General features: G+C 61.5%; 184 protein-coding genes and 9 pseudogenes (2 of these 193 only partly in view). 103 read left to right on the forward strand and 90 right to left on the reverse strand.

Features of this window, described 5'->3' with window-relative positions; translation table 11 throughout:
• On the reverse strand, positions 1-125 hold the 5' portion of the coding sequence (locus tag AB4O23_RS19380; protein ID WP_017528991.1) for a DUF1294 domain-containing protein. It extends 259 nt beyond the left edge of the window; only the first 125 of its 384 coding nucleotides appear in the window; its start codon is at positions 123-125; its stop codon lies beyond the left edge, outside the window.
• The gene (locus tag AB4O23_RS19385) at positions 122-952 is read right to left on the reverse strand and encodes an undecaprenyl-diphosphate phosphatase (protein WP_017528990.1); all 831 of its coding nucleotides are present in this window, start codon (positions 950-952) and stop codon (positions 122-124) included. The genes AB4O23_RS19380 and AB4O23_RS19385 overlap by 4 nt, the downstream gene beginning before the upstream one ends.
• Before the next feature lie 230 nt (positions 953-1,182).
• Here AB4O23_RS19385 and AB4O23_RS19390 point away from each other — a divergent pair, with 230 nt between their 5' ends.
• The 3 genes from AB4O23_RS19390 (at position 1,183) to AB4O23_RS19400 (ending at position 4,029) form a co-directional block, all read left to right on the forward strand.
• A complete protein-coding gene (locus AB4O23_RS19390; RefSeq protein ID WP_017528989.1) occupies positions 1,183-2,817 on the forward strand; it encodes a methyl-accepting chemotaxis protein in 1,635 nt (544 codons plus the stop codon).
• A gap of 115 nt (positions 2,818-2,932) precedes the next feature.
• Positions 2,933-3,496 (forward strand): nicotinamide riboside transporter PnuC, encoded by a 564-nt coding sequence (gene pnuC, locus AB4O23_RS19395; RefSeq protein WP_017528988.1) that lies wholly within the window; start codon positions 2,933-2,935, stop codon positions 3,494-3,496.
• On the forward strand, positions 3,493-4,029 hold the full coding sequence (locus AB4O23_RS19400; RefSeq protein WP_017528987.1) for an AAA family ATPase: 537 nt from the start codon (positions 3,493-3,495) through the stop codon (positions 4,027-4,029). The genes pnuC and AB4O23_RS19400 overlap by 4 nt, the downstream gene beginning before the upstream one ends.
• A gap of 30 nt (positions 4,030-4,059) precedes the next feature.
• On the opposite strand, the gene xth is transcribed toward AB4O23_RS19400, so the two are convergent.
• Positions 4,060-4,854, reverse strand: coding sequence for an exodeoxyribonuclease III (xth, locus tag AB4O23_RS19405; protein WP_017528986.1), 795 nt, complete (start codon positions 4,852-4,854; stop codon positions 4,060-4,062).
• A 60-nt stretch (positions 4,855-4,914) separates the two neighbouring features.
• The gene (gene ggt / locus AB4O23_RS19410) at positions 4,915-6,639 is read right to left on the reverse strand and encodes a gamma-glutamyltransferase (protein WP_460089723.1); all 1,725 of its coding nucleotides are present in this window, start codon (positions 6,637-6,639) and stop codon (positions 4,915-4,917) included.
• A 167-nt stretch (positions 6,640-6,806) separates the two neighbouring features.
• Between ggt and AB4O23_RS19415 the strand changes: the two are divergent.
• Positions 6,807-7,951: pseudogene (locus AB4O23_RS19415) on the forward strand (MalY/PatB family protein).
• A gap of 45 nt (positions 7,952-7,996) precedes the next feature.
• On the opposite strand, the gene AB4O23_RS19420 reads toward AB4O23_RS19415, so the two are convergent.
• The 7 genes and pseudogenes from AB4O23_RS19420 to AB4O23_RS19450 form a co-directional block, all read right to left on the reverse strand.
• Positions 7,997-8,212, reverse strand: a complete 216-nt coding sequence (locus AB4O23_RS19420) for a TOBE domain-containing protein (protein ID WP_003173733.1) — start codon at positions 8,210-8,212, stop codon at positions 7,997-7,999.
• Positions 8,213-8,378: 166 nt separating this feature from the next.
• Entirely contained in the window at positions 8,379-9,299 is a 921-nt protein-coding gene (locus tag AB4O23_RS19425; protein ID WP_065876878.1) for a FecR domain-containing protein, read from the reverse strand.
• Complete coding sequence (locus AB4O23_RS19430; RefSeq protein ID WP_017528982.1) at positions 9,296-9,814, reverse strand: sigma-70 family RNA polymerase sigma factor; 519 nt, start codon at positions 9,812-9,814, stop codon at positions 9,296-9,298. The genes AB4O23_RS19425 and AB4O23_RS19430 overlap by 4 nt, the downstream gene beginning before the upstream one ends.
• Before the next feature lie 107 nt (positions 9,815-9,921).
• A pseudogene (locus tag AB4O23_RS19435) lies at positions 9,922-10,095 on the reverse strand (LpxA family transferase); the annotation flags it as partial.
• A gap of 49 nt (positions 10,096-10,144) precedes the next feature.
• A complete protein-coding gene (locus tag AB4O23_RS19440) occupies positions 10,145-11,590 on the reverse strand; it encodes a mechanosensitive ion channel family protein (RefSeq protein ID WP_135196306.1) in 1,446 nt (481 codons plus the stop codon).
• Between the two features lie 167 nt (positions 11,591-11,757).
• Positions 11,758-12,624, reverse strand: coding sequence for a pirin family protein (locus AB4O23_RS19445; protein WP_017528975.1), 867 nt, complete (start codon positions 12,622-12,624; stop codon positions 11,758-11,760).
• Between the two features lie 103 nt (positions 12,625-12,727).
• Positions 12,728-13,933, reverse strand: a complete 1,206-nt coding sequence (locus tag AB4O23_RS19450; protein ID WP_460150234.1) for a multidrug effflux MFS transporter — start codon at positions 13,931-13,933, stop codon at positions 12,728-12,730.
• Between the two features lie 101 nt (positions 13,934-14,034).
• Here AB4O23_RS19450 and AB4O23_RS19455 point away from each other — a divergent pair, with 101 nt between their 5' ends.
• From AB4O23_RS19455 to AB4O23_RS19470, 4 genes are all read left to right on the forward strand, one after another.
• Complete coding sequence (locus AB4O23_RS19455; protein ID WP_460084592.1) at positions 14,035-15,141, forward strand: efflux RND transporter periplasmic adaptor subunit; 1,107 nt, start codon at positions 14,035-14,037, stop codon at positions 15,139-15,141.
• A gap of 2 nt (positions 15,142-15,143) precedes the next feature.
• Complete coding sequence (locus AB4O23_RS19460) at positions 15,144-18,227, forward strand: efflux RND transporter permease subunit (RefSeq protein ID WP_460060293.1); 3,084 nt, start codon at positions 15,144-15,146, stop codon at positions 18,225-18,227.
• Between the two features lie 146 nt (positions 18,228-18,373).
• Positions 18,374-23,167 carry an RHS repeat-associated core domain-containing protein gene (locus AB4O23_RS19465; protein WP_460084589.1) on the forward strand — a complete coding sequence of 1,598 codons (4,794 nt, stop codon included), beginning with the start codon at positions 18,374-18,376 and terminating at the stop codon, positions 23,165-23,167.
• Position 23,168: 1 nt separating this feature from the next.
• Positions 23,169-23,531: a hypothetical protein gene (locus tag AB4O23_RS19470; RefSeq protein ID WP_078824489.1), complete on the forward strand. Its 363-nt coding sequence runs from the start codon at positions 23,169-23,171 to the stop codon at positions 23,529-23,531.
• Between the two features lie 101 nt (positions 23,532-23,632).
• Here the strand turns inward: AB4O23_RS19470 and AB4O23_RS19475 are convergent.
• Positions 23,633-24,486, reverse strand: a pseudogene (locus AB4O23_RS19475) (IS5 family transposase).
• Between the two features lie 126 nt (positions 24,487-24,612).
• On the opposite strand from AB4O23_RS19475, the gene AB4O23_RS19480 reads away from it, so the two are divergent.
• From AB4O23_RS19480 to AB4O23_RS19495, 4 genes are all read left to right on the forward strand, one after another.
• Positions 24,613-25,290 (forward strand): response regulator, encoded by a 678-nt coding sequence (locus AB4O23_RS19480; protein WP_017530590.1) that lies wholly within the window; start codon positions 24,613-24,615, stop codon positions 25,288-25,290.
• Positions 25,291-25,424: 134 nt separating this feature from the next.
• Complete coding sequence (locus AB4O23_RS19485) at positions 25,425-25,883, forward strand: hypothetical protein (protein WP_460069304.1); 459 nt, start codon at positions 25,425-25,427, stop codon at positions 25,881-25,883.
• A 14-nt stretch (positions 25,884-25,897) separates the two neighbouring features.
• Entirely contained in the window at positions 25,898-26,677 is a 780-nt protein-coding gene (locus AB4O23_RS19490) for a sensor histidine kinase (protein ID WP_460084586.1), read from the forward strand.
• A 59-nt stretch (positions 26,678-26,736) separates the two neighbouring features.
• Entirely contained in the window at positions 26,737-27,174 is a 438-nt protein-coding gene (locus AB4O23_RS19495) for a hypothetical protein (protein WP_206665934.1), read from the forward strand.
• Positions 27,175-27,617: 443 nt separating this feature from the next.
• On the opposite strand, the pseudogene AB4O23_RS19500 reads toward AB4O23_RS19495, so the two are convergent.
• A pseudogene (locus AB4O23_RS19500) lies at positions 27,618-27,811 on the reverse strand (transposase); the annotation flags it as partial.
• 274 nt (positions 27,812-28,085) lie between these two features.
• Here AB4O23_RS19500 and AB4O23_RS19505 point away from each other — a divergent pair.
• Entirely contained in the window at positions 28,086-28,502 is a 417-nt protein-coding gene (locus AB4O23_RS19505) for a hypothetical protein (protein WP_078824488.1), read from the forward strand.
• A gap of 214 nt (positions 28,503-28,716) precedes the next feature.
• On the opposite strand, the gene AB4O23_RS19510 is transcribed toward AB4O23_RS19505, so the two are convergent.
• From AB4O23_RS19510 to AB4O23_RS19520, 3 genes are all read right to left on the reverse strand, one after another.
• A complete protein-coding gene (locus tag AB4O23_RS19510) occupies positions 28,717-29,946 on the reverse strand; it encodes a M20/M25/M40 family metallo-hydrolase (protein ID WP_068937869.1) in 1,230 nt (409 codons plus the stop codon).
• Positions 29,947-29,990: 44 nt separating this feature from the next.
• Entirely contained in the window at positions 29,991-31,049 is a 1,059-nt protein-coding gene (locus AB4O23_RS19515; protein ID WP_017530716.1) for a diguanylate cyclase, read from the reverse strand.
• Positions 31,050-31,138: 89 nt separating this feature from the next.
• The gene (locus AB4O23_RS19520; RefSeq protein ID WP_017530715.1) at positions 31,139-31,771 is read right to left on the reverse strand and encodes a LysE family translocator; all 633 of its coding nucleotides are present in this window, start codon (positions 31,769-31,771) and stop codon (positions 31,139-31,141) included.
• 124 nt (positions 31,772-31,895) lie between these two features.
• Between AB4O23_RS19520 and AB4O23_RS19525 the strand changes: the two genes are divergently transcribed.
• A complete protein-coding gene (locus AB4O23_RS19525; RefSeq protein WP_460069296.1) occupies positions 31,896-33,329 on the forward strand; it encodes an aminotransferase-like domain-containing protein in 1,434 nt (477 codons plus the stop codon).
• Here AB4O23_RS19525 and AB4O23_RS19530 read toward each other — a convergent pair.
• From AB4O23_RS19530 to AB4O23_RS19545, 4 genes are read right to left on the reverse strand one after another with little or no spacing between them, the layout of a single operon-like run.
• Positions 33,309-33,974, reverse strand: a complete 666-nt coding sequence (locus tag AB4O23_RS19530; RefSeq protein WP_017530713.1) for a methionine ABC transporter permease — start codon at positions 33,972-33,974, stop codon at positions 33,309-33,311. The genes AB4O23_RS19525 and AB4O23_RS19530 overlap by 21 nt on opposite strands.
• Positions 33,971-34,717, reverse strand: coding sequence for a methionine ABC transporter ATP-binding protein (locus AB4O23_RS19535; RefSeq protein WP_135197019.1), 747 nt, complete (start codon positions 34,715-34,717; stop codon positions 33,971-33,973). Before AB4O23_RS19535 ends, AB4O23_RS19530 begins: the two co-directional genes overlap by 4 nt.
• Complete coding sequence (locus AB4O23_RS19540; protein WP_017530711.1) at positions 34,714-35,508, reverse strand: MetQ/NlpA family ABC transporter substrate-binding protein; 795 nt, start codon at positions 35,506-35,508, stop codon at positions 34,714-34,716. The genes AB4O23_RS19535 and AB4O23_RS19540 overlap by 4 nt, the downstream gene beginning before the upstream one ends.
• 14 nt (positions 35,509-35,522) lie before the next feature.
• The gene (locus tag AB4O23_RS19545; RefSeq protein ID WP_017530710.1) at positions 35,523-36,560 is read right to left on the reverse strand and encodes an isopenicillin N synthase family dioxygenase; all 1,038 of its coding nucleotides are present in this window, start codon (positions 36,558-36,560) and stop codon (positions 35,523-35,525) included.
• Between the two features lie 336 nt (positions 36,561-36,896).
• Here AB4O23_RS19545 and AB4O23_RS19550 point away from each other — a divergent pair, with 336 nt between their 5' ends.
• The 5 genes from AB4O23_RS19550 (at position 36,897) to AB4O23_RS19570 (ending at position 41,520) form a co-directional block, all read left to right on the forward strand.
• Positions 36,897-38,147 carry a ribonucleotide-diphosphate reductase subunit beta gene (locus AB4O23_RS19550; protein WP_460060304.1) on the forward strand — a complete coding sequence of 417 codons (1,251 nt, stop codon included), beginning with the start codon at positions 36,897-36,899 and terminating at the stop codon, positions 38,145-38,147.
• Between the two features lie 145 nt (positions 38,148-38,292).
• A complete protein-coding gene (locus AB4O23_RS19555; RefSeq protein ID WP_017530391.1) occupies positions 38,293-38,781 on the forward strand; it encodes a DUF1289 domain-containing protein in 489 nt (162 codons plus the stop codon).
• Between the two features lie 59 nt (positions 38,782-38,840).
• The gene (locus AB4O23_RS19560) at positions 38,841-39,761 is read left to right on the forward strand and encodes a class I SAM-dependent methyltransferase (protein WP_017530392.1); all 921 of its coding nucleotides are present in this window, start codon (positions 38,841-38,843) and stop codon (positions 39,759-39,761) included.
• Between the two features lie 148 nt (positions 39,762-39,909).
• Positions 39,910-40,626: a phosphatidylcholine synthase gene (gene pcsA / locus AB4O23_RS19565; RefSeq protein WP_017530393.1), complete on the forward strand. Its 717-nt coding sequence runs from the start codon at positions 39,910-39,912 to the stop codon at positions 40,624-40,626.
• Positions 40,627-40,740: 114 nt separating this feature from the next.
• Positions 40,741-41,520, forward strand: a complete 780-nt coding sequence (locus tag AB4O23_RS19570; protein WP_017530394.1) for a TSUP family transporter — start codon at positions 40,741-40,743, stop codon at positions 41,518-41,520.
• On the opposite strand, the gene nudC is transcribed toward AB4O23_RS19570, so the two are convergent.
• A complete protein-coding gene (gene nudC, locus AB4O23_RS19575; RefSeq protein ID WP_065878510.1) occupies positions 41,488-42,321 on the reverse strand; it encodes an NAD(+) diphosphatase in 834 nt (277 codons plus the stop codon). The two genes, AB4O23_RS19570 and nudC, sit on opposite strands and share 33 nt — an antisense overlap.
• Before the next feature lie 5 nt (positions 42,322-42,326).
• On the reverse strand, positions 42,327-43,139 hold the full coding sequence (locus AB4O23_RS19580) for a crotonase/enoyl-CoA hydratase family protein (protein ID WP_017530396.1): 813 nt from the start codon (positions 43,137-43,139) through the stop codon (positions 42,327-42,329).
• Between the two features lie 160 nt (positions 43,140-43,299).
• Here AB4O23_RS19580 and AB4O23_RS19585 point away from each other — a divergent pair, with 160 nt between their 5' ends.
• The 3 genes from AB4O23_RS19585 (at position 43,300) to AB4O23_RS19595 (ending at position 45,622) form a co-directional block, all read left to right on the forward strand.
• Positions 43,300-43,854 carry a UPF0149 family protein gene (locus AB4O23_RS19585; protein ID WP_065878509.1) on the forward strand — a complete coding sequence of 185 codons (555 nt, stop codon included), beginning with the start codon at positions 43,300-43,302 and terminating at the stop codon, positions 43,852-43,854.
• Between the two features lie 90 nt (positions 43,855-43,944).
• A complete protein-coding gene (aroA, locus tag AB4O23_RS19590; RefSeq protein WP_460060307.1) occupies positions 43,945-45,201 on the forward strand; it encodes a 3-phosphoshikimate 1-carboxyvinyltransferase in 1,257 nt (418 codons plus the stop codon).
• 31 nt (positions 45,202-45,232) lie between these two features.
• Positions 45,233-45,622, forward strand: coding sequence for a hypothetical protein (locus tag AB4O23_RS19595; protein WP_017530399.1), 390 nt, complete (start codon positions 45,233-45,235; stop codon positions 45,620-45,622).
• Position 45,623: 1 nt separating this feature from the next.
• Here the strand turns inward: AB4O23_RS19595 and AB4O23_RS19600 are convergent, their stop codons facing one another.
• A complete protein-coding gene (locus AB4O23_RS19600; RefSeq protein WP_116079785.1) occupies positions 45,624-46,223 on the reverse strand; it encodes an NAD(P)H-dependent oxidoreductase in 600 nt (199 codons plus the stop codon).
• 69 nt (positions 46,224-46,292) lie between these two features.
• On the opposite strand from AB4O23_RS19600, the gene AB4O23_RS19605 reads away from it, so the two are divergent.
• Together AB4O23_RS19605 and AB4O23_RS19610 are read left to right on the forward strand one after the other, a co-directional pair.
• On the forward strand, positions 46,293-46,904 hold the full coding sequence (locus AB4O23_RS19605; RefSeq protein WP_017530401.1) for a TetR/AcrR family transcriptional regulator: 612 nt from the start codon (positions 46,293-46,295) through the stop codon (positions 46,902-46,904).
• Positions 46,905-46,919: 15 nt separating this feature from the next.
• Complete coding sequence (locus AB4O23_RS19610; protein WP_460089718.1) at positions 46,920-47,558, forward strand: DUF6630 family protein; 639 nt, start codon at positions 46,920-46,922, stop codon at positions 47,556-47,558.
• On the opposite strand, the gene AB4O23_RS19615 is transcribed toward AB4O23_RS19610, so the two are convergent.
• Positions 47,519-48,388, reverse strand: a complete 870-nt coding sequence (locus AB4O23_RS19615) for an NmrA/HSCARG family protein (protein ID WP_267864597.1) — start codon at positions 48,386-48,388, stop codon at positions 47,519-47,521. The two genes, AB4O23_RS19610 and AB4O23_RS19615, sit on opposite strands and share 40 nt — an antisense overlap.
• Positions 48,389-48,490: 102 nt before the next feature.
• Here AB4O23_RS19615 and AB4O23_RS19620 point away from each other — a divergent pair, with 102 nt between their 5' ends.
• Complete coding sequence (locus AB4O23_RS19620; RefSeq protein WP_460060309.1) at positions 48,491-49,366, forward strand: LysR family transcriptional regulator; 876 nt, start codon at positions 48,491-48,493, stop codon at positions 49,364-49,366.
• A gap of 9 nt (positions 49,367-49,375) precedes the next feature.
• Here the strand turns inward: AB4O23_RS19620 and AB4O23_RS19625 are convergent, their stop codons facing one another.
• Positions 49,376-50,764 carry an XAC2610-related protein gene (locus AB4O23_RS19625; RefSeq protein ID WP_017530405.1) on the reverse strand — a complete coding sequence of 463 codons (1,389 nt, stop codon included), beginning with the start codon at positions 50,762-50,764 and terminating at the stop codon, positions 49,376-49,378.
• Positions 50,765-50,883: 119 nt separating this feature from the next.
• Here AB4O23_RS19625 and AB4O23_RS19630 point away from each other — a divergent pair.
• Positions 50,884-51,444: pseudogene (locus AB4O23_RS19630) on the forward strand (cysteine hydrolase family protein).
• On the opposite strand, the gene AB4O23_RS19635 reads toward AB4O23_RS19630, so the two are convergent.
• Together AB4O23_RS19635 and AB4O23_RS19640 are read right to left on the reverse strand one after the other, a co-directional pair.
• Positions 51,441-51,890 (reverse strand): NUDIX hydrolase, encoded by a 450-nt coding sequence (locus AB4O23_RS19635; protein WP_068934851.1) that lies wholly within the window; start codon positions 51,888-51,890, stop codon positions 51,441-51,443. The pseudogene AB4O23_RS19630 and the gene AB4O23_RS19635 sit on opposite strands and share 4 nt — an antisense overlap.
• 5 nt (positions 51,891-51,895) lie before the next feature.
• Positions 51,896-52,540 carry a TetR/AcrR family transcriptional regulator gene (locus tag AB4O23_RS19640; RefSeq protein WP_223496560.1) on the reverse strand — a complete coding sequence of 215 codons (645 nt, stop codon included), beginning with the start codon at positions 52,538-52,540 and terminating at the stop codon, positions 51,896-51,898.
• Positions 52,541-52,612: 72 nt separating this feature from the next.
• Here AB4O23_RS19640 and AB4O23_RS19645 point away from each other — a divergent pair, with 72 nt between their 5' ends.
• The 7 genes from AB4O23_RS19645 to AB4O23_RS19675 all read left to right on the forward strand — a co-directional run bounded on the left by AB4O23_RS19645 (position 52,613) and on the right by AB4O23_RS19675 (position 59,742).
• Positions 52,613-53,479 carry an aldo/keto reductase family oxidoreductase gene (locus AB4O23_RS19645; RefSeq protein ID WP_460106166.1) on the forward strand — a complete coding sequence of 289 codons (867 nt, stop codon included), beginning with the start codon at positions 52,613-52,615 and terminating at the stop codon, positions 53,477-53,479.
• A gap of 139 nt (positions 53,480-53,618) precedes the next feature.
• Complete coding sequence (locus AB4O23_RS19650; protein ID WP_068934845.1) at positions 53,619-54,260, forward strand: aspartate/glutamate racemase family protein; 642 nt, start codon at positions 53,619-53,621, stop codon at positions 54,258-54,260.
• A 300-nt stretch (positions 54,261-54,560) separates the two neighbouring features.
• Entirely contained in the window at positions 54,561-55,616 is a 1,056-nt protein-coding gene (locus AB4O23_RS19655) for an AMP-binding protein (protein WP_017530407.1), read from the forward strand.
• A 10-nt stretch (positions 55,617-55,626) separates the two neighbouring features.
• Positions 55,627-56,403 (forward strand): ABC transporter ATP-binding protein, encoded by a 777-nt coding sequence (locus AB4O23_RS19660; RefSeq protein ID WP_017530408.1) that lies wholly within the window; start codon positions 55,627-55,629, stop codon positions 56,401-56,403.
• Between the two features lie 2 nt (positions 56,404-56,405).
• Positions 56,406-57,287 (forward strand): branched-chain amino acid ABC transporter permease, encoded by an 882-nt coding sequence (locus AB4O23_RS19665; protein WP_065878497.1) that lies wholly within the window; start codon positions 56,406-56,408, stop codon positions 57,285-57,287.
• Positions 57,288-57,309: 22 nt separating this feature from the next.
• The gene (locus AB4O23_RS19670) at positions 57,310-58,377 is read left to right on the forward strand and encodes a branched-chain amino acid ABC transporter permease (RefSeq protein ID WP_068934841.1); all 1,068 of its coding nucleotides are present in this window, start codon (positions 57,310-57,312) and stop codon (positions 58,375-58,377) included.
• A 33-nt stretch (positions 58,378-58,410) separates the two neighbouring features.
• The gene (locus AB4O23_RS19675) at positions 58,411-59,742 is read left to right on the forward strand and encodes an ABC transporter substrate-binding protein (protein ID WP_460069288.1); all 1,332 of its coding nucleotides are present in this window, start codon (positions 58,411-58,413) and stop codon (positions 59,740-59,742) included.
• An 86-nt stretch (positions 59,743-59,828) separates the two neighbouring features.
• Here AB4O23_RS19675 and nirD read toward each other — a convergent pair whose 3' ends face one another.
• Both nirD and nirB read right to left on the reverse strand, forming a co-directional pair.
• On the reverse strand, positions 59,829-60,191 hold the full coding sequence (gene nirD, locus AB4O23_RS19680; protein WP_017530412.1) for a nitrite reductase small subunit NirD: 363 nt from the start codon (positions 60,189-60,191) through the stop codon (positions 59,829-59,831).
• On the reverse strand, positions 60,191-62,752 hold the full coding sequence (gene nirB / locus AB4O23_RS19685) for a nitrite reductase large subunit NirB (protein WP_065878487.1): 2,562 nt from the start codon (positions 62,750-62,752) through the stop codon (positions 60,191-60,193). Before nirB ends, nirD begins: the two co-directional genes overlap by 1 nt.
• A gap of 564 nt (positions 62,753-63,316) precedes the next feature.
• On the opposite strand from nirB, the gene AB4O23_RS19690 reads away from it, so the two are divergent.
• From AB4O23_RS19690 to AB4O23_RS19700, 3 genes and pseudogenes are all read left to right on the forward strand, one after another.
• Positions 63,317-67,303 carry a bifunctional nitrate reductase/sulfite reductase flavoprotein subunit alpha gene (locus AB4O23_RS19690; RefSeq protein WP_223496558.1) on the forward strand — a complete coding sequence of 1,329 codons (3,987 nt, stop codon included), beginning with the start codon at positions 63,317-63,319 and terminating at the stop codon, positions 67,301-67,303.
• 348 nt (positions 67,304-67,651) lie between these two features.
• A pseudogene (locus tag AB4O23_RS19695) lies at positions 67,652-68,491 on the forward strand (cache domain-containing protein); the annotation flags it as partial.
• A 198-nt stretch (positions 68,492-68,689) separates the two neighbouring features.
• Positions 68,690-69,394, forward strand: coding sequence for a methyl-accepting chemotaxis protein (locus AB4O23_RS19700; protein ID WP_460149559.1), 705 nt, complete (start codon positions 68,690-68,692; stop codon positions 69,392-69,394).
• 179 nt (positions 69,395-69,573) lie between these two features.
• Here the strand turns inward: AB4O23_RS19700 and AB4O23_RS19705 are convergent, their stop codons facing one another.
• Entirely contained in the window at positions 69,574-70,053 is a 480-nt protein-coding gene (locus tag AB4O23_RS19705; protein ID WP_017530417.1) for a P-loop nucleotide/nucleoside kinase family protein, read from the reverse strand.
• A 170-nt stretch (positions 70,054-70,223) separates the two neighbouring features.
• Here AB4O23_RS19705 and AB4O23_RS19710 point away from each other — a divergent pair, with 170 nt between their 5' ends.
• Both AB4O23_RS19710 and AB4O23_RS19715 read left to right on the forward strand, forming a co-directional pair.
• Positions 70,224-70,637 (forward strand): DUF2231 domain-containing protein, encoded by a 414-nt coding sequence (locus AB4O23_RS19710; protein ID WP_017530418.1) that lies wholly within the window; start codon positions 70,224-70,226, stop codon positions 70,635-70,637.
• Complete coding sequence (locus AB4O23_RS19715; protein WP_135196560.1) at positions 70,634-71,926, forward strand: PQQ-dependent sugar dehydrogenase; 1,293 nt, start codon at positions 70,634-70,636, stop codon at positions 71,924-71,926. Before AB4O23_RS19710 ends, AB4O23_RS19715 begins: the two co-directional genes overlap by 4 nt.
• Before the next feature lie 147 nt (positions 71,927-72,073).
• Here the strand turns inward: AB4O23_RS19715 and AB4O23_RS19720 are convergent, their stop codons facing one another.
• On the reverse strand, positions 72,074-72,988 hold the full coding sequence (locus tag AB4O23_RS19720; RefSeq protein ID WP_065878481.1) for a LysR substrate-binding domain-containing protein: 915 nt from the start codon (positions 72,986-72,988) through the stop codon (positions 72,074-72,076).
• Positions 72,989-73,080: 92 nt separating this feature from the next.
• On the opposite strand from AB4O23_RS19720, the gene AB4O23_RS19725 reads away from it, so the two are divergent.
• A complete protein-coding gene (locus AB4O23_RS19725; protein WP_017530421.1) occupies positions 73,081-74,079 on the forward strand; it encodes a DMT family transporter in 999 nt (332 codons plus the stop codon).
• Here AB4O23_RS19725 and AB4O23_RS19730 read toward each other — a convergent pair.
• Positions 74,066-75,469, reverse strand: coding sequence for an MFS transporter (locus AB4O23_RS19730; protein ID WP_460060311.1), 1,404 nt, complete (start codon positions 75,467-75,469; stop codon positions 74,066-74,068). The two genes, AB4O23_RS19725 and AB4O23_RS19730, sit on opposite strands and share 14 nt — an antisense overlap.
• A gap of 301 nt (positions 75,470-75,770) precedes the next feature.
• On the opposite strand from AB4O23_RS19730, the gene proP reads away from it, so the two are divergent.
• The 3 genes from proP (at position 75,771) to AB4O23_RS19745 (ending at position 80,572) form a co-directional block, all read left to right on the forward strand.
• A complete protein-coding gene (proP, locus tag AB4O23_RS19735) occupies positions 75,771-77,273 on the forward strand; it encodes a glycine betaine/L-proline transporter ProP (RefSeq protein ID WP_460069280.1) in 1,503 nt (500 codons plus the stop codon).
• Positions 77,274-77,324: 51 nt separating this feature from the next.
• A complete protein-coding gene (locus AB4O23_RS19740) occupies positions 77,325-77,831 on the forward strand; it encodes a GAF domain-containing protein (RefSeq protein ID WP_017530424.1) in 507 nt (168 codons plus the stop codon).
• Positions 77,832-77,992: 161 nt separating this feature from the next.
• A complete protein-coding gene (locus AB4O23_RS19745) occupies positions 77,993-80,572 on the forward strand; it encodes a bifunctional diguanylate cyclase/phosphodiesterase (RefSeq protein ID WP_137220282.1) in 2,580 nt (859 codons plus the stop codon).
• Positions 80,573-80,617: 45 nt separating this feature from the next.
• Here the strand turns inward: AB4O23_RS19745 and AB4O23_RS19750 are convergent, their stop codons facing one another.
• Positions 80,618-81,439, reverse strand: coding sequence for an AraC family transcriptional regulator (locus AB4O23_RS19750; protein WP_020379923.1), 822 nt, complete (start codon positions 81,437-81,439; stop codon positions 80,618-80,620).
• Positions 81,440-81,536: 97 nt separating this feature from the next.
• Here AB4O23_RS19750 and AB4O23_RS19755 point away from each other — a divergent pair, with 97 nt between their 5' ends.
• The 3 genes from AB4O23_RS19755 (at position 81,537) to AB4O23_RS19765 (ending at position 85,251) form a co-directional block, all read left to right on the forward strand.
• Positions 81,537-82,748, forward strand: a complete 1,212-nt coding sequence (locus tag AB4O23_RS19755) for an MFS transporter (protein WP_017530427.1) — start codon at positions 81,537-81,539, stop codon at positions 82,746-82,748.
• A 119-nt stretch (positions 82,749-82,867) separates the two neighbouring features.
• The gene (locus AB4O23_RS19760) at positions 82,868-84,007 is read left to right on the forward strand and encodes a sensor histidine kinase (RefSeq protein WP_065878471.1); all 1,140 of its coding nucleotides are present in this window, start codon (positions 82,868-82,870) and stop codon (positions 84,005-84,007) included.
• An 86-nt stretch (positions 84,008-84,093) separates the two neighbouring features.
• Complete coding sequence (locus AB4O23_RS19765; RefSeq protein WP_223496570.1) at positions 84,094-85,251, forward strand: GGDEF domain-containing protein; 1,158 nt, start codon at positions 84,094-84,096, stop codon at positions 85,249-85,251.
• Between the two features lie 121 nt (positions 85,252-85,372).
• Here the strand turns inward: AB4O23_RS19765 and AB4O23_RS19770 are convergent, their stop codons facing one another.
• The gene (locus AB4O23_RS19770; RefSeq protein WP_065878468.1) at positions 85,373-85,678 is read right to left on the reverse strand and encodes a DUF2834 domain-containing protein; all 306 of its coding nucleotides are present in this window, start codon (positions 85,676-85,678) and stop codon (positions 85,373-85,375) included.
• A gap of 83 nt (positions 85,679-85,761) precedes the next feature.
• Here AB4O23_RS19770 and AB4O23_RS19775 point away from each other — a divergent pair, with 83 nt between their 5' ends.
• Positions 85,762-86,550 carry a helix-turn-helix domain-containing protein gene (locus tag AB4O23_RS19775; RefSeq protein WP_460060313.1) on the forward strand — a complete coding sequence of 263 codons (789 nt, stop codon included), beginning with the start codon at positions 85,762-85,764 and terminating at the stop codon, positions 86,548-86,550.
• Between the two features lie 56 nt (positions 86,551-86,606).
• On the forward strand, positions 86,607-88,313 hold the full coding sequence (locus AB4O23_RS19780; RefSeq protein ID WP_460060314.1) for an amidase: 1,707 nt from the start codon (positions 86,607-86,609) through the stop codon (positions 88,311-88,313).
• 44 nt (positions 88,314-88,357) lie between these two features.
• On the opposite strand, the gene AB4O23_RS19785 is transcribed toward AB4O23_RS19780, so the two are convergent.
• The gene (locus AB4O23_RS19785; protein WP_223496550.1) at positions 88,358-89,092 is read right to left on the reverse strand and encodes a CPBP family intramembrane glutamic endopeptidase; all 735 of its coding nucleotides are present in this window, start codon (positions 89,090-89,092) and stop codon (positions 88,358-88,360) included.
• Positions 89,092-89,310: a DUF6434 domain-containing protein gene (locus AB4O23_RS19790; protein WP_017530433.1), complete on the reverse strand. Its 219-nt coding sequence runs from the start codon at positions 89,308-89,310 to the stop codon at positions 89,092-89,094. The genes AB4O23_RS19785 and AB4O23_RS19790 overlap by 1 nt, the downstream gene beginning before the upstream one ends.
• Before the next feature lie 244 nt (positions 89,311-89,554).
• On the opposite strand from AB4O23_RS19790, the gene AB4O23_RS19795 reads away from it, so the two are divergent.
• The gene (locus AB4O23_RS19795; protein ID WP_068934827.1) at positions 89,555-89,980 is read left to right on the forward strand and encodes a nuclear transport factor 2 family protein; all 426 of its coding nucleotides are present in this window, start codon (positions 89,555-89,557) and stop codon (positions 89,978-89,980) included.
• A 12-nt stretch (positions 89,981-89,992) separates the two neighbouring features.
• Here AB4O23_RS19795 and AB4O23_RS19800 read toward each other — a convergent pair whose 3' ends face one another.
• On the reverse strand, positions 89,993-91,318 hold the full coding sequence (locus AB4O23_RS19800) for an aminotransferase-like domain-containing protein (RefSeq protein ID WP_017530435.1): 1,326 nt from the start codon (positions 91,316-91,318) through the stop codon (positions 89,993-89,995).
• Positions 91,319-91,409: 91 nt separating this feature from the next.
• Between AB4O23_RS19800 and AB4O23_RS19805 the strand changes: the two genes are divergently transcribed.
• Positions 91,410-92,300 (forward strand): DMT family transporter, encoded by an 891-nt coding sequence (locus AB4O23_RS19805; RefSeq protein WP_065878461.1) that lies wholly within the window; start codon positions 91,410-91,412, stop codon positions 92,298-92,300.
• On the opposite strand, the gene AB4O23_RS19810 is transcribed toward AB4O23_RS19805, so the two are convergent.
• Positions 92,297-92,854 (reverse strand): YceI family protein, encoded by a 558-nt coding sequence (locus AB4O23_RS19810; RefSeq protein ID WP_065878459.1) that lies wholly within the window; start codon positions 92,852-92,854, stop codon positions 92,297-92,299. The genes AB4O23_RS19805 and AB4O23_RS19810 overlap by 4 nt on opposite strands.
• 87 nt (positions 92,855-92,941) lie before the next feature.
• Here AB4O23_RS19810 and AB4O23_RS19815 point away from each other — a divergent pair, with 87 nt between their 5' ends.
• The gene (locus AB4O23_RS19815) at positions 92,942-93,436 is read left to right on the forward strand and encodes a PaaI family thioesterase (protein ID WP_017530438.1); all 495 of its coding nucleotides are present in this window, start codon (positions 92,942-92,944) and stop codon (positions 93,434-93,436) included.
• Between the two features lie 44 nt (positions 93,437-93,480).
• Positions 93,481-94,368, forward strand: coding sequence for a YghX family hydrolase (yghX, locus tag AB4O23_RS19820; protein WP_137220278.1), 888 nt, complete (start codon positions 93,481-93,483; stop codon positions 94,366-94,368).
• Here yghX and AB4O23_RS19825 read toward each other — a convergent pair.
• Positions 94,365-95,240: a LysR family transcriptional regulator gene (locus tag AB4O23_RS19825; protein ID WP_137220277.1), complete on the reverse strand. Its 876-nt coding sequence runs from the start codon at positions 95,238-95,240 to the stop codon at positions 94,365-94,367. The two genes, yghX and AB4O23_RS19825, sit on opposite strands and share 4 nt — an antisense overlap.
• Positions 95,241-95,371: 131 nt before the next feature.
• Here AB4O23_RS19825 and ampC point away from each other — a divergent pair, with 131 nt between their 5' ends.
• Complete coding sequence (gene ampC, locus AB4O23_RS19830) at positions 95,372-96,526, forward strand: class C beta-lactamase (RefSeq protein WP_460150237.1); 1,155 nt, start codon at positions 95,372-95,374, stop codon at positions 96,524-96,526.
• Between the two features lie 5 nt (positions 96,527-96,531).
• Here the strand turns inward: ampC and AB4O23_RS19835 are convergent, their stop codons facing one another.
• A complete protein-coding gene (locus tag AB4O23_RS19835; RefSeq protein ID WP_068934819.1) occupies positions 96,532-97,479 on the reverse strand; it encodes a polyprenyl synthetase family protein in 948 nt (315 codons plus the stop codon).
• A gap of 300 nt (positions 97,480-97,779) precedes the next feature.
• Here AB4O23_RS19835 and AB4O23_RS19840 point away from each other — a divergent pair, with 300 nt between their 5' ends.
• Positions 97,780-98,739, forward strand: coding sequence for a terpene synthase family protein (locus AB4O23_RS19840; RefSeq protein ID WP_223271448.1), 960 nt, complete (start codon positions 97,780-97,782; stop codon positions 98,737-98,739).
• 241 nt (positions 98,740-98,980) lie between these two features.
• Positions 98,981-100,813 (forward strand): serine hydrolase domain-containing protein, encoded by a 1,833-nt coding sequence (locus AB4O23_RS19845; protein WP_460060320.1) that lies wholly within the window; start codon positions 98,981-98,983, stop codon positions 100,811-100,813.
• 99 nt (positions 100,814-100,912) lie between these two features.
• Here AB4O23_RS19845 and AB4O23_RS19850 read toward each other — a convergent pair whose 3' ends face one another.
• Both AB4O23_RS19850 and AB4O23_RS19855 read right to left on the reverse strand, forming a co-directional pair.
• Positions 100,913-102,199, reverse strand: a complete 1,287-nt coding sequence (locus AB4O23_RS19850) for an ATP-binding protein (RefSeq protein ID WP_460060321.1) — start codon at positions 102,197-102,199, stop codon at positions 100,913-100,915.
• The gene (locus AB4O23_RS19855; protein ID WP_460084552.1) at positions 102,200-102,907 is read right to left on the reverse strand and encodes a winged helix-turn-helix domain-containing protein; all 708 of its coding nucleotides are present in this window, start codon (positions 102,905-102,907) and stop codon (positions 102,200-102,202) included.
• Between the two features lie 157 nt (positions 102,908-103,064).
• Here AB4O23_RS19855 and AB4O23_RS19860 point away from each other — a divergent pair, with 157 nt between their 5' ends.
• Positions 103,065-104,264: an MFS transporter gene (locus tag AB4O23_RS19860; protein WP_017527913.1), complete on the forward strand. Its 1,200-nt coding sequence runs from the start codon at positions 103,065-103,067 to the stop codon at positions 104,262-104,264.
• On the opposite strand, the gene AB4O23_RS19865 is transcribed toward AB4O23_RS19860, so the two are convergent.
• Positions 104,220-104,822: a MiaE family protein gene (locus tag AB4O23_RS19865; RefSeq protein ID WP_017527914.1), complete on the reverse strand. Its 603-nt coding sequence runs from the start codon at positions 104,820-104,822 to the stop codon at positions 104,220-104,222. The two genes, AB4O23_RS19860 and AB4O23_RS19865, sit on opposite strands and share 45 nt — an antisense overlap.
• Before the next feature lie 151 nt (positions 104,823-104,973).
• On the opposite strand from AB4O23_RS19865, the gene AB4O23_RS19870 reads away from it, so the two are divergent.
• Entirely contained in the window at positions 104,974-105,837 is an 864-nt protein-coding gene (locus AB4O23_RS19870; protein ID WP_460060324.1) for a universal stress protein, read from the forward strand.
• Between the two features lie 66 nt (positions 105,838-105,903).
• Here AB4O23_RS19870 and AB4O23_RS19875 read toward each other — a convergent pair whose 3' ends face one another.
• Positions 105,904-106,374, reverse strand: coding sequence for a DUF1289 domain-containing protein (locus AB4O23_RS19875; protein ID WP_017527916.1), 471 nt, complete (start codon positions 106,372-106,374; stop codon positions 105,904-105,906).
• Positions 106,375-106,771: 397 nt separating this feature from the next.
• On the opposite strand from AB4O23_RS19875, the gene acnB reads away from it, so the two are divergent.
• Positions 106,772-109,381, forward strand: coding sequence for a bifunctional aconitate hydratase 2/2-methylisocitrate dehydratase (gene acnB / locus AB4O23_RS19880; RefSeq protein WP_017527917.1), 2,610 nt, complete (start codon positions 106,772-106,774; stop codon positions 109,379-109,381).
• 212 nt (positions 109,382-109,593) lie between these two features.
• Here acnB and AB4O23_RS19885 read toward each other — a convergent pair whose 3' ends face one another.
• On the reverse strand, positions 109,594-110,871 hold the full coding sequence (locus tag AB4O23_RS19885; RefSeq protein WP_017527918.1) for a serine/threonine transporter: 1,278 nt from the start codon (positions 110,869-110,871) through the stop codon (positions 109,594-109,596).
• 423 nt (positions 110,872-111,294) lie between these two features.
• On the opposite strand from AB4O23_RS19885, the gene AB4O23_RS19890 reads away from it, so the two are divergent.
• The 5 genes from AB4O23_RS19890 (at position 111,295) to pdxR (ending at position 116,347) form a co-directional block, all read left to right on the forward strand.
• Positions 111,295-111,822, forward strand: a complete 528-nt coding sequence (locus tag AB4O23_RS19890) for a cysteine hydrolase family protein (RefSeq protein WP_460060326.1) — start codon at positions 111,295-111,297, stop codon at positions 111,820-111,822.
• A 93-nt stretch (positions 111,823-111,915) separates the two neighbouring features.
• The gene (locus tag AB4O23_RS19895; RefSeq protein WP_017527920.1) at positions 111,916-112,869 is read left to right on the forward strand and encodes a 2-hydroxyacid dehydrogenase; all 954 of its coding nucleotides are present in this window, start codon (positions 111,916-111,918) and stop codon (positions 112,867-112,869) included.
• 129 nt (positions 112,870-112,998) lie between these two features.
• Positions 112,999-114,066 carry a phosphotransferase family protein gene (locus AB4O23_RS19900; protein ID WP_017527921.1) on the forward strand — a complete coding sequence of 356 codons (1,068 nt, stop codon included), beginning with the start codon at positions 112,999-113,001 and terminating at the stop codon, positions 114,064-114,066.
• Positions 114,067-114,075: 9 nt separating this feature from the next.
• Positions 114,076-114,843: an SDR family oxidoreductase gene (locus AB4O23_RS19905; RefSeq protein WP_017527922.1), complete on the forward strand. Its 768-nt coding sequence runs from the start codon at positions 114,076-114,078 to the stop codon at positions 114,841-114,843.
• 70 nt (positions 114,844-114,913) lie between these two features.
• The gene (gene pdxR / locus AB4O23_RS19910; protein WP_065878431.1) at positions 114,914-116,347 is read left to right on the forward strand and encodes a MocR-like pyridoxine biosynthesis transcription factor PdxR; all 1,434 of its coding nucleotides are present in this window, start codon (positions 114,914-114,916) and stop codon (positions 116,345-116,347) included.
• 81 nt (positions 116,348-116,428) lie between these two features.
• Here pdxR and AB4O23_RS19915 read toward each other — a convergent pair whose 3' ends face one another.
• Positions 116,429-117,058 (reverse strand): DNA-3-methyladenine glycosylase I, encoded by a 630-nt coding sequence (locus AB4O23_RS19915; protein WP_017527924.1) that lies wholly within the window; start codon positions 117,056-117,058, stop codon positions 116,429-116,431.
• A gap of 231 nt (positions 117,059-117,289) precedes the next feature.
• Here AB4O23_RS19915 and AB4O23_RS19920 point away from each other — a divergent pair, with 231 nt between their 5' ends.
• The 3 genes from AB4O23_RS19920 to AB4O23_RS19930 all read left to right on the forward strand — a co-directional run bounded on the left by AB4O23_RS19920 (position 117,290) and on the right by AB4O23_RS19930 (position 120,099).
• The gene (locus AB4O23_RS19920) at positions 117,290-118,600 is read left to right on the forward strand and encodes a C4-dicarboxylate transporter DctA (RefSeq protein ID WP_017527925.1); all 1,311 of its coding nucleotides are present in this window, start codon (positions 117,290-117,292) and stop codon (positions 118,598-118,600) included.
• A 94-nt stretch (positions 118,601-118,694) separates the two neighbouring features.
• Positions 118,695-119,396 (forward strand): FadR/GntR family transcriptional regulator, encoded by a 702-nt coding sequence (locus tag AB4O23_RS19925; protein WP_460060329.1) that lies wholly within the window; start codon positions 118,695-118,697, stop codon positions 119,394-119,396.
• Positions 119,397-119,412: 16 nt separating this feature from the next.
• Positions 119,413-120,099 (forward strand): GntR family transcriptional regulator, encoded by a 687-nt coding sequence (locus AB4O23_RS19930; protein WP_065878427.1) that lies wholly within the window; start codon positions 119,413-119,415, stop codon positions 120,097-120,099.
• 199 nt (positions 120,100-120,298) lie between these two features.
• Here AB4O23_RS19930 and AB4O23_RS19935 read toward each other — a convergent pair whose 3' ends face one another.
• The gene (locus AB4O23_RS19935) at positions 120,299-125,167 is read right to left on the reverse strand and encodes an NAD-glutamate dehydrogenase (RefSeq protein ID WP_017527928.1); all 4,869 of its coding nucleotides are present in this window, start codon (positions 125,165-125,167) and stop codon (positions 120,299-120,301) included.
• 491 nt (positions 125,168-125,658) lie between these two features.
• Between AB4O23_RS19935 and AB4O23_RS19940 the strand changes: the two genes are divergently transcribed.
• From AB4O23_RS19940 to AB4O23_RS19985, 10 genes are all read left to right on the forward strand, one after another.
• Positions 125,659-126,012, forward strand: coding sequence for a hypothetical protein (locus tag AB4O23_RS19940; RefSeq protein WP_017527929.1), 354 nt, complete (start codon positions 125,659-125,661; stop codon positions 126,010-126,012).
• 258 nt (positions 126,013-126,270) lie between these two features.
• Positions 126,271-127,230 (forward strand): AAA family ATPase, encoded by a 960-nt coding sequence (locus AB4O23_RS19945; RefSeq protein WP_003174327.1) that lies wholly within the window; start codon positions 126,271-126,273, stop codon positions 127,228-127,230.
• Positions 127,231-127,235: 5 nt separating this feature from the next.
• On the forward strand, positions 127,236-128,168 hold the full coding sequence (locus AB4O23_RS19950; RefSeq protein WP_017527930.1) for a DUF58 domain-containing protein: 933 nt from the start codon (positions 127,236-127,238) through the stop codon (positions 128,166-128,168).
• On the forward strand, positions 128,165-128,659 hold the full coding sequence (locus AB4O23_RS19955) for a DUF4381 domain-containing protein (RefSeq protein WP_017527931.1): 495 nt from the start codon (positions 128,165-128,167) through the stop codon (positions 128,657-128,659). Before AB4O23_RS19950 ends, AB4O23_RS19955 begins: the two co-directional genes overlap by 4 nt.
• Positions 128,652-129,740: a vWA domain-containing protein gene (locus AB4O23_RS19960; protein ID WP_065878425.1), complete on the forward strand. Its 1,089-nt coding sequence runs from the start codon at positions 128,652-128,654 to the stop codon at positions 129,738-129,740. The genes AB4O23_RS19955 and AB4O23_RS19960 overlap by 8 nt, the downstream gene beginning before the upstream one ends.
• A complete protein-coding gene (locus tag AB4O23_RS19965; RefSeq protein WP_135196552.1) occupies positions 129,737-131,476 on the forward strand; it encodes a tetratricopeptide repeat protein in 1,740 nt (579 codons plus the stop codon). The genes AB4O23_RS19960 and AB4O23_RS19965 overlap by 4 nt, the downstream gene beginning before the upstream one ends.
• Positions 131,473-133,113, forward strand: a complete 1,641-nt coding sequence (locus tag AB4O23_RS19970) for a BatD family protein (RefSeq protein WP_068934807.1) — start codon at positions 131,473-131,475, stop codon at positions 133,111-133,113. The genes AB4O23_RS19965 and AB4O23_RS19970 overlap by 4 nt, the downstream gene beginning before the upstream one ends.
• Positions 133,114-133,308: 195 nt before the next feature.
• The gene (locus tag AB4O23_RS19975; protein ID WP_460060332.1) at positions 133,309-134,550 is read left to right on the forward strand and encodes an exonuclease SbcCD subunit D C-terminal domain-containing protein; all 1,242 of its coding nucleotides are present in this window, start codon (positions 133,309-133,311) and stop codon (positions 134,548-134,550) included.
• Positions 134,547-138,185, forward strand: a complete 3,639-nt coding sequence (locus AB4O23_RS19980) for an AAA family ATPase (protein WP_137220271.1) — start codon at positions 134,547-134,549, stop codon at positions 138,183-138,185. Before AB4O23_RS19975 ends, AB4O23_RS19980 begins: the two co-directional genes overlap by 4 nt.
• Complete coding sequence (locus tag AB4O23_RS19985) at positions 138,182-138,775, forward strand: glutathione S-transferase (protein WP_065878415.1); 594 nt, start codon at positions 138,182-138,184, stop codon at positions 138,773-138,775. The genes AB4O23_RS19980 and AB4O23_RS19985 overlap by 4 nt, the downstream gene beginning before the upstream one ends.
• 48 nt (positions 138,776-138,823) lie before the next feature.
• On the opposite strand, the gene AB4O23_RS19990 is transcribed toward AB4O23_RS19985, so the two are convergent.
• The 3 genes from AB4O23_RS19990 to AB4O23_RS20000 all read right to left on the reverse strand — a co-directional run bounded on the left by AB4O23_RS19990 (position 138,824) and on the right by AB4O23_RS20000 (position 140,615).
• Positions 138,824-139,006 carry a hypothetical protein gene (locus tag AB4O23_RS19990; protein ID WP_065878413.1) on the reverse strand — a complete coding sequence of 61 codons (183 nt, stop codon included), beginning with the start codon at positions 139,004-139,006 and terminating at the stop codon, positions 138,824-138,826.
• Positions 139,007-139,162: 156 nt separating this feature from the next.
• Complete coding sequence (locus tag AB4O23_RS19995; protein WP_065878411.1) at positions 139,163-140,338, reverse strand: lactonase family protein; 1,176 nt, start codon at positions 140,336-140,338, stop codon at positions 139,163-139,165.
• On the reverse strand, positions 140,325-140,615 hold the full coding sequence (locus AB4O23_RS20000) for a DUF5629 family protein (protein ID WP_017527940.1): 291 nt from the start codon (positions 140,613-140,615) through the stop codon (positions 140,325-140,327). The genes AB4O23_RS19995 and AB4O23_RS20000 overlap by 14 nt, the downstream gene beginning before the upstream one ends.
• Before the next feature lie 172 nt (positions 140,616-140,787).
• Here AB4O23_RS20000 and AB4O23_RS20005 point away from each other — a divergent pair, with 172 nt between their 5' ends.
• Both AB4O23_RS20005 and AB4O23_RS20010 read left to right on the forward strand, forming a co-directional pair.
• On the forward strand, positions 140,788-145,461 hold the full coding sequence (locus tag AB4O23_RS20005; RefSeq protein ID WP_460084542.1) for a hypothetical protein: 4,674 nt from the start codon (positions 140,788-140,790) through the stop codon (positions 145,459-145,461).
• An 89-nt stretch (positions 145,462-145,550) separates the two neighbouring features.
• Positions 145,551-150,422, forward strand: coding sequence for a coiled-coil domain-containing protein (locus AB4O23_RS20010; RefSeq protein ID WP_068934797.1), 4,872 nt, complete (start codon positions 145,551-145,553; stop codon positions 150,420-150,422).
• A 68-nt stretch (positions 150,423-150,490) separates the two neighbouring features.
• Here the strand turns inward: AB4O23_RS20010 and AB4O23_RS20015 are convergent, their stop codons facing one another.
• Both AB4O23_RS20015 and AB4O23_RS20020 read right to left on the reverse strand, forming a co-directional pair.
• On the reverse strand, positions 150,491-152,866 hold the full coding sequence (locus tag AB4O23_RS20015; RefSeq protein WP_017527943.1) for an efflux RND transporter permease subunit: 2,376 nt from the start codon (positions 152,864-152,866) through the stop codon (positions 150,491-150,493).
• Positions 152,867-152,881: 15 nt separating this feature from the next.
• Positions 152,882-153,922, reverse strand: a complete 1,041-nt coding sequence (locus tag AB4O23_RS20020) for a WD40/YVTN/BNR-like repeat-containing protein (protein ID WP_065878401.1) — start codon at positions 153,920-153,922, stop codon at positions 152,882-152,884.
• A gap of 317 nt (positions 153,923-154,239) precedes the next feature.
• Between AB4O23_RS20020 and AB4O23_RS20025 the strand changes: the two genes are divergently transcribed.
• Positions 154,240-155,355 carry a Gfo/Idh/MocA family protein gene (locus AB4O23_RS20025; protein WP_065878400.1) on the forward strand — a complete coding sequence of 372 codons (1,116 nt, stop codon included), beginning with the start codon at positions 154,240-154,242 and terminating at the stop codon, positions 155,353-155,355.
• Between the two features lie 132 nt (positions 155,356-155,487).
• Here AB4O23_RS20025 and AB4O23_RS20030 read toward each other — a convergent pair whose 3' ends face one another.
• From AB4O23_RS20030 to AB4O23_RS20075, 10 genes and pseudogenes are all read right to left on the reverse strand, one after another.
• Positions 155,488-157,191: an AMP-binding protein gene (locus tag AB4O23_RS20030; RefSeq protein ID WP_065878398.1), complete on the reverse strand. Its 1,704-nt coding sequence runs from the start codon at positions 157,189-157,191 to the stop codon at positions 155,488-155,490.
• A 33-nt stretch (positions 157,192-157,224) separates the two neighbouring features.
• Complete coding sequence (locus AB4O23_RS20035) at positions 157,225-158,523, reverse strand: acetyl-CoA C-acetyltransferase (protein ID WP_217856422.1); 1,299 nt, start codon at positions 158,521-158,523, stop codon at positions 157,225-157,227.
• Entirely contained in the window at positions 158,520-159,410 is an 891-nt protein-coding gene (locus AB4O23_RS20040; RefSeq protein ID WP_460060338.1) for a MaoC/PaaZ C-terminal domain-containing protein, read from the reverse strand. Before AB4O23_RS20040 ends, AB4O23_RS20035 begins: the two co-directional genes overlap by 4 nt.
• 4 nt (positions 159,411-159,414) lie before the next feature.
• Complete coding sequence (locus AB4O23_RS20045) at positions 159,415-160,758, reverse strand: 3-oxoacyl-ACP reductase (RefSeq protein WP_116079568.1); 1,344 nt, start codon at positions 160,756-160,758, stop codon at positions 159,415-159,417.
• 139 nt (positions 160,759-160,897) lie between these two features.
• A pseudogene (locus AB4O23_RS20050) lies at positions 160,898-163,424 on the reverse strand (acyl-CoA dehydrogenase).
• Between the two features lie 281 nt (positions 163,425-163,705).
• A complete protein-coding gene (locus AB4O23_RS20055; RefSeq protein ID WP_017527951.1) occupies positions 163,706-165,145 on the reverse strand; it encodes an outer membrane protein transport protein in 1,440 nt (479 codons plus the stop codon).
• 126 nt (positions 165,146-165,271) lie between these two features.
• Positions 165,272-165,799 carry an alkane oxidation protein activator PraB gene (gene praB, locus AB4O23_RS20060; RefSeq protein ID WP_017527952.1) on the reverse strand — a complete coding sequence of 176 codons (528 nt, stop codon included), beginning with the start codon at positions 165,797-165,799 and terminating at the stop codon, positions 165,272-165,274.
• A gap of 133 nt (positions 165,800-165,932) precedes the next feature.
• On the reverse strand, positions 165,933-166,427 hold the full coding sequence (gene praA, locus AB4O23_RS20065) for an alkane oxidation protein activator PraA (protein WP_017527953.1): 495 nt from the start codon (positions 166,425-166,427) through the stop codon (positions 165,933-165,935).
• Positions 166,428-166,538: 111 nt separating this feature from the next.
• Entirely contained in the window at positions 166,539-167,819 is a 1,281-nt protein-coding gene (locus AB4O23_RS20070) for an alkane 1-monooxygenase (protein WP_068934793.1), read from the reverse strand.
• A gap of 300 nt (positions 167,820-168,119) precedes the next feature.
• Positions 168,120-169,109: an alpha/beta fold hydrolase gene (locus AB4O23_RS20075; RefSeq protein WP_225913334.1), complete on the reverse strand. Its 990-nt coding sequence runs from the start codon at positions 169,107-169,109 to the stop codon at positions 168,120-168,122.
• A gap of 276 nt (positions 169,110-169,385) precedes the next feature.
• Between AB4O23_RS20075 and AB4O23_RS20080 the strand changes: the two genes are divergently transcribed.
• Genes AB4O23_RS20080 through AB4O23_RS20090 form a run of 3 tightly spaced genes read left to right on the forward strand, consistent with a single transcriptional unit; the run spans position 169,386 to position 172,669 of the window.
• Complete coding sequence (locus tag AB4O23_RS20080; RefSeq protein WP_460060342.1) at positions 169,386-170,924, forward strand: flavin-containing monooxygenase; 1,539 nt, start codon at positions 169,386-169,388, stop codon at positions 170,922-170,924.
• On the forward strand, positions 170,921-171,811 hold the full coding sequence (locus AB4O23_RS20085) for an SDR family NAD(P)-dependent oxidoreductase (RefSeq protein ID WP_460060343.1): 891 nt from the start codon (positions 170,921-170,923) through the stop codon (positions 171,809-171,811). The genes AB4O23_RS20080 and AB4O23_RS20085 overlap by 4 nt, the downstream gene beginning before the upstream one ends.
• 15 nt (positions 171,812-171,826) lie before the next feature.
• Complete coding sequence (locus tag AB4O23_RS20090) at positions 171,827-172,669, forward strand: metal-dependent hydrolase (protein WP_017527958.1); 843 nt, start codon at positions 171,827-171,829, stop codon at positions 172,667-172,669.
• On the opposite strand, the gene AB4O23_RS20095 is transcribed toward AB4O23_RS20090, so the two are convergent.
• Complete coding sequence (locus AB4O23_RS20095) at positions 172,666-174,741, reverse strand: PTS sugar transporter subunit IIC/EAL domain-containing protein (protein WP_017527959.1); 2,076 nt, start codon at positions 174,739-174,741, stop codon at positions 172,666-172,668. The genes AB4O23_RS20090 and AB4O23_RS20095 overlap by 4 nt on opposite strands.
• Positions 174,742-175,045: 304 nt before the next feature.
• Between AB4O23_RS20095 and AB4O23_RS20100 the strand changes: the two genes are divergently transcribed.
• On the forward strand, positions 175,046-175,375 hold the full coding sequence (locus AB4O23_RS20100) for a DUF6388 family protein (RefSeq protein ID WP_460138639.1): 330 nt from the start codon (positions 175,046-175,048) through the stop codon (positions 175,373-175,375).
• Here the strand turns inward: AB4O23_RS20100 and AB4O23_RS20105 are convergent.
• From AB4O23_RS20105 to tssA, 15 genes and pseudogenes are all read right to left on the reverse strand, one after another.
• Positions 175,372-176,217: a serine/threonine-protein kinase gene (locus tag AB4O23_RS20105; RefSeq protein WP_267864460.1), complete on the reverse strand. Its 846-nt coding sequence runs from the start codon at positions 176,215-176,217 to the stop codon at positions 175,372-175,374. The two genes, AB4O23_RS20100 and AB4O23_RS20105, sit on opposite strands and share 4 nt — an antisense overlap.
• On the reverse strand, positions 176,214-176,927 hold the full coding sequence (locus tag AB4O23_RS20110; protein ID WP_065878511.1) for a PP2C family protein-serine/threonine phosphatase: 714 nt from the start codon (positions 176,925-176,927) through the stop codon (positions 176,214-176,216). Before AB4O23_RS20110 ends, AB4O23_RS20105 begins: the two co-directional genes overlap by 4 nt.
• 5 nt (positions 176,928-176,932) lie before the next feature.
• Complete coding sequence (gene tssM / locus AB4O23_RS20115; protein WP_137220266.1) at positions 176,933-180,316, reverse strand: type VI secretion system membrane subunit TssM; 3,384 nt, start codon at positions 180,314-180,316, stop codon at positions 176,933-176,935.
• Between the two features lie 15 nt (positions 180,317-180,331).
• Entirely contained in the window at positions 180,332-181,195 is an 864-nt protein-coding gene (icmH, locus tag AB4O23_RS20120; RefSeq protein ID WP_068934785.1) for a type IVB secretion system protein IcmH/DotU, read from the reverse strand.
• Positions 181,196-181,200: 5 nt separating this feature from the next.
• Positions 181,201-182,529, reverse strand: a complete 1,329-nt coding sequence (gene tssK, locus AB4O23_RS20125) for a type VI secretion system baseplate subunit TssK (protein WP_017527965.1) — start codon at positions 182,527-182,529, stop codon at positions 181,201-181,203.
• A 1-nt stretch (position 182,530) separates the two neighbouring features.
• Complete coding sequence (gene tssJ, locus AB4O23_RS20130; protein WP_083221651.1) at positions 182,531-183,016, reverse strand: type VI secretion system lipoprotein TssJ; 486 nt, start codon at positions 183,014-183,016, stop codon at positions 182,531-182,533.
• 5 nt (positions 183,017-183,021) lie between these two features.
• A complete protein-coding gene (gene tagH, locus AB4O23_RS20135; protein WP_135196540.1) occupies positions 183,022-184,206 on the reverse strand; it encodes a type VI secretion system-associated FHA domain protein TagH in 1,185 nt (394 codons plus the stop codon).
• Between the two features lie 207 nt (positions 184,207-184,413).
• Positions 184,414-185,946: a sigma-54 interaction domain-containing protein gene (locus tag AB4O23_RS20140; RefSeq protein ID WP_068934781.1), complete on the reverse strand. Its 1,533-nt coding sequence runs from the start codon at positions 185,944-185,946 to the stop codon at positions 184,414-184,416.
• Positions 185,943-188,378: an AAA family ATPase gene (locus AB4O23_RS20145; protein WP_068934779.1), complete on the reverse strand. Its 2,436-nt coding sequence runs from the start codon at positions 188,376-188,378 to the stop codon at positions 185,943-185,945. Before AB4O23_RS20145 ends, AB4O23_RS20140 begins: the two co-directional genes overlap by 4 nt.
• A 12-nt stretch (positions 188,379-188,390) precedes the next feature.
• Positions 188,391-189,399: pseudogene (gene tssG, locus AB4O23_RS20150) on the reverse strand (type VI secretion system baseplate subunit TssG).
• On the reverse strand, positions 189,363-191,150 hold the full coding sequence (gene tssF / locus AB4O23_RS20155; protein WP_068934775.1) for a type VI secretion system baseplate subunit TssF: 1,788 nt from the start codon (positions 191,148-191,150) through the stop codon (positions 189,363-189,365). Before tssF ends, tssG begins: the two are co-directional and overlap by 37 nt.
• The gene (tssE, locus tag AB4O23_RS20160; RefSeq protein ID WP_065878371.1) at positions 191,140-191,559 is read right to left on the reverse strand and encodes a type VI secretion system baseplate subunit TssE; all 420 of its coding nucleotides are present in this window, start codon (positions 191,557-191,559) and stop codon (positions 191,140-191,142) included. The genes tssF and tssE overlap by 11 nt, the downstream gene beginning before the upstream one ends.
• A complete protein-coding gene (gene tssC, locus AB4O23_RS20165; protein ID WP_017527973.1) occupies positions 191,556-193,031 on the reverse strand; it encodes a type VI secretion system contractile sheath large subunit in 1,476 nt (491 codons plus the stop codon). The genes tssE and tssC overlap by 4 nt, the downstream gene beginning before the upstream one ends.
• A 28-nt stretch (positions 193,032-193,059) precedes the next feature.
• Entirely contained in the window at positions 193,060-193,557 is a 498-nt protein-coding gene (tssB, locus tag AB4O23_RS20170; protein ID WP_017527974.1) for a type VI secretion system contractile sheath small subunit, read from the reverse strand.
• Positions 193,558-193,587: 30 nt separating this feature from the next.
• Entirely contained in the window at positions 193,588-195,135 is a 1,548-nt protein-coding gene (tssA, locus tag AB4O23_RS20175) for a type VI secretion system protein TssA (RefSeq protein ID WP_017527975.1), read from the reverse strand.
• A gap of 480 nt (positions 195,136-195,615) precedes the next feature.
• Here tssA and AB4O23_RS20180 point away from each other — a divergent pair, with 480 nt between their 5' ends.
• The gene (locus AB4O23_RS20180) at positions 195,616-196,131 is read left to right on the forward strand and encodes an Hcp family type VI secretion system effector (RefSeq protein ID WP_460060348.1); all 516 of its coding nucleotides are present in this window, start codon (positions 195,616-195,618) and stop codon (positions 196,129-196,131) included.
• A gap of 53 nt (positions 196,132-196,184) precedes the next feature.
• Here AB4O23_RS20180 and AB4O23_RS20185 read toward each other — a convergent pair whose 3' ends face one another.
• Positions 196,185-197,006, reverse strand: coding sequence for an aldo/keto reductase (locus tag AB4O23_RS20185; RefSeq protein WP_017527977.1), 822 nt, complete (start codon positions 197,004-197,006; stop codon positions 196,185-196,187).
• Between the two features lie 106 nt (positions 197,007-197,112).
• Between AB4O23_RS20185 and AB4O23_RS20190 the strand changes: the two genes are divergently transcribed.
• The 12 genes from AB4O23_RS20190 (at position 197,113) to AB4O23_RS20245 (ending at position 212,525) form a co-directional block, all read left to right on the forward strand.
• Entirely contained in the window at positions 197,113-197,607 is a 495-nt protein-coding gene (locus AB4O23_RS20190) for a DUF1543 domain-containing protein (protein WP_017527978.1), read from the forward strand.
• A gap of 100 nt (positions 197,608-197,707) precedes the next feature.
• Positions 197,708-197,989 (forward strand): peptidylprolyl isomerase, encoded by a 282-nt coding sequence (locus AB4O23_RS20195; RefSeq protein ID WP_065878367.1) that lies wholly within the window; start codon positions 197,708-197,710, stop codon positions 197,987-197,989.
• Positions 197,990-198,115: 126 nt separating this feature from the next.
• On the forward strand, positions 198,116-199,975 hold the full coding sequence (locus AB4O23_RS20200; RefSeq protein WP_065878365.1) for an extracellular solute-binding protein: 1,860 nt from the start codon (positions 198,116-198,118) through the stop codon (positions 199,973-199,975).
• Complete coding sequence (locus tag AB4O23_RS20205; RefSeq protein ID WP_017527980.1) at positions 199,975-201,036, forward strand: microcin C ABC transporter permease YejB; 1,062 nt, start codon at positions 199,975-199,977, stop codon at positions 201,034-201,036. Before AB4O23_RS20200 ends, AB4O23_RS20205 begins: the two co-directional genes overlap by 1 nt.
• Entirely contained in the window at positions 201,036-202,058 is a 1,023-nt protein-coding gene (locus AB4O23_RS20210) for an ABC transporter permease (protein ID WP_017527981.1), read from the forward strand. The genes AB4O23_RS20205 and AB4O23_RS20210 overlap by 1 nt, the downstream gene beginning before the upstream one ends.
• Positions 202,059-202,068: 10 nt before the next feature.
• Positions 202,069-203,643 (forward strand): ABC transporter ATP-binding protein, encoded by a 1,575-nt coding sequence (locus AB4O23_RS20215; RefSeq protein ID WP_065878363.1) that lies wholly within the window; start codon positions 202,069-202,071, stop codon positions 203,641-203,643.
• Positions 203,640-205,043 carry a sigma-54 interaction domain-containing protein gene (locus tag AB4O23_RS20220; RefSeq protein WP_065878360.1) on the forward strand — a complete coding sequence of 468 codons (1,404 nt, stop codon included), beginning with the start codon at positions 203,640-203,642 and terminating at the stop codon, positions 205,041-205,043. Before AB4O23_RS20215 ends, AB4O23_RS20220 begins: the two co-directional genes overlap by 4 nt.
• A 287-nt stretch (positions 205,044-205,330) precedes the next feature.
• On the forward strand, positions 205,331-206,722 hold the full coding sequence (locus AB4O23_RS20225) for a GntP family permease (RefSeq protein ID WP_017527984.1): 1,392 nt from the start codon (positions 205,331-205,333) through the stop codon (positions 206,720-206,722).
• Between the two features lie 7 nt (positions 206,723-206,729).
• Positions 206,730-207,503, forward strand: a complete 774-nt coding sequence (locus tag AB4O23_RS20230; protein WP_068934770.1) for a 3-hydroxybutyrate dehydrogenase — start codon at positions 206,730-206,732, stop codon at positions 207,501-207,503.
• A gap of 72 nt (positions 207,504-207,575) precedes the next feature.
• Positions 207,576-209,528, forward strand: a complete 1,953-nt coding sequence (locus tag AB4O23_RS20235) for an acetoacetate--CoA ligase (protein WP_017527986.1) — start codon at positions 207,576-207,578, stop codon at positions 209,526-209,528.
• A 140-nt stretch (positions 209,529-209,668) separates the two neighbouring features.
• Positions 209,669-212,218: a PAS domain-containing protein gene (locus tag AB4O23_RS20240; RefSeq protein WP_460069256.1), complete on the forward strand. Its 2,550-nt coding sequence runs from the start codon at positions 209,669-209,671 to the stop codon at positions 212,216-212,218.
• Between the two features lie 31 nt (positions 212,219-212,249).
• Positions 212,250-212,525: a peptidylprolyl isomerase gene (locus AB4O23_RS20245; RefSeq protein ID WP_003174397.1), complete on the forward strand. Its 276-nt coding sequence runs from the start codon at positions 212,250-212,252 to the stop codon at positions 212,523-212,525.
• A 39-nt stretch (positions 212,526-212,564) separates the two neighbouring features.
• On the opposite strand, the gene AB4O23_RS20250 is transcribed toward AB4O23_RS20245, so the two are convergent.
• The 8 genes from AB4O23_RS20250 to AB4O23_RS20285 all read right to left on the reverse strand — a co-directional run bounded on the left by AB4O23_RS20250 (position 212,565) and on the right by AB4O23_RS20285 (position 219,086).
• Positions 212,565-213,470 carry a sugar kinase gene (locus tag AB4O23_RS20250; protein WP_137220263.1) on the reverse strand — a complete coding sequence of 302 codons (906 nt, stop codon included), beginning with the start codon at positions 213,468-213,470 and terminating at the stop codon, positions 212,565-212,567.
• A gap of 45 nt (positions 213,471-213,515) precedes the next feature.
• On the reverse strand, positions 213,516-214,724 hold the full coding sequence (locus AB4O23_RS20255) for an amino acid deaminase (RefSeq protein WP_065878352.1): 1,209 nt from the start codon (positions 214,722-214,724) through the stop codon (positions 213,516-213,518).
• A gap of 9 nt (positions 214,725-214,733) precedes the next feature.
• Positions 214,734-215,498, reverse strand: a complete 765-nt coding sequence (locus AB4O23_RS20260; RefSeq protein WP_017527990.1) for an IclR family transcriptional regulator — start codon at positions 215,496-215,498, stop codon at positions 214,734-214,736.
• A gap of 166 nt (positions 215,499-215,664) precedes the next feature.
• Positions 215,665-216,054, reverse strand: coding sequence for a RidA family protein (locus AB4O23_RS20265; RefSeq protein ID WP_017527991.1), 390 nt, complete (start codon positions 216,052-216,054; stop codon positions 215,665-215,667).
• A gap of 15 nt (positions 216,055-216,069) precedes the next feature.
• The gene (locus tag AB4O23_RS20270) at positions 216,070-216,852 is read right to left on the reverse strand and encodes an amino acid ABC transporter ATP-binding protein (RefSeq protein ID WP_017527992.1); all 783 of its coding nucleotides are present in this window, start codon (positions 216,850-216,852) and stop codon (positions 216,070-216,072) included.
• A complete protein-coding gene (locus AB4O23_RS20275; RefSeq protein WP_017527993.1) occupies positions 216,849-217,511 on the reverse strand; it encodes an amino acid ABC transporter permease in 663 nt (220 codons plus the stop codon). The genes AB4O23_RS20270 and AB4O23_RS20275 overlap by 4 nt, the downstream gene beginning before the upstream one ends.
• Before the next feature lie 11 nt (positions 217,512-217,522).
• Positions 217,523-218,185 carry an amino acid ABC transporter permease gene (locus tag AB4O23_RS20280; protein ID WP_017527994.1) on the reverse strand — a complete coding sequence of 221 codons (663 nt, stop codon included), beginning with the start codon at positions 218,183-218,185 and terminating at the stop codon, positions 217,523-217,525.
• 52 nt (positions 218,186-218,237) lie between these two features.
• On the reverse strand, positions 218,238-219,086 hold the full coding sequence (locus tag AB4O23_RS20285) for a transporter substrate-binding domain-containing protein (RefSeq protein ID WP_017527995.1): 849 nt from the start codon (positions 219,084-219,086) through the stop codon (positions 218,238-218,240).
• Positions 219,087-219,494: 408 nt separating this feature from the next.
• Here AB4O23_RS20285 and AB4O23_RS20290 point away from each other — a divergent pair.
• Positions 219,495-219,713: pseudogene (locus AB4O23_RS20290) on the forward strand (thioredoxin family protein); the annotation flags it as partial.
• A gap of 94 nt (positions 219,714-219,807) precedes the next feature.
• Here the strand turns inward: AB4O23_RS20290 and AB4O23_RS20295 are convergent.
• The 3 genes from AB4O23_RS20295 to rpiB all read right to left on the reverse strand — a co-directional run bounded on the left by AB4O23_RS20295 (position 219,808) and on the right by rpiB (position 223,192).
• Entirely contained in the window at positions 219,808-221,373 is a 1,566-nt protein-coding gene (locus AB4O23_RS20295; RefSeq protein ID WP_065878344.1) for a TerC family protein, read from the reverse strand.
• A 313-nt stretch (positions 221,374-221,686) separates the two neighbouring features.
• Entirely contained in the window at positions 221,687-222,667 is a 981-nt protein-coding gene (locus tag AB4O23_RS20300; protein WP_017527998.1) for a sugar-binding transcriptional regulator, read from the reverse strand.
• Positions 222,668-222,730: 63 nt separating this feature from the next.
• Entirely contained in the window at positions 222,731-223,192 is a 462-nt protein-coding gene (gene rpiB / locus AB4O23_RS20305; protein ID WP_017527999.1) for a ribose 5-phosphate isomerase B, read from the reverse strand.
• Between the two features lie 284 nt (positions 223,193-223,476).
• Here rpiB and AB4O23_RS20310 point away from each other — a divergent pair, with 284 nt between their 5' ends.
• The 7 genes from AB4O23_RS20310 to dhaL all read left to right on the forward strand — a co-directional run.
• Entirely contained in the window at positions 223,477-224,964 is a 1,488-nt protein-coding gene (locus tag AB4O23_RS20310) for a sugar ABC transporter ATP-binding protein (RefSeq protein WP_017528000.1), read from the forward strand.
• Positions 224,961-225,950, forward strand: coding sequence for an ABC transporter permease (locus AB4O23_RS20315; RefSeq protein WP_017528001.1), 990 nt, complete (start codon positions 224,961-224,963; stop codon positions 225,948-225,950). Before AB4O23_RS20310 ends, AB4O23_RS20315 begins: the two co-directional genes overlap by 4 nt.
• 37 nt (positions 225,951-225,987) lie before the next feature.
• The gene (locus AB4O23_RS20320; protein WP_017528002.1) at positions 225,988-226,995 is read left to right on the forward strand and encodes a substrate-binding domain-containing protein; all 1,008 of its coding nucleotides are present in this window, start codon (positions 225,988-225,990) and stop codon (positions 226,993-226,995) included.
• A gap of 89 nt (positions 226,996-227,084) precedes the next feature.
• The gene (locus AB4O23_RS20325; protein ID WP_017528003.1) at positions 227,085-227,840 is read left to right on the forward strand and encodes an SDR family oxidoreductase; all 756 of its coding nucleotides are present in this window, start codon (positions 227,085-227,087) and stop codon (positions 227,838-227,840) included.
• Between the two features lie 25 nt (positions 227,841-227,865).
• Positions 227,866-228,981 carry an MDR/zinc-dependent alcohol dehydrogenase-like family protein gene (locus AB4O23_RS20330; RefSeq protein ID WP_460060359.1) on the forward strand — a complete coding sequence of 372 codons (1,116 nt, stop codon included), beginning with the start codon at positions 227,866-227,868 and terminating at the stop codon, positions 228,979-228,981.
• A 144-nt stretch (positions 228,982-229,125) separates the two neighbouring features.
• Positions 229,126-230,127 (forward strand): dihydroxyacetone kinase subunit DhaK, encoded by a 1,002-nt coding sequence (locus tag AB4O23_RS20335; RefSeq protein ID WP_137220261.1) that lies wholly within the window; start codon positions 229,126-229,128, stop codon positions 230,125-230,127.
• A gap of 3 nt (positions 230,128-230,130) precedes the next feature.
• A protein-coding gene (gene dhaL, locus AB4O23_RS20340) for a dihydroxyacetone kinase subunit DhaL (RefSeq protein ID WP_065878333.1) crosses the window boundary here: on the forward strand, positions 230,131-230,686 show its 5' portion. The gene runs 89 nt beyond the window's last position; only the first 556 of its 645 coding nucleotides appear in the window; its start codon is at positions 230,131-230,133; its stop codon lies beyond the right edge, outside the window.

Here is a 230,686-nt window from a genome sequence, read left to right on the forward strand (position 1 = left end):
AGGCCGTAGGCCGCCAGCGGGATCACGGTTTCACCGCGCCGCCACACCCCTATCGAGCCCAGCAGCGGCGCCGCGCACAACAGCGCAAAGATCGCCGCCTTCAAGCGCGGATGCTGGATGCTCATGCCTTGGCCGCTGCCCAGTCGATCCAGCCGAACTGCCAGGTCGCCAGGATCAACAGGCCAAACCCGATGCGGTACCAGGCAAACGCCGCATAGCTATGGCTGGCGATGAACTTGAGCAGCCCCTTGACCGCGATCATCGCAAAGATGAACGAGGTCACAAAACCGATGGCGAACACCGGCAGGTCCGCCGGTTGGAACAGGTCGCGGTACTTATAGCCCGAGTACACCGCCGCACCGACCATGGTGGGCATGGCCAGGAAGAATGAGAACTCGGTGGCGGTCTTGCGCGACAGGCCGAACAACAGGCCGCCGATGATGGTGGAGCCGGAGCGGGACGTACCCGGGATCATCGCCAGGCACTGGGCGAAGCCGACCTTGAGTGCGTCTTTCCAGGTGATGTCGTCGACACTCTCGGCGTGCACCTCATGCTCGCGGCGCTCGGCCCACAACATGATGATGCCGCCCACCACCAGCGCCGTGGCCACGGTGATCGGGTTGAACAGGTAATGGTGGATCAGGTCGGCGAAAATCACCCCCAGCACCACGGCGGGCAAAAACGCGATCAACAGGTTGAGTGTGAAACGCTGGGCGTTGCGCTGGGTGGGCAAGCCGGTGACCACATCCAGAATCTTGCGACGGAACTCCCAGACCACCGCCAGGATGGCGCCGAGCTGGATGATGATATTGAACGCCATCGCGCGTTCGCCGCCGAAGTCGAGCAAATCGGCGACGATGATCTGGTGACCGGTGCTGGAAATCGGCAGGAACTCTGTAAGCCCCTCTACTACGCCAAGAATCAATGCCTGAATGGCGGTCCAAAAATCCATGCTTCCCCCAAAGGTCATGCGCGGTGGCATGCCTTATCAATCTTTTTTAATGGTTCACTGACCGAGCGCGCGAAAGGCCCGGCGTTGATGGCGATCAATGCCGGCCTGCAAAATTTCGTGAAAAATCAGACAGTACTCAGGTTTTGCGACTTCAGGCCGAAAGCCTATCAGACAAGGCGTAAAAGTCGATGCGACGCCCACAATTATAAAAAGCCCGGAGTGACAGGACGATGAACAGTTTGCGCAATATGTCGATCAGCCGCCGCCTTTGGCTGATCCTGATAGTCGCCGTGCTGATGCTGCTGGCCTTGGGTTTGCTGATGCTCAAGCAGATTCATGACGATCTTTACCAGGCCAAAAGCCAACAGACCCAGCACGTGGTCCAGACCGCCAGCGGGATACTGACGTTTTATCACAGCCTCGAAACCACCGGCGTGATGACCCGCGAAGCCGCGCAAAAACAAGCCCTGAGCGCAGTGCGTGGGTTGCGTTATAGCCATGATGATTATTTCTGGATCAACGACCTCACGCCCGTGATGATCATGCACCCGACCAACCCCAAGCTCGACGGCCAGAACCTTTCGGCTATCCGCGATCCGGACGGCTTTGCGATCTTCAACGAGTTCGTCAGCCTGGCCAAGGCCAAGGGCGCCGGCATCGTCAACTACCGCTGGCCCAAGCCCGGCTCCGAAGCGCCGGTGGCCAAGACCTCGTATATCCAACTGTTTGAACCCTGGGGCTGGATCATCGGCTCCGGCGTATACGTGGACGATGTGCAAGCCGAGTTCAGCGCCCAAGTGTGGAAAGCCTCGTTCATTGTGCTGGGCATCGCGCTGCTGATGGGTTTGCTGGTGGCGTTGATTGCCCGCAGCATCGTGCAACCGTTGCAGGCCGCAGTGAACGCCATGGGCAATATTGCCAGCGGCGAAAGCGATCTGACCCGCAGCCTCGACACCCACGGCCGCGACGAAGTCACCCAACTGTCCCAGCACTTCAACAGCTTTACCGCGAAGCTGCGCCAGGTGGTGAGCCAGTTGCAGTCGTGCGCCAACGCCCTTGGGCAATCGTCCACGGAGATGGGCAATAACGCCAGCCAGGCCCATGACCGCAGCCAACAGCAGTCGCAGCAGATGGAACTGGTGGCCACCGCCATCAATGAAGTCACCTACGGCGTGCAGGACGTGGCCAAGAACGCCGAACATGCCGCCAGCGAAATGCGCGAAGCCGAAGCACAGGCCCAACAAGGCCAGGTCAATATCGACGGCAGCCTGCAGCAGATCGATCAGCTGTCCCATACCATCAGCCAGGCCGTTGAAGTGATCCGCACCCTGTCCAGCGAAAGCACACAGATCGGTGGCGTGCTGGAAGTGATCCGCTCCATCGCCGACCAAACCAACCTGCTGGCCCTGAACGCCGCCATCGAAGCGGCACGTGCCGGCGAGCAAGGTCGCGGGTTCGCCGTGGTGGCCGACGAAGTGCGCCTGCTTGCCCAGCGCACGCAAAAATCCACCGCCGAAATCCAGGTGATGATCGAGCGCCTGCAAGGCCACTCGGAAGCGGCGGTCAAGGTGATCAGCGACAGCCACAGCGCCTCGCAACTCACCATCGAGCAAGCAGGCCAGGCCGGCGCCAGCCTCACGGCCATCGGCCAGGCCCTGCGCAACCTCAACGGCCTGAACGCCTCGATTGCCAGCGCTACCCTGCAACAAGCGCACGTGGTGGAAGACATCAACCAGAACGTTACCGAGGCTGCGGGCTTGTCCCACAGCACGGCGATAGCCGCAGAGCAGTCGAGCCTGGCCAGTACCCAGTTGCGCGGTTTGAGCGACCAACTCGACGGCCTGCTCCGCCAATTCAAGGTCTGACGTACATATCAAGATGTGGGAGGGGGCTTGCTCCCACATTTGCCCTTCAGTGTTTTGAAGATTGCTTACCTCTGGTTACAATCACCGCCCTCTCCCACTCCCCCAAGGATCCGCCATGTCCGGGCTTGAACTGATCGCCGCCGCCCTGGGGGTGATCGCTGTCTGGCTGACGGTCAAGCAAAACCCGTGGTGCTGGCCCATCGGCCTGGTGATGGTGCTGCTCTATACCTGGGTGTTCTACGACGTGAAACTCTATTCCGACATGCTGCTGCAAGTGGTCTATGCGGCGCTGCAGGTGTATGGCTGGTGGCAATGGACCCGCGCCGGCGAAGTCAAGCACGGCCGCCAGGTCACCCGGCTGGGAGTGCCTGCGGTGATGGCCAGCCTGGCCGTGGGCGCAGTGGGCAGCCTGTTGCTAGGCGCCGCCATGGCCCACTGGACCGACGCCGCGCAACCGTGGCTCGACGCCGCCCTCACCGGCTTCAGCCTGGTCGCGCAAATGTGGATGGCGCAAAAGCGCGTGCAATGCTGGCCGTTGTGGATTGCGGTGGATGTGATCTTCGTCGGGCTGTTCCTCTATAAAGGCCTCTATCTCACCGCCGCGCTCTATGCGCTGTTCACTGTGATCGCCGTGCAAGGCTGGCGTGAATGGCGCGCCGACCCGGCGTTGCAGCCATGAAGGTAGTGGTGCTGGCCGGCCCCGAATCCAGCGGTAAAAGTTGGTTGGCGGCGCAGCTGCACGCGCATTTCGGCGGCTTGATGGTCGGCGAATATGTGCGGCATTTCATCGATGTTCATCAACGCGACACCTGCCTGGCGGATATTCCCGCTATCGCCCACGGCCAACTGGCCTGGGAAGACGCCGCGCGCGCAGCAAAGCCCAGGCTGCTGATCCTCGACACTCACCTGCTCACCAACAAGCTCTGGAGCCAGACCTTGTTCGGCGATTACCCCGCCTGGCTCGATGACGAGTTGCTGGCGCGCCACTACGACCTGCACTTGCTGCTCTCGCCCGAAGATGTCGAATGGACCGCCGACGGCCAACGCTGCCAACCGGAGCTGGCGGACCGCCGCGCGTTTTTCCAGGCCAGCCTGCACTGGATGCAGCAGCATCGCCAGCCCGTAGTGGTGATTCGCGGGGATTGGGCCGCGCGGCGCGCCCAGGCGTTCGCCGCCGTGACGCAGTTGCTCGCCACGCCCTCACCCGCCTGACGGCAGGCCGGATGCTGATCGGCGCGGGCATCAGCGCTTTTTACGCGTGCCCAGTTGAATCCAGGTCGGCGCATGGTCACTGGCGTGGGGCTCGTTACGCACCCAGGCGTCCACGCCCGCGTCTTTCAAGTACGGCTTGAGTGCCGGGTTGAGCAGCAGATGGTCGATGCGCAGGCCGGAATTTTTTTGCCAGTGCTGACGGAAATAATCCCAGAACGTATACACACGCTCCTCGGGATACAGGTGCCGCAGGGCGTCGGTCCAGCCTTGGTCGAGCAGCCGCCGGTAACAGGCGCGGCTCTCAGGTTGCAGCAAGGCATCCTTGAGCCAGGAGCGCGGGTTGTAGATGTCCAGGTCAGTGGGCACCACATTGAAATCCCCCGCCAACAGCACGGGATGCTTGCTGGCTTGCAGCGCGCCCGCGTAGTCGATCAAGCGCTCGAACCAGGCCAGTTTGTAGTCGAATTTCGGCCCCGGTTGCGGGTTGCCGTTGGGCAAATACAGGCAGCCAACCAACACGCCGTGCACGGCTGCCTCGATATAGCGGCTTTGGTTGTCGTCGTCATCGCCGGGCAAACCACGTCGGCTTTCCAGCGGCTGGGCGTCCCGCGCCAGGATCGCCACACCGTTCCACGCCGCCTGGCCCAGGCAAATCGCACCGTAGCCGGCGCTTTCGAAGTCGGTGTAGGGGAACAGGCTTTGCGGTGCCTTGAGTTCTTGCAGGCAGACGATGTCGGGCTGCTCGCGCGCCAGCCATTGCAGCAGGTTGGGCAGGCGCGCCCGCAGACCATTGATGTTGAAGGTGGCAATTTTAAGCGCTTTCATGGAACGGGCTCCTTCCAGGGCTCTTTGGGTAGAGCCTGGAAGGTGGGTCGATGTTCCGTCTTAGTAACCCAGCGACAGCCCGGTATTGCGACGCGGGTCATTCGCGCCGTAGAAGCGGTTGTTACCCACCGGTTTGCCCCCCAGGGATGGCGCGCCTACCAGGATCGCCGCCAAGTGGTTGGCATCCTGCGGGCCCGCGAACTGATGGCCCCAGCTTTCGAGGATCTTTTGCGTGTCCGGGCTGACCGCGAAGGTCTCCAGATTGGTGGTTTGCGGCATCCACTGTTGGTGGAAACGCGGCGCGTCGACCGCTTCCTGGATGTTCATCTTGTAGTCAATGACATTCAGGATCGTCAGCAAGGTCGCCGTGATGATACGGCTGCCGCCCGGCGTGCCCACGACCATCACGGCCTTGCCATCCTTGGTAACGATGGTCGGGCTCATCGACGACAGCGGCGCCTTGCCTGGGGCGATGGCGTTGGCTTCACCCTGCACCAGGCCATACATGTTCGGCACGCCGACCTTGACGGTAAAGTCGTCCATTTCATCGTTGAGGATCACGCCGGTCTTGCTCGCCATCACGCCCGCGCCGAACCAGTCGTTCAAGGTGTACGTGACGGAAACCGCGTTACCCCACTTGTCGACGATGGAGTAATGGGTGGTGTTGTTGCCTTCATGGGGCGACACGCCCGGCTTGATCGCCTGGGAGTCACCGGCCTTTTGCGGCTCAATCGCGTCGCGCAGCTTGGTCGCATAGTTTTTGTCGAGCAGATGCTCGATCGGGTTCTTCACAAAGTCCGGGTCGCCGAGGTAGCTGTTGCGGTCCACGTAGGCGTGGCGCATCGCTTCGATCTGGTAGTGCAGGCCCTGGGCCGAGTGATAGCCCAGGTCGGCCATCGGGTAGCCTTCGAGAATGTTCATGATCTGGCAGATCACTACGCCGCCCGAGCTTGGAGGCGGCGCCGAGACCACGTGGTAGCCACGGTAGTCGCATTCGATGGGCGCCAGTTCGCGGGTCTTGTATTTATCCAGGTCCGCCTGGGTGATGATGCCCTTGCCGGCCTGGCTGGAATCCACCAGCGCCTTGGCGACCCAGCCTTTATAAAAGCCGTCCGCGCCCTTGGCGGAGATTTCCTTGAGGGTCTTGGCCAGGTCTTTCTGTACCAGCTTCTGGTCCACCTGCATCGGTTGGCCGTTGTGCAGGAAGATACCGCGCAGGTCCTTGTCTTTTTCGAACTCGCCGGTGGCGGTGTGCAACAGGTCGATATCCCCTTGCTCCAGGGCGAAGCCGTTTTCCGCCAGTTTGATCGCCGGGGCGATCACCTGGGCGCGCTTGAGCGTGCCGTATTTGCTCAGGGCCAGCTCCATGCCGGAAACCGTGCCGGGTACGCCGACGGCCAGGTGGCCCTTGGCGCTGAGCCCTTCGATGACGTTGCCGTCCTTGTCCAGGTACATATTGGCGGTAGCCGCCAGCGGCGCTTTTTCGCGGAAGTCGAGGAAGGTCTTGCGCCCATCCGCCAGTTGCACGGTCATGAAGCCGCCGCCGCCCAGGTTACCCGCCGCCGGGTAGACCACCGCCAGCGCGTAGCCCACGGCCACCGCCGCATCCACCGCGTTGCCGCCCGCCTTGAGCACATCCACGCCCACATGCGTTGCCAGGTGCTGGGCCGTCACCACCATGCCATTTTCACCGGCCACCGGGGCCTGGGACGCGGCGTGCACGCCACTGACCGTCAACACCAGCGCGGTGGCAATCAAGGTACGGCTGAAGGGTTGGTATTTCATCCATGGCTACTCTGGTTATTGAGATGCACCAAAATAGCCCGTGGCGGGTTTAATCCCCAGCGCAATGGCGTTTTTATTACAGAACTTGTCGGTCACAGAACGGCCATCAAAACACCCATGCTATATTTCGCGCCACTTTCCGCCGCCTCCCAGACACGAGCGCCTCCATGAGCTTTGATTTCGACAAGATCCACCCACGCCTCGGCACCGGCAGCACCAAGTGGAACCGTTACCCGGCCGATGTATTGCCGATGTGGATCGCCGACATGGATATCGCCGCGCCGCCCGCCGTGCTGCAAGCCCTGCATGCGCGCCTGGACCAGCAGATCCTCGGCTACAGCGTGGCCGGCCCGGAGGTACGCGACGCCATCGTGGCCGACCTGTGGGCCAAGTACGCCTGGCGCGTGCTGCCTGAAGAACTGCTGTTTTTGCCCGGCGTCGAACCGGGGTTCAACATGGCGCTGCACGCGTTTGTAGCGCCTGGCCAGCCGGTGGTGCTGCAAACCCCGAACTATCGCCCGATTCGCCTGGCGCCCGGGCACTGGAATTTGCCGCGTATTGAAGTGCCGTTTCAATTGGTCGACGGCGACTATGTCACGCCGATGTCCACCATGAACGAAGCGCTGAATGGCGCCGGCGCCCTGCTGCTGAGCAATCCGCACAACCCGATAGGCAAAGTGTTCCCGCGTGAAGAACTGCTGGCGCTCGCCAACGCGTGCCTGGAGCAAGGCGCGCTGATCATCAGTGACGAAATCCATGCCGAACTGTGCTTCGATGGCCGCCGCCACATCCCTACCGCCAGCCTCGACCAGAGATCGCGCAGCGCACCATCACGCTGATGTCGGCGAGCAAGGCCTACAACGTGGCTGGCTTGAAAACCTGTTTTGCCGTGATCCAGAACGCCGAGATCCGCGAGCGTTTCAACAACGCGCGTTGCGGCATGGTCGACAGCGTCAGCCCACTGGGCCTGGAAGCCACCCGCGCCGCCTACAGCCAGTGCGGCGAATGGCTTGAAGCGCTCAAGCACTACCTGCAAGCCAACCGCGACTACCTGCTCGATGCCGTGAACACTCGCCTGCCCGGTGTGGTGATGCATGCGCCGCAAGGTACCTTCCTGGCCTGGCTCGATTGCACGGCCCTGGGCCTGGAAGACCCGCAGCAGTTCTTTCTGGACCGGGCCAAGGTCGGCTTGAGTGCGGGAATTGAGTTCGGCGATGACAGCCAACAGTTCGTGCGCCTGAACTTCGGCTGCCCGCGGGCGATACTGGAAGAAGGCTTGCAGCGCTTGGAGCGCAGCTTGCAAAACCGCTAAAGCACGCCCCAAGAACAGCCCCCGCCGGTACGCGGGGGCCTGCGCCTACAACTTGGCGATAGACACTTCGGTCGACTTCACGAAGGCGATCACTTCACTGCCCACTTTCAATTCCAAGTCACGCACCGAACGGGTGGTGATCACCGACGTCACGATGCCGGACGCGGTTTGCACGTCGATTTCCGACACCACTTCCCCCAGCAGAATCTCTTTGATCACGCCCTTGAACTGGTTGCGCACGTTGATCGCTTTAATGGTCATGTCGGCTTTCCTTTTGGCTGTTGGGTCAATCCGCACGAATGCGCAGGCCCCCAAAGTGCGCCATCGGCACACACATTAAAAGGAATATATAACTCTTTATTTATTCTTTTTAGATATATGCATGACAACCGATCAAGCCGCTGCCGTCCTCGCCACCCAACAGGTATCACGCCAATTTTTTGCGCAAGCTCACCCAATACCGCGTCCGCGCTTGCACCTCCAGGCCCAGTGTCGAGGCCAGCAGGCTGAGGATGCGGTCGGTGTCGTCCAGGCGGAAACTGCCGGTTACCCGCAAGGTTTCAAGGCCCGGCTCCCAGCGCAACACGCCGGGACGATAGCGCTCCAGTTCGCGCAAAAAGTCGCCGAGCGTTTGGTTCTGAGCGCTCAGCACACCATCGCGCCAACCGAGTTGCAGTACATCAAATGGCGCCGAGGAGCCGAGCCCACTGGCCTTTAACGGCGCTTGCCGCCCTGCCTGCAAGGTCGTGCTTTTGCCGTTCAAATCCCGCACTTGCACCGCGCCCTTGAGCACCGACACCCGACAGCCGGCGGCCAGTTGGCGCACACAGACTTCAGCCTGGCTGACCAGCAACTCGCCATAGCGGGTTTGCAGCGTCATCGGCGCCATGCCGGGTACATTCAACGCCAGTTCGCCATCGACCAACCTGATACGCCGCTGCGCCACGTCTACGTCAGCCGCCGTAGCGGTGTTGAGTTGCAGGCTGGCACCGTCGGCCAGCGGCAGGCGTTTGCGTTCGCCGGTGGCGGTGTGCAGGTCGGCGCGCCAGGTGTCGACGGGCAACTGACGGCTGATCAACCAGGCGGCCGGCAGCAACGCCGCCACACCCAGGGCGCGTTTGAGCACCGCGCGGCGACCGGGTTGCGGGCGATCGAGGCTGGCCATGGCCAAGGCTTGAGGCAAATCGCTGAAACGTCGGCGCAGGGATTGGGCTTTCTGCCAGGTGTGCTCATGCTGGGGATGGCTGTCGCGCCAATGCTGCAACGCGGCGTGGTCACGCTCGGTGGCGGCACCGGATTCCAGCAGCGCCAGCCACTGAGCGGCGGCACGCGCCACCTCGCGGCTCACAGGTCCACCAGCAGGCAGTGTTCGTAGGCTTGGGCCATGTAGCGTTTTACCGTGCGTTCGGAAACCTGCAGGCGCTCGGCAATCTCGCGGTACCCCAGGCCTTCCAACTGGCTCCACAAAAACGCACGGCGTACCAGCACCGGCAAGCCATCGAGCAATTCGTCCAGGGCTTGCAGGGTTTCCAGCACCAGCCAGCGCTGTTCGGGCGATGGCACGCAGGCTTCAGGCAAATTGGCCAGCGCGTTCACGTAGGCCTGTTCCAGGCTGCGGCGCTGATGAAAATTCACCAGCAGGCGCTTGCCCACTGTCACCAGGTAAGCGCGGGGTTCGTGCAACTGCGCCAGCGGCTGGGCACTGGCCAACACGCGCAGGAACGTATCCTGGCTCAGGTCCGCCGCGTCCCAGGCGTTGCCCAGGCGCCTGCGTAGCCAGCTTTCCAGCCAACTGCGGTGGTCACGGTACAGGCTCGATAGCGTCGGTTCAGGGGCGTGCGTCGGGGCAACAGCATCATTCATGGCAAGCAACCTGCGCGGCGCGAGTGAGTCTCAAATGAGATTCATTCTATTTAATATCGCGCCGTTGCACCATGGTCTTTTCAACGCTGCGTTTATAAGGTCGTCTCAGCGTCCCTCACAAAATTGAAATGAGCCCGCTTGCTGCCACTGAACAAAAAGCTGGTTTTCAACTCGGCGCCCGGACCGATAATGCAGTGCGCATCCACCCCGCAACCGCCACGCAGCAGTGAGCCGCCGGCAATAAAACAATGGGCGCCGATGATCAGCGGGGGTTTGGGCAACGTTGGCGATGTAGTCGGTGAGTCGGATCAAGCTCCAAACCTTCAGTGCTCAGAGACCGCGCTTGCGCAGCCATTGCATAAAGCCCTTCTTCACCGGCACCACCGGCGCCTCCTGGGTCAGGGCCTGCGCGGCGTGCAGGCGGAAATCCAGCAGGGTTTTCATCGCGTCGGCGATGTCTTTGCGCGCGTCCAGGCACGGGGTCAGGTATTCCTTTTCGATGCGGTACAACGTGCAGAAGGTCTTGGCGGTAAAGTCCGCCAGGGCCGCCTGCTCCGTCAAAATACCCGCCTCGCCAATCACCTCGCCCGGGCCCATGCGCCCGGCCTCGAACGCGTGCCCGCCCTTGATCAGCATCACCGAGACCACGCCGGACTCGACGATAAACAAGTGGTCGCTCACCTCGCCCGCCGGCAGGATCATCTCGCCGGCGCGGTAGGCATGCAGGGTCATGTTCTGGCTGAAGGTTTCCTTTTCTTCTTGGCGCAACGTGGAGAAAATCGACGAACTGTCCAGCAGCGCCCGTGGCCGTGAAGTCGCTACCGGCGTGGCGCTTTCGACCGCCGACAACAGGCTCACGCCCGCCGCCTGCAAATGCCGGAAGGCCAGGTCATAGAGTTGGTTGCGCACCTCGCGCTTGAGGGGCATGGCGGGCACGAACCCACTGATTTCATACTCCACTCCGCCACTGGCCGAGGTCTTGAATGCCACGCTCGGCGCCGGTTTGGCCAGCAACGGTCGGCAGCCCTGCATCGCGCGCTCCAATGCTTCGATCACGGTTTGCGGGCGCGCGTGGGGGCTGACCTGCAAACTGACGGCCAGGCCGAACATATCCGCCGGGCGCGAAAAGTTGATGATCTTGGCCTTGGCCGCCAGGGAGTTGGGGATCACCGCCATGCTGCCCTGCGAGGTCTGCAAGCGCGTGGCGCGCCAGTCGATATCGGTGACCCGGCCTTCAGTACCATCGATGGAAATCCAGTCATCCAGCTGATAAGGCTTGGTGGTGTTGAGCACGATCCCGGAGAACACATCGCTCAAGGTGCTTTGCAACGCCAGGCCCACAATGATCGCCACCGCCCCGGACGTGGCCAGCACGCCTTTGACCGGCAGGTCGAGTACGTAGGCCAGCGCGGCGATGATCGCAATCAGAAAAATCACCGCGCCGATCAGGTCCTGCAACAACCGCCCGGTATGCCCGACCCGCTGCACCATCAGCGCACCGAGCAACACCGTGAGCGTACGCGCCGCGAACAGCCACCAGCCGATCTGCAAGGCCGTGGCCGCCATATGCAAGGCGGTGTTGTCGGCATACGGCGGGACCAGCATGGGGTTCATGCCGTCGTTGAACAGTACAGCGCTGAACACCGCAAAAATGACCAGGCGTGCGACGAGTTTCCAATTGGCGAGCCTGACCGAAATCAAGCGCCACACAGCGATGTCGATGAGGATCAACGCCAGGGCGCACAGCATCGGGTGATCAGAGATAAATGAGGGCATCCAGGCGACTCCAGGGCGAATGGCGTGAAGATCGCATGAATTGAGAACGCTGGAAAACAAAATGTGGGCGCCAACTTATCCGCGATGCAAACGCCTCAACGTATGCGTAACGCCACGGCGTTGCTATCGCAGTTCAAGCCAGCGGCCACAGGGGTCGCGGTGAGGCTTCATGCACCCATACGCCCAAATTTTCCCGACTGGAAGTCCGCAAACGCTTGGTGAATCTCCTGTTCGGTATTCATCACGAACGGCCCATGCCCAACGATGGGTTCGTCGATCGGTTCACCGCTGAGTAGCAGCACCATGGCGTCATCGTTGGACTCCAACACCAGTTGCGTACCGTCACGTTCGAACAATGCCAGTTGCCCTTGACGTGCCACTTCTTCGCCGTTGACCAGCACGGTGCCGCGCAGGATCACCAGGGCGGTGTTACGTCCGGCGTGCAGGTCTAGCGTGACGGGCTTACCGGCGTTTAGGCGCATGTCCCACACGTCGATTGGCGTGAAGGTCCGTGCAGGCCCTTTGACCCCGGCGAACTCTCCGGCAATCAAGCGCAGGTTGCCGGCGCCATTGGCCAGCGGCAGTGCGGGAATATCACCGTCGACAATCGTCTGGTAGCCGGCCTCGGCCATTTTGGACTTGGCCGGCAGGTTGACCCACAGTTGCACCATCTCCATTGCGCCGCCTTTACGGGCGAAAGCTTCGGAATGGAACTCTTCATGAAGAATGCCTTTGGCGGCGGTCATCCATTGCACATCGCCTGGGCCAATGGTGCCGCCGGCGCCGGTGGAGTCGCGGTGTTCGACTTCACCGGCGTAAACGATGGTCACGGTTTCGAAGCCGCGATGGGGGTGTTGACCGACACCACGACGTTGTTCGGTCGGGGTGAAATCGACCGGGCCGGCGTGGTCCAGCAATAGGAACGGGCTGATGTGTTTGCCAAGGTTGTCGTAGGAAAACAACGTGCGCACCGGGAAACCGTCGCCGACCCAGTGGGCGCGAGGGCTGGTGTAGATGCCGATGAGTTTTTTCATGGTAATCCTCCAAAGTGCATACACCTTATAGCTGATACCAATTCAGCGCTAGATGGCATAAACAGCCTTGAGTGTTCCATGCATAGAACGATTAACCGTCGCCTCACGCCGCTGAGACCAGGGCCCCGCGCCGGTTACGCAACAGGTGAAACGCGACAAACGCCATCAGCGCAAAACCCGCCTGGATCATGATCATCGGTGTCGCACTTGCATCACGCAGTTGGCTCAGCAACAGGCCGCTACAGGTGGCACCGAACATCTGCGCAAAACCCATCAAGCCCGCGGCCAGGCCGGCGCGGTGCGCGTTGGGCATGACCCCGCCGGTGACCGCGCCAGGTAACACCAAGCCGCCGCCCAAGGTGGCCAGGGCAATTGGAATATCCAGGCCCAGCACCGACAAACCAAACAGCGCGTAAATCAGCGCGGCCGATACCCCGCCGATGGCGACCAGCGTCACCCCCATCGCCACAATCCGTTGCGGCCCCAGGCGCAGGATATTGCGTCGGGTGTAAGTAGACCCAACGATCAGCATCGACACGATCAGGCCAAAATTGATGCCGTACTCCAGGCTGCTAAAGCCCAGCAGGTTGATAAAGACCGCCGATGACCCGGCAATTACCGCGAACATCGCGCCATAGGTGCACGCCAACGCCACCGCGAATGCGCGATATTGGCGACCCTTGAGCAAATCCAGATAGTGCCCGCCCAGGGTGCGCCAGTGGCCGGTCTCGGGGTCCAGGTAGTGATTGCTTTCTCGAAAGAACAACAGCGCCAGCAGCAACACCGCGCTGCCGATCGCCAGCGCAAGCATGATCGGCGCGCGCCACCCCACCAGCTTGATCAGCAGGCCGCCGACCATCGGCGCAACCACGATGGCATAGAGCATGCCGATCATGGTCAACGCCAATGCCGGCCCCGCTTCGGCCTTCCACACATCCCGCACCACCGTGCGCGCCAACACCAGCGCCGCGCAGGCGCCCAGGCCTTGCAGTACGCGAGCCGCAATAAACTGATGAATATCGTTGACCAACAGCATCGACAAGGTCGCCACCCCATACAGCACCAACCCGCCGAGCAATACCGGGCGGCGGCCAATGCGATCCGACAGCGGCCCGAACACCAACTGCCCCAGGCCAAAAGCCGCGACAAACGCCGACAACGCCATCAAGGCCGAACCCGGCGGCGCCACCAGCGCCTGCTCGATAACGCCAAGACCGGGGATGATCAATTGGGTCGAGACTTCGCCGAGTGCCGTCAGGGCCACCAATAAACACAACAAGCTGCGTGAGGGCGCCGGGGTATTGAGCATGGGGATCATCCGGGGGGCTGGATTAATTTATATTTCGACCATAATATGCGTAAAAAATTATGTCCATAATTTTTTGCCCACTGGTTACCCCGGAGTCCGCCATGCCCCCTCTCTCCCTGCGTCTTCTCACGCCCCTGGCTTTGTTGATCATCCTCAGTGGCTGCAACAGCAAGGCGGATACCGCCGCCCAAACGCCACAGCCGCGCCCGGTACTTGCCACCCATGTCGAAGCCGCCGGCAGCCAGCAAAGCGCCTATACCGGTGTGGTCGCGGCCCGTACGGAAAGTGACCTGGGCTTTCGCGTCAGCGGCAAGGTGATCGAGCGCAAGGTCGATCCCGGCCAGCATGTGTCCCGTGGCGACACCCTGCTGGTGTTGGATATCGGTGACTTCGAACTGGCCGTGCGCTCGGCCAGGAACCGCGTCAACGCTGCCCAGGCGCAATTACGCCAACGCCGCGACGATGCAAACCGCTACCAACGCCTGGCCAGTACCGGCGCCGTGTCGCGGCAGATCTTCGACCAGTCCGCGACCAACTTGCGGGTTGCCGAGGCCGAGTTGGCCGCGGCGCAATCGGACGCCAGCCAGATCGACAACCGCCGCACCTACTCAGTGCTCAAGGCCGATGGCGACGGCATCATCACCGATGTGCGGGTGGATCGCGGCCAGGTGGTCGCCGAAGGGCAAATCGTCGCGCGGCTGGCCCATGACGGGGCCCGTGAAGCCATCGTCAACCTGCCGGAAAACCAACGCGACCTGGCCGCCCAGAAAGCCCTGGCGTTCCCCTTCGGCGCTCCCGACCAAACCGTGACGGCGTCCTTGCGCGAGCTGTCCGCCAGCGCCGACCCGACCACCCGCACCTACCGCGCCCGGTATGTACTGCATGGCAATGTCGAGCGTTTCGCCCTCGGCTCCACCATCACCGTGCGCCTGCAGGGCAACGGCCAGGCCCAGCAGACCCGCGTGCCCATTGGTGCGTTGCATGACGCCGGGCAGGAAACTGGCGTGTGGCTGATCGGCGAGGACAACAAGGTCAGTTTTGCCCCCGTCAAAGTTGCCGGCCTGGGCCAGGAAGACGCCCTGCTCGACAGCGGCGTGAGCCCGGGCGCTACCGTCGTCGCCCTCGGCGCGCACCTGCTGCACAACGGCGACGTTGTGCGCCTTCAGCCCGCCCAGGCGCTGGCCCTCAACCGCAAACAGGACCAATGATCATGCGCGGCATCAACCTCTCTGAGCTGGCGGTCAAGCATCGCGCGGTCACCTTGTTTTTGATCATCGCGATCCTGGCCGCCGGTATCTTCTCGTTCGGCAAACTGGGCCGCGCCGAAGACCCATCGTTCACCGTCAAGGTCATGACCATTACCGCCGCCTGGCCCGGCGCCACCGCCCAGGAAATGCAGGAACAGGTGGCCGACCGCCTGGAAAAGCGCCTGCAGGAACTGGACTACTACGACCGCGTGGAGACCATCGCCCAACCAGGTTTTGTGTCGATGCGCATGACATTTCTCGAATCCACGCGCCCCAGCGAGATCCAGGACCTGTTCTACCAGACCCGCAAAAAACTCAGCGATGAAGCCGCCAGACTCCCCAAGGGCGTGATCGGGCCGTTCTTCAACGATGAGTATTCCGATGTGTACTTTGCGCTGTATGCCCTGGAAGCCGAACACCTGCCCCATCGCCAACAAGTGCAGATGGCCGAGGAACTGCGCCAGGGTTTGCTCAACCTGCCGGGCGTGAAAAAGGTCAATATCCTCGGCGAGCAGGCCCAGCGCATCTTCGTCGAATTTTCCTATGAGCGGCTGGCAACCCTGGGCATCAAGCCCGATCAGATCTTCGCCGCCCTCGCCGCGCAAAACGCGGTGGCGCCGTCGGGCTTTGTGGAAACCGCCGGTGCCCGCGCCTATATCCGTATCGACGGCGCATTTGACAGCCTGGCGCTGATTGAAAACGTGCCGCTGGTGGTCAATGGCCGCGTGCTGCGCATCGCCGACGTGGCCAGCGTGAGCCGTGGCTATGAAGACCCGCCCAGCTACCGCATCCGCCACCAGGGCGACCCGGCGCTGATGCTCGGGGTGATCATGGAAAAACACTGGAACGGCTTGGAGCTGGACAAAAGCCTCCAGGCCCAGGAAGCCAGGATCCAGGCTGACCTGCCTTTGGGCGTGAACTTCGCCAAGGTCTCCGACCAAGCCAAGAACATCAGCCTGGCGGTGAATGAATTCATGCTCAAATTCTTCGTCGCCCTGGCGGTGGTGATGGTCATCAGCCTGCTGGCCCTGGGCTTTCGCGTGGGGTTGGTGGTGGCGGCTGCGGTGCCGCTGACCTTATCCATCGTGTTTGTGATCATGCTGATGACCGGCCGCGAGTTTGACCGCATCACCCTCGGTGCGCTGATCATCTCGCTGGGCTTGCTGGTGGATGACGCGATCATCGCCATTGAAATGATGGTGGTGAAACTCGAAGAAGGTTTTGATCGGATTCACGCCGCCACCTTCGCCTGGAGCTCCACCGCCGCGCCCATGCTCACCGGTACGCTGGTGACCATCATCGGTTTTCTGCCGGTGGGCTTTGCGCGGTCGGGCGCTGGGGAATACGCGGGGAATATTTTCTGGATCGTCGGCTTTGCGCTGATCTCATCCTGGCTGGTGGCGGTGGTGTTCACGCCGTATCTGGGGGTGAAGTTGCTGCCGCAGATCAAACCAGTGCCGGGTGGCCACGACGCAATTTATGCCGGGCGCTATTACCAGAAACTGCGCAACCTGGTAGACACCTGCGTGCGCCGGCGCTGGCTGGTGACCGGCCTGGTGGTCGCAGCATTTGTGCTGTGCGGGCTGGGCATGGGCGTGGTGAAGAAGCAGTTCTTCCCCAACTCCGACCGTTCCGAACTGATCCTTGAGGTGTACATGCCGCCCGGCAGTGCCTTCAAAAGCACCGAGGCGGTGGCCGCGCAGCTGGAGAAAGCCCTGCTGCAAGAGCCGCAGACATCGATGGTCGACACCTATGTGGGCGGCGGCGCTCCGCGTTTTTTCCTGTCGCTGAACCCTGAGTTGCCCGACCCGGCATTCGCCAAATTGATCGTGCAAACCCCGGACTCCCACGCCCGCGACGCCCTGAAACTGCGGATGCGCGAGCGTATCGCCGCCGGTGAGTTTCCTGCGGCGCGGGTACGTGTGACGCAGTTGTTGTTCGGCCCGCCGGTGCCGTTCCCTGTAGTGTTCCGCGTGTCCGGCCCGAACGTGGACGTGCTGCGCAGCCTGTCCGAAGACGTGCGCAAAGTGGTCGCCGCCAACCCACTGACCAAGGACGCGTTTCTCGATTGGGGCGAGCGCACCAGCAGCTATCGCCTGGTGCTGGACCAAGACCGCCTGCGCCTGCTGGGTTTCACCCCCGATGAGGTCAAGTCCCAGCTCAACGCCTTGCTCAGCGGCAACCCCATCACCGAAGTACGCGAAGGCAACCGCACCGTCTCGGTGGTCGCTCGCGCCCAGGGCAACCAGCGCGAGAACCTCGGCAACCTCAACAACATGACCCTGACCAACAGCGCCGGCACCTCGGTACCGCTGGCCCAGGTCGGGCATTTCCAGGCGGTGATGGAAGAGCCGATCCTCAAACGCCGCGACCGCGCAACCACCGTGGAAGTGCGTGCCGACATTATCGACGGCGTGCAACCACCCGATGTGGAAATGGCCGTATACAAAGACCTGCAACCGCTGATCGCCAGGCTGCCTGCCGGCTACCAGATCGACATCGGCGGCCCGGTGGAAGAAAGTGCCAAGGCCAACGTGGCCCTGGCGGCGCTGTTCCCGATCATGATCCTGCTGACCCTCACCGTGATCATGTTCCAGGTACGCTCCTTCGGCGTGATGTTCATGGTCTTCGCCACCGCGCCACTGGGCTTGATCGGCGCGGTGCCGACCTTGCTGCTGTTCAACCAGCCCTTTGGGTTCAACGCGATCCTGGGGCTGATCGGCATCGGCGGGATCCTGATGCGCAACACGCTGATCTTTACCGACCAGATCCGCCAGAACCAGGACCACGGCATGCCGATTCGCGAGGCCATCATCGAAGCCACGGTACGGCGCGCACGGCCGGTGATCCTGACCGCGCTGGCGGCCGCGTTGGCGTTCATTCCGCTGACGTTGTCGGTGTTCTGGTCGTCCCTCGCGTTTGTGCTGATCGGCGGCGTGCTGGTGGGCACCGTGTTGACGCTGTTGTTCCTGCCGGCACTGTGCAGCCTGGTACTGGGGCGTGAGAAGACAAAGGTTGTCGAAACCTCCCACATAAGCGCCGGATAAGCTCTACTCCCCTCCCCCGAGAACCTCTGCAAAGTCCCTCGCCTGAATACACAGCGCGAGGGAGTGCAGATGGTTTGTTTTGTGATGGACCAGCTTGATGGGGCCGTGTTTTGAACCCGGCCATAGGCCGGTTGGCCCTGACCCCAATGGACGTCAAGACAGTCGATATCGACGGCGTCTTGCGTGATTTTCGTGAATGCCTGAATACGTTTGACGACTGGGCCGAGCGCTTTTGGAGCTTCTCGACACTGGACGTCGAGCAGGTATTCAAGGTGGGCGATCAGGTGGCATTGGCCGCCCCCATCAATCGTTCGATTATTCCCAACAGCACCGTCGCCACGTGCCCGGTCAACGGCACCTTGACCCTGGTGCACCTGTTTCAAAGCACGCAGTTTGTGCCCATCGGCAATACGCCGGTGGTACTGCAACGCATCGACCCAAACGGTGGCCCGCTGGGCGAGCCGATCCACAAGACCATTGGCCCCAGCGGCATCCTCGAAGTCACCGAGTGTGATCGCAACCAGCAATACCGCATCAACTTCTATCCCAACGTTTCCAAGGATCACGTCAAGGCGCTGTATGCGTCTTATCAGTCGGTGATCGCGGGGTTGGACATCCGTCTGCGTGAAGCGTGGACCACTACCTTCCAGGCCCAGTGGCAAGACTATGCCGAGGCCAAGCCACTTGATCGGCGGCGCATGCTGGAAGCGGCGTTTATCAGCGGTCTCGGAAAAGCCCTCTTCAACCTGTGGGACAACGTCACGCAGTTGTATGAGCTGCTGGCGGACCTCAAGGCCAACAGCGAGAAGTTGTTGGCCTACCTCTCCCACGCCGAACTTGATGCGCTGCTGAAACTGGGCAACGAAAAGATTGCCAACGGCTTACTGGTGCTCAGCGACGAGCCGCTGCTGTTTATCTACCTGTCGGCGATAGTCAGTTGGACGCGCATGTTGCCGCCGCCGCAGATGAATGAACTGTGGGGTGAGATCACCGGCGAGGTGCTGATCAATCTGCTGTTGATGCGTGTAATGGGTGCGATGGGCATCGCAGTTCGGCTGGGGGCTCAGGTGCTGGGCTCGATCAAGTCCGCCCGGGCGCGCGAGTTATTGGAACTGCTGGCCAAGCAGATGGTAGGGCCGGGTCTGGAACCGCATGTCGCAGTGGCCAGGCCATTGCTGCTGGGCAGCGCGCCAACGCCGATCAAGACGATTCCGGTTGCGCCGTTGAAGGCTGGGGATCAGGTGGTTTCGAACCCTGTTCCGTTGGTTCGTAACAAGTCCCAGCAGACGGTATTGGTTCGGCAGGAGCATGTCGATGATGTGCCGGTCGTGGCTACGAATCCCAAGGGTGACGCGGCGACTTCGGCGGACAAAACAGCGACCAATGGCTGCCCGGTGTCGATGGTCACTGGGGAGGAATTGCTCACCCTCACCGATGGTGTTTTAGACGGGATATTGCCGTTTGAGTGGACCCGTTTGTACCGCACCAGCGCGGTGGAAGTGGATGTTGGGCTGGGGTTTGGCTGGAGTCATTCGCTGGCGCAGCGGCTTTCTGTTTCGGGCGATTCGGTGGTGTGGACCGACCATGAAAACCGCACTGTTTCGTTTCCACTGCCGACTGTTGCGCGACCGGCGATCACCAACAGCCTGGCTGAAGCGGCGATTTATTTGGGATCTTCGCCGGATGAGTTAGTGCTGGCCCAGGCCTCGCGGTTTTATCACTTTCGTGACGGGGTGCTGGTCTCGATCAGCGATGCGTATGACAACCGCCTGCGGATTTCGCGGGATGTGGTGGGGCGTATTGCACGGCTGGATAACGGCGTCGGGCGCTCGTTGTGTTTGCGCTATGAACTGGGCCGCATGGTGGCGGTGGATTACCAGGTTCAGCGGGCCAAGGGGTACGAGCCTTACGAATGGATCACGGAACAGAACGTTGTTTCCTACGCCTATGACGACGCGGGACGACTGCTTTCGGCGACCAACGCCGTCGGCGAAAGCGAGGTTTATCGGTACGACGAGCAGCACGTCATTCTGGAGCGGGGCTTGGCCGGCGGGGCGAGTTTCTTCTGGGAATGGGAACGCTCTGGCAAGGCGGCGCGGTGTGTCCGGCACTGGGCCAGTTTTTCGCAGATGGATACGCGGTATGTCTGGGAGGACAACGGCCGCGTGGTCGTGCATAACGCCGATGGCAGTCAGGAAGTGTATGTCCACGATGACCGCGCACGGCTGGTGCAGCGCATTGATCCGGACGGCGCTCAGCACTTCAAATCCTACGACGCCAAAGGCCGGCTGACGGTCGAGCAGGATCCGCTCGGGGCGGTGACGGCGTATCAGTACGACGATGCCGGACGCTTGGTGGCGGTGTTTCCGGGGGATGACGCGCCGACGTCCTACGAGCATGACAACGGCTTCGTACGGGTGGTGCGGCGTGGTGAGGCGGTTTGGAAGTACGAGCGTAACGATCAGGGCGACGTGACGCGTAGGACCGATCCCGATGGTGAGGTGACGGACTACAGCTACAACAAATACGGGCAACTGACGGGGGTTTGGTATCCCGACCACAGTTGTCATCGGCTGGTGTGGAACGAACGCGGTCAGCTCATTGAAGAGCAACTGCCCAATGGCGACACCAAGCGCTATCGCTACGATGATCTGGGCCGCCAGATTGCCCGCGAGGATGAACAAGGCGCGCTGACCCAATACCAATGGGACAGCGTCGGCCGATTGATTCGCATCGTGTTGCCAGGCGGTGCCACGCGAGAATACAGCTACAACCCCTACGGAAAAATCACCGCCGAACGCGACGAACTCGGCCACGTCACCCGCTACGAATACGCCGACGGCCTACACCTGATCAGCCGCCGCCTCAACGCCGATGGCAGCCAGGTCAACTACCGCTACGACAACGCTCGGCTGTTGCTCACCGAAATCGAAAACGAAGTCGGCGAAACCTACCGGCTCAACTACCACCCCAACGGCCTGATCCAGCAGGAAATCGGCTTTGACGGCCAGCGCACGTCATATACCTACGACCTCAACGGCAACCTGCAGGAAAAAACCGAACACGGTGATAACGGCAGTCAGCTCATTACCCGTTACGAGCGCGACCATGCCGGACGCCTTGTAAGAAAAACCCTCCCCGACGGCAACAGAGTCGATTACGCCTACGACCGCCAAGGCAACCTCCTCAGCGTCGACGACGGCCACTGGGCGCTGGCCTACGAATACGATCCACAAAACCGCCTCACCGTCGAACATCAAGGCTGGGGCACCTTGCGTTACGGCTACGACGCCTGCGGTCAACTGCAACACCTGCGCCTGCCAGACAACAACCGACTGGTGTTCAGCCACGCCAAGGGCGGCCACCTCGCCACCGTTGAACTCAACGGCGCACTGCTCACCTCGCACCTCTTCAAAGCCGGCCAGGAACACCAACGCCAACAAGGCCAACTGCTCAGCCACTACCACTACGACGACCAGCACCGCCTGCACGCCCACACCGTCACCCAGCAGGAAAATTACTTCTACCAACGCCACTACGACTACGACAAATCCGGCAACCTCACCCGCCTCAACGACACCCGCAAAGGCGAACACCACTACCGCTACGACCCACTAGGCCGCCTCACCCGCGCCGACCACTCGCAGGACCTGCAGGAACGTTTCGGCCACAACCCGGCCGGCAACCTGCTGATGCACGACCGTCCCGGCCCGGACATCGTGGCGGGCAACCGCCTGATGATCCAGGGCGACCGGCATTACGACTATGACGCCTTCGGCAACCTGATCCGTGAACGGCGTGGCAAGGGCCATCAACTCGTTACCGAGTACCGCTACGACTGCCAGCATCGCTTGATCGGTATTACACAACCCAACGGCCAGACCGCGAGCTATCGCTACGACCCATTCGGGCGACGCATCAGCAAAACCGTCAATGACATCACCACAGAGTTTTTCTGGCAAGGCGACAAACTCATCGCCGAACACCATGCGGATCGCCATCGCAGTTTTATCTATGAACCGGACAGCTTTCGGCCGCTGGCGCTGCTGGAAGGCTTCGGCCCAGACGAAACCCAGCCCTACCACTACCAACTCGACCACCTCGGCACGCCCCAGGAACTCACCACTCCAGACGGAGAAATCGTCTGGTCCGCCCATTACCGCGCCTACGGCCAAATCAGCCGACTCGACGTCGGAAAAGTCGACAACCCGCTGCGCTTCCAAGGCCAATACTTCGACCCGGAAAGCGGGCTGCACTACAACCGCCATCGCTACTACAATCCAGACATTGGTCGTTACCTGACGCCGGACCCGGTGAAGCTGGCGGGTGGGATCAACACGTATCAATACGTGCCCAATCCTACCGGATGGGTAGATCCGCTAGGGTTAAATTCCTGTCCAGGTGGGGATGGATGCAAACCCGGAAAAACCGCTCCCCCCACAACGCCAAGCGTTGATCATGGAGAACCCGCTTTACCGCAACTGACACGTGCGGAGCGACAGACAAGGATTGATGAGCTTGCAGAGGCAAACGCTTACAGACGCTTGGAAGAGATTGAACAGGTAATCCCAAGAGCACACTTTTTGGAAAAACACGGGGCACAGACAACTCGTCAATCCCAACTTGAGAGGGTGCAGACAGCCAAGAATCCAACCACTGGAGAAATTGAAAGATACGTTGGAGGGCGTAGAGCTGGGCAGCTAAAGATACCTAGTGCGGCCACTCGATATCTAAGCCACAGGGACCAGCTAAACGCCATCTATCGTGCCAAGCTTATATTTCGACGCATCAACCTTGAAACATCTCGCGAACCGATGGATATGGGAAAAATAATCGGAGAAGGCTATAAAAAAGACACGCTGGAATATGGAAAACAAAGAAAAGCCATAGTAATACTAGATACAGACGGAAACCCGATTACCGCCTATACGGAATTTTGACATGAAATACCAACCTAAACTTTCAATCCTCCGCAGCCTATTATTCACCTATAGCATTGAAAATCTTGACGACCCCGAAAGAGAGATTTTCATCGCATCCAAAAATGTAAACAATGACAAAGAACTCGTCGAGTTATTTAACAAACTTACTAAGCCAGAATTCACCTCATACGGGCACGATGAGCGCCAGTGGCATATCGACACTATCCATCATTTTCTAGAAACCGATGAAGATTTTGAATCTGTCTTCTATCTTTTCGACACTTACTTTGACGACGAAATCATTGACAAAAGACGCTTCATGAAAGTGCTTTTAGATTGTCTTAAGCTTTACGAAATTGAGGCGAGTGAAGCCCAAAAATAAAACACCACAGCATTCAATAAATAACATAGGAAAACCTATGCAGCTCAGCACAAAATTCAAATCCCATAGAGCGCAACTCGCCGTATTGAACGAGGCCACAACTAGGGTTTGTCTGAAAAGTCAGCCCGCAAGCATTTCTCGATACAGGCCAGTGTAACCATGGCTTTGAAGCTGCTCGCCAGTTTTTCGTATCGCGTACAGAGCCGACGTTTTTCTTTGAGCCAACTGAACAGCCGTTCGATCACGTTGCGCTTTTTATATTGTGGCCTGTCGAACAGTCGAGGCAGGTCTGGTCGAGGCTTGCGATGCATCTTGCGCAAGGGAATGATCGGCTGCATGCCGTAGCGGTCACAGTACTGACGCAGTATCTGGCTGTCATAGCCCTTGTCCGCCAGTACACATCGGCAACGCTTACGCGGACGACCCTTGCTGCCTGGCAGGCTGATCTGTTCCAGTAGCGGCATGAAATAGCGCGAGTCGGCTTCTTGACCGGGCGACAACATGACAGCCAGGGGGAAGCCATGGCTGTCGCAGGCGAGATGTATTTTGGTGGTCAATCCGCCTCGGCTACGGCCTAGGCAGTGGTGTTGCGGTTCTTGCGGGCCCCTTTTTTTCCAGCACCGCTGGCCGCTCGGGTAGCTCGAATCGATGTCGAATCGACCATCTAGGTATTCAGATCGATAAAGCCATCTTCGCACAAACGAAGGTGTAAATGGCGCAGAACCTGCTCAAAAGTGCCGTTGTCACGCCATTGTCGGAAACGCTGGTAAACGGTCTTCCAAGGCCCAAAGCGCTCTGGAAGATCTCGCCATTTGGCACCAGAGCACAAAATCCAGAAGATTCCGTTAAGCATCTGGCGGTCATCGCGCCTTGGCCGCCCCATGTGTTGAGGAGGAGAAACGATGGCTTCGATCATCGCCCAACGCTCAGATGAAATTTCATAGCGGCCTGTCATGACGGCCCTCTTGGCAATCAGAGGGCATCATTTTAGCCAAAGAGACTTTTCAGACAAATCATAATAGATTTCCTAATATATTTTTTCTTCAGACGTTCTTCATTCACTTTTGATAACGTAACTATTGTGAAAATTCTCCTAATCGAAGACGACCTGGATCTCGGCAATGGCGTTCGTATCGCACTTGCAGATCAAGGGTTAGATGTCATATGGGTTCGCCGAAAAGTAGATGCGTTGCATCAGCTCGATGTCTGCGTGCCAGAACTTGTGCTACTCGACCTCGGACTGCCCGACGGTGACGGCATGAGCCTGGTAGCATGCTTACGTCAGCAGTTCAGGGGGATCCCCGTCATCATCCTGACTGCAAGAGGCACTCTGCAAGATCGCCTGTGTGGGCTCGATGCGGGTGCAGACGACTATCTGGTAAAACCATTTGTTCTCGCCGAGTTGTTGGCTAGGGTGAGAGCACTGGCCCGACGCAGTTACGGTTTTCAAAATGAGGTGATAGAAATTCGAGGATTATTTCTTCATATGCCGACTCGTCGCGTGACAGTTAGTGGACGTAATGTTGATTTAACGGCAAGTGAATACGCCCTGCTTGAAATTTTAATGATGCGCGCTGACCGCGTGCTTACACGACGTTTTCTGGAGGAAAGGCTATTCGGCGCGAAAGAAAATATGAGTAATCCGCTGGATGTGCATATGGGAAATTTGCGTCGCAAAATCGGCGAAGGCTATGTGCGAACGGTGCGGGGTGTGGGGTATGTCATTGATACCGCTACAATTCAGAAAGGGATTGGTTGATGCGAAATTTTTGGCTCAACTTGAAAACTCCAACGCTTGTAAGACGAATTATACTCGCCCAGATGCTACTACTTACACTGCTTTGGTGTCTTTTTCTGACCTACATTTTGTGGGAGAACTTGCGAAGCCCCTCTATGCTCACGGGTAGCAATACTTACGAAACCATTCTTACATTAGTTAAGCGCATGGATGATCGCCCGCAGGACCTCACTACCGTGCTGGAAAAGTTCAGCGAAGCATTGCAGGAAGGTTATGGCGGAGGTGAAGATCCCAAACTGTCAATCAGCCTCATTGTTCGTAAGAATAGAAAGATAATTTATTCATCTGATGGTGCTCCGACAGGAGTAACAAATAGCAGGTATGGAGAAATTCAGAGCATTCAGAGTGAGGGGCGCAGCTGGAATAGCCGTACTCTCAAATCAGGGAACTCCGACGCGGAGGTAACACTTATTACCCCTGCCGGAGGCTGGAACTTCTTCATATACCTGAACTCTCGTGGATACTACATATTGCCGCTGCTGGTGTGCATTCCTTTTCTTTTTTTCCCGCATGGCTATCAGTCCGTATTGCAATGCGCCCTTGGAGCAAGGTGATAAATGGTATTTCTTTGCGAACTTTAGAAGATCTCTCCCCCTTAAAAGAAGGACCAAAGCAGATAGAGCTTCGCCAAATGGTGGACGCGACTAATCTATTTCTTGCCAGAGTGCGAGCAAGTTCTGAGAGGGAACGGGTTTTCATTGCAGATGCCGCTCATGAGCTGCGTACTCCCCTGGCTGCAATGCGAATCAATGTTGAGGCTTTGCAGTCCTATGTAAGCAGCACTAATCAACAGGAGCTGCTTGCAGGGATTATTCGCAGCAATAGCCGTGCTGCGCGTCTCGTCAATCAGTTATTGCTGCTGATGCATAGCGAAGCAAGCATCGACACTGTTATGGAGGCTGTGCCGCTGACGACCCTCATACAAGAGCAAATGGCTGCGCTGGCCCCCCTAGCGGCTGAGCGTAGGATTGAACTTGAATTCTACTCTGATGGTGAAAGCTGTATCAATGGCATCAGGGAACGCCTTATGTCGCTGATTGATAACTTAATTGAAAATGCCGTGAAGTACAGCCCTGAGGGCGGACGCGTTGAGGTAGATGTGCGATCACTTGATAAATCTACTCAGCTACGTGTCTCAGATGCAGGCCCTGGCATTCCATTTGAATTAAGGGCGCGAGTCTTCGATAGGTTTTTTCGCGAGCCCAATCAAATGCAAAGCGGCAGCGGACTGGGGCTCGCAATAGTCAAAGCGGTTGCACTGCAGCACAACAGCAACGTATGGCTAAGTACATCTGCAGAGGGTGGACTCCTGGCGACTGTTGATTTTCCAAAACACAATTCCGACTGAAAAAGCATGATTTGATGCCTGCCCGGCGGAGGGCCCATACCAGAACAATGGAGTTGAAATTGAAATATTTATCCTTGCCTATACTATTCTTTTCTATCTCAATCAGCGGGTGCGCTATAACCGTCAGCGAATTAAAAAGTAGTCATTCATCTTATGACGGCAGCTTCACTAGCGAGAAGACGCCCTCCGATACTTATCGAAACTTAAGACTAATGGCAAGACAATGCCTGGAACATGAGACATATACAGGAAAGCCGGTCATCGTATTAAGCGAGTTTAGCGATGAGCGCAGTGAAGGTGAGATCAATCAAAAGCTCCTTTCGGAAGGACTGTTGATTAACAACGCCCTAATTGAAATAGAAAGACATGATGCGAACAAAGCACAGGTCAGGTTGTACACAACAAAGAACATCTTGAGTGTCGGTGCTAGATCGCCGAAGATAAGTGATATCAAGCGCTGGGCTGACGGCGATATAAATTGCGCTAACGAACTCTAGTTCATGCCGTGAGTACTCCAAGTACTATTGGAAAAATCCCGCATAATTGTTCAATCTGCTTTTATAGGTCAACGGCGACATATGCAATGAGCCGTTTGCCAGTCGCCTGCATAGAGTCGATGCAGCGAGGAGCCGACTTGTCGCTTAGGAGTAGTGGGCCTAAATGTAGGTAGCATTCTATGGTTGGGTGTTTGAATGCATCAGGGTATCGGACGGAGCCGTAAAGCTTGATCGCAATATGCTCTGAATAATGGTGACCGATTGGCCAAGTGTCGGTAGGCGTGGCCATGCTGAAAGACCATTGTTGGCGCTGGAGCGAGATTGATCCAGTTGCTGATATTTAGCTGACCCGGGCTGTTGTGACGTAAACGATCATTGGCTCTGGGTAATTCGCGAGCTGACCGGGTAAGCGTCCCGTCCGCAACAGGGGCAATCCGTCATCAGCGGTCACAAACAGTCTTCCAAGGCCCAAAGCGCTCTGGAAGATCCCGCCATTTGGCGCCCGAGCACAATATCCAGAAGATACCGTTAAGCATCTGACGGTCATCGCGCCTTGGGCGTCCCATGCGTTGAGGAGGGGAACGATGGATTCGATCATCGCCCAACGTGCAGATGAGATTTCATATCGGCCTGCCATAACGGCCCTCCCAGCAACCAGAGCACGTCATCTTAGCCAAAGCGACTTTTCAGACAAACCCTAGAACCTCCCGCAACCTGCCCCCTTTCACCGGAGAGGATTACTATGGCAACCCCATAGTCAGAGTAGTAAAGCAAGGCTGTGGATTAGGCTATATACCCAACCCGAAGGACCTGAACAATCCCATACTCGATGAGAACATGGACGCCGCAATCGCGAAATTTGATCGAGAAACTAAAAAACTCTATACCGTATTTCCAGTGAGCAACGACCAATGCTAAAGCACCCATTCCTAGACGTACCCTACGAACCCAAGCTTCGGTATTTTCTCGGCCCGTTCGATATCTATGACCGTGAAGAAACTTTGGGTGAGGAGTTTGCAGGCTACGACATCAACAATGATGCCGACAGAGAGCAGTTAATCAAGAAATATATAATTGATAAAAGCGCAGACTTAAATTATCGGCATCGAAAATCTCTATTCGATATTCTGGACGCCGCGCTTAATGACGAGAATTATGACTTCTCCCAAGTACTAGTCCAAGCTCCCGGCTATTACTGCACTCTGCCTTGGGGATGGGGTGATATGGATAATCCAAGAGGCTTTTTCGAAGAAATTTACAGACTGACGCAGGCGGGCTGGAAAGAAGATTTCCAAAAAGCCAGCCTCGAAGATCCAGCAACGTGGTAGCAACACTCCTACACCCACAATCCCCTGTAGTGAGCGAGCTTGCTCGCGCTGGGCCGCGAAGCGGCCCCCCGTCAGGGCGATACGGTGTATCGGTTCAATCAGCGATGTCAGGTTTGGGGCTGCTTCGCAGCCCAGCGCAGGGCAAGCCTGCTCACCACAGGGCCTGCTCACCACAAAGGCTCACTCATCAGCGTGAGCCCGGCCTGATTTCGAATCACCGCGTCGAAAGCTCCATAATCATCCGGCTAAGCAGGTAAACCCGCGGCACCACGCTCTCCACCTCCGCATACTCTTCGGGCGTATGAATATTGCCGCCCACAATCCCAAACCCATCCAACGTCGGCGTCCCTACCCCGGCCGACAGGCTCGCATCCGCCGCGCCGCCGCTGCCTTCAATGGTCAATGTCTTGCCCAATTCCCCATAAATCCCTTGGGCAATCGCAACCAATTTGTCCGACTCGGGCGTTTGCGGCATCGGTGGCAGGCCGCGCTTGAGGCTGGTGGTCACTTCGGTGTCCGGGATCAGTTTGTTCGCTGACACGCGCACCAGGTCTTTTTCGATGCGATCAAACTCTTCCGGCAATGCCGCGCGCACATCCGCCTTGGCCGTGGCTTGGTCAGGAATCACGTTGGTGCGGTCGCCGGCCTTGATCACGGTGAAGTTGATGGTGGTTTTCTTCTCTTCATCGCCCAACTTGCCCAATTGCAGGATCTGGTGCGCGGCTTCCATGGCGGCGTTGCGCCCCAGTGCCGGGGCGACACCGGCGTGGGCGGCTTTGCCTTTGACTTCAACCACTGCGGTGGCGCTGCCTTTGCGCCACACCACCAGGCCGTCGGCCGGGCGGCCGGGTTCGAGGTTCAGGGTCACGTCGTGAGCCTTGGCGGTGTTGCGGATCAGTTCGGAGGCGATGTCGGAGCCGGTTTCTTCGCTGGCGTCGAGCAGGAAGGTGATCTGTGCGTAGTCTGTGAAACCCTGGCTTTTCAGGACTTTGAGCGCATAGATGCCGGCAACGATGCCGCCCTTGTCATCCATCACGCCCGGGCCGTAGGCGCGGCCGTCCTTGATATGGAACGGGCGCTCGGCGGCGGAGCCTTCCTTGAATACCGTGTCCATGTGCGCCATCAACAGGATTCTGGCCTTGCCGGTGCCCTTGAGGGTGGCGATTACATGGTTGCTGTTGGCGGCGGCGTCCGGCACGCGTTCGATACTGAAGCCCAACTGCTTCAACTCATCTACGGCGATGTCGCTGACCTGGGTCAGGCCCGGCCCGTAGCCGGAGCCCGAATCGATATTGACCAGACGCTCCAGCAGTTTCAACGCCTCGGCCTTGTACTGCTCGGCGTGCGCCTGGATCTGCTTGTGGGGTTCGGCGCTGTAGGCCGGGAGTGCGAAGGGCAAGGCCAGGGTGGCGGCCAGAAGGGTACGCGGGAAGATGAAGCGCATAAACCGATCCTTGTTTGGTGTAGGGGCCGCCACACCCTACCCCACTAGACAGACCGCAACCAAGCCCCCTGGACCGCGCTGACGCGGTTGCGCCCGCTGCTTTTGGCTTCATACAAGGCCAGGTCGGCGTCGTTGAGCCAACCGGTGGAATCGGCGTGCCCGGGTTGATACGGCGCCAGGCCGATGCTCAAACTGGCGCGCAAGGCCGGGTCCTGGGCATAGGCCAACGCGTTGAAGCGATCGCGCAACGCCTCCATCACGTCGGTGGCGTGGTTGAGCGGCATGCCCGGCAGGATCACACAAAACTCATCGCCGCCGTAGCGCCCGGCCAGGTCCGTGACGCGCAGGTTCTGGCGCAATATTTTGCCCAGTTGACGCAGCACGATGTCGCCGGTGACGTGGCCGTAGGTGTCGTTGATCAGCTTGAAATGGTCGATGTCGATCAGCGCAATCGTCGCGCCCTGATGATCGCGACGGCAGCGTTGGAATTCAATTTCCAGGTGATCTTTCCACGCGCCATGGTTGAGCAGGCCAGACAAACTGTCGGTGCGGCTCAGGGCCAGCAATTCGCGTTTATGGCGCGCCAGGGTCACGGCCTGGCGATAGCAGATCCAGCCGAGCGCCAACGGGTACAGCATTAGAATCGGCAAGCAGGCATACAACTGCGCCTGTGTGGTCAAGGCCATGAACGCCGGAGCGAAGATCAGCAGCGCCGTGCCGATGCCCAGGGTCTGCGCCATTAAGCCGGCGAACATGAAGCGCGGCCCACCGATGGCGACATTGTTCATGGTCATCATCGACAAGGTGGTGACACTCGGCAGCGGGTTGAAATGCATCGCGCCCACCCAGAACCCGCCGCAAAACGAATCGAACAACAGGTTGCGGCGCTCACTGCGCAGTGCCTGGGTGGTGCGCAAAGACAGCTGGAAGGCCAGATGAGGCCAGGCAAAGGCGTTGATCACCATCCACGCCCAGACCCACATGGGAGGATTGAGCGGGTACATGCCAAATACTACGCACACAAAACCGAGCGTCAGCCCCAGGGAGCGGGATTTGTAGAGGCGCAAAGCGAGCGGAAGTCCTTTTCCTCCGTTGGCTGGCATGGTGGGGTGTCATCCAGGAAGAATACTCGGAGTCTATCAGCATACGGGCATATCGCCACCATCGCTCGTGCGCCCTTCGTCCAAAACACTCAGTGGGAAAACCCGCGCGCCAGCATCAACGCCACCCCCAACAGCAACACGGCCGCGATCCGCTGCAACAGCACCCGGCGCCTGGGGGTTTCCAGCACATGCTTGATGCGCTGGCCGAAATAGCAATACAGGCACCCACTGGCGAATTGCAGCAGCAGAAAGGTCGCCCCGAGGATGGCGATGTCGGCCGCCGAACTCTGCTCCCCTGCCCCGGCGAACTGCGGGAACACGGCACTGAACATGATGAGGGCCTTGGGGTTGGAAAACCCGGTCAACAAGCCCTTGCCGAACAGGCTGCGCGAACCCTGTGCGGCAGCGCCCTGGTCGATCGACACACCGCTGCTGGTCCACTGTTTGTAGGCCAGGTACAGAATGTAGGCCACGCCGACGAACTGGATGCCCTGGGCGATGGCGACGTTACCCTTGATCAATTCCGAGAAGCCCACGGCAAAGATCAGGATTGAAATCAGGTACGACACACTGGCGCCGATCTGCGCCGGGATCGACCTGCGCAGGCCGTCCTTCAAACCCAGGCTCAGCAGCAACAGGGTCATGGGGCCGGGGCTGAAGGTCATGGTGGCGCAAAACAGCAGGAAATAGAGAAACGAAGACAGCGTTAACGCACTTGTCATGGCCTGTGACCTAGGGAAACGGAGCGTGCAGTCTAGGCAAGCAGCATTGCGCAAGGCAGGTAAAGTAATGCCTAATCCGGCCATACTTCACCGGTAAAATCACCGGCAAACACAAGGAAGATTTATGTTTGTATCCGCTATTGCCTTCGTGGAAGGCACGCCGAAGGTGCAGCAGATCGTCGAAGCGTTCAGCCAGGCCATCGAGCACGGCGAATGGGCACCCGGCAGCAAGTTGCCCTCGGTGCGTGAACTGGCCCAGACCCTGGGCGTCAGCAAGTTCACCCTCAACGAAGCGCTGGACCGCCTGCGCGGGCGCAACCTGCTCACCTCAAGCCAGGGCCGTGGTCACTTTGTGACGATGGACAGCCCACGTCCGGCGTCGGTGGCGTGGGTCGAGCTGCTGCCCCAGGACCTGCTCAGCGTATTGCGCCGCCCATTGGCCACCGCCGATGGCGACCTGCGCCCCGGCGGCGGCCATCTGCCGGAAGCATGGCTGGACGCCGAGCCCCTGCGCCAGGCGATGCGCAGCGTGGTGCGCGCGCCGTCGCTGCGCATCGCCGGGCTGGGCACGCCGGCGGGCTTCCTGCCATTGCGCCAGGCCCTGCAACAGAAGCTGCATGGCGAAGGCTTGTCGGTGCCGGTGGAACAGGTCATCACCACCCCCAACACCGTGCAGGGCCTGGACATGCTGATGCGTCTGCTCGTAAGGCCCGGCGACACGGTACTGCTGGACGCGCCGTGCTATTTCAACTTCCACGCCAACCTGGCCTTGCATGGCGTCAAGGTGGTGAGCATTCAGCGCCGTCCCGACGGCTTGGACTTCGCCGCGCTTGAACACCTGCTGGCCGAGCACCGCCCCGGCCTGTACCTGACCACCAGCGTGCTGCAAAACCCCACGGGCCATTCCTTCAGCCCCAGCCAGGCGTTTCGCCTGTTGCAACTGACCCAGCAGTACCACTGCCATATCGTCGAGGATGACCTCTACGGCGACCTGCACCCCAACCCACCGCCACGCCTGGCCGCCATCGCCGGCCTGGACCACGTCACCTACCTGTCGGGTTTCTCCAAGATCCTCAGCGCCAACACCCGCGTCAGCTACGTGGTGGCCGCGCCACAGTTGGCGGCCAACCTCACCAACATGAAGTTGATGAGCGGCGGCGTGACCTCGGAGCTGTTCGAGCACATTGTGTATCGCATGCTCAGCGAAGGCAGCTACGCCAGGCATCGCAAGCGCATGGTCCAGCGTTTGATGGAGGCTGGCGGGCGCGTCGAACAATGGCTCAGGCGCTGTGGCTGCGAACTGCCGATGGCCTACGAAGGCGGGATGTTTATCTGGGCGCGCCTGCCGCCGGGGGTGGACGGCGAGTGGCTGGCCCAGGAGGCGTTGAAACGCGGCATGGTCCTGGCGCCGGGTGCGCTCTTCGGCTACGACACGGCCCATCGCGATTCGATGCGTTTCAATGTGGCCCATAGTGATGAGCCACGGGTGCAGCAAGTGTTTGAAGCGCTGCTCAAGGCCACCCGCCTCGCGGGCTGCTCAGCGTCGATGGGCCAATGAATGCACACAACGATCGCCCAGGCTTTGCACGCCTTGCACCAGCAGCACCAGCACGATCACCGTGACCACCATGATCTGGTTATTGAAGCGCTGGTAACCATAGCGAATCGCCAGGTCACCCAGCCCACCGCCGCCGATCACCCCGGCCATGGATGAAAAACCGATCAGCATCACCAGGGTCAAGGTCACCCCGGCGACCAGCGCCGGCAAGGCCTCGGGCAACAACACCTTGAGAATCACATGGCGGATATCCCCGCCCATGGCCACGATGGCTTCGATGCGGCCCTTGTCCACTTCGTCCAGCGCGGTTTCGACAATTCGCGCAAAGAACGGAAAGGCGCCGATGGTGATCGGCACCACGGCGGCGGTGCTGCCCAGGGTGGTGCCGACGATCAAGCGGGTCAGCGGGATCAGTGCGATCAACAGCACCACAAAGGGCAATGAACGCCCCAGGTTGATCACCGCGCCCACCGCCCGATTGAGGCGGGGCAGCGGCAATAAGCCATCGCGTCGACTGATAAACAGCAGCACGCCCAGGGGCAGGCCGATCAGCAAGGTGAAGAGCCCGGCCAGCAGCACCATGTATAAGGTTTCGCCGGTGGCGTTGAGCAGCAATTGCAGGATGTCGTTCCAATCGGTCTTCATACGGCCCTCACCACGTGCAGGCTGTGGCCCAGCGAACGGCCCAGGCGCGACGACGGGTCGCTCTGCAGTTGCAGCAACGTGCCGCTTTCCACTACGCGGCCGTCGGCCAGGGACACCGCGCTGTCGCAGATCGCCTTGACCACCTCCAGCTCGTGGGTGATCAACACGATGGTCACGCCCAGTTGCCGATTGATGTCGCGCAGCAGTTCAAGGATCGACGCCGTCGTCTCCGGGTCCAGCGCGCTGGTGGCTTCATCCGACAGCAGGTACGCGGGCCGCGCGGCCAAGGCGCGGGCGATGCCTACGCGCTGTTTCTGCCCGCCCGATAACTGCGAGGGAAACGCCTGGGCCTTGTCGCTGAGCCCCACCAGTGCCAACAACTGCGACACCCGCGCCGCGCGCTCGGCCTTGGGCACATTGGCGATCTCCAGCGGCACCGCCACGTTATCCGCCACATTGCGCGAATGCAGCAGGTTGAAACCCTGGAAGATCATGCCGATACGCTGGCGGTGCTGGCGCAGCTGTTTGTCGTTCAGCCGGGTCAGGTCCTGGCCATCCAGCAGGATACGCCCGGACGTCGGTCGCTCCAGCAGGTTCAAGCAGCGCAGCAAGGTACTTTTACCCGCGCCGCTGCGCCCGACAATGCCGAAGATCGCCCCATCGGCGATCTGCAACGACACGTTATCCAATGCCGCCGGCTGGCCGTTTGCGTAGGTTTTGCTGACGCCCTCGACAACGATCATTCGACCGCCACCGGGATCACAGAGCCGGCGTATTTCTCACTGATGAACTTGGCCAGTTCCGGTGAGCGCAAGTCCTTGGCCAACTGCCGAATACGCGGGTCATCCGCCAGCTTGGGGGTTGTGACGAGGATATTCGCATACGGGTTGCCCTTGGCCTGCTCCAGGCCCAACGCATCCTTGGCCGGTTCGAGCCCGGCTTCCAGGGCGAAGTTGCCGTTGATCACCGCAAGGTCCACATCGTCCAAGGCCCGGGGAATTTGCGGGGATTCAATTTCCAGAATCTTCAGGTGCCTGGGGTTTTCGGCGATGTCCTTGGGCGTGGCCTGTTCCTTGGCGGCGTCATTGAAGCCGGGTTTGAGTTTGATCAAACCGTTGGCTTGCAACAGGTACAGCGCGCGGCTGAGGTTGGTGACGTTATTCGGGACGGCGACGGTGCCCTTGTCCGGCACTTGAGCGAAGCGGGTGTGCCGACGCGAATAAATACCCAACGGCTCGATATGCACCGTGGCCGCCACGGCGAACTTCTGGCCGAGGGCCTGTTCCTGGGAGTGAAGGTACGGCAGGTGCTGGAAGTAATTGGCGTCGACATCACCGTGGGCGAGCAACTCGTTGGAATTCACGCCGCTGGGGATCTCGATGATCTTCAGCTTCAGGCTCGGGTCGAGCTTTTGTACGTATTCGAGGATCTGCGCATGGGGAATCGGATCAGCGGCCACGCGCAACGCGTCGGCGGCCGACACGCTGAAGGAGGCCAGCAATGCCGCCAGGGTAAGGGTGGTGGTTTTCAACATCGGTGATCTCCTGATCAGGCGGACAGTGCTTCGGGCAACGTGGCGTCGGCGTAGAAACGTTGAGCCACATCGGGGTGGGAACGCAGGCGCCCCTTGAGGTAGTTCCAGCCCACATCGCGCAGCAATGGGTTGCGCGGGTCGCTCTCGGGGCCATGGGCATCGCGCAGCAACTCGGGCGCCAATTGGTATACCGGCACCACCGCGTCCAGTTGCGCCCCGAGGAAAAACGCCAGCGACAACCGCTCGCTGCCCACCGGCGGCGACACCACGCGGTGAACGGTCGCGCGCAGGTAGCCATTGCTGGCCAGTTCAAGCAGTTCGCCGATATTCACCACCAGCGTGTCGGGGCGCGGCACCGCATCAATCCAACGGCCCTCCTCCACTTCCACCTGCAAACCGGCCTGCTGGTCTTGCAGCAAAAAGCTCAGGAACCCGGAGTCCTTGTGCGCGCCGACGCCCTGGCGACTTTGCTGCGCATGACGGCCGGGGTAGCGGATCAGCTTGATATGTTCGTTGGGTTTGTCGCCATACAGCGCATCAAAGGCGTTTTCCGGCAGGGACAGGGCCTGGGCGAACGCGCGTAGCAGGCGCAGGGCCATTTGCGTCATCGCCTGCTGCCAGCCGAGCACCAGGGGTTTGAGTTGTGGCAGAGCCGGCGGCCATTGGTTGGGGCCTTGCAAGCGTGCCCAGGCGGCCGGGTATTGCGCGGCGGGCAAGGGCTCGCGCTCGGCGCCGACGTCGAATTGTTCGCGCAGGTCGGGCTGGCCTCGGGTGATCTCCGAGGCGGCGCGGTTGTAGCCGCGAAAGTGGGGGGAGTTAAGCATGCCCACCGCCCGTTTATCGGCCTCGGGCAAGGCAAAAAACGCGCGTGCCTGTTGCTGCACCTGGGCCAGCAAGTCACGGTCGATGCCATGCCCGGTGAGGTAGAAAAAGCCGATATGGCGCGCCGCCAGACGCAACTCATCGAGAAACTGCCGACGCTGCTGCGGGCTGCCGTCGAGCTGCGCCAGGTCCAACAGCGGCAAGGCGGTAATTGACTGTACGTGGGCCATCGGCGGCTCGCTCCTTGAATAACATCCTGGGGAAGCGTCCAAGCTAAACGATCTTAAAAACCGCTAATAAATACCTTTTTAGCATTAGCTTAGGCATGCACACCCACGCCGCACGCGCTTGGCCCCTGCGACAGTCGAGCCGCTCTTGTGCGTTGACCAGAGGTGTTACACCCCATATAGTGTGCCGACCTACAAGACAGACCACTACATAGTGTGCAGAATCGGTATTTACCGACCACACTCCGCGCAATATTTCAATGCCTAGCAGTCTGCAAAATCACCTATTTTTAGACCGGGTTCACACCCCGCCGAAACAGATCAGGAAGGAGTATTTCAATGCTGAGTTGGGATGAAGTCGACAACGAAGACACCGGTGCAGCGGTAGTCAAGGGCGCCAACGCCGGCCACGCCAGCGAAGCCAACATGGACCGCCTCGACGGTGCCGGCGCCGCTGCCGCCGTCGAAGCCCGCGCCGTCACCGCCAACGACTCCGCCGCCATCATCCGCGCCAAGGCTGCCCTGGACAAACTCGACGTCGCCGAAGGCCTCGCCGAACTCGAAGGCGCCTCCGCCCGCGTCGCCGTTGACGAAAAACGCATGATCAACTGCCGCGCCGACCTCAACCAACTCGTGCCCTTCAAGTACGACTGGGCCTGGCAGAAGTACCTCGACGGCTGCGCCAACCACTGGATGCCGCAAGAGGTCAACATGACCGCCGACATCGCCCTGTGGAAAAACCCCGAAGGCCTCACCGACGACGAACGCCGTATCGTCATGCGCAACCTGGGCTTCTTCTCCACCGCCGATTCCCTGGTCGCCAACAACCTGGTGCTGGCCGTGTACCGCCTGATCACCAACCCGGAGTGCCGCCAGTACATCCTGCGCCAGGCCTTCGAAGAAGCGATCCACACCCACGCCTACCAGTACTGCATCGAATCGCTGGCCATGGATGAAGGCGAGATCTTCAACATGTACCACGAGATCCCATCGGTGGCTAAAAAGGCCGCGTGGGGCCTGAAATACACCCGCTCGATCTCCGACCCCAAGTTCGAAACCGGCACCGTCGACACCGACAAAGAACTGCTGCGCAACTTGGTCGCCTACTACTGCGTACTGGAAGGCATCTTCTTCTACTGCGGCTTCACCCAGATCCTCTCCATGGGCCGCCGCAACAAAATGACCGGCGTGGCCGAGCAGTTCCAGTACATCCTGCGCGATGAGTCGATGCACCTGAACTTCGGTATCGACGTGATCAACCAGATCAAAATCGAAAACCCGCATTTGTGGGATGCCGAGATGAAGGAAGAAGCGACCCAGATGATCCTGCAAGGGACTCAACTGGAGATCGAATATGCGCGCGACACCATGCCGCGTGGGGTGCTGGGGATGAATGCGGCGATGATGGAGGATTACCTCAAGTTCATTGCTAACCGCCGTTTGTCGCAGATTGGGCTGAAGGAAGAGTATCCAGGCACGACCAACCCGTTCCCGTGGATGAGCGAGATTATGGATTTGAAGAAAGAGAAGAATTTCTTCGAAACCCGCGTGATCGAGTACCAGACCGGCGGCGCGCTGAGCTGGGATTGATCAGCATCACACACCCCAATGTGGGAGGGGGCTTGCTCCCGATGACGGTAGTTCAGTTAAAGCCTCTGTGACTGATGCGCCGCTATCGGGAGCCCCCTCCCACATTGGGAACGCGGTGTTCCGTAAACTTTGCAAATTGCCCTTTATGCCCAACCAAACCATCAAGACCCCGTGCATCGGTCTGTGTTCCACCGTTTACGGTGACCTGGTCTGCCGGGGCTGCAAGCGTTATCACCATGAAGTCATCCAGTGGAATGGCTACAACGCCGAGGAAAAACAGGCGGTGTGGCTGCGCCTTGAGCAACTGCTGGTGCAGGTAATGACCAGCAAGCTGGAAGTGTTCGACCCGCAACGCCTGCGCCGGCAGTTGGAAGAGCGCAAGATCCGCTTTATGCCGCACCAGTCGCCGTATTGCTGGGCCTACCAACTGATTGCCCGAGGTGCGCGGGTGATTTCCAAGCTGGATGCCTATGGGTTGGCGCTGTTGCCGGAGTTTCGCGAGCGCAACCTCACAGACCTGCGTGACGCGATCGACCGCGAGTTCTTCCTGCTCTCCGAGGCGCATTACGAGCGGTACATCGCCCCCGGCTTTCTGCGTGAGTCCTTTGGCCCAGCCTTGATCGCCACGCTCTGAGCAACAACCGCGCCCGATTGTGTTTAAAATGCCGCCCGCTCAACGACCGACGCTCAACGATGAACCCAGACGCACTCGCTACCCTGCACACCCACCTGCTCACCGCCCTGGCCAGCGCGCCGGCCGAGACCCGGCGCCTGTTTCATGGCCGGGGCCGCTGCTGGCCAGGGCTGGAGCAGGTGACGGTGGACTGGCTGCAAGGCGTCGTGCTGGTCGCCCTGTTCAAGGAAACCGAACATCTGCAAGCCTTGAAGCACCAATTGGCGCAGATCGACTGGGCCGGCTTCGGTGCACACGCCGTGGCCCTGCAACACCGTTATCTGCCGCAAAGCACCACCGAATGGCTGGTGGGCGACGCCATCGAGGAACGGGTCATCACCGAAGGCGGCCTGCGCTACCTGATCGACCTGGGTAAAAAACAGAACAGCGGGCTGTTCCTCGACATGCGCTACGGCCGCAACTGGGTGCGCGAACAGGCCCACGGCCAGCGCGTGCTCAACCTGTTTGCCTACACCTGCGGGTTCTCGGTGGCGGCCATCGAAGGCGGTGCCGACCACGTGGTCAACCTGGACATGGCCCGCGGCGCCCTGAGCCGTGGCCGCGACAATCATCGCCTGAATGGCCATGACCTGAGCAAAGTGACCTTCCTGGGCCACGACCTGTTCAAGTCCTGGGCCAAAGTCACCAACAGCGGCCCCTACGACCTGGTGATCATCGACCCGCCGTCCTTCCAGAAAGGCAGCTTCCTGCTGACCAAGGACTACCAACGCGTGCTGCGCCGCCTGCCCGATCTGCTCACGTCCCAGGGCACGGTGCTGGCGTGCATGAACGACCCGGCCTACGGCGAGGACTTCCTGATCGACGGCGTGACCCGCGAGGCCCCCGGCCTGCGCTTTGTCGAGCGCCTGGAAAACCCGCCGGAATTTCCCGATATCGACGCGCAAAGTGGCTTGAAAGCACTGGTGTTCCGTCAGGGTTGATGTCGAAACGTCCTACGCTTGCTACGCTTAGCGATACACCGGGCGGTGAACCTTATAACCCCCTTCCCGGTCGATACCTGCATTCCCCGGCCAGACTCGACCGCGTCACGTTGTCGGCTGCCCCGTTTGACCTTTTGGAGAACCGCCCGTGATATCGACCCTGCATGTAGCCAGAATCAAAGCCTGGGGCGCCCACGGCTTCACCGCCACCGGCGTGGTCCTGGCCTTCTTGGCCACCCTGGCGTTGCTGGAAAACTCACCCAAGGCCTGCCTGCTCTGGCTGGGCTTGGCGCTGGTAGTGGACGGCGTCGACGGTTCACTGGCGCGACGACTGAATGTCAGCACGGTGTTGCCCAGCTTCGACGGTTCGGTGCTGGACCTGGTAATCGACTACCTCACGTATGTGTTCATTCCCGCACTGTTTATCTACCGCTACATCGACCTGCCGGACTTCACTCACCTGTTCACGGTGTCGGTGATCCTGGTGTCGTCGCTGTTCTGTTTCTGCAACGTGAACATGAAGAGCAAGGACAACTACTTCGTCGGCTTCCCCGCCGCCTGGAACGTAGTTGCCTTATGCGTATACATCATCCAGCCGCAGGCCTGGGTGACGCTGCTGACCGTGATCGGCCTGGCGCTGCTGACCGTCACGCCGATGAAGTTCCTGCACCCGTTCCGGGTCAAGCGGTTCATGCCGATCAACATCGCGGTGACCACGATCTGGTTGCTGTGCAGTTTTCTGATGGTGGTCGACTACCCCAACACCAACCCGTGGACATTCGGGTTGTGGTCGCTGATGTCAGCGTACTTCTTGGGGATTTGCGTGTGGCGCACGGCGCTGGAGTGGCTGGGCACCCACAAGTAGCCAAACATACACAGATCAACTGTGGGAGCGGGCTTGCTCCCACAGTTGGTTCTGCGCACATCAGGCAGGTAAGATGGCGACCCTCACCCGCCCCGCCAACAATAAGCCCATCCCATGCCCTTCGAACTCAGCGTTGACCTGACCACCCTCGCCATTCTCGCCTGCGTCGCGTTTATCGCGGGCTTTATCGATGCCATTGCCGGCGGTGGCGGCCTGCTCACCACGCCCGCCCTGCTCACCGCCGGCATGCCGCCGCACCTGGTACTGGGCACCAACAAGCTCAGTTCCACCTTCGGCTCGGCCACCGCCAGCTTTACCTTCTACCGCCGCAAGCTGTTCCACCCGCGCCAGTGGGTGCATGCCATCGTCGGCACGCTGGTCGGCGCCCTCGCCGGTGCGGTGGTGGCGCACTACTTGCCCGCCGAAACCCTGAACAAGATGCTGCCGGTGATCGTATTCGCCTGCGGCGTCTACCTGCTGTTTGGTGGTACGCCCAAGACACCGTTGGACGCCGAGGCGCCGATCAAGAAGAAATGGCAAGCCACCCAGGGCTTCGGCCTGGGCTTCTACGATGGCGTGGCAGGCCCCGGCACCGGGGCGTTCTGGACGGTGAGCACGATGCTGCTGCACCCCATCGATCTGGTCAAAGCGAGCGGCGTGGCGCGCAGCATGAACTTTGTCAGTAACGCGGCGGCCCTGTCGGTGTTTATTTTCAACGGCTCGGTGGACTGGATCGTCGGCCTGGCCATGGGCATATCGGTGATGGGGGGCGCGTTCTTTGGCGCACGCAGCGCGATCAGCGGCGGCGCCAAATTCATTCGCCCGGTGTTTATCACCGTGGTCCTCGGCCTGACGGTGCGCCTAGCCTGGCAACACTGGTTCAGCGTGGCCTAAACGACGGGCCAGGTAGAGGTCGATCAGGTAACGCGCAATCGAGCGTGACGCCGGCAACGGCGGCAGGTCGTGGATGTTGAACCACTGCGCGTCTTCGATCTCGTCGGCCTGGGGCACGATATCGCCGCCGGCATATTCGGCGTGAAAGCCCAGCATCATCGAATGGGGGAACGGCCAGCATTGGCTGCCCATGTACTGGATATTCTTCACGCGCACCTGCACTTCCTCGTGCACTTCACGAATCAGGCAGTCCTCGGCCGACTCGCCCGGCTCGGCAAACCCCGCCAGCGTGCTGTACACGCCGCTGACAAAACGCGGCGAACGGGCCAGCAAAATCTCATCGCCACGGGTCACCAGCACGATCATGCTCGGAGAAATCCGTGGGTAGCTGCGCAGGTCGCAGGCCTCACAGAACATGGCGCGTTCCCGAGGCACCTGAACCATGGCCTGGCCGCAACTGCCGCAAAACCGGTGTTCGCGCGCCCAAGTGCCGATCTGCGCCGCATAACCGAGCACTTTGAACAGGGTGTGATCGCCCTGCAGCATGAAGCCGCGCAGGCCCTGCCAGCTGCACCCCGGTACCTCGCCCGCCGAGTCGAGCTCCAGCAAGTACACCGGCTCGCCATCGAGGTGGCCGAGGCCGTGTTCGGCGAACACCGCGAGGTCCTGGCGCTTGAGCCATTCGCGTGGGAACAGCGGGCCGTTGGAGTCATGTAAAAAACCGTCGCGGCTGCGGGCGACGGCCCAGCCGCCGGGGGTTTCGTTATCCAGCAGCGTTGTGGTGATCCAGCCTGGAGTCATGTCAGTCAATCCACGAATTCGGGTTTCTGCTTATTCATATGGGCCGCGATGGCCACGCGCAGGTCGTTGGATTGCAACATAGCCGAGTTCCAGGTGGCAACGTATTCCAGACCGTCATTGACCGTGTGGTCACGCATGTAGCTGATCATGGCCTTGGTACCGGCGATGGCAATCGGCGACTTGGCGGCGATTTCCTGGGCGATCTCCAGCACCCCGGCCAGCAGGCTCGCGTGATCGGCGTACACCCGATTGACCAGGCCAATGCCGCGAGCCTCTTCGGCGCCGAACTGGCGACCGGTGTACGCGAGTTCACGCAGCATGCCGTCGCCGATAATGCGCGGCAGGCGTTGCAGGGTGCCCACATCGGCGGCCATGCCGATGTCGATTTCCTTGATGGAGAACAGCGCATCTTCGGCGGCGTAGCGCATGTCGCAGGCGCTGATCAGGTCGATGGCGCCACCTATGCAGTAACCCTGGATCGCCGCCAGTACCGGCTTGCGGCAGTTGTCGACGGCGTTGAACGAGGCTTGCAGCTCAAGGATTTTGCGCCGCAACAGGCGTGCGTTGCGGCCCACGTCCTTACCGAATTCGTTGGCCACCGAGGCCAGCATCATCAGGTCGATGCCAGAGGAGAAATGCTTGCCGGCGCCACTGAGCACTACCGCACGCACGGCATCGGTGTCTTCGACCCATTGGAAGATGTCGATGATCTCGGTCCAGAACGCGGCGTTCATCGCGTTGATTTTTTCCGGACGATTGATCTGCACATGGGCAACGTTGCCGCTGAGTTCGACGACGAAAGCTTGGTATTCGGACATGGCAGTGATCCCTGACTGGCGAGTGATAAGGCCCGAACTATAACAAGGGTGCATGACGGCGCATCGGCCAAAAGCGGGACTGGCAAAAAACCTTGCCAGGCGCCATCCTTGGCGCTTTAAGCCGCCCTGAACGCGGCGCTCGATGTTTTAAGGAAATGCCATGCACGCCCAACCCCTCGCCGCCGCCGAATTCGACCTTATCGAAGAAACCCTGCTCAAGTACGGCGATGATCATTCGGTGCTGAACCTGGCCGAACTCGACGGCTACTTCACCGCGTTGGTGTCGAGCCCGACGCAAGTGGATATCGCCCAATGGTTCCCGGCCATCTGGGGCGGGCAGAATCCGGAATGGGAAAACATGGAAGAAGCACAGCGTTTCCTGGAGCTGTGCGTACGCCACATCAACACCCTGGCGGCACAGTTGGCCAACAACGCCCAAGACTTCAAGGCACGCTTTGATGACACCGAGCATCGAGGCCAAATCGTGACCCTGGCTGAAGAGTGGTGCTTTGGCTACATCCGTGGCGCAGCGATCGGCAATTGGCCGCAACTGCCGGTCGAACTGGCCGCGCAGTTGGAGAAAATCTCCTGGTGCGCCGAGCAGGACAACTTCGAGTTACCCGCCGACCTGGACGTGCAGGCCCACCAACAGCGCGTCAGCGAGATCGAGCCAGCCGCGCGGGCGCTGCACGATTACTGGCTCTCCCAGCGCTAAACCTCGACAAGCACCGCACCTTTGGCCGATTATTCGGGTCCGCCCGTCGGCCACTCCGTACCACCTTGCCTTGACCAGGAGCCTTGTACCTTGAGTTCGCAGAAAACCGTGACCGTTACACCGCCCAATTTCCCCCTCAATGGCAAGGTCGCACCGCCCGGCTCCAAATCCATTACCAACCGCGCCCTGCTGCTGGCCGCCCTGGCCAAGGGCACCAGCCGCCTGAGCGGCGCACTCAAGAGCGATGACACCCGGCATATGTCGGTGGCCCTGCGCCAAATGGGCGTGACCATCGATGAGCCCGATGACACCACTTTCGTCGTGACCGGTTGCGGCAAGCTGCAATTGCCGACACAACCGCTGTTCCTCGGCAACGCCGGCACCGCGATGCGTTTTCTCACCGCAGCGGTCGCCACCGTCGAGGGCACCGTGGTACTCGATGGCGACGACTATATGCGCAAGCGCCCGATCGGCCCGCTGCTGGCCACCCTCGGCCAGAACGGTATCCGGGTCGACAGCCCAACCGGTTGCCCACCGGTAACCGTGCACGGCGCAGGCAAGGTCCAGGCCAAACGTTTTGAGATCGACGGCGGGTTGTCCAGCCAGTACGTCTCTGCCCTGCTGATGCTGGCGGCATGCGGTGAAGCGCCGATTGAAGTGGCGCTGACCGGCAAGGACATCGGCGCCCGCGGCTACGTGGACCTGACCCTCGATTGCATGCGAGCGTTCGGCGCGCAAGTCGAAGCGGTCGACGACACCACCTGGCGCGTGGCGCCCACCGGCTACACCGCCCATGACTACCTGATCGAACCGGACGCCTCCGCCGCCACGTACCTGTGGGCCGCCGAAGTGCTGACCGCCGGCCATATCGACATCGGCGTGGCCGCGCAGGATTTCACCCAGCCCGACGCCAAGGCCCAGGCCGTGATCGCGCAGTTCCCGAACATGCAGGCCACGGTCGTCGGCTCGCAAATGCAGGACGCCATCCCGACCCTGGCGGTATTGGCCGCATTCAATAACACCCCCGTGCGCTTCACCGAGCTGGCCAACCTGCGGGTCAAGGAATGTGATCGCGTGCAAGCGCTGCATGACGGCCTCAATGAGATTCGCCCGGGCCTGGCCACCATCGACGGCGACGACCTGCTGGTGGCCGCCGACCCTGGGCTGGCCGGCACATCGTGCAATGCGCTGATCGACACCCACGCCGACCACCGCATTGCCATGTGCTTTGCCCTGGCCGGGCTGAAAGTGTCGGGTATCCGCATCCAGGACCCGGACTGCGTGGCCAAGACCTATCCGCAATACTGGAAGGCCCTGGGCAGTCTTGGGGTCACGCTCAGCTACTGAGCCGGCCGCGTCGGTTTGGGGAGGGCCACACATGACAATTCGCCAACCCTGCCCACCCGGCGCCTGCGTCTGTAACCGCGAGCATTTGCTTGCAACCCCAGGCGCCGACCTGCGCATCCTCAACCTGACGCGCCAGGAAGAAAAACGCCTGCTCGAACGCCTTGAAGACCTCAAGAGCCTGCAAGACCTGGAGCGCATGCAACAGCTGATGTACCAGCAATTGGGCATTCGCGTGCATGTCGCGCCGGGTCATACCGAGGTCAAGAGCATGCGCGGGATTCAGATCGTCATCGACGAGTTACCGGGCATGTGTCGCAAGACCCGGCAATCGATTCCGGCGGCGATTCGCCGAGGCATGGAGAAGCGCCCGGAAATCGCCTATCGCCTGCTGGATGCCCACGATCTGTTTCGCGACGGTTGAATCAGCCGGCAACCGTCTCTGCCTTGAACAACCCCCGCCCCACGGTATGTGCAGTTTTCATATGTGCCTGCGCCGCGCCGCCTTCCGAGTCCAGCAGCAGCTCGGACGTCACCACCTGCGCGCCGCAATAATCAAAGATGCCGTAGTCGATCTGCGTGCGCATCGCCTTGGCATAGCCGTGGCGGTCAAACGCGCTGTGATCCGCCGCGCCGAGGGCGAGCAGATGCACCTGCAAGTGGCGCAGCTTTTTCACCACCGGGGTGTCCGGGCCGTAATCGATCGCCCAGCCGTTGACGAATACCCGATCTATCCAGCCTTTGAGCAGGCCCGGCAATGACCACCAGTAGATCGGAAACGCCAGCACCAGCGCATCGGCACGGTCCAGGCGCGCTTGTTCGGCCAGCACATCGGCCGGTGGCGTGGCGTGGGTGCGGTGTACCCGATGGTCGGCAGCGGTATAGCGCGGGTCGAAGCCTTCGGCGGCAAGGTCGGCGATTTCATAGGTGTGCCCCGACGCGCCGAGGCCGGCGGCGACGTGCGCGGCAATGCTGTGCGTAAGGGATTGCGGGTCGTGATGAGCAACAACGATCAGTGCGTGCATGACATTGACACCTTTTCGGTTTAGGCTGGCGTTAAGTTACGATTAGTAAGTTACTTTTGGTATATAAGCATGTCAAGCAGTGAATCCCCTGCCCCACGTCGGCGTTTGTCTCGTGAAGATCGCCTGCGTCAATTATTGGAAGTGGCCTGGCAGCTGGTGCGCGAAGAAGGCACAGACGCCCTGACCCTGGGCCGCCTGGCGGAACTGGCGGGCGTGACCAAGCCGGTGGTGTACGACCATTTCGTCACCCGTGCCGGCTTGCTGGCGGCCTTGTACGAAGATTTCGATGGGCGCCAGAACCAAGTGTTTGCCGACGCCATCGACGCCAGCAGCGCGACATTGGAAGACCGTGCGTGGGTGATTGCCGCGTCGTATGTCGATTGTGTGTTGTTGCAGGGGCGGGAAATCCCGGGAGTGACCGCAGCACTGAGCGGCTCGCCGGAGCTCGAAGCCCTCAAGCGCAAATACGAGGTGATCTTCCTCGACAAATGCCGCGACGCACTGGCGCCCTTCGCGCCCACGGGCACCGTCTCTCAAGCCGGCCTGCGCGCCATGTTGGGCGCGGCAGAGGCGCTGTCTCACGCGGCGGCCAGCGGCGAAATCAGCCGTGAAGAGGCGCAGCAGGAGCTGTTGGCGATGATTCTGGCGATGGTTCTTGGGTACCAACGCCTAAGCAAGTAAGGCAAAGGGGGCAGCATGGGGTTCTTTGATCGTTTGTTCGGCGGCCGTTTTACGATGCCGCCTCCCGATGAAACCAATGCCAGTCATGCGGCAATCATGCGGGAATTTCGCACACCTGAATCCAAGGCTCGCAAGCAAGCGCTCGCAACCCTGACCGAAACGCTGTTAAGCGCCGCACCCGAGCCAGAAAGAGCCAGGCTCGTACGGCGTGTGCTGCGCAAGTACGCCGTCGATCAAGACGCCACCAGCGCCTTGACCGACGGGCTGCTTGACCCGTCAAGAGGCCAGAAACTCGCCTACCTTGCATTGCTCAACGTCGATTGGCGTGGCTTCGACGGGTTCCAATACCTTGCCCCCCACCTGGCTTCGGCCAGTGGCGTGCAGGAACCCTACACCTACCTGCACACCGGCACACGACCGATGCAAGCCGTGTTGGACAGCTATGACCAATGGCTCACCGGCTTCGGCAAGCGCTTTGTGCATCTGGACTCCGGCGGTGACGAATACGTCGGGTTTATCGTGGATGCACAGCGCGTCGAAGCCATCGTTGAGCTGGCACAACAAGCAGGTGTGAAGGTCAGCCTGGAGGGCTTTTTGAAGGGCGCCGTTGACGCTCAGCCCCCGGCAACCGCCTCGCGCACAAAAGCCTCGTAGGTGCGCAGCGGGTGCCCGACGATAGCCTCCAGACGCTTTACCGTACCTTCGGCCGCTTGCATGCCGAACGTCTGGATACCCGCCATCATCAAGCGCATGTCATACGCCAGCCAGGCCGGACCGTACGCGGCCAGTTGCGCTTCGAACGCGGCGACATCATCACCGCCATAGGTCACTTCGCGCCCCAGCGCCGTACTCCAGATCCCAGCCACAGACTCACCGCTCAGCGCTTGCGGCCCCACCAGTTCCAATGTCGTACGCGCCAGCGCCGACGGGGCCCGGTCGCGACGCAGCAACTCAGCCACTGCCACATCGGCGATATCGCGCGCATCGATCATCGACACACCCGCCGAGCCGATCGGCATTGGGTACACCGCGTAATCGCGGATAGTCTGCAACACCATGTGTTCGTTCTGCATGAAGTAGGCCGGGCGCAGAATCGTGGCCGGTATGTCGAGGGTCTCGATCATCCGCTCGACCGTGTGTTTACCGGTAAAGTGCGGGACATTGCTGAACCGATCGGCATGGATCACCGACAGGTAGACAATGCGCTCGATGCCCGCCTCTTGCGCCAGGTTCAGCGCGATCAGGGCTTGCGTCACTTCATCCGGCGTCACCGCATTGAGCAGGAACAGCGTGCGCACCGACGACAACGCGGCACGCATCGACACGACATCGGTCAAGTCTGCAACTACTTCGCTGACACCTGCCGCAAAGTCGCGTTTACCGGGCTGGCGCACAAGAGCCTTGACCTCTGCGCCGGCCTCGCTGAGGCCCTGGATGATAAGAGAACCGATGGTGCCCGTGGCACCGGTAACAAGAATGCTCATGGCTATTGCTCATGTTGAGGAGTGGAGACCAGACGATAGGCCGCTGCACATACAAAACGAAGACGCGACTATGTAGACACCCCGTCTCAAATGTGGAACAGCATGAACCTCAACGCACTGATTGATTTCGCCCTGGTCGCCAACAACGCCGGGCTGGGAAAAGCCAGCCGTGCCAGCGGCAGGTCCAAGGCGACACTTTCCAGGCGCATTGCCGAACTGGAGGAACAACTAGGCGTTAGGCTGATTGAACGCAGCGCGCGGGGCCTGAAGCTCACCGAGGCTGGAGCCACGCTGATGGCTCGCGCCGAGGGGCCGTTGAACGAAGTAGTCGAAGCAATGGCATCCGCTCGCGACGGCGTATCGACGCCGCGCGGACACTTGCGTGTGGCGGCTCCCGTGCTGTTTTCCCAACTGGCGATGGGCCGGATCGGCGCCGATTTTTGTGCGGCCTACCCGCAAATCACGCTGGACGTGGTGGCGGAGGATCGCCTGGTCGATTTGGTCGAGGAGCAATTCGACATAGCCATCCGCATCAACCCCAGCCCCGACAGCAATCTGGTCGGCCGTTGCTTCGCCAGGGACCGATTGGTGGTGGTGGCGGCGCCTGAAGTGCCCAGGCCAATGCCCGGCGCAACCCGACCCGTTCCCGGCATCGTGATGTCGGCTTCCCAGCCCGGCCATTGGACGCTCGATGGCGGCCAGTTGATCCTGAAGCCGGTTCCAACGCTGCGTTTCTCATCCTTCTTGATGATTCGTGATGCCGCTGTCGCAGGTGGTGGGGCTGCCCTCTTGCCGCAGTCCATGGCGTGGGGCCAGCTTGCCCGCGGTGAGCTGGTGCAGTGGGGCGTTGCTTCGGATGTGGAGGCTGAACTGTGGGTCTTGCACACCTCCAGGCGCCTGGCGGCACCCAAGGTGCGCGCTTTTGTCGATTTTATAGGTGCCAGGTACCCGGACATGTCGCTGCTGCTGAACGGATAAGCGCCCCTCTCAGGGCTGCTTGCGATACATCCCGGTGAAGTAATCCGGAAAATCCGGCGCCGAGTTGTGGTTGATCACCGCGAAGTGCTTCACCAGTTGGATGTGGTAAGGCCCCGCGCGTCGCGCCGCCAACGGTTCACGCACGATGATCAGGTTTTCGGTTTCCATCGGCACGGTGTGGTGCGCGCTGACGATAACCTTGCCGGTGCCGGTTTCCTTGAGCGTCACGGTGAACTCGGCCACTTCCCTGCCCTGGGCATCACGCTCGGGGAGAATTCTGAGGTCCAGGTCGCCGTCGCGGTCGAGGAAGTCATCGCGCATCTGGTAATGGCCGTCGCGTTGGTCGCGGGCAACGTCGCCAAACAGCTCGTAGTCGGGTTCACGGTATTCATCGTGCAGTTGGATCACGCGCTCGCGCTTGTCGCCCTTGGCACCGCTGACCCAAGTACCGGTGTAATCCGACTTGATGCGCCAGATGCCGGTTTGATGCCCGTCGTCGGTGTACTCGTGCAGGTAAAGGTAAGTGTCATCGCCATATTCGCCACGGTCCCCCACCAGCTTGATCGGCTTGCCGCTGCCGCTGTTGGTGTAGCGCAACTCGCCAATCACCACCGCGCCCTGCTGCTGGTACCAGATTTGCACCGCGATCTTGCCATCGAGGGTGCCGACCAACCGTTGCGCATCTTCATTGACCGGCCCTTCCAAGCGCGGGGTTTCCAGCCATTGGCCGTCTTTCCACTCGCCGGTGGTGCGCAGCATGTAGCCACTGGGCATGCTGTTGTTGGCGTCGTCGTCCGTCGCGGGCACCTCTTGCTGGGTGTACGAGCTGAGCTGCACCAGTTCGCCATCGCGCATTTGCCAGCGACTCACACGCATCCAGCAGCAGCCGCGATCGGTTTGCGAATGGATGATGCCGTCCTTGGGGTTGACCGAGAACATCCCGCCGGAGGTCTCGTTCGCCAGGGTGCTCAGCGGGCCGTTGAGTACCCACTGCGTATTGTGCGGGTCTTGCAGGTACACGTCGTAACTGTACTGGAAGTCCTTGGCGGCGCCGGTGTCGTGGCGGATAGCCAAGTCCTGGCGACCGTCGCCATTGATATCGGCGAAGTACAGCAAGCCGGACTCGCCCACCAGGTGCGCCGCATCGGTTTTACCGTCATTGTCCAGCGGCACATTGCCTGCCGGCGTTTCCAGCTGTTGGAGAATCTGCAGGGTGGCGTTGTCGCGCACCGTGACCAACGCCCGCGCCCGCTCGCGCAAGTCCTGGGGGACCTGCGGGAACAGCACCTCAACCAGGAACTGCCCACTGGGGTCATTGACCGAAAACGAACGGGGTTCGGCGATGGCCGAGGTGGCCAGGGACAGAGAAAGCAGCACACCGCTGACGAGCGAACGCATCCAAAGCATCCTTGCTGAAATTCGGGGGCGGCAGTGTAGCGGTTGTTTTCGAACAAATCGCTGTTTGGGTGCGCACATTGGCTGATATGTTTCGTGCCTCCCCCGCCAAGGAAAGTGCCATGCAACCATTAGCCGCAACCGCCGCGTTATTGATCATCGACATGCAGCAAGGCATGCACCAACCGGCGCTTGGGCGGCGCAACAACCCCGACGCCGAGCGGCACATGCAGCGCCTGCTGGGCGCGTGGCGGCAGGCGGGCGGGCCGGTCGTACACGTGCGGCATATTTCCCGCACGCCTGGCTCCGTCTTCTGACCGGGACAGCCAGGCTGTGAGTTCCAGGCCACGCTGCAACCGCTTGCGCACGAACATGTCGTCGAAAAAAACGTCCCGGATGCGTTCACACACACCGGGCTGGAGCGCTGGCTGCATACCCGTTCGATCAGGCAACTGGTGATCGTCGGGGTGATCACCAACAACTCCGTCGAGGCCACCGCGCGCTCGGGTGGCAACCTGGGGTTTGAGGTGATTGTGGCGTCGGACGCCTGTTATACGTTCGATCAGACAGACCTGTCGGGGCGCCTGTGGCCGGCTGAGGATGTACACGCGTTGTCGTTGAGCAACCTGGCGATGGACTACGCCAGGGTGGCCGCGACCAATGAGATCCTGATATCGAGTTAAAACACTTGTGCTTTCACCAGCATATCCAACAGCGACTCGGGGAATACCGTGTCCTGCGTCGATTGCAGCTCGTATGCCGACCACCAGCGATGGTCGGCCATGACCTGCGCCTCCTGCGCGGTCCATTCAGCCTTGGAAAGCGCCTCGCTTTGCACATGAACCACAAAGTAGCGCTCAACGGCGAGCACCGTCTCCCCACTGGGCAGCATCATCGGAAAACGGCGCTCAGCCACCGATGCCGCAACCGTCTTGATCTTGATGCCCGTCTCCTCACGCAGCTCGCGGATGGCAGCGGCCTCGAAGGTTTCGCCCTTCTCAACCCCACCGCCCGGCGTTGCCCAGTAATTCTTGCCGGCCAGCGCGCCTTCGTTATGCACGAACCTGAACAGCAATACCTCGCGTGCAGGGTTGATCATCAGGAGTCGTGCTGCGTTTCGCGTGCGCATTGGCTTTAATCCTGCCTTGAACTAGTGTCTCGATAGGTTTGCAGATAGGCCGTCAATAACAACGTGGCATGTTGTTCCAGTCCGGCCTCGAACGCAGGTGATGCATTGCCTTCGAGCAGTGTGCGCACCGGGCCGAAGACGGCACTGAGCGAAATGGCGGCGGTGAGCTTCGGGTCATCAAAATGCGCATCGGGTGCCGTCACCAACATGGCCGCGGTCACTGCGATCATACGCGCGTTAATACGGGCGACCAGCTCGCCGCCGCCGCGTTCGCCCGCAATTGCGTACAAGGCTTTAGAAACATCCTGGTCGCGTAATTTAGCCGCAACCAGCGCCAAGACTAGGCCGCGCGCCATTTCAGCCACCGGCATACCTTGATGGCTGACACAGGCCTGCTCAACCGTCTCGGCTACTCGATTCAGGTGCTTTTCCAATACGGCAGCCAGCAACGCGTCGCGATTGGGGTAGTACTGATAAAGGCTGCCCACCGACATGCCGGCGCGCTCGGCAACGCGAGTCGTGGTGCAGCGGATGAGGCCCTGTTGCGTCAAAACCTGAAGGGTTGCGGTGTGCAATGCGTCCACGGTCGCAGTTGATCGCGCTTGAACCGCTGATTTCCTTGGTTTCAAGGACGATTTCAATGTGCTCATGGAATGCGAATTCCAATATCTGAAGGATTCTTCATATTAAGGGCTTACTCGGTTGAAGCAAGGGCAACGGTTATGACCAGCTTGGCAAACGGCAGCACGTTTACATTCGGTAATCGCAAGGTCAACCGTATCGGCTACGGCGCGATGCAGTTGGCGGGCCCCGGTGTATTCGGCCCGCCGAAAAATCGCGACGCGGCGTTGGCAGTATTGCGTGAAGCCATCGCATCCGGCGTTAATCATATCGACACCAGCGATTTTTACGGACCGCATATTACCAATCAGATTATTCGCGAGGCCCTGCATCCGTACCCAGACGACCTTACCCTCGTTACCAAGATCGGTGCCCGTAGAGACGCTGCGGGCGGGTGGCTCGCCGCCTCGTCGAAAGAAAAGCTAACCCTGGCCGTGCATGACAATTTGCGCAACCTGGGCCTAGAGGTGCTGGACGTCGTCAATTTCCGTTGCACCCACAACATAATGGGGACCGGTGAAGGCTCGATTGCCGCCTCATTGGAGGCGCTTGCACAACTGCAACAACAGAGCCTGGTGCGCCATATCGGCATCAGTAACGTCACCCCGACCCAAGTGGCCGAGGCGCGCGGCGTCATCAAGTTCGTTTGCGTGCAGAACCTGTACAACATCGCGCAACAGCACGACAACGCCTTGATTGATGAGCTGGCGCGGGAGGGCATTGCCTATGTACCGTTCTTCCCGCTGGGCGGGTTTACCCCGCTACAGTCATCGACATTGTCCCATGTCGCCCAACGACTGGCGGTAACGCCCAAGCAATTGGCGCTGGCGTGGTTACTGCGACGTTCACCCAATATCCTGCTGATTCCCGGTACTTCATCGGTTGCTCATTTGCATGAGAACCTGGCTGTAGGCGAGTTAGAGTTATCGGATGATACGTTCGCAGAGCTGAATGGGATCGCGGGTTGACCTGCTGATGCAACTGCACGATGGCCTTGCGCAAATCACTCTGCATTTTTTCCCCCCTTGCGGGATAAGTGACCTGCGCAATCCTTGCGTCAAAAAGGCACAGGCGCCATCTTAACCCGCGATCACCTTGGAATAATCCATGCGAATTACCTGCCTCCACACCGCAGCCAGCAACATCGCGGTGTTTGACACGGCCGCAAAAACCCTCGGTCTCGGCCCCAACGTAGTGCGCCATGAGGTTCGCGCAGACCTCTTGGCGGCAGCGGAACAGGCAGGCTCGCTGACCGCAGAGATAGCCGCGTCAACCGCATCGGCGCTGCTCGCACTTGCCCGGCATGCTGACGCCGTTGTGCTCACCTGCTCCACCCTGGGGCCGGCGGTTGAGCTGATTGCGCCAGGCACACAAGTGCCCATTCTGAGAGCGGATGCAGCGCTGGCCGTCACTGCGGTTCAGGCCGAGGGGAAAATCGTGGTGCTGTGTGCCGTGAAGACAACCCTGGCACCCACCTCTGAATTATTTCAAGCAGCTGCGTTGTGCGCTAACGCATCCATCGAAGTGCAATGGGTTAACGGTGCCTGGGACCGGTTCAAGGCGGGCGATATCAACGGTTACCTGGCGATGGTCGCTCAGGCCGCCGATCAGGCCTACGAAGACGGCGCCTCGTTGGTGGTGCTGGCCCAGGCCTCGATGAGCAGCGCTGCCTCACAAGTCACCGCCGGGCCGCCTCCCCTCAGCAGCGCCACCGCCGGCTTGGCGGCGGCCATACAAGCCATTGGTTGATACTGGATTTACAAGGCTGTGCGACAGATACCGTTTTCAACAACAACCCAGATCAACTGTGGAAGCTGTCGAGTTCCAGCGAGGCTAGATAGCTGTTACGCATTGTCCTTCATGCACAAAGCGGGCGTGGTTGCCAGGGCCAGCGCGACTGTTGGCGCAGCAACAGTGGCCGGGCAGCTTGTGCTGAATCCACACACGCCATTGCGCTACAAGACGCTCATATCCCTTTGAAATAAAAGCAATTTCCTCTCTGGCATGGCGCGTGCAATCACCCTTGCATTAACCCCGAAGGATGCTCCCATGCCCCACACCCTGCCCCAGGCGCTGTTGCGCCAAGCACACACGCGCGGTTCAGCGGTTGCCTTGCGCTACAAGCGTCTGGGCATCTGGCAGGTGCGCACCTGGAGTGAACTGGCCGGCGATGTCGGCGAGCTCGCCGCCGCACTGCACCAGCGGGGTTTGAGTGGCAACGACAACCTGTTGATCATCAGCCAGGCACGCCCCGAAGCCTTGCTGCTGGCATTGGCCGCGCAGTGGTTGGGCGCCAGCGTTACCTTGCTGGACCCCGAGCACGACAACCGCGCGGTGTTGGCCGAACGGCGGCCCAGCTTCGTGCTGGCGGAAGATCTGCAGGCGGTGCAGCAAATCGGTGAATACCGCGTGCTGATATACCTCGACGGGCGCGGTTTGAATCATCCGCACGCCGCCGGTTTGATCGCCTATGCCGACTTGAGCGCAAACGCTCCCGCCCCCGCCTGCGCCACGCAATCAAGCGCCCTCGCCTTTGTGTTTCACGCAGGCACCCCCGTGCAATTAAGCCATGCCCAATTGTTGGCCGGCGCCCGCACCCTGATCGCCCGAGAACACCTGACCTGCGATGAAGAAGCCCTCGCCGCGCGGGTATTCGCCGCCAGCGGCCAGGCGCGTTACCTGCTGGCGCCCTGGCTGCACGCCGGCTTCCGCCTGAATTTTCCCGAAGCGCTGGCCACCCGCGACACCGACCGTCGTGAGTTGGGCCCGACCCTGGTGCTGGGCACCCGCGAATCCTATGGGCGCCTGGAACAGTGGGTGGCTGAACGCCTGCCGTTGCCGGGTACGTTCAGTCATCGCCTGTACCGCTGGGCCATGCAACCCACCCCGTCGCCCGTTCGGCGTTGGCTGGGCCGCTGGCTGGTGCGCCGCCCATTGCTCGATGTGCTGGGCATGAGCCGCCTGCGCGTGCCGTTACTGGTGGGGCCGCCACTGGCCCCGCGGAGCGCGGCATTCTTTGGCGCGCTGGGTGTTCACCCCGGACATTGGCACGAGCCTTCCCCCCGCCACGCACCTACCGACCCCTTGCTGTCCCGGACTGCCTGAAGAGCCCTCCATGCGCGCACCCACTGACTCGGTTTTACTGCGGCTCGATGATATTTCCCTGTCGTTCAAGGGTATCAAGGCCATTACCTCTATCAGCTTCGACGTCAAGGCCGGCGACATTTGCGGGCTGATCGGCCCCAATGGCGCCGGTAAAAGCTCGCTGCTCAACGTGATCAACGGCGTCTACCATCCCCAGAGCGGCAGCATCCGCTATGCCGGCCGAACCCGCCGACGCATGCGCGCGCACCAGGCCGCCGAAGGTGGGATCGCGCGTACCTTCCAGAACATCGCGCTGTTCAAGGGCATGAGCGTGCTCGACAACGTGCTCACCGGGCGCAACCTCAAGCGCCGCAGCAGTTGGGTCGAACAGATGTTGCGCGTGGGCCGCGCCCCTCGCGAGGACGACGCCCACCGCCTGCATGCGGAACAGATCATCGCCTTTTTGCAAATTCATCCCTGGCGTCACGTGCTGGTAGGCACCCTGCCCTACGGCCTGCAAAAACGTGTGGAACTGGCCCGCGCCCTGGCCTCTGAACCGACCCTGTTGCTGCTGGATGAACCCATGGCCGGCATGAACGCCCAGGAAAAGGCGCAGATGAGCCAGTTCATCCGCGACATCAACCATGCGTTCGGCACCACCGTGGTGTTGATCGAACACGATATCGGCGTGGTCATGGGCTTGTGCGACCACGTGGTGGTGCTCGACTACGGTCGCAAGATCGGCGACGGCACGCCCGAACAGGTGCGCGCCAACCCGGCTGTCATCGCCGCCTACCTGGGTACCTGAGCATGCAATTTTTTTTCGAAGTGCTGATCGGCGGCCTGTTGGCGGGGGTGATGTATGCGCTGGTGGCGATTGGTTTTGTGCTGATCTACAAGGCCTCCGGCGTATTCAATTTTGCCCAGGGCGCCATGGTGCTGTTCGCCGCGCTGACCTTTGTCAGCCTGCTGGAACGCGGCTTTCCGTTTGCCTGGGCGTTCTTCGCCACCCTGGCGAGCATGGTGGCGCTGGCCTTGCTGATCGAAAAAGTGGTGCTGCGGCCGCTGGTCAATCGCCCGCCGATCATCCTGTTCATGGCGACCCTGGGCTTGTCGTACCTGATCGAAGGGTTGGCGCAATTTCTATGGGGCGCCCAGGTACACGGGCTGGACCTGGGCATCGCCGATGAACCGCTGGAAATCCGCGGCATGCTGCTCTCGCAATTCGACCTGTTTGCCGCCGCTACCGCCGCCGGGCTGGTACTGGCCCTGTCACTGCTGTTCAACAAGACACGCATCGGCCTGTCGTTGCGTGCGGTGGCCGATGATCCGCTGGCATCGATGGCGGTGGGCATTCGCCTGCCGCGTATCTGGGCGCTGGTGTGGGCGGTGGCCGGGTTTGTCGGGCTGGTGGCGGGCCTGCTCTGGGGCGCGCGCCTGGGCGTGCAGTTCTCGCTGTCGCTGGTGGTGCTCAAGGCGCTGCCGGTGCTGATCATCGGCGGATTCTCGTCCATCGGCGGCGCGATTGTCGGCGGCCTGATCATCGGCGCGGCAGAGAAAATCGCCGAGATCTACCTCGGGCCAATCATCGGCAGCGGCATTGAAAACTGGGTGCCTTATGTCCTGGCCCTGGTGTTTTTGTTGGTGCGACCGGCCGGGTTGTTCGGCGAGCGCGCAATCGAACGGGTTTGATGGTTTTTGAGGAACTGCCTGCATGCTGTATCAAGAAGTCGGTCAAATCAGCACCTCCTACGCGGCCGAGCGCCGCACCTTTCGCCTGCGCCAGGACCGCATCGGGTTGTGGCTGCTGCTGGGCTTTGCCTTCGTGGCGATGCCCTGGCTGGGCAACGACTATTGGTTCAGCGCGATTCTGGTGCCGTTGCTGGTGCTGTCCCTGGCCGGGTTGGGCCTGAACCTGCTGACCGGCTACGCGGGGCAATTGTCGCTGGGCTCGGCGGCGTTCATGGCGGTGGGCGCGTTTGCCGCCTACAACCTGCAACTGCGCGTACCGGGTTTGCCCCTGCTGGTGAGCTTCGCCCTGGGCGGTGTGATCGCCGCGCTGGTGGCGGTGTTCTTTGGTCTGCCGAGCCTGCGTATCAAAGGGTTCTATTTGCTGGTGGCAACCCTGGCCGCGCAGTTCGTGGTGGAGTGGGTACTCACCCGCTTCAGTTGGTTTACCAACGACAACGCCTCGGGTGTGATCACTTCGCCGCCGCTGCGGGTTGCCGGGCTGGATTTCAGCTCGCCGCGTGGCCGTTATGTGCTGACGCTGGCGGTGGTGGTCGCGTTGTTCTGGCTCGGCAAAAACCTGGTGCGCAGCGAACTGGGCCGCAACTGGATGGCGGTGCGCGACATGGACACTGCCGCAGCCGTCATCGGCATCCGCCTGCTCAAAGCCAAGCTGCTTGCCTTTGCCATCAGCGGCTTTTACCTGGGCGTCGCCGGTTCGCTGTGGGCCTTCACCTACCTGGGCACCGTGGAGCCCCACGGCTTTGACCTGAGCCGCTCGTTCCAGGTGCTGTTCATCATCATTATCGGCGGCCTGGGCAGCGTGCTCGGCAATGTGCTGGGCGCGGCGTTCATCGTGTTGTTCCCGATCCTGCTGGGCAACCTCTTCGCGTGGTTGCCCGCCGGGTTGATGGACGCGGGCCAGCTGGAAAACATCCAGAAAATGCTCTTCGGCGCGCTGATCATCACCTTCCTGATCAAGGAACCTGAAGGGCTGGCCCGGCTGTGGCAGCGCTTTCGCCAACGGGCCAGGGTCTGGCCGCTGCGTTACTGAACTCCCCCCTACCGCTCTCGAGGAATTGCCTTCATGACACACCGCTTATCGCTGCGCCGCCTGGCACTGAGCCTGGCCTTGATGACCGCCGGGCTTGCCAGCGGCGCCCAGGCCGCCAACGAACAGTACTTCCCGCTGCAAAGCTACCGGGTCGGGCCTTACGCGGCCGGCGGTACGGGGTTCTTCGGCGGGTTTATAGACTACCTGCAATACATCAATGCCAAGGGCGGGGTGAATGGGGTCAAGTTGACCTGGAGCGAATGCGAGACCGAGTACGTGGTAGAAAAAGGCGTCGAATGCTACGAGCGCCTCAAGGGTGGGCTCAACGGCGCAGCGGCGGCGGCCACCAACCCACTGTCGGTGGGCATCGCCTACGCCACGCTGGACCGCTCGACCGCCGACAAACTGCCGCTGATCACCATCAACCACGGCCGTACCGACTCCACCGACGGCAGTGTGTTCCCCTACGTGTTTCCGCTGCAACTGAACCCGTATTCGGAAGTCTCGGCGATCATCAACTACATCGGCCAGCGCGAAGGCGGTGCCGACCAGCTCAAGGGCAAGAAAATCGCCGTGCTCTATCACGGTTCGCCCTACGGCAAAGAAACCAACGGCGTGCTGGAAACCCTCGCGAAAAACGCCGGCTTCGAACTGACGTTGCTGGAAGTGCCACACCCCGGCAACGAACAGCAATCGCAATGGCTGAACATCCGCCGCCTCAAGCCGGACTGGGTAATCCTGCGCGGCTGGGGGGTAATGAACCCGGTGGCGCTCAAGTCCGCGCAGAAAGTCGGCTACCCGGCCGATCACATCATCGGCAATATCTGGAGCAACTCGGAAGAAGACGTAGTGCCGACCGGCAACGCGGCGAAGGGCTATATCGCGATCACCACGCACCCGTCGGGCACCGACTTCCCGGTGCTGCAAGGCATCAAGCAAAGCGTCGTCGACGCCGGCAAAGGCAACCTGGCCGACCCGAAACGCTTCGGCACGGTGTACTACAACCTCGGCGTGGTAAACGGCATTCTCAACGTCGAAGCCGTACGCCTGGCCCAGCAAAAATACGGTGACAAGCCCTTGACCGGCGAGCAGGTCCGCTGGGGCTTCGAACACCTCAACCTCGACGACGCACGCCTGCAAGCCCTGGGCGCCAAAGGCCTGGTGCAACCGCTGAAACTGTCCTGCGCCGACCACGAAGGCGGCGGCGCGGTGCGCTTTCAGCAATGGGATGGGCAACGCTGGAACCTGATCAGCGACTGGGTACAGGCCGACCGAGCCTTGTTGCGGCCGATCATCGAAGCATCGGCGGCGCAGTATGCGAAGGAGAAAGGCATCACGCCGAGGGATTGCAGCAAGGAACAGTAGGATTACTCAGCTGCAACGCAATTCAAACGTGGGAGGGAGCAAGTCGAACCGTCGCACCGCCCCTCCCACCTTTAGACCGCAGTGCTTCAGTTGACTCCCAGCTCCACCACCCCGCCATTCAACCGCACCGGCCACACCCGCAAGCGCTGGTTCGGCGCCTCCAGGCACTGGCCGTCCTGCAAACGGTAATGCTGTTTGTAGATCGGCGCAGCCACCACCAGCTCCCCCTTGATACTGCCCACCAAACCGCGCCCGATCACGTTCGCGCCGGATTCCGGGTCGTGGTTGTCGATGGCGTACAGCGTCTGGTCCTGCGCGCCGGGCAGGTAGAACAGCGCCACCTGCGCGCCGTCGAGCCACACCACCACGCCGGAGTTGCTCACCAGATCGGTCTCGTTGCACACGCTTTTCCAGGCGGCCAGGTGTCGCTGAGTGTTGGGCTGGCTCATCAGGCAATCTCCTCGATGACGGGAATCAGGTTGAGTTCGGCGGCCATGATCGGCCGGCGCTGGCCACGTTCCTGGACAAAGTGGATGTCCGGATCGGGGCGCTTGTCGTTGACGAAGGTGCGAAAGCGCTTGAGTTTTTCCGGGTCTTTAAGGGCATTGGCCCATTCGCATTCGTAGCGGTCGACCACAAGCTGCATCTGCGCTTCCAGCTCGGCACCCAGGCCCAGGCTGTCGTGCACGATCACATCCTTGAGGAAATCCAGGCCACCTTCCAGGCTTTCGCGCCACACCGAGGTGCGCTGCAGCTTGTCGGCGGTGCGGATGTAGAACATCAGGAAACGGTCGATGTACTGGATAAGCGTGGCGTCGTCGAGGTCGGTGGCGAACAGTTCGGCATGGCGTGGGCGCATGCCGCCATTGCCGGCGATATAAAGGTTCCAGCCCTTCTCGGTGGCAATCACGCCCACATCCTTGCTCTGCGCTTCGGCGCACTCACGGGTGCAACCCGACACCGCGAACTTGAGCTTGTGCGGCGAACGCAGGCCCTTGTAGCGGTCCTCGATCAGCAAGGCCATTTTCACGCTGTCCTGCACGCCATAACGGCACCAGGTGCTGCCCACGCAAGACTTCACCGTACGCGTGGATTTGCCATAGGCGTGCCCGGTTTCAAAGCCGGCGGCGATCAGTTCGGCCCAGATGTCCGGCAGCTCGTGCAGTTGCGCGCCAAACAGGTCGATGCGCTGGCCGCCGGTGATCTTGGTGTAGAGGTCGTATTTCTTCGCCACTTCGCCGATCACAATCAGCTTGTCGGCGGTGATCTCGCCGCCCGGAATGCGCGGCACCACAGAGTAGGTGCCGTTCTTTTGCATGTTGGCCATGAAGGTGTCGTTGGTGTCCTGCAACGGCACCAGCGAGGCGTCCATGATCGGTTGGTTCCAGCAGGAAGCCAGGATCGAGCCCACCGCCGGTTTGCACACGTCGCAGCCGGTATGGCCGCGCCCGTGTTTGGCCAGCAGTTCTTCGAAGGTGATCACCCCTTCCACACGCACCAGGGCATACAACTCCTGACGGGTATAGGCGAAGTGTTCGCACAGGCTCTTGTCGACGCTGACGCCACGGGCAATCAACTCATGCTCGAAGACCTGCTTGAGCAAGCCGGCGCAACCACCGCAACCGGTGCAGGCCTTGGTCTGCGCCTTGAGCTGGCCGAGGTCGCTGCAGCCGGCATCGATGGCCGAGCAGATCGCGCCCTTGTTGACGTTGTGGCACGAGCAAACAGTGGCCGACTCCGGCAACGCGCCTGGCCCAAGGGTGGGCGCGCCGGCGGACGACGGCAGGATCAGGCTGGCCGGTTCGGCGGGCAGCGCAATCGCGTTCTGCATGTATTGCAGCAAGGTGTCGTAGTAGCTGTTGTCGCCGACCAGCACCGCGCCGATCACATGCTTGCCACTTGCGTCCACCACCAGGCGGCGGTAGCTGGCGCTCGCCTCGTCGACGAACTGATAGCTGCGCGCACCCGGCGTGTGGGCGTGGGCGTCGCCAATGGAGCCCACGTCGACGCCGAGCAACTTGAGCTTGGTCGACATATCGGCCCCTACGAACGGCTCGGCGGCCTGCCCGCACAACAGCGCGGCAACCCCTCGGGCCATCTGGTACCCCGGCGCGACGAGGCCGAACAGGCTGCCGTTCCACGAGGCGCACTCGCCAATCGCGTAGATGTGCGGGTCGCAGCTCAGGCATTCGTCGTTGATCACCACACCGCCACGCGGGCCGATTTCCAGGCCGGCCTGGCGTGCCAGCGCGTCCTGGGCACGGATACCGGCCGAGAACACGATCAGGTCGGTTTCGAGAAACTCGTCATTGGCAAAGTTCATGCGGTAGCGGTACTGCTCGCCCGCGCTGATCGACTGAGTGGCGCGGGACAGGTGCACACCCACGCCCAACCGCTCGATCTGGGCCTTGAGCGCCAGACCGCCAAAGTCATCCAGTTGCACCGGCATCAAGCGCGGCGCGAATTCCACTACATGGGCTTCCAGGCCGAGGCTTTTCAAGGCATTGGCGGCTTCCAGGCCGAGCAGGCCACCGCCGACCACCACGCCACGCCGGGCATTGGCCGCCGCCGCGCGAATGGCATCGAGGTCTTGCAGGGTGCGATACACCAGCCGCGAATCGCCTTCGGCGCCTTCAATCGGCGGCACGAACGGGTAAGAGCCGGTGGCCAGCACCAAGCTGTCGTAGGCCACACAGCCTTGCGCGGTGATCACCTCGCGGCGTGCGCGATCAATTTCCAACACCGGTACACCCAAGTGCAAGGTCACGCCCGGCGTCTGGTACAGCGACGCCTCGGACAGCGCCAACGACTCGGCGTCGCGGCCGGTGAAGTATTCGGACAGGTGCACACGGTCATAGGCACGCATCGGCTCTTCGCTGAACACATGCAACTGGTAGTGCTCCAGCGCCCCGCGCTGGATCAACTGCTCCACGCAATGGTGGCCGACCATGCCATTGCCGACGACGATCAGGGTTTTCAGCTCTTTCAGATTGGCGATCTTGGAATTCATATCAGCACCCGACGACGCTCATCACGGTTAAAAAAAGCAAAAAAAAACGCCTGAAACCTTACGGTTCCAGGCGTCTTTGCCTGTTCTTTTGCGGGATCGGTTCGGACGACATCGCCGGATCCATCGCTTTATGCCCATGACCTTTTATGGCCTGTCGATCGTCGTTGACCGAGTGGGGTTGAAGGGGAGCTTGCAGGCTCTGTGCCAATCCGGCGCAAGCCTGTTGTCACGGCTGCGCAAGGCCTTCAACCGCGCCCAACACCTGCGATTGCGCCTCCAAGTGGTGCGCCTCGCCTCAAAACAGCGCACCTGCCCCCGCCGGTTTACCGATGCGACGTGTGGCGAGCGAGCTTGCCCCGCGCAGTACAGCAAGCCCCGCGCCTCACCAAAAGCCGCTTATGCCACGGGTTGGAAAAGCTGGCGCGTGACTTGCTAGGAACACCTCAAGAGCAATCAACGCTGATTGCCCACACACGACAAAGGCGCCGTGCAGCCCCCGTTTTCAAACGGAGGGTTGCAGGGCGCTTTTTTGTTGTCGGGCAAAAAAAGTTTCGAGGGTTACGGATGGCAAACCAGAACGTACACAGCGTCTGTCCTTATTGTGGCGTGGGCTGCGGCATCGTCATGCAGGTCCAGAACAATAAAGTGGTCAAGGTCGTCGGCGACAAGGACCACCCCACCAACTTCGGCCGCCTGTGCACCAAGGGCACCACCTGCGGGCAAGCCATCGCCGAGTCCGGGCGCATGGAAAACGCTTACCTGCGGGAGAACCGCGAGCACGACCCAGTGCGTATCGCCATGGATACCGCCATCGACGAAACCGCCGGGCGCTTGCGCCACATCCTCGACCGCGATGGCCCCGATGCGCTGGCGTTCTACGTGTCCGGGCAGATGTCGCTGGAAGCCCAGTACCTGATCAATAAGCTGGCCAAGGGTTTTGTACGCACCCGCAATATCGAATCCAACTCGCGCCTGTGCATGGCCAGCGCGGGCAGCGGCTACAAACTCTCGTTGGGCTCCGACGGCCCGCCGGGTTCCTATGAAGATTTCGACCGCGCCGACCTGTTCTTTGTGATCGGCGCCAATATGGCTGACTGTCACCCGATCCTGTTCCTGCGCATGATGGACCGGGTCAAGGCCGGGGCGAAGCTGATCGTGGTTGACCCACGGCGCAGCGCCACCGCCGATAAGGCCAACCTTTATCTGCCGGTCAAACCGGGCACCGATCTCGCCCTGCTCAATGGTTTGCTGCACCTGCTGGTTAAAAACGGCCATACCGACCCGGCCTTTATTGCCGCGTTCACCGAAGGCTGGGAGGCCATGCCGGGTTTCCTCGAGGATTACCCGCCGCATACCGTCGCCCAGATCACCGGCCTTGCCGAAGCGGATATCCGCCAAGCCGCCGAGTGGATCGGCCACGCCGCCGAATGGATGAGTTGCTGGACCATGGGCCTCAACCAGAGCACCCATGGCACGTGGAATACCAACGCCCTGTGCAACCTGCACCTGGCCACCGGCGCAATCTGCCGCCCCGGCAGCGGGCCGTTTTCCCTCACCGGCCAACCCAATGCCATGGGTGGCCGCGAGATGGGCTACATGGGCCCGGGCCTGCCGGGGCAACGCTCGGTGCTGGTGGCAGCCGACCGCGCCTTTATCGAGGACCTGTGGCAAATCCCCCACGACAGCCTGCCGCGCGAAGCAGGCACCGGCACCGTGGCGCTGTTCGAGCAGATGGCCGCCGGGCAGATCAAGGCGTGCTGGATCATCTGCACCAACCCGGTCGCCAGCGTGCCGAACCGTCAGACCGTGATCGATGGCCTGCGCGCCGCCGAGTTGGTGATCACCCAGGACGCGTTCCTCGACACCGAGACCAACCGCTACGCCGATATCCTGCTGCCCGGCGCGCTGTGGGCCGAAGCCGAAGGGGTGATGATCAACTCCGAGCGCAACCTGACCTTGATGCAAAAAGCCGTCGAGCCTCCCGGCGAGACCTTGCCCGACTGGCAAATCATCGCCCAGGTCGCCTGCGCGATGGGGTTTGCCGAGGCCTTCACCTACGCATCCGCCAGCGAAGTGTTTGAAGAAATCAAACGCGCCTGGAACCCCAAGACCGGCTACGACATCCGCGGCGCCAGTTACGCGCGCCTGCGCCAACAACCGCTGCAATGGCCGCTCGCCACGGCGGATGCGCCGGCTCGCAACCCGATCCGCTACCGTGATCACGGCACCCTCGCCTTCGCGACCGACAGCGGCAAAGGTCAGTTTTTCCCGCGCCCGCACATGCCGCCGGCGGAAATGCCCGATGACGCCTTCCCCTTCGTGCTCAACACCGGTCGCGTGCAGCACCAGTGGCACACCCTGACCAAGACCGGCAAGGTCGCCACCCTGAACAAACTGAACCCCGGCCCGTTCGTGGAAATCCACCCCGACGATGCCGCGCGGCTGGGCATCAGGGCCAAGGACCGGGTGCAGGTGCGCTCCCTGCGCGGCCACGCGGTGCTGCCCGCCGTGATCACCGAGCGGGTACGCCCCGGCAGCTGTTTCGCGCCGTTTCACTGGAACGATGTGTTTGGCGAGCACCTGGCGATCAACGCGGTGACCCACGACGCGGTCGACCCGATTTCGCTGCAGCCCGAATTCAAGTGTTGCGCGGTTGCCCTGGCGCGGGTCGAGTTGATCGATCACCAGTTCCTCGACCAACCGGCCTCCACCCATCCTGACCTTGCAGAGGACCTCGCCATGTCGCGCGCCGACGCTTTCGCCGAACTCGCCGGTATTCGCAATGTGCCTGCACCGTCACTCAGTGATAGCGAGCGCAGCTACCTCGCCGGGTTCCTCAGCGGCCTGCAATCCGTTGCCGGGAGCCAGGCCCACGGGGTACCGGTGATGCCGGCGAGCGCGCCGTTGGCCGAGCAAACGCGGCTGTGGCTGGACGGTATGCTCGCGGGGTTATTCAGTCGCGCGCACACCACCCCGGCGCCCTCCCCGGACGTCACCCTGTTGTGGGCCTCGCAAACCGGCAACGCCGAAGCCCTGGCTGAACGGTTCGCCAAGCGCCTGCGCGAAGGCGGCATCAGCGTCGAACTGAGCGCGATGGCGGACTTCCCGGCCAGCAGGTTGGCCAACACGCAGAACCTGGCGCTGATCAGCAGCACTTTTGGCGACGGCGACGCGCCGGACAATGGCGAAGCCTTCTGGCACAGCCTCAGCACCGTCGAAACACGCCTGGAGTCGCTGCGTTTTGCAGTGCTGGCCTTGGGCGATCCGAATTACGACCAGTTCTGCAAACACGGCAAGCGCCTCGACCAGCGCCTGCTGGAACTGGGCGCCACACGCCTGTTGGAACGGGTGGACTGCGACACCGAATTTGAAGAACGCGCCGATGCCTGGCTGACGCGCTTGCAGCAAACGCTGCACCCGACAAAATCCGTTATCCAAGCCACGCCCGCCGGCAAAACCAAGCTGCACGGCTCACGGCTGCTGCTCAACCGGCACCTGAACCCCCACAGCCAACACAAGGAAACCCGCCAGTTCGCCCTCGACCTCGCGGACTCGGGGCTGACCTATGAACCCGGTGACGCCCTTGGCGTGCGGCCGCGTAACTGCCCGGAATTGGTCAGCGAACTGCTCGACCTGACGCGCCTTGGCGCCAACACCACGGTAAACATCGACACCTTCGGCGATGTGCCGCTGCAACAGGCCCTGACCCAGCATTTCGAAATCGCCCGGCCCAGCAGCGAGACCCTTGCCTTTATCGCCGAGCGCAGCGCCAACCCAGGCCTTGAGCAATTATTGCGGCCCGAGCACAAGGCCCAACTGAACGAGTGGCTGTGGGGCCGGCAACTGGTGGATGTGCTGCAACACTACCCCATCGACTGTTCGGCGGATGAGTTGCTCGGCACCCTCAGGCGCCTGCAACCGCGCCTGTACTCGATCGCTTCCAGCGCCAAGGCGCACCCGCAGGAAGTGCACCTCACCGTGGCGGCCGTGCGGTATGGCAAGCGCAAGGGCGTGTCGTCGACCTTCCTCGCCGACCGTGTCGGTGACGGCGAGGTGCCGGTGTTTGTGCAACCGTCCAAGCACTTTCGCACGCCCCGCGACGGCGATGTGCCCATGATCATGATTGGCCCGGGAACCGGCGTGGCGCCGTTCCGCGCGTTTTTGCAGGAACGCCGCGCCCTCGGGCACCCGGGGCGCAACTGGTTGTTCTTTGGCGAACAGCACGCCGCCAGCGACTTCTATTACCAGGACGAACTGCAAGGCATGCAACGCGACGGTTTGCTTACCCATCTGAGCCTGGCGTTCTCGCGCGACCAGGCGCAGAAGATCTATGTGCAGGACCGCATCCGCGAACAGGGCGCCGAGCTGTGGCGCTGGTTGCAGGACGGCGCCAGGCTGTACATCTGCGGCGACGCCAGCCATATGGCCAAGGATGTCGACCAGGCACTGCGTCAGGTGGCGCAAACCCACGGCGGGCTTGGTGCGCAGAGCGCCGTGGAGTATTGGCGCCAACTGAGCGAGCAGAAACGTTATCTGCGTGATGTGTATTGATTGGATACAGAACAATCGCGTTTTGTATTGTGTACAAAAAACCCTAAAGATTTACCTTGGCCGGGCCGAAACATCAGTGATAGCAAATCGCCGTGGTTCTTTTTCTGGAACCTGACGATTTGGCCGCCCTCTACGCTGATGGTCGTCTCGATGAAAATTAAAAATAAGCTTGTACTGGCTTTTGTCTCCGTTGCGTTTATCCCGGTAAGCCTGGTGGCGGTGATCTCTGTGATGAATACACGGACCCAGGCGGTCGATCAGTTCATCGACGGCAGTACCCGCGAAATCCGCCAGATCGACGGTAACATCCGTCAGTTCTTCGACGGCACGCAGCAAAACGTCGATCAGATGGCCACCGATCCTGTATACACGTCCATCGACACGCTGAAGAACTACCAACCCGCCGACGCCGCGAGCCAGCCGATGCCGGCGGCCGCGCAGGCGGTTATCGAGCGCTTCGCGCGTTTCGGTGCGACCCACCCGTCGGCGGCGATCCTGTCCATCGGCCTGGAAGACGGTACCTACGTCAAATGGCCGGATGACCCGCAACTGGCTAAATACGATCCCCGTGCGCGCCCCTGGTACAAGGCGGCAATGGCCAGCCCCGGCAAAACCGTGCGCACCCCGGCGTATTACTACGACAAAGACGACGTGGCCCTGGTCGGCACCGCGCGCGCGTTGCTGGACAACGCCGGCAAAGCCAAAGGCGTCTTCGTGGTCAGCGTGTCGCTGAAAAACCTCACCGAGCTGGTCAAGAGCATCAAGCTCGGCGAAAGCGGCTACGTGATGCTGATCGAAGACGGCGTGGTGCTGGTCGACCCGCGCGACGCCGCCCACAGCTTCAAACCGCTCAAGGATCTCGGTGCGGCCTATGCGCAGCTGGCGAATACCGCCCAAGGCTCTACCGATGTGGAGATCGACGGCGTGCGTTACATGGCCAACGTGTGGACCTCCCCCGGCCTGGGCTGGCGTTATATCGGGCTGATCGAACACAACGAAGTGATGGCCGAAGCCACGCGCATGACCTACCTCACCGTGGCCATCGTCGGCGTGCTGGTGCTGATCTTCGGGTTGCTCGCGGCGGCGTTTTCCAAGGTCATCGTCAAGCCCATCGGCCAGGTCAGCACCGGTTTGCAGTCCATCGCCCAAGGCGAGGGCGACCTGCGTCATGAATTGCAGGTGCAGGGCAAGGATGAAACCGCCGAACTGGCGGGCTGGTTCAACAAGTTTCTCGCGGCCATTCGCCAATTGATCCAGCACATCGGCGCGGCCTCGGCCAATTTGCAGAACGCCTCGAAGGTCAACAGCGAGGTGGCGCATAACATGAACGAGGCCGCCGGGCGCCAACGCGAGGCAGTGGAACTGGTGTCGACGGCATTCAACGAAATGGTCGCCACCGCCAACGAAGTCGCCCGTTCGTGCAGCGGCGCCGCCGAGTCCGCCGAAAATGGCCACCGCCGCGTCGCCGAAGGCAAGCAGCAGATCGAGCTGACGACCGAAAACGTCAACCGCCTGGGCCGCCGCCTCACCGAATCGTCCCAGGCCATGGTCGAGCTGGAGGCCGGCAGCCGCAGCATCAACCAGATCCTCGGCACCATCCGCGCGATTGCCGAACAGACCAACCTGCTGGCGCTCAACGCCGCGATTGAAGCCGCGCGGGCCGGCGACCAGGGCCGGGGGTTTGCGGTGGTTGCAGACGAAGTCCGCGCACTGGCCAAGCGCACCTCCGATTCCACCAGTGAGATCGAGCAACTGCTCGGCACCCTGGGCAGCAAGACCGAAGAAGTCACGCAGAAAATGGGCAGTTGCCTGGACCTGTCAAAGGCCAGCGTGTCGTCCATCGAAAGCGCGCGGGACAGCTTTGAGGGTATCCAGTTATCGGTGAATGAAATCCGCGACCAAAACCTGCAAATCTCCGCCGCCGCCGAGGAGCAACACAGCGTCGCCGAAGAGATCAACCGGCACATCCAGCAGATCTACGACGAAGCACGGCTGGTGGAAAGCCTGGCCAACTCCGCACAGGACGACTCGGGACGGTTGTCGAACCTGTCGGATGAGCTGAATGGATTGGTGGGGCGGTTCAAATCGTAAAGGGCTGGATGCCGGCCCGGCGGTGAACACCGATGTCGGTAACAACAGAGATCAAATGTGTGGGGGCTTGCTTCCGATAGCGGTGTGCCAGCCACCCCACCAGCCAGCCCTGCCGCCGCCATCGAAGCCTCGCTGAAGCTCGACATCTCCCGCAGGGGGATTGGCGGCGGCTGCAGTTCTCATGTGCGATGCACCTCAATCACCACCCCCTCCTCCTCACTCGGCACACAGAAATGGCGTGTGATCAGATCAAACTCGGCATCCGTCGCGGCGAAATCATGGTCACCGCGCGCATTGCGCGCATGCAGCCGTGCACGGCACGTGTCGTCGTCGAGCTCGAGGTAGTGCAGGCGGTGCGGCACCTGGGCTGCCTGGGCCAGGCCAACCAGCCATTCGCGTTGGCTCAGGGTATTGGCCGGAAAATCCAGCACCACGTTATTGCCTGACGCCAGCAGGTTGATAACCAGCGGCCCCAACACCCCACGAATGCGCTGGGCGCAGCGCAGGTAGTCGCTGATCGACAGGATTTCGCCGGGGTACAACTGCGCAAGCCACTGGTCTTCGCTCAGCAGTATCGCGCCGTGTTCAACGGTGAGGCGGTGGGCAAGCGTTGACTTGCCCGAGGCGATCTTGCCGCACAGCAGGTGCAGGGTTGGCATGGGGATGCTTCCTTTGTGTGGCACTGAAGCATGCCATCTTTGACGCTGTTTCCTAACATTTCAGCGTCAATTGCCCTGAACTTTCCTACTTGCGCTGCGTTCACTTCCTATGTGCTGCCCCGACCTGGGGCGTTGATAACGTTGGAAAGCAACAAGGAGTCGCCGCCACCATGACTACCCTCTCCACCTACCGCCCTACGCCAGGCCCGCTGCACGCGACCTTGCTCGCCGGCACCGTGCCGTTGTTCCTTGGCGCCCTGCTCAGTGACATTGCCTACGGCAAGACCTACCAGATTCAGTGGGCCAACTTCGCCTCGTGGTTGATTGCCGGCGCGCTGGTGTTTGCCGGGCTTGCGCTGTTGTTTGCGCTGGTCAACCTGGTGCGCGCCGAACACAAGGCCGGGCAGCCGCTTGCGTACTTCCTGTTGTTATTGGCGACGTGGGTGCTCGGCTTGGTCAACGCGTTCCAGCATGCCAAGGACGCCTACGCGATGATGCCCACCGGCCTGGTGCTGTCGGCGATCGTTGCCGTACTGACGCTTGCGGCGACCTGGATCGGGCTGCGTTCGGGAGGTGCCCGATGAAAACGTCCAGCACATTGACCCTGTTGAGCGCCGCCCTGTTGCTGAGTGCCTGCGGTGGTGAAGGCGACAAGACCCAGGCCCACGGCCCCGATCCCAAACTGGCCGAGCAACAAAGCAGCCTGATACCAAGCATGAAAATCGCCGAACCGACCCCCTGGGGCGAGCAGAAACCCAAGGTACCCGAAGGCTACAGCGTCACGGCCATCGCCACCGACCTGGCGATCCCGCGACAGACGCTGGTGCTGCCCAACGGTGACGTCCTCGTCGCAGAAGGCCGTGGCGGCAGTGCGGCCAAGCTCAAGCCCAAGGATGTGATCGCCAGCCTGATCAAGGCCCAGGGCAACACCCAGGTCAAGGGCGGCAACCGCCTGACGCTGCTGCGCGATGCCGATGGTGACGGCACCTACGAACTGAAGACGGTGTTTGCCGAGAACCTCAACGCGCCCTACGGCCTGGCGTTTGCCGACGGCAAACTCTATGTGGCCAACCAGGACGCGCTGGTGCGCTTCGATTACACCGACGGCCAGACCAAAGCCGCCGGCGCGCCGACCAAAGTCACCGACCTGCCGGCGCAGATCAACCATCACTGGACCAAATCCCTGGCCATCAGCGCCGACGGGCGCCAGCTGTATGTGGGCATCGGTTCCAACAGCAACGTCACCGAACGCGGCATGGAAGTGGAAATCGACCGTGCCATGGTCTGGCAGATCGACGCCGCCACCGGCGCGCATAAACCCTACGCCACCGGCCTGCGCAACCCCACGGCACTGACCATGCAACCCGGCACCGGGCAACTGTGGACAGTGGTCAACGAACGTGACGAACTCGGCCCCGACCTGGTGCCCGACTACCTGACGTCGGTGCGTGAAGGCGCCTTCTACGGCTGGCCCTACAGCTACTGGGGCCAGAACGTCGACCCGCGCGCCCAACCGCAGGACCCGGCCAAAGTCGCCGCCGCGATCAAACCGGATTACAGCCTGGGCTCCCACGTGGCCGCGCTGGGCGTGGACTTTTCCATCCCGGCCATGGGCGACACGTTTGCCGACGGGGTGTTTGTGGGTGAACACGGCAGTTGGAACCGCCCGAACCCGGTGGGCTACAAGGTGATCTTCGTGCCGTTCAGCAACGGCAAGCCATCCGGCGAGCCGATTGATTTTGCGACCGGTTTTCACGGGGACGACGGCAAGACCCGCGGGCGCCCGGTGGGGGTGACGGTGGACCCAAAAGGTGCGCTGATCATCGCCGATGACCTGGCCAATACCGTGTGGCGGGTGACGCGGACTCAGTAACCGCTGATACCTGTCTGCCTGATGGAGATCCAAATGTGGGAGGGCTGTGCCCCTCCCACATTAAACTGCGCAGTTTGTAAGATTTTTATACGATCAATATTGATTTTTCGACTGGCGTTCGCGGGGGACGATGGCCCCCAAAGGTGCTCAGCTGTCGCCTTCACTCTGCAACTGCGCCTCCAGCCAGCCGAGCAACGCCGCTACCTCTGCCCGGCTGCCCGCCTCTTGATGCCGGTAAATCGAAATCGCCTCGGGCAGGTACACCCGCTCGGCGCATGGCCGCACCAGCGCACCACTTTCAATCAACCGGCCCGCCGTACGCTGCCAACCCATGGCGACTCCGTGCCCCTCCACTGCTGCCTGCAACATCAGCGGGTAGCTATCGAACGTGACACTGCGCGCATCCTCGGCCAATGCCTGACCGAACACTTGCAACCAGCTTTCCCACTCCATCAGGTGCGGAGGCTCGGAGCTGTGGTGCAAAAACGTGCATGACTGCAATTGGGCCAGCGACAGCGGTTTTGGCGCGGCGAGATAGGCCGGGCTGCACACTGGAAATACCTCGTCGGAGGCGGTGAACATCAACGGATGCGCGCCACTGGCGCGCCGCGTGCTTTGTAGGGCGACGTCGAAGGGGTCATTGAATTCCGTCAAAGGGCGGGTGGAGGTCACTACCTGGATTTCGATCTGTGGGTATTGCTGGTGGAAGCTCGACAGACGCGGCATCAGCCAATAAAACGCTTCGCACAACTGACAGAGCAACACCACCCGGTTGCTGTGTGGTGAGGCTCGCAAGCGGGCGGCGCTGTCACGGATGCTGTGCAATGCGTCGCTGACCACGCGCGCCAGGTCCTGCCCTTGCGGGGTGAGGAACACCGCACGGTTGCGCCGATAAAACAGCTTCACCCCGAGGTTGTCCTCTAGCCCGCGTATCTGGCGGCTGATGGCGGCCTGAGTAATGTGCAGCTCATCACCCGCCTTGGAAAAACTACCCAGGCGCGCCGCCGCTTCAAACGGCAACAAACTGGCCAGGGGCGGTAGGGTTTTGCCGAGCGTATTCATAATGGGAGGTTATGCATCCAGGGCCGAGAACTCGTTTGTAGCACAGCGGCAGGCCTGGGCACCATGCACCCACTCCCTGATGGATAACCCTGATGAACTCAATGCAAACGTCGATGCGCACCGGCGTGGCGCTGGCGGTGGTGGCGACCCTGGGCTGGGCGCTGAACTTCATCACCCCTTACGTCAGTGGCGCCTATAGCCTCTACGACCTGATGGTGGTGCGGTTTCTGATTGCAGGAATATTGGGCCTGATGGGTACCCTGCTGTACCGTGCCCACCTGCGTGTGCTCGGGCCAGGCCAATGGTGCGTCGCCGCAGCGCTCGGCGCACTCGGTTGCCTGGGGTACGGCGTGTGCATCGCTGCGGGTGTGGTATTCGGCGGCCCGGTACTGACGCCCACGTTGGTCGGCCTGGTTCCGGTGTTGCTGGCGCTGGTGGGCAATGCCAGCGACAAGACCGTGCAGTGGCGTCGGCTGGCGACGCCGCTGGCCAGCGTAACGGCAGGGTTGTTGCTGTCGAGTCTCAGCAGCGCGCATCAGCCGTCATTGGGCATCGTCGCCTGGCTGGCCGGGTTGTTTTTTTCGGTGGGTGCAGTGGCCTTGTGGGTTGGCTTCAGTGTGATCAACCAACGGCAATTGATGAAACTGCCGGCGTCAGCCACCGGGCTCTGGAGCGCGCTGATGCTGCTGGGCGCAGGGCTCGCGACGCTGTGCCTGCTGCCTGTTGCGCTGGCGCTGGGCTTGCTCGAACTGCCAACCGCAGGTTTCAGCCTGCCCCAGGCAGGACCGTTGTATGCCTGGGGTTTGATCATCGCGGTGATGTCCACCGTGGTGGGCGCCTGGGCCTGGAACGCCGCAACCCGGCGCCTGCCCATGGTACTGAGCGGGCAATTGATTGCCCTCGAGTCGCTCTTCGCCACGCTGCTCGGCCTAGGGTTTCACGGGCGCTGGCCAACGCCGACGGAAACGGCAGGCCTGGCCGCCGTGCTGATGGGCGTGGTAATGGCGGTGCGGATCATCCTGAGCGGGGCAAGCGTCCCTGTAAAACGGGGCTTGATCGACTCAAGCCCCGGCCGCTTTACAGATCAGTGATTTCCTTGTGGCGCGGCACCAGCGTCTTCATCACGCTCCAGGCCACCAGATACGCCAGCGCGCAGATGGCGAACATGATCATGTAGCCGGTGTGGATGTCGTTGATCGACTTGTAGTAGTCGAACACCCAGCCGCCGATCTTGGTCATCACCACGCCGCCCAGACCACCGGCCATGCCGCCAATGCCCACCACCGAGGCCACGGTTTTCTGCGGGAACATGTCGGACACGGTGGTGAAGATATTGCACGACCACGCCTGGTGCGCGGAGGCGCCCACGCCGATCAACACCACCGGTACCCAGAAGCTGATATAGCCCAGCGGTTGGGCCAGCAACACCACCAGCGGGAACAATGCGATCACCAGCATGGCCTTCATGCGGCCGTCATACGGCGCATCGCCACGCGCCATAAAGTAGCTGGGGAACCAGCCGCCGCCGATACTGCCGACCATGGTCATGCTGTACAGCACGGCCAGCGGCATCACGATATCGGCGCCTTTCATGCCGTACTGCGCCGACAGGTAAGTGGGCAGCCAGAACAGGAAGAACCACCATACGCCGTCGGTCATGAACTTGCCGAAGGCAAAGGCCCAGGTCTGGCGGTAGGTCAGCAGCTTGAACCACGAGACTTTTTTCTCGGCCATGCCGACGGGCGCCTTGGCAAACGGCTGCACGGTCTGGTCGCTGCGGATGTAGGCCAGTTCTTCGGCCGAAAGACGTTTTTGCTGCTCGGGTTTTTCATACACCGCCGCCCACACCGCCACCCACACGAAGCCGAGCATGCCGATGACCATAAAAGCCGCTTCCCAGCCCCACATGCCGGCAATCAAGGGCACGCAAATCGGCGCCAGGATCGCGCCGACGTTGGCGCCGGAGTTGAAGATACCGGTGGCCAGTGAGCGTTCTTTCTTGGGGAAATATTCGGCGGTGGCCTTGATCGCAATCGGGAAGTTACCCGCTTCGCCAATCGCCAGCACAGCGCGCGACAGCATGAAACCGGCAATCGACACCGGAATCACCGCCAGCCCGATGGCCCCGCTGACGGCGGCGATGCCCTCGCCCATCGGCACCGAGAACGCATGCATGATTGCGCCGGTGGACCAGATCGCAATCGCGATGACATAGGCGGCCTTGGTGCCGATCTTGTCGACAAAGCGCCCGGCGAACAGCATGGAAATCGCATACACAAACTGGAACACCGCCGCGATGTTGGCGTAGTCGGTGTTGCTCCAGCCAAATTGCGTGGACAACTGCGGGGCCAGCAGGCTGAGTACCTGGCGGTCGAGGTAGTTGACGGTGGTGGCGAAAAACAGCATCGCGCAGATGGTCCAGCGATAGTTGCCGACCGCCTGGCCAACACGATGGGCACTGATGGGCTCGTTCAGATTCATGGCATCACTTTTATTTTTGTTAGGTAGGACATAGGTAACGTCATATGTCGTCGTACAACTGTGGCTTTTATATCGGGCCGCTCGCGGGGTGTCAATCTGAAAAATCGCGAATTGTCGAGGTATCACGTGGTTACTAAACGTTTCAGGAAAGCCAGGTTGTAGGATGACAAACGGTTTTAATCCTCAATTGAGAAAAAACACGCTTAAAGGTGAATTATTTCATGTGCGCTTGTATCTGAACTGACAGAGCGGTGCTGTCGCAGTGATAGCACTCCCCTTGTTCAGTTTTAGAGTGGTTCGCATGAAATTACGTAAGAAGAGCGTCAAACCCATCGGGTTGAATGACATCACCATTGTCGACGACACCAAGGTGCGCAAGGCGATCACCGCCGCCGCCCTGGGTAACGCCATGGAATGGTTCGACTTTGGCGTGTATGGGTTTGTCGCCTATGTGCTGGGCAAGGTGTTCTTCCCGGACGCCTCGCCCAGCGTACAAATGATCGCCGCACTCGGCACGTTCTCGGTGCCCTTCCTGATTCGCCCGCTCGGCGGCCTGTTCTTCGGCGCGCTGGGCGACAAATACGGGCGCCAGAAAGTCCTTGCCGCGACCATCGTGATCATGTCGCTCAGTACCTTCGCCATCGGCCTGATCCCCGGCTATGCCTCGATCGGCATCTGGGCGCCGATCCTGTTGCTGCTGTGCAAGATGGCCCAAGGCTTCTCGGTGGGCGGTGAATACACCGGCGCGTCGATTTTCGTTGCCGAATATGCGCCGGACCGCAAGCGCGGTTTCCTCGGCAGCTGGCTGGACTTCGGCTCGATTGCCGGTTTCGTGCTCGGTGCCGGTGTGGTGGTGCTGATCTCCAGCGTGCTGGGCGAAGCCGAATTTGAAGCGTGGGGCTGGCGCCTGCCGTTCTTCCTCGCCCTGCCCCTGGGCATCATCGGCCTGTACCTGCGCCACGCGCTGGAAGAAACCCCAGCGTTCCAACAGCACATGGACAAGCTCGAACAAGGCGACCGCGAAGGCCTGAGCCAAGGCCCCAAAGTCTCGTTCAAGGAAGTTGCCACGCAACATTGGCGCAGCCTGCTGACCTGCATCGGGATTGTCGCGGCCACCAACGTGACGTACTACATGCTGCTCACCTACATGCCCAGCTACCTGTCGCACAACCTGCACTACAAAGAAAACAGCGGCGTGCTGATCATCATCGCGATCATGGTGGGCATGCTGTTCGTGCAGCCGTTCATTGGTTTTGTCAGCGACAAGATCGGGCGCAAGCCATTCATTATCGCCGGCAGCATTGGCCTGCTGTTTCTGTCGATCCCGGCGTTCATGCTGATCACCAGCGGCAAGATCGGCCTGATCTTCGCCGGCCTGTTGATCCTGGCGGTGATCCTCAACTTCTTTATCGGCGTGATGGCCTCGACGTTGCCGGCGATGTTCCCTACCCACCTGCGCTACAGCGCGCTGGCGAGTGCGTTCAACGTTTCGGTATTGATCGCCGGTGTCACCCCGACCGCCGTGACCTGGTTGGTGGAAAGCACCAACGACCTGTACATGCCCGCCTATTACCTGATGGTGTTTGCGCTGGTCGGCCTGGTCACCGGCCTGACCATGAAGGAAACCGCCAACAAGCCCCTGCGCGGCGCGGCACCGGCGGCGTCGGACATGGAAGAGGCCAAGGAGTTGCTGCAGGAACACCACGACAATATCGAGCAGAAGATCGAAGACATCGATGCGCAGATTGCCGAATTGGAAGCCAAGCGCAAGAGCCTGGTGCAGCAGCATCCCCGTATCAACTAAACCCTTACCCCGCGTGGTGGCCGAGGCCACCACGCTGCCGGAGTGTTCAGCATGCTTTCGAGCGTCACCGCCCCACAATCGCTGCTCAGCCCGGAAGAGCGCGCTGCGATTGCCGAAATAGAAGCCACCACCAGCATCCTGCAACTGGTCACGCGCCTGACCAACATGCGATTTGCCGGCATCGCCAAGTTCACGGACCAGGACTGGATCGTGTGCTCGGCCTACGACCCCATGGAAATGGGCATCAACGTAGACGATGTACTCGACCTGGAAACCACCCTGTGCAGCGAGTTCTGCGTCAACCCGCAGACCTTGTTCATCCCCCAAGTCAGTGCAGACGGTCGCTTTGCCACGCGGCCCGTGGTCAAGCAATACGCCATTGAAAGTTACGCGGGAGCGCCGATCTTCCTGCCTGACGGTCGCCTGTTCGGCGCGCTGTGCGCGCTGGATTCGCGCGCGATGCTGTTTGACGACCCCAACCTGCCGGAAACCCTCAGCCTGTTCGCCCGGCTGATCGGCTGCATCTTCTTCGCTAATTTAACGGCGAATGATTGCTAGGCGCCGATTGGCCACGCAGGTCGGCGATATCGCGCTTGGGCGGCACACCGTGTCAGTGGCCGCGCCGTGCGCTGCCGCAGCGCCTGAACCTCTAAATATTTCGCCGGGGCCGCCGATAGCCTGTCATACCACTGACTTGCAGCGAGGCCCTGCGCAAAATAATGCCCAACTCTCTCGCCCCTATCGTCCGCTCGCTCTCCTCTCGCACCAGCTTGTCGCTGACGCGCACCTCACTGTTCAACTTCATGATCCTGCTGGCCGGTGTGTTTGCGGCCGCGGCGTACTCGCTGATCTACCTTGCCCACGACATGGACCGGTCAGAGCAAGCCGAGAGTGCATTTCATACGCATAAAGCCATGCAGGCGATGGAGAAGTCCATGCGTTTGAACGTCAAGGACTACGCCTTCTGGAGCGATGCCTATCGGCATCTTCACCTGCATGTCGATGAAGACTGGGCCTATACGCGCGGCAATGTCGGGGCGACGTTGTACCAGGATTTCGGTTTCCAAGGCGTGTTTGTGGTCAACGATGCCGACCGCACGGTGTATGCAGTGGTCGAGGGCGAACAGCAACCCTTTGAGATCAGCGAGTGGCTCGACCAGCCCCTCACCGCCCTTCTCGAACAGGCGCGGGCGGGGGTTGAAAACGAAACATCGGTGAGCACCCTCATCAACGTGCGCGGCAACCCTGCGCTCGTGGCCGCCGCCGCCATCACGCCAGGCACCGACCCCACGGTGGTCGCCGATGAGCGGCGGGCCTCGGTGCTGGTGTTCGTCAATATTCTTGACGGCGCCAAACTGGGCGTGATCGGCGATGACTTCGGCGTGGCCAAGCTGCACATCGCCACAGCCGCCGACATCGCCAAGGGTGTGTCGCTGCCCCTCGGCGACAACGGCAGCGCGGGCAGCCTGTATTGGCAGCCGGAGCAGCCCGGCAAGCGTTTGATGGGCGTCGCCCTGCCGCTGCTGGGCCTGGCGGCGTTGCTGGTGTGCCTGATGACCTGGATGATTTTGCGGCGCAGCACTGCGGCCGCCCTTGCCCTCGATGCCAGCCATGACTCGTTGCAAAACAGCCAGAACGCCTTGGCCACCAGCGAAGCGCGCTTTCGCGATGTGGTGGAGGCCAGTTCCGATTGGGTGTGGGAGATCGATGCCGAGTGGCGCTTTACGTATTTGTCGGAGCGTTTCGAAAGCGTCACCGGCTTGGCCCGTGATACGTGGATCGGCGCGGCGATGAACGACCTGCTGGAGACCGAAGACGGCTTGCTGTCGCAATGGTTGTGCACGCCGGGGCGCCGCCCCGACCTCAGCGTGCAATGCCTGTACCTGGATGCTAAGGGGCAAGAGCGCACCACCCGGTTGTCGGCGCGGCAAATGCCCTGTGGCGGGTTTCGTGGCACGGCCACCGACGTGACCGAAGAAGTCGAGGCGCGCCGGCGTATTGAGTTTCTGTCCCTGCATGACGCCCTCACCGGGTTGCCCAACCGTACGCGCCTGCAAGCCTTCCTCGACAGCAAACTCAAAGCGCTGCCGCCGCCGGAACGCCCGCTGGTCATGCTCAGCCTGGACCTGGACCGCTTCAAGCCGGTCAACGACTTGCTCGGGCATGCCGCCGGCGACCGCGTGCTCAATGAAGTGTCGAGCCGCCTGAGCGCTTGCGTGCGCCATGGCGACCTGGTGGCGCGGGTCGGTGGCGATGAGTTTGTGCTGATCCTGACCGATGCCGGCACGCAGGACGACGTCGAAAACCTGTGTCGGCGCTTGATCGGGTCGATCGAGCAGGCCATCCGCATCGATGACCAGGACGTGTTTATCAGCGCCAGCATCGGCATCACACTGGCGCCCAATGACGCCAGCGAGGTCACCGAGCTGCTGCGTTACGCTGATATCGCGCTGTACGAGGCCAAGGCGGCCGGGCGCAATACCTGGCGGTTTTACTCGGGTGAGATGAACGCGAAAATCATCGAACGCCGCCGCCTGGAAAGCGACCTGCGCTATGCGATCAAACATGAGGAATTGCGCCTGCACTTCCAGCCACGCTATCGCATCGCCGATGGGCAGATGGTCGGGGCCGAAGCGCTGGTGCGCTGGCAGCACCCGGTGCGCGGGCTGATCGCCCCGGACACCTTCATCCCGATTGCCGAAGAGTCGGGGTTGATCCTGTCCCTCAGCGATTGGGTGCTGGCCACCGCCTGCGCCTGTGCCGCCAAATGGCCGGACAACCTGTTCGTGTCGGTGAACCTCTCGCCCATCGAATTCAAGCGCGGCCACCTGGTACAACGCGTACGCCAGGCGCTGAATACCGCGGGCATCGACCCGGCGCGGGTTGAGCTGGAAATTACCGAGAGTGTCATGCTCGAAGATGCCGTTGTCGCGCTTGAGGTGATGCACACCCTCAAGCAGTTGGGCATTCGCATCGCCATGGATGATTTCGGCACCGGGTATTCATCCCTCAGCTACCTGCGCGCCTTCCCGTTCGATGGGCTGAAAATCGACCGCAGCTTCCTGACCCGGCTCGAAGACAGCGAGGGTGACATGGCCATTGTCCAGGCCATCATCGGCCTCGGGCGCGCCCTGACACTCACGGTGACCGCCGAAGGCATCGAAACCGCCGAGCACCTGGCCATGCTCAAGGCCGTGGCCTGTGATGAGGGCCAGGGTTACTTCCTCAGTCGCCCCATGGATATCGATGCGTTCACCAACCTGCTGATGGATGATCACCAGCGAACCCATCAGGCATAACGCACGTGGGTCAGTAGGACAGTTCTACGCGCGAGGCGTGATGCGCTATTTGAAAAAGTGACTCGGCGTCTTGCCGAACTGCTTCTTGAACATGCTGGTAAACGCGCTCGGGCTGTCATAGCCGAGCGCCAGGGCCACGTCGATGATCTTCTCGCCCAGCGCGATGCGCTCCAGTGCCAGCAGCAAGCGTGCCTGCTGACGCCATTGGCCGAAGGTCATGCCGGTTTCCCTGCGGAACAAGCGCTGGATGGTTTTCTGGTCCAGGCCCAGGCGTTCGCTCCAGTGCGCGACGGTGGAGGCGTCGCCGGGGTCCTGTTGCAGCGCCAGGCAGATTTGCCGTATACGCGGGTCGCCAGGCTGCGGCAAGGACAACGGCAGGGCCGGCAACAGGGCAAGCTCATCGAGGATCAGGTGCATGATCCGGGCGTCCCGCGAGTCCTCGGCATAGGGCGGCTTCAAACTGACCGAGGCCTTGATCAGCTCGCTCAGCAGGGGCGAGATGCTCACCGCCTTGGTCTCGGTGGGCAGGTTGGGGAAGCTGTCGGCGCGGACAAACACGCTGCGCATCTTCAGCGGCCCCACGCACCGCAAGGAATGCACATGCCCGCTGGGCATCCAGAAACCGCGATGGGGAGGCACCGTCCATTGGTTCTGCGCCGAATGCACGACCATCACGCCTTCAGTGGCATAGAGCAGTTGATGCTTATCGTGGCTGTGGTCGGGGATCACCCAATTTTCCGGGTAATCGGTGGCCGAACTGATCACGGCCCAATCGCCCTCGTCGATCTCTTGCAGGAATTTATCCAGGGATTTGATCATTTCGCCCTTTTTGCGACAGTTGTTGCCCCGATTTCGCGAGACAGGCATTTTTCAGGAATCTAGCATAAACCCCGAAACAATTTGAAATGGGCAGCCGGCTCAAGTACTGGCTGCCCCTGTTCGCTGCCTTGTATGGAATGCCTGCATGTCGACACTCACCGCGTCACCCGCTGCTGCAACCAGTACACCCCACGCCAGCCCCTTGGTTATGCGCATCCTTGGCGCGTGCGCCCTGGCGCATCTGATCAATGACCTGATCCAGGCCGTGCTGCCGTCGATCTATCCGATGCTCAAGGCCAACTACGGGCTGACATTCACCCAGGTGGGAATGATTACCCTGACGTTCCAACTGACCGCCTCACTGCTGCAACCGTGGATCGGTTACCACACCGACCGCTATCCCAAGCCCTGGCTATTGCCGGCCGGCATGGTGTGCACCTTGATCGGTATTTTGATGCTGGCATTTGTCGGCAGCTTCCCGGCGATTCTGCTGGCGGCCGGGCTGGTGGGCGTTGGCTCGTCGACCTTCCACCCGGAAACGTCCCGCGTGGCACGCCTGGCTTCCGGTGGCCGCTACGGCCTGGCGCAGTCGACGTTCCAGGTCGGCGGCAACACCGGGAGTGCCTTGGGGCCCCTGCTGGCAGCGGCGATCATCATCCCGTACGGCCAGGGCAATATCGCCTGGTTCGGCCTGTTTGCGGTGTTCGCGATTCTGGTTTTGTACGGCCTGAGCCGCTGGTATCGCAACCACCTCAACCTGTTCAAGCTCAAGCAGGGCGGCAAGGCTACCCACGGGCTGTCCAAAGGCCGCGTGACCTTTGCTCTGGTGGTGTTGGCCGTGCTGGTGTTTTCCAAGTACTTCTACATGTCCAGCCTCACCAGCTATTTCACCTTCTACCTGATCGAAAAATTCAACCTGTCGGTGGCCAACTCGCAGTTGTACCTGTTCCTGTTCCTGGGCGCGGTGGCGGCGGGCACCTTCTTCGGCGGGCCGATCGGCGACCGGATCGGGCGCAAGAAGGTCATTTGGTTCTCCATCCTCGGCGCCGCGCCGTTCACCCTCGCCCTGCCCTACGTCGACCTGTTCTGGACCGCCGTGCTCAGCGTGGTGATCGGCTTTATCCTGGCCTCGGCGTTCTCGGCCATCGTGGTATTCGCCCAGGAGCTGGTGCCAGGCAACGTGGGAATGATCGCGGGCGTGTTCTTCGGCCTGATGTTCGGCTTCAGCGGGATCGGCGCGGCTTTGCTGGGTTTGCTCGCCGATAGCCATGGCATCGAGTATGTCTACACGCTGTGCTCTTTCTTGCCGCTGGTAGGCATCCTGACGATCCTGCTGCCGTCGACCAAAGGCGTGTGACCGACCCGTTGCGCAGTGCCTTTGCACTGCGCAGCGTCATGCAGGCTAAATCGTGCTTAAATCCCCGTTTGGCAGCCCCGTGCGCTTCTCTGCGTATCGCCACTCGCTAGGATTACCGCATGCGCCTGTCAGACTTCATCCTTAGCAACCTCGAACCCATCCTGCAGGACTGGGAAGACTTCGCCAGCACGATCCAGACACCCGGCGCGGCACTGGACCAGGACGGCCTGCGCGATCATGCCGCGCAGATGTTGCACGCCATCGTCCAGGACCTGCGCACCACGCAGACCGTGCAGGAGCAGTTGGACAAGGCCCAGGGCCTGGCCCCCCAGGGAGACGCGGAAACCCCCGCCGAAACCCACGCGGTCACACGCTTGATGGCGGGGTTTTCCATCGACCAGATGGTGTCCGAATACCGTGCGCTGCGTACCAGTGTGCTGCGCCAATGGCTCAAGCGTGTCAAGGGCGGTACAGCGCTGGATGTCGATGACATGAACCGTTTTCATGAAGCTATCGACCAGGCCCTCGCCGAATCCATCGCCAGTTATTCGCGGGCAGTGGAAGCCTCGCGCAACGTGTTCCTCGGCATCCTCGGTCATGACCTGCGCACACCACTGGGCGCTATCTTGCTTGGTGCCGATACCCTCAGACGCTCACAACTGGGGGGCGAACGCGACAGCCGCGTGGCCACCCAGATCTACACCAGCGTCCAGCGTGCCAGCCAAATTGTCGGCGACCTGTTGGACCTGACACGCTGCCAGATGGGCCCCGGTATTCCGGTAAGACGCACCCAGGTCGACCTCGTGCCGATCTGCGAGCGTATCGTTGCCGAGATCCAGGCATTTGATCCGCACGCCCAGCTACGATTCGAGTCGGCCCCATCGGCGGCGGGACTGTTCGACGGCGCGCGCATGGAGCAGGTGTTTTCCAACATCATCAGTAACGCCGTGCATCACGGCGACTTGCATTCGCCCATTGCGGTGGCGCTGACGGTCACGCCAGACCACTGTGTGTTCAGCGTGCATAACCAGGGCCCGCCGATCCCGAATGACGTGCTGCCCTTCATTTTCAACCCCATGGGGCGCTTTTCCCAACGTTCGGTGATTGAGCATGGCCCGACGGAAGGCCTGGGGCTGGGTCTGTTTATCGCCTCCGAAATCGTCGCCTCCCACCAGGGTTTGATTGAGGTCGAATCCGACAGCCGGCACGGCACGGTGTTTCGTGTGACGGTGCCCCTCAACGGCGCTGGAGCAGCTTGATAGCCGATTGCCACTAATGCTCCGAAATGCCTGTGAAACGCTTACAATCGCGTTTGTCCACGCACCTCAGGCAGACCCGGCAACACATGACACTCGACCCTCCTACCATTTTGGCCCTCACCGTCGCCCTGGCCGCCGCGGCCGCCCTGTACCTCGCGGTGGAATGGCGCAGCGTGCGCGAACCGTCGCTGCTGTTGTGGAGCGCCGGTTTTGCCACCATTAGCCTTGGCTCCACGCTGGCGCTGCTGCGCATCAACGGTTTTTTAGTCATCGGTATCTGGTTCGCCAACGGCTTGCTGGTGAGCGCACATTTTCTGTTTTTGCTCGGCGTGGCACGGTTTACCCAGGTGCGCGTGTCGCGGGCGTGGTTGCTGATGGTCGCCGTCTGGTTTGGCATGCTGGCCCTGCCGGCCGACCCGTCATGGTCCAAAGCCATGCTGGTGGTGCAGTCGCTGCTGGTCGCCCTGCCCACCTTGCGTGCCAGCTTGCTGCTGCGGCCCCATGGCCGGTCCTTGAGCGTGGGTGCGGTGCAACTGCGTTTCGTGCTGCTGATCCATGGGCTGTTCTACGTGATCAAGGCCCTCTCGGTCGTGGTCCCCGGCACGCTGATCGACCTTGCCGCGTTCAAGGGCGAAATCATCCAGGTTTCCCTGGTGGAAGGCGCGATGGCGATCATGTTGATTGCCTTGTCCATGACCGGCTCCGAGCGCTACCGCCGCGAACAACAGATCGCCCGCCTCGCCGCCCGCGACCCACTCACCGCCCTCTACAACCGCCGCGCCCTCGACCTGCGCGCCCCGCGCCTGCTGGCGCAGATCTCGCCGGCCCAACCCGGCGCCCTGCTGCTGATCGACATCGACAACTTCAAAGGGGTCAACGACCTCCACGGCCACACGGCGGGCGACCGTCTGTTGATCGCCCTGAGCGAGATGATCCGCAGCGTCGTGCCCAAGGGCGCACTGGCGGCACGCTTGGGCGGCGATGAATTTGTGATCCTGCTGAGCCCGGCGTCTACCGAGCAGATTGTTGAGCTGGGCAGCGACTTGCGCGGGCAATTCCAGCAATTGGCCGCGCAGAGTTTCAGCACGCCGCAACCGGTGACGTTGAGCATTGGCGCGAATCTGTTCGATCAGCCGGAGAGCCTGGCGGTGTTGATTGAACAAGGGGATTGGACGTTGTATGAGTCCAAGCGGGGTGGGCGCGACAGTATTCGGTTGGTGGATAGGACCGGGCCGGGGGCCTGATGCGGATGAGGGAGCGGCGGTCTTGGAGGCCGTTCATAGCAACCGGGCAATGCTCACGCCGCCGAGTCCGAACAAATTAACGCCCAGCACCCGCACACACAGGGCGTAGAGCTTAATCGGGTCAGTCATCCCGCCGCCCATTCACCACGATGTAAAGCAATGGCCCCACCGACACGAACACGGCGGTCAGCAGAAAATACGGTAGCACCGACATCAGCCTGCGCCCTCGCCGACGCGCATCCCGATACATCCATACGCACGCCAGTACCGCCATCAGGTACAGATCAATCACCACCTGCGCGGTGTCGGGCCGTGATAGCAGTTCCCGTCCAAAGGCCGGCAGCGATTGCTCGGCGGTGAGCATCGTCACCAGGGTATACAGCGAAAACCCGAGCAAAGCGGCCAGGGCGAGAAAGGGTCTGGGCATGGTCTGTTCCTTGACGTGATCGAGCCTCACCTTAGTGATAAGGTTTGGCCCCTCGCAATGACCTCGGAGGTCATCAATACGCCATGGACAACCCTGCCACCGCCGGCGAACACCTGCGCCAGTTACGCAAACAGGCCAAGCTCAGCCAACTCGACCTGGCCTTGATCACCGGCGTGTCCCAGCGCCACCTCAGTTGCCTCGAAACCGGCCGCGCCAGGCCCAGCCCGGTTACGTTGCATGCATTGCTGACCGCACTGGATGCGCCGTTGGAACGCGCCAACCGCGTGTTCCTCGCCGCCGGTTACGCCCCGCGCTATAGCGCCACCCCGCTCGCGTCCCCGGCCATGGCCGCGATTCGTGAAGCGGTCAGCCATGTACTGCATGCCAACAACCCGGCGCCGGCGATTCTGCTGGGCAGTGAGTGGCAAGTGTTGGCGGCGAATGCCAGCACCGCCGTGCTGTTTGCGCTGCTGGGCATCGAGCCCCGGGCGGCCGACGACCTCAACCTGTTGACCACCCTGCTGCAACCCGGCGGCCTGGGTGACCACCTGCTCAACGCCGAAGAGATCCGCACCCTGGCCTGGCAACGGGCAGCTCGCGAGGCGCTGGGCAACCCGGCGTTGGCCACGTTGCTGGCGCGCCTGCCGCCGCCCACCCACACCCAACTGCCCAACGAAATGCCACCGCTGGTGCTGACGCGCGTGCGTTCAAGCCGGGGTGAGCTGAGCTTTCTGTCGACGTTCACCACTTTCGGCATGCCCCAGGACATCATCCTGACGTCACTGCGTATCGAGCATCTGATTCCTGCGGACGACGCGACCTGGCAGGTGATGCGCGGCGCCTACGCCGATTATGCCGCGCTGGTTTTGTGAAATATCTGTACGTAGACTGCGGCGATACCACAACTGAAGGCGGCGAAGAAAACGTCATGCAAGTTACCGAAGTCTCCATTGCCCAATTGCGCGCTGCGCTTGAATCCGGCCAGACCACTGCGGTGGAACTGGTCAAGGCTTACCTGGCCCGGATCGAGGCCTACGACGGCCCGCAGACCGCCACCGCGTTGAACGCCGTGGTGGTGCGCAACCCGCAAGCCCTGGAAGAAGCCGAGGCGTCCGATGCGCGCCGCGCCAAGGGCCAAACCCTGGGGCCATTGGATGGCATCCCCTACACCGCCAAAGACAGCTACCTGGTAAAAGGCCTGACCGCGGCCTCCGGCAGCCCGGCGTTCGCCAAACTCGTTGCGCATCGCGACGCCTTCACCATCGAACGCCTGCGCGCCGGTGGCGCAATCTGCCTGGGCAAGACCAATATGCCGCCGATGGCCAATGGCGGCATGCAACGCGGCGTGTATGGCCGCGCAGAAAGCCCCTATAACGCCGGCTACCTCACCGCGCCGTTTGCCTCCGGCTCGTCCAATGGCGCCGGCACCGCAACGGCGGCCAGCTTCGCCGCGTTCGGCCTGGCCGAAGAAACCTGGTCGAGCGGACGCGGCCCGGCGTCCAACAACGGCTTGTGCGCCTATACCCCATCGCGCGGCGTAATTTCGGTGCGCGGCAACTGGCCGTTGACCCCGACCATGGACGTGGTGGTGCCGTTCGCGCGCACCATGGCCGACCTGCTCGAAGTGCTCGACGTGGTGGTGGCAGAAGACCCGGACACCCGTGGCGATTTGTGGCGCCTGCAACCCTGGGTACCCATCCCCAGCGTCGCCTCGGTGCGCCCAGCCTTCTATGCCGAACTGGCCGCTCCAGCCGAAGCCCTCGCCGGTAAACGCTTCGGCGTGCCGCGCATGTACATCAATGCCGACCCCGACGCCGGCACCAGCGAAAAACCCGGCATCGGCGGCCCGACCGGGCAGAAAATCAACACCCGTGTCAGCGTGATCGACTTATGGAAAGCCGCACGCGCGGCGCTGGAAGCCGCCGGCGCCGAAGTCATCGAAGTGGATTTCCCACTGGTCTCCAACTGCGAAGGCGACCGCCCCGGCGCGCCGACGGTGTTTACCCGCGGGCTGGTCTCCAAAGAATTCCTGCACGACGAGTTATGGGAGCTGTCGGCCTGGGCGTTCGACGATTTCCTGCGCGCCAACGACGACCCAGCGCTCAACCGCCTGGCGGAGGTAGACGGCCCGCAGATTTTCCCCCACGACCCCGGCACCCTGCCCAACCGCGAAGACGACCTCGCCGCCGGCATGGACGAGTACGTGCGCATGGCGCAACGCGGTATCACGCCGTGGGACCAGATCACCAGCGTGCCCGACGGCCTGCGCGACCTGGAGCAAACCCGGCGCATCGACCTGGAAGACTGGATGGACACACTGGGTCTGGATGCGGTGCTGTTCCCCACCGTGGCCGATGTGGCCCCGGCCGACGCCGACGTGAACGAAGCCAGCGCCGACATCGCCTGGAGCAACGGTATCTGGGTAGCCAACGGCAACCTCGCCATCCGCCACCTGGGCGTACCCACCGTCACCGTGCCGATGGGCGTGATGGCGGATATCGGCATGCCGGTGGGGCTGACGTTTGCCGGGCGTGCTTATGATGATTCGGCGCTGTTGCGTTTCGCGGCGGCGTATGAGGCGACGGGCAGCAAGCGCCTGGTACCGCCGCGTACGCCGCCGTTGGCAGTTGAGTAAACGCGGCCCGGGTGCGAGATAAGCCCGTTTGATTGCAGTTCAAATCAGCGGGTATAGGGCACGGCAATCAACAGGATTGCCGTGCCGTGGGTCAGCGTCGCCGCCAGCACGCCGTAGCGCATACGCACCAAGGCGCAGGCCAAGCCTTCCAACAAGGTAAACAACAACACCGGCCAAGCCAGCCGGGTCACGCTCAAAGCCAGGAACGCATGGCAGGCTGCAAACGCCACACCGCTGATCAAGGCAGCACGCAATGGCGTCACCTGCTGCTCCAGATACCCCTGCAAAAAACCGCGAAACAGCAGCTCTTCCAACGCATTGGCGCCATAGGCCAGCACCACCATGCCGGGCAACCACGCCCAGTAACCGGGGATCGCCGCGCCATCGATGGCTTGATAAAGCCGCAGCGGCATGCCAATCAGGCAGCCGACGGCAAGGCCAACCACCACGCCGGCCAAGCCACTGCCTTTGACCCACACAACCAGTCGCCACAACTCGGGCGCCGCCCGTGCAAGCAACATAATCAGTAGCAGCGACAGGCAACCCAGTGCCCCCAACACGAGTGTATTGGCCGAAAAGGCGATCTGTACGTCGCTGCCGACCGCCCACAGGTCTAACGGCGTCATCGCATCTCGCATCAGCACAAACGCCGCCAGCAAGATCAGGATACGCATCGCCACCAGTGAGCGTGGCGTAGCCGCCCACCACACGCCAAATAGCAGCAGGCCAGGCAGCAGATGAAAGAGGTAGTTGACCAGCACGCCGAAGGCGGACGTCATCACCCCCGTGGGCCCGCATTGCGGCGTAACCACTCATCCACCACGTCACCCAGGGTCTTGGGCGTTTCGTCGCGAATCCAGGCCATGAACGGGCGGTCGAATTTGAACGCAGGGCCACAGTGCAACAGCATGAAGCGGCGTACGTTCTGGGTGTTTTTATAGCCAGGCGTCACCGGCGTGGCGCGGGTGAGAGGGTTGCTGTGCCAGTCAAAATCCATTTTTGTTCCCGGGCAGTTTTTGATGTCCGCAGTAGCATAGCTATCTGCCAGCTATCTAGGAAGCAACCGGGTATTCCGAGTAAAACTGATAGATGTGTTGAGACGTCGTATAAGGGCTTCCTATGCTAAACCGCCCATCTTTTCTGAATATTTCAGATTTCACTTCCCCTCCCCCTAAAAAATATTGCATGGTTGTACGACGACTCAAACTGTCGTAAACATCAACAACAATAAGGAACCCCCCATGCAAAACATCAAAGTGCTGATCGGTTTTCTGTGCCTGTTCAGCGGCTACGTCACGGCTGCCCCTGCCGATCAGGATGTCGCCCAAGCGGTCGACCACCTGACCCAAGCCATGCTGCACAAAGACATCAAGCAGTTGCAGGCGCTCACCGCCGAGCAGCTCACGTACGGCCACTCCAGCGGCAAGATCCAGAACAAACAGGAGTTCATCGCCGATATCGAGACCGGTCGCAGCGGCTTCAAGACCCTGGAAATGCAGAAGCAGACCATCACCCTGCAAGGCGATACCGCCCTGGTGCGCAACCACTTTCACGCCCAGGCAGTGAACAGCGGCGTTGAAGTACCCACCGACATCGAGAACTTCCAGGTGTGGCAGAAACAGAAAGGCCACTGGTTGCTGATCGGTCGTCAGGCGTTCAAATTCTGATCGCCCGCGGGCTCACCACGCCACCACCTGGCGCACCTTGAGCAACGCCCCGCGCAGCGCCGGCATATCCACCGAGCCCAAGGCCAGGCGCAGCGCGTGGGGCACTTGGGCCGAGACGGCAAATGGCTCGGCGGTCGACACCGAGATGCCCTCGCGCAGTAGGGTCATGGCGACTTGATCGGCGCGGGCCTCCTCTGCCAATGGCAACCACAAAAAGTACGATGACGGGTGACTGCTATACGCCAGCCCCTGCAACACGTGCGCCGCCAAGGCTTGGCGCGCCTGGGCGTCATGGCGTTTTTGCGTTTCCAACTGCGCCACCGTGCCATCTTCGAGCCAGGCCACGGCAATGGCGCTCATCACACCGGGCACGTTCCAGGTGGTCGCCATGACGGCGCGTTCCAGCTGTTTCGCCCAGGCCGGCGGTGCGGCGACAAACCCCACGCGCAGCCCGGTGGCGACACTCTTCGACAACCCACCCACGTACACCGTGCGCTCCGGCGCCAGGCTCGCCAGCGGGGGTGGTGCGTGTTCGGCCAGAAATGCGTAGGCCGCGTCCTCAATGATCATCAGGTTGTGCTGACGGGCGACAGCAACCAGCCGTTCGCGTTGCGGCAGGTCCATCACCCAGCCCAATGGATTGTGCAAGGTCGGCATGCTGTACACCGCGCGGACCGGGCGCTTGCGACACAGGGCGTGGAGGTAATCCAGGTCCGGGCCATGGGGGGTCACCGGGATGGCGACGATTTCCAGGTGCAGGGTTTCGGCCAACACCTTGAACCCCGAATAGGTCAACGCGTCCACGGCGATCACATCCCCAGGCTTGAGCAGCGCCATCATCGTTACCGCCAGACCATGCTGCGCACCGCTGACCATCAGCACCTGCTCGGCTTCCACCGTCAGGCCCCGGCGCAGCAAGTGCCGCGCCATCGCTGCACGCTCATGCAGGCGTCCGGCATGGGGTTGGTAACGCAGCAGCGCCTCCAGGTCGCCGGACAACGCCAATTGGCGCAACGCGGTGCGCAGCAGTTCGGCCTGGCCCGGCAACGACGGGTAGTTGAAGTTGAGGTCGAGCAGGCCGGTCGCTACCGTCATTTGCCCACTGCCCTGCCCCGGCGGCAACGAAATCTCGCGCACGAAGGTGCCGCGCCCGGTTTCGCCGCTGACCAGGCCCATGGCCGCAAGCTCCGAGTACACACGGCTGGCGGTGACCAGGGCAAGGCCATGCTCGGCCGCCAGTTGGCGATGGGTGGGCAGGCGCGTGCCGGGGAGCATGTGCCCCGAGCGAATGGCTTCGGCGAAGGAGTCGACCAGCAGCTTGTAGCGGGCACGGGGCATTGGCGATGTATCCATGACAATTTTTTGATTGTCTTGATCTTCGATCCTAGGATGGCTCTCACGCAACCTTTCTTTGTTTCGGACGCCGCCCATGGAACGCACCTCCCCGCTCGACACCCCGGACAGCAATACCCAGGGCTGGATCAACGGCTTTATCGGCGTGCTGATTTTCAGCGGCTCGTTGCCCGCCACGCGCCTGGCCGTGCTGGAGTTCGACCCGGTGTTCCTCACCCTGATCCGCGCCACCATTGCGGCGCTGCTGGGGCTGCTTTTGCTGTGGCTGTTCAAGGAAAAACGCCCCATGCGCAGCCAATGGGTACCGCTGGTCATCGTGGCGCTGGGCGTGGTGATCGGCTTTCCTTTGCTCACCGCCCTGGCGCTGCAATACGTGACCTCCGCGCACTCCATCGTATTCATCGGCCTGCTCCCCCTGGCCACCGCGATCTTCGGTGTGCTGCGCGGCGGCGAGCGACCGCGCCCGGCGTTCTGGCTGTTTTCGGTGCTGGGCAGCGCCCTGGTGATGGGTTACGCCTTGGCCCAAGGCTTGAGTGCCGCGCCTGCCGGTGACGTGTTGATGCTATTGGCGGTGCTGGTGTGCGGCCTGGGATACGCCGAAGGCGCCAAGCTGTCGCGCAGCCTGGGCGGCTGGCAGGTGATCTGCTGGGCGCTGGTCGTGTCGCTGCCGGTGGTGCTGCCGTTGAGCCTGGCCCTGGCGCCATCCAGCTTCACCGGCATCAGCTTGCCAGCGTGGCTGAGCCTGGCGTATGTGTCGTTGTTCAGCATGTTGATCGGCTTTGTGTTCTGGTACCGCGGGCTGGCCCAGGGTGGCATCGCCGCCGTCGGCCAGTTGCAGTTGCTGCAGCCGTTCTTCGGCCTGGCACTGGCGGCGGGCCTGCTGCATGAACAGGTAAGCCTGGGCATGGTACTGGTGACGGTTGCCGTGATCGGCTGCGTGGCCGGCGCCAAGGAGTTCGCCCGCTAGCGCTGCGGCGCGACCATCTTGAACTTGATACGGATGTCGTTGGACACCACGCTGTTGCCGGCCCACTCCCCCTCGCCGATCTTGAAGTCACCTCGCTTGAGGGTGAATTCGCCGTCGAATATGCCAATGCCATCCAGCTCCTTGAGCAGCACCTGCACGTCAACCGGGCGGGTGGTGCCCTTGATGGTCAGGTTGCCGCTGATCTTGAAGCGGTTGTCGCCCAGGGCCTTGACCGCCGTGGACTCATACACGCCCACCGGATAGGTGGCGGTATCAAACCAGGACGCGCGTTGCAGGGTGTCATTGGCATCGTCGCTCCCGGCGTTGATGCTGGCGAGCTGAATCTTCAGCAACGCGTGCCCCGCCTCAGGTTTGCGGGTATCGAAGGTCAACGTACCCTCGAACTGGCCGAAGGTGCCGTAGACCTGCTGCCCCAACTGTTTGTAGGTAAAGGTGATCTGGCTGGCGGTGGGGTTGACGTCCTTGTACTCCACGGCCTGGGCGCTGGCGATGCAGCCCAGCACAAGGGTAAGCCCCAACAGTCGACGTTTCATGCACCGCTCCGCAAAAAAATGGCTGTATTCCCATCAGGCGCGGGTCCTGCTAAACAGAGTAACCGCCCATTACAACAAGGAGTTTGCATGCACTTCCCTTCTCTGCAAGACATCACGGCCCCGGAAGGCATTTGCTACGGTTGCGGCAGCAGCAACCCCCACGGCCTGCACATCAAGAGCCGCTGGGACGAGGACCGCATCCACGTCATCGCCGAGCACCAACCCGAGCCTCAATACAGCGGCTGGCCCGACCTGGTCTACGGCGGCCTGATCGCCATGCTGGTGGACTGCCATTCCAACTGGACCGCCATGGCCTACCACTACCAGGCCGAACACCGCGAACCCGGCAGCCTGCCGCGCATCGACTGCGTCACCGGCAACCTGGGCATCAAATTTATCAAGCCCACCCCCATGGGCGTCCCGCTGACCCTGCGCGCACGGGTCGAAGGCGACGTGGGGCGCAAAAGCCGCGTGGTCTGCGAGGTATACGCGGGCGACGTGCTCACCGCAATCGGTGATTCAGTGTTCGTGCGTGTCGACACCGGCCATCTGGCCGCCGCCGCCCATGGCCGCGAGAGTTGAACCTGGTCTACATTGATTGCCACCACCCCTCGAGGATTGCACCGATGGCTCGTCTCACCGCGCAGGACTTTGCCCCCGAACTGCTGGAACTCTACGACGGCTACGCACATGGCAAGCTCAACCGCCGCGAGTTTCTCGACCGCGCCGCGCTGTTCACCTTCGGCGGCCTCACGGCATCGGCCCTGCTCGCCGCCCTGAGCCCCAACTACGCGCTGGCCGAACAAGTCAAATTCACCGACCCTGACATCGTCGCCGACTACGTCACCTACCCCTCGCCCAAGGGCAACGGCACGGTGCGCGGCTACCGGGTGCGCCCGGCCAAGGCGGCAGGCAAGTTGCCCGCCGTGGTGGTGGTTCACGAAAACCGTGGCCTGAACCCTTATATCGAAGACGTCGCCCGACGCCTGGCCAAAGCCGGGTTTATCGCACTGGCGCCGGACGGCCTGAGCTCCGTCGGCGGCTACCCCGGCAATGACGAAAAAGGCGTGGCGCTGCAACAGACCGTCGACCCTACCAAACTGATGAACGACTTTTTCGCGGCCATCGAATGGCTGATGCACCACGACGACAGCACCGGCAAGGTCGGCATCACCGGCTTCTGCTACGGCGGCGGCGTGACCAACGCAGCGGCGGTGGCCTACCCTGAACTGGGCGCGGCGGTATCGTTCTACGGGCGTCAGCCGCAAGCCCAGGACGTGCCGCGCATCAAGGCGCCGATCATGTTGCATTTCGGTGAGTTGGACACGCGGATCAACGAAGGCTGGCCGGCGTATGAGCAGGCGTTGAAGGCGGCGGGCACGACCTACGAGGCATTTATCTACAAGGGCGCCAATCACGGTTTTCACAATGATTCGACGCCACGCTATGACGAGGCCGCGGCGAATCTGGCGTGGGAACGCACCCTGGGATGGTTTCGCAAATACCTGGTTTAACCCGCGGCAGCCTGCAACAGCCAGCCCTTGAACGCCGCCATCGCCGAGGTCTCGCTGCGCGACTGCAAGCGCGTCAGCCAATAGCTGCCGGTGGTGATGCCCACGTCGAACGGCTGGCGGATCACACCCCCCTCCAGCTGTCGCGCAAACATCATCGCTGGCGCCAACGCCACGCCGGTACCTTGCAGGGCCGCTTCCATCATCGCCAGCGACGAGTCAAACATGATGCTGCGCGGCACCAGGGTGTCGGCCGGCAAGCCGGCGGCGTGGAACCACAGGCTCCATTCATCGGCGCGGTAGGAACGCAGCAAGGTGTGTTTCAACAGGTCACGCGGGGCGTGCAATTGCTCGGCAAGCTGGGGCACGCACAACACGGTCAGCGGCGCTTCCAGCAATGGGCAGGCGTACGTGCCGTGCCAGGCGCCGGCACCGAAGCGAATCGCGTAATCCAGGCCTTCGGCGGCAACATCGACGCGGTTGTTATGGGTGGACAGGCGCAAGTCAATAAACGGGTAGCGTGCGTGAAAGTCCGGCAGACGCGGCAGCAGCCATCCCACGGCAAAGGTACCGACCGCGCCGACCGTAAGCACCTCACGGTAGTGGCCGCCTTCGAACTGGCCCAAGGTGGTGGCGATGCGGTCGAAGGATTCGCGCAGCACCGGCAGCAGCGTTTCGCCTTCGCGGGTGAGCATGAGCCCCCTCGGCAGCCGCTTGAACAAGGTGACATTCAACTGCGCTTCCAGGCTTTTGACCTGATGGCTGACGGCCGCCTGGGTCACGCATAACTCAATGGCCGCGCGGGTAAAGCTCAAGTGCCGGGCTGAAGCCTCGAATGCACGCAGTGCGTTGAGGGGCAGGTGGGAACGCAGCATGGTTGACCCTAAATTTTCTAATGGCTGGTGCGAAATATGATCGGTTGCCTCCAGGCGCCAAACTGCCTAGATTTGCGGCGCCTGCTCAGGCTTTGACCGCCAATGCTTCACCTACATGGAAGCGAAACATCATGCACGAAAAGTCTCATCTCAACGTACGAAACATCTTTATTTGCGCCTTACTGCTCGGTTCCGGCACTTGCATGGCCGCCCCCGATTTGCGCAAGGTCGTGGACGATAACGTCGAACCACTGATGCGACAAGAACAGATCGCCGGCCTGTCGGTGGCCGTGGTGAGCCGAGGCCAGGTGCAATACTTTAACTACGGTGTCGCCTCCAAAGAACAACAGCAACCCATCACCCAAGACACCCTGTTCGAAATCGGCTCGGTGAGCAAAACCTTCACCGCCACCCTCGGCGGTTACGCCCAGGCCACCGGCAAGCTCAAGCTCGCGGACAAGGCCAGCCAACACCTGCCGACCCTCAAGGGCAGCGCCTTCGACCACATCAGCCTGCTGCAACTGGCAACCTACACCCCAGGCGGCTTGACCCTGCAGTTTCCGCCGTCGGCCGACAGTGCCCAGACCATGCTCAGCTACTTCCAACACTGGCAACCGACTTACGCCCCCGGCGCCCAACGCCTTTATTCCAACCCGAGCATCGGCCTGTTCGGCTACCTCGCCGCACAAAGCCTGGGCCAGCCGTTCAATACAGCCATGGAAAACACGCTGCTGCCCAAACTGGGCCTGAACAACACCTACGTCCACGTACGGGTCGACAAGGCCGCGCTGTATGCCCAGGGTTATGACAAACAGCACAAACCGGTGCGCGTCGGCCCCGGCGCACTGGACAGCGAAGCCTACGGCATCAAGACCAGCGCCCACGACCTGGCGCGCTACGTGATGGTCAACATGCACCCCGACACCCTGGAAAAACCCCTGCAACAAGCCATCGCCACCACCCATACCGGCTACTACACAGTAAACGGCACCACCCAGGCCCTGGGCTGGGAGTACTACCCCTACCCGATCACGCTGCAAGCCTTGATCGACGGCAACTCCACGCCCATGGCAATGGAGCCGCACACGGCCAATTGGCTGGCGACACCGCACGTACAACCCGCCAACGTCCTGTTCAACAAAACCGGTTCAACCAGCGGCTTTGGTGCCTATGTGGCGTATGTGCCGAGCAAGGACATCGGCGTGGTGATCCTGGCAAACAAGAACTACCCGAATGCCGAGCGGGTGAAAGTGGCGCATGCAATTCTGAGTGCGGTGGATCAATAACGCCACTACCTGAGCACGCGCTTGTAGTAATCATCATCAGCAGCAGGTTGGAAGTGAATATCACGAATAAACGCTTCCAGCCTTTTGTTTTTTCGCTGGGTACAGGAGTGTCCAATAACGGCCAGACCGTTGAGGATCCGGCAGTAAGTTTCTTCCATCACGACTATTGCAAGATCGAGCACACCCGCGTCGCCAAATGCTCGGATGATTTCATTCTTTTGGTCAAAGGAGCGCTTTTCCTTAGATAACGGCTGCCCGGCCAGGATCATTAAAAATGACTTTGGCCCTCCTTCGAGATCCGTCGCGAAGCCTTTCTTCGCAAAATGCGGAATATGATTCACATCGCAATAATCATTCACGTATCGATAGTAGACGGCCAGGTCATACAGCAACGCTTTCAACGCCAAGTACGTGTCCTCATCCACAGGCTTCAAACACTGGCAGGCATTCAATAAAAAAACGAAAAAACAGCCCGTATTGGCCTGAGCGATCAACCTGTAGTCGTCCAGCGAAGGCAATGCCGTGCCTTCACTGGCACACACGTCAAGGTGCTGCCCAATATGCAGGGCTTCGAGGCTTTCGAGACCGGCGGTGATGACGCCCTCGTTACCCAGGGAAGCAAGACGTTGGAGACCAGCCAGGTACCCGTGCATTCCTGAAATAATCGCCACCGTCGCACCGTAGGTTTTCCATACCGATGGTTGCCCCCGACGTAGGCAGTCCGCATCGAACACATCGTCATGTATCAACGAAGCGGTGTTCATCAGTTCAACCGACTCACACAACACATGCGCCTGCGCTGCTGGCACACCAAACAGCATGGCAAGCGCCCAGCCAAGCTCAGTGCGGATCAACTTTCCCTGGAAGCGGGACTGGTAGGCGAACGGCTCGATCCACCGAGACTTAGCGCGTGCATAGCCCGTGTTATCAAAGCCGTAGAAAGAGCTGTTCATAGGGCAGGCCTTATTCGTGCAATGTGTTTACTCGCCAGTAAAAGACCCCTCACACTGCCAGGCCACCGCTTTACCCAGATATTGATTCCTGCACTTAACCTTAGCGACGTGCACGTCAAACATGCTTTTTTTTAGCAATTAAGAACACTCAACATATAACGCAGAGGCTTATCCCGCCCTGATAGTTAAATAACTGGCTTCGCCAGCAAATCCTAACTTCATTCAAAACCTCTAACGCTCGTTCCCAGGCTCATCTATCTTACATACCAAGTTCCTTTCAAACACCACTGGATACATAAGATGACCGGGTTACTGTCTGCCGGGACGACTTTTCCACTGAGCCCCTACACGGACGAAGCGCAACAACATACTCGTCAGTGGCTCAGCCGCATGGGACTTGGAACCACGCCCCATGCGGCCCATCAATTAGATATCTACGTACCGGGCACTTATGCCGGTTACATGTGGAGTGATGCGCCTGCGGACATACTGATGATTCTGTCAGACCTGGTGGGTTGGTTCAGTTGCCAGGATGACCTCGCCGACGAGGACTGCAGAGACCCTGAAGTCCTCGAACGCCTGATTCGTGGCGTATATACCCACGCGTTCACCGCAAATACGGTGAGCCGCGAACCGCTCGCCTGTGCACTCGCAGATATCATGCGCAGAGCTGCTCGGCTGATGCCACCTATCTGGAAGCAGCGCGTCGCAGAGCAATATGCAACTTACCTCGCTCCATGCGCCATCGCCCTGATGCATCGCTTGCACCACACCCAGCCGGGTAACGAAGGTTATGGACACCTTTGGCAAAATGCCGGTGGGTTCCAGGTGTGCCTGGAGTTCACCTACTTGGCGCAAAACATCAACTTGTCATCAGACCTTTACTACAGTGCTCCCTGGCAGGAACTGCGCAGCGTGGCGCTGAACTTGTTCAAGGCGGTTAACGATGTGTTGTCGTTTCCCATCATGGAAAACCCCGACGAGGACGTATTCAACCTGCTGACTCATCTCAGGCACGCCCATGGAAATTCCGTACACCAAGCAACCCAGAACGTTTCCCAGCGTATTGAGCAGTGGGCTGAGCGCTTTGCACACGCCCAGGCCGTGCTACCCGCACAACTGGCAATCCTGGGGTTTGACGAGCGCAGCCAGGAACAAGCGAAAATCTGCGCCCAGGCCCTGCATAATCAATGGCGCGGCAATATCGCCTGGCATCTGGTAGCGCCGCGCTACCAGACAGTACGCTTCAATGGCGAATGAAAAACACCGGGGACCTCTCCGGCCTGGAAAAAGGCCGATACACGGAGGGCCGCTTCACCGGCACGCAAGACGTGGAAAACGCCATCAACCCACATAGCACGGTGATTCATTCGCCAGCACTGAATGCGCTTCGACCTGGCCCGTTAACAGTCTTTGACAGTTTCTCGACAAAGCAGTCAAAGACCTTCAAGCCGCCCACCAATAGCATTCGAGCCTCCAAACCCTCTGTTGGAGGCTCCTCATGCTTGGCACATTGCGCAGTATTACGCTGCTTGGCTGCCTGTTGGGCAGTGTCGGCTGTCATCGCCAGCCGCCTGCCCCGCCGCCGATTCCCAAGGGCGACTACAGCGCGATCATTCGCTACCTGCAAACCCGCATTGTGCAGGACATGGCCCGGGAGCACATACCCGGGCTGTCCATCGCGCTGGTCAACGGCCAGGAGTTGCTCTGGGCCCGTGGCTTCGGCATGGCCGACACGGCCATGGGCATTGCGGTGACACCCAATACCGCGTTCCGGGCGGGCGCAATCTCCAAGCTGTTGACTGCCGGCGCGGCGCTGCAATTGGTGGAGCAGCGGCGCCTGGCGCTGGATGCGCCGATCCAGCAGACCCTGCGCGAATTCCATGTGCGCTCGCGGTTCCACCAGGACCCGCACGACGCTGACCGCGATATCACCCTGCGCCGCCTGCTCAGCCATCAATCCGGCCTGCCCAGCGAACATCTGCGCGACCTGCGCACCGCCTTCGCCATGGGCCAGATGCCGATGCGCGTGTCGGGTGTATGGCTGAGTGCGCCGCCCGGCACCCAGGTGGCCTATTCCAACCTGGGCTACACACTGGTCGGAGCGGCCATCGAACGCAGCAGCGGTAAGGACTTCGAAACGCAACTGCAACAGGGCCTGCTCACCCCTCTGCAGATGACCCACGCGAGCTTTGTGGGCACCGCCGCGCAATCGAGTTATCGCGCCGTGGGGTATGAGGACGGGGTCGCGAGTGCCGACGCTCAAGTGCGCGACCTCGCCGCCGAGGGCTTGTGGGCCAGCCCCAGAGACCTCAGCCATTACGTGCAAATGCTCTTCGCCGGCGGGCTCTACAAGGGCCAGCGGCTGCTGCACAGCCAATCGATCGATGAGATGTTCCGCCAGCAAAACACCGGCAATGCCCTGGACTTCGATTGCCAGATGGGCCTGGCCTGGTTTCTCGCGCCGTGCGGTGACGAGCCCATCGGCCCTGGCGTGCGAACCTTCCAGCACAGTGGCGGCGGCGATGCGTTTGCCGCGCAATTGAGCCTGCTGCCCGATCAGCAACTGGCCGTGATCATTATGGCCAACGACAGCAACGCCGAAGACCTGGTCGCCCGGCTGAGCACCGATACCCTGCGCCTGATGTTCCAGGCCGCCACCGGCGCACCCGCTTGCAGCGCAGACTGCCAGCCGCCGAGCCACGGGCTCAAGCTGCGCCAGGTACCGACAGCCACCGACCGCAAGCGCCTGGCCGGCTTCTACGCCACGGCCTGGGGCGTATTGCGCATCAAGGACGACAACACGCGGTTGGCCGTTGAATGGGCTGGCGACACCTTCGAACTGGTACGCGATGAAGAGGGCTGGCTACGCGCGCAGAAAAAGCTGCTGGGCTGGTGGCCCAGAGACCTCGGCGAACTGGGCCGCGTGCAATTGGATGTGGTCACAGTGCTGGGCAGGCGGATGCTTACCGCGCGCAGTTACGGCCAGCGCATTGCCGTGGGCGAACGCATCGAGGCACCGCCCCTGCCCATGGCCTGGGCCAACACCGTCGGCACCTATCAAGTACTCAATACCCACGAACCCAACGCGCCGTTGAGCGGCATCAGCGTGCGCCTGGAAGACGGCTTCCTGGTGATACGCGGCCAACTGCACAGCGAGCCCCTGACCGACTACATCCTGCTGCCGGTGGACAACGCCCATGCCGTACTCGCCGGCAGCGGTTATGGCCTGGGTGACACCGTCAGCCGCCAGATCAACGGCCTCAGCGCTTCGGGCTATGCCTTCAAACGTACCGACTCCCCGCACCCACCCTTGAGTTTCCGGCAAAAATAAAACCGGGCGGCTGGACGCCGACCGGCTCGAAGGCAGGGGTGAGATCAGGTCATGTGCGCAGATGGGGTGCTGGGCTACACGTTCCGATCGTCCGCGGCTTTAGACATGTTGTTCAGCATAGGCCCAGGTCATTCGAAACGAGGCCCCGCCCCATTCCGAATCCAACACATGCACCTGCCCGCCATGCCACTGCGACACCCGCTGCACCAGCGCCAGGCCGAGGCCGAAGCCGCCGGTACGGCGGTCGCGGCTGGCGTCCAGGCGCATAAAGGGCTGGAAGATTTTCGCCCGGCCCTCTTCGGGCACGCCAGGACCGTCGTCGCACACCCGCACTTCATAGCCGCTGCCGAATGTGATCAGCGACACCTCCACGCGGCGCTCGGCGTAACGGATGGCATTGCGCAGCAGGTTGATCACCGCCCGCGCCATAAAGCGCGGTTCGATCTCGATCACGTCCACCTCGCAGGTGCGCAACGACAACTGAATACCCGCCGCCTCAGCCTCCAGGGCCACGCTGCCGATCACACTGTCGAGCCAGCTATGGGCTTCGATGCGTTCGCGAGTGACCTGGGTCGCGCCGCGCTCCAGGCTGGCGTAAGTGAGCAGCTCGGAGACCATTTCTTCCAGCTCACCCAGGTCGGCATACATATCAGCGATCAGTTCGCCGCGCTGGCGCGGATCGGCCTGTTGCTTGAGCTGATCAAGCTCGAACGACAAGCGCGCAATCGGCGTGCGCAATTCGTGGGATACCGCGTTGGTCAGTTCGCGCTGGTTGGCAATCAGGCTTTCGATGCGTTCCGCCATCTGGTTAAAGTGCCCGGCCAGCTCACGCACCGTGGAACGGCGCGGTAGCAGGATGCGTGACCCCAGGTCGTTGTCGCCGAAACGCTGGGCGGCCAGGCGGATATGCTCCAGGTCGCGCCAATGCGGGCGTACCCAAAAATACAGCACGATCGCCAGGCACACTCCGAGAAACCCATAGGCCCACAGGTACAGCCACTTCGGCTCTTCCGGCAGCTTGATTTCCAGCAACTGCGGGCCGCCATCGATAGTCGCCAGAAACTCCATGAAGTCGCCGCGCACCACCAGCAGGCCGTCGTTGAGCAGCGCCTGTTCGCGGGCTGTGAGGCTAAGGCTGTCTTTGGGCACCAGTTTCAGGCGCAGCCCGTAATGGGCTTGCAGGTCGGCCAGGCGGACCTGGCGCGCATCGCCAAGCACCGGGCGCAATTGCTCCACCAAACCATAGGCGGGGCCACGCATGGCTTCGCGGTTATAGGTTTCGTTGGCTTCGGGCAGCAGTTCGTCGAAGGTGTAATTGACCAACCAGATCGCCCCCGCCAGGCCGAAAGCCAGAATCACATACAGGCGCAGAAACAGGCGCAGCATCTAAACCTCCCACGCAAACGGATTGAACAGGTAGCCCTTGCCCCAGATCGTCTTGATGCACACCGGCTCGCGCGGGTTGTCGTTGAGTTTGCCGCGTAGCTTGCTGATGTACACGTCGACGCTGCGGTTGAGGCCGTCAAACGCGATGCCCCGCATGCGGTTAAGAATGTCATCGCGGGACAGGATGGTGCCCGCGTTACTGGCCAGCAGCCACAGCAGTTCGAACTCCATGGTGGTCAGGTCGATCTTGTCGTTCCCCAGGCTGACCACCCGGCAACTGCGGTCGATCGTCAACCGGCCGAATTCCACCGCACCGCGCACCGTTGGCTCCGGCGCCTGGCGGCGTTGCAGCGCACGCAGGCGTGCCAGCAGCACCGGCGGCTTGATCGGTTTGATCACATAGTCATCGGCGCCGGACTCCAGGTCGAGGATGTGGTCCAGGTCATCTTCCTTGGCGGTGAGGATCACGATAGGCGTGTCGGACACCGCGCGAATCCCACGGCAGACGTGCAAACCGCTCTGGCCGGGCAGCATCAGGTCGAGCACGACAATCTTGGGCTTGAAATCGAGGAACGCGGCCAACGCCTCGTCGCCCCGGTGCACCACCCGCACCTCGAAACCATGCTGCGCCAGAAAATGCGCGACCAGCCCTGCCAGCTTCTCATCGTCCTCAACGAGCAAGACCTTGCCCAGACCCAGGTTTTCCATAAGTTCTCAGTGTGCAAACGCCGATTGAAGAGGCGGCATTATAGGTGGCAAGCTGCGCAACTGAATCAACTGGCCAGCAGCGCCCGATGAAGCTTCATCCTTTTAAGAGTTTTTAACAAATAGCCTGCAATTTTTAACGCCATTCACAGGGAGTTGTATGCGCAAGGATTACCTGGCGTTCTTTGTCTCGCTGTTTCTGTCACGGCTGGCCGATCAGATTCTGCTGTTCATCGTGCCGCTGATGGTGTTCCAGAGCACCCGCAGTGTGTCGTGGGCCGGGCTGGCATTTTTTGTCGAGTCACTGCCGCGCTACCTGGCGTTTCCCGTGTGCGGGGCGTTGTGCGACAGGTTTTCGCCGGTGCGTATTCTGCATATCAGCCAGGTTTACCGCGCCGTGGCCTGTGGTGTGGCGGTGGCACTGTACGGGATGTTCGAAGGTATTTACTGGCTGGTGATGCTGTCGGCACTGTGCGGGGTGTTGACCACCCAGGGCATCATGGCGCGGGAAGTGCTGATGCCGCATATCTTCAAGCACTACACCTATGCCAAGACCTTGTCCTATTCCCAAATCGCCGACCAGAGCGGCCTGGTGCTCGGCCCGCTGGTCGCGGCGCTGTTGCTTGAGGTGTGGGCCTGGCAGTGGGTGGTGCTGGGCATCGGTGGGCTGTTTGGGCTGGCGGACCTGGCCATGCTGACCTGGCAACGCCACACCACGGTGAACCTGCAACGCCACGCCCAGCAACATGATATCGGGCTGCAACCGCTGCGCATCGCCTGGGGGCATATTCGTAGCCTGGTGGAGCTCAAGCGGGTCATTACCCTGGCCATCGGTGTGAACCTGTTGATCGGCGTGACGCTGGCCACTTCGGCGGCAATGGTCACGGGCCAATACGCGGCCAGCAAGGATGCCTACGCCCTGCTGCAAGGCGCGGGGGCGATGGTTACCCTCGTGATTCTGTTTTACCTGGCGCGCTCATCATTAGGCTTGAAGACCATGGGCGGGTTGTCGTATTCGATGATTGCCGCCGGGGCATTGATTATGGCGATCAGCTCCAATGTGTGGGGCTATGCGCTGGGTTTCCTGCTGGTCAGCGGTTTCGACAAAATGTTCAACGTGTACCTGCGCAGCACACGCCAGCGGGTGATTCCGGTGCAGGACTTCGGCAAGACGGTAGGCGTGATCACCCTGCTCAACAACCTGCCGCAACCGCTGGCGGGCTTGATGGTTGCCGTGCTGGCCGCACCGCTGGGCGCGCAAACGGTGATGCTGCTGCTCACAGCGATCACCCTCTTGATCGGCGTGGCGGTGGCCTCAGGCTGGCACGCCACTGTGAAAGCGGAACTCGATGTCGGGTGACTCGATCAGTTCCTGCTCGGCCGCCCTCACCCGCTCGATCACCTGCGCGACGTCCTTGGCGTCGCCGTACTGGTAGGCCAGCTTCAGGTAACCCTGGAAGTGCCGCGCCTCGCTTTTCAGCAGGCCGAAGTAGAACTTGCCGAGTTCTTCGTCCAAATGCGGCACCAGCGCTTCGAAACGCTCGCAACTGCGCGCTTCGATAAAGGCGCCGACCACCAGGGTATCCACCAGCTTCACCGGCTCATGGCTGCGCACCACTTTGCGCAAACCCGAGGCATAACGGCTGGCGTGCAGTTGGCGCAGCTCAATCTTGCGCTTTTTCATCAGGCGCATGACCTGCTCGTGGTGCACCAGTTCTTCACGGGCCAGGCGCGACATCATATTGATCAGGTCGACATGGCCGTGGTACTTGGCGATCAGGCTCAGCGCCGTGCTGGCGGCCTTGAATTCGCAATTCTTATGGTCGATCAGCAGCGTTTCCTGGTCGGCCAGCGCCGCCTGGACCCAAGCGTCGGGGGTGCGGCAACCGAGGAATTCGTGGATGTCTGGCAGGTTCATCGGGCTCACGGGCAAAAGGATCACAAAAGGTCGGCGATTATACCGACCACGCCGAAGACCACCAGCCACTGGCCTTGATGTGCATCAACATGACGTGCCGCGCCAGGCAACTATAGTTATTCAACGCCCGCCCCTTTTGGAGATCCCGACCATGCAAGCCATCCGCAGCATCCTGGTGGTCATCGAGCCCGAGCATTCGGAAAGCCTGGCGCTCAAGCGCGCCAAGCTGATCGCCGGGGTGACCCGTGCGCACCTGCATTTGCTGGTCTGCGACAAAAAGCATGAGCATTCGGCGCTGTTGAGCCTGCTCAAGGCCGGCTTGCAGGAAGACGGCTACAGTGTCACCACCGAACAGGCGTGGAACGACAGCCTGCATGAAACCATCATCGACGTGCAGCAGGCCGAGGGTTGCGGCCTGGTAATCAAGCAGCACTTCCCCGACAGCCCGTTGAAAAAAGCACTGCTGACCCCGGCGGATTGGAAGCTGTTGCGTTATTGCCCGACGGCGGTGCTGCTGGTCAAGACCGCCACGCCCTGGGCGGGCCGCGTGATCCTGGCGGCGATCGATGTGGGCAATACCGACGGCGAGCATCGGTCGCTGCATAACTCGATCATTGATCACGGTTTTGACATCGCCAGCCTCGCCAAGGCGCAGTTACATGTGATCAGTGCCCATCCGTCGCCGATGCTGTCAGCCGCGGACCCGACGTTTCAGCTTAAAGAAACCATCGAGGCGCGCTATCGCGAGCAATGCAAGGCATTCCAAGCCGAGTTCGACGTGGATGACAGCCACTTGCATATCGAAGAAGGCCCGGCGGATGTGCTGATTCCTTTTGCAGCGCACAAATACCAGGCAGCCGTCACCATCATCGGCACCGTGGCGCGCAAGGGGCTTTCTGGCGCGCTCATCGGCAATACGGCGGAAGTGATCCTCGATGCCGTGGAAAGCGACGTACTGGTGCTCAAACCGCAGACGCTGATGGATCACCTGCAGGAGCTCGCAACCGAGCACTGACGCTGATCTCCAAAACAATGAAGATCAATATGTGGGAGCAAGCCCCCACATTCTGGACTTGTGTTGTCAGTCGGCGAGCGCATCTCTCAGGAAACCGGGCGCGATATAGCGCTGGTAATGCGCCTCGGACAGGATAAAAAACTCGCGGTCGATGGCATCGCGCAAGTCCGGCAAGGGCCAGTCGCGAAACTCCGGCAACAGCACCATGCCATAGGCTTGCAGATTGGAAATCACCCGCGCGCCCCGAGCGATCAGTTGGTAGGCCCAGCAGTAAGGCGACTGGTGCGGCACGAAGCGGATCTTGCGCTGCTCCAATTGGCCACGCAGGGTGCCGGGGTCAAAAATTTCCACTTTGCCGGCCATGACCTGCACCAGCAGTTGCTCCAGGCGCAGCCATACTGCGCGCTTTTCTTCTTCGTCATAGCCGTTCCACTGGATCACTTCGTGGTGGAAGCGCTTGCAGCCGCGGCACACCAGATCGCCGTAAACCGTGGAGCACAGGCCGACGCAGGGGGTCTTGATGGTTTGGTTGGGCATGGGCAACGACACGCAAATCAGCGAAACAGTGCGCCATGTTAGCCCTTTGTCTAAGGTTGATCACCCAGCAAACTTGCCGTGGCAACTTACCTTTAGAAATTTTTTGCCGTAGAATCACCCGGCCTTGTAAGGCGCCAATAATCCGCTGGAAGCTGTTTTCAAAGCGTCACGAGCACAGTCGTTCCTTCAGAACGGTGTTGGCGATGGTTATTACCCGGTAGGTCAATAGCCAACGCCAACCCTCATCAGCTCCGTTCTGCAGGCGTAAAACTTTGAAAGCAGCTTCTGTAAGGAATGCCGGCAGCGCTGGCTTTGCGGCCCAAAAAGCCCCCGAGCGCATGCGTGCCGTTCATTTCTGGATGAGCGTCCCGTGGGACCACTGATGAGGGTAATAACTGTGCTTGAAGCCTACCGCAAACATATCGAAGAGCGCGCAGCCCTGGGTATCGTTCCCCAGCCGCTTAACGCCGAACAAACCGCAGGCCTGGTCGAGCTGCTGAAAAATCCTCCGGCTGGCGAAGAAGAATTCCTCGTTGACCTGATTACCAACCGCATTCCACCAGGTGTTGACGAAGCTGCCTACGTCAAGGCCGGTTTCCTGTCTGCCCTGGCCAAGGGCGAAGCCACTTCCCCCCTGATCGACAAGAAACGCGCCGTTGAACTGCTTGGCACCATGCAAGGCGGCTACAACATCGTGACCCTGGTCGAGCTGCTGGACGACGCCACACTTGCGCCTGTCGCCGCCGCCCAACTCAAGCACACCCTGCTGATGTTCGATGCGTTCCACGACGTGGCTGAAAAAGCCCGCAACGGCAACGCACACGCCAAAGCCGTGATCCAGTCCTGGGCTGACGGCGAGTGGTTCCGCAACCGCCCTACCCTGGCCGACAAGATCAGCCTGCGCGTGTTCAAGGTCACCGGCGAAACCAACACCGACGACCTGTCCCCTGCCCCGGACGCCTGGTCCCGCCCTGACATCCCGCTGCACGCCCTCGCCATGCTGAAAATGGCGCGCGAAGGCATCGTGCCGGACGAGCAAGGCAAGACCGGCCCGATGAAGCAGATCGAAGAAATGCGTGGCCAAGGCTTCCCGATCGCCTACGTCGGTGACGTGGTCGGTACGGGTTCGTCGCGTAAATCGGCGACCAACTCGGTACTGTGGTTCTTCGGCGACGACGTGCCTTACGTGCCGAACAAGCGTGCCGGCGGCTTCTGCTTCGGCAGCAAAATCGCTCCGATCTTCTACAACACCATGGAAGATGCGGGCGCTCTGCCGATCGAATTCGACGTGACCAACATGAACATGGGCGACGTGATCGACCTGTACCCACATGCTGGCAAAGTCTGCAAACACGGCACCGATGAAGTCCTGACCACCTTCGAAATGAAGACGCCGGTGCTGCTGGACGAAGTCCGCGCCGGCGGCCGTATCCCGCTGATCATCGGCCGTGGCCTGACCGACAAGGCTCGCGCTGAGCTGGGCCTTGGCCCTACCGACCTGTTCAAGCTGCCTGAAGCGCCTGTCGACACCGGCAAAGGCTTCACCCTGGCGCAGAAAATGGTCGGCAAGGCCTGCGGTCTGCCGGAAGGCAAAGGCGTTCGCCCAGGTACTTACTGCGAACCGAAGATGACCACCGTGGGTTCCCAGGACACCACCGGTCCGATGACCCGTGATGAACTCAAAGACCTGGCGTGCCTGGGCTTCTCGACCGATCTGGTGATGCAGTCCTTCTGCCACACCGCGGCCTATCCAAAGCCGATCGACGTAACCACCCACCACACCCTGCCTGACTTCATCATGACCCGTGGCGGTGTATCGCTGCGTCCAGGCGACGGCATCATCCACAGCTGGCTGAACCGCATGCTGCTGCCGGACACCGTCGGCACCGGTGGTGACTCCCACACCCGCTTCCCGATGGGCATCTCGTTCCCGGCCGGTTCCGGTCTGGTCGCGTTTGCCGCAGCCACTGGCGTGATGCCACTGGACATGCCGGAATCGATCCTGGTTCGCTTCAAAGGCAAGATGAAACCTGGCATCACCCTGCGTGACCTGGTTCATGCGATTCCTTACTACGCGATCCAATCGGGCCTGCTGACCGTAGAGAAAAAAGGCAAGAAAAACGCCTTCTCCGGCCGCATCCTGGAAATCGAAGGTCTCAACGACCTGACGCTGGAGCAGGCTTTCGAGCTGTCCGACGCCTCGGCCGAACGTTCGGCTGCCGGTTGCACCATCAAGCTGTCCAAAGAGTCCGTCACCGAGTACCTGAACTCCAACATCACCCTGCTGCGCTGGATGATCGGTGAAGGCTACGGCGATGCACGCACCCTGGAACGTCGCGCCCAAGCGATGGAAGCCTGGGTGGCCAACCCTGAGCTGATGGAAGCCGATGCCGACGCCGAATACGCCGAAATCATCGAGATCGACCTGTCGGAAATCAACGAGCCGATCCTCTGCGCACCAAACGACCCGGACGACGCTCGTCTGCTGTCCAGCGTTGCCGGCGAGAAGATCGACGAAGTGTTCATCGGCTCGTGCATGACCAACATCGGTCACTTCCGCGCTGCCGGCAAGTTGCTGGAACAGGTCAAGGGGCAGCTGCCAACCCGTCTGTGGCTGTCGCCGCCGACCAAGATGGACGCTCACCAATTGACCGAAGAAGGCTACTACGGCATCTACGGCAAGGCCGGCGCGCGCATGGAAATGCCGGGCTGCTCGCTGTGCATGGGTAACCAGGCACGTGTTGAGCCGAATTCGACCGTGGTGTCGACATCGACCCGTAACTTCCCGAACCGCCTGGGTGACGGCGCGAACGTCTACCTGGCCTCGGCTGAGCTGGCGGCAGTGGCGTCTACCCTGGGTCGCTTGCCGACTGTCGAAGAGTACATGGGCTACGCAGCGAAACTGGACACCATGGCCAGTGACGTCTACCGCTACCTGAACTTCGACCAGATCGCCGAGTTCCGCAAGATCGCAGCAAGCGCCAATATCCCGGTGATTCAAGCCTAAGGTGTTGATGTAAAAAAACGCCGCGTATCGCAAGGTACGCGGCGTTTTTTATGCCCGGAATACGGTGTTCACAACACTGAAAGGCAAATGTGGGAGGGGCTTGCTCCCGATGGCGGTGATTCAGTCATTCATATGTGACTGATACACCGCTATCGGGAGCAAGCCCCCTCCTACATTTGGACCTGAACAGTCCTTGAGAACTGTCTCAGACTTCAAGCCATAAACGAATACACCAACGCCGTAATCGCCACCAACCCTACCGCCGTGACAAACACATTGGACGCTTGCCCACGGTACTTGGCCATGGCCGGCACTTTCCGGATGGCGTACATCGGCATCAGGAACAGGATCGAAGCGATAATCGGCCCGCCCAGGGTCTCGATCATCCCCAGGATGCTCGGGTTCAACGTGGCGACAATCCAGCACACCACGAGCATGAAGGCAGCGGTCATGCGGTCCAACGCCTTCGGTGCGGGGCGACGGCCGCTCTTGAGCACCAGGCCCTTGAGGCCTTCGCTGGCACCGATGTAGTGGCCCAGGAACGACTTGGCAATCGCCACGAACGCGATCAACGGCGCAGCAAATGCGATGGTCGGGTTGTTGAAGTGGTTGGCCAGGTACGACAGGATCGACAGGTTCTGCGCCTTCGCTTCGGCCAGTTGCGCGGGCGACAGGGTCAGCACGCAACTGAACACGAAGAACAGCACCATCACCACCATCAGCAGGTGCGCGCGGGACAGGATCTGCGAGCTGCGCTCATCGGCGTGGGCACCGTACTGGCGCTTCTGGTCGACCGCAAAGGCGGAGATGATCGGCGAATGGTTGAACGAAAACACCATCACCGGAATCGCCAGCCACAACGTATTAAGCAAGGCCGAGGGCGCCGGCACGACACTGGCCGTGCTGAGGATGCCGCCGTTCCAATGCGGCACCAGGTAAACCGCCAGGAACAACAGCGCAACGATAAACGGGTACACCATCAGGCTCATGGCCTTGACGATCACCTGCTCACCGCACCGCACCACGGCCAGCAGGCCGAGGATCAGCACGAACGACAGGATCGCCCGTGGCGGCGGCAGGATGTGCAACTGGTGCTCCATGAAGCTACTGACCGTGTTGGTCAACGCCACGCTGTAGATCAGCAGAATCGGGAAAATGGCGAAGAAGTACAGCAAGGTGATCAATGCGCCGGCCTTGATGCCAAAGTGCTCCTCTACCACGTCGGTAATGTCGGAACCTTCGCGGCCCGACAGCACGAAACGGGTCAGGCCACGGTGGGCAAAGAACGTCATCGGGAACGCCAGCAGCGCCAGGATCACCAGTGGCCAGAAGCCCCCCAGGCCGGCGTTGATCGGCAGAAACAAGGTACCGGCGCCAATGGCGGTGCCGAACAGGCCGAGCATCCAGGTGGTGTCCTGGCGGCTCCAGCTCGAAAGGGTTGCAGGTGTCGTTGCATAGCGTTCGTCGACGCTATTGGCCTGATCATTCATCCGGTCGGATCTCCGCATTTACACGGCCGGGACGAGTCAGAAAAACCTGACAGGCAGCGCCCCGACCATAGAAGGGGCCGGATTGTCCGGGATTCTCGTGAATAAGCAAAGACTTAGCTGAGGAACGGTTAGCCGGTGCAGATGTCGGAATAAGCCATGCGTGACACTGGAAAGCGTCGCCGTAGCCCGTAGGAAATGCCCTTACTGCTGTTGACAGTCACTTCTGCGCGCCCGCATGATCGGCCCATGATGCCTATTCAGTTGAACCTCACCCGTACCACCACCACGACCGCTTATGGCGGGTCTCGCGGTGGCTGTGGGTGCTTGAGCTAAACACTTCACGGATACACCCCAAGGCCCCGCCAGCAATGGACGGGGCCTTTTTATTGCTCCGTCCACCTGGCCTTCGCAAGGAGCAACACCATGGCTGACGCCCTGCTTATCATCGACATGCAAACCGGCTTGTACGATGGCCCGGACAAACCCTTCGAACGCGAACGCGTGCTGGGCGCCATCAACGGCTTGATCCAGCGTGCCCGTGCAGCCGCCGCGCCGATCTTCGTGGCGCGCCATACCGGCCCTGTCGGGTCACCGCTTGAGGCCGGCAGCCGGCCGTGGCAGCTGTGGCACGAACTGGACGTTGATGCAGCCCGCGACCACCTGTTCAATAAAACCCGCCCCAGCTGCTTCCTGGGCACCGATCTGGCACGGCAACTTCACACCGCAAACGTGAAGGAGCTGGTGATCGCAGGCATGAAAACCCAGTTCTGCATCGACACCACGTGCCGCGTAGCGGTAGAGCTGGGCTTTTCGGTGGTGCTTGCCGAAGATGCCCACACTTGCATGGACACGCCGACGCTGAAGGCAGAGGCGATTGTCGAGCATCACAACGCCACGTTGACCGGCGCGTTTGTGAAGCGAGTAAGGGCGGCGAACGTAGCGTTCCGATGAACTGGGCGGGGTGGAAATTTTCCACCCCAACTAAACGATTCAGCCTACACATCCCGCATACTCTCTCCTCCAACCCCAAGGAAGATCCGTCCGATGACCCCTACCGTCCTGGTCCTGGTTGAAACCATCAACGACTACCTGCCGATCATCGAGAGCAATGACTTTCATGTGATCCTGGCACCGACGCCCGCCGAACGCGCCCAGGCCATCAAGGCCCACGGCGGCCAGATCAAGGCCGTGCTGACCCGCGGCCCCCTGGGTTTATACGCCGAGGAAATCGCCGCGCTGCCGCTGCTGGAGATCATCTGCGTGATCGGTGCCGGGTATGAACACGTAGACCTGCAGGCCGCCAGCAATCGCGGGATCGTGGTCACCAACGGTGCCGGAGTGAACGCGCCATCGGTGGCGGACCACGCGATGGCGCTGTTGCTGGCGCTGGTACGTGGTATCCCGCAGACCGACGCAGCCGTACGGCGCAGCGAATGGCCCAAAGTGATGCGCCCGTCCCTGGGCGGCAAGCAACTGGGCATTCTGGGCTTGGGCGCCGTGGGCCTGGAGATCGCCAAGCGCGCGGCCCTCGGGTTCGGCATGCAGGTGAGTTATCACAACCGCCAGCCACGCGATGACGTGGACTACACCTACTGCGCCACCGCCGTGGAACTGGCACGCACCTCGGACTTCCTGATCCTGGCCACGCCCGGCGGCGCCGGCACGCGCCACCTGATTGATCGCAACGCCCTCGACGCGCTGGGACCGAACGGTTACCTGGTCAATATCGGCCGTGGCAGCGTCGTGGTCACCGCCGACCTGATCACCGCCCTTGAGCAACGCCGCATCGGTGGCGCCGCACTGGATGTGTTCGACGACGAGCCGAAGGTGCCCGACGCCCTCAAGCGCCTCCCCAACACCGTACTCACCTCGCACGTTGCCGGGCTGTCGCCCGAAGCCGCCCATGACACCGTGCAGCGCGTGGCCGACAACCTGGTGGAGTTCTTCGCCGGTCGCGCGGTGCTTACGCCGGTCACCCTGCCCCCGCCCGCAAAATGACCGATCAGGCACGCTGATCATCATTTAACACGCTAACCTATTAAGCCGCCCCGACCTTGTCGGTGGGCGGTTGTGCGCATTAGATTAGCCAATAGTCCAAGGCCTTAAAAATAAGCAGAAGGGATAAGCATGGCGCTGAACGACCAATCGACCCAGATTCGACCCGGTGAAGAACTGGATGCCAGCCTGATCGATCCCTATCTCAAGGCCCATATCCCCGGCCTGAGCGGCACGCCGACCATCAGCCAATTCCCTGGCGGCGCGTCCAACCTGACTTACCTGCTGGAATACCCCGGCCAGGAATTCGTGCTGCGCCGCCCGCCCTTCGGCCACAAGGCCAAGTCCGCCCACGACATGGGCCGCGAATACCGCATTCTCAACCAGCTCAAAGATGGCTTCCCGTATTGCCCCAAAGCCTATGTGCACTGCACCGACGAGTCGGTGATCGGCGCCGAGTTTTATGTGATGGAGCGCGTCAATGGCATCATCCTGCGCTCCGACCTCCCGGCCGAACTGGGACTTGATGCCACCAGAACCGAGGCGCTGTGCAAGAGCTTTATCGACAAATTCGTCGAACTGCATCGGGTTGACTACAGCGCCTGCGGCCTAGCCGACCTGGGCAAGCCCGAGGGCTACGTGGCGCGCCAGATCCGTGGCTGGAGCGAGCGCTATGAAAAAGCCCTGACCCCCGACGCGCCGAAATGGGAGGCGGTACGCGCCTGGCTCCACGACAAGATGCCGGCCGATCACCCCACCTCCAGCATCGTGCACAACGACTACCGCTTCGACAACGTGATCCTCGACCCGCACAACCCGATGCAGATCATCGGCGTACTGGACTGGGAACTCACCACCCTCGGCGACCCGCTGATGGACCTGGGTAACACCCTCGCCTACTGGATCGAGGCAGCGGACCCCGCGCCGGTGCAACTGATGCGTCGCCAACCGAGCAACGCCCCCGGCATGCTCACCCGCCGCGAATTTGTCGACTATTACGCCGAACGCTCGGGCATCCGGGTCGACAACTTCGACTTCTACTACACCTACGGCCTGTTCCGCCTGGCGGGCATCGTGCAGCAGATCTACTACCGCTTCTTCCATGGCCAGACCCAGGACAAACGCTTTGCGCAGTTCATTCAGATGAACAAGCTGCTGGAGCAGATGAGCCTGAACGTTATCGGTAAATCAGCCCTTTAAGGAATTCCCATGTCCAAGACTCACTTGTTCGATCTCGACGGCAAAATTGCATTCGTGTCCGGCGCCAGCCGTGGCATCGGTGAGGCCATCGCCAAGTTGCTGGCCCAGCAAGGCGCCCATGTGATCGTCTCCAGCCGCAAGCTGGAAGGCTGCCAACACGTCGCCGACGCGATCATCGCCGCTGGCGGCAAGGCCACGGCCGTGGCCTGCCATATCGGTGAAATGGAGCAGATCAGCCAAGTGTTCGCCGGCATCCGCGAGCAATTCGGCCGCCTGGATATCCTGGTCAACAACGCCGCCACCAACCCGCAGTTCTGCAACGTGCTGGACACCGACCTGGGTGCGTTCCAGAAGACCGTCGACGTGAACATCCGCGGCTACTTCTTCATGTCGGTGGAAGCCGGCAAGCTGATGCGCGAGAACGGCGGCGGCAGCATCATCAACGTGGCCTCAATCAACGGCATCTCGCCGGGCGTATTCCAGGGCATCTACTCGGTGACCAAGGCCGCCGTGATCAACATGACCAAGGTGTTCGCCAAGGAATGCGCCGAGTTCGGTATTCGTTGCAACGCCCTGCTGCCGGGCCTGACCGATACCAAGTTCGCCTCGGCGTTGGTGAAGAACGACGCGATCCTGAAAATGGCCCTGGCGCAGATCCCGCTCAAGCGCGTGGCCGACCCAAGCGAGATGGCCGGTGCGGTGCTGTTCCTGGCCAGTGATGCGTCCAGCTACACCACCGGCGTGTCGCTGAATGTGGACGGTGGTTTCCTGTCCTGACAGCGCCTGGGTTTGCTCAGATCGATTTGCGGGTAACCTTGGGGCAGATCGATCTGCCTCAGGATGAAACATGGAATTGCACATCGTCATCAGCGGCCGCAAGGACCTGGCTGCCCAGCTTTATCAACAGTTGCGCGAAGCCATCGCCACCGGGCGACTGTGTGCGGGCGCGCAACTGCCGCCGAGCCGGCTGCTCGCCGAGCAATTGGGCATCTCGCGCAAAACCGTATCCGATACCTACGCCACCTTGACTTACGAAGGCCTGCTGGTTGGCAGGATCGGCCGCGGCACCTTCGTCAATGCGTGGGCGCCGCAGCCTGGTCGCGTGCAAACCGCCACCGACCTGGCCTGCGCCGATAACCTGGCGAAATGGGCCGCACTGCCCTCGCCCATGCGCCACCCCACCCGCGACAGCATCTTGCGCTACGAATTTATCGGCGGCGCCACCAGCCGCCACCAGTTCCCCCAGGATGAATGGCGCCGCTGCACCCAGGACGCGCTGCGCCGTATCGCGCAAAACAGCGGTTTCTACAGCCAGCCCGAAGGCCTGCCGGCGCTGCGCAGTGCGATTGCCGGGCATATCGCGTTTTCCCGGGGAGTCAAATGCCGCGACAGCGACATCGTGGTCACCAACGGCGCGCAGCAGGCATTGGACCTGCTCGCCCGCGTCGTGCTTGAGCCGGGCAGCATCGTCGCCATGGAAGACCCCGGCTACAGCCCGGCGCGTCAGTTGTTCATGGCAATGGGCGCCCGCGTTGCCAGCGTGCCGGTGGATGCCCAGGGCATCCGGGTCGAGCAGATTCCCGAGGGCGCGCGGCTGATCTACGTGACACCGTCCCACCAGTTCCCCCTCGGCATGCCCATGAGCCCGGCGCGCCGCGAAGCGTTGCTGGCGCGTGCGTTCGAACTGGGGGCGATCATCATTGAGGACGATTACGACAGCGAATTTCGCTACGAAGGCCGGCCCACCGACTCCCTGCAAAGCATGGACACGCGCGGCGCAGTTGCATACGTGGGCACTTTCTCCAAGACCCTGCTGCCCGAGTTGCGCCTGGGCTACCTGGTACTGCCACCGGCGATATACCCCGCGGTGCTCAAGGCCAAGCAATTGACCGACCAACACAGCTCTACCCTGGCGCAGTGGGCGCTGGCCAAGTTCATCAGCGAGGGCTACCTGCTCAAGCACATCCGGCGCTGCCACACGGTGTATGCCGGGCGCCGCGAACGCATCCTGCAACGCCTGGCGGGCGATTTGTCGCCATGGTTCGAAGCGGTGCCCAGCGTGGCCGGGTTCCACATGGCGGCCTTGTGCAAGGTGCCGGTGAATATCCCGCTGCTCAGAGAACTGGCGCGCCAAGTGGACGTAGGCTTGTACCCGCTGGATGTGTTCTTCCAGGACGCGCCGGTGCGCCAGGGTTTGATCATCGGGTTTGGGGCCATCGAGACCCTCGATATCGACCCGGCGCTGGACAAGGTGCGCGATATCCTCCAGCAGATTGGCTAGGGTTTTTTTCAGAAATGTGGGTGGGGGCTAAATGTGGGAGCAAGCCCCCTCCCACAGTTTTAACCGCCTTCAGTCACCGACTCACGGGCGTTTGAACTGGCGCCGCAGGTCTTCAATGCCCTCGCGGCAGAAGCACCCTTCAAGGTGATCATTGACCATCCCCATCGCCTGCATCAGCGCATACATCGTGGTTGGCCCCACATAAGTCCAGCCGCGCCTCTTCAAGGCCTTCGACAACCGCACCGACGCCGGCGACGTCGGGTTAACCGTCCAATAAGCCAGGTCCACCACCGCCGGGCGCTCATCCTCAGCGGGCTCGAACGCCCACAACCACCGCGCCAGCGAGCCGGTTTCAGCCACCAACTCACAGGCACGGCGCGCATTGTTGATGGCGGACACGATCTTCGCCCGATTGCGCACAATGCCCGGGTCTTGCATCAGCCGCTCGATATCCGCCTCGCCATACTGCGCTACCTGGCGAAAATCAAAGCCATCGAAGGCACGTCGAAAACGCTCGCGCTTGCGCAGGATGGTGATCCACGCCATGCCCGCCTGGAAACCTTCCAGGCAAATCTTCTCGTACAGCTGGATATCGTCCGCCACCGGCACGCCCCACTCGTGGTCGTGGTAGTGCGGGTATTCGGGCGCCGAGGTGCGCCAGGTGCAATGGCTGCGTCCTGCCGCGTCGGTAGTCAGTCCTGGTGTGTCCATCCCTCACCTCATGAGCCGAGGGGCGGATGATAAGCGAAAATTTTTGCACCCCGCCAACCGCTCAAGCATCGCCCTCGGCGAACCACTGGTCAGACCGGGACCCGCCAGCCGACGAATAATCGCTTGTTATTTCAAAAATACCTGGCCTAGACTGGCCACGCACTGGACTTACCGGTATGACCACAACAATTAAGCCCTGGAACCACCAGGGCACCGAATAGAGATCCTCCCATGCTCAGATGGTGCTCGCGTTCGATTTTCCTCCAAGTCGTCATTGGCCTGATGCTCGGCATCGCCTGCGGCCTGGCCCTTCCCGAATTTTCCTCGCAACTCAAACCTTTGGGTGACGGCTTTATCAAGCTGATCAAAATGCTAATTGGCCTGATCGTGTTCTGCGTGGTGGTCAGCGGTATTTCCGGCGCCGGCGACCTGAAGAAAGTCGGGCGCATCGGCCTCAAGTCGGTGATCTACTTTGAAGTGCTCACCACCATTGCGCTGGTGATCGGCCTGGTCATGGCGTTCAGCACCGGTATCGGCCAGGGCGCCAATATCCATCTGGAGCAACTCTCCTCCGCCGGCCTGAATGAACTGGCCGACAAGGGCCAGCACATCAAGGGCACCAGCCAGTTCCTGATGGACCTGATCCCCAACTCGGTGATCGGCGCCTTTGCCGACAACAACGTGTTGCAAGTGCTGCTGTTCTCGGTGCTGTTCGGCAGTGCGCTGAACCTGGTGGGCGAAGCGGCCTCGGGCATCACGCGGCTGATCAATGAGCTGAGCCATGTGATTTTCCGCATCATGGGCATGATCGTGCGCCTGGCGCCTATCGGCGTGTTCGGCGCGATCGCCTTCACCACCAGCACCTACGGCCTCGATTCGCTGCAACACCTGGGCAGCCTGGTGGGTTTGTTCTACCTGACCTGCTTCGCTTTCGTCGCGCTGATCCTCGGCGTGGTGATGCGCGTGTCGGGGCTGCGCATGCTGCCACTGCTCAAGTACTTGCGCGAAGAACTGCTGATCGTCATGGGCACCGCCTCCTCCGATGCGGTACTGCCGCAGGTCATGCGCAAGCTCGAACACCTGGGTATCGGCAGCTCGACCGTGGGCCTGGTGATTCCGACGGGATATTCGTTCAACCTGGACGGTTTCTCGATCTACCTGACCCTGGCCATCGTATTTATTGCCAACGCCACCGGCACGCCGCTGTCGATGACCGACCTGCTGACCATCCTGCTGGTGTCGCTGATCACCTCCAAGGGCGCCCACGGCATTCCCGGTTCGGCGCTGGTGATTCTGGCGGCGACGCTCACCGCGATCCCGGCGATTCCGGTGGTGGGCCTGGTGCTGGTGCTGGCGGTGGACTGGTTCATGGGTATCGGCCGCGCATTGACCAACCTGATCGGCAACTGCGTGGCCACCGTGGCGATTGCGCGCTGGGAAAAAGACATCGATATCCAGCGCGCCAACAAAGTGCTCGACGGCCAGCAAGGGTACGCCTTCCAGGCCAAGAAGCCGGTATTGCCGGCGCATCAGGAGTTCTGAAGCAATTCGATAAGCACCACAAATCAACGGTGGGAGGGGCTTGCTCCCTCCCACGCTGGACCTTCCTCGGTTTGCAGCTTAAGGAGCATACGACGTGATCAGCACCTCAACCGTCGTCAATTCAGTGGTAGAAAAACTGCGCGCCGCGCTCAAGCGGGGCCAGTGGCGGCGGGGCGAAATGCTGCCCGGCCAACGTGAGCTGGCCGAACAGATGGGCATCAGCCGCCCCAGCCTGCGCGAGGCGGTGATCGTGCTGGAAACCCTTGGCCTGGTGCGCTCCATGCCCGGCAAAGGCGTGGTGGTGCTCGAAACCAGCGTCAGCGAACCGCAATCGAGCGACGCCGTGGCGCATGCCAGCCTCGAAGATATCCTGCAACTGCGCTACACCCTGGAGCCATTCATTGTCGACCTGGTGGCCCAGACCATCAGCAGCAAGGATGTCGGCCAACTGCGCCTGACCCTGATGGACATGCGCGAGGCCCTGGAGGCCGGTGATGCCGAAGCCGGGATGAACGCCTACATCGGCTTCCACGAAGAGCTGTTTGCCCTCACCTCCAACCCGATCTTCCAGAACGTGGTGCAACAGACCCGCGACGCCCTCAAGCAAAGCGCCCAAGTGCTGCGCAATTCCCCCGAACACCTGGCCGAACGCCTACAGGAAAACGAAGCGGTAGTACGTGCCATACGCAACAAGAACAGTGCCTTGGCCAGCGCCGAGATGCGTCGGCACATCCTCCAGGAAGGCCTGCGCATGGGCATCGCCCTGAACATCCCGGACGACCATCTGGGCAGCTGATTTTTTGGAGACGACCATGACCGTCCACGCTCTGCAACGCGAGCCTTTCCTCCCTGCCCTGCGCCTGGTGGCCGGTAAAAAGCCTTCAGTGGATGACATCTACCCACGGCTGTTCGACGCGATCCTTGAACAACGCATCGCGCCGGCCAGCCGTTTTACCGAGGAAAGCCTGGGTGAAACCTTCGGCGTGAGTCGCAGCGTGATCCGCCGGGTGTTGGCCAAGCTGTCCCATCAGCAGGTAATCATCCTGCGCCCCAATCAACGCGCCCAGGTGGCGGCGCCGGATACCCAACAAACCCGGCAGATTCTCGAAGCACGGCGCATGACCGAAATCACCGTGGTGCAGCTGGCGTGCGCCCAGGCCACACCCGCACACATTCGCCAGTTGCGCGAACTGATCGCGTGCGAACGCGATTGCATAGAACGCGACCAGCGTGGGCCGGCGATTCGTTTGTCGGGGGAATTTCACCTGCATTTGGCGTCGATCGCCGGCAATGGCCCACTGGCCCAGTTCCTGAACAGCCTGGTGCCGTTGACGTCGTTGGTCATTGCCCAATATGAAGCGAAAGCCTGCACGTATTGCGCGTGGCAGGAGCATGTGGCGATTGTGGACGCGATTGAGCATCGGGACTCAACCACCGCAGTGGCGTTGATGACCCAACACCTGGACCACCTGGAAAGCAAATTACTGAAACACCACTGACCTCCAGACTATAAGGTGGTCCAAATGTGGGAGGGGGCTTGCTCCCGATGACGGAGTGCCAATGAATGCACCTCTTACTGACCCACTGCTATCGGGAGCAAGCCCCCTCCCACACTGAACCTTCAGCGCTTGATAAATAGTGTTCCAACAAAAAGCCCCCGCCTCTTACGAGACGGGGGCTTTTGGTTTAGCCGCTAAATCAAGCCGGTTGCAGCACCGACTGACCGCTCAACGCCAGGTCCAGCAGTTCACGGTTGGCGACCGCATACATGGCGTAGTCCGTGCCGACCGCGGCACGGATTTCCACCATCATGGCGCGCCAGCGATCGGCCATGTCCTGGTGCTGCTCAAGCCACAGGGCCACGCGGGCTTCCATGTCTTGTGGCGCATCGGCCATTTGCAGTACCGAGATGGTGATCGCGCGTTGCTGCCAGTCCACATCGTCACGGAACGCTTCGCGCGCCTGGGCCTGCCAGTTGTTGGCCACGGGCAGATCACTGATCTGCTGCAGGTACCACGGCAAGTCCAAAGCGCTGCCGACGGCGAAATAAGCCTTGGCCACTTCGGCGGCGTCATGCCCGGTCACGTCGGCGGCTTCGATGATCGGCAGCAAGGTGTACAGGTGGGTGGTACCTGCAACCATGCGCGCCAACAACTCCGGTACGCCGGCCTGGGTGTAGGCCTGGTAGCGGTTCTGCCAGCCTTCACGGGTCGGGCCTTCCAGCAACTCGTCGAGCTTGAGCCCCAGCGCGGCCAGGTGCGGACCGAAGTGCGCGGTGTCACGGCCAGCATCCTGCTCGTTGCGACGGCTGCGCAGGAACCAGCGCGTAGCACGACGGCCCAGGCGCATCAGCTCGTCCATCAGCTCCAATTGCACGTCTGCCGAAACCTGGTGGTCCAGGGCTTCGATCTGACGGAACCAGTGCGGGAGGTGGAAGATGTCGCGCACGATCACATATGCGCCCGCCACGTTCGCCGGGCTCATGCCGGTCGACTCTTTGAGTCGCTGAACGAAGGTGATGCCCATGTGGTTGACCAGGTCGTTGGCGATCTGGGTGCTGACGATCTCGCGCTTCAAACGATGGCGACGCATGGCTTCGCCGAATTTCGCCACCAGACTCGGTGGGAACGCGGTTTCCATATCACGGGTGAGGTAGTCGTCATCCGGTACCAGCGACTTGAGCAACGCTTCCTTGAGGTCGATCTTGCTGTACGAGATCAGTACCGACAGCTCCGGACGGGTCAGGCCCTTGCCGGCGGAGGCGCGCTCGGCCAACTGGTCTTCAGTCGGCAGGTACTCAATGGCCCGGTCCAGCTTGCCACGGCCTTCCAGATCGCTCATCAGGCGCTTGTACTCGGCAGCTCGCTCGTAAGCCTTGCGGGCAGCCAGGGACAGGGCCTGGGTTTGCTTGTAGTTGTTGCCCAACACCAGGCTGCCGACTTCGTCGGTCATGCTCGCCAGCAACTGGTTGCGTTGCTTGTCGGTCATGTCACCGGCCTGCACCACTTCGTTGAGCAGGATCTTGATGTTCACTTCGTGGTCGGAGCAGTCCACGCCACCGGCGTTGTCGATGAAGTCGGTGTTGGAGCCGCCGCCATTGAGGCCGAATTCCACGCGACCCAGCTGGGTCATGCCGAGGTTGCCGCCCTCGCCCACCACCTTGCAGCGCAGCTCGTTGCCGTTGACGCGCAACGCATCGTTAGCCTTGTCGCCCACATCGGCGTGGCTCTCGGTGCTGGCCTTGACATAGGTGCCGATGCCGCCGTTCCACAACAGGTCCACCGGCGCCTTGAGCAAGGCGTTCAGCAGTTCGGTCGGGGTCAGCTTGTCGGCCTGGATGTCGAAGCGTTCTTTCATCTGTGGCGAGATGGCAATGCTCTTCGCGCTACGCGAGAAGATACCGCCACCTTCGGACATGATGCTGGTGTCGTAGTCGGTCCAGGCCGAACGCGGCAGCTCGAACATGCGCTGGCGCTCGACGAAGCTGGTGGCCGGGTTCGGGTTCGGGTCGATGAAGATATGCAGGTGGTTGAAGGCCGCGACCAGTTGCAGCTTGTCGGACATCAGCAAGCCGTTACCGAACACGTCGCCGGCCATATCGCCGACGCCGACCACCGTGATGCTGTCTTCCTGCACGTTGATGCCGCGCTCACGGAAGTGACGCTGCACACCCACCCACGCGCCCTTGGCGGTGATGCCCATCTTCTTGTGGTCGTAACCGGCGGAACCGCCGGAGGCGAACGCGTCGCCCAGCCAGAAGCCGTAGTCGATAGCGATGCCGTTGGCGATGTCGGAGAAGGTCGCAGTGCCCTTGTCCGCCGCCACCACCAGGTACGGGTCATCGTCGTCATGACGCACGACGTTGGCCGGAGGCACCAGGGCGCCGTCCTTCAGGTTGTCGGTGATGTCCAACAGGCCGGAAATGAAGATGCGGTAGCACGCGATGCCCTCGGCCGCGATCTCGTCCCGGCTGCCGCCCAACGGCAGGCGACGCGGCAGGAAGCCGCCCTTGGCGCCCACCGGCACGATCACCGAGTTCTTCACTTGCTGGGCTTTTACCAGGCCCAATACTTCGGTGCGGAAATCTTCTTCACGGTCGGACCAGCGCAGGCCGCCCCGCGCCACGTTACCGAAGCGCAGGTGCACGCCTTCAACTCGTGGCGAGTACACAAAGATTTCAAACTTCGGCACCGGCTTGGGCAGCTCGGGGATGGCACGCGGGTCGAACTTGAAGCTGAAGTACGACTTGTTCTGGCCGTTGGCGTCGGTCTGATAGAAGTTGGTGCGCAGGGTGGCCTTGATCAGGTCCAGGTAGCGCCGCAGGATGCGGTCCTCGTTGAGCACCTGAACGTCGTCCAGGGCGCTGAGGATCGCTTGCTCCAGGCGTTGCTGCTTGTCTTCCAGGTCATCGGCGGTGAGCTTGCGCGCCAGGTAGAAACGGGTCTTGAACAACCGGGTCAACTCGCGGGCGATGTCGGTGTGGTTGTTCAGGGTGCTGGCGATGTAACCGAGGTCGAAGCCCAGGCGGATCTGCTTGAGGTAACGCGCATAGGCACGCAGCAGCGCGACGTCGCGCCATGGCAGGCCGGCGGTGAGTACCAGGCGGTTGAACGCATCGTTCTCGGCATCGCCATGCACGATATGCACGAACGCGTCCTGCAAGGTGTCGTTGAGCTGCTGGATATCCAGGTTCACGCCTTCGGCGGCGATGAACGCAAAGTCATGGATCCAGAACTCGCGGCCATTGGCGTGGCGCAGGCGATACGGGAACTCGCCCAGCACGCGCAAACCGAGGTTTTCCAGGATCGGCAGCACGTCGGACAGCGCCAGCGGCGTGTCGGCGTGGTAGAGCTTGCAATGCAGCTCACGCTGGCCGGAGACCTGGCCAAGCGGCTGGTAGAAGCTCATCACCAGTGGGTTGGCTTCGGTCAGGCTGAGCAGGTGCTGCATGTCGACCACCGCCGAATGCGCGGCGAAACGCTCGCGGTAACCGGCGGGAAAGCCTTTCGGGAAGTCCGCCAGCACGTTGGTGCCGTGGGCTTCGCCGAAGCTCTCCACCACCAGGCTGGAGTAGTCGTCCTGCCAGCTGCGGCAGGCCTGTACCACTTCTTTTTCCAGTTGCAGCGGGTCGATATCGAGGCGGTTCTTCGGGTCTACCCGCAGAATCAGCTGGACCCGGGCCAGCACGGATTCGGAGAAGAAGGTCCAGAACTCGCAGTCCGAGGCTTTCAGGCGATCCATCAGCACTTGCTGGATCTTCTGGCGCACTTCGGTGGAATAGATGTCGCGCGGCACATAGGCCAGGCAGTAGCAGAAACGCCCGTACGGGTCTTTGCGCAGGAACACGCGGATCTTATTGCGTTCCTGGATCTGCACAATCGACATCACGGTGCTGAACAGCTCGTCGACCGGGGTCTGGAACAGGTCATCCCGCGGCAGCACTTCAACGACTTGTGCAAGCTCCTTGCCCAAGTGCGCCTTGGCCTGGAAGCCCGAGCGGCGTTCGATCTCGGCGACCTTGCGGCGGATGTACGGAATAACCCGCACGCTTTCGCCATACACCGACGAGGTGTACAGGCCCATGAAGCGGCATTCCTTGACGACCTTGCCGTCGGCGTCAATCTCGCGGATCGACACGTAGTCCGGGTAGGCCGGGCGGTGCACGCGGCTTGGGTGCGCGGCCTTGGCGAACGACAGCACGGTCGGTTCACGCAGGTACGACACGGCGTAGTCTTCGATGCGCAGGTCATCGGCGGTGAGGCCGGCGCGCAGCAGCTTGGTCAGACCGAGGAACGAGCCGGCGTCATATTCGATATGACCGCCGTCCGCCTCGTCACGTACCACGAATTCTTCATAGCCAAGGAAGGTGAAGTGGTTGCCCACCAGCCATTCCAGGAAGTTCTTGATCTCGGCTTTTTCTTCGCCGTCGATGCTGAACCGGCTGGCGTCGATCCCGGCGAGCAGGTCCTGGACCTTGGCTTTCATCGGCTCGAAATCGGCCACCGCCACGCGCACTTCGCCCAATACCTGTTCGAGTTCCTTGCTCAACACGCTCAACTCGGCGGTGTTGGCGCAGCGGTCGATTTCCAGGTACATCAGCGATTCTTGCTCGATGCCTTCGCCCTGGGTGCCTTTTGGCAGGACTTCCAGCAACTCGCCCTTCTTGCCACGGCGCACGCTGAGTACGGTGGTTTGCAGGGTATGGATGCTGTAGCCACGGCGATTCAGCTCGGTGCGTACCGAGTCCACCAGGAATGGCAGGTCATGGTGCAGCACTTCGACCGCGGTGTGGGTCGACTGCCAGCCATGACGTTCGTAATCGGGGTTGTAGACCCGCACTTGCGGTTGGGTGTGATCAAAGCGCTCAAGCAGGCGCCAGGCAGACAGGGTGCAACCGGCCAGGTCGGAAAGGCGACGCTGGGTCAGTTCGTCCAGGGAAATGATGCCGAAGAATTGTTCAGCGAACAGCGCCACTTGTGGCAGTGCCTGTTCACTGATGTGCTGCGCCAGTGCCGCTTGCAGTTGATGCTGGAAGTCGGCCTTGCTGGCTGCGGTGAAGAACGCCATCTGTGGTACTCCGCTTGGGCTTGTTATTGATGGAAGCGTCGCGTGTTATCCCCTTGCGGGGAGACCGTCAGCTCTGATCGCTGGTAGCCAGTTAAGCACCATAAACGAATCAGGGTGACAGGTGGGTGAAGCTGGACAGGACAGTCAGGTCACATACAACTTCCATAAGATGCGCACCTTGCCGGGTGACGGTACGACGGGCAGGTCAGGCGCCTGGAACGTGCACATCCGTTGCGCAGCTTAACGAGTGTAGAAGCCCTGCTCTTGCAGCGCTGCGACATATTCGGTCATCGGTAAGCAGGCTAGGGGTTGCGACGGGTGCAACCTGGGATTTGCGGCGGATAAACAGGCAATTTTCAAACCCGCGAGTACCGAAAATGACTGGTTTGGCCCGTAAGGTCATGCCCCGGTTGTGACAGGGCATGCAGCGAAAAATTCGCCGCAATGGCACAATTACCCCGCGCAACGCCCTACCCCACACAGGATTCCCCATGCTGCAGCTGAAAACCGACGCCCTGATGGCCACCCCGTGCGACGAAGAAGAAGACAACATGGCCATGCTCTGCTGCCACGGTAAAAACGGCGAGATGTTCATGCTCAGCCGTTACCCTGATGAAGATGAGGTTGAGCTGACCTGGGATTACGAGCCGTCAACCCTGGATGGGCTGAAAGTCACCTTGAGTGACACCACCCTGGTGATTGAGCTGGCGGCGGGCGATGCCGATGCGCTGGGTGGCAAGGACCAGTTGGCGATCACCCACGCCACGGCTGCCTCCGACCTGGCCGAGGTAGAGACAACCCTGCGAAACATCCTCAACGGAACCGGCACCTTCACCCGGACCTAAGCTGCACCAACGATCAAATGTGGGAGGGGGCTTGCTCCCGATAGCAGTGTGTCAGTCAGCTTATTTGTAGCTGATACACCGCTATCGGGAGCAAGCCCCCCCCACATTGATCGTGCTCCTACACAAAATTCCTACAAGTTTTGCCAAAAATACCCGTCACTCCGTTAGTCGCCTTACCCCGCGATGCATTAAAGTAAGCGCCCCAGGCCGGTGTTTTTTCCCTGACACCCAGGCTCATCTTTCCAGGAACCGTCATCGATGGAACATCGTGAAGCGCTGCTTGCGCTGCGAACCTTTCTTTCTACGCAGATTCTCGGCCAGGAAAAACTCATCGATCGCCTGCTGATCGCCCTGCTCGCCGACGGCCATATGCTGGTAGAAGGCGCGCCGGGGCTGGCCAAGACCAAAGCCATCAAAGAGCTGGCCGAGGGCATCGAAGCGCAGTTTCATCGTATCCAGTTCACCCCCGACCTGTTGCCCGCCGACATCACCGGCACGGAGATCTATCGCCCGGAAACCGGCAGCTTTGTGTTCCAACAGGGGCCGATCTTCCACAACCTGGTGCTGGCGGACGAAATCAACCGCGCGCCGGCCAAGGTGCAATCGGCACTGCTCGAAGCCATGGCCGAGCGCCAGGTCAGTGTGGGGCGCAGCACCTATGACCTGTCGCCGCTGTTCCTGGTGATGGCCACGCAAAACCCTATCGAACAGGAAGGCACCTACCCGCTGCCCGAAGCGCAGCTCGACCGTTTCCTGATGCACGTCAAGATTGGTTTCCCGGACGCGGCCGTGGAGCGGCGCATCCTGCAACAAGCCCGTGGCGAAGCGCTCAACGGCGAAACCAAGCCCGAGCGCCGCGTCAGCCAGCAGGCAATCTTCGCCGCGCGCAAGGAAATCCTCGGCCTGTACATGGCCGATGCGGTGGAGGAATACCTGGTGCAACTGGTCATGGCCACGCGCACCCCGGCCAAGTTCGACCCGGAGATGGCCGAGTGGATCGCCTATGGTGCAAGCCCCAGGGGTTCCATCGCCCTGGACCGTTGCGCGCGCGCCCACGCCTGGCTGGCCGGGCGTGACTTCGTGAGCCCGGAAGATATCCAGGCCGTGCTGTTCGACGTGCTGCGCCACCGCATTATCCTATCGTTCGAGGCCGAAGCCGCCGGCATTGACCAGGACCGCGTGGTGCAACGCATTCTCGACGTCGTTGCCGTCGCTTGAAGCCGATGAACGCCAGCGATGGTATCCGCGTCACGCTCAGTGAGTTGATTGAGATGCGCCACCGCGTGCGCGAAGTGCAGCTGTTTTCCACGCCCAGTCAGCGCAGCCCATTGATCGGCCTGCACCACTCCAAGCTGCGTGGGCGCGGGGTCGACTTCGACCAAGTGCGCGTGTACCAGGCCGGCGACGATGTGCGCACCATCGACTGGCGGGTCACCGCACGTACCCAGGAGCCGCATACCAAGCTGTTCCACGAAGAGCGTGAACGCCCGATTTTCATCATGGTCGAGCAAAGCTGCCGGCTGTTTTTCGGTTCGGGGCAGATGTTCAAATCCGTGCTCGCGGCCCAGGCGGCCAGCCTGATCGGCTGGGCGGCGCTGGGGCATAACGACCGGGTCGGCGGGTTGGTGTTCGGCGACAACGAGCACTACGAAATCAAACCGCGACGCAGTAAACAAAGCCTGTTGCAACTACTGAACCGCCTGGTGCGGGTCAACCAGAGCCTCAACACCGAAAGCCGCCCGGAAGCCGACGCCCTGGGTATGGCCCTGCGCCGTGGCCGCGAGGTGCTGCGCCCCGGCAGCCTGGTGATCGTGATTTGCGATGAGCGTGCGTTGAGCGAAGGTGCCGAACAACAGTTGAGCCTGCTGTCACGCCATTGCGACCTGCTGCTGTTACCGGTCTCTGACCCGCTGGACCATGCCCTGCCCGCCGCCGGGCTGCTGCGTTTTGCGCAGAGAGGCGCACAGTTGGAACTGGACACGCTCAATTTTGATTTGCGCCAGGCCTACAAAGCCCAGGCCGAAGCACGCATCGCCCGCTGGGAATTGCTCGCACAGAAGCTGCGCGTGTTGCTGATGCCCTTGAGCACCCAGAGCGAAATGGTCGAGCAACTGCGCGAATACCTCAACCCGCAACGCCCGGCTAAAAAACAATGAGCAACCTCGACCAACTGCAACCGCTGATCGCCCCGCCGCCCATCGGCTTCTGGCCACCCGCGCCGGGCTGGTGGGTGTTGCTGCTGGTAATCCCTCTGCTCGGTTGGGGGTTATGGTCGCTGCGCCGTTTTGTGCCCGCGCGGCGCCCGCTGGCGCGTGCCGAACAACCGCTGGACCCGCTGCGCATCGCCGCCCTGGCGGAACTGGCACTGATGCCCAAGCCCTACGACGGCGCGCCTGCCGGTGCCTGGCTGCAACAACTCAATGGCCTGCTCAAGCGCCTGTGCCGCAACGACTACCCCTATAGCCAGAGCCACACCCTCAACGGGCGCAAATGGCTGGCATTCCTCGACAACCGTTGCCCGGCCGCCGGCCTCACGCGCTGGATGGTGCTGGTGGAAGGCGCCTACAAGCCCGAATGCAAACTCGACGACAAGGCCATCGCCGGCCTGACCCAGGCCGTCGACACCTGGATTCGCAAACATGTTTGAGTTCGCCTGGCCGTGGATCTTCGCCCTGCTGCCCTTGCCCTGGTTGATGCGCTTGATCCTGCCGGTGGCCGACAGCGGCGAGCCGGCACTTAAAGTCAGCTACCTCGGCGACCTCGAAGGCCTAGCCCGGCGCCGTGCCCGCGCGAACCTGCCGGGCTGGCGCCAACAAGCGCCGTTCGTGGTGCTGTGGCTGCTGCTGTTGAGCGCCGCCGCACGCCCGCAATGGTTGGGTGAACCGCTGCCGATTGCCGCCAGTGGCCGCGATTTGCTGGTGGCGGTGGACGTGTCCGGCTCCATGGATTTTCCCGACATGCACTGGCAGGACGACGATGTAAGCCGACTGAGCCTGGTCAAGCACCTGCTCGGTGACTTCCTTGAAGGCCGCGACGGCGACCGCGTGGGCCTGATCCTGTTCGGCAGCCAGGCCTACCTGCAAGCGCCGCTGACGTTCGACCGGCGCACCGTACGCACCTGGCTGGATGAAGCGCGCATCGGCATCGCCGGCAAAAACACCGCCATCGGCGACGCCATCGGCCTGGCGCTCAAACGCCTGCGCCAGCGTCCGGCGCAAAGCCGCGTGCTGATCCTGGTCACCGACGGCGCCAACAACGCCGGGCAGATCGACCCGCTGACCGCCGCGCGCCTGGCGGCCGAAGAAGGTGTGAAAATCTACCCCATCGGCATCGGCGCCGACCCGGAGCAAACCGGTTCCCTGGGCATCCTCGGCGTCAACCCGAGCCTGGACCTCGATGAACCGGCGCTCAAGGCCATCGCCGCAGCCACCGGCGGCCAGTACTTTCGTGCCCGCGACGGCGAAGAACTGCAAACCATCAAGCAGACCCTCGACCGACTCGAACCCGTCGAACAACAACCGACCCAGGCGCGCCCGGCCCAGGCGCTATACAGTGGCCCATTGGCGCTGGCGCTGATTCTGAGCATGTTGCTGGTGATTCAGGAACGTTGGCCGAACAATGCGCTGCAACGCTGGTTCAACAAACTGTCGAGCAAGGGGATCTTCCTGCAACAGCACCCGCAATGGCGTCAGCGCCTGCAACGCCTGCGTTTGCGGAGGCGTCGATGATCGACCTGTGGCCGCACTGGTTCCGTCCCTGGTGGCTATTGCTGCTGCCGCTGCTCGGCTGGTTGCTGTGGCAGTTATGGCACCGGCAAAAACGCGCCGGCCGCTGGCAGATGCTCCTGCCGCCGGCCTTCCATGCCGTGCTGCTCAGCGGTGGCAATGGCCGCGAGAGCAAATCCCCCTGGGTGGTGCTTGGCATGGCCTGGCTGCTGGCCGTGCTGGCATTGCTTGGTCCCAGTTGGCAACGGGTGGAACAAACCAGCCAGAAGCCTTCCGACCCGTTGGTCGTGTTGCTGGAGCTGACCCCGGAAATGCTCGCCACCGACAGCCCGCCCAATCGCCTGGAGCAGGCACGCCGCAAACTGTATGACCTGCTGCAGGCGCGCAGCGATGCGCAAACCGCCATCATCGTGTACGCCGGCAGCGCCCACACCCTGGTGCCGCTGTCGGACGACCTGGCCACCAGCCGCAACCTGCTCGAAGCCCTGCGCCCCTCGATCATGCCCGAGCCCGGCCACCGCGCCGACCTGGCCGTGGAGAAGGCCCTGGGCCTGCTCAACCAGAGCGGCCTTGGCCAAGGGCGCCTGCTGCTGATCGGCTCGTCGTTGTCCAAACAGGAACGCCAGGGCATTCGCCTACTGCTGCAAAGCAACCCGTCGCCGCCCTTGTCGATTCTGGGCATCGGCAGCCGCGAAGGCACACCGGTGACCCAGGAAAGCGGCGAGTTCCTCAAGGACGAACAAGGCGCGATCCTGGTGCCGCGCCTCGACAGCCCGACGCTCAAGGCCTTCGCCAGCGAGATGGGTGGGCGTTACCGTGCGGCGCGCCTGGACGACAAAGACCTGCGCCAGCTCGGCGTGCTCGACCCGCCGCAAGCCCTGCGCAACGACGGCCAGTTGCTGCACCTGGACACCTGGGCCGACCAGGGTTACTGGCTGCTGCTGCCCTTGCTGCTGCTGGCGGCCTGCGCCGGTCGCCGTGGCTGGCTGCTCTGCCTGCCGCTGCTGCTGATGGCCGCGCCGCAGCCCAGCTATGCTTTTGAGCTTCAGGACCTGTGGCTGCGCCCCGACCAGCAAGGCCAATACCTGCTGAAGAAAAAGCGCCCGGCCGAGGCCGCCGAGCATTTTCAGGACACCCAATGGCAAGGCGTGGCGCTGTACGAGGCCGGCAACTATGCCGAGGCCATCAAACGGTTTGCCGGGGGCAACGACGCCTACTCCCATTACAACCGCGGCAACGCGCTGGCCAGGTCTGGTGAGCTGGAAGCCGCCATCGACGCCTACGAACAGGCCCTGGAAGCCCAGCCCGACCTGCAACCGGCGCTAAAAAACAAGGCCCTGGTGGAAACCCTGATGCAGCAGCAGCCGCAGCCCGAGCCCGAGCCGCCGGCAAAAAACGAAGATGACGAAACCACCCAACCCGGCCAAACTGCGCAACCGGGTGCCACGGGGCAAAACGCCACGGGTGGCGAGGAATCGGCCCAGGGCCAGGGCGAAGCCGGCGCCGGTGATACCCAGGCCGGCGCCCCGACGCACACCGGCAATAACGAAGTACCGGGCAGCGAGCTGGGCGACGAGCGCACCACCACGCCGCCGCTGCTTCCCGCCAACGCCAGTCTCGACGGCGAACATCGCCAAGCCCTGGAACAATGGCTGCGGGAGATCCCGGACAACCCCGGCGAGCTGCTGCGCCGCAAATTCTGGTACGAACAGCAACAACATCAGGACAAGACTCGATGAGCCGCCGCACCACCCTTCTGCTTCTGCTCGCGTTATCGGCAAGCGACGCCCAGGCGGCGAACCTGGTTGCCAGCGTCGACCGCAGCCGCCTCAATTCCGGCGAGACAGTAGAACTGACGGTGGAATCGAGCGACGTCACCCAGTTCGGCAAGCCCGACCTGTCGCCGCTGGATGCGCAGTTCGAAGTCAGCGGCACGCGCCAGCTCAACCAGCTCACCACCCTGGGCGGAGATAATCACGCCACCACGCGCTGGATCATCACCCTGCTGCCCAAGGAAAACGGCACGGTGGTGATCCCACCGTTGCAGGTGGGCGACTACCAGACCCAGCCGATCAGCCTGCAAGTGATGGAAACCGCCAGCCAGAACACCAACGCCGAACTGGCGCCGGTGTTTGTCGAGGCCAACCTCGACCAGACCAGCGTGTACGTGCAGGCCCAGGCGCTGTTGACGGTGCGCGTGTACCACTCGGTGTCGCTGTATGACGACAGCAGCCTCACCCCCTTGCAAATTCCCGATGCACGCGTGGAGCAGTTGGGCGAGTCGCGTACCTACGAAAAAGTCATCAACAGCATCCGCCACGGCGTGATCGAAACCCGCTATGCGATCTACCCGCAGCACAGCGGCACCCTGGATATTCCGACGCAGACCTTCAGCGCCACGTTGGTGGAACCCCGCCCGCCACAAGAAAACACCCTGCAAGGCACCAAGCCCGGCAAGCTGATCCACGTGAGTTCGGCGCCGCTGGCGTTGGCGGTCAAGCCCAAGCCGGCGCTGTATCCGGCCGACACCCCCTGGTTGCCGGCGCGCAGCCTGACCCTGAGCGAAGGCTGGAACCCGGAGCCTGAGCATGTACAAGTCGGCGATTCCCTGACGCGCAGCCTCACGGTCAAGGCCGAAGGCCTGTCCAGCGCGCAACTGCCCGCACTGCCGAGCACCGACATCAATGGCCTGCGCCGCTACCCGGACCAACCGGTGCTGGGCAACCAGACCAGCGACCGCGGCCTGATCGGCAGCCGCGAAGACCGCGAAGCGCTGGTGCCCAACCGTATGGGTACGCTGGAGTTGCCGGCCGTTGAAGTGGTGTGGTGGAACACCCACGAAGACCACCTCGAACGCACCAGCCTGCCCGCACGCACCTTGCAAGTGGCCAACAACCCGAGCCTGATGGTGGACACGCCCGCCACACCCACCATCATCACCGCGCCGGACGATAGCCGCCTGTGGCTGTGGCAACTGAGTACCCTGCTGCTGGCCTGCACCACCCTGCTGGGCTTCGGCCTGTGGTGGCGCGCACGCTCGCAACCGGCGGTACTGCGCGCCGCGCAAACCGGCCCCAGCCCACGCACCTTGCTCGACGACCTCAAGCGCGCCACCCAGGCCAACGACCCGCACGCCACCCGCCAGGCCCTCGACGCCTGGGCGCGCCAACAGCCGGAAACCCTGGCCGACATGGCGGCCCGGTTTGTACCGCTGTCGGACGCGCTGGATGGCTTGAACGGCGCGCTGTACAGCGAGAGCGGCCAGTATTGGCTGGGTGAAGACTTGTGGCGGGCGATCAAGGCCATTCCAATGGCCGAGCGTGAACTGGAAACGGCAGCGGATGCCACCAGCTTGCCGCCGCTGTATCCCAAATGACCCACTCTCTCTGGCATCACAAAATGCCTGTGGGAGGGGGCTTGCTCCCGATGGCGGTGAGTCAGTTACAGATAAGCCGGCTGACCCAACACTATCGGGATCAACCCTCCCACACTCGACCGGCGTCATCCCGGGCACCCCACCGGCTTTTACAGGTAAACTCCCCTCCTTTTCATCTTCTCCACGGAGTTCGCCTTGCGTCTGTTCCACACCTCCGACTGGCACCTTGGCCAAAACCTGCACGGCCAGGAACGCGACTTCGAACATGCCTGTTTCCTTGAGTGGCTGCTGCGCCAGATCAGTGACCACCACCCCGATGCGCTGCTGATCGCCGGCGATATATTCGACACGGTCAACCCGCCGCTCAAGGCCCAGGAGCGTCTGTATGACTTCATCATCAGCGCCCACGAGCAAAACCCTACGCTGACCATCGTGATGATCGCCGGCAACCACGACTCCGGTTCGCGTATCGAGCTGCCGGCGCCGCTGATGCGCCGTTTGCGCACCCATGCGCTCGGTTGCGTGCTGTGGCTGGATGACGGCCAACTGGATGCCGAGCGCCTGCTGATTCCCCTGCCGGATGCCAAAGGCAAGATCGCCGCGTGGTGCCTGGCGCTGCCGTTCCTGCGCCCCGCGCAAGTGACCGGCGCGCACCTGGGTGACGACTATCTGCGCGGGATCGGCCAGGTGCACGAGGGGTTGATCGCCGCCGCCAACGCCAAACGCAAAAAAGGCCAGGCGCTGATTGCCGTCAGCCACGCGCACATGGCCGGTGGCTCAGTGTCGCAAGACTCCGAACGCAGCCTGGTCATCGGCAATGCCGAGGCGCTGCCGGCCAGCCTGTTCGACAAAAGTGTCGGCTATGTTGCCCTCGGCCATTTGCACAAGCCGCAAAAGGTCAATGGCGAAGAGCGCATTCGTTACAGCGGCTCGCCGATTCCACTGTCGTTTTCCGAAATCGGCTACAAACACCAGATTCTCGACGTAACGTTCCAGGGCCAAGCGCTGGTCAGCGTCGAACCTATCCTGATTCCGCGCTCGGTCAACCTGCAACGTCTGGAAGCGGCGCCCCTGGCCGATATCCTTACGCAATTGGCCGACCTGCCCGACGTCGATCTGCTGGCCGAAACCCAGCGCCATCCCTGGCTGGAAGTGCGTGTGCGCCTCGACGAGCCGCAACCGGACCTGCGCCAGCAAATCGAAACCGCCCTGCAAGGCAAGGCCGTGCGCCTGGTGCGCATCGCCGCCGAATACGCCGGTAAACGAAGCAGCGAGCACCCAGACGACGAACGCTTGATCGAACTCGACCAGCTCACGCCCCAGGAGCTGTTCAGCCGCGCCTGGCAAGACAGCTACGGCAGTGAAGTGGACGAACAGACCTTTCAGGACTTCGCCGTGCTGCTCCAGGAAGTGCAACACCAGGAGGAGCAGCCATGAAGATCCTCGCCATCCGCCTGAAAAACCTCGCCTCCCTCGCTGGGCCGTTCGAGATCGACTTTACCGCCGAGCCCCTGGCCAGCGCCGGGTTGTTTGCGATTACCGGGCCGACCGGCGCCGGCAAAAGCACCTTGCTTGACGCCTTGTGCCTGGCGCTGTTTGGCGCCGTGCCGCGCCTGGGCGATACCGGCCAGGCCAAAATGCCCGATGCCGACAGCGATATTGCCATCGGCGACCCGCGCACGCTGCTGCGCCGCGGCACTGGCGGCGGCTATGCCGAGGTGGATTTTGTCGGCGTCAGCGGCCGTCGCTATCGGGCGCGCTGGGAGGCCAACCGCGCACGCGACAAGGCCAGCGGCAAGTTGCAGAACAGCCGCCAGAGCCTGATCGACCTGGACAGCGAGCAACTGCTGGCCAGCCAGAAAACCGAATACAAAACCCAGTTGGAACTGGCCCTGGGCCTGAATTTCGAGCAGTTCACCCGCGCCGTGTTGTTGGCGCAAAGCGAATTCAGCGCCTTCCTCAAGGCCAACGACAACGAGCGCAGCGAACTGCTGGAAAAACTCACCGACACCGCGCTGTACAGCCAACTCGGCCGCCGCGCGTTCGACAAGGCCAAAGAGGCCAAGGACGCCCACAAGCAGTTGCAGGACCAGGCCACCGGCGTAGTGCCCCTGGCTGCTGAAGCACGCGCCGACCTGGACCAGCAACTGGCCGACGCCCAGCAACAACTCAAGACCCGGCAGGCCCAACTCAAGCAGTTGGAGTTGCAGCACACCTGGCTCAAGGAATTGCGCGAGTGGCAGGAGCGCCAGCTCAGCGCCACCGAGCAACTGCAACGCGCCGAGGCCGAGTGGGCCGGCCAGGGCCAGCAACGCCAGGACCTCAGCCGCCTGGAACAGTTGGCGCCGCAACGCCATCACTTCGCACGCCAGGCGCAACTGAGCGCATTGCTGACGCCTCTGGCCGCGCAGATTCAGCAGCATATCGAGCAGCAGAGCGCGCTGCAGCTACGCCAGGAACAAGCCCAACAGCAGCAGGCAGCCGCCCAGGCCGCCTTGGCCGATGCCCTGAAAAACCAGGGCGATGCGGTCGCGCCGCTGCGTCAGGCTTTCGACGAACAAAGCACCCTCGCCCACTTGACCAAAGACCTGGCCAAGCGCACCGAAGAGCACCTCCAGCAGCAAACCGCCTACACCGAAGGCCAAACCCTGCTCAATGGCTTGCTCGAAAAGCAAGCGCAGGTTGCCGGGCGCCTGCAACGCCTGGGCGCCGAGCTTGAGCGCAGCACGGCCCTGGCGCCGTTGAGCGAGGGCTGGACCTACCAGCGCGAGCGCCTGCAACAACTCATGGTGATTGGCAGCCGCCTGAAAAAGGGCCAGGAAGAACTGCCGCAACTGGAAGAACGCGCCACCCGCGCCGCCGAACAACTCAGCGCACAACGCGAGTCGCTGGACCTGCTGTACCAAGAGGCCGGCGCCGAACCCCATGCGGTGGCCGAGCAGATCCAACTGCTCGCCAGCCTGTTGCAGGACAATCGCAAGCAGCAGCGCGCCTTTGAAGACCTCACGCGCCTCTGGGACAGCAGCCAACAGCTGGACCAGCAAGCCGTCACGCTGACGCAAAAACTCGCCGACGCCCAGCAACAGCGTGAACAACTCAACAAGGCCGGCCTGCAAGCCAAGGCCGAACTGACGGTCGCCGAGCAGACGCTGACAGTGACCAAGCAACTGCTCGAACGCCAACGCCTGGCGCGCAGTGCCAGCGTCGAAGAGTTGCGCGAGCAGTTGCAGGACGACCAGCCCTGCCCGGTGTGCGGCAGCCATGAGCACCCGTACCACCAACCCGAAGCGCTGCTGCAAAGCCTCGGCCGCCATGACGAAACCGAAGAGGCCACGGCGCAGAAAGCCGTCGACACCCTCAAGGAACAACTCACCGAGCTGCGTGGCGAAGTTGGCGGGCTGATCGCCCAGCAAAAGGAGTTCCTGCACCAACAGGAGCAAGTGGCCGCGCAACAACAGGCGCTCCAGCCCAGCCTGGATGCACATCCGCTGGCCGCTTCGCTGTTCAACCAGGACGCCGCCAAACGTAGCCCCTGGCTGGCCCAGCAACTGGCCCAACTGACGCAAAGCATCAGCCAGGACGAACAGCGCCAGGCCGCCCTGCTCAACCTGCAACAAAACGCCGGGCGCTTGCAGCAACAATTGCAAGCCGCCCAGGACGCCAGCCAGCAAGCCCGTCAGTTGCTGGTGGACCAGCAGCGCGAACTGTCCAACGACCGCGAACGCCTCGACGAAGAACTCAACGCCTTCGCCAGCCTGTTGCCGGCCGAAACCCTGGAGGGTCTGCGCAAGGAGCCCGCGGCAACGTTCATGCAATTGGACCAACAGGTCAGCCAACGCCTGGAGCAACTGGGCCACCAACGTGATGAGCTGGCCGAGCAACAGGAACGCCAACAGGTCATCGAGAAACAACAGACCCACCAACAGCATCGCCAGCAGCAACTTGAGGCATTGGCCCAGCAGGTCGGCGAGCTGGCCACACATCAGCAAGCCGCCGAGGGAAAACTGCGCGACTTGCTGGGCGAGCACCCCAGCGCCGAACAGTGGCAGCAGCGACTGGACCAGGCCGTGGCGCAGGCGCGCCAAGGCGAAACCGACGCCAACGCGCACCTGCAAGAGACGCGCAATGCGCTGGTGCAACTGGCCGCCGACCTCAAGGCCCAACAGGAACGTCAACAGGCGCTGCTCGCCGAACAGCAGGCGCTCGACGCCAGCCTGCGCGAATGGCGCGCGTTGCAGCCCGAGCTGGATGATGCCGGCCTTGCCCGCCTGCTGGCCTTCGACGACGCGCACCTCAACGCGCTGCGCCAGCAATTGCAACACAGCGAGAAGGCCGTGGAACAAGCCAAGGTCCTGCTGCAAGAGCGCGAGCAGCGCCTGGCCGAACACCAGGCCCTGCACAACGGCAACCTGCAAGCCGAACAACTGGACAGCGCCCTCGCCGCCCTCAACCAGCAACTGGCCGAGGGCGACAAACAGGTGGCTGAACTGCGTGCGCGCCAGGCCGAAGACCAGCGGCGCCAGGACGCCAACAGCGCCCTGGCCGACCAGATCGCCAGCGCCTACGACGAGTGGCAACGCTGGGCGCGCCTGAATGCACTGATCGGCTCGGCCACCGGCGATACGTTCCGCAAGATCGCCCAGGCCTACAACCTTGACCTGCTGGTGCACCACGCCAACGTGCAACTGCGCCAACTGGTGCGACGCTACCGCCTCAAGCGCGGCGGCAGCATGCTGGGCCTGCTGGTGATGGACACCGAAATGGGCGACGAACTGCGCTCGGTACATTCGCTGTCCGGCGGCGAGACGTTCCTGGTGTCGCTGGCACTGGCTCTGGGCCTGGCGTCGATGGCGTCGAGTACGTTGAAAATCGAATCGCTGTTTATCGATGAAGGCTTCGGCAGCCTCGACCCCGAGTCGCTGCAATTGGCGATGGACGCGTTGGATGGCTTGCAGGCCCAGGGCCGCAAGGTAGCGGTGATTTCCCATGTGCAGGAAATGCACGAGCGCATCCCGGTGCAGATCCAGGTCAAGCGTCAGGGCAACGGCTTGAGCACCCTGGAGGTCAAGTGAACGAGGCGCTGCTGTATTCGTTCAGGCGCTGCCCTTATGCGATGCGGGCACGCCTGGCGTTGCGCTACTCAGGGGTCGCGGTGCGCATTCTAGAGGTCAGCCTCAAGGCCAAGCCGGCCGAGATGCTGGCGCTGTCGCCCAAGGGCACGGTGCCGGTGTTGAGCGTGAACGGGCAGGTGATTGATGAGAGCCTGGCGATCATGCAATGGGCCCTGGCGCAAAACGATCCTGATGACTGGTTGCTCCAGGGTGAGCCGAGGGTGTTGGCGCTGATCATGGAAAACGATCAAGCGTTCAAACACCACTTGGATCAATACAAATACGCCGAGCGCTACCCACAGCAACCGATGGAATTTTATCGGGCGCAGGGTGAGGTGTTCTTGCAGCGGCTGGAGGGGTTGCTGGCGCAGCGAGACTACCTGCTGGCCGATCATCTGAGCCTTGCCGATGTGGCGCTGGCGCCATTCGTGCGCCAGTTCGCCCATGTGGATCGAGAGTGGTTCGCGGCGACGCCGTATCGGCGCTTGCAGGATTGGTTGCGGCGGTTTTTGGAGTCGCCGCTGTTTATCGCCGTCATGGCCAGGCCTTAACGCAAAGTCGGAGGGGGGGCCAACTCAGCTTGCCCCCCACATTGGATTTCAGTGTGCTTGAACCTTGTGATCCAACGCGGCGTAAAAATTGGCGCTTTGTTGCAGGTATTTCTGGGTGTAGGCGCTGGTGCTCGATGGCTTGCCGGCGACTTCCACACTGGCCGCAGCCGGCAGTGCAACAGTGGCCGATACGGCGGAAGCAGCGATAACAGAGAAGAGATTGAAGTTCATGGCGGTAACCCTTGTGTTCGTTTGGTTGAGTGGCCGGGAAGGCCTTGGAACCAAACTTACGCTCCGAGGGTTACGCCTTAGAAATGCTTTGAAACAGTAGCCGCTATCACTGCAATTAATACAAAGGCTCAGGCCCCGCACGGCGGGGCCTGTGGCTTATTGACGCAGCAGGAACTTGAGGTCGCTGGGCGCATCGATCGGCATTTTTTGCACGGTTTTACCCAGCAGGCCGGTGTTGGGGTCACGTTCGACCACTACGATTTCGTTGCTTTTCTGGTTGGCGATCAGCAAAAACCTGCCGCTGGGGTCGAGGCTGAATTCGCGCGGGTGGTCGCCCTCCACCGAGCGCTGCTGCACTTGCTTGAGGTGCGCGGTGGCCGGGTCAATGCTGAACACGAGGATATGGTTGGCCGTGCCACGGTTGCTTACATACAGGAACTTGCCATCGCTGGAGGCGTGCAGCGCGGCGCCGGCTTTGTCCGACACCGGTTGCCCGGCCGCATAGTCCACCAACTGGGTTTGGGTCAATGTGCCGTCGTGGTAATCGAACACCGCGACCTGGGCACTCATCTCGGTGGTCAGCCAGGCATGCTTGCCATCGGCGCTGAACAGCAGGTGGCGCGGGCCACTGCCCGGCGGCAATTGCACCGAGGCCGGGGCGGCCGCGGTCAACGGCTGCTCGTGGCTGGCCTTGGGGTCGTAACGGTAGACAAAGACCTTGTCGGCCCCCAGGTCCTGCACAAACACGTACTTGCCGTCCGGCGACGACACGACCGAATGCACATGGTTGGACGCCTGGCGTTCAGGGTTCACGCGGCTGGCCGGGTGCCCGCTCAGTTGCACCGGCGGCGACAGTTTGCCGGTGGTGTCCACCGGCAGGATCGCCAGGCTGCCGCCCGGATCTTCCTGCACCGAATAGTTGGCGACGAACAGGTAACGCCCGTCAGCGGCGACGCTGGAATGGGTGGGCTCGTTGCCCAGGCTCTGCACCTGATTGATCAGGGTCAGTTGGTGGCTCTGTGGGTCGATGCGGTAGCTGCTGACGCGGCCGACGGCGTCTTTCTGCCCTGGGCCGTTCTCGTTGACCACAAACAGGTGCTTCTGGTCCTTGGAGACCGTGAGCCACGAAGGGTTGGCCGCCTTGGCCGCCAATACCGGCTTGCCCTGCAACCGGCCGGTACGGCTGTCGAACTGCACACGGTAAATGCCTTCGCTGGTGCCGGCGGTGTAGCTGCCCACCAACAGTTCATAGGTGTCGGCGGGTGCGGCCTGTACCGACATCGCACCCACACTGCCCGCCATCAGCAGGGGCCAGAATTTACGCATCATCATCGGCTTCGTCCTCGTCGTTATTGTTGTCGCCTTTGACAGCCTGCAGGCAAGCCAGGTGATGCTCACCGTCGTCATTGCTCAAGCGCCAGCGCTGCAAGGACTCATCAAAGGTCGCGGCCTTCAGTTGTTCTGGACTGAACGTCCAACGCTTGAGTTCCCGACCGTCCATGCTTTCGATGCGCAAAGCTTCCTCGAAGGTGAAATCAAAGGCGTGCAGTCCGTCGATGATCAGCATATCGCTGTCTTTCAGGGCGGTGGTCAGGTCAAGGGCATTCATCACAAGTCGATCATCTTAAAAAGAAAGGCCGCCATGATAGGCGAGTTTCGCCCACACACCCACCGCTACCGTGAGCCTTGAGGTAACCCGATACCCCTTCTCCCCCTCTGGAACGGCGTTAAGTAATCGCGCATCGCTGCGATGCTCGATTATTCATTCCGGAGAACACTACATGCCGTCCCCCTCGCCCAGCGTGGCCAACACTGTCAGCGCGATGTTCGCCGACTGCCCCAGTTTCGAATCCGTTGTACAAAATCTACTGGCGAAGACCATCGCCGAGCAGTACCCCGACCTGAACCTGAACCTGGACCAGGTCCGACTGGCCAGCCCTGCCCCCACTGCCGGTTGGACCCATCAACTGCTCATGCCCCGCGTGCTCGACTACCTGGCGACGGGCGCCGTACTGGGCATTGGCGAGGTGGACTCGCGCGCGCCGTTTCTTACAGAACAGCCGCCGACCCGCTTGAGAACCCGCGCAGGCGCTGCACTGGATATGCAGCGCATCGACACCCTGATCAAAGAGCTGCCCTGGTCGGTCCCGATCGCCCTGCAAAACGCGCTGACCGACTACTGGAACAACACCGACGACCCGGCCCACAGCCGCTGGCGCCAGATCAGCGACCTGCTGGCGCAAACCCTGCAAATCGCCACCCTGAAACAACCGGGCCTGAGCGACGTGGAGCGCGAGACGCTGCAACAGATCATCGACTGCGCTGACTACGATCAACGCCAGGCGCAAAACGGCCCGACGCAGACCTATGTGTACGCCCTGGAAACCCGTCTTGACCAACAGGAGGCGTTGCTGAGCCCAGACCTGCTGCTGGTGCGCACCGTGCAGACCCGGATCATCGTTCTGCTGTGCCGGCCCGATGGCATGATCAAGTCGTTCGCCTCGATTGACGCGTTCGGTCAATATTGGGGCGCACACATTGCCGATCAGTACCGTTTCGATACGCTGACCTGGACGCGCTACGAGGTGCAAGGCAATGTGTTCGACCAACAGGCGGCGCTGATCCTCAACCAACAATTGAGCAACCTGCAAGCCCTGCGCCTGCCCTGCACGCTGGGACGAGCCACCCTGCAAGCGCTGTTTCGCGAACTCAGTGACCCCGCACGCTACTTTACCGACACCCCCCAGGTCGACCCGCTGCTGGCGAACCTGGGGCGCACGCAACTGCCGGCCTGGCTGCAAAACGCCTCGCCCACTCAACAACAGGCCTACCGCCAATACAGCCTGGGGTTGGCCGGCAGCAAAATCCTCAACAAAGGCCAGACGTTTCTCAGCGGCATTAGCGATATTCGCCGCTACACCGTCGGCGTGCTGTGCAAGGCCCTTGAGGCTGAACAGCAACGCGCCCTGAGCGGCGACGAGCAGCCCTCGCTCCCAGCCAGCTATGACCCCGATAACGTGCTGCTCACCTTCACCAAATACGCGGGCTACCCCGGCGCGCCCGGCATTGCCGATGCGAGGCAGATGAGCCTGACTGAACTGGCCATCACCAATCTGGCCGGGCGCCCCGGCGGGACCCTCACGTTGAAACACCGTGATGGCCTGACGCTGCCGAGCTGGTTGACGGCAGACTTCATCACGCGCACCGACGGCCTGATCGAAAGCGTCGACATCGGCCAACGCTACCCCGACGCTCTGAAACAACAGCTGCTGGGCGACGCCCCGCCCGTGGAAGCGCGTACGCGCCTGTTTGCCGAGCAACTGCGCTATCAATTGCCCCTGCAAGCACTGGAAACACACCTCAAGCAAGAAGGCGGGATCACCGCCACCGGCGCCCGCTACGTCGCCGCGTTGGTACAACCCGGGGCCGATGCGCGCAAGGTGGACGATCAAGCCGTGGCCATTCGCTGCCTGGCGTTGCTGCGCAAAGCTGAAGCGGTACCGGACATCGTCGCGAACATGTTCATCATCGAACCCCTGGACAACACGCAAGGCCCTCACCTGCTTTACCGCCCGCTGTACGCCGAGCCGCTGCTCGAATTCGCCACGCGCCAAGCGTTGCTCACTGCCATCGCGCAGCCGGGGGCGTTGCAAACCAGCGTGCTGACCTGGCTGTCCGACAAGGCCCGCCCGATCTACGACAACGGCGGTTTCCAGGAGCCGCATTACGTACGTTTCGGCCAGGGCGACGAGTTCGCCCCGCTTGAAACCCCGGCGCCGGCGCAACTGGCCAATGACGGCGCCAGCCACGAACTGCTGCAATACCTGCTCAACGGGCAATTGATGCAGTACCTGTATGGCAGCAACGCCAGGGCGCTGGTCGGCCAGGCCAGCCATGAATCGGTGTCCACCCGCAGCAGCCGCTGGTCCGCGCTGATGGAAGCCGGCGGCGTGGTGTTCAATACGCTGTTGCTACCGCTGCTGCGCGGGCCGGCGTTACTCACCGCCTGGTTGATGACGCTGACCGCCAGCTTCGAGCGGGACGTGCCCGCGCTCAACAGCGCGGATCCGGTCACGCGGGAATTGGCCGCCGCCGACGTGGTGCTGAACATGGCAATCGTACTGGGTGAGCTGGCCCCAACGGCGACAGCCGCCGCGCCATTGCCAACCGAGGTCACGGAGGGCGCACTGCGTCTGCCCGCACCGCGCCGCTTGCCGGAGCAGTGGCCGCAACCCAAGGCAGCCGCGATCACCGAAGGGGTGGTGGTCATGGCCGGCCAGTTCCCAGGCGAGCGGCGCACAGCCTTGGATATGGGTTTCGCCGGCGCACACCGGCGACTCTCGGCATTGCAGCAGGCGCGCCTGTTGCGCCTCAAGGTGCCGCGCCCGGCGGCGTTGCCGCAGCCGGTTGTTTATGGTCCGCGTAAAGGGCTGTACGTGATCCACAAAGAATGGCACGTGTTGATTGAGCAGAACCTGTACCGGCTCAGATTGCTGGACGACGACAGCGTGGTGATCGTCGACCCGTTCGACACCACTCGCCAAGGGCCCTATGTACGCGCGGATGCTCAGGGCCGCTGGTCGGTGGACCTCAACCTGCGCCTGCGCGGCGGCATGCCGCTCAAGCGCGTGGCAGCGGAGCGCGAGCGCAAGGCCAAGCGGAAACTGCAACTGACCGACCAGTACAACGACTTCGTGGCCCAACAGGTCGCGCTGCAGCAGGCGCTGGATGTGTCCCAAAGCGTCATGGAAAAATCCGAGCAGGACCCACGCTTCACCGCGTTGCAACGCGCCAGCCAACGGCGCAAGTTCGAGACCGCCCTGGAAAATCAGACCCGCGTGTTCCAACAGCTGCTCGATACCCAGGACGAACGGGTGCAACACGGCATTCCCTTGCCCGCGGATACCCTGCTGGTGCTGATGGAAAACACCATCAACAACGCGCGCAAAGCCGTGGTGATCGCGGAAAAAGACCGAGCGCAGCTTTACGCCGATAACCGCAGCTTCACCACGGGCGGGCTGCAACTGCGGCAAATCATCCGCAATCAATACGCCCGCTACCTGGCATTCATCAATGAGCTGATCGGGATCAATGAGCGCAGCATCCGCAACCTTGAACTCAAGGACCGGCAACTGGCGGCCCTGTATAACCTCGGCGAGGACGGCGTTAAAACCTACGAACGCCTGACAGCGGACCGGCCGGAAGATGAAATCAGCGCGCTGGGGGTGACCAAGCTGCAACTGCTGAGCCTGCGCGTGCTGAGCATCAAGGAGGTGGAACTGGACCTGATGGAAGGTCTGAACGCAATCATCGAGCCGTTGAATGTGCAGGTTCGCTCCCACTCCGAACTCAAGCTCACCGAACTGAGCCCGGTTGAACTGCGCGAAGCCCTGGAGAGCCTGGTCGAGCATTACGGGCAGGCACTGGACGGCCTACAGGGGTTGCGCGAAGTCAACGGCGAAGAGCTGGAAACCGAGCACTTCAATAAGATGTTCACGCTGGTCGAAAAACTCTACGAGGACGCCAGCCAACAATTGGCCAGTGAAGTCAAACCCGACCCCAAACCCCGTCGGCGCCCACCCAAACGCCCCAAAGTCAGAACCGGGCGGGCTTCCAAAAAACTCATCAGGACGCGCAGCGGCGGTGTGGTGATCGGTGACCTCACACCCGCCGCCACCAGCCAGTCGGTCGACCTGGTCGAGGTGCGCTCGGAGGACGATAACCAGCTCATCGCCACCTACTCACGCCGTGAAGCCGAGATCTGGGACGAAGTGCGCGTGGTACGCAAGCCGGACCCGCTGCCGTCCCGACCGATCAACGAGCTGCGGGGTAAAGCGCGCAAGCTGTTCAGCCAATTGGACGGCCACCTGAGCGGTGCCGAGCGCTATAAAAAACTCTGCCGTCACCCACAGGAAATCCAGGAACTGCTCAGCAACGAAGCCTCGCGCCTGGACAAACTCGCGACCGAACTGGACACCGCGATCCAGGCGCAGCCCAGCGCGTCCAGGCTGGCGGCGGACCAGGGCCTGGTTGAGCAGATGCGCGAAGGTGTCGCGCGACTCCTGCGCAAGGGGCATGAGCTGCGTATCGCGTTGAGCCTGGAACTGCCCCCCACCAATGGCAACCTGCAGTTTCTGGTCGATCAAAACCTGGTGCAGGTCGCGGCGCTCGGCGAGCGCATCGCGATGACCGGTGCGCGTAAAGACTTCATCCAGGAATATGCGATCAATGACCGCGAGGGCTACCCGCTGTGGTACGCACACTTTCACTACAGCACCGCGCAAACGCCCAAAGCCGATTACAGCGTGGCGCACCTTAAAACCAAAGAGCAACGCCGTCAGAGTTATTACGCCTTGCTGGAGAAAGCGCAAAGCTCACAGGCGGTGGTAGACATTCATCGCGGCATGCTCGGTAAACCACTGGCCGAACGCTGGTTTTTACCGTTGGCCCACTGAAGGCGAACAGCGGTAGCCGGCTAACACCTGGGTGGTCCAGCGGGCCTTAACGTACACAGGCATCCCTTCTCTCTCGTAAAGGAATACCTGTGACTGACAACCCTGTGAAATCCGCCGTTGAAGCCCAATTTGCCACGCGCCCCAGCTTACGCTCGGTGGTCGAGCGCCTGCTGGCCGACAACCTCAAGGAGAAATACCCACCGTTGACGTTGCCCGTCACGTCGCTGCGCCTGGCGCTGCCCCGTGACGGCGGCGGGCGTGGCCTGACACCGCTGCTCAGCGCCGCGCTGGACTACCTCGCCACGCAACGCCTGCCTGACCTGGCGTCACACAGCGGCCTCGATGCCTACCTGAGTGACGCCACCGGCACCCGCCTCACCTTCGAGTCCAACGGGCCACGCAGCTACGACCTGACGGTGATCAGCGCGCTCATCCGCGAACTGCCGCTGATCCTGGCGGTGGGTTTTCAAGACGCCTTGACCGCCTACTGGAACCAACCCAGCGACGCAGACGGCAGCCGCTGGCAGTGGTTGGCCGCTGTGTTGCAGGGCCGGCTGCGCACCTCGGCGATCCGCCAAACAGGCAGCGATGCCCACGCACTGCAACGCCTTATACACCTGGCCGACTACCCCGCGCGGGAAACCCGCAACCGGCACACCGGCCCGCTGGCTTCGCTGCATGCCTACAGCGTGGAGACCCGGCTGGCGCATGGCGACACCCGCGTGACGCTGCAATCGAGCGATATTGTGCTGGTCGACGGCGAGCAGGTGTGGCTGTGCAGCCTGCAAGGCCGGATCGACAGCTTCGCCAGCCTGGACGCCTTCGGCGAAGCCTGGGGCCGGCGCATGGCGCAGCAGTACGTCGCCGACAGCCTGACCTGGCACCTGTACGAGCCCGACGGCAATATTTTTGAAGTGCAGGCCGCGCTGATCCTCAACGAACACCTGGACAACCTCGCGGCCATCGACTTGAGCGTCGTCACGCCCCTTAACGAGCTTGAGCAGGTGTTCCATAGCCTCACCGACCCCGCCGCACAACTTGACCCTCCAGCCGACACGCCGCCCCAGTCCCTGGCAACCCTGCGTACCGCCCTGCCCGGCTGGTTGCAGCACGCATCGGCCGGCGCGCGCTTTGCCTACCGCCAATGCCTGCTTGAACAAGCCAGCGCCCGGCGCGTGCATGCGGGTAAAACCTGGCTGGACGGCCTGCACAGTATCCGCAGCTATGCCACGCAACATCTGAACAACCAGCTGTGCCTGGCGCGCAATGCCTGGCTGACGGGCCAGCGCACCTGCGAATCCGGCGTCTCGATTTACCAGGCCGACAACCTGCAACTGAGCTTCGCCGTGCCGGTAGGTAGCCTCGGCAGCGGCTACATCGAGCCCGTGCGCATGAGCCTGGTGGACCTGGCCTTGAACAACCTGTCGGGCAAGCCCCAAGGCCGCATGACCGTGCGCAGTACCGACGGCCAGGCGATTGAAGCGTGGTTGACGCCGGACGTGGTGGCGCAACTGGTGCAACGGGTCGACGTCGGCCGCAATTACCCCAACTATATTCGCCGCGAACTGCTGGGCGACACCGACGCGGCACAGCAGCGTAAACGCCTGTTCATCGCCCAGCGCCCGCTTCAACTGAAAAGCCAGGCGCTGGAACACGCGACAAAGCGCGAAGCGGGTTTGACCCCCAAAGGCTTCGAGTATGCCGCCGCCGTGGTCGGCGCCAGCCACGCCGAGCGATATGTCGATGACAACGAGATCGTCATGCGCCCGCTGGCCTTTGCGCGTAAACCCGGCGCCACGGCGGACGTGGTGCAACACATGTTCATCATCGAGCCCCGTAACGGGCTGTCCGGGCCGCACCTGCTGTATCGCCCGGCCTATGCCCAAGCGTTGATGGAGTTCAGCAGCCGCGAGCAGTTGCTGGCGGCCATCGTGCAACCGGGCGAGTTGCAGGACAGTGTGCTGGCCTGGCTGGCCGACAGCGCACGCGCCATTTACAGCAACGGCGGCTTCACGCAACCGCATTACGTGCGCATCGGCGGCATCGGCGCGGAATTCGACCCGCTGCCCGCCGTGCCGAAACCGGCAAAACTGGCCGACCCCTTCGATGAAAGCAACGACGAAATCCTGCAGTCGCTGACCAATGGCCAATTGATGGAATACCTGTTTACTAGCGAGGCGCGCCAATTGCTGGAGCAGGCTGACCGCGAGTCGACCTCCAATGCCGAAAGCCGCTGGAAGCTGATCCTGGAAGGCGCGCAGTTGGGCTTCAACACCTTGTTGATGTTGGTACGCGGGCCCTTGGCGGCAGCGGGCTGGCTGTTGCAACTGGCGCAGGGCCTGGCCCAGGATCTGCCGGCCTTGGCCAGCAATGACCCGATCGCCCGGGAACTGGCCTGGGTCGACTTGCTGCTGAACACCGCAATGGTGCTGGTCCATCAGGTCACCTCCACCTCTGCATCGCCGCGCCCGATCATCGATGAGCACGCTCACCAACGGGCCCTTGCCCGGCTGCCGTTGAGACGCACGCCAGGCGAAGCCTCCCCAGCCCTGCCGACGGTCAAACGCGGGGCCTTCGGCCTGCCCGCCGAACCACCGGGCGGCGGTCATACGCTGCTCGATTTTGACCGTTCGCTGGCCAGCGATGCAGCAGCGGCGCGCTTGTTGGAAAAGCTGCTTGAAGTCAAGGTCGCCTGGCCCACACCTGTGCCGGAGCCCGTCAGCCTGGGCGCGCTCAAGGGCCTGTACAAAATTGACGGGCATTGGCATGCCTCGGTGGGCGGCCTGCTCTTTCAGGTCAACGTGGTTCCGGGGTTTGGCGAGGTGTTCATCGTTCATCCGCAAAAACCCGCGCATCCAGGGATCAAACTCAAGACCGACGGGCGCGGCCACTGGACCTTGGATCGCGGCCTCAAACTCGAAGGCGGCGGGCCGAAACGCATCGCCGCCCTACGCGAGGCAAACCGGCGCAAGACCCAGGAACTGGTGGATCGCATGCAAGCGTTGAGCCTTGAAATAACGCCCAGGATGCACACCTACCTCGAGTCCCAGGCGCGCATGAACAGCGCCTATAAGGCCCTGAAAAAACAAGCCGACACACTGCGCCTGGTGTGGACGCTGCTGCAAAACGCCAGCGAGGCACAGCAGCCGGCCTTGCAGGCGCGACACCTGCGCGAGATGCAGGACTACGCCAAGCGCCGGGCCCACTACGACATTCTGCTCGACGCCCTGCAAACCCAATTCGACCAATCACTGCCCTCACGCCTGGAACTGGTTCAGGTCGGCCAATCCCTGGAAAAAGTCGCAGGCGCCGCCGGCAACGTGCAAGACCGGGCCAAAGTGCTGAAGACCATCGGCGAACAACAGATGGCCCTGCACTTCTATCAGGTCGAGTGGGCGCGCAACCTGCAAATGACCGATCGCGGCGAATCCATGCTGGCCCTGAGCGAACGCATGGTGATCGACAACCTGTGGGGCGATAACACCGCGTTTGAGCAATACGTGGCTCAATCGATCAGCCTGGCGGACGCCATCGAGCGTATGGCCGAGTCCACGCGCAAGATAGAAACCACCCTGGATCAACTGGAGCAGGACTCAGCCGCGGGTCGCGCCATGCGTCAGCAACTGCTCGCACAAATCACCAACCCTCAGGAGTTTTTCCCTGACAGCTTGAAGCTGCGGGCGTTGATCCCCCTCATCAAGGCCAGCGTTGAGATCGGCAGAATGCTGCCGGCGCAGGAGGCCTTTTATGTCGAGCGCCTGAAGCCCGGTGCCTTGATCCAGGCGCTGTTTTCACACATCGAAGTGCGCAGCAGCGCGGACTACCCACTGGAAGACCAGCGCGGCGTGTACGAGACCGTCCTCGACAACTACCGCGAATACGAAAGTGCGATCCAGGCGCTTAAACTCATCAACCCCAACCGCCTCAAACCCGCCAGCGCGCGGTTGCTTGAAGGTCTTCACTACGCACGCACCTTGGCGCAAAACGAGCTGGAAGCGGTGGTGCGCAAACAGGAACAGCTGGAGGTGCAACTGCCGCTGTCCAAAACCCTGCGGCCCAAGGCAGCCACCAAGCGCGTGTTCAAAACCGCCGGCAAGCAATACCTCATCGGCGAACTCCAGCCGGCCGATGCTCAGGTCAAAGTCGAACGCTACACCATCAGCGATGCACTCTCCGGCACCACCGTCACCACGTTCGAACAGCGCCCGGACGGCTGGACCGACGTGCGCGAACCGCAACCTACCGCCGCGCCGCCGGTTGCACCGGCCCGCGAGTTGGCCACGCTCAAAACCCTCGGACAGGCGTTGATCAACGGGCGCGCCGCGATCGAACGCGTCATTGCGGCCCAACAACAAGCCCTCGAATCACCGAGTACCCGGCAAACCGTCAACCCCGGCGACTGGGATGCCCTGCTCAATAGCCAGGCCGCCCAACTCACGGCGCTCGCCGATGAAGTGGCGCGCGAGCATCTGGACAAACCCACGGCCAACGACCTGATCGATGACTTCAAGGCCAATGCCAGGGACATGCAGCGCATGGCGCAACGGGTATGCAGCGCGGCCTACAAACGGCAATGGCCGACGCAGGAGAGCCTGGATTATTTATGGCGCCAGGGTGAGATCGACATCAACCTGACAAGCCCGGCCGACCCGCAACGGCCCACCCTCAGTGGAGATTTTTTCACCGAGTACGCGGTGTATGACAAAACCCCCAAACCGCCGACGGTGCTGTGGTATGCGCATTTCCACTACGCCACCGCCGACGCGGCGCCGGCGGACTACACGCGGGCGCATCTGAAACTGGCCGAGCAGCGCAAATACACGCAGAAGGATCTGCTCAAAGCTCACGTACAGGCGGCGTTGCCGGGCACCGAGCCGGTGCGCCAGATTCTTTACGTGCTGATCACGCCCCCCGTGGACCAGTTGTTCCTGGCGATTGCGCCACGCAGCGGCCCGCGCTGATCGCGGCGCCAAACAAAACGCCCGACGGTCAAGGTCGGGCGTTGCATTTCAACGGCGTCGCGGCCGCGTCAGTGGGCAAACAACGAATTGCCCTTCTGGCCCGCGAGTTTCTCGGGTTTGATCAGGAACCGCGCCAGTGCCGGCAGCAGCCACAGCGCGCCGAACATGTTCCACAACAGCATGAAGGTCAGCATCAGGCCCATGTCGGCCTGGAACTTGATCGCCGAGAAGATCCAGGTGCACACGCCGATGGCCAGGCACAGGCCGGTGAACAGCACGGCTTTACCGGTGGACTTGAGCGTCTGGTAATAGGCTTCCTGCAACGGCAGGCCCGCACGCAAAAAGCTTTCCAGGCGGCTGTAGATGTAGATGCCGTAGTCCACGCCGATGCCCACGCCCAACGCCACCACCGGCAAGGTCGCGACCTTGACGCCGATGCCCATGAACGCCATCAGCGCGTTGCCCAGCACCGAGGTCAGCACCAACGGCAGCACGATGCACAGGGTCGCGGCCCAGGAGCGGAAGGTGATCATGCACATGGTCGCCACGCACAGATACACCAGAATCAGAATGGTCAGCTCCGACTCTTTGATCACTTCATTGGTGGCCGCTTCGATGCCGGCATTACCGGCGGCGAGGATGAATTCCAGGCCGTCCTTGTTGTTCTCCCTGGCGAACGCCTGCACCGCATGCACCGCGCGGTCGAGGGTTTCGGCCTTGTGGTCGTTGAGGAACACCAGCACCGGCGCCAGCGAGCAATTGTTGTTGTACAGGCCATCGGCACGCGCGATGGAGTTGTTCAACACATCCGGGTTGCGCGACAGGGTTTCCCATTTCAGGTTGCCTTCGTTCATGCCCTTGATCATCTGCTTGGACACCGTCACCAGCGAGATCGCCGACTGCACGCCCTCGGTGTTCTGCATCTTCCACATCAACTGGTCGATGGGCGCCATGGCTTCATAGCGCGAGCAGCCTTCGGCCTTGGTCTTGACCATCACCACCAGCACGTCGGAGCTGGTGGAGTAGTTGCTGATGATGAAGTTGTTGTCTTTGTTGTAACGCGAGTCCGGGCGCAGTTCCGGTGCGCCTTGGTCGAGGTCGCCGATCTTCAGGTTCTGGCTGTACCAGAGGCCGCCGCCAAAGGCGACCAGCGCCAGCAGGATCGAAACCGGTGCCACTTTGGCGCTGGCGAACCTGGACAGCAGGCGCCAGAACGGATGGTCACGGTGCGCGTCCTTTTTGCTCCTGGCAATGGCGCGGTGGCTGATGCCGGCATAGGAAATCGCCACCGGCAGCAGGATCAGGTTGGTAAACACGATCACCGCCACGCCGATGGACGCGCCGATGGCCAGTTCGCGGATCACGCCGATGTCGATGATCAGCAGGGTAATGAAGCCCACCGCATCCGCCAGGATCGCGATCATCCCCGGCAGGAACAGTTGCCGGAAGGTGCGCCGTGCGGCGGTGAGTGCGTTGTCTGCCTCGCTCGATTGCAGGGCGATGCCGTTGATCTTCTGCACGCCGTGAGAAATACCGATGGCGAAGATCAAAAACGGCACCAGCATCGAGTACGGGTCGAGCCCGAAGCCGAAGAAATGCATCAGCCCGAGTTGCCAGACCACCGCCACCAGCGTTGTGCTCAACACCGCGACGGTGCTGCGCAGGCAGTTGGTAAACCACAGCAACAGCACCAGGGTGATGACAAACGCGATGCCGAAGAACAACACCACCATCACCAGGCCGTCGATCAGGTCGCCGACCTTCTTGGCGAAGCCGACGATGTGGATCTTGACGTTGGGGTTCTGCGCTTCGAACTTGTCGCGGATCTTGTCTTCGAGCTCATGGGAGAACTTGCGGTAGTCCAGGGCCAGCAACTTGCCCTGGTCCTGCGGGTCCGGGTAGGCCTCCAGCAGCGGAATGTCGACGATGCTCGACTTGAAATCGTTGGCCACCAGGCGCCCGACCTGGCCGGACTTGAGTACGTTGTTGCGCAGTTGGTCGAGGCTTTGCGGCGAGCCGTTGTAGCTTTGCGGGATGACTTCGCCGCCGGCAAAACCTTCTTCGGTCACTTCGGTCCAGCGTACGCTGGGGCTCCACAGCGACTTGAGGCCCGAGCGGTCGACGCCGGAGATGTAGAACACCTCGTCGTTGATCTGGCGCAGGGTCTCCATGTAGTCCTTGGTAAAGATGTCGCCGTCCTTGGCCTCCACCGAAATGCGCACCGTGTTGCCCAGGTTGGCCAGGTCGTTGCGGTGTTCCATCATCTTTTCGATGAAGGGGTGCTTGAGGGGGATCATCTTTTCAAAGCTGGTGGAGGGGCGAATCAGGGTTGCCTGCCAGAACAGGAACACGCTCACCAGCACGCAGATCGCGATGACTGCCGGGCGGTTGTTGAAGATCAGGCGCTCAAGAAAGGTCGCTTTATCGTTGTGATGACTGCTCATTCTTTGCCCGCCTTCTTATTGTTTTGTCGGTTCAGCGCCGGCTGGCGTGGCCACACGAACGCCACCCTGCCCGACCAGAATCAAGTTGCCGTTGCCGGCTGCCGTGACCGCCGACAGTGAAATACGGTCCGGGCGATTGAACACGCTGAACGTTTGGCCGTCATCGTGGCTGACCACCACGCTGCCGCCGTTGCCGACCACCACGATGGAGCCATCGTCCAGCAAGGTCGCGCCCGACAGGCCGAACTCCAGGGCACCGCGCGCGGCGTTCAATGGGACCTGCTCCCAGGTGCCGCCGAAATCGGCGGACCGGTACAGGTTGCCACGCAGGCCATAGGCCAACAGTGTCTGCGCTTGCGCGGTGCCGATGACGCCAAACAGCGAGCCCTCGTAGGGGCCTTCGAGCTTTTCCCAGGTCTGGCCGTCGTCGCTGGAGCGGAACATGCTGCCCTGCTCGCCGACGATAAACAGGCCGGCGTCCTTGATGGAGGCGATGGCGTTGAGGTGATATTGGTCTTCGTTGTCGAGGCGGTCGCTGACGTCGGCCCAGGTCTTGCCGCCGTCGGTGGTTTCGATCAGCGCACCGTAGGCGCCTACGGCCAGGCCGTGATTGGCGTCGTTGAACCACACATCGAGCAACGGCGCTTCGCGCTTGAGGTCCTGGTATTGCTGGGTCCAGGTGGCGCCGCCGTCAGTGCTGGCGAGGACTTGCGCATCGTGGCCCACGGCCCAGCCGTGTTGGTCATCGACAAAAAACACAGCGGTGAGCAACTGCCGGGTCGGCACTTTGGCCTGGGCCCACGTGGCGCCCTGGTCATCGGAATAGAGGATATGCCCGCGATCACCGACCGCCACCAGGCGCTTGCCGGCCTGCACCACGTCGATCATCAGGCCTTTGGCGGCCTTGGGGGATTCAATCGCAAACACTGCGCCGGCCGGGGTATCGCCGGCGGCGTGGACGGCGGTCGGCAACGCGACGGCTCCAAACAGCGAGAGCGCTGTGACCAGCAACGCGACCTTGCGTGCGGCGCGTGGGCGGCAAACAACCCAACCCATGACAGGCTCACTCATAGACCTTTCTCCCATTTATTATTGTTAGGTCTTGTCTTTGCTTGCCTTGCCGGGCGCTGAAACCTGCAATCTAGAGCGCCTGAACGAAGCAGGGGCCATCCTATCGGGCTTTGGAATCGTCTGACAATCAGCGCTACGTTATCTTTTGTTAACTGGCGGCTTTTGGCCATGTGGTGAATATAGCTGCATTCGCCAGGCTGATTGTCGGCGGGGGAATGAATTTTTATTCCATCTATTGAATTCAGGGAATTTTTATTCCATTAATGCACGCTCTGAAAACAATAATCCAAAGGACCACGGCAATGCGTGAACTCGGAATCGGCTTGATCGGCACAGGCTTCATGGGCCGAGCCCATGCCTTGGCATTCAACAACGCGCGGGCGGTCTTTGAACTGCCGGTACACCTCAAACTGGCCGCGCTTGCCGATGCCGACACCGAACGCGCCCAACGCTGCGCCACCGCCTGGGGCTTTGCCCGGGCCCATGGCGACTGGCAAGCGCTGATCGACGACCCCAAGGTCGATGTGGTGGCCATCACCACGCCCAATCACCTGCACTACCCCATGGCCATGGCCGCGATAGCTGCCGGCAAAGCGGTGTATTGCGAAAAACCCCTGGCCGTGAGCCTCGAACAGGCCGACGCCATGCGCCGCGCCGCGACCGCCGCCGGCGTGGTGACACGGGTGGGTTACAACTACCAGCACAACCCCATGATCACGTTGGCGCGGCAGCTGATTGCCGATGGCGAGCTGGGCGACATCATCAGCTTCCAGGGCGAGTTCAGCGAAGACTTTATGGCCGACCCGGCCTCACCCTGGTCATGGCGCTGTGAAGTGGCGCACGCCGGCGGTGCGTTGGCGGACCTGGGCAGCCACTTGCTGTCGATGGCGCGTTATCTGGTGGGCGACGTGGTCAGCGTGTGCGCCGATACCCACACCGTGCACGCCCAGCGCCCGGCCACAAAAGGCAGCCACGACCTCAAGGCCATTGCCGTGGACGACCAAGTGCATGCGCTGCTGCGTTTCGCCAACGGCGCGCGCGGCACCGTGAGCAGCAGTTGGCTCAAGCACGGCTACAAAAACCACCTGAGTTTTGAGATCAGCGGGACCAAAGGCACGTTGGCCTTCGATCAGGAATGCTTGAATGAACTGCGCCTGTACCGTCTCGGCCAGGACGGTTTCCAGCGCGTGCTGGCCGGCCCCGCCCTGCCCGGTTACGCCGCGTTCAGCCCAGCGGCGGGGCATCAGTTGGGCTACAACGAACTCAAGACACTGGAGGTGCAGGAACTGATCATGGCGCTGGCGGGCCAAGGCGCGGATGGCACTGACTTTGAGGCGGCATGGGAAGTGGAGCGGCTGGCGACGGCCATTCGCGTGGCGGCCCAGGAAGAACGCTGGGTCAAGGTGAACTCGGTCTGAAACACAGCGCAAACCCCCTGTGAGAGGGGGCTTGCTCCCGATGGGGGAGTGTCAGTTGATGAATCTGTTGCTGACCCACTGCCATCGGGAGCAAGCCCCCTCCCACATTTGGATCACCTGCATGCGGTTACATCAGCGCAAGGCTCGGCGCAGTACTTTGCCCACGGTGGTCTTGGGCAATTCTGTGGTGCGAAACTCCACATACTTGGGCACCTTGTAGCCGGTGAGGTATTCCCGGCAGTGGGCGAGGATCTGCTCCTGGGTCAGGTTCGGGTCTTTGCGCACCACGATGATCTTCACCTTCTCCCCCGTCACGCCATCCTCCACCCCAATCGCCGCCACTTCGCCTACACCGGGGTGCAACGCCACCACGTCTTCGATTTCATTGGGGTACACGTTGAAGCCCGAGACCAGGATCATGTCTTTCTTGCGGTCCACCAGGCGGATGTACCCACGCGCGTCCATCACGCCAATGTCGCCGGTCGACAACCACCCCTCGGCATCCAACACTTCGGCGGTGGCCTCCGGGCGTTGCCAGTAGCCTTGCATCACCTGCGGGCCGCGCACTTGCAGTTCGCCCTGCTCGCCAATGTCGGCCAGCTCGCCGTCTTCACGCATAAACCGCACCCAGGTCGACGGCAGCGGCACGCCGATGCTGCCGGTGAAGTCCATCTCGCGCATGCGTGAGATATCGATAGGGCTGATGCTCACCACCGGCGAGCACTCAGTGAGGCCATAGCCTTCGATGATCGGCAGCCCGGTGACCTCCTTCCAGCGCTTGGCCACCGCTGTGTGGGTGGCCATGCCGCCGGCGATCACCATGCGCAGGTCGGAAAAATCCCGCGCACAGAACGCTTTGTTCTCAAGCAAACCGTTGAACAAGGTATTGACCCCGGCAATGCCGTTGAAGCGCTCCTTGCGCAGGATCATCTGCACCCGTTTCACGTCCCGGGGGTTGGCGATCAGGATGTTGCGCCCGCCCAGGCACATGAACATCAGGCAATTCACTGTCAGCGAAAAGATGTGGTACAGCGGCAGCAAAGTGACGTTGGTTTCCTGCTTGCCCTGGTCCAGTTGATCGCCGACCCAGGCCTTGGCTTGCAGCAGGTTGGCGATGATATTGCGGTGGCTGAGCATCACGCCCTTGGCGTCGCCCGTGGTGCCGCCGGTGTACTGCAGGAAGGCCAGGTCATCGAGGGCCAGGCTCACCGGCAGGTGATTGAGCGCCCGCCCCTGCTTCAAGGTGTGGTTGAAGCGCACTGAACCCGGCAGATTGAACGCCGGCACCTGCTTTTGCACCCGGCGCAGGATGAAGTTCATCGCCGCGCCCTTGAAGGCGCCGAGCAAATCGCCGATGGCCGCCACCACCACGCGCTTGACGCTGCTGCCGACGATGACTTTTCCCAGGGTATGGGCGAAGTTTTCGAAGATCACGACGGTTTCGGCGCCGCTGTCCTTGAGCAGGTGCTTGAGCTCATGGGCGGTGTACAGCGGGTTGACGTTAACCACCACCGCGCCGGCCAGGATCGTGCCCAACAGGCAGATCGGGTATTGCAGGCAGTTGGGCATCATCAACGCCACGCGGTCACCCGGCTTGACGCCCTGGCCCTGCAGCCAGGCAGCGAACGCGATGCCATGGACCTGCCAATCGGCGTAGGTCATTTCGGTGCCGATACTGACGTAGGCCACGCGCTCGCGGAATTTCTCCAGGTGTTCCAGGAACACTTCGCGCAACGAGGGGTAATCCTCGATAGCCGCATCGATGTCTGCCGGGACGCCGGGCAGGTAAGCGTTCAACCAGACCCGTTCGGTGTGTTCCAGGCTGATAGCGTTCATGGCAGTCTCCTTGTTGTTGTTTTTGGGTTGGCGCTATTTTTCGACGATGGCGGTAATGCCCAGCCCGCCCGCCGCGCAGATCGAGATCAACCCGCGCCCCCCACCGTTTTCATGGATGATCTTGGCCAGCGCCGCCAATTGCCGGCCACCGGTGGCGGCGAACGGATGGCCGCAGCCGAGCGAGCCACCGTTGACGTTCATTTTGGCGCGGTCAATGCTGCCCAGCGGTGCATCCAGGCCCAGGCGCTCGCGGCAGTAATCGGCGTCTTCCCAGGCCTTGAGGGTACACAGCACCTGGGCGGCGAAGGCCTCATGTATCTCGAAGAAATCAAAGTCGGCAAAGCTCAGGCCCTCGCGCTTGAGCATGCGCGGCACGGCGTAGGCCGGGGCCATCAGCAGGCCTTCGCTGCCATCGACGAAATTCACCGCCGCCGTCTCGCCGGTACGCAGGTAGGCCAGCACCGGCCAACCATTGGCGGCCGCCCATTCCTCACTGGCCAGCAGCACCACCGAGGCGCCGTCGGTGAGCGGCGTGGAATTGCCCGCCGTCAGGGTGCCGTTCTGCCGGTCGTAGGCGGGTGCCAACCCGGCGAGTTTTTCCAGGCTGGCATCGGCGCGCAGGTTGTTGTCGCGAGCCAGGCCACGATGGGGGCTGATCAAGTCGTCGAAAAACCCGCGTTTGTAGGCGGCGTCCAGGCGCTGATGGCTGGTGAGGGTCAGTTCATCCTGAGCCAGGCGCTTGATCTGCCAGCGCTGGGCCATGGCTTCGCAGTGCTCGCCCATGGACAAGCCGGTGCGCGGCTCACCGTTGCGCGGTAACAGTGGCTTGAACAACATCGACGGACGCACCTTGAGCAACGCCTTCAGTTTGTCGCCCATGCCCTTGGCGCGATTGGCCGCGAGCAAGGTGTGGCGCAGGGATTCGTTGATGCCGATCGGCGCATCCGAGGTGGTGTCGGCGCCCCCGGCGATGCCCACGTCGATCTGGCCCAGGGCGATTTTATTCGCCACCAGCAACGCCGCTTCAAGGCCGGTGCCACAGGCCTGTTGCACATCGTAGGCCGGGGTATCAGGCGACAGCGTGGTCGACAGCAGCGATTCGCGTGCCAGGTTGAAGTCCCGTGAATGCTTGATCACCGCGCCGGCGGCAAACTCACCCAGGCGCTGGCCGTGCAGGTTGTAGCGATCCACCAGGCCTTGCAGCGCGGCCACCAGCAGATCCTGGTTGCTGTCGTGGGCATAGACGGTATTGGAGCGCGCAAAGGGGATGCGGTTGCCGCCGATAATCGCCACGCGGCGGGTCGCGGTCGGATTGAAGCTGTAGTCACTCATTTAACGCTCTCTTTCCAAATGAACAGCCCACGCATATGGGGTTTGTCGCCAGCAAAATTACGCACCTCGAACTCACGGCGCGGGCCGCTCGCGGGGTGGTTCCACAGGGCGACCTGGCCGGGCAGGAAGATCGGCATCTTGAAGTCGCAATGGGCCTCGGCCTGGTCCAGCCCACCCGGCGGTTGCTGGGCGGCAAGGGCGCGGCCCAGGGTCCACATGCCGTGGGCGATGGCACGGCGAAAGCCAAAGATCTTCGCGCCGATCACTGAAGTGTGAATCGGGTTGAAATCCCCGCAGACGTGGGCAAAACGCCGGCCCAGATCGGCCGGCAACACCCAACGCTGGGTGCGTAGCAGGCCGTCTTCCTGCAACGCCAACCCATCGTCCCAGGGCTCGCCGATGGGGTCTTTGACGTCGCGGCGCAGGTACAGGCTGTCGCTCTCCCACACCAGGGCGCCCGCGCCATAGGCCCGGGTGGCAATGCTTAACGCCTGGCCCTTGGGATGGGCGACCCAGCGTGCGCAATACACCTCCAGGCGCAGCACCTGGCCCGCCTGCAAGCGCTGGTGCTGACGAATACGGTTGGCCAGGTGCACCATGCCGCTGGCCGGGTACGGAAAGCTCGGGCGCGTGAGCAACATCAGGTGCAGCGCGAACGCCAGCACATGCGGATACGACAGCGGCACGCCCTGCTCGGGCCGGAAACCGCAGGCACGCCCATAGGCGGCGATGTCGGCCGCGTGCAGCTCCACCGCCGGGCGCACCAGGCGCTCCTTGGGCAGCGCCGGCATGCCGTCGGGCTTGGGCTTGCGCAGCGCGCGCGCGCCGTCCAGCAGCAGGCGCGTGCGTGAGGGTGGCGGGTCAATAATCTGCGTTACGTAGTCCATGAGGTCAGGCTCCCAACAGGCTTTGGCCGCACACCCGCACCACCTGGCCATTGACCCCGCCCGAGGCCGGGTGCGCGAGCCAGGCGATGGTTTCGGCCACATCGATCGGCTGGCCGCCCTGGCTCATCGAGTTCATGCGCCGCCCCGCTTCGCGGATCATCAGCGGGATCTTCGCGGTCATCTGGGTCTCGATAAACCCCGGCGCCACGGCGTTGACCGTGACCTGTTGCACCGCTGCGCGCGGCGCCAGGCCCTGCACCAGGCCGATCACACCGGCCTTGGAGGTGGCGTAATTGCTTTGCCCGAGGTTGCCGGCAATAGCGGAAATCGACGACACGCACACGATGCGCCCGCCGGGGTTCACGCCCTGGTTTTGCAGCAGTGCATGGCTCAGTTGCAATGGCGCCTCCAGGTTGACCGCCAGCACACTGCGCCAGGCCGCTTCGGGCATTTTGGCGATGGTCTTGTCGCGGGTGATGCCAGCGTTGTGCACCACCACATCGAACGCACCGTATTGGCTGACATGGGCCAGCAACCGTTCAGCGGCATCCGCTGCGGTGATATCCAGCGGCAGCGCCGAACCGCCGACGCTGGCGGCAGCCTGTTGCAGGGCGTCCTGGGCCTGGGGCACATCCACACACACCACATGGGCACCGTCGCGCGCCAATACCTGGGCGATGGCCAGGCCGATGCCACGGGACGCACCGGTGACCAACGCACGCCGACCCGCGAAGGGGGCGTCCCAGTTGACGGCGTAGTGGTCGTCCACGGTTTTATCCACGCGCACCACTTGCCCCGACACGTAGGCCGAGCGGCGCGACAGGAAGAAACGCAGGCTGCTCTGCAACGCGTCTTCGCCACCTGGCGCTACATAAAGCAACTGCACGGTGATCGCCCGGCGCAGTTCCTTGGCCAGCGAGCGCACCAAGCCTTCAAGGGCGCGTTGGGCGATGGCCTGGGCCAGGTCCTGGCAGTGTTCCGGCGCGGTGCCGAGTACCACCACGCGGGCGTGCTGGCCGAGGCGTTTGGCGTTGGCGTGGAAGAACCCATAGAGCTCGTCCAGCTGTTGCACGTCGCGGATGCCCGTGGCATCAAACACGGCGCCCTGCACCTTGACCGTGGACGGCGCCTGCAGCGTCGCCGGGGTGGCGGCCACTGTGTCGGTGGCGCTGAAGACACGCTGCACCTGATCAACCAGGCGCCCTGCCCCGGCGATGATCACCGGGTTGGCCAAGGCTGGCTGGCCGCTGCGATAACGCTGCAACGGCAAGGGTTGCGGCAAGCCGATAGCCTGGGCCAGGCGATGGCCCCAGGGGGAATTGACGAATGAAAGGTAGTTGTCACTCATAAACACAAATCCTGCCTTGTAAACCCAGTCAAATGTGGGAGGGGGCTTGCTCCCGATGGCGGTGGGTCAGCTACCCATCAGTTGGCTGAAGCACCGCCATCGGGAGCAAGCCCCCTCCCACACTGGCCGCGTTACCGATCTAATTTACCGAGGCGTTTTCGCCCTGGCTGGTACGCCGCTTGGCCGCCGGTTCGAGCGCTTGTTTGCGTTGCTGCAAGGCTTCCAGCAACCCGAAGTCCTGCGCAAAGTCGTCCACCTGGATCGCGTGGTCGGCGTATTCCACGTAGCGCGCCAGTAACGCTTCCTCGTCATCGCTGATCAGGTCCAGCGCCCGCGCCTTGACGCGCCAGGCGGTAAACGCCGTGGTGGAGATCGGCAACGGTTCGATCAGGCCCTGCTTGATGGCGGGCTTGAGCCGGGCGTCGATCAGCTCGACTTGCGGCAACAAACGCAAGCCCAGCTCGCCGTAAGCCAATTTGTCGATTTCCGGGCGTGGGATGTAGGAATCGGCCAGCAACCGGTCGCGGGTTTCGCCCGGTGTCTGCACCACATCGGCCACCTGCGCCAGCAACCGATCCGAGGGTTTGCGCAACGGGATGCCGAACGGGAATGTCAGGCCGCGCACCACGCCGGCGGCAATGTTGGAGGGGTAGTTCTCGAGCACTTCGGCGAGGGCTTCGTGGGCGCGCAGCAAGGCATCCTGCGCCGACCAATGCACCAGCGGCAGGTCGGCCTGGGGTCGGCCATCATCCTCAAAGCGCTTGAGCACGCAGGACAGGATGTACAGCTGCGACAGCATGTCGCCCAGGCGCCCGGTGATACTTTCCTTGCGCTTGAGCGCACCGCCCAGCACGCCCATGGAAATATCCGAGATCAACGCCAGCACCACCGACAGCCGATTGGCCTGGCGGTAGTAGGACGCCAGCGCCGGGTCGGTCTTGGCCGGGGCGGAAATCAGCCGCCCGCCGGTCAGCGCATGTACCGCCGCGCGCACGGTGTTGGCCAGTACGAAGCTCACATGGCCGAACATCGCGCTGTCGAAATCCTCCAGCGCCTTGCGCCGGTCGAGGTTGCGCGCCGCTTCCATCTCGCGGAACACATACGGATGGCAGCGAATCAGGCCCTGGCCAAAGATGATCAGGCAGCGCGTCATGATATTCGCGCCTTCCACCGTGATAGCGATGGGGCTTTGCTGGTAGGCCCGGGCCAGGAAGTTGTTGGGCCCCATGCAGATGCCTTTGCCGGCCACGATGTCCATGCCGTCATTGACGATGATCCGCGCGCGCTCGGTGACGTGGTACTTGGCGATGGCCGAAATCACCGACGGTTTTTCACCGGCATCCAGGGATGCCACCGAGACCTTGCGCACCGCATCGCAGGCATACAGATGCCCGGCCATGCGCGCCAGTGGCGCTTGTACGCCTTCGAACTTGCCGATGGGCAGGCCGAACTGTTTACGCATCGCCGCATAGGCCGTGGTACCGCGCACGGCGACCTTGCCCAGGCCGACGTTGGCCGACGGCAAGGAAATCGCGCGACCGGCGGCCAGGCACTCCATCAGCATGCGCCAGCCATTGCCGACCTGTTCGCGGCCGCCGATCACCCATTCCAGCGGGATAAACACGTCCTTGCCGGTGGTCGGGCCGTTCTGGAACACCGCGTTGAGTGGCCAGTGGCGACGGCCGCTGTTCACGCCGGGGTGGGAGGTCGGGATCAGGGCGCAGGTAATACCGAGGGAGCCCGGCGCGCCGAGCAAACCGTCCGGGTCTTCGGCGCGAAATGCCGAGGCCAAGCACGGTAGCAATGGGGCCGAGGGTGATGTAGCGCTTGTCCCAGGTCACACGGAAACCCAGTACTTGCTCACCCTCGTGGGTGCCTTTACACACGATGCCCAAATCGGGAATCGCCCCGGCGTCCGAACCGGCATATGGGCTGGTCAGGGCAAAGCAGGGGATGTCTTCGCCACGGGCCAGGCGCGGCAGGTAGTAATTGCGCTGGGCGTCGGTGCCGTAGTGCAACAGCAGCTCGGCCGGGCCCAGGGAGTTGGGGACCATCACCGAAATCGCCGCCGCCGAGCAGCGGGTCGACAGCTTCATCACCACCTGCGAGTGCGCATAGTGAGAGAAGCCTTTGCCCCCGTATTGCTTGGGAATGATCATGCCCAGGAAGCCCGCGTCCTTGGTGTACTGCCAGCACTCAGGAGACATGTCCTGCCAAATCTGCGTGGTTTCCCAATCGTTGGCGATGTCGCACAGGGTTTCTACTTCGTTGTCGAGGAAGGCTTGCTCCTCGGCGCTGAGCTTAGCCGGCGCGGCGTGCAGCAAGCGCTGCCAGTCGGGTTTGCCGCTGAATAACTCGGCGTCCCACCACACGGTGCCGGACTCGATAGCCGCACGCTCAGTGTCGGACATTGCCGGCATGATCGTACGAAACAGGCCCAGGGCCTTGCTGGTTAACAAGGCGCGGCGCAGGGGTTTGATTGTCATCAGCAACGCGGGCGCGATCACCAGCAATGCCGCGACGCCAGCACCAACACCTGCCACCACGTTAAACACGTAACCCAGCGCCAGCCAGATTACGCCAGCGCCCAACCACAAGGTCGCGGCAGCTTGTCGATACGCCAGGGCAATCGCAGCCGCGAAACCCACCAATAACCAGATAACCATGGGGATACCTCTACTTGATTCAGGGTATGGCTTAAGTGCGGCAGGTCGGATGAGCTGCGGCGTAAAACCACACTACAAACTTGAGAAAGCAAATTCAAATTTTGTTTTGAAATTTTTATTTAATACGTGGGCGAAAAAACAGCGGCTGATCGGGTCAGCTCAATAGGTTGATTGAACAAGAAAATCGAAACGGGTCGCGTGGGCAACCCGTCGATGCTTCACCCAGATGCACGCCAACAGCGAGATGCGCTAACTGTTGGCGTCTCACGGATGTCGCCGGATCAAAACTCGTAAGTGGCCGATACGCTAACCACATCACCACGCGCCTCTGACTTGCCGTCCAGGCTGGCGCCACCAAGGCGATCGACGTTTTTGGTCCTCAACTTGACGGTCTCCACAAACTGGTGGGAATAAGCGCCGTCGACACTCAAGCCTGGAATTGCGCTGACTTTGTAACCAAAGCCAAGGGACACGAAGGTGCGGTCGCCATCAGGAATACGCGGATCACGGGTGGAGTCCGGCGTAGGCGTCTGGTCGAAAGAAACACCGCCACGCACTGTGAAGTCATCGGTCAGTTTGTAGTCAGTACCGTACGAGAACTGCCAGGCATCTTTGTAGCGATAAGGTATCGACACAATGGTGCTTCCCTCGGATTTAAGGGTCAGCGCCTTGAACGTTGACCAGTCTGTCCAGGTGGCACTAAAGCCGATACCCCAGCGATCATTGATTTGGTGCACCCAATCGAACGATGCGTTGGCCGGAATATCCAGTTGCGTGGAAGCATTCGCGCCATCGGGGTAAAGATGAAGGCCCGGGTAAGCCATCTCTACGAGGGTTTTTCCGTCGACCACAGGCGTGGTCATCAGTAACCGAGATTGTTCGTCGGCGTAGATGTTGTATTTACCCTCTAACTTGTTCTTTATTTTCGCGTGGTAGTTCAGGCCCAGGGTGTCTTGAGCCGTCGGCTTCCAGGCAATCCCGGCGAACCAGCCCAAGGATGTATTGTCGACTTTGACACGCATCAACGAGAAGCCTTGACCCGCTGCGAAGGGGGTAAAACCGAAGTCTGCGGATTGTGCCGCTGCGGCAAACAAATCGACGTTCTGGCTTACAAAGCCGGACGTATGCTGAAGAATTGCACCGCCCCCAATGGAAAATTCGTCTGTCACTTTAAACGACAGCGAACCGGTCACTCCGACCGTTTCGATCTTGGTATCGACCGCGAAGTCCCTGCCTTTCCAGTCACTGTCATAGCTTGTCCTCGCCCCCATCGGCACCACTTGGCTGAGGCCGAAGGCCAAGCGATCGTTAATAGGCATGACCATGAAGCCGGTAGGCACCCATGCCTCAAAACCCGCCTGTCCGCCGTCTCCCGTGCGTGTGTTATAGATCGCGTTAAAGTCAGGATCCAAGACCGTGGACGAAGTGGGTCGCCCCGAATAGTCGTACGCGCTGCCCTTGTACTTGATGTCGATATTTGCGTAGTTGAGCGTGAACTGAGAGATGTTCTTGTCGATAAATGCCATTGCTGCCGGATTGTTATAGGCCGCTGACGGGTCGTTTTTAAACAACGACCCCCCGCCAAAGGCACGGCCCCAACCGGCGGCGTTGGTAGTAGGCGTCATGTATGCCCCCGCCTGGGCAGAGCCGGCAGCAACCATCAACCCACCGAGCAATGCCAGCCCCAGGAAGGTTTGCGCCTGTGGTTTTTTATTATTCATGCTCCACTCCTTTGTTGTTTTTATGCAGCACCAACAGGTCGACCCCGATGGTTTGTCTCAACAGGTGCCTCTTGCGAGACACCTGTCTTTACATGGGTGATCAGCCCAACGAGCGCGGTAGAACGCTTAAGGAACGATCTGCAGCAGCGGCGTGGTGGTCACAGTGACACTCAGACTTTGCAGAGTGCAGGACGAACCCAGCGGCTGACTGGTCGGGCTGCTGGTCAGCGCGCCAGTGCTATTGTTGTAGGCCACCGTGACGGTCGATGGACCGCAGTTAGAAGCGGGGTACAACACAGAGGCCGGAATGGTGTAGCCAACGTTGGTCACATTCCCGGCGCCCGCAGTACCACTCAGGCTGGTGGCAGTCAGTGTCCACGGCACACCGGTGATCTTAGGCAGTTTGCACAAGCTGTTAGAGCCGGAGACGGTGACATTGGTGATACTCGCAACCCCCACCGTATTCACAGAACCATCAAACTTCACGTCACACGTGATGGGCAGTTGAAAAGAGGATGGCGACTTCACCGTTAGCGATCCGGAGGCGGAGAAATTACTGCTGACGGGAGCGATACTGACGGCGTTCGCCATGGAAGCCGCACCCATGCAAACAGTCAAAGCAGTCAACGACACGAGAGTTTTCAAACTTTTCATTGTTGTTCCTCACATGTAATGGCGAGTCATTCGCCAGGGGGTAATGGCCATGAACGAGAGGTCACGTTGAAACTGCAGAACTTCCCTTTCCAGCCAAATTTCAATTCAATTAGCGCTGTACACCTGAAGCGCGTTATTCAACAACTTTGAAGTTCGGTGGCATCTTGATCGACACCGTCTTGATCTTGCAGTCTTCGCCGATCGGGACATTGCTGGCTTCCAACTTGCCGGTGGCGTTATCCCACGTACCCTCGGCGGTCGAAGGACCGCATTTGCCCCCCAGGCCGAAGGCGTGCACATCCACGCTGATCTTCGACATCGAGCCGCTTTTTGTGTCTTTGGCAACCAGTACCCACGGTAAGTTGATGGCCTCGACCCGGCTGCACTTGAGGCCGCCGTCGAACTCGACTTTGTCGACATTGACCGAGGAGCCATCAGCCGCAACGTTGCCGGCCACCTTGATGGTGCAATCGGCGCTGATCAGCTTGCCCTTTGAAAAACTGATGGGGCCCTGGGCCGTGAAGGCGCTGCCGGCCGGTTCGATGCGTGCGGCCTGGGCCTGGTGATAGGCAATAAGGCCCAGTGCGGCCAACAGCACATGGGCGGTGAACTTGGCAGGTGCTTGCATGGTGTACGTCCTTCCCTTTAATTATTGTTGTTCGGGTCAAACCACTTTCTCGGGGCGATAACTACCCGCGCGGCGATTAAGCCCCGAGTACACATATAACGTGCAACGTGTTTAGAACGGCTTGGCGTTGCCGCTGTATTTTTCCAGATACTTCAAACGCTGGGACGGCTGAAGATTGGTCAACCTGATATCCCCGGCGTAATGATTAAGCACCCGATGGTCCATGCGCCTGCGCCACAAGTACGGCACATAAGCCCAGACAATCATGCTCGCGTAACCGTACGGAAGTTGCGGCGATTCATCGAAGTGGCGCAACGACTGGTAACTACGGGTCGGGTTGGCATGGTGGTCGGAGTGCCGTTGCAATTGGAACAGAAAGATATTGGTGACAATCCGGTTACTGTTCCAGGAATGCCGAGGCGAACAACGCTCGTAACGACCATTGGGCAACTTCTGGCGTTTAAGGCCGTAGTGTTCGACGTAGTTCACCACTTCCAGCAGCGAGAACCCGTAGATGCCCTGGATAAGCAAAAACGGAATCACCGCCGCCCCCAGCCAGGCAATCATCGCGCCCCACAGCACTACGCTGTACATCCAGGCACTGAGCACACCGTTCTTCCAGTGCCAGGCCGGCAGGCCGAGTTTGCGCAGGCGTTCGCGCTCCAGGTTCCACGCCGAGTGGGCGCTGAACCACACCGAACGCGGCAGGAATGCCCAGAAACTTTCGCCAAGGCGCGAGCTGGCAGGGTCTTCCGGGGTGGCGACACGCACGTGATGACCGCGGTTATGTTCGGTGTAGAAGTGCCCATAGAACGTCGGCGCCAGCGTGACCTTGGCCAGGAACACTTCCAGTGCGTTGGGCTTGTGCCCCAGCTCATGGGCGGTGTTGATGGCAATACCGGTGGCCGCACCGGTCGACATGGCCATGCCCAGGTAGGTAAACCCACTGGGCGTGCCATGTAGCTGGGTGCGGGCGGTGATGTAGCTCGCCACGTGGGAGAGCCAACTGGACGGGTCGAGGCTGGCGGTGGCCTGCACCAGGCCACCCTGCATGATCCACTCTATGCCGCCGGCGGCCAGCCAACCGGTGATGACCACCGAGCTGATCACCAACAGCACGCCGGTGTAGACGATCCAGCGGTAGTAACGTTGGGATTCAAGGTGGCTGACGGCGGATTCGGGCGGGTTGCTCACGTCTTCACCGAGCAGGCCGTCGATCAGCGGGATGAGGCCGAAGATCACCAATACGCCGACCCACCACAGCTGCTGGATACCGGTGGAGATGGCCAGGGCCCCCGAGAGTAATGGCGTGGCCAGAGGCATGATGCCCAGCCACCACAGATGGCGCTTGCCATCGGCCCATACGCTTGGCGCTGCCAGAGTCTGGTTCATGGCAGCCTCCGCACGCTGGCAACAGGCAGGAAAAACAGGTTCAGGGAGTACTGGGTACTCCGGGAAATCAACCATGCGATAAAAGACGTTTTTTTCATTTTTATTCGCTCTTAGGCACTGCAAAAATCATTTCAAAATAAATATTGAAATATTTTTTTAAATAAATAACGCGGAATCGTTAGGTCGTCAACTACTTTTTCAAGGCCTTTTTACGGTGACCGACCAGTCTCTTTTTCAGCGCTTTGGTCAGGTCTCTAGGGCAAGCATTTCGGACCGTACAACCCACCATGAAGGCCGAGATTATTTGTTCACCAACGCAAAAGGCGCGTGCAGCAGCTTGGCGTTTTGCGGCGGCTTCGCGCGTTTGGCCACCTGCAGCACCGTCTCGACCACACGCGCCGTGGCGGTGATCGGCAACATATGGCCGCGCCCTTCCACCAGCTGCAGCTTGAGGCCCGGCACCTTATCGGCGAGCGCCTGCCCGTGCTTGCGAAAGTCCAATACCTTGTCGCGTGCGCCATAGATCAGGCCGATGGGCAAGCTCAGTTGCGCATAGCGCTTGACCATGTCCGGCAGGTGATCGTTGACCAGGGCGATTTCGCTGGAGGCTGCGTAAAAGTTGCCTGGGCGCATGCCCAGCAGCCCGCCGCCGCGAGTGGCGAAATCAGCAGGGGCCGGGTCGGGCGCGAATACGCCCTTGACCACCGCGCCTCGGGTCAACAGCCCGATGGGCACCGTGAGGGTGTGGGCCACCCAGCGCCGCAGCCAGGCCGGGCGCACCGCCAGCGACCAGAACACCGGTGGCAAGGTCGGTTGGGGATGGGTCAGCGGCGCCACCAGCACCAGGCCCGACACCGACTCGCGATGGTCAAGGGCCAGCGCCAGGGAAATCGCGCCACCGAGTGAATGCCCTAGCACCAGCGGTTTATCCAGGCCCAACCTGTCGATAAACGCCGCCACCTGCCGTGCCTGGGCCGGCAGGTCTGCCGCCGTGCCTTTATGGCGAGTTGAATAACCCGAGCCCGGACGGTCGAGAGTGATCACCCGAAAATGCTCACGCAACTGGCCGGACAAGGCATAGGTCAGGTTGCGACTGCTGCCCATCAACCCATGGATCATCACCAGCGGCGGGCCCTTGCCCTCTTCAACATAATGAAAGCGCTCGCCATCGACCTCCACGTAGCGCCCGTCGCTTGGAACGGCCGCTTCAATGCGCCGTGTCATCCAGGCACTCAACGCCCACAACACCGCACTTGCACCCGCCGCAGCGGCAACCCACTCCACAGCCATAGCTCGGTCCTCTGCATCCCTGCCGCTGGCGACCTGACCGGAATTGATCGAGACCGCAGCCACCGCGCGCGCCCTGGATTCGGATCTCGTTCCAGCTGAGCGCGTCCGTCGGACAAGTCGCACATTCGAAACAAGAACCTGGCGCAGGCGGTATTTTCAGGTAGATTATTTAAAATCTTTTTTAAAATAATTAATTCAATTTTCCTTTGCAATGGTGTTCTATCTAAAAGACACAACAAAAACAGGAGCACATCCGATGCCCACCAAGGACCGCCTATGAATGCCCACAGTGATTCAATCGACGTTGCCATCATCGGCTCGGGCTTTGCCGGCCTGTGCATGGCGATCCGGTTAAAAGAAGCCGGCTTCAACGATTTTTTTATCGCCGAGCAGGCCGACACCCTCGGCGGCACCTGGCGGGACAACCACTACCCCGGTTGCGCCTGCGATGTGCAGTCCCATGTGTATTCGTTTTCGTTTGCGCCCAACCCTGACTGGACGCGGCAGTTCGCGCCTCAGGCCGAAATCCGCGCCTACCTTGAGCAGTGCGCCAAGCGCTTCGAACTGGCGCCCTACCTGCGGTTTGGCATGGCCCTGCAACGGGCGGTGTTCGATGAGCAGCAGCAACGCTGGCAATTGAGCTTCAGCGATGGCCGCCAGGTGAGTGCGCGGGTGCTGGTGTCGGGGATGGGCGGCTTGTCGCGCCCGGCGTTGCCGGATATTCCGGGGCTCGACAGCTTCAAGGGTAAACGCTTCCACTCGCAGCAGTGGGACCACGACTACTCCTTGAAAGGCAAGCGCGTGGCGGTGATCGGCACCGGCGCCAGCGCCATTCAATTCGTGCCGCAGATTGCGCCGCAGGTGGCCCACCTCGATCTGTTCCAGCGCACCCCGCCGTGGATCATGCCCAAGCCCGACCGCGCCATTGCCCCGCTCGAACGTTGGTTGTTCAAGCACTTGCCCTTCACGCAACGCCTGGTACGCGGGGCTTTTTACTGGGCTCTGGAAGGTCGCGTGGTGGGCTTTGCCTTGCACCCGCGGCTGATGAAAATGGTGCAGAAGATCGCCCTGCGCCACCTGTACAAGCAAGTGGCACGCCCTTCCCTGCGCAAAACCCTGACGCCGGACTACACCATCGGCTGCAAACGCGTACTGATCTCCAATGACTACTACCCGGCGTTGTCGCGCAGCAACGTCGAGGTGATCACCGACCACGTATTACGCATCGAAGCCGATGGCGTGATCACCGCCGACGGCATCAAGCACCCGGCCGACTGCCTGATCTTCGGCACCGGTTTCCAGGCCAGCAACCCGCTGCCCCGCGATTGCATCATCGGGCGTGACGGCGTGGACCTGATGGACACCTGGCGCGAGGGTGCCCATGCCTATAAAGGCACCACGGTGCCGGGTTATCCCAATTTGTTCCTGATTATCGGGCCCAACACCGGCCTGGGGCATAACTCGATGATCCTGATGATCGAGGCTCAGGTGACCTACATCCTTGACGCGCTCAAACACATGCAGCGTCAGCGCATCGCCACGGTGGACGTCAAACCTGCCGTGGAACAGGCCTACAACCGCCAACTGCAAGACAAACTCAAGCGCACCATCTGGAACACCGGCGGCTGCCAGAGTTGGTACCTCGACCCTCGCACCGGCAAGAACACCACCCTGTGGCCCGGCTCGACATGGCGCTTCAAGCAGGTCACCCGCCAGTTTGCGCTCAAGGACTATGTGACCGAGCAGTTGCCGGTCAGCCCACCCGCGCGCCCTGCCACGGCGCCCTATCCCAGCGCAGAAGGCAGGTTGTCATGAAAACATTCAACGGTCGCGTGGCGGCCATCACCGGCGCGGCATCCGGCATGGGGCGCGCCTTGGCACTGGCATTGGCGCGGGAAGGTTGCCACCTGGCGCTGGCGGACAAAAACGCTCAGGGGCTGGAACAAACCCTGGCCCTGATCAAGTCCTCGACCCTGGCGCCAGTCATCATCACCCTCCAAGTGCTGGATGTGTCCGATCGCCAGGCCATGGAGGACTGGGCCGCGCGCTGCGTGGCAGAGCACGGCCAGGTCAACCTGGTGTTCAACAATGCCGGGGTGGCGCTGTCCAGTACCGTGGAAGGCGTGGATTATGCCGACCTGGAATGGATTATCGGCATCAACTTCTGGGGCGTGGTCCATGGCACCAAGGCCTTCCTGCCTTACTTGAAGGCCAGCGGCGACGGCCATGTGATCAACACCTCCAGCGTGTTCGGCCTGTTTGCCCAACCCGGCATGAGCGGTTACAACGCCAGCAAGTTCGCCGTGCGCGGGTTTACCGAAGCCTTGCGCCAGGAACTGGACCTGCAACGCTGCGGCGTATCGGCCACCTGCGTACACCCCGGCGGCATCCGTACCGATATCTGCCGCAGCAGCCGCATCGACGCGAACATGACCGGTTTCCTGATCCACAGCGAACAACAGGCCCGCGCCGACTTCGAAAAACTCTTCATCACCGACGCCGATCAGGCCGCCAGGGTCATCCTGCACGGCGTGCGTAAGAACAAACGCCGCGTACTGATCGGCCGCGATGCGTATTTCCTCGACCTGCTCGCCCGTTGCCTGCCGGCGACCTACCAAGCGCTGGTGGTGTTCGCCAGCAAGCGCATGGCACCCAAGCAACGCCGACCGGTGTTTGAAACCAACGACGAGACCCGTCTCTGAACAGGAGCACGCACTATGCTGCCCATCCGCCGCGACCTCCGTTTTGCCCTGCCTGCCGAGCGCATCAAGGACTGGCATGAACAAGGCCCGTTCATCACGCATTTCTTCAACGCGTTATCGCTGCTGTTTCCCCAAGGCGAACTGTTTTTCATGGACAGCGTGCGCCACTACCGCCAGCGCATCGATGATCCTGAATTGAAACAGCAGATCCAGGGTTTCATCGGCCAAGAGGCCATGCACAGCCGCGAACATGTGGCCTACAACGACCTGATGCAGGCCGCCGGCCTGCCGGCACACACCCTCGACCGGCGCCTGAAATTTATCCTCGACCTGCAAAAAAAACACTGCCCGCCGGCCTTCAACCTGGCCATCACCATCGCCCTTGAGCATTACACCGCGATGCTTGCCGAGATCCTGCTCAGCGACCCGACGCGCTTCGGCGATTCGCTCAAGGGCTACCAACAGATGTGGTACTGGCACGCGCTCGAAGAAACCGAGCACAAGGCCGTAGCGTTTGATGTGTGGAACACGGTGATCAAGCCCGGCCCCAAGCGCTACCTGCTGCGCACCGGCACAATGCTGACCACCACGGTGTTCTTCTGGCTGGTGGTGCTGGACTTCCACCTGCGCCTGTTGATCGCCGACCGCAAGGCGGGTGGGCTGCTCAAGGGCTTCTGGCGCATGCTGAAGTTTCTGTATGGCCCCAAGGGGGTTTTCCCACGGATGCTGCGGCCGTGGCTGCACTACTTCAAACCGGGTTTCCACCCTTGGGATCACGACAACCGAGCGCGCCTCACGGGCATCGAGGGCTTGATCGAGGAAATCGAACAGACGCGACGCGGCTACGAATCAGCCTAGGTGTCGGCCAGGGCCACGCGCTCGCGCACAAAACCCTCCACCTGATCGCCCGGCAGTGCCTTACTGAAATACCAGCCCTGGATAAACAACTCGGTGCCGGTATTCAAGAAGGCCAGCTGCTCGGCGGTCTCGACCCCTTCGACCACCACCCCCAGGTTCAGCGCCTCGCAAAAACGCAGCATGCCGGTCAGCACCTGGGCGCCCTTGGGGTCGTGCTGGGCCACCACGAAACTGCGATCGATTTTGATGAAATCCACGGGAAACTGGTGCAGGTAACTCAAAGCCGAAAAACCGGTGCCGAAATCGTCGATATAGACCTTGGCGCCGATGGCCTGCAACTTCTGGATGGTGTGGCGCGTGGCCTGGATATCACTGACCAGCGCGTCTTCGGTAATTTCCACCGACACCTGCCCGTGGGCCTGGGCCAGGATCTCCACCAGGCGTTCGCCGTAGCCAGCGTCGGTCAGGGTGGCGCTGGAAATATTGATGGTCATCGGCAAGGCAAAGCCCAGCTTTTGCCATTTCTGGTACTGGCGAACCGCCTGGGACGCCACCCACACATCCACATCCGGCATCAACCGCGCCTGCGCCAGCCACTGCAGGAACTCCCACGGCGAATGCACGGTGCCCTGGGCGTCCCGCGCACGCATCAACGCTTCGCAACCGGTGCACAGGCCGGTGCGGGTCGAGACTTGCGGCTGGAATTCGAGATAGAACTCATAGTCGCTGATCTGTTGGATACGGCTCAGCTCGTTGGCTTGGCGCGCCAGGACTTTGTGGGATGCCAGCACCGGGTCCAGCTCGCGCAAGCGGCCTTTTTCTTCCAGGCCACGAAAGGTCATGTCCAGCGACTTGAGATACACCGTGCCACCCTCGGCGGGCTGGCGATGAATCGCCCGCACGTAGGGCGCATATACCAGGGTTCCCAGCCCCAGGAGCGTCACTTGCAACGCCACCGCCGCCAGGTCGCCATGAGTGCTGAGGTAGGCATTGAGCAGCACCGGTGCGGTGAACGGCACACTGGCCACCGCCGGGGACACCCACCCCAGTTGCACCACGCTCAGCGCCACCATGGCGTTCAAGGCGGGCACCACCAGAAAAGGGATGAACAAGCGTGGGTTGAGGATGATTGGCAAGCCGAACAGCAACACTTCACTGACGTTGAACAACGACAGCGGCAAGCTCGCTATCGCCACCAGGCGCATCGACTGGCTTTTGGAAAACAGCAGGATCGCCAGCAACAGGCACAACGCGCCGCCCGAGCCGCCGATAAAGGCAAAACTGCCGAGCAGGCCGCTGTTGAGCACATACTTGATCGGCTCGCCCGCCGCCAATGCGGCACCGTTGAGCACCACTGCCTGGTCCAGCACATCGAACAACGGCTGCAGGGCGTACACGCCGTGAATGCCAAAAAACCACAACAGCGAGTTCATCAGGGTGGTAAACAAACCACTGCCGTAAGGCGACTCCAGGGCATCCAGCACCTGCGGCCCCTGCAACTGCGCCACATAGGGCACCTGCAGGAGCAAGGACAGCACCACCACCAGCGCCAGCGCGGTGATGGCGCCAGGCACCACCATATTGATCGTACCTCTAAGGTTGTGCCCCACCAGGTCCTCATTGACCAGGCGCGTCCAGCGGTAGCGGTGCAGCCAGGCAATGGCCGGCACATTCAACAGCGGCGAAGCGATGGCGATAAACAGCACGAAGGTCGCCGAAGCACGCGGGTATTCGCGCAGGATATACGTGGCCACCACGACATGGGCCAGGCACAGGAACGCCACCGGCAACTGCGGCAGGCGATACTGGATCGCCAGCATATAACCAATGGACGCGGCCACCAGCAGCGGGATCACCGAGCTGATCTGGTTGTGCAGCCCCGCAAGAAAAGCCACGACCTGTCGATCAACACCCAACACCCGCGCACATTCGGACAGGATCAGAAAAAACGCCGAGACCAACAGGCACGGCAGGATCCACAACAGCCCTTCGCGGATCGCGCGTAACGACTCGGTACCGGCCAAAGCAGCCAGACGCTGGGTAAAGAAAAGTTTGAATAGCGTTTGCGCCATGACACATCCCTCTGCCCATCGCCCACTGCCCTTGCAAGGCAGGGCCGGAAACTCCGGGGCTAACGCTACACGTCATGGCACTGGAAGCGAAAGCCTTTTGCCCGGTATACGGGTGATTTTTGCGCAATGAGTGACCGCCTCGACGGGCAGCGCCTCGCGGGCCCCGCTCGGGTACTGAGCGCCTATCTGGTATTGTTCGCGCACCGCCCGATACATGCCTGGGTAAATCCACCCTTACGCAGCCGCGTCCGCTGTCATGCGGCCCGGCACGCGGGCCTTGTTCCACCTGATTTGGAGCACACGCTTGTCACCACCTGGCGATAACCACCAGCGCGCGCTGGACCGATTCCTCAACGAGCACCCCGACGTCGCAGCGGAGCTGGACACCCTGAACCCGCTCGCCGCCCAGGCCAAGGGTGAAACCCAGGCGCAGTATCGCGCCGAACGGCTGCATGAAGCCTTCGAAGCCGAGGCGGAACGCCAAGGGCTATTTGCCTGGGAATTAACCCTCAAGCTCACGGCGGACTCCCCCGAAGCCTTCGAGACCCAGCGCCTGGAAGTGCACAAGGAAGTGGCCCAGATGGCCGACCTGGGATGGGACGAATACTGCAAGTTGCATGACTTGGCCGGTTAACGCTCAAACCACAGCCACCCGCGGTGCCGCTGCCCGCCCAGCGCTTCGCGTAATTCGGCGGCGCTCAGGGTTCGATACGCCGGGTCCGTGGCCAACGCCGAACGCAGTGCCGGCCAGCAGTGTCTTGGCAATTGACGAGGCCGGTGCAGGGGTTCATTGAGCTGCCGCACACGCCCACGGGCCAACGCAAAGAGTACGCAGGCCGCGCCATACAGGTCGGTACTCGCGCACGGGTACGCGCCGGCTATCAGTTCCGGTGCCGCATAGGCAGGGGTCCAGGCGTTCAAACGGCTGCGGTTCAAACCGGGCAGCCCGGCGGCCTGCTGCGCCTGGGCATGGCCCAGGCCAAAATCGAACAAACGCACGCCCTGCTCGCCCACCATAATGTTGGTCGGCTTTACGTCCCCGTGCACAACGCCTTGCTGGTGGACGGACGCCAGCGCATCCAGCAGCTGCAAGGCCAAGGGTTGCAGCTCGTGCCAGGGCACCCCATCCGGGCATTCCAGCAGCAAGCGGTCCAGGGTCAGGCCTTGCAGTAACTCCATGGTGAAAAACGCCGCCTGGCAAGCGGTGTCGACCTCGAAGGTAAACAGGCGCACCACGTGCTCATGTCGCAGGCTTCGGGTCAGTGCGAACTCGCTGTACAGCAACACATGGCCATCGCACGACTCAGTCAGCGTTTCGCCCAACAGTTTCAGCGCCACCCGCGCATCGGGCTCGCCGAACGCCTCGTGCAGCAGGTCACGGGCACGATAGACCACCCCCATACCGCCAGAACCCAATACCCGCTCGAGCTGGTAACGGCCCGCAAGCAGGGTCGACGGGCCGATGCGCGCGCTCATGGTTGAACCACCACGGCCGTCAGGTCGTCGCGGGCCGGCCCACGCAACGCGTCGGCAAACAACCGGTCCACCACCTGCCGGGGAGTGCCCGCATTCAACGCACGGCCCAACTCGCCATGGCTGAGCCCCTGATACAACCCGTCGCTGCACAACAAAAATACATCCCCAGGATGCGTACTGAGCTCCAGTACCTCCAGGCTCAGAGGCTGTCGACCGCCGAGGGCACGGGTCAGCGCCCTGGCATCCGGATGGGCCCGAGCCTGTTCCGGGCTCAGTTGCTGGGTGTCCATCAGGTGTTGGCGCAGAGAATGATCCCGCGACAGCTGGTACAGGCGTCGCCCACGCCATAGGTAGCAGCGACTGTCCCCCGCCCAGACGCAGGCCGCGCGCTGACCGTCCAACAACAGCACGACCACCGTGCTGCCCATGATGCCCTCGCCGGCTTGCTGCGCCGGCTGCCCAAGCCGGCAGTCCAGCCATCGCAAGCATCGCCGCACCGCCTCGACCCGCTCATCGAGGCTGCCCTGGCCTGGCAACGCCGCCAGGCTGCTGATGACCCACTGACTGGCCACATCCCCGGCACGGTGGCCGCCCATGCCGTCGGCGACCGCCCAACAACCACGCTGTGGGCCGTCAAAGAACGCGTCCTCGTTGCGAGCACGCATCTTGCCGCGTGACGTACGCCCAATGCTGCGCCAGCGGGCAGGCATCTGGCTCACAGCTGCTCCGGCAGGCGAAAGGTGCGCCATGCGGCCATCTGAAACGGGCCGGGATTGCGCTGGCTGGTGAGCAGGAAGTTAGCGCGCAGCCCTCCGAGATCGGCCTTGAGCACTTGTGCATCGCGACCGCTGGCGGGCTCGCTGTGCATCAAGTCCAAAAACCGGAACAACGACCACGGCCCACTGTTCTTTTCGATCCCCAGCGGCCGCTCCATACCCCGCTCCAGCACCAGGCTGCTGCGGCCGTTGTCCGCGTCGCTTGGCCAATGGAATGCCATGGGCACGATCGGACCATGCCGGTACTCAAGCTGTTTATCGCCAATGCGCAGCACCGCACGGCTGACCGCCTGATCCAGGCTATAGGGTGCCAACGTGAATCGAACGGCCCACTCCCCCTGCTCTTCACTGAAAAAACCCTGGCGAATCATGTGTACTTTCACCAGTTGTTCCAACAACGAACGTGACACCGGCAGGCTGCGGCCATCCAGGCCGCGCAAGCGATAGCGGCCGCCCTCGGCACTTACGAAGGGCCGCAGGTAATGGTCATAAAAGCGTGCCATGCCTCCCCGAGGCTTGAAAAACTCCTGGAAGTCACCGAGGGCGACATCGCTGCCGGCATGGGCATTGAACGGGTAGCGGCGTTGAATCGCCTTAGCATAAAAACCATACACCTCACTTTGATAACGCTGATTCATAAACACATAGGCATCCTCCAGCAGCAACCGCCAACTGTCGTCGGCAATGCCTTCGAACCACCCCTTGAGCGGCGACGGCAGACGCACCGCGGTATCACGCACCTTGCCCAACAATGGCAACTGCCCCTCCATACGATGCTTGACCAGGTTGAATGCCGCCTGTTCGGGTGCGCCCTCGCGGTGAAGGGCCGCCAGTTGCTGCTGCCATTCATCGAGTAGCCGCAACGCCTGTGTCAGTTCGACGCCTGGGTTCTGCTCGGTGTCGAGCAAGCGGTGCAACGGTTCGAAGCGCCGTTGCAATGCGCGTCTCGCCGTATCAGGCGTCGCCTGCCCTGGCACGCGACCGGCCAGCACGCTGGCCCCCTCGAACGGAACCTGTGCGGCCAACTCGCCTACCTGCTGGCTGATGGCTTCAGCGCGATCACCCGGCAGCAATCGGGTGTTTTCCCTCACCCGTTGCAACAGTTGCACCAACGGCGACTGGGCTGACGCCAGGCTGGCCAGCTCATCGGCATGCTGCTTGAGGCCGTCGCTCGGCTGCAGGCGGACTTGGCTGATGGCCTGGCTCCAGGCGTCGGCGTACTCGCTGAAATAGCGCTGTTCCAGCACCAGCATCAATTGGCGCAGGTCCATGGCGCTGAGGTCGCCGTTTTCTCCCAGCAGCCAATTATCCTGGGCAATGGCATTGACCAGCCTGGGGCCCTGCTTTTCAAAATACTGCACATACCGTTTGGTGTAGAAACCGGGGATAGGTTGCTCCGCAGCGGCAAATCCGGGGCCTTCTACCAGACGATAAGGTTCCAGGTCGCGGGCTTGTTCGCGCAGCACCCGATAGACCCCTTGCGCCAATGACTCTCCACGCAGGTCCTGGCGAGCGTCTGCCACCAGCGCAGTGTTCAAGGACGCCACGAAGGGTTGCTCTAATAGCTGCGCGAGGTGTTCATTCAAGCGGTTCTGCGCCGAGGCATTCCCGGCATAACGCTGCGACCAATAACCGGCCATGCGCCGCGCCAGCCATGCGTTGTCGCGACGCTCGCGCAGGCTGAGCATCAGGTAGGCGCGCAAGCTGTCCGGCAGCGCCTCGCGATCCCCCAGGTCGGCGCGCACCTGTTCTTCGAGCAGCGCGGTCAGCAAGGGTAGCAACTGCTGATGCAGCGCCTCTGCATAGGCCCGGGTCAGCAGTGGGCGGCTTGGTTCACCTTGATACAAGCCGGCCCGCTCGTGCCACTGACTGTCCTGCGCCGCCGGGAACAACCGCATTGCAGCCAAACGACTGTCCAGCAACGGCAGCAACGCCAGGGTAGCGTCCAAACCGGCATCGGCGGGCGACAGTGGTTGAGTCAGTTCCGCCAACCGCATCAGGCGCTGGTGGTTGAGCCCGTAGCTGTGAGCCCATAGCCCGCCCGCCCCGGCGAGCACCAGGGACGCCGCCAGCGCCAACAGCCCCTGGTGTCGCCGGATGCGTTGGCGCTCCGACGCATGCAGCCCGGCAAGATCGGCCTCGGCAAAGATCACCCGGTTGAATAACCCCTGAATGAAGTAGGCACGTCGCTCACCCGCCTGCGCACAGGTCAGGTAAACGCCACGCAACCCATTGATGTGCTGGAAACGATGAGCGGAAAACGCAGACTCCACGAACTGGCACAGGCGTTCGCCGATTTGCGCAACGTGCCGAGGAAAATCAAGCATCTGGCCACGACGCTCAAGGTTACGCTCGTGCTGCAAGCGCGCAGTCAGCTCTGCCACAAGGCGTTGCAGCAACCCCTCGAACGCCTGGCGGACCTCGGCCATTGCGGTCCCCGTGTTGCCTGCGCCGACATACACGCCCAATACCGCATCTGCGCTGTCACCCTGGGGCGCGTCGAAGAACTCAGTGAAGCCGGGCAGTCGATCCGCCTGGGTCAGCACCAGATAGATCGGCACGTCCAGGTGCAATCTCTGTTGGATATCCTGTAAGCGGGTGCGCACGTGGCGTGCATGCAAATCCAGGTCATGCTCATTGCTGCCAAGCAGCGTCTCTACCGCCAACGTCACCACCACGCCATTGAGCGGGCGCGCCCGACGCCGCGACTTGAGCAACCCCAGAAACGTCGACCAGCCCGCGCCGTCCACCGCACCTTCAGGTTGATCCAGGTATCGCCCTGCGCTCTCGACCAGCACCGCTTCGTCGGCCAAGTACCAGTCAAAATACGCGGTTGTACCTGGGGGCACCGACTCGCCCCGATCCAATGGCAAGTGCAGCCCTCCGGCGGCCAGGACACCGGTCTTGCCACTGCCCTGCTGGCCAATCAATAGGTACCAGGGCAAGGCGTTACGCCAACGGTCGCTGCGCTGCGCATAGCGACGGGTAGTCTTCAGCGTGTGCAGGGCCTCCTTGAAACGCCCGCGCACCTGCCTTTGTTCGTCGTCGATCAGCCCCGTGCGTTGATACCGCTCCTGGTACTCAGGCTGCTTCAGTCGTGCAGTACGGCGCGCGCCCACCACGACCATCGCCAGCCCCCACAGCAGAAACAACCCACTGATGGTCACCAGGCGAGCCGTCGAGCCCTGCCAGAACCGGTGGTCAGCCACTGCCAGCAACGGCCCAAAAAACCACACCAGCAGTGCGCTGGACAGCACCAGCAACAGGCTCCAGACCCAACTTTTGCGCAGCACGGTGCCCGCGCCCTTGAAGAATGCGTTCATTCATTGCTCCCAGCGTTACAAGGGCGTCCGCGTCTGATCCGGCGCCAAAGGTTGAAAAAGTTGCAGCACCGTCACGCGCTCATTACCCAAGACCCAGGCAAACCCCGAGTACATCGCCAGCAAACCGGCACACGCCAAAACAGCGACCCAGGTGGCCGACACAATGCGCAGCCGCGCGCCTGGCACGCGCCCTGCGTTCGCGGGGGTAAATATCGGCAGGCGCTCGCCGCGTACATGCCGGATCTGTCGATACAAGGCATCTCGGATGTCCTCGAGCTGCGCCCCTCCCCGCTCCATAACCCGGTACTTACCTTCAAACCCCATCGACAGGCACAGGTACATCAACTCAAGCATGGCCACGTGCTTGACCGGATCGCGGCTCAGCCGCTCCAGCAGTTGGAAAAACTTTTCGCCACCGAAGGTTTCGTTATGAAAGCGGCTCAGCAGGCTCGTCTTCGACCAGTGGCTACGACTACCCCATGCAGTGGTGACGACCGCTTCGTCAATTACGCTGCACAGCACGTAACGCGCGGACATCACCTGGCTGTTCGCTACGCCCTGGTGCAGGGCATGTGCTTCAAACGCGGTAATGGCCGACGACAGTCGGTCATTGAGGCTCTGCAAGCTCTCCCGAGCGGTGCTGCTTCTGAGTTCAACAACCTGTGACAGCAGGTCCCAGGCGGCTGCCACCAGAGCATTGGGCCCCATCTTGAAACCCTGGGCGCCTTGCAGGCTGGCGGTGTAGATCATCCGGTCTTCCAATTGCTCAAAGCGTGGTGGCGAGGGGTAATCCGTCACCGCGGCCTGCGCCGGGGCACGACCCTGGCGGTCGAGCAGAACGGTTTTTTCGTCCTGCGGGTATTCGCTGTCCATGGTCATGGCGTTCAGTTCCTGATGGCCCAGAAGTTGAGTTCAAGCGCCGCAAACTCGCCGCTGGCGTGGAAGGCAAAACCGCCGGACTGTTCCAGTTGCGTGATATCCCGGGCACTGAGTTCGAGCATGAAATAGGTCTTGCCGGCATGGAACGGAATCTGGCGTGGCGCCACCGGCAGCGGTTTTACCTTGATACCGGCCAGGTGCAGATTGACCAGCTCACGTATGCGCTCAACCGGTCCAACCTTGAGATGCGCGGGCAAACGGTGGCGCAGTTCTTCCGAATCGCAGTGGGCGGTTGCCGCCAGAATGAAGGTTGCCGCGCCCAACAATTTCAGATCGCTTACGGGGCACACCAGCACCCCGTATTGCCGTGCTTCCAGCGGGAGTTCGATGGCGTGCTGTTCCAGCACCGCTGACAGCACCTTGCGAATACCGTCCATTAGCCCACGAAAGCTCGCCCCCTGATCTCCATGCCGATAACACCCTTCCACCTGCGCGCGTTTGTCGTCGACGGCGAAGGTAGACAGCTCACCGAGAATCGACAGCAATACCCGGTACACCGCCTCCGGACGCACCTGGCTTTGGCTCAGGTAGTGACGCAATAGCACCTCGGTACGATTGATCAGTTGCAGCATCAGAAAGTCGCCGAGCTGGGCACCGGCCGAACCTCCATTGCCCTGGACGCGGGCGGCAATCGCATCGCCTCGGGCAGCCAGCAGGCTGACCACTTCCTTGACGCATGACGACACATAGCCGGCGCTCTGCACATAAATAAACGTCGGTACGAAGTCCGCGTCCAGCTGTACGCCGGCCTCTCGCGTGGAATCGAGCACCTGGGCTACCTGGAGCTTCACATGCAGCGAATCACTGGGTTGTTCCCCCAATTGCAGGTGTAGATCCGGGCGGGCGCAGTGGATCTGGCAGTGAGCGTTCATACCGACATTCGAGTCTGCGATCTGTGTTTCGTAACTCACATAACGCGCCAGCACATCGCTTTGCTCTGGCTGGCGCACGTCCAGTTGATTGCCGATGGCCAGGGGCAACGCCAGGAACACGGCTTGCCCAGCGGTGTCGGCGGGTACCTGCAACACCAGCGGCGGCATGGTGTTGTTCAATTCGAACAGGCTTCCATCGGGAAATACCCCGCTGGCCTGGTTGACGACCAGCTTGCCCAGATTCAGGTACTGCACATCGATGTCCAGCGTCAGGAACCCCCAGCCATCCCTGCTCAGCAAGCGGCTACGGTTGAGCTGTTGATGGTAATAACGGTCGTTGTGCTGCAAGTGCTGCGGACGCAGCAGCATGCCCTCCCGCCAGATGACTTTATCAATCTGCATTTCAGTTCTCCGACCGGCCGGCTTGAGGGCCGACAGCGCGAACCCCCGACTCGTCAAGTAACAACTGCGCGCGCGTCAGTTGCTGCCGGGTAACGGGCAGTACCAGGCGCCATTGCACATGCGGCAGGTCGCGATAGGCTGCCAACACGCCGATATAACGACTCTGCGGTTCGATGCTGAGCTTGAGCACCTGCTGTTCACCGGGGCGCAACTCCAGCTCTTCGCTGTTGACCCAGTCTTTGGGCAGTGCCTGCTCGGCGTGGCTATAGAGGCTGAAGAAGTCAGCATTTTCGAACGCCGCCGGGTGCCGCAACTCAAGCAGGCGCACGACCACCGGAGAGGGCCGGCCGTGAAGATCGGGGTTGACTGTGTCGCTGGCCGTCAAGCTCAGGTCGAGCTTGGTCAAGGTTGAAAACGGTGAAAGGCTGCCACAACCGGTCAATAGGCCCAGGGCAAGCAGCATTGATATAAAGGTGGCTCGATACATGATTGTCATCCCGGATAAGCCGCATGCAGGGCGCCGACGAGACGCACCTGCTCCTCATACGCTTTGGAAAAGTCGTTGCGTAACAGCTGCTCGCCCAAGGGGTGCTCCTCGCTCAGGCGCATGTAATGGCGTTGGTATGCCCGCCAACGAGCGCCGTCGGTAGCGAACCGGGGCGGGTTGCCCTCACGTTCGAAGCAGAGCAGCAGATGGCCGGGGGCAAACGTCGCGAGCGCGCTGCGCACCGCTGCACGGCAGGCCACGACCAAGGCCAATTGGTGAATTTGCATCTCCCGGCACGCCTGGGCGATCGCCAATTCGGCAGGCAGTTGGCCCGAATCGCCTGCGCCCAACAGCGACGCCAAGGCTGCCTGTGTGTCGCCGCAATCTTGCAAGGGGTTGCGGCGCGTGCGCGCCAGCGCTGTGCCGTCCAGGTTCAACTCACTGTTGAGCTCATCGCGGGTCCGCAGGCTCTGCTGCAACCCTTCGATGGTTTGCCTGAACAGTCTCGCCACCTTGATCGCCAGGGCTTCGCGCCCCAGGGTATCGAGTGCATCCATCTCCACGCCCAGCACAGCGCCGAACTGTGACCAGAACCCTTCACCTGCAGGCGTCGTAACGGTCTGCGCCGCACTGGAAGGCCCAGGGCTGGCGGGTTCGGCCCAACTCGGCACGATCAAGTGGTCTTGTTCTACGGCACCGTGGGAAAGCAGGCCTCCGGGCATTTCTGCACGGGGCTCCGATGCATCCAGATGCTCGGGTAACTCGCTGCCCGGTTGCTCACGCTCCAGGCCGTGCAAGGGGTCCAGTATCAGAAACGCATCGTCGGGAATCGTCTCGTTGCCGGCAAAGGCCGGCCGGTCATAATGCGCCCCCTGCCCTATCAGTTGAGCGCGAATGCTCACCGCCCCCAACTGGTACACATCACCTTCGCTGATCAGACGCGCCTGGCCTTTGCACAACCGCTCCGTGCTGCCAGACACGCCGATACCATTGCTGCTGATATCGGTGAGAAAGTATTGGCCGTCTCGGTAACCGACCAAACCATGGAGACTGGAAAGCAAGCGATCGGGATCGGCAATCACCCAGTCACACCCAGCCCCACGCCCGATCACGCCGCCGACGCCGTCGAAAAGCTTGCGGGCCGGCGGTTCGCCGCTCCCGCTATCACACACCTCAAACACTAACTGCATGGCAGGTTTTCCCAACTCAATGGCCTCGACGGGGCGCCTGGGAGTCACCCAGCGCACGGTAATCAGCATCATCAAAAACGTAATTGCCGTTACAACCGCTCAGCAAACACAACACAAGCACCAAGGCGTGCCAGGGGCGAAGAAGCATCAGGTATCTCCCAGGAAAATGAGGCTGGCGTCGAAGCACCAGGTCCATGCGCGCACCATTCAGCCTTCCCCTCGGGCATCGCTGCAGGGAATATTCAGACGTGCCAGGCGGTACAGCAGCGTGCGGCGCGCAACCCCCAACTCACGGGCGGTGCGGGTTCGGTTGCCACGGTTCTTGTGCAGGCAGTCGATCAAAAATACCCGCTCAACCCGCTCCAGGCGTTGGCGCAACGTTGCATCGAGGGCCATGGCAGTCGGCGCTGGCGACAGGCACAAATGCGCGGGCAAGATCACACCGTCATCGCAGAGCAGTACGGCACGTTCCACCAGGCATTTGAGTTCGCGCACATTGCCGGGGAAAGCATGGCTCGACAGTTGATCCAAGGCCGCACTGGACCACTGCACCGACGTACAGCCGAGTGCCGTACACGCTGTTTGCGCGAACTCTCGCGCCAACAGCAACACATCACCGCCCCGCTGACGCAAGGCCGGCAGTTCGATGGGAAATTGCGCCAATCGGTAGTAGAGATCCTCACGGAAGCTGCCTTCGGCCACCATTGCAGCGAGGTCGCGATGGGTCGCGGCGATGATGCGCACATCGACCTTGTGGGCTGCACTGGCTCCCAACGGACGGATTTCGCCCTCCTGCAACACCCGCAGCAACTTGGCCTGTAATGACAGCGGCATATCGCCGATTTCGTCCAGCAGCAATGTTCCGCCATGCGCGGCGTCGAACAGCCCTGCATGGTTACGCTCGGCGCCGGTGAACGCACCCTTGCGATAGCCAAACAGTTCACTTTCCAGCAACCCTTCGGGAAAGGCGGCGCAGTTCTGCACCACAAAGGCTTTGCCGCTACGCGGCCCGCTGGCGTGAATGGCCCGCGCCACCACCTCTTTTCCGGTCCCGGTCTCGCCGCGCAGCAAAACTGTGTACGAGGTGTTCAGCACCTTGCCAATCAAACGGTAGGTTTCGTCCATGGCTGTGCTGTTGCCGATCAGCCCATACGCCGTCCGGGCGACCGGCGTGCCAGGTTTTGTCGGGGAAGCGCTTTGCACAAGGCACAGCCCCTTCAAAACGCCCAGCTGGTTCAAGGCGAAACTCCCCAGCAACCGCAATGACGGGCCATGGCCCTGCAAGGATCGGGGACGCTGGCTGGCGCATAACAACAGGCCCGTCACGCTCGCGCGCCGCCCCGACAATGGCACGCATGACAACGCCTGCCAGGGCAACCTCGCGGCCGGCAGAAAGGCACTTTCGTAGACGCTGTTGGCCAGGTCCTCCAGGCTCAAAGAGTGGCCCTGGCTGAGGACATAGTGCAGCAATTGCTCATGCTGGAAGTCATGGCTACTTGCCGGCTCGCCAAGCGCCAGTGCGCCGGGCAAATGCTGGGCAATCAGGTCGAGGCGCCCTGTCACCTCGTCGCGCCAATACAATTGGGCAAGTTCGCACTGGCTTAGTTGTGCCGCAGCCGTCACACAGAGCTGCGCTAATGTGGTCTCGTCAGCGTCGATACCCAAGCGAGCGAACCAGGTGAGCAGCACATCGGCGTAGTCCAAGGGATGGGGCAATTGGGCAAACAGATTGTCGCTCATTGGCTGAACTCACAGGTCGGTTGCCCGCCGGCATCCAGGCATGCATGGACCCGCGACAGGGTTTCGCCGCAGGCCATTGCCTCCAACAGGCGATCAACCATCTGGGGCAACAGGTGGATCTCGATCCATTGGTCGATATACCGCGCACCGCTGTCCCAGTGGTTGCAACGCTCGGCCATATAGGTGATCAGTTCGCGCGTGTAACCGAACGCCAGGTTGCGCAGTTTCAGCCGTTGCCCCAGGCGGTCCAGCTTGAGCCTTGCCAGGTCATGCAGCACTTCACCTACAACCGGGTAATAGGGCACGACACGCATGCGCGCCAGCAGCGCCGGCTTGAAGTAATCGCGTAGCAGCGGATGTATCGCGTCTTGCAACACCTGCGGATCTGGCCGCCGGCCCCCTGCGCATAGATCGACGATGCATTCGCTGCCCAGGTTGGAGGTCATCAGGATCAGCGTGTTACGAAAGTCGATCTCTCGGCCTTCGCCATCATTGGCCAACCCTTTGTCGAAGATCTGATAGAACAGGTTCAGTACGTCCGGATCGGCCTTTTCGACCTCGTCGAGCAGCACCACCGAGTAAGGTCGTTGGCGCACGGCTTCCGTCAGTACCCCGCCCTCGCCATACCCCACATAACCCGGCGGGGCACCGATGAGCCGAGACAGCGCGTGCTTCTCCTGAAACTCAGACATATTGAGGGTAGTGACAAACCGCTCACCGCCGTACAGCAAATCCGCCAGGGCCAGGGCCGTTTCGGTCTTGCCCACGCCACTTGGGCCCACCAACAGAAACACCCCAACCGGAGCGTCGGCCTTGTTCAGACCGGTGGCGACCGCGCGTTGGTTACGGTCGAGCGCCAGCACCGCGTGCTCCTGACCGAGGATGCGTGAGCGCAACGCGTCGGCAAAACCAGACACTGTTTCACTGTGTTCAAGTGCCAACTGCTCAACCGGAATACCGGTCCAGGCACTGATGACCTGTGCCACCAATCGCGGGCAGACACGCGCCGGTTCGACCCGCGCTTGCGACTCAAGCCAGGCTTGCTCCAAAACCCGACGTTCGATCTCGACAGCCGCCAATCGCACGTTCAATGCGCACAAGGATTGCTCGTCCACCGGTAGCCCGGTGTCCTTGTCTCGACTCATTGCCTCGCGCTGCTGCAAGCCTTCAGCATGCTCGGCGTTCAGGCGCTGGAGCGCCTCAGGTGCGGTTGCCTGGCTGATTCGTGCGCGGGCGCAGGCAGTATCCAGTACATCGACGGCCTTGTCGGGCAACTGCCGCCCGGCCAGGTAACGGGCGCTCATGTGAGCCGCCGCGACAACGGCATCGTCACGGACATACACGCCATGGCTGGCTTCATACACCGGCGCCAGCCCGCGCAGGATCGAAATTGCCTGCTCCACGCTGGGCTCGCCGACCAGCACCGGCTGGAAACGTCGCGCCAAGGCAGGGTCTTTTTCGAAGTATTTTTTGTATTCAGACCAGGTGGTGGCCGCGATGGTGCGTAGTTCACCGCGCGCCAGAGCCGGCTTGAGCAGGTTGGCGGCGTCACCGCCACCCGCCTGGGCGCCCGCGCCCACCAGCGTATGCGCCTCGTCGATAAACAGAATCACAGGCTGCGGCGAGGCGTTGACCTCATCGATCACGCCTTTGAGACGGCGTTCAAACTCGCCCCGAATGCTGGCGCCGGCTTGCAGCAAGCCCATGTCCAGCGTGAGCACCCGTACCGCCTTGAGGGGCTCCGGCACCTGTGAGTTGACGATGCGCAGGGCCAGACCCTCGACAACGGCGGTCTTGCCCACCCCGGCCTCGCCGACGAGAATCGGATTGTTCTTGCGCCGGCGCATCAGTATGTCGATCAACTGAGCAATCTCTACGTCACGGCACAACACCGGGTCGATACGCCCTTCATGGGCCTGGCTCGTCAGGTCATGGGTAAAGCGCGCCAACAACGACTCACCCCTGGCTGACGAGGGGATAGCGGCAACCTGACTCAACGTAAACTCAAGCACACGCTGCGTATCCAAACGGCTCAAGACCCTTTGATAGGCGCTGCCCGCGTGCTGGGGGTGACGCAAGATCGCCAGTAACAAGGCACCGTGGTCCACTTCGGTCTGGCGCAGTTCCAGATGCGCCACCATCAACGCTTGTTGCAACCATTGCACAAGGGCCGGGGCGAACACCGGATTGCGCGACGCGCTCGCCTGCCCCTTGGGCTGCAGTGCGGCTTCCAGTTCGCCAGCCTCGACCTGCGCATCGGCCAAGGCCCGCACCAGCAGGCCATCCCGTTGTTCAAGCATGGCCAGCAGCAGGTCTTCAACCAGGACGTCGCTGCCACCGCGCATCACGCAACGTTCGGCCGAACGCTCCAAATCTCGACGGGCCAGGGGCGTCAATGTGTTGATAAGTTGTTGCAGGTCTACATTCATCATAATCACTCGTCCCTAATGAGCATTGCCGGCCACGATGACCACACCATCGGCGCACTCGTGCGCCAGCCAACTGGCCCAGCCCAATCGACAGACGTTGTGCTCGCCGATGCGCAACGGCCTTATTTCCTCCCTGGTCAACACCAGGCACAGGTCATATTCCAGGGGCGCCCGTGCGGTCAGTCGAACCAGCGAGCACAACTGCGGATAGTCCGCCCCCGTGGGTAAAAACCCATGAAAACGCTCCCAGTCCAGGTTTTGTATGTGCACCCTGAACTTACCGCTGCGATCCGCGACCCGGCTTCCCAGCACCTGGTCCGAACCCAACGCGCTGTGGGTGACGCCTAAGCGGTTTCGCTGCAAGTGAGCAATCACCACTGTGCGTTCAACCCATTGCTCGATAAACAAACGGTTGTGCTTGAAGTAGTAACGCAGCACCGTCTCGATCAAGGCAGCCGAATGCACTCTCAACCCAAGCAAGCCCAGGTACGGCAGCAGTCGCTTGCAATCCACTTGCGCCGCCGTGCGGATTTGTCGCCCCCCTCAGCCCGATCAGCGCAAACATCTGCTCGGAAAAAGCATCAACTGCGCCTTTCTGGAAACTCGCGCGGTAGCGGTACTTGCGCCAGATCGGCAGCATCAGCCGCTGCAAACGATGGTGAAACACATCCAGGAAGTCTCGAGTTACGTGACCGCCCAACCCGTCGGCGAACGCCTGCTCGCCATAAAAAGCCGGCAGCGGCGAACCCGCACCGCAAAGGCCCAGCACATTGAGGCGAAGACGCGCGCGCAACTGCCCGCGCTCAACAAAAAATTCCACCCGCTCGATATCGTGGCCAGGAAAACCAAGACTTGGATTCGCCTGGAATTCCAACCGGTCATACAAGGCGTCGTCATCCAACGCAGGATGCGCGTCGCGCAGGCGCTTGAGCACCTGCACGACCGCCTGGAACAACGAATACTCGCGGATGACGCGAGTGAGTTCCGTCAAAGCAGAGGCTGCTGGCCCATCCGGGGTGGCCATAGGTACACGTCTCCTTGTGTGCTGATGACTCTGAGTTCGTGGTAAGCATTGAGGCTGGCGTAGAGCGCAAAAAATTCGTTGAGCACCGAGGCGAATACAAATGCTTCTCCCTGGCCCAGAAAGCCCTGGGCGTCGATGTTGAGGTCGACCCGCAATCCCCGAAACGGTATTCCACGGTGCAGGCGGTCGACGGCCACATGACTGATGGACCGCAATGCCCCCAGCCGCCGTTGGCTGATCTTCAATGCTTGCCGGTCGTGATAACGCGGCAGGTCGTAGGTTTCGAGGATGACCTTCAACGCGTTGATATCGCTCAGTGACAAGTAGTTGAGCGACATGTTGCTGATTAGCCGCCAGAGAAAATCCTGGTCCAGAGGCGGCGCAAAACTGGCGGTGGGGACGCTGATATTGCGAAACGACAACCCCTCCGGGGTCTGTTCGCAAGGTTGGTTGATCTGCCCAGCCTGCAATTGCCGGGGCAGGTTGTGATTGGTGCATGTCAGTTCGACCGAGAGTGTTTCCTGGACATGTGCCTGGCCACCGCTGAACCCCAGCCATGTATCGAGGCCGGTGTGTTGCGCCGAGGCGCGCTGGCGGATGCTGTAGCTCGGGGGCGCGGCCGACACATCGGTATCGCCGTCATGCTCGAAAGACTCAAACGGTACGTAGGTGTGATACCCCAACCCACCAGGGCGCCACCCCGTGACCTTATCCACGGAAAATACACAGGCGCTCCCTCGCGCATACTCCCCGGGAACCAGCAGGTACTCATCCTGTTTACCGTCCAGGCGAATCGGCACCGCATCGTGTTTGAACAGGTTGACGATGGGCGTGCAATACAGCTTTACGTTATCCAGTGTGGGTCGCTGGAGTTCCTGGGGCTGCGCGCGCAACGCGAAGCACAGCCTTATGCCGCAGGCCTGCTTGAGAAGCTCATCGGGCAAACGTTGCACTGCATCAAGCCCGGCCACCTCGACAAACAAGTACTTGTCAGGGAAAGCGAAGTACTCCTGCAGATGGCGGTACCCTCGAAAGGTATTTTGTGGATAGGGAATAAGCGCCTGCTCCTCGGCAAACCCCACCGGCTGTACCTGGTCGGCGTCCAATCGCAGCGACAGGGCCTCGCCGTCAACGCCTGTGAGTACCTCTCCATCGCGCCCCAACGGCAGCAATTCGATACCCTCCAGGTGACGCAACAGGCTCAGGTACAACCCTTGGCTTATATAGCGATCCCCCGCCAGATGCAGGCGCAACCGTTCGAACCGCACCCCACTGAAGTTGCCCTCGGCACTCATGTCCAGGCGCAGGCTCAACACGCCCTGCTCCCCTTGAACGTTGTAGTCGAGCGCGCTCAGTTGCAGCGGCAGGACCTCAGTGGCGTAACAGGTCTGAAAGCGGCAGCGCTCGCCCTCGACACATGCGCTTTCGACAGGCGTGCCTCGCGCCACCAGCACACCTGGACCTGCGTGCTTCAACGGGTCGAACTGCAAGATGCTGAACGCCGGCATGGGCCGCATGTAGTTGGGCCATAACAGGTGCATCAATGAGTGGGTCAGCTCAGGCAGTTCGTCATCCAGCTTCTGGCGCAGGCGACCGGTGAGGAACGCAAACCCCTCCAGCAGACGTTCTACATCCGGGTCTTGCCCAGGTTCCGCAAGAAAAGGCGCAAGCGCCGGATTGCGCTCGGAGAAACGTCGCCCGAGTTGACGCAATGCACTGAGCTCGCTTTGGTAATAACGGTTAAAAGACATCCGGCGACACCTCGACCTGTCCGGCGTCACGCAGTCGGGCGGTGAACACCACGGGCTGCGCCACCCCGTCGATGCTCAGCGTCGCTTCAATGGCAAACGCCAGGACCAGCACGTCGTGATCCCGAGGCAATGCCCGCACTCGCACATGCTTCAGGCGAGGTTCGTAGGCCCGGATAAAACGCTCGATGAGCAAGCGCGACTGGCTCAAGGATTCATGCAGGCTGCGGTTCATGTCATTGAAGTCCGGCAAGCCGTAATCCGGCAGCGCCTGCACACTTCCCGCGCGGATGCTGAGCATTTTCCCCAGGTGAACCGCCACCGAGGTCATGCCGCATGGCGAAGTCGCTGCCGGGCAATCAAGCCGCTCGAAAAGGCTTTGGTTGGGGCCCCTCCCCTGACGCCTGCTCATTCTTTGTCGAGCTTGCCAACCAGCGACAGCGTAAAGTCGGCCCCCATGTACTTGAAGTGCGGACGTACGCTCAAATTGACGCGGTACCAGCCAGGCTCGCCCTCGACGTCACTGACAACGATGCGTGCCGCGCGCAGCGGTCGCCGCCCGCGCACTTCGGCGCTGGGGTTTTCCTGGTCCGCAACGTATTGGCGAATCCACTTGTTCAGCTCCAGTTCCAGGTCGGTACGCTCCTTCCACGAGCCCAGTTGCTCGCGTTGCAGCACCTTCAAGTAATGGGCCAGGCGGTTGACCACCATCATGTAGGGCAGTTGGGTACCCAAGCGGTAGTTCAACTCAGCTTCCTTGCCCTCGGCACTGATGCCGAAATTCTTGGGCTTCTGCACCGAGCTGGCGGAGAAGAACGCCGCATTGTCACTGCCCTTGCGCATCGTCAAGGCAATGAAGCCTTCTTGCGCCAGTTCGTATTCGCGACGATCGGAGACCAGCACTTCAGTGGGAATCTTGGTTTCGATTTCGCCCATGCTGTGGAAGTGATGCAACGGCAAGTCTTCCACCGCGCCGCCGCTTTGCGGGCCAATGATGTTCGGGCACCAGCGGAACCGCGCGAAACTATCGGTTAAACGCGTGGCAAATGCGTAGGCGGTATTGCCCCATAGGTAGTGCTCATGGCTGTTGACCACGTTTTCCCTATAGGCAAAGGTCTTGACGGGGCATTCAAGGGGGTCGTATGGCGTGCGCAGCAGGAAGCGTGGCACGGTCAGCCCTATGTACCGGGCATCTTCGCTCTGGCGAAAGCTCTGCCATTTAGCGAATTGCGGGCCTTCAAAATGGTCCCTGAGGTCCTTCAGGTCAGGTAGGCCAGTGAAGCTTTCCAACCCGAAAAAAGCCGGCCCGGCGGCGGCGATAAAAGGCGCGTGAGCCATACATGCCACGCTGGAAACGTACTGCATCAGTTTCACATCCGGGGCGCTGGGAGAGAGAAAATAGTTGGCAATGATCGCGCCCACCGGCTGGCCGCCAAACTGACCATATTCGGCGCTGTAGACATGCTTGTAGAGCCCCGCCTGGGTAACTTCCGGCGAGTCTTCAAAGTCATCGAGCAGGTCTTGCCGTGAGACGTTCAGCAGCTCGATCTTAATGTTCTCGCGAAAGTTGGTGCGCTCGACCAACAGCTGAAGCCCTTTCCAGGCCGCTTCCAAAGCCTGGAATTGGGGGCAGTGCAAAATCTCATCCATCTGCCGGCTGAGCTTTTCGTCAATCTCGGCGATCATCCGGTCAACCAAGCGTTTCTTGACCGGTTCACCGCTGTTTTGCGGTTTGATCAATTCTTCGATAAATGCCGAGACGCCACGCTTGGCAATACCATAGGCCTCGTCGTCGGCGCTGAGCAGCGTTTGCGCAATGATGTTATCGAGGATGCTGCAATCATCAGCGGTGTGGGCAGTGATCGGGTTCTGTTGAATGCTCATGGCGTCAGTGTCCTTTTACTGAAAAGTGTCAGGCGCAAGGGCTATTGAGCCCCAACTCCGCGAGTACCCGGGCGCGGCTGTCGTCGTCGGCCAGGGCATGCTCAATGGCCTTGCGAAAGCCCGGCGTATTGCCCAGCGGCCCCTTGAGGGCCATCAATGCTTCACGCAAGGCCATCAGTTTGTGCAACTCGGGAATCTGTTCCACAAGGTTCGCCGGGGTGAAATCCTTCATTGAATTGATCTGCACCCGAATCGGTAACTCTTCGACGTCGGCGCCCTCCTGAAGGCGATTGGGTACGCTCAGGGTCAGGCTTAATGCCTGCTTGGCCAACACTTCATCGAGCGTGTTCTTGTCTATGGCGATGGGTTTGCGATCTTCGAGCTTGCGCACGTCTTCACGCTGGGTGAAATCCCCCAATACCAACAGTTTCAACGGCAGCTCGACTTCCTCTTGCGCCCCGCCGATGGCAGGTTTGAAGGTGATATTGATGCGTTCCTTGGGTGCTACCGAACCTTCTTTGGCCACGGTATTTCTCCTTTTTCATGGCTCGAAAGCCTATTCAAGTACCGCTTCAAGATCGAAGAGGCACAGCCTGCGGTGGGTGTCTTCCTTGCGCTCGCGAGCGGTATGGTTGTGTGGCATCAGGTCGCAGCAGCGGTACAAAAGCTGAGCGACCTGCAAGGCCAGTTCAGGCTCCCAGCGCTCCAGGCCCGTGCGCTGCAATTCGATATCCAGGTGCTCAAGCTGGATCTTCGCCAGCTCATGTTTACCCGCGTGTATACACAGTCGGGCCTGGACCAACTGCCAATGGAAGCGGGCGCGGTCACTCCGGGCGGCGCACGCGCCTTGCTTGAGTGCCTGCACGGCCGCCTTGAGCCCGTCCTTTCGCAGCCTGGGCAGCACTTCCTGCAACGCGACCTCCCAGGGTTGCGCATCCGCCACCCCAACGGGAGCCTCGGTTTTTTTCAGGTGACGGGAAACATGCAACGCAATCCAGTCGCGAGTGACCGTGTCGGCAAACGGGGCGCCATCGTGAAAGCGAAACTCCGGCAGATCCGGAAAGCGCTGTAGCAACAGTGCGAAGCTGACCTCGAGTTCAGTCATGGCCAGGTCCGCCTGCAAGGCTTCAAGACACTGCCAGGCCATGCGTACCCCATCGAACCAGAACATCGCACCCGCCAGGCTGGCCTCGAGTTCAAGCAGCAGATCGGCATGCTCGCCCTGGGCGAAACGCTCCCGGTAACGCTTGAGTTTGTCCGGTGCCGGCCCACGCAATGCGGTGACCCGCTGATTGTCGGCGTTCGGATAACTGACGATGACCAGCCATGCCAGTGTGCGATTGAGGCTCAGCGCACGCAGGTCGGTAGCCTGCTGGCGCAGCCACCAGGCACATAACGGACGAGCCTGTTCCTGAAGGGCACGCAACAATTTATGTGCGTCTTTTTCGTTGTTGAGCACCGGCTCGGGCTTGAGCAGTTGGGTAGTCGCCTGCTTGACCTGGGCAATGACCCCACTCACAGCGGCTGCGGGCGCCTGGCCTTGCGCGGCGCGCTCAAGGCGTTGGTCCAATTGCCGGCGAATGGGCAGCAACAGTGGCGCGTCATCGCCCAAATGCAGACTCCAGCGTTCATCAAGGTGCGTCAGAAGCTCCAGCATCGATCGGAACAAGGGTTGCTGGTCTTGAAGCGCCAGGTTTTGCGCAAACAGCGAGTCAAGCCTCAAGGTCAACCAGCCGAATGCTGCGCTGCGGGTACGCAGCTTTTGCGGGTACACGGCAGCCCAATGGTGGTCACACAGGTGGCGCAGCAACCCGAGCCCCGCCAGCAGGCCAGGGAACGATTCGCGCTGGTACAGCGCCCAGGCCAGCCAGACAGCCACCCGTAGATCCTTGGACCGCTCACGCAACAGCAGCTCGCTGGTTTCCACGACTTTTTGCCAATCCGGCTGGCCGGCACCGTGAATGGACTGCACCTTTGCCAGCTCGACTTCCAAGGCTTCGTATTCATTCGAATAGCGCATATCGCTGCCGGCAAAACTTGTTTGCGAACAGGGCAACTGACCGAGATCAAGGTAATAGGCGCAGAGTTTATTCAAATAAGCCATGGTGAACCGCAGATGAACATCAAGATCCGAGCGACGAACCAACACACTGTTTAAATAGTGCGCCAGCGCATCAATTAAACTTCGCACCTTCTGCCGCGAAGTTCGCAAACCTTAGCCATGCAAATACCATTCGGCAAGTATTGGGACGACACTTAAGAAACATCCTACAGCCCAGTAAAACCCGCATGTGCGCAGCATTTTGCGCAGGTAAAACCTTGAACAGCGCAGGATTAAGCTGCAAACAGCACTCACGGGCTCGCCATCTCAATGAGCAACTAAATGCGCAGTAATGTGCAAACAACACTGCACTATAAGAACTTGAAAATCAGCAAACTTATTTAAATTAATATCTTATTGCCCATCAACCCCGCGCCGTTATTGGCGCTAGCACTTTCTGGCACACTTCTTGTTAGAGGCATAGTTCCAACCAGCACAGTTGCCGGCTGGAACTACCTCTCAAATAAGGCAAGGAAACCCGTCATGCCAACACCCGCGTATCTTTCTATCACCGGTGTCAAGCAAGGTTTGATTACGGCAGGCACATTTACCCAGGACTCGATAGGCAACATCTATCAGGAGGGCCACGAGGACCAGATTCTGGTCCAGGCTTTTTCCCATCAGGTGATCATTCCGCGGGACCCGCAGTCGGGCCAGCCAACGGGCCAGAGAGTTCACAAGCCGTTGATGATCAGCAAGGTCTTCGATAAGTCCTCACCGTTGCTGTTCAGCGCATTGACCAGCGGCGAAGAGGTCAAGTGCAGGCTGGAATGGTTCCGGACCTCTTCGGCCGGCACCCAGGAACATTACTTCACCATTGAACTGGAAGGCGCGACCCTCGTGGACATCCAGTCGCGCATGCCCAACTGTCAGGACCCGGACAACGCGCACTTTACGCACCTGGAAGATGTGTACTTCACCTACCGCAAAATTGTTTGGACCCATGAAGTGTCCGGTACCTCGGGTTCGGATGACTGGCGCAGCCCGGTAGCGGGTTAAGTCGGTTGCGGGCAGAAACGGTCGCCAAGGACGGCGCCGTTTCTGCCCAGCCGCTACACCATCGCCAAAGGGTGCTTGCGCTTGGGCGCGCCAAACACACGGTCGATCGCGTCCAGGTCGTGCTCGTCGAGCACCAGGTTGGCGGCGGCCGCGTTAAGCCGCACATGCTCCGGCGTTACCGCCTTGGGAATGGCGATTACGCCGTCCTGGCGCAAAACCCAGGCCAGGGAAACCTGGGCGGGTGTGACGTCGTGGCGCTGGGCAATCTGCTTGAGGGTCGGGCTGGACAACAGTTCGCCGCCCTGCGCGATCGGGCAGTACGCCATCAACGGCAAATGGTGCTGTTGCCACCAGGGCAACAGGTCAAATTCGATACCGCGCTCTTGGATGTTGTAGAGCACCTGATTGGTGGCGCAGGCCGGGGATGCGAGCTCCTGCAGGTCGGCCACGTCAAAGTTGGAGACGCCCCAGCGGCCGATCTTGCCGGCCTCGCGCAGGCGTTCGAAGGCTTCGACGGTTTCTTCAAGGGGGTATTGGCCCCGCCAATGCAGCAGGTACAAATCGATATGGTCGCTACCCAGGCGCCGCAGGCTGGCGTCGCAGGCGCGCGGAACGCCCTTGTGGCTGGCATTGTGCGGGTACACCTTGCTCACCAGGAACACCTGGTCACGCTTGCCACGAATGGCTTCACCGACGACCTCTTCAGCGCCACCCTCGCCGTACATTTCAGCGGTATCGATCAGGGTCATGCCTTCGTCGATTCCCAGTTGCAACGCAGCGACTTCCTCCCGGCGCCGGCTCGGGTCTTCGCCCATGCGCCAGGTGCCCTGGCCAATGACAGGGACGGGCACACCCGCCAGATCGATGGTACGCATAACAACCTCCTGATGAGTTCGCGGGTTAACAGTGTGGCATTGACCGGACAAAAGGGTTCAACCGAAGTATGGTTGGCGTCTGCCAAGTCGCCAGGAAGGACCTGCAATGCTGTTTGTCGTTATGCTCGGGGGCAAGCACCCACGGGCCAGGATCGAAGTGCATGATGTGGTGTTTGCCGTCGCGGACACGCTGCAAGCCACCTACCCACAACTGCGTGATGCGTGGTTCGGCAGCCCCAAGGGCATGCACATTGATTCGTGGATGGCCGTGGATGGCGTCGACGGGTGGAAAATCGAACTCAGCCATCTGGCGCCACAAGCGGGTGCGCATCATCTGTACTTCATCAACCTGGGCGGTTATGAAGCCGACAGTTTCGGTGAGGCGCACCACTATTTACTGGTGGTCGCCCGTAACAAACAGGAAGCCAAGAGCAAGGGCAAGCAACAGATGCTGCGGCATTGGTCTCAGGCGCATACGGATGCGGTGATGGACATTGATGACTGCCTGCCGATCGACCTGGTGGACGGTCGTTACCTGCATCTGGTGCAAGACCCGCACCATCCCATCATCCGGCAGAACGACTATATCGTCCTGGGTTGAGCGCCCAACTGCGCCGCCCAGGCAATCCATGGGAACTTTGCCGGGAAATAACCGCCTGAATCCGGTACGCTCACCCTTTTCATTCAAGGAGTTACCCACCATGGCCAAAGCCACCGCCCGTCACATCCTCGTTTCCACTGAAGACAAGTGCAACGAACTCAAGGCCCAAATCGAAGGCGGCGCTGATTTCGCAGAGATCGCCAAAGCCAGCTCCAGCTGCCCATCAAGCCGCGACGGCGGCAACCTGGGTTCGTTCGGTCCAGGCCAGATGGTTAAAGAATTCGACACCGTGGTATTCAGCGCTCCGGTCAATACCGTGCAAGGCCCGGTCAAGACCCAGTTCGGCTACCACCTGTTGGAAGTCACCAGCCGTCAGGACTGATGCCTGGATGATGCTTGAAACAACGGCCCGCCTTTTGGTGGGCCGTTGTGCATGTGATGACTGGCGACGCTGATGCCGTTAGCGTACAAATCCTTATTCTTCTTCACCCGGCGTTCAAGACTGATAATGCGATTGGCCTTTTCGACCCTATTGAGCTCCACCCTCGCCCTGCTGCTGGCCAGTGCCGCCGTGATCGCGGCGCCACAACCGTACCTTACGGTGTATGGCGAAGCGGCCAAGTACCCTGCCGGTTTCACCCATTTCGACTATGCCAACCCCAATGCCCCCAAGGGCGGCAGCCTGCGGCGCTCGGCGATTGAGATCGGGCGTTTTGACCATGTGCTGCCCTATATAGACAAAGGTATCGGCGTGTCGCAGGTCGATGGCTGGCTGTATGCGCCCCTGGCCCTGCGCTCCCTGGACGAACCCTATACGGTCTACGGCCTGGTCGCCGAAAAGATGGATCGCGCCGATGACGGCCTGTCGCTGCGCTTCTACCTGAACCCCAAGGCGCGCTTTGCCGACGGCAAGCCCATCACCGCCGAAGACGTGCGCTACAGCTTTGATGTGTTGATGACCCAAGGCAGCCTGCGCTTTCGCACGTTGTTCGCCGACGTAAAGCACGTTGAAGTGGAAAGCAAGCGCCAAGTGCGCTTCGACTTTTCCAGCAATGAAAACCGCACCCTGCCCCTGGATATCGCCACGCTGCCGGTGTTCCCCGAGCACTGGTGGAAAACCCGCGATTTTGCCAATGGCGGCGGCTACGAAGCGCCGCTGGGCAGCGGCCCGTACAAGGTCAGTAAAGTCGACGCCGGCAACACCATCACGTTTACCCGCGACCCGGACTGGTGGGGCAAGGACCTGCCGGTGAGTCGCGGCCTTTACAACTTCGATCACCTGAGCCTGGAGTATTTCGGCGATACCGAGGTGGCTCGCCAGGTACTGCGCGGCGGCGCCTACGATTTCAACCGTGAGTTCTCCGCCACCGGCTATTCCATCGGCTACAACGGGCCGGCCCTTGACGATGGCCGCTTGCAACGCGCGCATTTGGCCAAGGAAATGCCACAACCGGCCCAGGGCTATGTGTTCAACGTGCAGAAGCCGATGTTCAAGGACCGCCGCGTACGCCAGGCACTGGCAATGTTGTGGGACTTCGAATGGGCCAACCGGCAGATGATGCGCAATATGTACATCCGCCAGCAGAGCTTTTTCTCCAACAGTCCGTTGGCCGCCAGCCAGTTGCCCACGAAGGAAGAACTGGCGATTCTCGAGCCGTTGCGCGGGCAAGTGCCCGAGGAAGTCTTTACCCAGGTGTTCAAGGCGCCGGTCACCGATGGCAGCGGCATGATCCGCGACAAGCAATTGCAAGCACTGGCGCTGCTGGAAGAGGCCGGCTGGAAACCGGACGGTGACCGGTTGGTAAATGCCGAAGGTGAGCCGTTGGAATTTACCTTTCTCAACGCCCAGGCGGGCCTTGAGCGCCTGTTGCTGCCCTACAAGCGCAACCTGGCGCAGATCGGCATTACCCTGAACATCCGTCGCATCGATTCCTCCCAGTACGTCAACCGTTTGATGGCGCGGGACTACGACATGATCGTCACCGGTTTTCCGGTCACCACCTCGCCAGGCATGGAGCTGTACAACTATTTCGGTTCAAGCGCAGCCTTCGATCCGGGCGCCAACAACTACATGGTGCTCAAGGACCCCGCCGTCGACACGTTGATCAAGGGCCTGGTCAAAGCGGACACCCAGGCGCAGATGCTCACCTACGCCCATGCCCTGGACCGGGTGCTGCAATGGAATTACCTGTGGATCCCCAATTACTACCCGCCCGGCACCTCCGCCGCGTGGTGGAACCGCTTCGGTCGCCCGGCCATCGAGGCCAAGAACGACGAAGCCCTGGAAACCTGGTGGGAAATCAGCCCCACGCCACTGACCCATGAGCAAATGAACGCCGAGCTGAAAAAACGCGGAGGGGCACGCTGATGTTTGCCTATATCGTGCGCCGCCTGCTGCTGATCATCCCGACCCTGGTGATCATCCTGCTGGTGAATTTCGTGATCGTGCAGGCCGCCCCCGGTGGCCCGGTGGAACAGGCCATCGCCCACCTGCAAGGGATTGGCGGCGGCGGTGTCGGCGGCTCTTCCGGCGAAGGTGTGAGCAGTGGTTCACGCGCCAGCCGTGGCCTGGACCCAAAGCTGATCAAGGACATCGAAAAACAGTACGGTTTCGACAAGCCCGCGCCGGAACGCCTGTGGCTGATGCTCAAGAGCTACGCTCAACTGGACTTCGGCAACAGTTTTTTCCGTGGCAAGACGGTGATCGATCTGATCCTGGAAAAAATGCCCGTCACTATCTCCCTGGGCCTGTGGGCCACGCTGATCACCTATCTGGTGTCGATCCCCCTGGGCATTCGCAAAGCGGTGCGCCATGGCAGCAGCTTTGACGTGTGGAGCAGCACCGCGATCGTGATCGGCTATGCGATGCCCGCGTTCCTGTTCGCGATGTTCCTGATCGTGGTGTTCGCCGGTGGCACCTCGCTGAACTGGTTCCCGGTGCGTGGCCTGGTCTCGGAAAATTTCGAAGAGCTGAGCACCGTGGGCAAGATTGCCGACTACTTCTGGCACCTGGTGCTGCCGGTGACGTCCCTGGTGATCGGCGGGTTCGCCACGCTGACCATCCTTACCAAGAACTCGTTTCTCAATGAGATCACCCGCCAGTACGTGGTCACCGCGCGGGCCAAGGGCTTGAGCGAGCGGCGCGTGCTGTACGGTCATGTGTTCCGTAACGCCATGCTGTTGGTGATCTCCGGAATTCCCCAGGCGTTCATCAGCGTGTTCTTCGCCGGCTCGCTGTTGATTGAAGTGATCTTCTCCCTCGATGGCCTGGGCCGCATGAGCTATGAAGCCGCCGTTTCGCGGGATTACCCGGTGGTGTTTGGTTCGCTATTTATCTTCACCCTGTTCGGCCTCTTGATAAAACTGATCGGTGATCTGTGCTACACCCTGGTGGACCCGCGTATCGACTTCGCCGCGAGGAACGCCTGATGCTCAATTTATCTCCCGTGGCCCGTCGGCGTTTTGAGCGTTTCAAGAAGAACCGCCGGGGCTGGTGGTCGCTGTGGCTGTTTATCGGCCTGTTTATCCTGACCCTCGGCGGCGAGTTGATCGCCAACGACAAACCGTTGGTGCTCAGCTACCAGAACGCGCTGTATTTCCCGGCATTCAAGCGCTACACCGAGCAGCAGTTTGGCGGCCAGTTGCCCTTTCAGGCGGATTACCGCAGCGATTACGTGCAAAAGCTGATCAAGCAGGACGGTGGCTGGATGCTGTTCCCACCCATCCCGTTCAGCGACGACACGCCCAACTACGAACTGACCCGCCCTGCCCCCAGCCCGCCCTCAGCGGTGAACTGGCTGGGCACCGATGATCAGTCCCGCGATGTGCTCGCACGGGTGATCTTCGGCGCGCGCGTATCGATCCTGTTCGCCTTGGCGCTCACCGCGATCAGCGCGGCCATCGGCATTGCCGCCGGGGCCTTGCAGGGTTACTACGGCGGCTGGGTCGACTTGCTCGGCCAGCGCGTTCTGGAGGTGTGGTCGGGCCTGCCGGTGCTGTACCTGCTGATTATCCTGTCAGGGTTCGTCGAGCCGAACTTCTGGTGGTTACTGGGGATCATGGCGCTGTTTTCCTGGCTGGCGCTGGTGGACGTGGTGCGCGCCGAATTCCTGCGCGGGCGCAACCTGGAGTACGTCAAGGCGGCACGCGCGTTGGGCCTGGGCGATGGCAAGATCATCCGTCGGCACATCCTGCCCAATGCGATGACCGCCACGTTGAGCTACCTGCCGTTTATCCTGACCGGGGCGATTTCCACCCTCAGTGCCTTGGATTTCCTCGGGTTCGGCATGCCCGCCGGCAGCGCCTCGCTGGGCGAGCTGATCGCCCAGGGCAAGCAGAACCTGCAAGCGCCCTGGCTGGGTTTGACGGCGTTTTTCACCCTGGCGCTGATCCTGTCGCTGCTGGTCTTTATCGGCGAGGCGTTGCGTGACGCCTTCGACCCACGTTCATGAGTGAGCCCCTATGAACCTGATCGAAATACGCGACCTCAACGTCGCCTTCAGCGGCCAGACCGTGGTGCGCAACCTGTGCCTGGACGTGCGCCCCGGCGAATGCTTGGCGCTGGTGGGCGAGTCCGGCTCGGGCAAGTCAGTCACCGCCCATTCGATCCTGCAACTGCTGCCCGAGGCCGGCACCCACACCACCGGTTCCATCAAGTATCGCGAACAGGAGTTGATCGGCGCATCCACCGCCACGCTGCAAAAACTGCGCGGCAACCGCATTGCAATGATTTTCCAGGAGCCGATGACGTCGCTAAACCCGCTGCACAGCATCGAAAAGCAAATCGGCGAAACCCTGCTGCTGCACAAGGGCCTGGGCGGTAAGGCGGCGCAGGCGCGCATCCTCGAACTGCTTGAACTGGTGGGTATCCAGAAACCCCAGGAACGCCTCAAGGCCTACCCGCACCAGTTGTCCGGCGGCCAACGCCAGCGGGTGATGATCGCCATGGCCCTGGCCTGCGAGCCGGAACTGCTGATCGCCGACGAGCCCACCACCGCGCTGGACGTGACCGTGCAGCGCAAAATCCTGTTGCTGCTCAAGTCGCTGCAACAACGCCTGGGCATGTCGCTGTTGCTGATCAGCCATGACCTCAACCTGGTGCGCAGCATTGCCCAACGCGTGTGCGTGATGCGCGCCGGCGAAATCGTCGAGCAGGCCGCATGCGAGACCTTGTTCACCGCACCGCAACACCCCTACAGCCGTCTGTTGCTGGACGCCGAGCCTTCCGGCGACGTGTTGTGTGCCGACCCGCGCGAAACCGTGCTGGAAGTCAACGACCTGAACGTGCACTTCCCCCTCGGCGGCGGGCTGTTTCGGCGCAAGACCTATTTGCACGCGGTGAATGGCATCAGCCTCAGCGTGCAGCGCGGCAAGACCCTGGGGATTGTCGGCGAGTCCGGCTCGGGCAAGTCCACCCTGGGCCAGGCGATCCTGCGTTTACTCGACTCCACCGGCAGCATCCGCTTCCAGGGCCATGCCCTTGACCCGCTCAACCACCAACAGATGCGCCCGTGGCGCAAGCAGATGCAGGTGGTGTTCCAGGACCCTTACGGCAGCCTCAGCCCGCGCATGTCGGTGCAGCAGATCATCAGCGAAGGCCTGCAAGTGCATGCGCCGTGCAGCCTGGCCGAGCGCGACGCCCAAGTGATCCAGGTGCTCAAGGATGTGGGCCTCGACCCGGCCAGCCGCCACCGCTACCCCCATGAGTTTTCCGGAGGCCAGCGCCAGCGCATCGCCATCGCCCGCGCTTTGGTACTCAAGCCGGCGCTGATGCTGTTGGATGAGCCGACCTCCGCGCTGGACCGCACGGTACAAAAACAGGTGGTCGCGCTGTTGCGTGAGCTTCAGGAAAAATACGGCCTGACCTACTTGTTCATCAGCCATGACCTGGCGGTGGTGCGCGCCATGGCCCATGACATGATCGTGATCAAGGATGGCAAGGTGGTGGAGCACGGCGCGAGCCATGCCGTATTTGAATCGCCACAGCATCCCTACACCCAGGAGCTGCTGGCCGCCGCGTGTGGGCTGTCGACATGAACAGCCGCCTGACGGACTACCAACACGTTCGCGGGCTGGCCATCCAGTCGCTGTTCGAGATCATCGAGCAGTCCAGCGAAGGCACGGTGATTGTCGACCGTGACGCGAATATCGTCTGGATGAACGAGCGCTACGCCAAGCGCTTCGGCCTCAAAAGCGCCGAAGAAGCCATCGGCCAAGCGTGCGAACAGGTGATCTCCAACAGCCTGTTGCGCCAGGTCGTGCGCACCGACCGGCCGATTTTGCTGGATATCCAGGACACGCCCAAAGGCCCGCTGGTGGTAATGCGCCTGCCGATCCACGACGATGCCGGCGAGGTGATCGGGGCGATTGGTTTTGCGCTGTTCGACGAACTGCGCAACCTGTCGCCATTGATCGAGCGCTACCTGAGCATGCAGCAGGAGCTGGCCTCTACCCGCTCGCTGCTGCGCGCACGCCAGAGCAAATACAATTTCGCGCACTTTATCGGCACCAGCGCCGCCAGCCTCGAAGTCAAGCGCCGCGCCCGGCGCAGCGCGAGCGCCGAGTCGCCGGTGCTGCTGCTGGGGGAAACCGGCACCGGTAAAGAACTGCTCGCCCAGGCCATTCATGGTGCATCGCCGCGCGCCCACAAAGCTTTCGTCAGCATCAACAGTGCCGCCATTCCCCATGATCTGTTGGAGGCCGAATTTTTCGGCACTGCGCCCGGTGCGTTTACCGGCGCCGACCGCAAAGGGCGTCCCGGCAAGTTTCAGATCGCCCAGGGCGGCACGCTGTTTCTCGATGAAATCGGCGACATGCCCTTGCCGCTGCAAAGCAAGCTGCTGCGGGTATTGCAGGAGAAGGAGTTCGAGCCGGTCGGCTCCAACGAAATGCTGCACAGCGATGTGCGGGTGATTGCTGCCACGTCGATGGACCTGGAAGCGGCGATCAAACGTGGCGAGTTCCGCGCGGACTTGTATTACCGCCTGAATGTGCTGCCGATCCAGGTGCCGCCGCTGCGTGAGCGTTTGGAGGATATTCCTGCGTTGAGCGAGGCGATCCTGGAAGAGTTGCGCAGCCAGCATGAACTGGATCGCGAAGCGCTGGCCCTGCTCGCGCAACATGCGTGGCCGGGGAATATCCGCGAGTTGCGCAACGTGTTGGAGCGTGCCGCATTGTTAAGTGATGACCTGGTGTTGAATGCGGGAGAGATTCGCGCGGCGATTGGCACGTTCAGCCCGGTGGAACGCGGCACTGGCGTGGCGCCGGTTGAGGGCGAAACGTTTATGGCGGCGCGGGAGCGCTTCGACCGGCAAGTGATCGCGGCGGCGCTCAAGGCTTGTGAGGGGAATGTGGTGGAGGCTGCCAACCGGTTGGGGCTGGGGCGGTCGACCCTGTACAAGAAAATGGTCGCACTGGGCATCAACGATTCTCAGTAAAGAGACTAAATTCTCCATATAAAGACAAACCCTGTGGGAGGACGCTTGCTCCCGATAGCGGTATGAAAGTCACTGTATTAGCTAGCTGACCCACCGCAATTGGGAGCAAGCCCCCTCCCACAGTTGATTCATGCATGTCTCTAAAATGAGATATTCTTTCGAGATCGCTTCGAAGTACCGAAAAATACCTTTTAATATCAATACGTTAACTAACTGGCACAAATCTCGCTATAGCCCTCCCCAAAGCACCATCCCACAAAAATAACAATCCAATCTGGAGACACACCATGAGTGTGATCATTGCCCTGGCAGCCCTGGCGCTGCTGATGCTGGCTGCCTACCGTGGCTATAGCGTTATCCTGTTCGCCCCCATCGCCGCCCTCGGCGCCGTGCTGCTCACCGACCCGTCCGCCGTTGCCCCGGCCTTTACGGGGGTATTCATGGAGAAAATGGTCGGGTTCATCAAACTGTATTTCCCGGTGTTCCTGCTCGGTGCGGTGTTCGGCAAGCTGATCGAGCTGTCGGGCTTTTCGCGCTCGATTGTCGCGGCCGCGATCCGCTTGCTCGGCACGCGCCAGGCGATGCTGGTGATCGTGCTGGTCTGCGCCCTGCTCACCTACGGCGGCGTGTCGCTGTTTGTGGTGGTGTTTGCGGTGTACCCGTTCGCGGCGGAGATGTTCCGCCAGAGCAATATCCCCAAGCGCCTGATCCCGGCGACCATCGCCCTCGGTGCGTTTTCGTTCACCATGGACGCCCTGCCCGGCACGCCGCAGATCCAGAACATCATCCCCAGCACCTTCTTCAACACCACCGCCTGGGCTGCGCCTTGGCTGGGCTTGATCGGTACGGTTTTCGTGTTCTGCGCCGGCATGCTCTACCTGGCACGCCAACGCAACAAGGCGCAGCGCGCCGGCGAGGGCTATGGCACCGAACTGCGCAACGAACCGGAAACCGCCGAAAACCTGAGCCTGCCCAACCCATGGGTCGCGCTGTCGCCACTGATCCTGGTCGGCGTGATGAACCTGTTGTTCACCCGCTGGATCCCGCTGTGGTACGGCAAGACCCATAGCCTCAGCCTGCCGGGCATGAGCACCCCGGTGACCACAGATATCGCCAAGCTCACCGCGATCTGGGCGGTGCAGGCGGCGTTGCTGGTGGGGATTATCGTGGTGCTGGTGTTCGGCTTTTCGGCGATCAAGAGCAAGCTGGCCGAGGGCAGTAAAAGTGCGGTCAGCGGTGCGCTGCTGGCGGCGATGAACACCGCTTCGGAGTACGGCTTTGGCGCGGTGATTGCCTCGCTGCCGGGCTTTCTGGTGCTGGCGGACTGGCTCAAGGGCATCCCCAACCCGCTGGTCAACGAAGCGATTACCGTGACCCTGTTGGCGGGCATCACCGGTTCCGCCTCGGGCGGCATGAGCATCGCCTTGGCGGCCATGTCCGAGAGTTTTATTTCGGCGGCCCACGCGGCCAATATTCCTCTTGAAGTGCTGCACCGGGTCGCGGCCATGGCCAGCGGCGGCATGGACACCCTGCCCCACAACGGCGCGGTGATCACCTTGCTCGCGGTCACCGGGCTGACCCACCGCGAAGCCTACAAGGATATTTTTGGCATCACGATCATCAAGACGCTTGCGGTGTTCGTGGTGATCGCTACTTTCTATGCCACCGGCATTGTGTGAGGTTTGTATGACGACATTGAACGGCAAGACCGCGCTGGTCACCGGTTCCACCAGCGGCATCGGCCTGGGGATCGCCCTCAGCCTGGCCAAGGCCGGCGCCAACCTGATTCTCAACGGCTTCGGCGATGCCAGTGCGGTGATCGCCCAAGTGCAGGCGTTTGGCGGCAAGGTCGGGCATCACCCGGCGGATGTCAGTGACCCGGCGCAAATCGCCGACATGCTCGCCTACGCCGAGCGCGAATTCGGCGGCGTGGACATCCTGGTCAACAATGCGGGGATCCAGCACGTGGCCGCCGTGGAAGACTTCCCGGCCGAACGTTGGGACTCGATCATTGCCATCAACCTTTCTTCGGTGTTCCACAGCACACGCTTGAGCCTGCCGGGCATGAAGGCCAAGGGCTGGGGGCGTATCGTCAATATTGCCTCGGTGCACGGCCAGGTCGGCTCCGTGGGCAAGGCCGCCTATGTGGCGGCCAAGCATGGCGTGATCGGCCTGACCAAAGTGGTAGGCCTGGAGACGGCCACCAGCAATGTGACCTGTAATGCTATTTGCCCGGGCTGGGTGCTGACGCCGCTGGTGCAGAAGCAGATCGATGACCGCATCGCCACGGGCGTGGCCCCGCAACAGGCGCAGCATGATTTGCTGGCCGAAAAGCAGCCGTCGCTGGAGTTCGTGACGCCGCCGCAATTGGGTGAGTTGGTGTTGTTTTTGTGCAGTGAGGCCGGCGCCCAGGTGCGTGGGGCCGCGTGGAATATCGATGGTGGTTGGCTGGCCCAATAAGACCAAACACCGCCCCTCCCACATAAGAATTCCAGTGCTTGGAAGACCTGCACAAGAAAAGAGACTTCGCTTATGTCCGACATCCTCTGGCAACCCTCCCCGGAACGCATTGCCAACAGCCGAATGGACCAGTTCCGGCGCTTCATCAACAACCGCCACAACGTGCAGCTCAATGACTACCCCGCCCTGCACCAGTGGAGCATCGACCAGCGTCCCGACTTCTGGCGCGCCATCGTAGCGTTCTTCGACGTACAGTTTCGCAGCCCGCCCAGCGCAGTGCTGGTCGAAGACCTTGAGATGCCCAGCGCGCAGTGGTTTCCCGGCGCGACCCTGAACTTTGCCGAACACCTGCTGCGTCGGCGCGATGAGCATGCGGCCGTGGTTGCGATCAGCGAAGACGGCCAGCGCGAACAACTCACCTACGCCGAACTGGCCCAGCACGTCGCCGGTTTACAGCGCAGCCTGCGCGCAGCCGGTGTCACCCTGGGCGACCGCGTGGCGGCGTGCATGCCCAACACTTGGCAAACCCTGGTCGGCATGCTCGCCACCACCGGTTTGGGCGCGATCTGGTCGTGTTCCTCGCCGGACTTCGGCACCCAGGGTGTCATCGACCGTTTCGGTCAAATCGAGCCCAAGGTGCTGATCACCTGTGCCGGTTACCGCTATGCCGGTAAAACCATCGACCAAAGCCGCAAACTCAATGAGATCCTCGACCGGCTGCCGTCCCTGGAGCAATTGATTGTGCTGCCGTATGCGCGGCCCCAGGCGCGGGTCGAGGACTACCACACCCAGGCGAACGTGGCGCTGTGGGCTGATTTTTACCAAGCCGGCGGCGAGCCCGAATTCGTCGCGGTACCGTTCGACCATCCGCTGTACATCCTCTACTCCAGCGGCACCACCGGCGTGCCCAAATGCATCATCCACGGCACCGGCGGCGTGCTGCTCACGCACCTGAAGGAACACGGCCTGCATGCCGATTTGTCGAGGGAGGACTGCCTGTTCTACTACACCACCTGCGGCTGGATGATGTGGAACTGGCTGGTGTCGGTGCTGGCGATCGGCGCCACGGCGGTGCTGTATGACGGCTCGCCGTTTCACCCAGGCCCCGAGCGCTTGATCGACCTGATCGATGCCGAAAGGATCAGCGTGTTCGGCACCAGCCCCAAGTTCCTCGCCACCCTGGAAAAAGCCGGGCTGCAACCGCGCCGCAGCCATGACTTGAGCAGCCTGAAGACGCTGATTTCCACCGGCTCGCCGCTGTCGCCGCAGAGCTATGACTACGTGTACCGCGAAATCAAGGCCGAGCTGTGTTTGTCATCGATGTCCGGCGGCACCGATATCGTCTCCTGTTTTGTGATCGGCAACCCGGTGTTGCCGGTACGGCGCGGCGAAATGCAGTGCAAGAGCCTGGCGATGGCGATCGAGGTGTGGGACGACCAGGGCCACCCCTTGATCGGTGAAAAAGGCGAACTGGTGTGTACCCGGCATTTCCCGGCCATGCCCATCGGTTTGTGGAACGACCCGAATCAAAAGCAGCTGCGCGCGTCCTATTTCAGCCAATTCCCCGGCGTCTGGGCCCAGGGCGACTACGCCGAGCAACGCCCGAACGGCAGCCTGTTGATCCACGGACGCTCCGACGCGGTGCTCAACCCCGGCGGCGTGCGCATCGGCACGGCGGAGATCTATCGCCAGGTGGACAAAGTCCCGCAGGTGCTGGAAAGCCTGGCCATCGGCCAACGCTGGCAGGACGATGTGCGCGTGGTGCTGTTTGTGCGCCTCGATGACGGGGTTGCGCTGGATGATGCGCTGGAGCAGCAGATCCGCCAGGTGATCCGCGCCAACACCACCCCTCGCCATGTACCGGCCAAGATCGTCGCGGTCACGGATATCCCCCGCACCCTCAGCGGCAAGATCGTCGAACTGGCGGTGCGCAACGTGGTACACGGCGAGCCGGTGAAAAACACCGACGCCCTGGCCAACCCGCAGGCGCTGGAGGAGTTTCGCAACCGCCCCGAGCTGGCGTGAAGATGAAAGGTTTCAGCCCACCGGCACTCCTTTGAAGAAAACCCCCAAATGCGTGCTATTTTTTGGGGGTAGTCACTCATTCCCGACTCACGGGATAATGAGTGTTGTCATTTTTCAAAGCGTTACGCTCAGGGCTTTTTATGAAGGAAACATCCACCGTTAGCGAAGCCGCAGCGTTGATTGCACGGCTGGACTGGGCACGAAGCCCGCTCGGTGAGGCCAATGACTGGCCGCAAAGCCTGCGCACCGCCGTGGACATCGTCGTCCACTCGCCGATGCCGATGCTCCTGCTGTGGGGCAGCCAACTCATCCAACTCTACAACGATGGTTTCGCCTTGCTGGCGGGCAACAAGCACCCCGAGGCCATGGGCCAGCCGGCGCACCAGACGTGGCCGGAGCTGGAGAGCTTCACGGCACCGATCTACGAGGCCGTGCTCACCGGCCAGGTGCGCACCTTCAGCGAGCAGCGGTTTGTGCTGCAACGCGATCACCGCGACACCGAGATCTGGCTCGACCTGACCTACAGCCCGGTTCGCGATGAAAGCGGCGATGTGGCGGGTATTCTGGTCACCGCCATCGAAACCAACGAACGTCGCAGTAAAACCCTTGAACTGCAGCAACGCTCCGAAGACAGCCTCAAGGCCCAGCACAACACCGAGCAACGCCTGCAACTTGCCCTGGCGGCCACCGACGCCGTGGGCACCTGGGACTGGGATATCGGCGAAGACCGCTTTATTGCCGATGCCCACTTCGCGTATCTGCATGGCGTTCACCCCAGCGACGCCGGCCTGCTGCCGATCAGCGATTACCTGCACGGCGTCCACCCCGAAGACCGTGGCACGGTGGCGCGCAGCATCAAGCACTGCATCACCCACGGCACCGAATACGCCGAGGAATACCGCCTGTTGCAAGCCGACGGCCAAGTGCGCTGGGTGTTTGCGCGCGGGCGTTGCTACCAGGACCGCCACGGTCGCCCGGCGCGCTTTTTAGGTGCCGCGCTGGACCTCACCGAACGCAAGAACACCGAACAGGCCCTGCGCCAGAGCCAGACCGAATTGCAGCTGATCATCAACGCCATGCCGGTGCTGATCGGTTACGTCGACCACGAACAACGTTTTCGTCTGAACAATAGTGCCTATCTCGAGTGGTACGGCATGACGCCTCAGGAGCTGTACGGCAAGACCATCCGTGAAGTGCTGGGCGATGAGGTGTATGCCGGGCGCGCAGACAAGATCGCCGCGGCGCTCAAGGGCAAGGCGTGCAGTTTCCTGACGGTCACCCCTCATCGCGACGGGCGGCCGCGCCATGCGCTGATGAAGTACCTGCCGCGCTTCAGCAATGACGGCTCGGTCAATGGCTTTTACATTTTTGTGATCGATGAGACCGAACGCAAACTCACCGAAGAAGCCCTGCGCCATCTCAACGAGAACCTCGAAGAACGCGTGGCCCAGCGCACCCAGGCGCTGGCCGAAGCCAACCAGCGCCTGCAAAACGAAATGTACGAACGTGAGCGCGCCGAAGACGCATTGCGCCATGCGCAAAAAATGGAAGCCGTGGGCCAGCTCACAGGCGGTATTGCCCACGACTTCAACAACATGCTCACCGGGATTATCGGCAGCCTCGACCTGATGCAGCGCTATATCGCCGCCGGGCGCAGTGAGGAAATCGGCCGTTTTACCGATGCCGCCGTGTCTTCGGCCCATCGCGCAGCCGCCCTCACCCACCGCCTGCTGGCCTTCTCGCGGCGCCAGTCGCTGGATCGCCAGCCACTGGACCCAAACCAATTGGTAGCGTCCCTGGAGGACCTGTTCCAGCGCACCAAAGGCGCGCACATCACGCTCAAGGTGCAACTGGGCCAAGACATCTGGCCGGTCAACACCGATGCCAGCCAATTGGAAAACGCCCTGCTCAACCTGGTCATCAACGCCCGCGATGCCATGCCGGATGGCGGTGAGCTGCTGATCGAAACCGCCAACAGTTACCTGGACGGCACCGACATCACCACCCTCGAACCGGTCAAGGTCGGCGACTACGTGATGCTCGGCGTGTGCGACAACGGCAGTGGCATGGCGCCGAAGATCCTGGCCAAGGCGTTCGACCCGTTCTTCACCACCAAACCCATCGGCCAGGGCACCGGCCTGGGGCTGTCGATGATCTACGGCTTTGCCCAGCAGTCCGGCGGCCACGTGACCATCCAGAGCGAACCGGGCCAGGGCACCTGCGTGCGCCTGTACCTGCCGCGCCTGCACGGCACCGCGCTGGAGAGCAGCCTGCCCGCCAGCCTCGGCGAAGCGCCGGTGGCATTGGCCGGTGAAGCCGTGGTGGTGGTGGAGGACGACCCGGCGGTGCGCATGCTGGTGGTGAATGTGCTCGACGAACTCGGCTACACCGCTCATCAGGCAGCGGACTCGCGCACCGCATTGCCACTGCTGGAGTCGGACCTGCGCGTGGACTTGCTGGTGACCGATGTGGGTCTGCCGGGGATGAATGGCCGACAACTGGCGGAAATCGCCCGCCAGCGTCGACCTGGCCTCAAGGTATTGTTCATGACCGGCTACGCCGAAAAAGCCGCCGAGCGCCAGGGCTTCCTGGAAGACGGCATGGACATGGTGGCCAAGCCGTTTTCGATTGACCTGCTCGCCACTAAAATCCGCAGCATGATCAACGCCGATGATTCAGTTCAGGCATAATCGCGCGCCGTCGCCTACCTGGTAGAGCCTTATGAAAGCCCAAGCCCGTCACATCCTGGTAAAAACCAGCGAAGAAGCTGAACAGCTCAAGCAGCGCATCGCCAAGGGTGAAGCCTTTGATGTGCTGGCCAAGAAGTACTCCACCTGCCCCTCCGGCAAGCGCGGCGGGGATTTGGGTGAAGTGCGGCCTGGGCAGATGGTGGGGGCCATTGATGCGGTGATCTTCAAGAAACCGGTCAAAGTGGTGCACGGGCCGATCAAGAGCAAGTTCGGGTATCACCTGGTGCAGGTGTTTTACCGCGACTGAGGGGTTGGCTTTAGAGCCGCTATCGGAGCAGGCAGCCATTCACCTCGGTATCAACGCCCCCCGCACCTGAATCACCCGACTCGCCAGCCGATGCCCCGCCAAAGCCGCCTCCTCTGGCGAACCGCCCTTGAGCCGACTGGCCACATACGCCGCACTGAACGAATCCCCCGCCGCCGTCGTATCCACTACCCTCTCGACCTTCAATGCCGGCACAGCAAAGTGCTCGGCATTGCAACGGATCAGGCATTCATTCGCGCCGCGCTTGAGCACCACTTCGGCAATCTCCGGGTACGCCGCAAACACCTGCTCGCTGTCGGCAAAACCAAACAGCGCCTGCTCGTCGTCCTCGGTCAGCAAGGCGATATCCACCTCGGCCAGCACTGGGCGATACGCCGCGCGCGCCGCCTCGACACTGGCCCACAAGCGCGGCCGGTAATTGTTGTCGAACACCACCTTGGCACCGCGCCGACGGGCCTCAATCAAGGCCAGCAGCAAGCGCTCACGCCCGACTTCGCCGATTACCGCCAGGGTGATGCCGCTCAAATACACCACGTCGTAACCCGGTAACGCCGCCAGAATGGGTTCAGCCGCAGGCGTAGTGAAGCACTCGCGCACGGCGGCCTCGTTGCGCCAGTACAGGAATTTACGTTCGCCGCCGGCATCGGTCTGGATGCAGTACAAACCGGGCAGCCGCCCAGGCAGGCGCTGGACCCTTTCCAGCCCCAGGCCCTCGTCGGCCCACTGCCGGCACATGGCGTCGCTGAAACTGTCATCGCCCAAGGCGGTGACGTAGTCGACGCTGCCGATAGCGCCCAGCTCGCGGCGCAGGTACACCGCCGTATTCAGGGTGTCGCCACCGAAGCTTTGCTGCAGGCTGCCGTCGGCGCGGTGTTGCAGTTCGATCATGCATTCGCCGATCAGGGCGATGCGCGGGTTTGTGTTCATGCCTTGTGATCTCTGGTGTGGCGGGTGGCCGCTGCGCGACTCGGTCTAGAAGCAGGTATGCAGGCTTTCGATCACGCGCAACTCTGAATCCACCAGGCACCCCACCTGCCACTTATCGAACGTCAGGCATGGGTGGGAAGTACCGAAGGACATAATGTCGCCGACCCGCAACTCGACCCCCGGCGCCACCACCATGAACGCGTGCTGATCCATCACCGCCGTGACCTTGCACGCGCTGACATCATCGCCTTCGGCCGGCACGATCCCGGCCTTGTAACGCTTGAGTGGCACCGGCAAGCCGGCGTCGTAAGCCACATCGCGCTTGCCCATGGCGATCACCGCAAAGCCAGGCTCAGGCAACGATTGCACATGCGCCCAGACTTCCAGCGCTGGGCGCAGGCCTTCGTTGAGATCAGTGCGGCGGTCGAGCACGCAGCATTGCGCGTCTTTGTAGATGCCGTGGTCATGGGCCACATAACTGCCGGGGCGCAGTACGCTGAGGAAACGGCCGGCAGCGTTCTGCTGCTCAAACGACTCAGCGATCAGGTCGTACCAGGCCGACCCCGACGCGGTGATGATCGGCTTGGGCAAGTCGAAAGAACCGCTGTTTTGCAGGTCTACCGCCAGACGCACCAGGCTCGCGGCGAAGTCGCGAATGCCACTGATGGCGTGCTCGCCATGGATCACCCCTTCATAGCCTTCAATGCCGGTGAGGGCCAGGGCCGGTTGGGCCTTGATCGCCTTGGCCAGGTCGCGCACTTGCTGTTCACTGCGGCAACCGCAACGGCCGCCGACCACACCGTATTCGATCATCACGTTCAGGCGCAGGCCACGGGCGGCGAAGAACCGCCCAAGATCGGCGACGTTGTCCGGGTGATCGACCATGCAATGGAAGTCAAACGCCTCGTCGGCCAGCAACTCGGCAATCAACGCCATGTTCGGCGCGCCCACCAGTTGGTTGGCCATCAATACACGACGCACACCACCGGCATAGGCGGCGCGGGTCTGTACCGCGTTGGCCAGCGTGATACCCCAGGCACCTGCCTCAAGTTGGCGCTGGAATAGCGCCGGCATCATGCTGGTCTTGCCATGGGGCGCCAACTGGGCGCCGCTGTTGCTGACAAAATCCTGCATCCAACGGATGTTGTGCTCCAGCGCCTCGCGATGCAGGACCAGGGCCGGCAAGCTGACGTCACGGACCAGGTGTGCACCGAGGGTAGCGGCGCCTTTTTCAACGGCGTTGATGGCGGACATGGAAAACTCCTATTCGTTGATGCGACGGGCCAGGTTGTTGGCGCTGTCGATCAACACCCGGCGATAGTCGTTGTAATTTTTAATCGCGTCGGCGCGTGGCGCGACAATGCACAGGGTCGCGATGCTGACGCCCTGCGCGTCCCGCACCGGGGCGGCAAAGCAATGGGTAAAGGTGTCGGCCACGCTGTCGAAGGAGAAGAACCCATCGAGGGTGGCCTGACGGATTTGCGCCAGGAACGTGTCCAGCGCCAAGCGCTGGCCGTCCGGCAGGATGAAATCGTCGGGGTCGATCAGCTCGACAATCTGCTGGTCGCTCAAGTGCCCCAGCAACAGGCGCCCGGAGGCGGTCCACGGAATCGGTGCGTTTTCGCCGATGTCCGAGGAAATCCGGAAATGCCGCTCACCTTCGCGCATCAGCGCCACGGTGTATTTGCGCCCGTTGAGCAGGCACATCTGCGCGGTTTCGTGGGTTTGGCTGACGATTTCCTGCAAGGCGTGGTCGGCCTCGCGGGTCAGGTCGAAGTGGCGCAAGTGCGCCTGGCCGAGAAAGTACAGCTGGCGGCCCAGGTACACGTGGCCGTCCTTGCCCACGGTTTCCAGGATGCGCCGCTCCAACAAGGAAGCGACCAGTTCGTAGACGGTGGACTTGGGGCTGCCGATGCCACTGGCAATATCATTCGGACGCAGGGGCTGGCCGATCTCCTTGAGGAAATCGAGGATATCGAATGCACGGTCCAGGCCTTTGGCGCGGCGTTTGATGGTGTCTTCGGTCATGACAGTTTTCGGTCCGGTAAAAGGGTTGTGCTGCACAGTGAACCCTGTGGGAGGGGGCTTGCTCCCGATAGCGGTGGGTCAGTGTCAGATGCATTCATTGACACCCCCTCATCGGGGGCTTGCCCCTCCCACACTTGATTTGCCGTGCTTTCAAGAGTCGGGCAATTTAGCCCTTTTTCTTGTAGGCCACGCAATCGATCTCGACCTTGCAATCGACCATCATGTTGGCCTGCACACAGGCCCGCGCCGGGGCGTGCTCGGGGCTGAAGTATTCGCCGAACACCTTGTTGAAACTCCAGAAGTCCCGCGGGTCTTCGAGCCACACGCCCACGCGCACCACGTCCTTGAGTTCGTAGCCGGCTTCTTCGAGGATCGCTACCACATTGCGCATAGTCTGCCGGGTTTGTTCGATGATGCCGCCGGTGATGATTTCACCGTCCACCGCAGGCACCTGACCTGAGACGTACAACCAACCGTCCGCCTCCACCGCGCGGGCGAAAGGGCGCGGCTGACCGCCGCCGGCAGTGCTACCGGCACCGTAACGAGTGATGCTCATAAAAAATGCTCCTGATTAAAAACGAATATTCTTCAAAAATTCCGCCAGGCGCGGCGACTGCGGCCGTTCGAATATGTCTTTCGACGACCCCTGCTCCTCGATACGCCCCTGGTTCATGAACACGATCTTGTCTGAAACTTCATAGGCAAAACGCATTTCGTGGGTAACCAGCAACATGGTCATGCCCTCTTCCGCCAGCCCCTTGATGACGCTGAGTACCTCCCCGACCAATTCCGGGTCGAGGGCTGAGGTGACTTCGTCGAACAGCATCAGGCTGGGGTTCATGGCAATGGCGCGGGCAATCGCCACCCGCTGTTGCTGGCCGCCGGACAACTGGCCGGGGAAGTGGTTGCGACGTTCCAGCAAGCCGACGCGGTCCAGCCATTTTTCGGCCAACGCCACCGCCTCATCCTTGCCCATTTTTTTGACTTTGAGCAGGCCCAGGGTGACGTTTTGCAACGCGGTCAAATGCGGAAACAGGTTGAACTGCTGGAACGCCATGCCGGTCATCGCACGGTGTTGGGCAATCACGCGCTCCGGGTGACGCACGCGCTTGCCACCGATATCGCTGTAGCCGATGGACTCGCCGTCCAGGGTGATCCGGCCGCCCTGGAATTCTTCCAGCAGGTTGACGCAACGCAACAACGTGGTCTTGCCCGAGCCGCTGGAGCCGATCAAGGTCACCACGTTGCCGCGCTGCATCGACAGGTCGACGCCCTTGAGCACTTCGACCGCGCCGTATTGTTTACGCAAACCGCAAATGTTCAGCAGCGGCTCGGTTGTTTGAGGTTGGTTCATGGCAAGGCCACCCGTTTTTCTATGTAGCGCCCGAATAACTCGATGGCGTAGTTGATGACAAAGAACATGAAGCCGGCGAACAGGTAGAACTCCAGGGTCATGAAGGTGCGCGCGATCACCTGTTGGGTGCTCAGCAGCAACTCGGCCACGCCGATCACCGAGAGCAGGGTCGAGGCCTTGACGATTTCCGTGGAGGAATTGACCCAGGTCGGCAGGATCTGGCGCAGCGCCTGGGGCAACAATACGTAGGCCAGGGATTGGCGAAACGTCAGGCCAATCGCCTTGCCCGCTTCCAACTGCCCACGGGGAATGGCTTGCAGCGCGCCGCGCACGATTTCCGAGACGTGGGAGCCACAGAATAAGGTCAGACCGACCGCACCGGCCTGGAATGCGCTGATCTGCCAACCGAGGGCCGGCAGCATGTAGAAACAGGCCAGCACCAGCACAAACACCGGCGTGCCACGGATCAGATCCACGTAAAGACGAAACGGCGCACGCATCCAGAATGTGCCGTAGGTCAGCACCAGCCCGGCAAAAATACCGATCAGAGTGCCGAAGATAATCGCCAGCGCCGAACAATAAATGCTGGTTTGAAACCCCGCCCAGAGGGTGTCCCGGGCGATCCACAACTCATGCAGCCAACTGGGAGACTCGTACATGCAAACCCTCCTTAACGACGGATCGCCAGACGCTGTTCCAAGTAACGGAGCAGCATGGCAATGAGGTAACAGGCCGCCACGTAGAGCGCGGTCGTGACCAGCCAGGTTTCAATTACCCGGTAGCTTTCAACGTTGATCTTGCGGGCGTAATACGTCAGTTCGGGCACCGCGATGGCAGCGGCCAGCGAGGTGTCCTTGAACAGCGAGATAAAGTTGTTCGACAGCGCGGGCAGCACGTTGCGCAGCATCACCGGCACGGTGATATAAGCGCGGATACGCCACTCACCGAGGCCAATCGCCAGCCCGGCTTCACGCAGCCCCTTGGGAATATTCAACAGCCCGGCGCGGAATACTTCGGTCAGGTAGGCACCGGCGTAGAGCGACAAGGTGATGATGAACGAGGGGATCTTGTCCAGCCGGACCCCCAGGCTGGGCAAGGCGAAGTAGATCAACAGGATCAGCACCAGGATCGGCGTATTGCGGATCACCGTCACATACACCGAGGCGAAGAGGCGCAAGGCGCGGTGCCGGGACAGCATGGCGAAGGCCATCAGCAGGCCGATCACGCAACCGATGGCGATCGACAGCACAGCCAGTTGCAGGCCCAGGCCGAGCCCCGCCAGCAAGGTGTCGAAATCGCGCCACACGGCGGCAAAGTTCAACTGGTAGTTCATGGTCAGCAGTACCTGATTGGGGCGCCCTGACGGGCGCCCCGGTTAGTCCGAATCACTTGAATTCAACAGGGAAACCAATCGCCGGCTCGGGCAGATCAACGCCAAACCATTGCTTGAACGAGGCCTTGTAGGTGGGGAATTCCACACCGGTCATGGCTTCATGCAGGGCGGTATTGACGAAGTTCAGCCAATCCTGGTCGCCACGCTTGACTGCGCACGCATAGGTTTGCGGGCTCCAGGCGTAGGCCGGGCTGCGGTAACGGCCGGGGTTCTGCACCATCAGGTATTTGACCGAGGACTGGTCGGTGGCGGCTGCATCGGCGCGGCCGGAGTTCACGGCCTGGTACATCAGGTCGACGCTGTCGTACTGGTCGACCTTGGCCTTGGGCAGCGCCTGGTGCACCAGTTCTTCGGCATACACGTTTTGCAGCACGGCCACGGTAACGCCGTCGCCGGCGGCCTGCAGGTCTTCAATCTCTTTGTATTTGCTGTTGGCCGGTAGCAGCAGGCCCACCCCTTCGCGGTAGTACGGCAGGGTGAACGCCACTTGCTGCGCACGGCTGGCGGTGACGGTAATGAACTGGCAACTCATGTCGACCTTGTCGGTCAGCAGGTTGGGAATACGTGCGTCGGACGACTGCACCACAAACTCGACCTTGGACGGGTCATTGAACAACCCCTTGGCCACGATGCGACCGATGTCGATATCGAACCCTTGCAACTTGCCATCCGCTCCCTGGAAGTGCCACGGCGCATTGGTACTGCCTGTACCCACGATCAGGTGCCCACGCTTGAGCACGTTATCGAGCTTGCTGTCCGCCGCCTGCACGATGCCTGCGAGGGAAGCCGATGCGGCGAAGAGAAAAACACACGCTTTGAACACGGAAGGTCGGTGATGCATGACAAGCACTCCAAGGGTTGTGTATTCCGCTATAACGGAACTTAGTATGTAACAACGGAATAGACAGCAGAAAGTGTGCCACACATCTGAAGGGCAACCTATCGTCGTCATAAACTCGTTTCTAATCAGCTAGATGGACGGAGCCAGGAGATGAGGCGTTGCGCCAGCATCTGAAATCAAATTGCTACCGAAGGCCCCACGCAGGGGTGACAGCGCCACGGAGGTGCATCACCGCCCCGTTACCGGGCATGACCGCCCATGGAAACTTCCTCGGGCTGAATTGGCGGTTGGCCCCGCAAAATGACAACGCGAGCGCGTCTACCTGTGAAGGTTGACAGTAGACGCTGGGAATCCTGTGACTTAGCGTACCCACGACAACATTAAAGCCGGGTGCACAAGGAGGTTCTCATGGGCGTAATCACTTCGGTTATCAAGGACCTTGATGAGTACCATCGGATCCTGAAGAAACACACGCTGGTCATCGTGCTGTTTACCTCACCGTACTGCCAGGCATGTCTCGGGCTTGGTCCACGCTTCCACCGCGTTGCCGAACGGTACGCCGACCGCGTCAAAAGCCTGCTGCTGGACACCAGCCAAACCCCGAGAATCGACGGCGTGGACGGAACCCCTACCCTGGTGGTGTACAAAAATGCCCTTGAGGTAGAAAACCTCAAGGGCATCGGTGAACCGCAGGAACAGGAAGCGATCCTGGAGGAAGTATTCAGTGACTATGCGCCAACGGTACTAACGCCACCTGTGTCACCCGTCGCTCCTCCACCGCCGCAACCGTCAAGCGCCAGCCCTCATGTTCCAGGCTGTCGCCCACCCTTGGCAGGCGATCTAGCAGACTCACTACCAACCCTGCCAGGGTTTGATAATCCTGGGTCGCGACCGCCTTGAAGCCGGTACGCTGACGCACTTGATTGAGGTTCAAGGCGCCGTTGGCACGGAAGCCACCGCCTTCCTCGACAATATCCGGCCCCTCGATCTCACTGGCATCCGGTAACTCACCGGCGATGGACTCAAGGATGTCGGTCATGCTCAATACGCCCATGAAATCCCCGAATTCATTGATCACAAAGGCGATATGGGTCGACTCCTGGCGCATCTGCTCCAGAGCATTGAGGATCGAGAAGCTCTCCAGCAGGTTGATCGCGCGGCGCGCCAGGTGCTCCAGGTTCAGCTCGTTGCCGGCCAGGCACGCCTTGAGCAACTCTTTTTTGTGCACAAAACCCAAGGGCTCATCCACCGCGCCATTACGGATCAGCGGCAAGCGCGAGTAGGACGAATGCATCAGCTTCAGACGAATCGAATCGGCATCGTCCGTCAGGTCGATGAAGTCGACCTTGGCCCGCGGCGTCATCAGGCTGCGGATCGGCCGCTCAGCCAATTGCAGCACACCGCTGATCATCACCCGCTCACGACGGTCAAACAGCGGGCCTTGCGCCGCATCCGTCTCACCCAGAAGGTCGGCCACCTCCTCGCCCACTTCTTCCACCGCCAGGCTGCGACCGCCCAGCAAGCGCATCACCGCATGGGCGGTTCGCTCACGCACCGGCAACACACCCTGCGCCGACTTTTTGCGACGAGCGCGAGCAATCTGGTTGAACACCTCGATCAGGATCGAGAAACCAATCGCCGCGTACAGATAACCCTTGGGAATATGAAAGCCCAGGCCCTCGGCAGTCAGGGCAAAACCGATCATCATCAAAAAGCCCAGGCACAGCATGATCACCGTGGGATGAGCATTGACGAAGCGCGTCAGCGGTTTGCTGGCGACGATCATCAGGCCAATGGAAATGATCACCGCGATCATCATCACCGCCAGTTCATCGACCATGCCCACCGCGGTAATCACCGCATCCAGCGAGAACACCGCATCGAGCACCACGATCTGCGCCACGATCGGCCAGAACATCGCGTAAGCCACATTGCCCGCGCGCTGCGCCACATGACCTTCAAGGCGTTCGTGCAGCTCCATGGTGGCCTTGAACAGCAGGAACACACCGCCAAACAGCATGATCAGGTCACGGCCGGAGAAGCTCTTGTCGAACACTTCGAACAGCGGCTGGGTAAGGGTCACCAGCCAGGAAATACTCGCCAGCAGGCCCAGGCGCATCAACAGCGCCAGGGACAAACCGATCAACCGCGCACGGTCGCGCTGTTCCGGCGGCAACTTGTCGGCCAGGATCGCGATAAACACCAGGTTGTCGATGCCCAGCACCAGTTCCAGCACAATCAACGTCAACAGGCCGAGCCAGGCCGTTGGGTCCGCTAACCATTCCATTTATAAAGCCTCTTTAACGATGTTCAGAATGCCAGACACAGCAATGCGCGATCAGTGGACCGGGACAGGATGAGTAGACGGAATACGGGATGCTTCAGCTGGAACAGCGACAGCGGGTGTCTTGGGAAAAGACGACTGGGAGGCTCCGAGAGGGTGTTCATGCAAGTCCTGCGATGGGAAAAGGACTTGAATCGTACAGGCGAAATACAAATGTCCTACAACGCAAAACTACTACAAAACCTGTCTCTATAAGCAGCGGATGATCACAACGTACGAGGGCTTGCCCCTTCCCACACTGTGATCCCCTGTTGAATCAGGATTTTCGGGTGGCGTCGTCCAACGCCAAAATGGTGTGGGCATTCGTGACGGTGGTTGCGAGGGTATTGATCACCCCCGAGCGCAAAGCCCCCAGCGTCGCCGCCGCCTTGGTGTTCTCACTGGCAATCGCCACCACGTCGGGAATCCGAAACAACTCTTGCACCGTCAAGCCGATCACTCGCCCCTGGATGGCGTTGACCGCCGGCTGGCCATGAATGTCGATAAAGTCATAGCCCATCATGTCGCCCACGGTGCCGGACAACCGCGCCTGGGCGATTTCCTGCGGCGAGAACCACCCCATGCGCACCATGTTGCTGTTTTCGCTCATGTCGCCGATGCCGATCAGCGCAATATCCGCCCGGCGCGCACGGTCCAGGGTCGAGCGCACCGTATCGTTGTTGATCAACACGCCGCGCAGTTCCGGGTTGGCCACCAGGGCCGGGGCGTACAGGCTTTCACTTTCACCGCCAAAACGCAGGGCCAGGCGACGGCAGATGTGGTCAGGGTTCATGTATTCGCCCGCCTTGAGCGAGCCGCCGATGGCGCAAACAAACGTACAGTTGCGCGTCACCGGCAAGAACACATTATCGGCAACGGCCCCGACGTTGCGGCCCATGCCCACGGCGACGATCATGCCGTCACTCAAGGTCTTGTTCAGGTAATTCGCCACCAGGCTGGCGACGGCCGAGCGCTGGGTGTCGGGGTCGCTGTGATCGACGGCGATCAGCGCGCGATCCAGCTTGAAGCGCTCCACCAACGCCCGCTCCAGCTCGTTGTTCATTGCCGGATGCTGCAACACACGCACCTCGACAATCCCCTCATCGCGCGCGCGCTTGAGCAAGCGGCTGACTTTCGCGCGCGACAGGTCGAAGCGCTTGGCGATGGCTTCCTGAGTGACGTTCTCGAGGTAATAGAGCATCGCCACTTCGGTCATCTGATCGATATCGCTGGCAATGCGCTGGGTACTGTCACTCATGGGGACGGGCTTCCGTTTCGGCGTCAAAGGCGCATTCTCCCGACTCTTGCCCTGTTACGTCCACTACTGATGCCCATCACGCTCGATCGCATTGATGCGCTCAACCTTGGCCCCGGAACGCGCCGCTTCGAACTCAGACTCCAGGAACGATTTGACGATGCTCTTGGCCAGCTCGGCGCCGATCACCCGCGCGCCGATGGACAGAATCTGCGCATCGTTACTCTTGCGCGCACGCTCGGCCGAGTAGGTGTCGTGAGCCTGGGCCGCGCGAATGCCCAACACCTTGTTGGCTGAAATAGCCATGCCGATACCGGTGCCGCACACCAGTACGCCGAGCCGCTGCTGCCCGTTATTGATCGCATTGGCCACCGCCAGCGCAATGTCCGGGTACAACACCGGCGCCGTGGAATGGGTGCCGAAGTCGGTCACCGGATAGCCCAGCGCCTCGATGTGGCGCTTCAACAGCTCCTTGAGCTCAAAACCCGCTTCATCGCATCCGATAGCCACCGCAAAAGGTGTGTTCATGGCGTCTGGCTCCACTGCCGTGATCGTGCCCAAGACCGATCATATGATCAATCAATGAAATTTTGCTCAGTCATTTCTCAGGCATCTTACAGCCACTGTCAAGCATGTTTTCACTGACTCGGCGGTCAAATCCGTCTAAAGGGGGCCTTATTGACCCAATTCATCAGAATTGTAGCTTTTACATGAAAGGGATTGACTGATCAGAATTTCATTTGATACACATATGATCACAGCGAAACATGACTGTGCGACCTAATAAGAATTCACAGCACGAGGACACGCCGATGGCCACGCCATTACTGCTCCAGGCTGAACATGTCGCCAAGGCTTACGCCGGCATCCCTGCCCTGCGTGACGGGCGCCTCTCTCTGCGGGCCGGCAGCGTCCACGCCCTGTGCGGCGGCAACGGTGCAGGTAAATCGACTTTCCTGAGCATCCTCATGGGGATCACCCAGCGTGATGCCGGGACCCTCCTGCTCAACGGCGCACCGGTGCAGTTCAACCGCCCCAGTGAAGCTCTCGCGGCGGGGATCGCGATGATCACCCAGGAGCTGGAACCCATCCCCTCTATGACCGTCGCCGAAAATATCTGGCTGGGCCGCGAACCGCGTCGCGCCGGCTGCATCGTCGACAACAAGACGCTCAACCGCCGCACCCGCGAGCTGCTCGAAAGCCTGGAGTTCGACGTCGACGCCACCAGCCCCATGCATCGCCTGAGCGTGGCGCAGATCCAACTGGTGGAAATCGCCAAGGCGTTCAGCCATGACTGCCAGGTGATGATCATGGACGAGCCGACGTCGGCCATCGGCGAGCGTGAGACCGAGACCCTGTTCAAAGCGATCCGCCGCCTCACCGCGCGAGGCGCAGGCATCGTGTATGTATCGCACCGCTTGAGCGAGCTGGCGCAGATCGCCGATGACTACAGCATCTTCCGCGATGGCACATTCGTGGAAAGCGGGCGCATGGCCGATATCGACCGCGACCACCTGGTGCGCGGCATCGTCGGCCAGGAACTGACGCGCATCGACCACAAGGTCGGCCGCGAATGCGCCGCCAACACCTGCCTGCAAGTCGACCACCTGAGCCGCACCGGCGAATTCCATGACATCAGCCTGCACCTGCGCCAGGGCGAGATTCTCGGCATCTATGGCCTGATGGGCTCGGGCCGCAGCGAGTTCCTCAACTGTATCTATGGCCTGACGGTGGCGGACTCCGGCAGCGTCACCCTGCAAGGCAAGCCGATGCCGGCGGGCCTGCCCAAGGCGACTATCAACGCCGGCATGTCGCTGGTCACCGAAGACCGCAAAGACAGCGGCCTGGTGCTGACCGGCAGCATTCTGTCGAACATCGCGCTGTCGGCCTACAAGCGCCTGTCGAGTTGGTCGCTGATCAATGCCCGCAAGGAAAACCAACTCGCCCAGGACATGGTCAAGCGCCTGCAGATCAAGACCAGCTCCCTGGAACTGCCGGTGGCTTCCATGAGCGGCGGCAACCAGCAGAAAGTGGTGCTTGCCAAATGCCTGTCCACCGAACCGGTGTGCCTGCTGTGCGACGAGCCGACCCGCGGCATCGATGAAGGCGCCAAGCAGGAGATCTACCACCTGCTGGACCAGTTCGTACGTGCCGGCGGCGCGGCCATCGTGGTGTCGTCGGAAGCCCCGGAACTGCTGCACCTGAGCGATCGCATCGCCGTATTCAAGGGCGGCCGGCTGGTGACCATCAGCACCGACACTGCCCTTTCCCAGGAAGCCTTGTTGAGTCTTGCCTCATGAACGCCAAAACACTCTCCGCCCCCGCCACCGTGCCTGTCACCACCGCGCCGCGCAGTCGCCTGCGCCTGTCCCTGGACCGCTTCGGCCTGCCGCTGGTGTTTATCCTGCTGTGCGTGGTGATGGCGTTCTGCAGCGAATACTTCATGACCTGGCGCAACTGGATGGACATCCTGCGCCAGACCTCCATCAACGGCATTCTCGCCGTGGGCATGACCTACGTGATCCTGACCAAGGGCATCGACCTGTCGGTGGGTTCGATCCTGGCCTTTGCCGGATTGTGCAGCGCCATGGTTGCCACCCAGGGCTACGGCTTGCTGGCCGCCGTCAGCGCCGGGATGTTCGCCGGGGCGATGCTTGGGGTGGTCAACGGTTTCATGGTCGCCAACCTGTCGATCCCGCCGTTCGTGGCCACCCTCGGCATGCTCAGCATTGCGCGCGGCATGACCTTTATTCTCAACGACGGCAGCCCGATCACCGACCTGCCCGACGCCTACCTGGCGCTGGGTATCGGCAAGGTTGGCCCGATTGGGGTGCCGATCATGATCTTCGCGGTGGTCGCGCTGATTTTCTGGATGGTGCTGCGCTACACCACCTACGGCCGCTATGTGTATGCGGTGGGCGGCAACGAAAAAAGCGCGCGCACCTCGGGTATCGGCGTGCGCAAGGTGATGTTTTCGGTGTACGTGGTCTCGGGCCTGCTCGCCGGGCTGGCCGGCGTGGTGCTGTCGGCGCGCACCACATCCGCCCTGCCCCAGGCCGGGGTGTCTTATGAGCTGGACGCGATTGCCGCGGTGGTAATCGGCGGCACCAGCCTGTCGGGCGGTACCGGCAGCATTGTCGGCACGTTGTTTGGCGCGCTGTTGATCGGCGTGATCAATAACGGGCTGAACCTGCTCGGCGTTTCCTCCTATTACCAGCAGGTCGCCAAGGGCCTGATCATCGTGTTCGCAGTACTGATCGACGTATGGCGCAAGAAAAAACGCTAGAGAACGACCCACTACAACAATAACTGGAGTTCCGCTCATGAAACTGGGTACCACCTTTGCCGCCGCGGCGGCTCTCTCCCTGCTCGCCAGCAGTATCGCCCTGGCCGCCGACGGCAAGACCTACAAGGTCGGCGCGGCCGTCTACGGCCTCAAGGGCCAGTTCATGCAGAACTGGGTACGCGAGTTGAAGGAACATCCGGCGGTCAAGGACGGCACCGTGCAGTTGACCGTGTTCGACGGCAACTACGACGCCCTGACCCAAAACAACCAGATCGAAAACATGGTGACCCAACGCTTCGACGCCATTCTGTTCGTGCCGATCGATACCAAGGCCGGTATCGGTACCGTCAAGGCAGCCATGAGCAATGACGTGGTCGTCGTGGCCTCGAATGCCAAAGTTGCCGATGCCAGCGTGCCGTATGTGGGCAATGACGACGTGGAAGGCGGACGCCTGCAGGCCCAGGCCATGGCCGACAAGCTCAAGGGCAAAGGCAATGTGGTGATCATCCAGGGCCCGATTGGCCAGTCGGCGCAGATCGACCGGGAAAAAGGCGAGCTGGAAGTGCTGGGCAAATACCCCGACATCAAGATTATCGAGAAAAAGACCGCCAACTGGGACCGCGCCCAGGCCTTGGCGCTCACCGAGGACTGGCTGAACGCGCACCCCAAGGGCATCAATGGCGTGATCGCACAGAACGACGACATGGCCCTCGGTGCCGTGCAGGCCCTGAAGTCCCATGGACTGACCGCCAAAGACGTGCCCGTGACGTCGATCGACGGCATGCCGGACGCGATCCAGGCGGCAAAAAAAGATGAAGTCACCACCTTCCTCCAGGATGCCCAGGCCCAATCCCAAGGCGCGCTGGACGTGGCATTGCGCGCATTGGCCGGTAAAGACTACAAGCCCCGGTCGGTGATCTGGGAGCGGTATGGCAAGGATGTGAAATGGGCCGATGGCACCGCCAAGAACTACATCCTGCCGTGGGTGCCGGTGACCAATGCCAATGCGGATGCGCTGTACAAACAAGTCAGCGGCGGCAAGTAGTTATTGACTTGAAATACAGCCAAGTGTGGGAGGGGGCTTGCTCCCTCCCACACTTTGATCTCCCCTCTGCTTAAAAATGGAGTCTGTTCATGTCTGGTTTCTGGAACCAAGCCTTCGACCTCACCGGCCGCTGCGCGGTGATCACCGGAGGCGCCGCCGGCATCGGGCTGGCTTGCGCCCACCTACTGGCGGAGCGCGGCGCGCGCGTGGCCTTGCTGGACCGCGACCCGACGGTGGTGGACGTGGCCGCCAAGCTGGGTGCCGGGCACCTGGGCATCGCCGTCGACCTCGCCCAGGTCGGCCAGATACAGCACACCATCGACAGCGTATTCGAACAGTTCCAACGCCTGGATTACCTGATCAACAGCGCCGGCGTGGTACTGCTGGACAAGGCTCTGCAGGTCAGCGAAAGCGCCTGGGACACCACCCTGGATATCAACCTCAAGGCCAGCTTTTTCGTGGCGCAAGCCTGTGCCCGGCACATGCTCGCCCAAGGCAGCGGACGCATCGTCAACCTCGCCTCCCAGGCCGCCGTGATCGGCCTGGACCGGCACGTCGCCTACTGCGCGAGCAAAGCGGCCATCGTCGGCATGACCAAGGTATTGGCCATGGAATGGGCGCCCCGGATTACCGTCAACGCCATCTCGCCCACCATTGTCGAGACCGCCCTGGGCAAAAAAGCCTGGGCCGGCGACGTGGGTGAGCGGGCCAAATTGCAGATCCCGGCGGGCCGTTTTGCCCAACCCGAAGAAATCGCCGGGCTGGCGTTGTACCTGCTCAGCGACGCGGCCCAGATGGTCACCGGCGCCAACATGGTGATCGACGGCGGCTACAGCATTCAGTAATTGATTTTTTTCGTGAGGTCCTGTCATGTCCACCGCTACCGAACGCACACCAGAACAGCTGTCCCCGGCTATCCCGAAAACCATGCAGGCCGTGGTCTGCCACGGCCCGGAAGACTACCGCCTGGAAACCGTCGACGTCCCCACCCCCGGCCCCGATGAAATCCTCACCAAGGTCGAGCTGTGCGGCATTTGCATGGGTGATATCAAGACCTATCGCGGCGCCCCGTCGTTCTGGGGTGACGCCGAGCAACCCCGCTACGTGAAGCCACCGATGATCCCTGGGCATGAGTTCGTGTGCCGCGTGGTCGCACTGGGCCCTGGCGCGGAAAAGCGCGGCGTGGCCGTCGGTGACCGGGTGATTTCCGAGCAGATCGTGCCGTGCTGGGGCTGTCGCTTCTGTAACCACGGCCAGTACTGGATGTGCCAGAAGCATGACCTCTATGGTTTTCAGAACAATGTGCAGGGCGCCATGGCCCAGTACATGATCTTCACCAAGGAAGGTATTATTCACAAAGTGCCGGAGTCCATTGCGCCTGACGAGGCGATCCTGATCGAACCGCTGGCCTGCTCGCTGCACGCGGCGGAACGCGCGAATGTCGACCATGACGATATCGTGGTGGTCGCAGGCGCCGGCACACTGGGCCTGGGCATCATCGGCGCCGTGCGTTTGCGCAATCCGAAAAAACTCATCGTGCTGGACATGAAACCCGAACGCGCCGCCCTCGCCCTGCGCATGGGCGCGGACGAGGTGTGGAACCCCGCCGAAGTGGACGTACTGGCGAAAATCCGCGAGATCACCGACGGCTACGGTTGCGACATCTATATCGAAGCCACCGGGCACCATAAAGCGGTGAACCAGGGGCTGGCGATGCTGCGCAAGTTGGGGCGGTTTGTCGAATTCAGCGTGTTCAACGACGAGGTCACGGTGGACTGGTCGATCATTGGCGACCGCAAGGAACTGGATATCCTGGGCTCGCACCTGGGGCCGTACATGTACCCGAGGGCCATCGACTTTATCGGCAACCGCAAGATCGACATGCGCGATGTGGTGACCCACAAGTTTGCGCTGGCGGACTTCAAGGAAGCGTTTGGAGTGATGGAGCGTGGCGATAAATCACTCAAGGTTGTACTGCAGCCTTAAGCCCACCACCTATCCAAAGGTCTGAGGGGGCTTGCTCCCGATTGCGATTTAACAGTGATAGATAAGCTGACTGACACACCGCTATCGGGAGCGCCCTCCCACCCTGGATAGTGGTGAACCAATAAAAAAACAGGAGCCCGCGTTATGAATCGAGTCATCAACGATCCGGACCAAGTGGTCGAGGACATGCTGCGCGGCATCCTGGTCGCGCATCCCGAACTGCGCCAAGACGAGGCCAACCCGCGCGTCATCGTCAAGGCCAGGCCATCGGGCCAGGGCCGCGTCGGCATCGTCACCGGCGGCGGTTCGGGCCATGAGCCTGCGTTTCTCGGCTATGTCGGCCCGGGCCTGGTCGACGCGGTGGCGGTGGGCGAGATTTTCTCCTCGCCCACCGCCAAAAGCTTCTTCGACGCCTTCCGGGCCGCCGACCAGGGTGCCGGCGTAGCCTGCCTGTACGGCAACTATGCCGGCGACAATATGAACGTGAAGCTGGCCATGAAGATGGCCGCCAGCAAAGACATGCGCATCCGCACAGTGGTCGCCAACGACGACGTGGCCTCGGCGCCCAAGGCCGAGATTGCCAAGCGCCGTGGCGTGGCCGGCGAAATTTTCATGTGGAAGGTCGGCGGCGCCGCTGCCGCCCAGCATTACGATCTGGATGGCGTGATTCGTGTTGCCCAGAAAACCGTCGATCACTGTCGCTCGATCGGCATCGGTCTCACCCCCTGCACCATTGCGGCCGTGGGCAAACCGAACTTCCAGATCCCCGCTGGCCAGATGGAGCTGGGCATCGGTCATCATGGCGAACCGGGCATTCAAGTCATCCCTGTCGAACCGGCCGCCGCGATGGCCGAACGCATGCTCGCGCCGATCCTTGAAGACCGCGATTTCAGCCAGGACGACAGTGTGGTGGTGCTGGTTTCGGGGCTCGGCGCCACGCCGGTGATGGAGTTGTACATTTTCTACGCTGAGGTCGAAAAACAGCTCAAGGCCAAGGGGCTGAAGATCCATCGCTGCTACGTCGGCAACTACTTCACTTCCCTTGAAATGATGGGCGTGACCCTGACCCTGCTCGGCCTCGATGCCGAACTCAAAACCCTCATCGACCAACCCTGCCGCTCCATCGGCATGACCCAGGCGGACTGAACCATGAGCCAGCATTTTTCCACCCACGAGGGCAGCGCCATCGTCGCCGACCTGGTCAGCGTGATCACGGCCAACCGTGAGTACCTCAGCGAGGTCGACGGTGCCATTGGCGACGGCGACCACGGCATCAATATGGCCAAGGGTTTCGCCCATTGCGGGCGCACGATCGAAGGCCGGCAGCTGACCCTCGCCGAAGCACTGGATGAACTGACCCTGAGCCTGATGGAAGGCATCGGCGGCTCTATGGGCCCGTTGTATGGCAGCCTGTTCATCGGCATGGCCGATGAAGTGCGGGGCAGCGAAGACATCGATGCCGCCATCTTCGCTCACCTGCTGCGCGGCGGGCTGACATCGCTTCAAGACATTACCGAGGCCGGTGTAGGCGACAAGTGCCTGATGGACACCTTGATCCCGGCAGTGGAAGCCTTTGAACAGGCACATGCCTCGGGGGTGACCTTCAACGGCGCGCTGGACGCGATGAAAGCCGCCGCGTCCCAGGGCCGCGATTCGACCAAGGACCTGGTAGCGAAGATCGGCCGCGCCAGTCGCCTGGGCGAAC

Source organism: Pseudomonas sp. H2_A10 (assembly GCF_054680085.1).

What these genes read in the sequence shown, in the direction of transcription:
- AB4O23_RS19655 (WP_017530407.1), top strand. Translation starts at nt 54,561, where the DNA reads ATGCCCCACACCCTGCCCCAGGCGCTGTTGCGCCAAGCACACACGCGC.
- AB4O23_RS20185 (WP_017527977.1), bottom strand. Translation starts at nt 197,006, where the DNA reads ATGCGTACCATCGATCTGGCGGGTGTGCCCGTCCCTGTCATTGGCCAG.
- AB4O23_RS19710 (WP_017530418.1), top strand. Translation starts at nt 70,224, where the DNA reads ATGACTACCCTCTCCACCTACCGCCCTACGCCAGGCCCGCTGCACGCG.
- AB4O23_RS19470 (WP_078824489.1), top strand. Translation starts at nt 23,169, where the DNA reads ATGAAATACCAACCTAAACTTTCAATCCTCCGCAGCCTATTATTCACC.
- AB4O23_RS19580 (WP_017530396.1), bottom strand. Translation starts at nt 43,139, where the DNA reads ATGTCCGAATACCAAGCTTTCGTCGTCGAACTCAGCGGCAACGTTGCC.
- AB4O23_RS19715 (WP_135196560.1), top strand. Translation starts at nt 70,634, where the DNA reads ATGAAAACGTCCAGCACATTGACCCTGTTGAGCGCCGCCCTGTTGCTG.
- AB4O23_RS19825 (WP_137220277.1), bottom strand. Translation starts at nt 95,240, where the DNA reads ATGCTGCGTTCCCACCTGCCCCTCAACGCACTGCGTGCATTCGAGGCT.
- AB4O23_RS20270 (WP_017527992.1), bottom strand. Translation starts at nt 216,852, where the DNA reads ATGAACCAACCTCAAACAACCGAGCCGCTGCTGAACATTTGCGGTTTG.
- AB4O23_RS19570 (WP_017530394.1), top strand. Translation starts at nt 40,741, where the DNA reads ATGCCCTTCGAACTCAGCGTTGACCTGACCACCCTCGCCATTCTCGCC.
- AB4O23_RS19775 (WP_460060313.1), top strand. Translation starts at nt 85,762, where the DNA reads ATGGACAACCCTGCCACCGCCGGCGAACACCTGCGCCAGTTACGCAAA.
- AB4O23_RS19765 (WP_223496570.1), top strand. Translation starts at nt 84,094, where the DNA reads ATGACACTCGACCCTCCTACCATTTTGGCCCTCACCGTCGCCCTGGCC.
- AB4O23_RS20145 (WP_068934779.1), bottom strand. Translation starts at nt 188,378, where the DNA reads ATGATGAATGTAGACCTGCAACAACTTATCAACACATTGACGCCCCTG.
- AB4O23_RS19950 (WP_017527930.1), top strand. Translation starts at nt 127,236, where the DNA reads ATGAACGCCAGCGATGGTATCCGCGTCACGCTCAGTGAGTTGATTGAG.
- AB4O23_RS19600 (WP_116079785.1), bottom strand. Translation starts at nt 46,223, where the DNA reads ATGCACGCACTGATCGTTGTTGCTCATCACGACCCGCAATCCCTTACG.
- AB4O23_RS19815 (WP_017530438.1), top strand. Translation starts at nt 92,942, where the DNA reads ATGCACTTCCCTTCTCTGCAAGACATCACGGCCCCGGAAGGCATTTGC.
- AB4O23_RS20320 (WP_017528002.1), top strand. Translation starts at nt 225,988, where the DNA reads ATGAAACTGGGTACCACCTTTGCCGCCGCGGCGGCTCTCTCCCTGCTC.
- AB4O23_RS20005 (WP_460084542.1), top strand. Translation starts at nt 140,788, where the DNA reads ATGCCGTCCCCCTCGCCCAGCGTGGCCAACACTGTCAGCGCGATGTTC.
- AB4O23_RS19770 (WP_065878468.1), bottom strand. Translation starts at nt 85,678, where the DNA reads ATGCCCAGACCCTTTCTCGCCCTGGCCGCTTTGCTCGGGTTTTCGCTG.
- AB4O23_RS20085 (WP_460060343.1), top strand. Translation starts at nt 170,921, where the DNA reads ATGAAAACATTCAACGGTCGCGTGGCGGCCATCACCGGCGCGGCATCC.
- AB4O23_RS20230 (WP_068934770.1), top strand. Translation starts at nt 206,730, where the DNA reads ATGACGACATTGAACGGCAAGACCGCGCTGGTCACCGGTTCCACCAGC.
- AB4O23_RS20265 (WP_017527991.1), bottom strand. Translation starts at nt 216,054, where the DNA reads ATGAGCATCACTCGTTACGGTGCCGGTAGCACTGCCGGCGGCGGTCAG.
- AB4O23_RS19805 (WP_065878461.1), top strand. Translation starts at nt 91,410, where the DNA reads ATGGAACGCACCTCCCCGCTCGACACCCCGGACAGCAATACCCAGGGC.
- tssJ (WP_083221651.1), bottom strand. Translation starts at nt 183,016, where the DNA reads ATGTATCGAGCCACCTTTATATCAATGCTGCTTGCCCTGGGCCTATTG.
- AB4O23_RS19625 (WP_017530405.1), bottom strand. Translation starts at nt 50,764, where the DNA reads ATGCGTTCGCTCGTCAGCGGTGTGCTGCTTTCTCTGTCCCTGGCCACC.
- nudC (WP_065878510.1), bottom strand. Translation starts at nt 42,321, where the DNA reads ATGACTCCAGGCTGGATCACCACAACGCTGCTGGATAACGAAACCCCC.
- AB4O23_RS19640 (WP_223496560.1), bottom strand. Translation starts at nt 52,540, where the DNA reads ATGAGCACATTGAAATCGTCCTTGAAACCAAGGAAATCAGCGGTTCAA.
- AB4O23_RS19555 (WP_017530391.1), top strand. Translation starts at nt 38,293, where the DNA reads ATGCCCAACCAAACCATCAAGACCCCGTGCATCGGTCTGTGTTCCACC.
- AB4O23_RS20140 (WP_068934781.1), bottom strand. Translation starts at nt 185,946, where the DNA reads ATGAGCGACAATCTGTTTGCCCAATTGCCCCATCCCTTGGACTACGCC.
- AB4O23_RS19635 (WP_068934851.1), bottom strand. Translation starts at nt 51,890, where the DNA reads ATGCGCACGCGAAACGCAGCACGACTCCTGATGATCAACCCTGCACGC.
- AB4O23_RS19930 (WP_065878427.1), top strand. Translation starts at nt 119,413, where the DNA reads ATGACCGTCCACGCTCTGCAACGCGAGCCTTTCCTCCCTGCCCTGCGC.
- AB4O23_RS19535 (WP_135197019.1), bottom strand. Translation starts at nt 34,717, where the DNA reads ATGATCGTTGTCGAGGGCGTCAGCAAAACCTACGCAAACGGCCAGCCG.
- AB4O23_RS20295 (WP_065878344.1), bottom strand. Translation starts at nt 221,373, where the DNA reads ATGGAATGGTTAGCGGACCCAACGGCCTGGCTCGGCCTGTTGACGTTG.
- AB4O23_RS20245 (WP_003174397.1), top strand. Translation starts at nt 212,250, where the DNA reads ATGAAAGCCCAAGCCCGTCACATCCTGGTAAAAACCAGCGAAGAAGCT.
- AB4O23_RS20280 (WP_017527994.1), bottom strand. Translation starts at nt 218,185, where the DNA reads ATGAACTACCAGTTGAACTTTGCCGCCGTGTGGCGCGATTTCGACACC.
- AB4O23_RS19690 (WP_223496558.1), top strand. Translation starts at nt 63,317, where the DNA reads ATGGCAAACCAGAACGTACACAGCGTCTGTCCTTATTGTGGCGTGGGC.
- AB4O23_RS19790 (WP_017530433.1), bottom strand. Translation starts at nt 89,310, where the DNA reads ATGGATTTTGACTGGCACAGCAACCCTCTCACCCGCGCCACGCCGGTG.
- AB4O23_RS19615 (WP_267864597.1), bottom strand. Translation starts at nt 48,388, where the DNA reads ATGAGCATTCTTGTTACCGGTGCCACGGGCACCATCGGTTCTCTTATC.
- nirB (WP_065878487.1), bottom strand. Translation starts at nt 62,752, where the DNA reads ATGAATTCCAAGATCGCCAATCTGAAAGAGCTGAAAACCCTGATCGTC.
- AB4O23_RS19920 (WP_017527925.1), top strand. Translation starts at nt 117,290, where the DNA reads ATGCTCAGATGGTGCTCGCGTTCGATTTTCCTCCAAGTCGTCATTGGC.
- AB4O23_RS19705 (WP_017530417.1), bottom strand. Translation starts at nt 70,053, where the DNA reads ATGCCAACCCTGCACCTGCTGTGCGGCAAGATCGCCTCGGGCAAGTCA.
- AB4O23_RS19900 (WP_017527921.1), top strand. Translation starts at nt 112,999, where the DNA reads ATGGCGCTGAACGACCAATCGACCCAGATTCGACCCGGTGAAGAACTG.
- AB4O23_RS20180 (WP_460060348.1), top strand. Translation starts at nt 195,616, where the DNA reads ATGCCAACACCCGCGTATCTTTCTATCACCGGTGTCAAGCAAGGTTTG.
- tssC (WP_017527973.1), bottom strand. Translation starts at nt 193,031, where the DNA reads ATGAGCATTCAACAGAACCCGATCACTGCCCACACCGCTGATGATTGC.
- AB4O23_RS20040 (WP_460060338.1), bottom strand. Translation starts at nt 159,410, where the DNA reads ATGGACTACGTAACGCAGATTATTGACCCGCCACCCTCACGCACGCGC.
- rpiB (WP_017527999.1), bottom strand. Translation starts at nt 223,192, where the DNA reads ATGAACACACCTTTTGCGGTGGCTATCGGATGCGATGAAGCGGGTTTT.
- ggt (WP_460089723.1), bottom strand. Translation starts at nt 6,639, where the DNA reads ATGAAATACCAACCCTTCAGCCGTACCTTGATTGCCACCGCGCTGGTG.
- AB4O23_RS19620 (WP_460060309.1), top strand. Translation starts at nt 48,491, where the DNA reads ATGAACCTCAACGCACTGATTGATTTCGCCCTGGTCGCCAACAACGCC.
- AB4O23_RS19750 (WP_020379923.1), bottom strand. Translation starts at nt 81,439, where the DNA reads ATGCCTGTCTCGCGAAATCGGGGCAACAACTGTCGCAAAAAGGGCGAA.
- proP (WP_460069280.1), top strand. Translation starts at nt 75,771, where the DNA reads ATGAAATTACGTAAGAAGAGCGTCAAACCCATCGGGTTGAATGACATC.
- AB4O23_RS19665 (WP_065878497.1), top strand. Translation starts at nt 56,406, where the DNA reads ATGCAATTTTTTTTCGAAGTGCTGATCGGCGGCCTGTTGGCGGGGGTG.
- AB4O23_RS19800 (WP_017530435.1), bottom strand. Translation starts at nt 91,318, where the DNA reads ATGCCCCGTGCCCGCTACAAGCTGCTGGTCGACTCCTTCGCCGAAGCC.
- AB4O23_RS19795 (WP_068934827.1), top strand. Translation starts at nt 89,555, where the DNA reads ATGCAAAACATCAAAGTGCTGATCGGTTTTCTGTGCCTGTTCAGCGGC.
- AB4O23_RS19905 (WP_017527922.1), top strand. Translation starts at nt 114,076, where the DNA reads ATGTCCAAGACTCACTTGTTCGATCTCGACGGCAAAATTGCATTCGTG.
- AB4O23_RS20220 (WP_065878360.1), top strand. Translation starts at nt 203,640, where the DNA reads ATGAACAGCCGCCTGACGGACTACCAACACGTTCGCGGGCTGGCCATC.
- AB4O23_RS19840 (WP_223271448.1), top strand. Translation starts at nt 97,780, where the DNA reads ATGACCGGGTTACTGTCTGCCGGGACGACTTTTCCACTGAGCCCCTAC.
- AB4O23_RS19675 (WP_460069288.1), top strand. Translation starts at nt 58,411, where the DNA reads ATGACACACCGCTTATCGCTGCGCCGCCTGGCACTGAGCCTGGCCTTG.
- AB4O23_RS19940 (WP_017527929.1), top strand. Translation starts at nt 125,659, where the DNA reads ATGCTGCAGCTGAAAACCGACGCCCTGATGGCCACCCCGTGCGACGAA.
- AB4O23_RS20000 (WP_017527940.1), bottom strand. Translation starts at nt 140,615, where the DNA reads ATGAATGCCCTTGACCTGACCACCGCCCTGAAAGACAGCGATATGCTG.
- AB4O23_RS19755 (WP_017530427.1), top strand. Translation starts at nt 81,537, where the DNA reads ATGTCGACACTCACCGCGTCACCCGCTGCTGCAACCAGTACACCCCAC.
- AB4O23_RS19650 (WP_068934845.1), top strand. Translation starts at nt 53,619, where the DNA reads ATGCGAATTACCTGCCTCCACACCGCAGCCAGCAACATCGCGGTGTTT.
- AB4O23_RS20190 (WP_017527978.1), top strand. Translation starts at nt 197,113, where the DNA reads ATGCTGTTTGTCGTTATGCTCGGGGGCAAGCACCCACGGGCCAGGATC.
- AB4O23_RS19525 (WP_460069296.1), top strand. Translation starts at nt 31,896, where the DNA reads ATGTTTGTATCCGCTATTGCCTTCGTGGAAGGCACGCCGAAGGTGCAG.
- tssE (WP_065878371.1), bottom strand. Translation starts at nt 191,559, where the DNA reads ATGAGCAGGCGTCAGGGGAGGGGCCCCAACCAAAGCCTTTTCGAGCGG.
- AB4O23_RS19845 (WP_460060320.1), top strand. Translation starts at nt 98,981, where the DNA reads ATGCTTGGCACATTGCGCAGTATTACGCTGCTTGGCTGCCTGTTGGGC.
- AB4O23_RS19870 (WP_460060324.1), top strand. Translation starts at nt 104,974, where the DNA reads ATGCAAGCCATCCGCAGCATCCTGGTGGTCATCGAGCCCGAGCATTCG.
- AB4O23_RS20310 (WP_017528000.1), top strand. Translation starts at nt 223,477, where the DNA reads ATGGCCACGCCATTACTGCTCCAGGCTGAACATGTCGCCAAGGCTTAC.
- AB4O23_RS19520 (WP_017530715.1), bottom strand. Translation starts at nt 31,771, where the DNA reads ATGACAAGTGCGTTAACGCTGTCTTCGTTTCTCTATTTCCTGCTGTTT.
- yghX (WP_137220278.1), top strand. Translation starts at nt 93,481, where the DNA reads ATGGCTCGTCTCACCGCGCAGGACTTTGCCCCCGAACTGCTGGAACTC.
- AB4O23_RS19485 (WP_460069304.1), top strand. Translation starts at nt 25,425, where the DNA reads ATGCTCACGGGTAGCAATACTTACGAAACCATTCTTACATTAGTTAAG.
- AB4O23_RS19885 (WP_017527918.1), bottom strand. Translation starts at nt 110,871, where the DNA reads ATGAATGATCAGGCCAATAGCGTCGACGAACGCTATGCAACGACACCT.
- AB4O23_RS19390 (WP_017528989.1), top strand. Translation starts at nt 1,183, where the DNA reads ATGAACAGTTTGCGCAATATGTCGATCAGCCGCCGCCTTTGGCTGATC.
- AB4O23_RS19855 (WP_460084552.1), bottom strand. Translation starts at nt 102,907, where the DNA reads ATGGAAAACCTGGGTCTGGGCAAGGTCTTGCTCGTTGAGGACGATGAG.
- AB4O23_RS20225 (WP_017527984.1), top strand. Translation starts at nt 205,331, where the DNA reads ATGAGTGTGATCATTGCCCTGGCAGCCCTGGCGCTGCTGATGCTGGCT.
- AB4O23_RS19385 (WP_017528990.1), bottom strand. Translation starts at nt 952, where the DNA reads ATGGATTTTTGGACCGCCATTCAGGCATTGATTCTTGGCGTAGTAGAG.
- pnuC (WP_017528988.1), top strand. Translation starts at nt 2,933, where the DNA reads ATGTCCGGGCTTGAACTGATCGCCGCCGCCCTGGGGGTGATCGCTGTC.
- AB4O23_RS19465 (WP_460084589.1), top strand. Translation starts at nt 18,374, where the DNA reads ATGGACGTCAAGACAGTCGATATCGACGGCGTCTTGCGTGATTTTCGT.
- AB4O23_RS19605 (WP_017530401.1), top strand. Translation starts at nt 46,293, where the DNA reads ATGTCAAGCAGTGAATCCCCTGCCCCACGTCGGCGTTTGTCTCGTGAA.
- AB4O23_RS19810 (WP_065878459.1), bottom strand. Translation starts at nt 92,854, where the DNA reads ATGAAACGTCGACTGTTGGGGCTTACCCTTGTGCTGGGCTGCATCGCC.
- AB4O23_RS20315 (WP_017528001.1), top strand. Translation starts at nt 224,961, where the DNA reads ATGAACGCCAAAACACTCTCCGCCCCCGCCACCGTGCCTGTCACCACC.
- AB4O23_RS19505 (WP_078824488.1), top strand. Translation starts at nt 28,086, where the DNA reads ATGCTAAAGCACCCATTCCTAGACGTACCCTACGAACCCAAGCTTCGG.
- AB4O23_RS19460 (WP_460060293.1), top strand. Translation starts at nt 15,144, where the DNA reads ATGCGCGGCATCAACCTCTCTGAGCTGGCGGTCAAGCATCGCGCGGTC.
- AB4O23_RS19400 (WP_017528987.1), top strand. Translation starts at nt 3,493, where the DNA reads ATGAAGGTAGTGGTGCTGGCCGGCCCCGAATCCAGCGGTAAAAGTTGG.
- nirD (WP_017530412.1), bottom strand. Translation starts at nt 60,191, where the DNA reads ATGAGCCAGCCCAACACTCAGCGACACCTGGCCGCCTGGAAAAGCGTG.
- AB4O23_RS20210 (WP_017527981.1), top strand. Translation starts at nt 201,036, where the DNA reads ATGCTCAATTTATCTCCCGTGGCCCGTCGGCGTTTTGAGCGTTTCAAG.
- AB4O23_RS20285 (WP_017527995.1), bottom strand. Translation starts at nt 219,086, where the DNA reads ATGCATCACCGACCTTCCGTGTTCAAAGCGTGTGTTTTTCTCTTCGCC.
- AB4O23_RS20325 (WP_017528003.1), top strand. Translation starts at nt 227,085, where the DNA reads ATGTCTGGTTTCTGGAACCAAGCCTTCGACCTCACCGGCCGCTGCGCG.
- AB4O23_RS19965 (WP_135196552.1), top strand. Translation starts at nt 129,737, where the DNA reads ATGATCGACCTGTGGCCGCACTGGTTCCGTCCCTGGTGGCTATTGCTG.
- AB4O23_RS19865 (WP_017527914.1), bottom strand. Translation starts at nt 104,822, where the DNA reads ATGAACCTGCCAGACATCCACGAATTCCTCGGTTGCCGCACCCCCGAC.
- tssF (WP_068934775.1), bottom strand. Translation starts at nt 191,150, where the DNA reads ATGTCTTTTAACCGTTATTACCAAAGCGAGCTCAGTGCATTGCGTCAA.
- AB4O23_RS20240 (WP_460069256.1), top strand. Translation starts at nt 209,669, where the DNA reads ATGAAGGAAACATCCACCGTTAGCGAAGCCGCAGCGTTGATTGCACGG.
- AB4O23_RS19995 (WP_065878411.1), bottom strand. Translation starts at nt 140,338, where the DNA reads ATGATGATGCGTAAATTCTGGCCCCTGCTGATGGCGGGCAGTGTGGGT.
- pdxR (WP_065878431.1), top strand. Translation starts at nt 114,914, where the DNA reads ATGGAATTGCACATCGTCATCAGCGGCCGCAAGGACCTGGCTGCCCAG.
- AB4O23_RS19730 (WP_460060311.1), bottom strand. Translation starts at nt 75,469, where the DNA reads ATGAATCTGAACGAGCCCATCAGTGCCCATCGTGTTGGCCAGGCGGTC.
- AB4O23_RS19445 (WP_017528975.1), bottom strand. Translation starts at nt 12,624, where the DNA reads ATGAAAAAACTCATCGGCATCTACACCAGCCCTCGCGCCCACTGGGTC.
- tagH (WP_135196540.1), bottom strand. Translation starts at nt 184,206, where the DNA reads ATGCAGTTAGTGTTTGAGGTGTGTGATAGCGGGAGCGGCGAACCGCCG.
- AB4O23_RS20250 (WP_137220263.1), bottom strand. Translation starts at nt 213,470, where the DNA reads ATGAACACAAACCCGCGCATCGCCCTGATCGGCGAATGCATGATCGAA.
- xth (WP_017528986.1), bottom strand. Translation starts at nt 4,854, where the DNA reads ATGAAAGCGCTTAAAATTGCCACCTTCAACATCAATGGTCTGCGGGCG.
- tssK (WP_017527965.1), bottom strand. Translation starts at nt 182,529, where the DNA reads ATGCAGATTGATAAAGTCATCTGGCGGGAGGGCATGCTGCTGCGTCCG.
- AB4O23_RS19915 (WP_017527924.1), bottom strand. Translation starts at nt 117,058, where the DNA reads ATGGACACACCAGGACTGACTACCGACGCGGCAGGACGCAGCCATTGC.
- AB4O23_RS19720 (WP_065878481.1), bottom strand. Translation starts at nt 72,988, where the DNA reads ATGAATACGCTCGGCAAAACCCTACCGCCCCTGGCCAGTTTGTTGCCG.
- AB4O23_RS20030 (WP_065878398.1), bottom strand. Translation starts at nt 157,191, where the DNA reads ATGAACGCTATCAGCCTGGAACACACCGAACGGGTCTGGTTGAACGCT.
- AB4O23_RS19835 (WP_068934819.1), bottom strand. Translation starts at nt 97,479, where the DNA reads ATGAACAGCTCTTTCTACGGCTTTGATAACACGGGCTATGCACGCGCT.
- AB4O23_RS20275 (WP_017527993.1), bottom strand. Translation starts at nt 217,511, where the DNA reads ATGTACGAGTCTCCCAGTTGGCTGCATGAGTTGTGGATCGCCCGGGAC.
- AB4O23_RS19955 (WP_017527931.1), top strand. Translation starts at nt 128,165, where the DNA reads ATGAGCAACCTCGACCAACTGCAACCGCTGATCGCCCCGCCGCCCATC.
- AB4O23_RS20015 (WP_017527943.1), bottom strand. Translation starts at nt 152,866, where the DNA reads ATGAGCAGTCATCACAACGATAAAGCGACCTTTCTTGAGCGCCTGATC.
- AB4O23_RS20080 (WP_460060342.1), top strand. Translation starts at nt 169,386, where the DNA reads ATGAATGCCCACAGTGATTCAATCGACGTTGCCATCATCGGCTCGGGC.
- AB4O23_RS20260 (WP_017527990.1), bottom strand. Translation starts at nt 215,498, where the DNA reads ATGACCGAAGACACCATCAAACGCCGCGCCAAAGGCCTGGACCGTGCA.
- AB4O23_RS20055 (WP_017527951.1), bottom strand. Translation starts at nt 165,145, where the DNA reads ATGAATAATAAAAAACCACAGGCGCAAACCTTCCTGGGGCTGGCATTG.
- AB4O23_RS20215 (WP_065878363.1), top strand. Translation starts at nt 202,069, where the DNA reads ATGAACCTGATCGAAATACGCGACCTCAACGTCGCCTTCAGCGGCCAG.
- AB4O23_RS20330 (WP_460060359.1), top strand. Translation starts at nt 227,866, where the DNA reads ATGTCCACCGCTACCGAACGCACACCAGAACAGCTGTCCCCGGCTATC.
- AB4O23_RS19990 (WP_065878413.1), bottom strand. Translation starts at nt 139,006, where the DNA reads ATGAACTTCAATCTCTTCTCTGTTATCGCTGCTTCCGCCGTATCGGCC.
- AB4O23_RS19450 (WP_460150234.1), bottom strand. Translation starts at nt 13,933, where the DNA reads ATGCTCAATACCCCGGCGCCCTCACGCAGCTTGTTGTGTTTATTGGTG.
- AB4O23_RS19785 (WP_223496550.1), bottom strand. Translation starts at nt 89,092, where the DNA reads ATGACGTCCGCCTTCGGCGTGCTGGTCAACTACCTCTTTCATCTGCTG.
- AB4O23_RS20110 (WP_065878511.1), bottom strand. Translation starts at nt 176,927, where the DNA reads ATGCCTGCCCGCTGGCGCAGCATTGGGCGTACGTCACGCGGCAAGATG.
- AB4O23_RS19420 (WP_003173733.1), bottom strand. Translation starts at nt 8,212, where the DNA reads ATGACCATTAAAGCGATCAACGTGCGCAACCAGTTCAAGGGCGTGATC.
- AB4O23_RS20200 (WP_065878365.1), top strand. Translation starts at nt 198,116, where the DNA reads ATGCGATTGGCCTTTTCGACCCTATTGAGCTCCACCCTCGCCCTGCTG.
- AB4O23_RS19760 (WP_065878471.1), top strand. Translation starts at nt 82,868, where the DNA reads ATGCGCCTGTCAGACTTCATCCTTAGCAACCTCGAACCCATCCTGCAG.
- AB4O23_RS19970 (WP_068934807.1), top strand. Translation starts at nt 131,473, where the DNA reads ATGAGCCGCCGCACCACCCTTCTGCTTCTGCTCGCGTTATCGGCAAGC.
- AB4O23_RS19700 (WP_460149559.1), top strand. Translation starts at nt 68,690, where the DNA reads ATGGTCGCCACCGCCAACGAAGTCGCCCGTTCGTGCAGCGGCGCCGCC.
- AB4O23_RS19455 (WP_460084592.1), top strand. Translation starts at nt 14,035, where the DNA reads ATGCCCCCTCTCTCCCTGCGTCTTCTCACGCCCCTGGCTTTGTTGATC.
- AB4O23_RS20335 (WP_137220261.1), top strand. Translation starts at nt 229,126, where the DNA reads ATGAATCGAGTCATCAACGATCCGGACCAAGTGGTCGAGGACATGCTG.
- AB4O23_RS19980 (WP_137220271.1), top strand. Translation starts at nt 134,547, where the DNA reads ATGAAGATCCTCGCCATCCGCCTGAAAAACCTCGCCTCCCTCGCTGGG.
- AB4O23_RS20205 (WP_017527980.1), top strand. Translation starts at nt 199,975, where the DNA reads ATGTTTGCCTATATCGTGCGCCGCCTGCTGCTGATCATCCCGACCCTG.
- AB4O23_RS19585 (WP_065878509.1), top strand. Translation starts at nt 43,300, where the DNA reads ATGCACGCCCAACCCCTCGCCGCCGCCGAATTCGACCTTATCGAAGAA.
- AB4O23_RS19610 (WP_460089718.1), top strand. Translation starts at nt 46,920, where the DNA reads ATGGGGTTCTTTGATCGTTTGTTCGGCGGCCGTTTTACGATGCCGCCT.
- AB4O23_RS20025 (WP_065878400.1), top strand. Translation starts at nt 154,240, where the DNA reads ATGCGTGAACTCGGAATCGGCTTGATCGGCACAGGCTTCATGGGCCGA.
- AB4O23_RS19430 (WP_017528982.1), bottom strand. Translation starts at nt 9,814, where the DNA reads ATGAATGATGCTGTTGCCCCGACGCACGCCCCTGAACCGACGCTATCG.
- AB4O23_RS19515 (WP_017530716.1), bottom strand. Translation starts at nt 31,049, where the DNA reads ATGCCAGCCAACGGAGGAAAAGGACTTCCGCTCGCTTTGCGCCTCTAC.
- AB4O23_RS19960 (WP_065878425.1), top strand. Translation starts at nt 128,652, where the DNA reads ATGTTTGAGTTCGCCTGGCCGTGGATCTTCGCCCTGCTGCCCTTGCCC.
- AB4O23_RS19895 (WP_017527920.1), top strand. Translation starts at nt 111,916, where the DNA reads ATGACCCCTACCGTCCTGGTCCTGGTTGAAACCATCAACGACTACCTG.
- AB4O23_RS20035 (WP_217856422.1), bottom strand. Translation starts at nt 158,523, where the DNA reads ATGAGTGACTACAGCTTCAATCCGACCGCGACCCGCCGCGTGGCGATT.
- tssM (WP_137220266.1), bottom strand. Translation starts at nt 180,316, where the DNA reads ATGAACGCATTCTTCAAGGGCGCGGGCACCGTGCTGCGCAAAAGTTGG.
- AB4O23_RS19560 (WP_017530392.1), top strand. Translation starts at nt 38,841, where the DNA reads ATGAACCCAGACGCACTCGCTACCCTGCACACCCACCTGCTCACCGCC.
- AB4O23_RS19935 (WP_017527928.1), bottom strand. Translation starts at nt 125,167, where the DNA reads ATGGCGTTCTTCACCGCAGCCAGCAAGGCCGACTTCCAGCATCAACTG.
- AB4O23_RS20070 (WP_068934793.1), bottom strand. Translation starts at nt 167,819, where the DNA reads ATGAACCAGACTCTGGCAGCGCCAAGCGTATGGGCCGATGGCAAGCGC.
- praB (WP_017527952.1), bottom strand. Translation starts at nt 165,799, where the DNA reads ATGAAAAGTTTGAAAACTCTCGTGTCGTTGACTGCTTTGACTGTTTGC.
- AB4O23_RS19860 (WP_017527913.1), top strand. Translation starts at nt 103,065, where the DNA reads ATGCGCAAGGATTACCTGGCGTTCTTTGTCTCGCTGTTTCTGTCACGG.
- AB4O23_RS20075 (WP_225913334.1), bottom strand. Translation starts at nt 169,109, where the DNA reads ATGGCTGTGGAGTGGGTTGCCGCTGCGGCGGGTGCAAGTGCGGTGTTG.
- AB4O23_RS19440 (WP_135196306.1), bottom strand. Translation starts at nt 11,590, where the DNA reads ATGCCCTCATTTATCTCTGATCACCCGATGCTGTGCGCCCTGGCGTTG.
- AB4O23_RS19945 (WP_003174327.1), top strand. Translation starts at nt 126,271, where the DNA reads ATGGAACATCGTGAAGCGCTGCTTGCGCTGCGAACCTTTCTTTCTACG.
- AB4O23_RS20255 (WP_065878352.1), bottom strand. Translation starts at nt 214,724, where the DNA reads ATGTCCGCCATCAACGCCGTTGAAAAAGGCGCCGCTACCCTCGGTGCA.
- AB4O23_RS20095 (WP_017527959.1), bottom strand. Translation starts at nt 174,741, where the DNA reads ATGGCGCAAACGCTATTCAAACTTTTCTTTACCCAGCGTCTGGCTGCT.
- AB4O23_RS19660 (WP_017530408.1), top strand. Translation starts at nt 55,627, where the DNA reads ATGCGCGCACCCACTGACTCGGTTTTACTGCGGCTCGATGATATTTCC.
- AB4O23_RS20020 (WP_065878401.1), bottom strand. Translation starts at nt 153,922, where the DNA reads ATGGGTTGGGTTGTTTGCCGCCCACGCGCCGCACGCAAGGTCGCGTTG.
- AB4O23_RS19550 (WP_460060304.1), top strand. Translation starts at nt 36,897, where the DNA reads ATGCTGAGTTGGGATGAAGTCGACAACGAAGACACCGGTGCAGCGGTA.
- AB4O23_RS19545 (WP_017530710.1), bottom strand. Translation starts at nt 36,560, where the DNA reads ATGGCCCACGTACAGTCAATTACCGCCTTGCCGCTGTTGGACCTGGCG.
- tssA (WP_017527975.1), bottom strand. Translation starts at nt 195,135, where the DNA reads ATGGCTTATTTGAATAAACTCTGCGCCTATTACCTTGATCTCGGTCAG.
- AB4O23_RS19875 (WP_017527916.1), bottom strand. Translation starts at nt 106,374, where the DNA reads ATGCCCAACCAAACCATCAAGACCCCCTGCGTCGGCCTGTGCTCCACG.
- AB4O23_RS19780 (WP_460060314.1), top strand. Translation starts at nt 86,607, where the DNA reads ATGCAAGTTACCGAAGTCTCCATTGCCCAATTGCGCGCTGCGCTTGAA.
- AB4O23_RS19670 (WP_068934841.1), top strand. Translation starts at nt 57,310, where the DNA reads ATGCTGTATCAAGAAGTCGGTCAAATCAGCACCTCCTACGCGGCCGAG.
- AB4O23_RS19725 (WP_017530421.1), top strand. Translation starts at nt 73,081, where the DNA reads ATGAACTCAATGCAAACGTCGATGCGCACCGGCGTGGCGCTGGCGGTG.
- AB4O23_RS20105 (WP_267864460.1), bottom strand. Translation starts at nt 176,217, where the DNA reads ATGAGCGCGCGCATCGGCCCGTCGACCCTGCTTGCGGGCCGTTACCAG.
- AB4O23_RS20235 (WP_017527986.1), top strand. Translation starts at nt 207,576, where the DNA reads ATGTCCGACATCCTCTGGCAACCCTCCCCGGAACGCATTGCCAACAGC.
- praA (WP_017527953.1), bottom strand. Translation starts at nt 166,427, where the DNA reads ATGCAAGCACCTGCCAAGTTCACCGCCCATGTGCTGTTGGCCGCACTG.
- AB4O23_RS19745 (WP_137220282.1), top strand. Translation starts at nt 77,993, where the DNA reads ATGCCCAACTCTCTCGCCCCTATCGTCCGCTCGCTCTCCTCTCGCACC.
- AB4O23_RS20045 (WP_116079568.1), bottom strand. Translation starts at nt 160,758, where the DNA reads ATGAGTGACAACTACCTTTCATTCGTCAATTCCCCCTGGGGCCATCGC.
- AB4O23_RS20195 (WP_065878367.1), top strand. Translation starts at nt 197,708, where the DNA reads ATGGCCAAAGCCACCGCCCGTCACATCCTCGTTTCCACTGAAGACAAG.
- AB4O23_RS19645 (WP_460106166.1), top strand. Translation starts at nt 52,613, where the DNA reads ATGACCAGCTTGGCAAACGGCAGCACGTTTACATTCGGTAATCGCAAG.
- AB4O23_RS19510 (WP_068937869.1), bottom strand. Translation starts at nt 29,946, where the DNA reads ATGCGCTTCATCTTCCCGCGTACCCTTCTGGCCGCCACCCTGGCCTTG.
- AB4O23_RS19595 (WP_017530399.1), top strand. Translation starts at nt 45,233, where the DNA reads ATGACAATTCGCCAACCCTGCCCACCCGGCGCCTGCGTCTGTAACCGC.
- icmH (WP_068934785.1), bottom strand. Translation starts at nt 181,195, where the DNA reads ATGACCATGGACAGCGAATACCCGCAGGACGAAAAAACCGTTCTGCTC.
- AB4O23_RS20300 (WP_017527998.1), bottom strand. Translation starts at nt 222,667, where the DNA reads ATGAGTGACAGTACCCAGCGCATTGCCAGCGATATCGATCAGATGACC.
- AB4O23_RS19740 (WP_017530424.1), top strand. Translation starts at nt 77,325, where the DNA reads ATGCTTTCGAGCGTCACCGCCCCACAATCGCTGCTCAGCCCGGAAGAG.
- ampC (WP_460150237.1), top strand. Translation starts at nt 95,372, where the DNA reads ATGCACGAAAAGTCTCATCTCAACGTACGAAACATCTTTATTTGCGCC.
- AB4O23_RS20090 (WP_017527958.1), top strand. Translation starts at nt 171,827, where the DNA reads ATGCTGCCCATCCGCCGCGACCTCCGTTTTGCCCTGCCTGCCGAGCGC.
- AB4O23_RS19530 (WP_017530713.1), bottom strand. Translation starts at nt 33,974, where the DNA reads ATGAAGACCGATTGGAACGACATCCTGCAATTGCTGCTCAACGCCACC.
- AB4O23_RS19540 (WP_017530711.1), bottom strand. Translation starts at nt 35,508, where the DNA reads ATGTTGAAAACCACCACCCTTACCCTGGCGGCATTGCTGGCCTCCTTC.
- AB4O23_RS19850 (WP_460060321.1), bottom strand. Translation starts at nt 102,199, where the DNA reads ATGCTGCGCCTGTTTCTGCGCCTGTATGTGATTCTGGCTTTCGGCCTG.
- AB4O23_RS19890 (WP_460060326.1), top strand. Translation starts at nt 111,295, where the DNA reads ATGGCTGACGCCCTGCTTATCATCGACATGCAAACCGGCTTGTACGAT.